Source organism: Nemorincola caseinilytica, from assembly GCF_039540515.1.
GTDB lineage: Bacteria > Bacteroidota > Bacteroidia > Chitinophagales > Chitinophagaceae > Nemorincola > Nemorincola caseinilytica.
Window position 1 is genome coordinate 230687 of the sequence record NZ_BAABFA010000008.1, and the last position, 174315, is coordinate 405001.

Here is a 174315-nt window from a genome sequence, read left to right on the forward strand (position 1 = left end):
GTATTTGTACACGCGCACTATTACCCTGCCGGGCTCTTTGGCGGGTATATTGGGGAATATGGCATCGCCGCCGGGTAGCGCGGTGATAACGGTACGCAGCACATTGGTGAAATCGTACTCCTCGTCGCCGCCGGGGTGTACAGTGTCGGTGGTGGGGTATTCCTGCACATCTACTATGCTGTCCTGCACCAGCACCAGGTTCAGGTTGTGTGCGAAGGTTATGGTCATGGGATAGCTGATGGTAGCCACTATAGTAGCTATGCCACTGGCGTTATCGAAGGTGCTTTCCAGCGCCAGGTTGATAGAGTCGGGCATGGCCAGGCCATTCTCTATGGCGCCGCCCCAGGTGCTTCTGTCCAGCTTTATACTTTTATTCACCGGCAGGCGGTCTATACCGGCAGAGGGTAGCATGCTTACCCCGCCATATATGTTCTGCGCTATAGATGTAGCATCATCATGCCTGAAATCGTACTTGGCAGCATGTGGCGCTGTGGGCGGTACCGTCTGTATAGGGCCCTTTATGTACAGGCCTATCACGTTTATACGGCCGGGGTGCTGTTTCTGGTATTCCTTCAGCACCTCGTGCGCTGCCGGGCAGTTGGTACAACTGGCGCCCGTATATTCCTCTACCAACACATTGCGCGGCTGTGCGGGAGGCACGGTAGATACATAGGTAGTATCCTTTACCTCTATAGCGGGTTCGGTCAGCCTCACATTGGGTGCTTTCTCTTCGCAAGAGCTTATAGCCAGTGTAGCCACGGCCATCAGCAAAAGATATTTCTTCATCACTATTTGTATGAAGCACGAATTTACGGAAATAGCCGGTATACTGTTATAATATTGCCAATATTACCGGCCTGTCAATGTCTTTTCGTTATTTTGCACATATTTTGCTGCGCTTATGACCATTTCTAAAGAGGTAAGGATAGGAGTGCTGGTGGCCGCGTCCATCGTCATTTTTTTCGCAGGTTTCTATTTTCTCAAGGGCTCCGACGTATTCTCTAGCGACAAGGAATATTATTGTTATTTCAATACTGCAAGCGGCCTTGCCGAAGCCTCTACCGTAGAGATAAAGGGCCTTAGTGTAGGCAAGGTGACCAAAATGGAGCTGGCGGGCGCCAAAGGAGTAAAAGTTACCCTGTCTGTGCATAATGATGTGACGCTGCCAAAGGGTACTGTGGCCAATCTTACCTCATCGGGCCTGCTCAGCGGCAAGGTCATCAGCCTCGATCTGGGCTCGGGTCCGGGCGAAGAGGCCGAAGGTGCTACCCTGCCATCTACCAAAGGAGCCGATGTGATGGACCAGGTATCGGGCGAGCTCACCCCCAGGCTCGAAGAGCTGAAAGAGACCATCGCATCATTCAACGTAACGCTGGCACGGGTGAACGCCATGCTGAACGAAGAGAACAAAGAGGCCATAGCCTCCACATTGCGGTCTCTGAAGACTACCAGCGAGAACCTGGCCCATATGTCGGCTACGTTCGATAAGGAGAGCGCACAGATCACAGGCATCATACGCAATGCCAACAGCATTACCGGCAGCCTGGCCAAAAGCAACGATACCATACAGCGCATCATATCCAACACCAACCGCATCACCTCGCAACTGGCCAATGCCCCCCTGCAAAAGACCATTGCCGACCTGGAAAAGACCGCTGTAGAGCTGCAGGCCATCATGAAGAAGGTGAACAACGGCGAGGGCTCACTGGGCCTGCTTGTGAACGACAAGGAGCTGTATAAGAACCTCAACGGCTCGCTGAAGTCTATAACCAACCTTACCGATGACCTGAAAGCACGCCCCGGCAGGTACATCAACATCAGTGTCTTCGGGGGTAAGAAGAAAGACTGATGCCCACCGCACCAGGCGCTACCATACGGTATACGATGCTTGCACTGCTGGCGGCATTGCTGCTGGCGGGCCTACCGGCCAGGGCGCAGAAGCCCGTTGCCGATACTGCCGATAAGGTGCGCATCATCATAGCCAATACCGGCTTTATGGAACACTATACTACCGATAGTGGCTCCCTCACAAAATTCGTGAACGACGTAGTGGTATACCAGGGCACCGATACCCTCTACTGCGACAGTATGTATCAGTTCGTAGAGAAAAAGCGGCTGGAGGCCTTCGGCAATGTGCGCATAGCGCAGCAGGGTGGTACAGAGGGCACCTGCAGCTACCTTCGTTATGCATCGGACAAGCGTATAGCCTATATGACGGGCGATGTGCTGCTTACCGATGGCAAGAACCGGCTGTGGTGCCAGGAGCTCACCTACGACCTGGGCACCAAAACAGGCACCTACAACAGGAACGGTACCTTGCAGAGCGACAGCACCATGGTGACGAGCATATATGGGGTGTACAATGTAAGGTCGCACGATGCCCGTTTTACCGGCAACGTGGTGGTGCTGGACCCCCAGTACAAGATAGCATCGAAAGACCTGGGGTACAATACCGAGACGCGGGTAGAGCGGTTCTACGACTATTCTGTGGTCACCAGCGATAGCGGCCGGTCGGTACTCACTACCTGGAGCGGCACCTACGACAGCAAGAACGTGGTGGCCCGCTTCACAGGGCATTCCTCTATCTGGAACGATGGCCAGTACATAGAGGCCGACTCTATGCACTACGACAAGGGATCGGGCTATGGCTACGCCATAGGTCATGTCATATCTATCGATACCGCGCAGCATGCCACCATCTATTGCGGCCGTGTAGACTATTTTCGCAAGCAGCGTGTGCTGTGGGCCATCATAAAGCCTGTGCTGGAGCTGGCCAATGGCCCCGATACCTTTTACATGCGTGCCGATACCTTCTATTCGGCGCCAATGGTGCGGGGGGCCGGCCGGCAGTTCCGTATGCCACAGGACACCGCCGATAATAGAGCGGACAGTACATTGCAGAAGGTGGTAAGGAATGCCACCATACTGGCGACCGATACGACAACCATCATCAAGACCAAGGCTACCGATAGTACCGCCGTGAAGCCCCGAGGAAGAAGGCAGCGCCCCCAGGCCGTTGCCAAGACCGATACGGTGGTAGCAGTAGCAGAGCCCGATGCCGGCCCTATAGACAGCATGTGGACCATACCTGCCTACAAATACCGTGTGGACCGACTGCTGCGCGATACCGCACGACAGGCTGCCCCCGCGATAAAGACAGCCAGGAACAAAAAGAAGAAGACCGACCTGCCACCTGCCGATACCACTGCGGCCGACACCACATCGCCCATATTCTTTACCGGCTACCACCATGTGCTTATCTTCTCCGACTCTATGCAGGCCCGCTGCGATAGTGTATGCTATACCCGTGCCGACTCTATAGTGCGCATGATATACGACCCTGTGGCATGGGCACGCGGCAGCCAGATAACCGGCGATACCATACTGATGCTGCTGGATAGCGGCGGCATACAGACCATGTATATACCCAATAGCGGCTTCATGACATCGCGCTCGGGCCCCGAGCAGGCGCAGATATACGACCAGATACAGGGAGAATCCATTACGGCCTTCTTTAAGGAGAACGCCATAAAGAAGATGATAGTGACGCCCGATGCGCAGAGCATCTATTACTCCAAAGACGATGACGGCGCTTATGTGGGCATGAACGAGGCTACTAGTGTACTGATGCGCATATACTTTGGCGAGCAGCAGATAAGCCGCATAAAATTTGAAAAGGATGTGCACCAGACCATGACCCCCATGCACAAGGCCGACCTGCCCAATGCCCGCCTCAAACGCTTTAAATGGTTATATGACGAGCGGCCAAAGAGCAAGGATGAGCTGTTCGAGTAGGAATACCCGCTATTTTGGCGGTTTTAAGAAACATTTATGCCTGCCGGATGGCGCCCGCAGCGTTACCTATTAGGCAGTACAAAAGACATTTTATATATTTGCCCCCCGGTATGTACATACAGTTTAGAAATTTATTTTATTTATTCATCCTTTGTGTGGGCATCGCATCATGCAGCGGTTTCGAGAAGATCCGTAAGAGCAGCGATGTGAACCAGAAGCTCACAAAGGCCAATGAATACTATGAAAAGAAGGACTATGGACATGCCAATATCCTGTACAAAGAGCTGATGCCCATCATGAAGAGCACGCGCAATTACGAGGCGCTGTTCTACAAGTATTCCTATACTTACTACTACATGAAGGACTATGTGATGGCCTCCTATTACTTCAAGGACTTCGTAGAGTATTTCCCTACCAGTGCCAATGCAGAGGAATGTGAGTTCATGAGTGCTGTGTGCCTCTTCAAGTTCGCACCCAAGTACTCGCTCGATCAGAGCAATACCGTAAAGGCCGCCGATGCCCTGCGCAATTATATACTGAAATACCCGAGCTCTACCCGTGTGGAAGAGGCCCGCAAGTACATAAACGAATCGCAGGAAAAACTGGAACGCAAGCAGGCCGATGCTGCCAAGCTCTACTACAACATAGGTCAGTACCAGGCCGCTATGGTCACTTACAAGGCCATCATGCGCAATTTTCCCGAAACGAAGAACGCTGATGAGTACCTGTACATGATAATGCGGGCAATGTATAAATATGCGAGGATGAGCGTACAGGACAAGCAGGAAGAGCGCTATGCCAGCGCCCTTAGCGCATACAGGGAACTGAAAGATACTTATCCCGGGTCTAAATACCTGCCCGAGGCCGAGAAAATATATACAGAAACAGATAACAATATAAAAAAGCTACGCAATGAGCACAAATAGAAGATCGCTGACATCGGTGAACCCGCTTGTAGAGACACGCGATGTGATAGCAATGAAGGAGAAGACAGGTAACCTGTACGAGTCTATCGCTGTCGTTAGCCGCAGGGCAAACCAGATATCTGTGACCATGAAGGAGGAGCTGCACAGGAAGCTTGACGAGTTCACCGTGCATGGCGACAACCTGGAAGAGGTGCATGAGAACAAGGAGCAGATAGAGATATCGCGCATATACGAGCGTATGGCCAATGCCCCGCTGCAGGCGCTCACCGAGTTCAATGACGACCAGATATACTACAGGAAAAAATAAGTAGTTATCCATACTTTTTTCAGGAAAAGAAGCTGTGCCGCGTGGTATGGCTTCTTTTCCGTTTTTATACCCGCCGTTCACAACCCTTATTTCCCGTAATTTGCAGATAAGATGAATACCAAGGAGCATGGCCATATAGTAGTGCAGGGTGCGCGTGTGCACAACCTGAAGAACATAGATGTAAGCATACCGAAGAACAAGCTGGTGGTGATAACCGGCATCAGCGGCAGTGGCAAATCGTCGCTGGCGTTCGATACCATATTTGCCGAAGGCCAGCGCAGGTATATGGAGAGCTTTGCGGCCTATGCGCGTCAGTTCGTAGGCGACCTGGACCGCCCCGATGTGGACAAGATCACCGGCCTTTCGCCTGTCATATCTATAGAGCAGAAGACCACCAATCGCAATCCGCGCTCTACCGTAGGCACTGTTACCGAGGTTTACGATTTCATGCGCCTGCTGTATGCCCGCATAGGCGAGGCCTACTCCTACAATACCGGCAAGAAGATGGTGAAGTTCAGCGAGGAGGAGATAGTAGAGCACATCAGGCAACACTTTGCCGGAAAGAAGATAATGCTGCTGGCGCCCATAGTGCGAGGCCGCAAGGGGCATTACCGCGAGCTCTTCGAGCAGTTGCGCAAGCAGGGTTATGTGAAGGTGCGTGTAGATGGTGAAGTGACGGACCTGAAAGAGCGCATGCAACTGGACCGCTACAAGATACACGACATAGAGCTGGTGATAGACCGCCTGGCCGTACAGCCCGATGGCCATGCCCGCATGAGCCAAAGCATACAGAAGAGCATGCAGATGGGTAAGGACCTCATGTTCGTAGCCGATGTGGACAAGGGCACCATGCACCAGTACAGCAAGCACCTTATGTGTGTGGATACCGGTATATCTTACGAAGAACCATCGCCCAATACCTTCTCGTTCAATTCGCCCTATGGTGCATGCCCCAAGTGCAAAGGCCTGGGCCAGGTATATGCCGTGAACATGCAGCAGATACTGCCCGACATGAACAAGAGCATCAACGATGGTGCGATAGCGCCGCTGGGCTCCGAGCGCGATTCATGGTCGTTCCAGATGGCCACTACGCTGGCAAAGAAGAACAAGATATCGCTGGACAAACCCATAAAGGATATACCACAAAAACAACTGAACCTGCTGCTCTATGGCAATGAAGAAGGTGTACTGACCTATGTGAGCAAGGACGATACCGCCGAATATACAGGCGCGGTGACACAGCACAACTACGAAGGAATAGTGAACATGGTGCTGCGCTGGTTCGCCGAGACCACATCAGAGGCCATTCGCACATGGGCCGAGAGCTTTATGGAGCTGAACACCTGTACCGAATGCAATGGCGCCAGGCTGAAGAAAGAAAGTCTTTACTTCAAGGTAGATGAGAAGAACATTGCCGAGCTGAGCGAGCTATCGCTGCAGCAGTTGCAGGACTGGTTCACCGGCATAGAAAGCAGGCTGAACAACAAGCAGAACACCATAGCCAAAGATATAGTGAAGGAGATACGCGACCGCCTGCGCTTCCTGCTGGATGTGGGGCTGCATTACCTTACCATGTACCGCCCTACGCGCACACTTAGCGGTGGCGAGTCGCAGCGCATAAGGCTGGCCACGCAGATAGGCTCACAGCTTACGGGCATCACTTATATACTCGATGAGCCCAGCATAGGGCTGCACCAGCGCGACAATATGCGCCTCATCAATGCATTGAAAAGCCTGCGCGATAGTGGGAACTCTGTGCTTGTAGTAGAGCACGACAAGGATATAATGCTTGCCTCCGACCATCTTATAGATATAGGTCCCGCGGCCGGCCTGCATGGTGGCCGCATAGTTAGTGCAGGCTCGCCACAGGAGGTATTGAAGGAGAAGACCATCACATCGGGCTACCTGAACCATAGCCTGCAGATAGAAGTACCTGCCGAAAGGCGCAAAGGCAATGGTAAGAAGCTGTCTATAGAGGGCGCTACCGGCAACAACCTGAAGAATGTATCGGTAAAGCTGCCGCTGGGCACCTTCATTTGCATAAGTGGTGTGTCGGGCAGCGGCAAAAGTACCCTCATTAATGAGACGCTCTATCCCATACTTGCCAAACATTGTTACCCCACCTTCAAGCAGCAGCCTATGCCCTACAAGAAGGTACAGGGGCTGGAGCATATAGATAAGGTGATAGAGATAGACCAAAGCCCTATAGGCCGCACGCCACGCAGCAACCCCGCTACCTATTGCGGCTTCTTCAACGAGATAAGGCAGCTCTTCGCACAGGTGCCCGAGGCCAAGATAAGGGGCTACAATGCAGGCAGGTTCTCGTTCAATGTGAAAGGCGGCCGCTGCGAGGAATGCCAGGGTGGTGGCATGCGTACCATAGAGATGAACTTCCTGCCCGATGTATATGTGCTGTGCGAGAAATGCGGCGGCAGGCGCTACAACCGCGAAACGCTGGAGATACGCTACAAGGGCAAGTCCATATCGGATGTGCTGAACATGACCGTGGATGAGGCTGTGGAGTTCTTTGTGAACGTAGCATACCTGCATCGGCGTATAAAGACCCTGCAGGATGTGGGCCTAGGCTATGTGACACTGGGCCAGAGTGCAGTGACCCTGAGTGGTGGCGAGGCCCAGCGCGTGAAGCTGGCCACAGAGCTATCGAAACGCGATACCGGGCAGACCATATACATACTCGATGAACCTACCACCGGGCTGCACTTCGAGGACATAAAGCATCTGCTGGCCGTGCTGAACCGCCTTGTGGACAGGGGCAATACGGTGTTGGTGATAGAGCACAACCTGGATGTGGTAAAAGTGGCCGACCATGTGATAGATATGGGGCCCGAGGGCGGCGGCGGCGGCGGAAGGGTAGTAGGCTCCGGCACGCCAGAGGATATAGCCGCCATCAAAGAAAGCCATACAGGCCGCTTCCTGGTAGATGAGCTGAAGTAATATCGATGTGTGTGGTATCTACCCTGTGCGTTTCTTTTCAGGGTCGCGTCTATCCATAAAGACACTATATACTACTATCGCATTCCCGAATACCTCATAAACTACGGTATATGGGAATTTATGCAGTATGCCTTGTCGTACGTTGTTCTTATAATATGAATGGGTGAAAGGGTTTACCAATAAGGAATCGTAGAAGGTCTCAAGGTCAGTGAGAAAGGTATGTCCCAAACCTCTTCTCTGAGACTCATACCAGTCATATGCTTCTATGATCTCTAAAGCAGCAAGAGGTCTTACTTCAATATTATAGCTCATTAGGGCGGTCCTTATGTATAGCCATGTTCTTTACCTCCTGCCATGAGTATGACCTGCCTTCGCCTTTTAGATATTTGCTACGCTCTTCTTCTATCAATTGTTTCCGTTTGCTTGCAACATCATCGGCCTCGTTATACTCCTTTACAATGGCGTATATCATCTTCAATAGCCGGTCGTCGCCATGCTCTATTTCCTCATGCAGCAGTGTTCTTATTTCAGGCGTATTCATAGCTATACAAATTTAAATAAAATACTCCAACCGAAGGTCGCATGCTTACCTCCTCCCCATCAACTGCCCATAAGCCTTTATGAACAGCACGCCCAGGTTCTTATGCGGAGGCACATAGTCTTTGAAGCGGGGATACAGGTCTGCATTTTTGGAAAAATACTGATCGAGCCCTGCCCATAGTGGTATCCAGTTTATATCGTTGCCTTCCTGCAGTATGGTGTTTATGGCGCGGCTCATGGGCTCGTTTATGGCGCCCACACCTGTCTGCTTCGACGATATGATGTGCGCCCCCGGCGATGACCGCAGCACCTTTGCCACGTTCTGGTAACCCCCGCACGATCCCAGCACCACTACGCGGGCATTGCTGTCTATACGCATCAGTGTGGTCTTCACATGGTAGCTATGGCCGCGGTGTATCACTACAGTGGGTCTTATATTGTTCGTGGCCAGGTACATATCCAGTGTGTCTATGGCCTTCTCATCCTCTGGCGCCCGCAACGGCATATTGGCATATAGTACTACGCGCTTACCTGTGAGCGATGTGATGGTAACCCAGTATTTGTTAGAGTCTACCTTCCATTGTTTGTTCTTCCGGTGGTCGTCCATAAAGCCGGCATATGCATTCATGCCATCCTCATCGCCATAGAAGAACACACGCTCGTGTATGGTACCCGTATCATCGGTGAGCGTGCGGAAGGGTACTATATTGATAGGTGGCAGTTTCAGCTTGTTCGATGCAGTAGATGCACCTGCATCGGTACCCGCGCCGGATGCGCTCTCTGCCAGCATGCCCAGCAGGTTGTAGATAGCCATGCCTTTGCGGCTTTCCAGTACCTGGCTCTTGCGGTAGTTCTCTGCTATCCTCACTCTCAGGAATTTCAGCAATGCAGTATCGTTTATGCTGCCTATGGCATCGGCCACGTTCACGGCATCCTCCAGGTCGTTCTCAGGTCCTTTCTGCAACCCGCTTATGAACCGCGACATCAGCGATGTGCGGGCGGTATCATCCATCGTGTTCAGCAACTCGGTAAGGGTATTGTAGCTGGCGCAAAGCCTGATGAACGTACGGAAGTGATCGTGATGCAGGGTGTCCAGCAACTGGTCTCCCCTCATGGGCGCCATACGCGCTACCATACGCTTGAAGGTGCCCAGGAAACTGCTCGTATATATCTCCTCGCGGCCATATACCATGATGTAGAAGAGCGATGCTGCCGACAGGCTGTCCACGCAGCGAAAGCGCACATCATCGGTAGTATCGTGCAGCTCGTTCATCTGCCTTACGAAATCCTTCAGTGCGCGATACTCAAGTTCTTCGGTGTACAACTGGCGCGATAGCGGCTCATTGCTCATGCGCAGCGCTACCAGCGCATTGAAGCTGCGCGCAGGGTCTGCTGCTATAGTATCTATAGCATCTATAGTGCCCCTACCTGTGTACAGGTAAGATATGAATGGCAGTGCCCTCAGTGGCGCTTCCGATTCTGCCGAGGTCTGCACTATGGCCTGTACAAAGGGGTCGTGAGAGCGGTATACGGTGCCCTTCAGCAGTATATCGCTGGAGAGCGCATAACTGAAAATAAGCCTGGGGTCCTGCCGCGCTGCAGCATTCACGATAGTGATGGCAAAAGTGTCCCGCGAGAACTCCTGCAGCCTTCGCGCCATCATCACCGGGTCGCGGCTGGCCATTGCGGTATGTATATAGGCGCGTGCATTGGGCTCGTCGTTCAGTAGTACACGGCCATTGTCCAGCGTATATACATCGGGGTTGGCCATCACAAGGTCGTAGGTCTTATGCTCGTTCGATGCCACTATGAGGCTGCGCATATTGTCCACAAGGCTGTCGTAGAACGATGCCCTGGGCCTGGGGTCGGCGCTGTACTGGCGCATCAGCTCCCATATGCCGCGCAGGCATTGTATCTTCTGCTGGTTGGCCACTGCACTGTCCCTGCCTACAGGCGGCATGTTCTCTACCATTATCTGCAGCCTGTCCACCCGCTTTAGCAGCGCATCGGTATACATGCCAGAGAATACCACGGGGCCCGGCACTATTATGCGCCCATCCGTTCTGCCATCGGCCTCATCGGCCCGCCTTTGCTCATTGTCTATCTTTTCATGAAAAAGCGCACGCGCCAGTGGTATCGGCCCCATCAGTGTATCCTGCAGGTAAGGGTCTGTCTTCCAGGGCTTTTTCTTGGGCGCAGCAACACTTCTCACCACTCTTTTGAGCGTGTCTTGCGATGGCTGCTGGCCATAGGCTACAGCACACACCAGTAAAAGCCATACAAGGCCGGCTATCCTCATAAATACTCCCGGTAACTAGGGTAAAAGCCTTCAAATATACCCTATTAAATGTGAAGAAAAGTGTAATTGCCTCCTCTGTATAGCTAACGGATAAAGCCCTATGAAATTGCACCTCTGCGCGGGCTGCTTATAGCGCGCTCACAAGGGCCGCTGCCTTGCTATGCCCGCTTGCTTTCCAGTGCATATCCATAGGGTATACATCTTCGGGCGTTATTACCTGCCCCAGGTCGGCGAATTGCAGGCCCAGCTTTGCGCATACATCGCGCACCAGGGGCATATACTTATTGTGTTCGGCATCCATTGCTGGTATGTACACTATGGTCAAGGCGCATTGGGTCTCCTTCGCGAACCTTGCCAGTTCCTCTGCCACCAGCACAAAAGCCTTGGTCCCCTTCACGGCCCTTTCGCCCGATAGGTGGTCTTTGTACAGGTCCTTTACCCTTATGTTCTTCAGTGCGTTCAGGCAGTAGTAGGCCAGCATATTGCGGCGGGCGATGGGAGCCTTTATATGCCATTCGTCTACGGCCGTCTGCCATTCATCAAAGCCGGCCGTTGCGGGTTCGTGTATCCTGAAGGAGCCGGCCTGCTCTACAAAGTAGGGAAAGGCCCCAAAGGATGTGTTCTCATTATCCAGCAGGTCGTTGGGAGACAGGAAGAGGAATATCTTCTTTCCCTGCACCTGTGCCGATCCCTCCCATTTGTACAGCATCAGCAGCTCCTGCACATTGCCATAGCCGGGCACGGCCATGTTCAGTACCTTTTTGCCTGTAAGGCGCTCATACTGTTTCTCTACACCTTCTTCTTCGTTCACACCCCAGCCGAAGGCATAAGAGTCGCCCAGGAACAGTACATCGGGAGCGTTCAGCGACGCATCATCATCGCGAAAGCCTACCGCATTGGTGCGTACCCGTGTGCTGAACTCCGTATTATCGAAGGTCACATCCATGCGGGGTGTCAGCCTATAGCCCAGTACCGGGTCGAACACCACATGCTCCTTGTCGTACTGGAATACCGACCGGGTACGGAAGTACCGTGCGCGTAGCTGCTGCTGCGATGCCGTCAGTTCCATCGCCACGGCCACTACGGCCAGCAACCCGACGAATATACCCACCGATATGAGCGCCCTCTTCATGCGATAAAGGTAGACCATACCTGTGCAAAAGCCAAGCAGTATACCCATGAGCGTACCCTGTTTAGGAAGTAATACCTAGCTTTGCAAAAACACCCCATTATGCTCCTCTCTTTCAAAAGAAGTATATCCTTCTGCGCTGCATTGTTCTGTTTTGTTGCTGCAATAGCCCAGCCAAAGAACATGAGCATAGTTACCGAAGAGGTATCGTACAAATGCAATGGCGCTACCATGAAGAGCTATGTGATATACGATGCCTCGCGCCAGGATGCCCGCCCGGCCATAGTGGTAGTGCCCGAGTGGTGGGGGCTCAATGGCTATACCAAGATGCGTGCCCGCATGCTGGCCGAGCTGGGCTATGTGGCCATAGCTGCTGATATGTATGGCGATGGCAAGACCGCCAAAGACCCGCAAATGGCAAAGGAATATGCCATGCCCTTCTACAAAGATCCGAAGCTGGGTAAAGAGTGTATAGCCGCTGCTATAGCAAAGGTGAAAGAATACCCGCAGACAGATAAGAGCAAGATAGGCGCCGTGGGTTTTTGCTTCGGGGGGTCTATGGTGCTTAATGCCGCTAAGATGGGTATGGACCTAAAGGTGGTGGTGAGCTTTCACGGAGGCCTGCAGACAGTGCCTGCAAAGAAGGGCTCGGTAAAAGGAAAGATACTGGTGTGCCACGGCGGCGCCGACAAATTCGTTTCCGATACCGATATACTCAGCTTCCGCAAGAACCTGGATACGCTGGGTGTGCCCTACCAGTTCATCAGCTACCCCGGTGCCACGCATGCCTTTACCAACCCGCAGGCCACTGCAGTGGGCAAGAAGTATAGTATGCCTATAGAGTACAACGATGAGGCCGCAAAAAAATCCTGGGGTGATATGAAGAAGTTCCTCAGCGATCTTTTCTGACCGGCTACCTTATCAGGGTCAGGTCGCCCTTCAGCATTTTAGTGTCGCCATGTAGCGTAAAGAATATCTGGTAGAAGTACACACCCACATCGGCAGGTACATCGCTGAATATGCCGTTCCAGCCGCTATAGATGTCGTTGGTCTTGTATACGCACTGCCCATACCTGTTATAGATATTCAGCGTGAAGTTCTCGTAGAAGCGCAGATGACCCACTACACGCGCTATGTCGTTCCTCCCATCCCCGTTCGGTGTGAATGCCGATGGGAACCAGATATCGCACAGCTCTATGTCTATCGTTACACTGTCAGCGTAGTAGCAGCCGGTCTCATCGGTGGCCACTATGTAGTAGGTAGTGGTCTTTTCGGGCTGGGCAAAAGGCATGGCACAATCGGTGCAGCTAAGTCCCGCTGCAGGGTACCATGTGTACGTTACCGGGTAGTCGCTTATGGCATCTATTTTGGCCAGTGTTATACCTGTGCCCACGCATAGCGGAGTATCGGGTATGGTAACATAGGTAAGCGTATTGTGTCCCATATGCACCGAGTCCACTACCACACACCCGAATGTGTCCGTCACCGATAGGTAGTAGGTGGTAGGCGCCGGTGGTGTTACCTGTGTGCTGGCGCATGTACTGCACACTACATGTGCCGCAGGCGTCCATACATACTGTGGCGCGGTAGCAGTGGTCGTAGCATTCACTGTCAGTGTTGTTCCCACGCATACTACAGTATCGTCCGATACCTGTACCGTATAGTGGTCGGGCCGTACCAGCAGTGTATCTGCCATGGTGCATCCCAGCGGGCCCGTGGCCATCACCATATAGGTGGTGGGTGCCGTGGGCGATGCTATCACTGTGGCGCAGCTCGTGCAGTTGAGCCCTGTAGCGGGTGTCCATGAGTATACCAGCGGGTAGCCGGTAGCGGTGATGCCCGCTTCCAGTGTTACGCTTTCTATATTGCACAGCACAGTATCTCTCATAGGTATCATGGCATGTATCTCGCGCAGTATGGTAGCAGTATCGGTCACGCTGCATCCTGTGGTATCGGTGACGGTAAGTACATAGGTCATAGATGAGGCGCCTGCGGCCATGGTAGATGCACATGTATCGCAGCTAAGGCCCGTGGCCGGAGACCATGAATAACTGAACGGCATGCTGTAGCCCGATGCTGCCGATACAAGCGATATGCCCGTATCATCGCACAATACCGTATCGGTGAGGGGCAGTAGTACCAGCGATGGTGTCATGCTCACAGTATCGGTCAGGGTACATCCCAGTGGGCTTGTACCTGTCAGTATGTAGGTGGCCGCCCCTGCCGGTGATGCCACCACTGCTGCGCAGGTGGTACAGCTAAGTCCCGCCGCCGGAGACCATGTATACGATACCGGGAATCCGCTGCCGGTAATGCCTGCCGTAAGGGTCACACTGGTGCTGGTGCAGTGTATGGTATCGGGTATGGGGGCCTTCATCAGTATCTCCCTTTTTATGATCAGTGTGTCGCTCATGGCACACCCCGTGGCATCGGTCACTGTTACCGTATAGGTAGTGGTAGCTGGGCCGCTGGCCGTGGTGCCGGCACAGGTAGCGCAGCTAAGGCCGCCCGCTGGTGTCCAGCTGTAGCTCAGTGGGGTATAGTGCCCTATAGGTGCCACCGCGATACCTATTCCCAGGCTGTCGCAGGCGAACGTGTCGGATACTGGCGGCAGAGATAGCGATGGAGATATCAATACAGTATCCGATACGGTGCATCCCACGCCATTAGTGGCCTGTACTACATACTCTGTGGCCGTTGTGGGCGATACGAATATGGAATCGCAGCCTGTACAAATGGGCGTACCCGGCAACGATGCCCAGCTCGCTGTGACGGGCGATAGGCTGTGTGCATGAGGGTGTAGCAGTATTGTCGATCCGGGGCAGATGAAAGTATCGTTCAGCGCATTCATGTATATAGGCGTTGGCGCTACCGTGCTGTAGAGTGTATCGGCGCAGCCATAGCCGGGCTCAGGCCGCAGTATCACCGCAAAGGTAGTGGTGGCAGAAAGACCGGGGATATGGAATATCCTTGACGTATCCAGCAGTGTAGAGAATGTGGTGTCGTACCACTCATATCCATAAAAACCAAAAGGGGCGGTCAGCGTCATATTGTCCGTATCGCATACGGCGCTGCTGATGGTGAACAGGCCGCAGGTCATATCCAGGTAGCCGTAGCCGAAGTGTGCGCCTGCCCCACAGTCGCCGCTCGCAAAATCCACTACCACTGTATGCCCACCCAGGCCCGACAGGTCTATGGTACCTGTAGACCAGTTCTTGTAATATACAAGGGGGCTCACGGTAGATACATGAAAGCTGGGTATGCCCGGGCTGGCGATATATGTGATGTGCGCGCAGTCTATAGATACGTTGGTAGCAGAGTCGAACGCGTTCACCTCAAAGCGGGGCTGCTGTATGGTGGCGTGGCCGGGATCTTCGAACACAACGGCATAGCGGTATACAAGGCTGTAATTCGATACCGTAGCAGGTACATGCACATAATAGCGGGCCTTCTCGGACTGGGCGCCGACAAATGAATTGCCCAGCTGTAGCGCATAACTACCACCGCCGGGTGGCACTACAGGGAAGCCGCCATATGGGTCTACACCCGTGCCCGACATAAGTGTATGCCGCCCCGATATGGCTACTGTGGGAGAGGGGGTAGATATGGGGCAGCAGGTGCCTGTATAATATTTCCATACTGTTGTATTGCCCAGCTCGAAATCGATATTATCAGGGCATGGTGTCACCTGTGCCGTTATATTTTGCACGAATGCAAAATGCAGGATAAGGAAGAGGATATATCTCAGGTGCATAAGGAGGTGTTCGGGTATTAGTGTGGGTATGATAAATTATAGACAAATAATATGCCAGAAAGGTTGGCCGGGGCGGGGACAAACAAAAAATGTTTGTCGGTACCCATTCCAATACCTGCTGCTCTACTATAGGCCGCACATACCCACCCAATGTTAGACTCAGCAGCAGGCGCCCTCTGCCTTCGTCACCTTGTACAGGTACTTTTGCATATCCCAGGCGCTGGTAGGGCAGCGCTCGGCGCACAGCCCGCAGTGCAGGCATACATCCTCGTCCTTCACCATTACCCGGGTAGTGGTCAGCGGGGCCGATACATAGAGGTCCTGTGCCGTATTGGTGGCCAGTACACGCGTATGCCGGCGCAGCTCTTCTTCCTCCATATTGGGTGTAAAGGTGATGCACGCTGTAGGGCATATATCCATACAGGCATCGCACTCTATACATTTACTGGCCGTGAATACCGTTTGCACATCGCAGTTCAGGCAGCGTTCTGCCTCTTTGAAGCCTGTTGGCAGGTCAAAGCCCAGCTCCACTTCTTTCTTGCGGTCTGTGAGGGTCAGGGCCTTATCGGCATGGGGTACGGCATAGCGCGTATCGGTCACTACCAGGCTGTCATAGCTCCATTCATGTATGCCCATCTTCTGGCTCATCAGGTTGGTGTAGGGCGCCGGGCGTTCCATTATATCCCTGCCGCTGCAGTATAGGTGTATAGATACTGCGGCCTGGTGCCCGTGCGCCACGGCCGTTATCACATTCTTGGGGCCAAAGGCGGCATCGCCGCCAAAGAACACCCCTGGGTGGGTAGATGCGAATGTGGTCTCGTTCACCACCGGCATGTCCCATTTATCGAACTCTATGCCCAGGTCGCGCTCTATCCACGGAAAGCTGTTCTCCTGGCCTATGGCCACCAGCACATCGTCGGCAGGGTAGAAGACCTCGGGCTCGCCGGTAGGTACCAGCTTGCGTTTGCCCTTATCGTCATACACGGCATGTACCTTTTCAAAGGTCATGCCCTTTAGCACACCGTTCTCCACCAAGAAGGTCTTTGGCACATGGTTGTCTATTATGGGTATGTCCTCGTGCAGCGCATCCTCCTTCTCCCATGGCGATGCCTTCATCTCGGCAAATGGGCTGCGCACTATTACCCGTACTTCTTCGCCACCCAGGCGGCGCGCGGTACGGCAGCAATCCATAGCGGTATTACCGCCCCCCAGCACTATCACCCGGCGGCCTATCTTGCTTGTATGCTCAAAGGCCACATTGGCCAGCCAGTTGATGCCTATGTGTATATTGGCTGCGGCCTCTTTACGGCCGGGTATGTCCAGGTCGCGGCCCTTGGGTGCTCCCGATCCTACAAAGACAGCATCATAGCCCTGCACCAGCAGTTCCTTCAGACTGCTCACATAGTGGTTGAAATGTTTGTGTATGCCCAGGTCCAGTATATAGCCCACCTCCTCTTCCAGTACGGCCTCCGGCAGCCGGAAGGATGGTATCTGGCTACGCATGAAGCCGCCGCCGCCCCGCTGCTCGTCATATATGTGCAGCTCGTAACCCAGGGGGGCCAGGTCTCGCGCCACGGTGAGGGCCGCTGGGCCTGCGCCTACCAGTGCCACCTTCTTGCCATTGGGGGCAAAGGGGCCCTGTGGCATATACTGCCGCACATCGCCCTTATTATCGGCCGTTACGCGTTTCAGGCGGCATATGGCCACCGGTTCTTCCTCTACGCGGCCACGGCGGCAGGCCGGCTCACAGGGCCGGTCGCAGGTGCGGCCCAGTATACCGGGAAACACGTTCGACTCCCAGTTCACCATATAGGCCTCTGTATATTTCTGCTGGGCTATCAGCCTTATGTATTCGGGTACGGGGGTATGCGCGGGGCATGCATACTGGCAGTCCACTACCTTGTGGAAATACTCGGGGTCGCCGATGTCTGTAGGTTTCAATAGTACAAAGTTTTTTGTGTGAACAATACTTCTGCCTATGAGCCTTCAACGGTCTTGTGGAGCTGGTGCCTTGCTGTATGCCTGTAAGAACTTCCTCTAAGATAATAAAATTCCATTGAATATCCTTCGCCCCTGCGAAAAGAACTGAGGTGATACTGTATGGGACAAAAAGAAAAAGCTCCGGAGAACCGGAGCTTTTTACTGTTTATTGCCTTTAGGATATTAGTGTGCTACTACTATTTGTTTTACTATGCTGCCTTCTACACCGCCATTGATGCTAACGATGTAGTTGCCGGCCGCCAGGTCTGCTACCGACATGGTAACTGTCTGTGTGGCGCCGAAAGGAACAGCTATGGTCTTTATGGTACGGCCCATCATGTCTGTCAGCGTTATGGTGCTGGCCTGTGCTGTGTTCCAGTTCAGGCTTATGTTCACAGAGTTCTGTGCAGGTACGGGGAACAGGTTGGCATTGCCAGCATTGTTGCTCACGTTCTTCACAGAAGTGAAGGTGCCATAGTAATGGTTGGTCCTTGTATCGCCGAATGCATACGTCCAGCCTATGCTGATGTCGTTAGACTGACGCGTGGCCGATGTAAGCTGGCCATTGCTGTTGTATGTATAGGCGAACTTATACACATCTTCCCATGAGCCTGTACCTGCAGTATCCCATGTCTGGTCTACTTCGGTCAGGGGGTTAGTGCCGCTGAAGTTGCTGTACACCTTCATCATATCGTTCACGAAGGCAGTGCCATCATATGTCTGGTGCTTCTCTGTCGTACGCTTTGTGTTGGTGGTGTCGTAGGTGTAGCTATACATTTCTGTATTGTCCCAGCCTGCGCCGTTCCATGTGGCCGACGTTGAAGACAGCATCTTGTTGGCGCTGTTGTAGGTATAGTCTACTTTGTTGGTGAACACAGGCGTGCTAGATACGAAGGTATTGCCTGTTTCGTTTATCACATTGCCCGATGGGTCGTAGTAATAAGTTATCTGGCTGCTGGGCACATATGCGCTTACGCCATCCCACAGCTGGTACTGGTCGTAAGACAGCTGGTTGGCAGCATTGTAGGTATATACGTTCCTCGAGTCTGTGATCCAGGCCGAAGTACCATCCCAATGCTGTATCACCATGCTGGCCTTCTTGTTGGCGCTGTTGTATGTATATATGTATTTGAACTGGTTGGTCCATGTCATCAAAACAGCATCCCACACTTGCGATACCTTGGAAACAAGGTTATTGGCCGCATCGAACTCCTGTACCCAGCGAGAGTCGTTGTTCAGCGTATCGCCCGCAAAGTTCCACATGGTAGCATTATCGAACTTCAGCAGGTTCTTCAGGTCGCCGCCCCTGGCCGTAGACAGGTAGTTGTAAGCTGTAGAATCGGTACGCATGAATTCTGCACCATTGTGCGTCCAGTGGGCCGTTGCTGTCAGTCGTGATTGCGCATGGGTGTTCTGGCAAAGCAGTACAGGTAATGCAAGAGTTAAGAGTAGCTTTGTTTTGTTCATAAAAGGCAATTTAATTAGATCAGTTTTAGTATAAGCTGAAAATTCATACAATGATAGTGATAATTTCTGTGAAAATGCAAATTTCGGCTCAAAATTGCATGCCGTACCCTTTCATCGGCCATCAGTACACACCTGCGTATACATCCTCCTACACAAGTGCGATATATTGAATTAACGCTTCATCACAGGGGCAGAATGACAGGTACATCGTCCGGGCCCTTTACGGATGCCAGATCGCCGGTTGATATATAGTTATCAGTAAATAGTCGCTGTTCTCTGCCCTTTTACCTATTTTTGCCGCTTTTAACGCCCCTAACGAACGCTCTCATGTGGCATAATATAGCCGCTTTTATTATAAAATTCCGTATCGCATTGCTCGTGGGGCTGCTTGCAGCCACAGGGGTCATGGGGTATTATGCCAGCCAGGTAAAGCTCAGCTATGAGTTCACCAGCGCTGTACCTACTGATAATCCAAAATATATAGAATATCAGAATTTCAGGAAACAGTTCGGCGAGGATGGCAACCTTTTGGTAGTAGGGGTGCAGACCGATCATTTCTTCGAGCCTTCCTTCTTCAACGACTATGCGGTAATGGCCCGCGCCATGAACGAGGTGCAAGCGGTGGAGAACGTACTGAGCATTCCCGATGCCATAACCCTGGTAAAAGATACGGTCACATCAAAGCTGAAGGATATGCGCATAGCTGCAGGCGAGCCACCCTACAGCAATGTGGACAGTATAAAGAACGCCTTCCTGAACCTGCCTGTATACAAGGGCTTTCTGTACAACCCCGATACGAAAGCATACATGCTGGCCGTGCGCCTCAATAAGGACACGCTGAACTCAAAGTACAGGGAGACCATAGTGAATGCCATCATAGCGCATGGCGATGCCTTTGGTAAAAAGCACAATGTAGAGATGCACTACTCAGGCCTGCCGCTCATACGTACGCAGATGGCCATGAAGGTGCAGTCCGAGATGAGGCTGTTCCTCATCATGTCCTTCGTGCTCACGGCGGTCATACTGGTCATATTCTTCCGTGCGTTCGTGGCCGTGATGGCATCTATGCTGGTGGTGGCCATAGGTGTGGTATGGTCTGTAGGTACCATAGTGCTGCTGGGGTACAAGATAACCCTGCTCACGGCCCTTATACCGCCGCTGGTGGTGGTGATAGGCATACCCAATTGTGTATACCTGCTCAACAGGTATCACCACGAGTACAACCGCAACCCCAACAAGATGAAGTCGCTGTTGCGTACGGTAGACCGTATGGGCATCGTTACCTTCTTCACCAATCTCACTGCAGCTATAGGCTTCGGGGTGTTCTTCTTTACCAAGAGCGTACTGCTCAAAGAGTTCGGCCTGGTGGCGGGTATCAACATCATGGCGGTATTCCTTATATCGCTCATCTTCATACCTGCCTTCTTCAGCTTCCTGCCTCCGCCCGATGTGAAGCACACCAAGTACCTGGAGAGCAAGATCATCAACAAGGTGCTCACCGGCCTCACCAATTGGGTGTTCGGTCACAGGGTATGGATATATGGCTTCACGGCCATAGTATGCGGCTTCTCGGTATGGGGCCTGATGCGGCTGAAGAACGATGCGCATATAGTGGACGATCTTCCGAGGTCGGACAAGATATCGGTAGACCTCAAATTCTTCGAGAAGAACTTCAAGGGCGTGATGCCGCTGGAGATAGTGATAGATACCCGCAAGAAGAGGGGAGTAGTGAATGGCCTGGAGGTGATACGCAAGATGGATGCGCTCTGCGGGGTGCTGGAGACCTATCCCGAGATAGGCAAGCCCATATCCATCACCAATGGTGTGAAGTTCGCGGCGCAGCAGTACTTCGGCGGCGATACTTCCTACTTCGCCGTTCCCGGTGACTTCGGCGCGGCCTTTCTGCAGCCCTACCTCTCTGCAAAGAAGGAAGGCGCAAATGGCAAGGACCAGACACTTTCCAAGCTGCTGTTCTCTTTCATAGACAGTAATAAGCAGAAGGCGCGCATCAGCGTAGGTATGGCCGATGTAGGCTCTCGCAAGCTGCCCATCCTGCTCGATTCCATTCGTCCCAAGGTGTACGAGCTCTTTGATACCACCAAGTATGATGTCACCTTTACCGGCACCAGCATCACCTTCCTGGAGGGCAGCAAGTTCATAGTGGCCAGCCTGCGCGATAGCCTCATTTTTGCCTTCCTCATCATCTTCGGTTGCATGGTGGCGCTCTTCCGCTCCTGGCGCATACTGCTCATATCCATCATCGTCAACATAGTGCCGCTGCTCATCACTGCAGGTCTCATGGGCTGGGTGGGTATACGCATCAAGCCTTCTACGGTACTGGTGTTCAGTGTGGCCCTTGGTATCACTATCGATGTCACCATCAGGTTCCTCATCAACTTCAAGCAGGAGCTGACCCGCCACGACGACAGCATTGCCGATACCGTACACCGCACCATGCACGATACCGGCCTCAGCATCATCTATACTTCGCTTATTCTTATAGCAGGCTTTGGTGTGTTCATGCTTTCCCAGTTCGATGGTACGAAGTCGCTGGGCTATCTCACGTCCATGACGCTTTTCCTGGCCATGGTCACCAACCTCACGCTGCTGCCTGCGCTGCTGCTGTGGATGGATAAGGTGATAGAGAAGAAGAACAATTCTGTTACCTTCCTTATGGATGATGAAGAGAACGATGCCATATAAATGACCGACTAGATCATAGGTCGCGCTCGATGCCCATACCGTTAATACATTCTTAAATGTGTGAATTGTATAATGTCATTAGGTGCTCATGGGGGTAAATTTGTGTAACACACAGCCCATACGACCATGCACTTCGACAAGATCAACAATAAAGGACAAGCGCGGCTATTCGAACACAACACCCTGGAAATGCTCACAAGGACCCACCCGCTGGTCATCTATAGCATTTACCTCCCCGTCATAGGCTTTATGCTCTACCATAGTGTCGCTAACATCGGCACGTCGCTGGGCATCACTCTGGCCATCTTCTCGGGCGGTATACTCTTCTGGACACTCTTCGAATATGCCATGCACCGTTATCTCTTCCACATGGTAGCAAATAGTGTACTGGGCCGCCGCATCATCTATACTATGCATGGTGTACACCACGAGTACCCGCGCGATAAAGGCCGGCTCTTCATGCCACCGCTGCCCAGTGTGGTCATATCGGGCATCATATTCGGCGTCATGTACCTGTGCATCGGTAACTATGCCTTTGCGCTGTTTCCCGGCTTCATACTGGGTTACCTGCTCTATGCATCTATGCACTATGCCATACATGCTTTTGCGCCGCCACGCTTCCTGAAGGCCCTCTGGCGCAATCACCACCTGCACCACTACAAAGAGCCTGATGCAGGCTTTGGTGTTAGTTCTGTACTATGGGATGTTGTCTTTGGTACCGTTCCCGAGAAGGAAGAGAGAACGACAGTGGTATCGGCGCCTCGGTCCAAGATAAAGACCAGCGAAGGCCCGCATACCGCATAAAGGGCATCTGCGCATTTTGTGCTGCACAGTGGTATCTTTGTACAAAGCAGTTATGTGAAACAACAAGCGCTAAAACTCGTAATGGGGCTCCTGCTGTCATCGGGTATGTTCCTCGGTGCATGTAAGGAACGCACCAGCAGTGATCCTGTATATCCTGATAACTGCGGCAATTTCCTGGTAGGTACCTATGCAGGCAGCGATTATTGCGCCTCTACCGGGCAAACACATTATTCCTGCAATATACTGGCCACTACGCCTACCAATATCACCCTCAGCAACCTGGGCGGCATACAGGTAAATGCCATAGTGGATTGCGAGAAGAATACCCTTACCATTCCCACGCAGACGGTGGGCAATTTTTCTGTATCGGGCAGCGGTACCTATACCGCCAATCGTATAGTGATAAACTGGAGCGGCATCACTGCAGGTATGCCCATCAATTGCAGTACCACCTTCACACGGTAGAGGTCCCTATTTACCATCGGGCGTCAGTACGAATTCCACACCATCGGCCACATCGCCGTCCGTACCTTCTTTTATCACGATAGGCACGAATTCCGGAGTGCTCCGCAGGTGCAGCTTGGCCAACTGGCCGGGATCAACACGCACTGTATACAGGCCTGCCTTTAGGCCCAGGTAGTTGAAATACCCATCCGATTCTGATACCGTACGCGCCACCAGTTCGTTCTTGTTGTTGTAGATGGCCACTATTACTTGTCCCAGTCCGCGGGCATCGCTCTTCACATCGCTCGTAGCCTTCGATACCATGCCCGATACCTCGCCCACCACTACTACAGGCACCTGTATCAGTGTGAAGTTGTTGGGGTTCACGGTCACATTTAAGGTCTTTTTCTGCAATTGCCACGATATGTTGTCGAAGCTGCTGCGTATCAGCTCTATGAAGTAGCTGTTGTATGGTTCCAGGTCCAGTATGCGTATCATGGTGTCCTTCTCGTCATATATGGTGCGGCCACCGTTTATCTGCACCTTCAGGCCGGGTACACGGGGTTCTCCCGCATCGCGCAGGCCGTTCGCATTCACATCCAGGAAGGCCTCTATGGCCACGCCGCCCTTGCTCACATTGGTACGGTTGCCGGCCTTCAGGTAGCCCGATTTCCTGTCCACAACTATACTGCCCGATGCTGCCTGTATACGGCTGTAAGAGCCATCGCTGCCCGATAGTACCGATACGGCCGCTTTGGCGAACGAGAGGTCATAGCGCATGCCCAGCAGGAAGTTGCGGTTGCTTATATTGAAGTACTCCTGGTACGATCCGCTTATATAGCCCTTCCCCTTCACGTTCTTCTCGAAGGTCAGCTTTGCGAACACTGGCACATTGGTCTTGTGGTCGTACTGTATCTGCGATGTGAATAGTATCCTTGCAGGCAGCGGTATAGTGGCCGATGCCACACTATAGAAGTAAGGATTTCCATCTCTCATGAACGAGGTGAAGGAGCTGAAGTTCAGCCCCACTTTGCCCACAAAACCCGTCAGCGAAAGCTCGGAGTTGGTGTACTGTGTATTGGGCAGTATTATCTGGTCCAGCGTCAGCCTGGCAAAGGCCGATACCCTCTTGGCACGCAGCGGCATCGATACTATTGCCTTGCGTTCCTCCAGGAAGTTGAAGAATATCGCTGTCTGCCCCTTGGCGAACTTGGTATAGTCCAGCTCGCACTGCATGCCCTTGGGCATACGGTAGCTGAGTATGGCGCGCGACCGTGCACTGTGCGCATATTCTGCCGATACCAGCAGGCGCGGCGCCAGCCTCACCGACGAGTTCATAAAGGGCATCATGCTGCCCGATGTCACCGATGACAGGTACTCATTGCCACCACCTACGGTCACATGGCGCGAAAGCCCGTATTTTACATAGGCGCGCGAGAATTTGCTGTCCTTGCCGTCCTCTACTATACCGCCGTTCACCGAGTATTCCACCTCGCCCGCAGGTACAAAGTTGAACGGTATGTTGATATACTGCTGGCTGCTGCGCACCTCGCCATACGGGCCGTAGAATTTCAGCCTTACCGTAGTATAGCCATATATGAGCGGCACATCGAAGGAGTAGAAGCCCGATGCATCGGCCTTGGTATAGTCTACCAGCACATCGTTCACATATAGTTCCACCATCCAGTTGGGTTCGGTGGTATTGCTCATCAGGTAGGTACCATAGGCGCGCTTGTACAGCGTAGATACGTTCGATACCTGCACACCCACCACAGGGGCATATAGTGTAGAGGTGGACTGTGTGAATATCTTCCCCGCCGCCACCTGCCTCAGTACAGGGCTTTCATTGTTCACATACCGCCATTGGTAGAACTGCAGCTTCTCTGTGAATTCCTGCTGGCTGTAGTAGTTCAGCGATGTGTTCAGCTCGCCGCCTGCCAGCACTCCGCCCATGCTCAGGTTCACTGTTGTCTGGTCTCCCCCCTGCGATTGTTGCGACGACATCACCGCCCAGTCGGCCATACCGAAGTGGAAGAACGGATAGGTGCGCTTTATGTTCGTATCGGCCTTTATGTCTCCTCTTAGGCGGCTTACGTTCTTGCGCATCAGGTCTTGCCGCGCCTCTCTTATGGCCGGCAGTTCCACATCCGATACCATGGTCACTACCAGCCTGCGGAAGTAGAAGATACCATCCAGCCCGAAGATGGTCTTGAAGTGTTTCAGGTTCAGGTACAGGCCCGTTTCGTTGCGCAGCAGCCCGTGGTCTGCTACATCGTGCACCACACCTTTGAAGTATACACGGCCGCCCGGCTTGTCTATCAGGAAGGTGTCCCGCTCCTGTATGTAAAAGCCCTTTATAGAGTCTTGCGATGGGTATACGAAGTTGCGTATCTTGATGAGGTCGAAGATCCCCGTCACCGACAGGTATACATCCTTGCCCAGGTATAGCGCGGGTATATCGCCTGCGCCCACGCCTTTTACTTCCAGGCTCACCGATATCTCGTCGGGTATCTCTTCTTCGCCGCTGTCCTGTGCGCCGGCCATGAATGGAAGGAATATGCTTAGAAGAATGAGCAAAACGACCCTTCGGTAAGGGTACGCAGCGAGTACACTTTGGAATTTATATTTTGGATCTTCTCTTAGTATATATGCCATTCCTCTTTATCAGTTGTTCTGCAGCGCTCTAAGATATATCACTCCTGTACGAAAGTGAGATAAAAAGAACCACTGTATGCGCCCGATGGATTGGCCACAGGGCTGCCTACCGTAAGGGTGCCGCCTATAGTGATGGTGTTATATGCCGGTGGGTTGGCAGATGTAACAAAAGGGGATGCGGGGAATGAAGTGCCTATGTGCATGGACATAGAGCCGCTACCGCTGCCGGTAAGTGTGGCATCGGGGCCATTGAGTATAGATACCAGTGTGCCTGGGTTGGCTGTTATATCGAAGTGCGCTGCGCCGTATACATATCCCAGGTCGGCCAGTATCACACCTCCGGTAGATGTACGAACTCCCGTAGGAGACACCGTAACAGTACCACCCGAAGGGCTCTGGAAGAACGCGCCGAAGCGCAGTCCCAGCGCGGGATTGAACGATACCGATATAGGGCGCGGTGGCGGCTGCTGTGCCATGCCGCGCACGCTTGCCAGCAGCAGCACGGCCAGTACTGCCATATAGCAGGCCGGTCGCCTCATCGCATATTTGCTATTACCTGTTTTGCACCTCATCTTGCTGTCTCTGTTTACCTGTATCTCCATATGTTCACGCATTGCGTGCTCATGGTCATTTTAGGTCCATCTCTATTTCTTTCGTCTTTGGGGTCTTATCGTTGGTCTGCAGGGTATATACGGCCCTCAGCTTTCCTTTTTTGGGGTCGAAGTTCTTTTCCTCGTCCAGCTCTACCCTGAACCTGCGCAGTGCATTGGGGGTATACACGCCCAGGCCTTTTACGGTCTTCATGGTCACCTGCTTGCCTGTTGGCGGCACATAGTATACCATCAGGTCGCCGTATACCGACATGCTGCCACTACGGTTGAAGGTGACGCCCATCACATACTTGTTGTTCTCGTAGGCCAGCTTCATATCGCTCAGGCTCACATCGGCATTATTGTCGCCATTGCGTATTATCACCGGTATCGTTATCCCGAAGATGGGTTTGAGCTGTATAGATATGCTGGCGCTGTCCTTTTTGCTGGGGGCATCGCCCAGGGGCCTTTCTTCCGGCACTGCGCGAAAGTACAGGTGCGAGCGGTATTCGCCCGGAGTCATCTGGCTGGTCTTCATCAGTTGCACCTTCACCACCTGCGACTCATTGGGTGCCAGTACCACCTTGCGCGGAAAGAAACGCATATATGGCCCTGCGAATAGCTGGCCACTGTCAGGCGTGGTTATGGTCTCGAAAGAGCCGTCCTCCTTCATGCGTATGTCCACTATCGATACCGCATATACAGCAGTATCCTTGCCCACATTGGCCAGGCTTATCTCCTGCGATTTCTTATTGCCTTCGAACACCACACGCAGCGGCGATATCAGGAGGTCGCCCTGTGCATAAGCGCCGGCAAGAGAAGAAATTATCAGTAATGCGGTAAGTGCCAATTTTTTGGCAAAAAGAGAAGGGTACGAGAAGTGTTGTGTTGTAGTGCGGCGTATCATGCTCATGTATCCGTAATTTTTTAAAGACCAAAGGTCTTAAATATTACTGTTACATTCACCGGTAGGCTGCCCCTTTATCGAACTTAATTATAGTTCACGGTCACAGGCAGTGCCGAGGCATTGGTATATGTACCCGGCGCCTGAGCGGCAGTTATGTTGAGCGTTGCTCCTACTTTCAGTATCTGCGAGCCCGTAGCATCCAGGGTGCCCGTGGCAGATGGTATACTTGTAAAGGCATCTATCAGCAGGGCGGCCGTTCCCGGCCCAGAGATGATAGCGCTCTCCGGCAATGTAATAGCGTATGTAAAGCCCGGTGCACCTGCTACAGTAAAACCTGCAGCCGACACTACGCCCGAAGCCGCCGGCAAAGTTACACCACTACCACCGGTAGTGCGCATCCCATCGGGAGACAGTATCACTGCTCCCCCTGTAGTGGACGATACCGCGGCATTGCCGAAGTTCATATCCACGTTCTTTGCAAGGCTTATGGGCGCTACGACACTCGCAGAGGCCGATGCAAGGGCCGTATGCTGTGCTTTGCACACTTGCCCGCAGCACACCAGCACCGCCGCTACCAATATCGTTCTTACACTTTTATTGTTCATTTTGCCTTGTTACCTGTCATATCTGTTATACACAGATGTTACATAACAAAGCTACGAAAAACTTATTCGAATGTTAATAGTTAACAAAGGTCTTTTTTATGCATTGTTTTTTTGATGCCTTTTATGCTGCATGCTGTATGGTAGCCAGTATGTCGCTTATCATTTCCAGGTCTTTTTCTCCTTTCTTTATGAAGGCATAGGCACCATATTTTTTGGCGTCCTCGGCTATTTTCTTATCCTCATTGCCCGATATGATGAGCAGGCGTATGTTGGGGGCATACTGCTTTATTATCTGCATCGTGTCCAGCCCGTTCAGCGGCTGCATATCATAGTCCAGAAATATCACATCGGGCGAAAGGTCCAGTTTCTTTATGCAATCGAAACCATTATCGAAAAGTACATTATTACTATATCCAAGGTTCAGCAAGTGCTGGCGATAGAGCATACGGCTAAAATGGTCGTCATCAACTATAAAAAATTTCAATTTGTTCGGCTTTTCCACTTCTATCATTTTGCTACTCTCTATCCGATCATGTGCCAGAAATTTTATTTGCTGATTATCAATTAGTTAAGACTAATGTCAATGCCCTTTGCTTCCATGTGGTAGATGTGTTTTCCAAAATTCGGAGATCAGCATCTTTTTTATTATTTTCGCTGTATGGAACAATTCCGGATATTTATCGTAGAGGACGATCCCTGGTATGGCGAGATACTTGCATACCATCTGTCGCTCAATCCCGATCATGAGATCCACAGGTTCACATCGGGCAAGGACTGCCTGGCCAATCTTTCCAAAAAGCCCGGCCTCATCAGTATCGATTACTCCCTGCCCGATATAAACGGCGTAGAGCTGCTGAACAAGATAAAGCAGTACAACCCCGATATACCCGTTGTGGTCATAAGTGGCCAGGAAGATGTAAGCACCGCTGTAGAGCTGCTGAAAAAGGGCGCTTCCGATTATTTCATAAAAGACAACAATACCAAAGAGCTGCTCTGGAACGCCATCACACGCATTCGTGAGCACCAGTCGCTGAAGAAGGAAGTGGAAGAGCTGAAAGAAGAGCTCGGCCACAAGTACGACTTCAGCCATGCCATAAAGGGCAATAGCCGCGCCATGACGCGCATATTCACCTTTCTCGAAAAGGCCGCCCGTACCAACATCAACGTATCGGTGAACGGGGAAACAGGTACAGGTAAAGAGGTGATAGCAAAGGCCATACACTACAACTCCGAGCGCAAGAAGAAGCCCTTTGTGGCCGTGAACATGGCGGCCATACCCAAAGAGCTCATAGAGAGCGAGCTGTTCGGGCACGAGAAGGGCGCCTTTACCGGCGCCATGGCGCGCAAGGCCGGCAAGTTCGAGGAGGCCAACAAGGGCACCATATTCCTGGATGAGATAGCCGAGCTGGACCTGAGCCTGCAGAGCAAGATACTGCGTGTGCTGCAGGAGCGCGAGCTGGTACGCGTAGGTGGCAACGAGAAGGTGTCGCTGGATGTGCGCCTCATAGTGGCCACCCACAAGAACCTGCTGGATGAGGTGAAGAAAGGCACCTTTCGCGAAGACCTCTTCTACCGTGTAATGGGCCTGCCCATAGAGCTGCCACCCCTGCGCGAGCGTGGCGACGATGTGCTGCTGCTGGCTAAGTTCTTCCTCGATGAGTTCTGCAAAAGCAACAAGATGCCTGCCATGACCATATCGCCAGAGGGCAAGGAAAAACTAATGAAGTACAACTATCCCGGCAATGTGCGCGAGCTGAAGGCCGTAATAGAGCTATCGGCCGTGATGGGCGATGGCTCTTCCATAAATGCCGATGATATCTTTTTTGCCAGCGCCTCTTCGGGCGATATACTGTCCAGTGTAGAGAAAACGCTGAAGGAGTACACTATAGATATCATTCAGCATTTTCTGAAGAAGTACGACAACAATGTGCTGAAAGTGGCCGACAAGCTGGATATAGGCAAGTCTACCATTTACAAGATGATCCAGAACAACGAGATAACGATAAACAACTGATCTATCAGTGATGACCATCAAGGCCTTACAGGAGGAATTGGAAAAAGAGCGGGCCATATTGCGGTCGGCCAGGAACAGGATAGCCATTCAGAACAAAGAGCTGGAGATGCTGCGGGCAAAGGTCTCTGAGCCTGCTGATGCAGGCAAGGGTGCCGCAGTGTGCGGCAATGGGGGCGTGCTGTTCTCCAGCCTCATCGCCGATCTGGACAATAGCATACTCGCGCTTGATGAGCATCGCAATATAGTGGCGCTCAACGATGCCTTCTGTCGGCGTTTCGGGCTCCGTAGCGATCGTGAGGCGCTTGGCGGCAAAAGCGCAGGCCCCGTGCTGGAGCATGTGAAGGCCCAGCTCAAGGACCCGGCCCTCTTCATGGCCGGGGTAGAGCATGTATATAGCGGGCAAACAGAGACCACATCGGAAGAGCTGACCATGCAGAACGGCCAGATATTCAGTTGCGAATACATACCCGTACTGCAGGGCGGCAGGCCCATGGGCTGCATACTGAAGCTGACGGATGTGACCCGGAACAAGACCATCAGCGATACATTCGACAACCAGCGAAAATTTTACGAGCAGATACTGAGCAACATACCTGCCGACATAGTGGTAATGTCGGCCGATAACAGGTATCTCTACGTCAATCCTATGGCCGTAAGCAAACCCCAGCTGCGCAAATGGATGATAGGTAAGACCCACGAAGAGTATAGCCTGTATACCAACAAGCCGATGCAGATATACGAGAACAGGAAAAAGATGTTCGATACAGTGGCCGAGACCAAGACCAAAAAGGAATGGGAAGAGCGCATGGTAAGGGATGATGGCGAAGTAGTGAACCACCTGCGCATACTGTACCCAGTGCTGGATAGCAATGGCGATATAGAGCTCATCATCGGTTATGGGGTGAACATCACAGAGCGCAAGCGCATAGAAGAGCGCATAGTGCAGAGCGAGGAAAAATACAGGAGCATCATAGAGAAGATGAACCTGGGCATGATAGAGATGGATGCCGACGACCGTATCATATACGCCAATAAGCGTTTTTGCACTATGAGCGGCTACGAGCTCAGCGAGCTTATTTCGCGAAAGGCCACAGACATGTTCCTGCAGGGGCCCGAGCTGAAGAAGACCCGCGCGCAGATATCGAAGCGCAAGTACGAAATAACACACAACTACGAGCTGAGCGTAAAGACCAAGACCGGCGACGAGCAGTGGTGGCTCACCAGCGCCACGCCCCTTGTGAGCGAGGACGGCCAGCAGCACGGCACTATCAGTATACACCTCGATATCACCGAGCAGAAAAAGATGGCAGAGCAGCTGCGCCTAGCCAAGCAGCTGACAGACCGCTCCCTGCGGTCGAAGGATGTCTTCCTCACCAACATGAGCCACGAGATACGTACACCGCTCAATGCCATAATGGGCCTGGGCCGGCTACTCTCCAAGAGCGACCTGGACAAGCAGCAAAAAGACTACCTCAACGGTATAGAGAGCGCATCGGCCATATTGCTGGGCATCATAAATGATGTGCTCGACTTCTCAAAGATAGAGGCAGGCAAGATCACCATAGAGCAGATAGGCTTCAACCTGGAGACCATTATGCAGCAGACCACCAGTGTGCTGGAGCATAAGGCCGAGGAGAAGGGCCTCACCCTCACCTACGATGTGGACTCGCGCATAGCACCCGTTTTCATAGGCGATCCCTACAGGCTCAACCAGGTGTTCATGAACATGATCAGCAATGCCATCAAGTTCACCGAGAAGGGCTCTGTGTGGATGAATGCCACACTGCTCAGCGAGACCGATGGTGTGCAGAAGATACTCGTGGTCATAGAAGATACAGGTGTAGGCATCCGCAAGGAATACCTCGATACCATATTCGACAAGTTCACGCAGGAGGACGAGACCGTGGGGCGCAAGTTCGGCGGCACCGGTCTGGGCATGAGCATCACCAAGCAGCTTATGGAGCTCATGGGTGGGCAGATAAGCATAGAGAGCGAGAAGAACGTAGGTACCACCATATCCCTCATCTTCAGCTTTAAGGTAGGTACGGCCAGGGTGTTCGAAAAGAAGCGCACCATAAAGCTCGATACCTACAACATCAACGGTAAGCGCATACTGCTGGTAGAGGACAACAACCTGAACCGCCTGCTTGCGCATACCATCCTTGCCGACCATGGCGCTGTGATAGTAGAGGCCGAGAACGGCCAACAGGCCGTGGACATAGTGCGGAAGGAAAAGTTCGATATCATTCTCATGGACATACAGATGCCCATTATGGATGGTATGCAGGCCACGCGAATCATACGCGCCGAAATAGATAAGAACATACCCATACTGGCTCTCACTGCAAATGCTATAAAGAGCTACGAAAAGCAGTTTCTGGATGCCGGTATGAACGACCTCATATCCAAGCCCTACAACGAGTTCAATCTCATCAGGCCCATATCTAAGTGGCTAGGTAGACCCGATGATGCTCTGACCTCCCGGCAGGATGCCGATGCCGATGCTGCGCCATCGGTAGGGGCAGCATCTGCCGCTACTGCGCCCACGATCGCCATACAGGACAACAGTGAGCCCCTTTACGACCTCAGTATGCTCCTCGGCATAGGCCGTGATGATCCGGGTTTCATCATCAAGATGCTGCAACTGTTCATCTCAGAAACGCCGCCACTCGTCCAAAAGATGACGGAAGCATGTGCCACCGGCGATCTGAAGTCTGTGCGGTATTATGCGCACCGCATGAAACCATCCATTACCAACCTGGGTATCAAAAGTCTGAAGGACGATGTGTTGAATATAGAGCTGTGCAAGGACAATGATGCCAATGTGGCCATGCAGATAGCCCGGGTAGAGCAGGTACTGTCGCGCGTGATGCCCGAACTGGAAATGGAAATGGAAAAATTAAGGACCAAGGTCTGATACCACGTCGGTCCTTACTCATCGCATATAGAACAGGCATTAGTTAGATACTGAGCTTTGTGCCCGCAATTCTTGTGTTCCTTGTGTATTCCTTTGCGACCTTTGTGGTAAGGCAGATATCGCATATCCTACTTTAAGTTCATATAGTATAAGACATAACACCAATGCTGCAACAGGGAGACAAAGCGCCCGCATTCAGGGCGGTCGATCAGGATGGGAAACTGCATACCCTCAAAGACTATAAAGGGCAGAAGATAGCCATTTACTTCTACCCGCAGGACGATACCGAGACCTGCACCAAGCAGGCTTGCAACCTGCGCGACAATATAGGCGCGCTGCGCGATAAGGGTATAGTGGTGCTAGGCGTCAGCCCCGATACCGAAAAAAGCCACAAAAAATTCGAGACCAAGTTCTCTCTCCCCTTCACCCTGCTTGTAGATACCGACCTGAAAATGGCCAAGGCCTTTGGCGTATGGGCGTGGAAGAAATTTATGGGGCGCGAATACTGGGGTATTCTGCGCACCACCTTCCTCATCAACGAGAAGGGGCGTATAGACCACGTTATCGAGCGCGTCATCAGCAAGACCCATGCCCAGCAGATAATAGAAAAATGGGGCCTCTGATGCCCGCAATATTGTATCTCATGTGTGAGATATACATTATGCGAAATATAAGATGATGATTATGTTTTATGTAAATAAGTGGTTCACAGCAGATATTGAAAAAAATAAGTGAAAAAAATAGCAGGATAATTATTTTTGTTATTTTTTTCTTATGAAGCGTATACTACTCATTGCCCTTGTATGCCTGGGCTTTTTCCAGGGCCACTCCAATAGTTTTTATTTTGCCTGGGACGGCATAGGTTTCACTACCCGGTACAATTACGACATCGGTACCAGCTATGGCGCCTATTATTACAGGGGCGTGGCGCGTGGCCTTGGCCTTGGTACCTACGAGTTCTACCAGAATTTCAATATGTACTATAGCCGCGAGGTAGGCGCTACGGCCGGGCATACCCTGCGTTCGCAGATACAGTACCGATTTTTTTCGCCTATGATAGTGGTGCAGCTAAAGCCCTCAGGCCAGTCGCAGATGTACTTCACCGGTGGCATTGGCGAGCTGCAGAGCAATTCTGTGGCCCTGCACAACAAATGGTCTAGCGCCCCATGGTCGTCAGAGCAGTACGATAGCACCATAGACCTGTCCTCAAAGCTCAATAAGTATGTTGTGCGCATGGGGTTCGGGTTCACCCAGTTCCAGAAGCTGGGCGGCATGTTCCAGATGTTCATCAACGAAGACTTCGGTTTCCTTGCCAATCCCATGGCCGATGTCGCGGACCCTTCCTTCGCCGGCATCAAGACCAATACCGCACGTTTCTATACGCCTGCCTATGTATCCATCCGCATAGGCATAGGCCTCATTACCCACTCCAAGGGCAAGCGCTACCCATGGCGCATATACCCCGGCAAGTACGAGGAAAGATATTACTAAAGAACAGCATAATGAGAATATAATACAACGGGCGTCCCACCACAAGGACGCCCGTTCTATGTATGCTTCATTCATTTTACGAAGGTCAGGTCCCGGTAATAGTCACCAGGCTTTAGGTGTTTCCTTACCTTTCTTTCCTTCAGGTCTACCCAAAAGATATCATTATTCACTGTACGCACCATGTGCGCATTGTAAACTACCAGCACATTATTACACTGATCCAGGGTGCTGAAAATACTTGCTATAAGCGTATCGAAGGTCATGGAAATAATAGGCGTGATGTTCCCATTATTCACATCTATCGTAACCACCTCACAACCTTTATTGGTCGCAGTTCCCCTTACGCCATATAGAGTATTGTCATTTTTATTGAAGTTCAGTTCCGAAATGGTAGATGGGCCTGTTATTTCCGTTATTAGCATCCGCGATCCTGTAGCCTGCTTATAGACCTCTATATTCTGTTTTTGATAATTGTCATAAGACGAGAAGTAGATGTCTCCTGTATTGTCGTCTACCGTACGAGGAAAAAGATCATTGCCTTTGCGTGATGGGAGTATCTCCTTTACATCAAAGGTGATACCGTTTATCACCAACTCATGAAGGCAATCTCCGTTCCCATCAAAAAATGTCATGCATAGCTTGTTGGTGAATGTATTGTAGAATATTATGTGACGATTACTGGAACGCACTTCCTCATTTGTGCCGGTATATGTTATTATCGTGGTCTTGTGGGTAAAAAGATCATAACGCCTTAGCTGCTTATTATCCGAACTGTTGCGCTCAAGTATATAGTATGCGTTCTCTTTGGTGTTATAGGCTGTACCGTGTATGTGTTCTGTAGTCACAAGAGAAAAACTACTATTTATTCCTTTCCCGGTATTGGTATCGATCCTTACTAGTGTCTGCTTTCCATACGTCCCCTTTACCCCCACCAGCGTAGCAGTACATACATTACCGCTGTCCCCCAGCTTGTTGCTTTCCTTCCGGCAGGAAGAAAAAATAAATATGAATACGCAAAATATAGCTACCCGCATTACTATCATGTTAATTCAGATATAATAAACAAATATCAGGCCGATCTGCCCACTACGATCAGCTAACTATATGATCTTTATTCATTTGCCATTCCATCTACCATACCCCATCAGATCATATATTTTTTGTACCTTTCGGCCGGTATGAGCGATCATACCCTTTTTTGTCTCTACAGGTCAGCATCGTGCACACCACAGATGGTAAGGCCTCGTATAGGCATTACTATATAAGAACCCTTAAAAAGAGATAGATATAAGATGTTCGCTTTCCTGGAAGGCAGCCTGGCACACAGCTCGCCCTCATTGTTATATATGAATGTGCACGGGGTAGGGTATGAGGTGAACATAACACTGCAGACATACGCCAAGATACAGCACCTGGAAAAATGTCGCCTTTACACCCATTTGCAGGTGCGCGAGGATGCATGGGTGCTATATGGCTTTGCCGATGAGGAAGAACGCGCCACTTTTCGCCAGTTGCTCAATATCAGTGGGGTAGGTGCGGCCACTGCGCGCATCATTCTCTCTTCCCTCACTACCGACGAGCTGGAACGTGCCGTATCCGGCGAGGACAGCAAGGCGCTGGAGCGGGTAAAAGGTATAGGCGCCAAAACGGCCCAGCGCATCATACTGGAGCTGAAGGGCAAGCTGCAGAAACGGGCAGGCGCATCGGCCACATCGCCCGCAGTACACAATACTACTCAGGAAGATGCGTTAATAGCCTTGGTGAATTTGGGGATCGCACGGTCTATGGCCGAGGCAGCCATTAAGAAATTAGGCGATATTTCATCTCTTTCCGTTGAGGATATCATCAAGCAGGCATTGCGGGCCTTATAAAGAACGCATAAGTATATTTTAAAATTGAAGGGCAGGAGTAATTTAGGGTTCAGGCTTATTTTGTTCATAGCGCTGGTAGTGGTCATAGCCAATGCCGCAGCGCGTGGCTTCCGTACGCCCTACTTCCCCTTTGTGCCTGCCGAGGACACCACCATCGCCAAAAGCGACTCTGTCTCCGATACCGCACGCCGCCTCCGCTTCCCCATACATGACAAGACCGGCAACCCCGTCACCGACCAGGCCCTGCCCCGCAGCATAGACCTGCAGGACCCCAGGAACGTATCGCGCTCTTTCGAGTACGACCCCGACTCCAACCGCTATCACTATAACTCCCGCATAGGCAGCGACTACCTCAACAATCCTACCTACCTCACTATGGACGAGTACATGAAGTACCGTGCCAAGCAGGACGAGGATGCCTACTTCCAGCGCAGGCTGGATGGGCTCATGCTTTTCAACAAAACACCACAGCTGCCCCAGATGTACAAAGAGGGCCTCTTCGACCGCATATTCGGTAGCAGCACCATATCTGTAAAGCCACAGGGCAATGTCGATGTCACCTTCGGTGTGAACAAGCAGAAGACGCTGAACCCCACGCTGCTGCCCATGCAGCAGAATCCCCCGGCCATCTTCGACTTCGATATGCAGATGAACATCAATCTGCTGGCCACCGTAGGCGACAAGCTGAAGCTGAACATCAGCAACAATACCAAGGCCACCTTCGACTACCAGAACATGCAAAAGCTGGACTATAACGGTAAGGAGGACGAGATGCTGAAGAAGATAGAGGCTGGTAATGTCAGTTTCCCGCTGAAGAGCAACCTCATAAATGGTGCGCAGTCGCTCTTCGGTATCAAAACACAGTTGCAGTTCGGCAAGTTGTGGGTCACTACCGTGGTAGCACAGCAGCCATCGCAGCGCAAAAGCCTTACCATACAGGGTGGCTCGCAGGCGCAGCAGATAGCCATCAAGGCCAACAATTATGAAGAGAACCGCAACTTCCTGCTGGCCCAATACTTTGTGCGCAACTATAACAAGGCGCTGAAGGATTACCCCATCATCAATTCGCTCGTTACTATCAACAAGGTAGAGGTATGGGTCACCAACCGTACCGGCGTTGTGGCCGGCGTGCGCGACATACTCTGCCTCATGGACCTCGGCGAGTCCGAGCCCTATGCCCCCTTCCTCAGCAATGGTGGCGGTGGTATACCCGGCGGCCTGCCCGATAACCGCGCCAACAGACTGTACGACCAGTTGCAGATAGACCCCAATGGCAGAAAGCAGAAGTCTGCCACAAATGCCGCCGTGAGCCTGGGCCTGCAGCAGGGCCAGGATTTCGAGCGCACCACTGCCCGCCAGCTTTCGCCATCAGAGTATACCTTCAACCCCCAGCTCGGCTACATAATGCTGAATACACAGATGAACCCCGACGATGTGCTGGGTGTGGCCTTTCGCTATACATACAGGGGCAGGGTATACCAGGTGGGCGAGTTCGCCTCCGATCTTCCGCCCGATACCTCTAACCCCAAGGTCATATTCCTCAAGTTGCTCAAGGGTACATCGCCCCGTACCAGGCTGCCAGTATGGAACCTGATGATGAAGAACGTCTATGCGCTGGGCGGCTTCGGTGTGTCTAAGGAGAATTTCTCGCTCAACATCATGTACCAGGATCCAGGCGGTGGCGAAAAAAGGTATATGCCCGAGGGTAGCAAGGGCGGTACGCCATTCCTCACCCTGCTCAACCTGGACCACCTCAACGTACAGAACGAGCCCCGCCCCGATGGTATCTTCGACTTTGTAGAAGGTATCACCATCAATACGCAGCAGGGCAAGATCATCTTCCCTGTGCTGCAACCCTTCGGTAGCGACCTGCTACCCGCTGTGGATAGCAACCCTGTGCTCACCCGCAGGTACATATACCAGGTACTCTACGACTCTACCAAGTGGGTGGCCCAGCAGTACCAGCAGAACGACCGCTACATCATGCGCGGCACTTATCGTTCCTCTTCTTCTTCCGACATCTTTCTCGGTGGTTTCAATATACCGCCTGGTTCGGTATCGGTGAGCGCAGGGGGCACCAGGCTGGTAGAGAACCAGGACTACTCTATAGAGTACGGCCTCGGCCGCATCAAGATACTCAACACGGGTATCCTCAATTCCGGCGTACCCATCAATATACAGTACGAGGATAATGCCACCTTCGGCTTCCAGCAGAAGAACTTCACGGCTATGCGCCTGGATTATTACCAGAGCAAGAACCTCACACTCGGCGCTACCCTCATGCGGCTGAAGGAGATGACCTACACCCAGAAGGCCCTCTTTGGCGAAGACCCTATACAGAACAATGTTATAGGGCTCGATGTCAATTACCAGAAGGAAGCACCCGGTATCACCCGCCTTGTAGATAAGCTGCCCATTTACTCTACCACGGCGCCCTCCTTTTTCAACTCCAATATAGAGGTCGCAGGCCTCTTGCCCGGTCACCCGAAGCAGATAGCCGCGCTCGATCCCGAAGGCTCGGTATACATAGACGACTTCGAAGGTACCAGCAGCACCTACGATCTTAAGTTCCCTGCACAGGCATGGTCTCTGGCCTCCACGCCCTTTGGTGCGGTCAACCGCCTGGGACAGACCCTCTTCCCCGAGGCTTCCTTGTCCAATAACCACTCCTATGGTATGAACCGCGCACGCCTGGCATGGTATATACCCGATGCCCAGCTGGTAAACCCCGGCGGTGTAACACCCGGCTTTGTAAAAGACGATTCCAACCAGCACTATATAAGGACGGTGGCCATGAACCAGGTATTCCCCAACAGGTCTACTGCGGTCACACAGGCGTCGCTCAGTACGTTCGATCTCGGTTTCTATCCCGGCGAGCGTGGCCCTTACAATTTCGATGTGGCCAACATAGATCCCAATAACGGCAGGCTGCTGAGCCCCGAACGTCGCTGGGGCGGTATATCGCGCTCTATAGACAATACCGATTTCGAGGCATCGAACGTACAGTACATCCAGTTCTGGGTAATGGATCCCTTCCACAACAAGGCCAATCAGAATGGTGGTGCGCTTTACATAAACCTGGGTAACGTCTCCGAAGATGTAATGAAGGATTCCCGCATGTTCTTCGAGAACGGTATATCCTCGCCCTTCGATGCTACCAAGCTAGATACCACTGCATGGGGCTATGTACCTAAATTCGAGCAGCAGATAGCCCGCTCTTTCGATAACGACAATGCCGCGCGCAGGATACAGGATGTGGGCTTGGATGGCCTGCCCGATATCAGCAACCAGGGCCATGACGAGCATTCCATTTTCAGCAGTTTCCTCACGCAGCTCCAGGTAAAGCTGGTAGGTGGTCAATCCAACCCCGCATGGCAGGTAGCCAATGCCGACCCCGCCGGCGATAACTTCAGATACTACCGCGATTCCTCTTTCAATGGTCCCAACAGCGATAAGATAAGCGCTCTCACCAGGTACAAGCATTTCAATGGCCCCGATGGCAATACTCCCATCCAGCCTGCCAATGCCACCGCAGCAGCAATGGGAAGCGCCACACCCGAATCTGAGGATATAAACCGCGATAATTCCATGAACGAGGGCGAGGCATACTTCCAGTACCGCATCGACTTCGATCGTAATAATATGAAGGTAGGGTCCACTCCATATCTCATCAACGTGAATGAGATAGACGTGAAGCTGCCCAATGGCGTCACCGAGCCCGAACGCTGGTACCAGTTCAAGGTACCCATACAGAACTTCACCAACAGGGTAGGGGGCATCTCCGACTTCCGCTCCATACGTTTCATGCGTATGTTCCTTACCGGCTGGCAGGATAGTGTGTTCCTTCGCTTCGCCTCGCTGGAGCTGGGCCGTAACCAGTGGCGCACCTATAACTACTCGCTGAATACACCCGGTGAGACCATGCCGCAGCAGAACCAGGGTGTTACCGATTTCACTGTTACCTCTGTAAGTATAGAAGAGAATGCCTCGCGCCTGCCTGTGCCTTATGTGCAGCCACCGGGCGTGCAGCGCCAGTTCCTGCCCAATACTATGGGGGGCAATAACAACCAGTTGCAGAACGAACAGTCCATATCGCTGCGCACCTGCGCCCTGCAGGATGGTGATGCGCGTGGTGTGTTCAAGGAAGTGAATGTGGACATGCGCCAGTTCACCTACCTGCGTATGTTCCTTCATGCCGAGGCCATGGTAGGTATGGCCCCTGTAAGGGATGCAGATGTCAATGCATTCATACGCATAGGCAGCGACTTCACCAACAACTATTACGAATACCGCACGCCGCTTACCGTCACACCTGCCAATGTAGGCAGGAACAGGGACGACCTGATATGGCCTGCTGCCAACAATGTGAGCATAAAACTGCAAGACCTGGTAGATGCCAAGAAAGAGCGTGATGCCAAAGGCTACCCCACACATATACCGTACGAGACACGCGACTCTAAGGGTAATGTCATAGTCATCATCGGTAACCCCAACATTGGTGGAGGTAAGAATATAATGCTGGGTGTACTGAACCCCAAGAAGGACAACAGGAACCCCGGCGATGATGGCTTGCCTAAGTGCGTAGAGGTATGGTTCGATGAGATGCGTATATCGGGCACCAACGACCAGGCAGGCTATGCCGCGGCCGGAAAGGTTTCGGTACAGCTTGCCGACCTCGGCAATGTCAACCTATCGGGCAGCATGCATACGCCCGGCTATGGCAATATAGACCAGAAGATACAGCAGCGCTTCCAGGACAAATACTACCAGTACAATGCATCTACCAATATGTCGCTGGGTAAGATGTTCCCGCGTAGCTGGGGTGTGCAGTTGCCTCTCTTTGTAGGCTATACGCAGAACGTAAGCACGCCCAAGTACAATCCCTTCGACCAGGATGTGCTCCTCGATCATGAGCTGAACACGGCGCCCAATGCCCGCGCCCGCGACTCTATCAGGAAGGCCGCTGTGGACTTTACCTCTATCACCAGCATGAACCTTACCAACGTACGCTTCCAGGGCAATCCAGGCTCCAACAACAAGCGTATGCTGTGGAGCATCAAGAACTTCGACTTCACCTATGCCTACAACAGCCAGTTCAAGCACAATCCGCTCATGGAGATGGACAAGCTCACTACACAGCGCTATGGTATAGGCTACACATATGCCATCAAGACCAAGTCCATAGAGCCGTTCAAGAAATTGATAAAGTCGAAGTCCAAGTGGTTCTCACTTGTAAAGGATATCAACTTTACCCCGCTTCCATCGACCTTCAACATGCGCAACGACCTGAACCGTGTGGTGCAGGAACTGCAGATACGCAACATAGACGATGGCAGCGGCTACCGCATACCCGCTTCTTTCTACAAGAACTTCACCTGGAACCGTACCTACTCCCTGCGCTGGGAGCTTATGAAGTCCATCTCGCTCGACTATTCGGCCACCAATATATCTCGTGTGGATGAGCCCTATGGCCGCATAGACGACAAGCTCAAAAGAGATTCGCTCTGGAACAATGTCCTCACCTTTGGAAGGAACAACAGTTTCAACCAGTCATTTAACGGTACCTATAATGTGCCGCTTTCCAAGCTGCCCCTTACGGATTGGGTGAATGCCAGGGTCGGGTACTCTGCCAACTATAACTGGACCACCGCGCCACCCATAGCATACGACCTCGGCAATACCATTGGCAATACCCGTACCAAGACCCTTACCGGTGAATTCAACATGACGCAGCTCTACAACAAGTCGCGCTGGCTGAAGGCACTCAACAGCCGTCCCCGCAAGCCGGGCGAGGGCAGGAAGACAGAGCCCACCAAACCGGAAGAAGGTAAGGACGGCAATGGCGGCAGCCGCGATGGCCGTGCACCCAAGCCCGATGCCCGCAAGGCCTCCGGCGGTGGTGCCTTTGGCAAACAGGGTGTACCTGCCGGCAGCCAGGCCCCGCCCGATGAACTCGTTGGGCCCGATGGCGGCAAGAGGCCGGGTGCTGCTGACGACAAGAAGGATAAGAAGAAGAACGAAGAGGATGATAAGAAGGGTGCGGACAGCACAAAAGCCCCCGAGACCAAGCAGGATAAGGTAAAGGCCGCATTCCCCAAGCTGAATGTGGCAGGCCTTACCGATAAGCAGCTCGATTCGCTGGTAGAGGTGCAGAAGGAAATGGACCGCAAGAAGGTGGCCGAAGAGAAGAAAAAGAAGAAGAAGGCCAAAAAGGCCGCTCGCAAGGCCCGCAGGGCAAAGCCGCTGCTGCTCAGCCCCACCGAGCACGCTATCGGCCATGTCATTACCATGCTCAATCGTGTGACCCTTAATGTTACCGAAACGGAGGGTACCATACTGCCCGGCTATATGGATAGTACGCGCTTCATGGGTGTCAACAATTACTCCGGTGCGCCGGGCTTCGACTTCGTATATGGCTACCAGCCCGATTATGTATGGCTTGCCACGCAGGCAAATGCCGGTCGCCTCTCTCGCGATTCCCTGTTCAATGCACAGTTCCAGCAGACCTATTCGCGCAACATCAATGCCCAGGCCACTCTCCTGCCGCATAAGTCTTTCAGGGTCGATCTTACGCTTACGCAGACATTCAGCAAGGCTCACAGCGAGCTCTATGCCGATACGGGTAGCGGTGTGTTCTCCCATCTCACTCCTTACGAAACAGGTTCGTTCAGCATTACCCATATATCTACTACCAGCTTGTTCCGCAAGTCGGGTGCCAACTCCGAGATATATAATACCTTCCTTTCCAACCGGCAGATCATATCGCAGCGCCTGGGCCGCAGCAACCCCTATACCAATGCTCTGCCCGATCCGCTCAATCCCGGGTATGCCAAGGGTTACGGTCCTTTCTCGCAGGATGTTCTCATACCTTCGTTCATTGCAGCCTATGGTGGCAGGGATGCCTACAATGCCGCCCTCATAGATTACCAGCACCAGCGTGTACGCGAAAATCCGTTCAGGTATTTTACACCCATGCCCAACTGGCGTGTCACATACAATGGCCTTGCCAAGTTGCCGTTCTTTGCCAAAAAGCTCAACAACTTCATCATCAACCACGCCTATACCGGTACACTGGCCATGAACAGTTTTAACTCTTCCCTCCTGTTCAACGACCTCTTCGGGCTGGGTTTCCCATCCTTCATCGATTCCAACTCTTCCAACTATATACCCTACTTCCAGGTGCCCAATGTCACTATCACGCAGGCCTTCAATCCCCTCATTGGTTTCGATGCGGCCTTCAAGAGCAACCTCACTGCCAAGTTCGAGGTAAGGCGCTCGAAGACACAGAGCCTCAGCCTCATAGACTACCAGGTGGGCGAGAACGCCAGCACAGAGTATGTAGTAGGTATGGGCTTCCGCAAAAAGGGCATACGCCTGCCTTTCCCTGTCTTTGGCATCAAGAAGCTGAAGAATGAGGCCATCTTCAAGGTAGATATCGGCATACGCGATGACCGCACCAGCAATACCTTCCTGGCCAATAATGTAAGCGTTACATCGCGCGGCCAGAAGGTGATAAGGATAAACCCCACCATCAATTATACCGTCAGCGACCTGCTTACACTGCTCATTTACTTCGATAAGCAGCAGACCATACCCTATGTATCTAATGCTTATCCCAGCACTACTACGCGTGCCGGTGTCACCCTGCGCTTCAACTTCGCACCATAGTACAGCAGCTCTATAAAGAGTACATTCGCAAGAGATATGGCTCCCAACAACAAGTTGCTCACCCTGTTGCTCTGCACGGGTATCGCATTCTGCCTGCTGCAGGTGTGGTTGCCGGGTCATTTCCTCACCTGCGATGGCCCCTGCCACCTCTACAATGCCGGCATAGTGCAACATATGTGGAGTGGTACGGCCGGCGCTATATACCACCGCTTCTATACCCTTGTCTATTCCACCGATCCCAATAGCCTCACCACCTTCCTGCTTGCCTCCCTGCTCTATGTGGCGCGTGGCCCTGTGGCAGAGAAGGTGTTTCTTTCGCTCTACATCCTCACATATATACTGGGTTTTGTGGCGCTGCTGCGCAGGCTCGGCGGAAATAGCTACTGGGTGCTTGTGGTACTGCTTTTCCCTTTTACCTATGCCTTTGCAAAGGGCTTCTATAACTATTCCTTCAGCATAGCCTTCTGGTGCTGGATGGTATGGTGCTGGCTTACCTACCTTCAGTGGCAAAGAAAGGTCCACCTCCTGCTGTTCTTTGTCTTCACTGCCCTGTGCTTCTTTACCCACCTGCTGCCGTTCGTGTTCGGTATAGTTACCTGTGGGGCATTGCTGCTGTCTCATGCCGTAGTAGAGCAGCGGCAGGGTAAGGGCCCGTTCGCACGGGGGCTGCTGCGTGGTGGTGGTGCGCTGGCCCTAGTGACCGCGCCTTTCATCCTGCTTGCGTTCCGCTTCACGGGTAGCGAGGGTGGGTTGCAAATGCGCCTGGGCTTCTATCTCTACAGGCTGGTAGAGCTGGTAGAGTTCAAGTATCTCATCAACATCACCGAGGCAGAGAGACCATGGGCCCTCCTCACCGGCCTTGCGCTCACTATACTGGCAGTGGTGGTAGTGGTGCGTATGGCAAGGAGGTTCACCATACACAGGTACGATGGTCTTTTGCTGGCTCTTGCCATGGTCTTGTTCACTTATGTATGCGTGCCAGAGGAGTTCATGGGTCGCATGCTCATCATCAGTATACGCGCACAGTTGTTCGTCTACATCCTCATAGCCTGCATCATAGCATACAGGCTCAAAGATGGTCCTGCGAAGGTCACGGGCATGGCCCTGCTTTGCATCAGTTTCCTTATGCTGGGTATATGCCGCATTGGCTGCCGCTATGTGGCCGATGAGGCGCTTACCGATCTCCTTAGCGCAGGCAGATATATAAGGCCGGGTTCTGTGGTACTGCCGCTGGACCTGGCACCTACAGGCCGCGATACAAAGGGCCGAGAGATAGCCAACAGGAATTCTATCTTCCACCATGCCGCGCAGTATATGGCTGTTGGCAAGCCTCTTATAATGCTGGATAACTATGAGGCCAATATGGGCTATTTCCCCATACGCTGGCAAGATGATGTGAACCCCTATCTGCACCTCAGTCGCGAGGCCGGTATAGAGGGCCTGCCGCCTTTTGCCCGCATAGCAGACTATGAGCGCCGCACGGGTGTCTCCGTACACTATGTACTGCTGTGGTGCTATCGGCCTGAATTCCTCAAGGATGCCCGTTTCAACGAACTCTATACCGAGATACAGCGCCTATACCACATTGTTTATACTTCCCCTTCCGGCCGCACCATACTTTATGAGCGGAACAAGGAGGCGCTGGTTATGAACAAATGATGCCGGCAAATGCGAACTTTTGCCTACCACCTTGCTCATGGTCATATATTATGTCTATAGGACTAATGGCCCATTCATTTACTTATCCGTAATTTTGCACCCACATGAGCAGGAAAGGAAAAGTATTGGTGGCCATGAGCGGCGGTATAGACAGTACCGTGAGCGCCCTCATGCTGCACCACCAGGGGTACGAGGTAGTGGGCATCACCATGAAAACATGGGATTATGCATCGGCAGGCGGCAGCACCAAAGAGACCGGCTGCTGCAACCTCGATTCGTTCAACGATGCACGTGCCGCTGCCGTAGAGCATGGTTTTCCCCATTATGTACTTGATATCCGTGAAGAGTTCGGCGATCATGTGGTGAACAACTTCGTGGAAGAATACATAGCAGGCCGCACCCCCAATCCCTGTGTGCTCTGCAATACCCACATCAAGTGGGCCGCCCTGTTGAAGCGCGCGAATGCCCTCAATTGCGACTACATAGCTACGGGCCATTATGTAAAGGTGCGCGAAGAGAATGGCCGTCATGTGCTATCAAAGGCGCGCGACCTTACTAAGGATCAGAGCTATGTACTATGGGGCCTCGGCCAGGATTGCCTCTCGCGCAGCATATACCCCCTGGGCGATATGCTGAAGACCGAAGTGCGCCAATTGGCCTTCGATATGGGCTATAAAGAATTGGCCAAAAAGGCCGAGAGCTATGAGATATGCTTCGTACCCGATAATGACTACCGCGGTTTTCTGAAACGCAATGTAGAGGGCCTGGAAGAGCGTGTATCCGGTGGCGATTTCGTACTGGCCGATGGCAAGGTCGTGGGCAAACACAGTGGTTATCCATTCTACACCATAGGCCAGCGCAAAGGGCTGGAAGTAGCGATGGGCAAACCCATGTTCGTGACCAACATAATACCCGAGACCAATACCGTAGTGCTGGGCGAGATACACGAACTGCAAAAAAGCGAAATGCGCGTACATGGCCTGAACATGGTAAAATATGACACCATACAGCCCGGTATGGAGGCTGTGGCCAAGATACGCTACCGCGATCCCGGTACCACCAGCACCCTGCAGCCCATAGGCGCCGATGGCGTACACGTTACTTTTCATCATGCGGTCAATAGCATTGCCCCCGGCCAGTCGGCCGTGTTCTACGAGGGCGATGATGTGATAGCAGGTGGTATCATCACCAGGTAGCACAGGCACGAAAAAGGAGAACACCCTGATGCGAGTGTTCTCCCTATCCTAATGGCCTTTTCACTTACAGGTTATCCAGTATAAAGTTGGTCATTTTAGTATATAGGTGAAGGCTTGTATTGCCGCCTGATATACCATGCGCCTTGTCGGGATAATATTCGTTGTCGAACTGCTTGTTGGCCTTTATCAACGCCGTGGTGAACATGGCCGAGTTCTGGAAATGCACATTGTCATCGGCAGTGCCATGTACCAGCAGCAGGCGGCCTTTCAGCTTGTCTGCCATTTTCTCGGGTGCGTTCTCGTCATAGCCCTTAGGATTCTCCTGTGGGGTACGCATATAGCGCTCGGTATAGATGTTGTCGTAGTACCGCCAGTTGGTGACGGGCGCCACCGATATAGCCGTCTTGAACACATCGTTCCCCTTCATGATGCAGGTAGCGCTCATGAAGCCTCCATAGCTCCAGCCCCATATACCTATACGGCCGGCATCTACATAGGGTAGCGCTGCCAGGCTCTTCGCTACTGCTATCTGGTCATCGCTCTCGTACTTTCCCAGTTGCATATAGGTCTTTTTGCGGAACGCCTCTCCCCTGTAGCCGGTGCCGGTGCCATCGGCACATACTATTATATAGCCATGCTGTGCCAGCATCTGGTGCCAGTAGTAGTTGCCAATGGGGAATTTGTCGGCCACCTGCTGCGACCCCGGCCCACTGTACTGGAACATCAGCACAGGGTATTTCTTCGATGGGTCGAAATTGGGGGGCGTTATCATCCATGCATTCAGTGTAGCGGCCGCACCCTGTACCTTTACCATCTTCAGCTTGCCCAGGTCGTACTCATCCAGTTTTGCCTGCAGCTCGTGGTTGTCCTCCAGCGTGCGTACTATATTGCCCTTAGCATCGCGCAGGTAATATACCGGCACCTTGTTGAGCATAGAGTACCTATCCAGGAAATAGTTATTCCCTTCGCAGGGCGTTATAGCGTGTGTGCCATTCTCCGGTGTCAGGCATTTGCGGTTGTTGCCGGTATAGTCGGTCACATACAGTTGCCGTTGCAGGGGCGACCTGTCGGCTGCGGTATAATATACAAGGCCACGTTTTACGTCCACTGCTGTCAGCGCCTCTACATCGTAGCTGCCTTTTGTGAGGTCGGTAAGGCGCTGCGCGCTCCAGTCCCAATGGTACAGGTGCTTATAGCCATTGCGCTCGCTGCCCAGCACCATAGAGTGGCCATCTTTCAGAAAGGTGATGTCATCGTCTATCTCTATATAACATTTGTTCTCCTCGCGGTATATGTAGGACGATGTGCCGGTAGCGGCATCAGAGAGCAGCATATCCAGTTTGTTCTGCCTGCGGTTCAGGCGGTATATACATAGTTTCGACGCATCCCCTGCCCATTTTATGCGTGGCAGGTACTGGTCGGTCTCTTTGCCTGTATTAGCGGTAGTGGTGCGTTTGCTTTGCAGGTCGTACATCTTTATCTGCACAACAGAATTACGCTCACCTGCCTTGGGATATTTGTATGTGTACTGGTCGGGGTAGAGGCCTGTATATTTTGCCATTGTATATTCCGGTACCAGGCTTTCATCAAAACGATAGTATGCAAGGTAGCGGCCGTTCTTTGCCCATTCGAACGCCTTGGTGAAGGAGAACTCTTCCTCGTACACCCAGTCGCAATTCCCGTTTATGATACGGCCTTTGGCGCCATCATTGGTCACAGGTACTACCATATCGGTAGCTATGTCTTTATAGTACAGGTTATTGTTCTTTACGAACGCTACCTTACTGCCATCGGGCGAGAAAGTGGCATGCAATACTTTATCATAGTCCAGCAGCTTTATACTGCCCGATGATATATCGTACATGAATACCCGCCGCAACTGCGAGTGCCTGTATATATGCTCGCCCTCTGCAAAAAGAAGCATCATTTCTTCATTTTCGCTGAGTGTATACCCTTCTATCTCCAGCTCCTTACCGCTGAACTTGTCTATGCTGTTATCAAAAAGGGTGCGCAGCTTATCGCCGGTGGCAAGGTCGTACACGCGTATGTATATCCTCTTGCCTTCGCGGTCTATTTGTGTGTAGTGTTTGCCATTCTTCATGGCGTTGAAGCCCGGTACCCCCTTCATCCTGAAGGTGCCGTTCTTGTATATGTCCTCAAGGGTTATCTTCTTTTCGCCGTCCCGGGCAGTAACGGGAAGTGATGCAGTGGCCAATGCCACTAGCAGCAATATGGTTTTGCGCATGACCGTATAATGGTTGTTCAGGGTGAAGATACGGCGTTGCGCGCACAATATATGTATGGCTATACTATTGTGTAAGGGGGTAAAAATGGGGTTATTTCCCTGTGAATGGGCCTTAGGCGCCTATAGTTGCCTGTATGCCCCTGTCTATAAGGGCCTCGGCTTGCGGGCGCAACTCTTCGAATGAGCCTCTTTTTACACCGCATTTGCCTTTGTGATGAATGATAAGCGCACATTGTTCGGCCTGTATATGCTCGTGCCTGCATATCTCTACCAATGATGCTATCACCCAGTCGAAGGTGTTCACATCATCGTTCCATACTACGAGGTCGTGAAGTTCCTGCTCTATTACCTCTACAGCCTCATCATTTTCGGTCTGCCACTGTGTAGCATCATTGTATACTCCCATACTCATATTGCAAAAATAAGGAAGAAGTGAATAACTGGAGCATAGTTTTTGAGCTAATTGCTTTTCAAGAGCGTTCCTTTATCGTAACGCACGAAAAAAGCTATCCACATAGAACGTGACCATCGCTGTAATATGGGCTGCATGGCCATGATGATGGCCGCATTGGCTGCCAGCCACCATAGTATACTATTGTCCTGCAGGGATATGCCCAGTATGAGCCACCATAGCACGAAGGTGAGGGCAGTGAACATAATAGTAAGCCCATAACTCACATAACCGGTACCGAAGTAGAAGCCGGTCTCCAGCTCGTACTTCTGCCCACATACCGGGCAGTTCTCGGGCATAGCTACGGTTTTACCCCACTTATAAGGGTTCTTGTAAGTGAAAAGGTGACCCTTTCTGCAGCGTGGACATTTATTGGTCAGTACGCTCCACAACAGGCCGGGAGCATTGCCTTCTTTTTGTGCACACATATACTTTTATTTTTCGCTTTCGGGCCGTGCCCTGAACTGCTCAGGGGTCATACCCGTATATTTTTTAAAGAATTTCGTGAAATAGGAATTGTCGCTGAAATTGAGCTGCCATGCTATTTCGGCCACACTTATGCCATGCCCTACCAATAGTCTTTTCGCCTCCAGTAGCACCCTGTCGCGTATCACCTCGCCTGCCGACCGGCCCAGCAGGTCGTTGCAGAGGGCATTCAGGTGATTGGGCGTGATGTAAAGCATAGCCGCATACTCTTTTGGCAGCCGCTTTGCAGCATAGTACTGCTCTACCAGCTTTCTGAAATTGCGCAGCAGTAAATGGCTGTGCCCGGGCGCCTGTTTCTTATCCTGCACCGGCATATCGCGCAGCACAGTGATGAAAATGGAGAGCAAGTATATCCTTATCATCTCACCGGCCATCGGTGCATCGCCTGCGGCCTCGGCCACTACCCTGGCCAGCAGTTGCTCTACCTCCATCCTGGCATCGCCCAGCGTCACCACTCCCTCCGCAGCTATCCCACTAAAAAAGGGGAACTGCTCCAGGTATTGCCCTTCTTTGAGAAAGGAATGCATGAGCTGTTCGGAAAAATTGATGACATAACCATCTATACGCCCCTCGAAATGCCAGCTATGCACCTGCCCGGGTATCATGAAATATACCTGGCCGGGCTCTACGCGAAACGTCTCGAAATCTATACTGTGTTTACCACTGCCTTCTGTGAAATATACCAAGTGATAAAAAGAATGGCGGTGCGGAAAGCGCAGGTCCTTTTGCCGCTGCAGGTAATGGGCCAGTCCTTCTGCGGTTATATCCTCGCGCAGGTGCCGGGTATCGGCCAGGGAGCATATATCATATACAGGGATGGTATTTTTTACCTGTTGTTGCATACTGCAAAGCTACGCAGATGCCGAATGACGGCATTGTATGTTTCGCCTGTTTTGTGGTACTTTTTACTGTATATGCTATTTTGAGTATGAAAGAGCATACAGGTATCGCTATTGCCGGCAGCTAATGGCAGTAGTAAGAATATGCCGATGGGCTGTAGTATATTTGTACGCACTCCTTCCTCCCCGATGATCAACAACCGCGAACTGACGGTAACCCATTACTACAGAGAGCCACGGAATACCGGTGTCTCTATAGAAGGTATCTTCCGAACGGTAAAGCAAGACCTGGAGGGACGAGCCGCAATTCGCGATCATGTGTGCGACCCCAAGCAGTCTAGGGTAAAGAATACCCTGGAGGCCGCTAAATACGCCAGCGATATAAATCATATAACAGGTGATGTGAACTTCCTGGCGCTGGGCCTGCGCGGGCATCGCAATATCCTGACCATACACGACCTGGGGTACTATGAGAATCCTGTACACTCCCGGCTAAAGCATCTTATATATCACACATTCTGGTTCGCACTGCCACTGCGATACATAGATGTGGTGACAGTGGTGTCGGAGTTCACACGCAACAAGCTGCTGCAGTATTTCAAGTATCCCGAGCATAAGATACGCGTGATAGCCGACCCGGTAAAGCCTGCATTCAGGTATATGCACAAAGACCAGCTGCACAGCAAACCTGTGGTGCTGATGCTGGGCACGGGCAAGCACAAGAACCTGGATAACCTGATAGAGGCCGCACGGGATATGAATGTGCACCTGGACATAGTAGGCTGGCCTGCGCAGGACGAACTGGACCGACTGAAAGGCTACGGCATATCGCATACCATATACAACCGGCTGACCGATGAGGAGGTATACCAGCGATACCTGAATTGCGATATACTCTTCATCGCATCGCACTACGAGGGTTTTGGTATGCCCATCATAGAGGCGCAGGCGGTAGGCAGGCCTGTTATAACCAGCAACATAGGCGCCATGCTGGAAGTAGGTAAGGGCTCTGCTGTGCTGGTAGACCCCAAAGACCCCAGGCAGATACGAGATGAACTGGTGGCGCTGGCAAAGGACCGGATGTACTATGGTGATGTAGTAAAACGCGGCCTTAAGAATGCAGCACGATTCGACCATAGGGTGATATCGGAGCAATACCTGGAACTATATAAGGAGATATACCGCGATATGCGTACCCGGGGCAAATAGCCTTTGGAACAATACCTTAGGCGCTACGCAGTGCAGGGGCGGCCGCTCTTACGGCCCGTACCGCAGGGTACCATGCGGCCAGTATACCTACCACCATTACTGTTACTATCACAAGCAAGAGGTCCAGCGAATGTATCTCTACGGGATAGGCATCCATCAGGAATGCGCCACCTACCTTCACCAGGCCGAATTGTAACTGAGCCAGGCACAGCAGTACACCCAGTACGAGACCGGCCAACCCACCGGCGAGCGACCACAGTATACCCTCGGTGATGAACACCGAGCGTATGGTGCCCTGCTCGGCGCCCATGGCACGCAGTATGGCTATATCTTTCTGTTTTTCCAGCACCAGTACCGAGAGCGCGCCCACCATATTGAACGAGGCCACCAGCAGCACCATTACCAGTATAGCGTATATGGCCCACTTCTCTGACCGCATAACAGTGAATATGGTCTTGTTCTGCTCGTAGCGGGTCTCTACTTTGTAGCCGGTTCCCAGCAATTGCTGCAGGGCGGCCTTTACTTCCTCTTCACGGTCCACATCTATCTTCATCTCTAAGGACGAGTACTTGCCCTCTTCATTGAAAAGTGTCTGTACAAGCGGCAGGGGAGCGAGTATGTACCTGTCATCGAACTCGTCGGATATGCGGAACTCGCCTGCCGGGTGCAGTTGCAGCCTGCGGTATGCCGATGTGGGATCGGCAATGAAATTGGTGTTCTGGGCATTGCCATACCATACCTCTATCATGCCGAACACATTGTCGATATGCACGCCCAGCTCGTTGAGCATGCTGGCGCCCGCTATGGCCGTGTAAGGGTTGCCTGCTGATACGCTGTCCTCGCCCGCCAGTGACCCTGTTATATCATTCACTCTCAGGTAGGTGCGGTCTATACCTTTCAGGGTGGCTATGCGGCGCTCGCCGCTGCGCTCACTGCTTACTATCACATTATCCTCCAGCACTGTAGTGAGGAGGTGTATACCCGGCACCTGCCGTACCGCTGCCAGCTTTGCGGCATCCAGCCTGAAGAATTTGCCCCGCGCGGCAGTGACCCGCATATCGGGGTAGAAGCCTTTGTAGAGGTCCTTCACTACACCCTCCAGTCCATTGAATATGGAGAATACTATGACCATGGCCGCACTGCTGACCGCAATGGCCACCATACTGATACGCGACAGCAGTGGGGCCGCATTCGCGGTGCGCTTGCCACGCAGGTACCTCCATGCCAGCTGCCATATCAGTGTGCGATTCATCTATTCTTCGTTGTTGGGGGTGCTGGCGGCGTTCCTTTCGTCGTTTATCTTTTTGAAAAGGGCCTCCATTTTGAAGACATGATCGAGGGTATCATCGGAGAAGAAGACGAGCTCGGGTACGCGCCTTAGCTGGTTCTTGATGCGCATGCCCAGCAGCTTGCGCCACTCCCAGCCGCGCTCTTTGATGCGGTGCAGCAGGGCGGCGGCATCCTGTACCTGAAAAAAACTGAGATATATGCGCGCCTCCAGGAGGTCGGGCGTTATTGTCACCTTCGATATGGAAACCATTCCCCCGTCCACCATGTTCATCCCCTCGCGGCGGAAAATGTCGCTCAACTCTTCCAGCAACACCTTAGCTACCTGTTTCTGCCTTTTATTTTCTTCCATTCTCTTTCCGAATTAGCCGATAAAGTTATACAAGTTGTGCCACATGGCGGGATAAGGGTGAATTTATGCCGGTGCGGCCGGGCGCCCGAAGAAAAATGACCGGGAGATATTTTTTCTTTCTCACCCAAGTTCTCACCCTGTTCATACGTCTATCTTATCAAGGACCTTACATGCCTTGTGCGGAATATACCCTCTTTCCTTCATGGCCATGAGATGATACACACACTATTTGTAAACATGAGCTAAAAGACGAAACACGACAGTTATGAGAACCCTGATACTTACCCTATGGGCATTGTATGTCTTTAGCGCGGCTGCGCAATCTCCTTTTTCTGTGAAGGACTCTATCAACATCAACAGGATAAATGCCCTGGCCCTGGTGCATGGCGATATGTGGTGGGACCCTGCTACGGGCACAGCCCACTGTAAATTCCCGCCCGACTCGAAGAAGAACGTGGGCTTTGCCGCTGCCCTGTGGCTAAGCGGCTACGACAATGCGGGCAAGCTGCATGTAGCCGCGCAGACCTACCGGCAGGATGGCAATGACCACTGGCCCGGCCCGCTGGATGCGCCCGGAACACTGAGCTATGCGACATCGGCCAAATGGGCCAAGATATGGAAGGTGCGCCGCAGCGATATAACCACCTTTATGGCCACCACGCCGCATACGGTGGCCAATACCCCCGCGGCCATACTGACATGGCCGGCAAAAGGCAACAGCAATGCAAAGGGCAAGGACGATGCGCCGCTGACCATAACCACCGATATGGCCCCCTTTGTGGACCTGAACGGGGATGGCAACTACCAGCCGCTGAACGGCGAATACCCGGACATAGAGGGCGATATGGCGCTGTGGTGGGTATTCAGCGACAATGGCCCGAGGCATGATAATACCAATGGCCTGCCGCTGGGCGCAGAGGTGCATGTGATGGCATATGCGTACAGCCGCAATACGCTGATAGACTATGTGGTGTACTATGAGTACACGATAGTGAACAGATCGGCCAACAATTATCATGATGTGCGCATGGCCTTGTGGAACGATGGAGATATGGGCTATTACATGGACGACTTTATAGCTTTCGACCCCGCACGCAGGCTGGGGATCATTTACAATGGTACCAACGATGATGGCGGAAGCGCAGGCCACCCTGAGAACTCGTATGGCGCTGACCCGCCTGCTATGGGTGTGACCATAGTGGCCCAGCCGGGAGACGGACCGGGTACTTATGTGCCGGCGGGTAGTTTTACCTATTACAACAACGACCCCTCTATAATAGGCAACCCGGTAGTGGATACGGAGTACAACAATTACATGCGCGGTAAGATACGGAACGGTGCGGCGTTCGCTATTCCGTGGGGGAGCTGGAACGAATGCACCACAGGCAACACACCCGGAGACAGGCGCGAGATACTGGCCACCAACGACTTTGTACTGAATGCAGGGGCAAAGGCCAAAGTGGTGCTGGCGCTGGTGGTGGATAGCGTTGCAAAGGGATGCCCATCTATAACCTTTGACGGCATAAAAAAGATAACAGATACGGCATGGAACATATACCATACCTATGTGGATGTAGATGAGGCCATACCACGCTATGGTACCATGCGGCTATACCCCAATCCTGTAGAGAACATATTGCATATGACCAGCGATATGCCGGGTAAAATGCAGGTGACGATACATGATGCCGTAGGCAGGCAAATAAGGTATGTGGCCGATATGAACGCGACAGATGCCGTGCTGGATGTGCATGACCTGGCACCCGGCACCTATGTGGTGACCTGCCGTGCCGGGGATAGGGTAGAGCGTGCCGTATTCGTGAAGCAGTGAGCTATAGTTTCTCTTCCTTCATCTTGCTTTTGGCAAGTACATTGACACGATAGAGCATGTAGATGGATACAATGGTAAGACCACCTATGATGTAGCCTACGGTATCGTAGTGCTGCAGCGGGCTGGTCTTATCTTTTTGTACCACTATCATACCCGCTACGGCAGCGGCAAGGCCGCCCGCTATCTGCTGCAGCGATGAGTTGATGCTCATGAACGCGCCGCGGTCGGCCATGTCGGGGATGGCGCTTACGAGGGCTCCAGAGGGTACCATGCGGCTCATAACGCCCATCATCATCAGTATATTTAGCGTCACTACGACCCAGAATGGCGTAGTGCTGAGATGGGTGTAGATGATGGCCATGACTATCATCCACAGCGATGCGCCGGTGAACAGCTTGAACTTATCGACCTTGTCGCTGACCCTGCCTATGACAGGCATGATGAGAAGGGTAGAGATGCCGGAGAACATGAAGAGCAGTGGCAGTTGCTCATTGGTAAGACCGAGATTGTTGATGGCGAAGGCGCTGCCGAAGGGCATCATCATGAAGCCGCCAAGAGATAGCAGGCAGGTGGTGAGGAAACCCATGCGATAGTGGCGCTTGGCCAGTGTGTGCCATAGGTGTGCTACGGCGCTGCGCTGCTGCTGCATAGCCAGGTGTTTGGTAACGGGCTGCATCTTGCTGAGGATGACCAGGGCTATGATGGCGCCCAGTATGGCCACGAACATGAAGGGTGCCTGCCAGTCCCACAGGTTGGCCAGGTATAGGCTGAAGGGTATGCCCAGCACCTGGCTGGCCCCAAAGCCCATTTGTATGAAGCCCATCACGCGGCCGCGGTGGTGTATATCGAAGAGGTCGGTGATGATGGCCATACTGATGGAACCTATAACGCCGCCGAAGATACCCGTGAAGATGCGCGCCGCTATAAGCAGCCAGTAATTATACGCAAGGCCGCAGAATACCGTACCTATTATGAAGCCGGTATAGAAGAAGAGCAGCAGCTTTTTACGGTCGAAACGGTCGGCAAAGCCTGCGGTGAGCATGCCCGATATGCCCGCGCTGATGGCGTAGGCCGATACCGCAAGCCCGAATTGGGAAGTGGTGAGGCTCATGGATTTCATAAGCATATCGCCAAGGGGAGACATGACCATGAAATCGAGCACTACGGTGAAGAGGGTGAGCGCCAGGGAGATGATGACGAACTTCTGATAGGAGGTAAAAGGAGTAGCAGATGTGTCTTTTTTCATTGTAGAGGTAGCCCGGCAAGGATGATGAGGGTGCATTATTGGCCGGGCAAGCTGCAAAAATACTGTGAAAGGATGAATTGCTATTTTCTTTTTCTGTTGTGCAGGGCCTGTGAATAACATGCTATTGGCTATGAAATAATAAAGCTAAATTGCGGCATCAATGAAGGTTGCGCTCGTACAAGACTGGTTCAATGCCAATGGCGGAGCAGAAAAAGTTGTTGGGGAGATACTAGAGACCCTCCACAATGACGATGTGGAGGTATATGCGCTTTTCGACAAGTTCGGGCCCGAGGCCAGGACATCTATTCTGAAGGGCAGGGCGGTGAACGTATCGCTGCTGCAGCATGTGCCCTTCATCAGCAGTTTTTACCGGTATTTTTTGCCAGTGATGCCCTGGCTCATGGGCAGGTTCCACCTGAGGGGGTACGACCTCATCATATCTACATCGCATGCGGTGGCCAAGGGTTTCCGGGCCGACCCCTCGATACCCAGCATATGCTACTGCCATACACCGCTGCGCCCCATATGGGACATGTATGACGACTATGCGGCCAACCATTCGTTGGGTGGCTCGTTCGTATACCGCAAGTTCGTGGCATGGTTGCGGCGGTGGGATGTGGCCACGGCAGGCAGGGTACACCATTTCATAGCCAACTCTAAACACATACAGCAGCGCATAGCCAAGAGCTATGGGCGCGATTCGGTGGTGATATACCCCCCGGTGCGCACCAGCAAGTTCACCCTGAGCGAGGCCACGCGCAAGGAGTACTATATGTGCCCCGGCCGCTTTGTGCCCTACAAGAAGATAGATATGGTGATAAGGGCGTTCCAGAAAATGCCCGATAAGAAACTGGTGCTGATAGGCGAGGGCTGGGGAGCGTCGGGCTTTGACGATATGCTGCGCGGCCACCCCAATATAGAGTGGCTGGGCTACCGCGACGATAACGAGGTGATAAAGTATATGCAGGAGGCCAAGGCATGCATATTCGCGGCCAAGGAGGACTTCGGTATCATGTGCGTGGAGACACAGGCCTGCGGCACACCGGTGCTGGCGCTGGACTATGGTGGCTACCGCGAGACGGTGGTGGACGGGGTGACGGGCTATTTCTTTGCCGAGCAAACGGAGGAGTCGGTGATAGAGGCCGTGAACAAAATGGAGGAGCGGCCGCTGAACGACCACAAGAGCATAAGCATGAACGCCCAGCGCTTCTCGGACGACAGGTTCAGGGCAGAGTTCAGCGCATTTGTGGGGCAGGTATTACAGCAACAGCGTTCTTAATTCATACCTTTACATTATGGCTATTTTAGGCAAACTGGGACGTTACCAGAACTTCGGGTTGCTAGTGATGCGCATAGGCCTGGGGGCCATGATGATACTGCATGGCAAGGACAAGCTGATGGGCGGTGTAGACACCTGGACCGACCTGGGGCATGCCATGGGCAAGCTGCATATACATTTCTGGCCTGCGTTCTGGGGCTTTATGTGTGCCATCACAGAGACCATAGGCGGGCTGTTCTGTATGCTGGGCCTGTGGTTCAGGTTGGTATGCCTGCTGCTGGTCATCAACTTCATAGTGGCGGCGCTGTATCATTTCACCACCATAGCAGAAATAAAGGAATGCGCCCATGCCATAGAGCTGGCCAGCACTTTCTTCGGCCTCATGTTCATAGGCGCAGGCGCGTATTCGGTAGATAAGAGCTAGTACCGGTACCGCCTACCGGCAGTGATACAGGGGATAACAAATAATAACATATAGCATACTTGCCTTTTGGGGGCATAAGTATAATTTTGCTTATCGTTATCAATTCCATCTTTTATGAGATTCACCTATTATGGCCATTCCTGCTTCCTGGTAGAGACAGGTGGTAAAAAGATACTTTTCGACCCATTTATAACCGGCAATGAGCTGGCCGCGGGCATAGTAGACCCCGATAAGATAGAGGCCGATGTGATATTGGTATCGCACGGGCATGGCGACCATGTGGGCGACCTGGTGAGCATAGCCAAACGTACAGGGGCCAAGGTGATAGCGGGCTACGAGGTAGTGAACTGGGCACAGGGCCAGGGTGTGCAGAACGTACACCCCATGAACTTCGGCGCGGCGAATTTCGATATCGGTAAGCTGCACTTTCTGCCGGCGGCGCACAGCAGCAGCCTACCCGATGGAAGCTATGGCGGCAACCCGGGCGGTTTCCTGCTGCACGGGGCCGAAAAGAAGCTGTACTACAGCGGCGATACCTGCCTGACCATGGACCTGCAACTGGTACCCCGCTATACTGCTGTGGAGGTGGCCGTACTGCCCATAGGCGGCAACTTTACCATGGATGTGGATGACGCCATCATAGCAGCAGATATGATAAAATGCAACAGGATAATAGGTGTACACTATGATACTTTCGGGTATATAAGGATAGACCAGGAGGCGGCAAAAGAAAAATTCAGATCTGCGGGGAAAGAGTTAATATTGCCAAAGATAGGTGAGACGATAGAACTGTAGTGTATACCCTACCGGCAGGCAGGCTCCCTAAAGGGAGGAGATGCAATGACCATATGGGAGACCAAATAGCAAATAAATAATAATAAATAAAACAAGAGCCCCTAAACGGGGTGAAGTATGGCAAAAGTAATTGCAATAGCGAATCAGAAGGGTGGTGTAGGAAAGACAACTACCGCCATCAATATGGCGGCAAGCCTTGCCGTATTGGAATATAAGACACTGCTGGTAGATGCCGATCCGCAGGCGAACAGCACTACGGGCAACGGTTTTGACCTGAAGAACATACAGATAAGCCTGTACGACTGCATGGTGAACGAAACCCCCGCAGCACAGGTGATACTGGAGACAGAGACCCCCAACCTGCACCTGCTGCCCAGCCACCTGGACCTGGTGGGCGCCGAAATAGAGCTGATAAACCACCCGAACAGGGAGCATGTGATGCGCAAGGCGCTGGAGGCGCAGGCGGCCAACTATGATTTCATCATCATAGACTGCTCGCCATCGCTGGGCCTGATAACGGTGAACGCCCTGACGGCGGCAGATAGTGTGGTGATACCGGTGCAGTGCGAATATTTTGCCCTGGAAGGACTGGGGAAACTGCTCAACACCATCAAGATAGTGCAGACGCGCATCAACAGCAAGCTGAAGATAGAAGGCATACTGATGACGATGTATGATGGCAGGCTGCGCCTGTCGAACCAGGTGGTGGAGGAGATAAAGAACCACTTCGGCGACCTGGTGTTCAATACCATACTGCACCGCAATACAAGGCTGGGCGAGGCGCCGAGCTTTGGTATGCCGGCACTGCTGTATGATGCCGAAAGCACAGGTGCAGTGAACTACCTGAACCTGGCCAAGGAGATACTGCAGAAGAACAACATGACCAAGATAAAGAACGAGGACAGGATCATTGAAACAGAATAGGTCTTGAGGGCTCAAATTTCAAAATTCAAATCCCAGATCTCAAAGTTCAGATCCCGGAATTCAAATTAAGATGGCACGGGCTGGTATCAATGGGATATAAGCAAGGCAAACTTTCTACTAAAGACTTTCGACTTTCGACCATAATAAAAGATGTCGCAGATAAATAAGAAACAGGCATTGGGAAAGGGTATCAGGGCACTGCTGGATACCATAGATGAGGAGATGCAAGCCCCGAAAGAGGGGGTGCCTGCGGTATCGGGGCAGAACGCCAATGCGATAGCCCGCATTCAGCTGGACCAGATAGTGGTGAATCCGAAGCAGCCGCGCCGCGATTTTGACGAGCAGGCGCTACAGGAGCTATCGGAGAGCATAAAGCTGCATGATGTGATACAGCCGGTGACGGTGATAAAGATGGGCCCTAACGCCTACCAGCTGATAAGCGGTGAGCGCAGGCTGCGCGCATCGCGTATGGCGGGCCTTACCGATATACCTGCATACATACGCACTGCCGACAGCCAAGGCATACTGGAAATGGCCCTGCTGGAGAACCTGCAGCGCGAAGACCTGAACGCCATAGAGATAGCCCTGAGCTATCGCCAGCTGATGGACGAGTGCGGCCTGACACAGGAACAGGTGGCCGAGCGCATGAAAAAAGAGCGCAGCACCGTGGCCAACTACCTGCGCCTGCTGAAGCTGCCGCCCGATGTGCAGAAGGCTGTGCGCGACGGTGTGATATCTATGGGACATGCGCGAGCCATAATAGGGCTGGAGCATGTAGAGCAGCAGCTATACGTTTTCAGGGAGACGGTGCAGAGAGGTCTCTCGGTGAGGCAGGTAGAGCAGATGGTGAAGGAGATGGGCACAGAGCTGGCGGCATCGCCCGCGAAGCCCGTGGCCGCGCCTACCAAGCTGCCCATGGCGTATAAACGCATAGAGGACAGCATGGCATCGCATTTCTCTACCAAGGTATCGCTGGACCGTAAGAAGAGCGGCAAGGGCAAGATACAGATAGAGTTCTACAACGACAGCGACCTGGAGCGCATAATGGAGAAGATGAACCTGTGACGGTCTCCCTCTCTTTTTAGCAGTATAATTCCATAGGCATGAAGATAGCCCTCATAGGTTATGGCAAAATGGGTAAGGTCATAGAGCAGATAGCCCTGGAGCGGGGGCATGAGATAGTACTGCGCATCACATCGGCCAACAGGCAGGATATGACCGCCGATGCACTGCGTGGTGCAGACGTGGCCATAGAGTTCACAGGGCCGCATGCGGCCGCAGCCAATGTGCGCGAGCTACTGGCGGCAGGTGTGGCCACAGTGAGCGGATCGACAGGCTGGAACGATGGCTTGCAAGAGGTCCGGGACCTGGCGGTGGCCGGTGGTGCGGCCTTCCTGCATGCATCCAACTTCAGCGTGGGGGTGAATATATTCTTCGAGATAAATAAATTGCTGGCAAGGCTGATGAAAGGCCGCAACGAGTACAGCCCTGCCGTAGAGGAGACCCACCATGTGCATAAGAGGGACACGCCGGGTGGCACTGCCATAACCATAGCCGAGCAGATGATACAGGCCCTGGGCAACAAGACCGGCTGGACGCTGAACGATGCCTCACTGCCCGACGCGCTGCCTATATACGCACACAGGGTAGGCGAGGTGCCAGGCACACACAAGGTGACCTACACAAGCGCAGTAGATGATATAGAGATAATACATACTGCGCACAACAGGCAGGGCTTTGCATTGGGCGCAGTACTGGCGGCCGAATATGTGGCCGGCAAGAAGGGCGTGTTCTCTATGAAGGATGTACTGGGGATATAGATCCCGCTCCTTTCTTATATATGGTCGATAGTAGTGATGTTTTGTTTTTATGGATAGGTATGCCTATCTTGTAGATGCAGAAAATACTCCATCATGAAGCGTTTCGCAATATTGCCGCTGGTATCGCTGGTTTTGATCTCTTGCGAGGGAAAAAAGCTGGATATGGGACAGGTGCATAGATACAATGATACCATACCTACCATCATACCCAACCTGTCTACCGTGCAGACACGGGTAGACGATAATGAGCAACTGAAACTACTGGTGGGTTCGCCACGCTTTTATCACGAAACACCCGATAAGATGCAGGCCGCGGCCATAAAGGCCGGGCAGGCAGCGCTGGTGGTCTTCGGCGATGGTCTAAAGACCGGTACCCTGATAGTGACCAAGGAACTGGAGGACCACCTGGAAGACCCCGAGGATGGTATAAAAGTGGATATGAAGATAGACAGCCTGAAAAAGGCGATGGCGCCGGGGAAATGATATAGTTCACATTTCCTTCCTTTTCTATTCGTATTGCAGGGTATTTTATATGAATGCCCCTCATATAGCGATATTGAAATTCGGAACGAAATCATTAGATTTGCCAGATCTTGCTATTGCTTTCCGGTAGACCACTGCTGCCGGGGCTAACAATTATTTAATACTTAAGGTACTTTAAACAACAGAAACATGAAAAGAAGTGTTTACTTATCAAGCCTACTTGCACTCTGCTGTAGCTTTTTTGCCATAACGGCGAAAGCGCAGGTGCCAGTGGTGACTACAGACCCTGTCGCAGACACTGCCTGCTCTGCAGACCATGCATGGTTCCACGTTGCCGCTACCGGCACGGCACCGCTTACCTTTATGTGGGAATACTCTAACGATGGTGGTACCAGTTGGGATACCACAGCAGACGGTAGCGTATATCTCGGTACTTACAACGATACACTGCGTGTAACAGCCGATATGTCCCTGAACGGCTATCGCTACCGCTGTGTAGTGATCAATACAAGTGGTATGGACACATCTGCCGCCGCTATACTGACGGTAGATACCACTGCAGCTTTCATAACGGGCGCAATGCCTGTATGCGAGGGCGGCACCATAGCGCTGGCCAATGCGGTGGCCGGTGGTACATGGAGCACCCTGCATCCTACGATATCGACCATAGATGCTGCCGGTGTTGTGACCGGTGTGGACTTCGGTATAGATACCGCTGTATACACTGTGACGAACACCTGCGGTATTTCTTCAGAGTCGGCCCGGATAAGGGTAGACTCGGCGATGGTGCCTTACCCGATAATGGGCCCTGACCAGGTATGTATAGGTAACAGCATAACACTGACGAACGCCAACGTGATAGGTACACACACATGGTCTACCGATGTGGTGCCGCACAGCACTATATCTGCTGCAGGTGTGCTCACAGGCGGTTCTGCCGGTATAGATACCATAACCTACTCTATGACCAATGCATGTAATACTGTGACCGTACAGGCAGTAGTAGAAGTAGAATCTCTGCTGGCCGCAGGTACCATCAGCGGTGCATCGGCAGTATGTGCCGGTAGCTGGACAACGCTGACCGCAACTGCAACAGGCGGCATGTGGATAAGCGGTAATACCAGCGTAGCGGTGGTAAGCACTTCGGGCAATGTAACAGGTATAGGCATAGGTACATCGGTGATATCTTACTACCAGAGCAATAGCTGCGGGGCAAGTGTAGCTACGCATACCATAACAGTAGACATACCTGCTGCCCCCATAGGCGGCAACGACAGTGTGGGTATCGATTCGAACCTCCTGCTTACCAATATAGTTCCCGGTGGTGTATGGACATCTACCAATTTCGTTGTTGCCACCATTGGCTCCAGCAGCGGCATGGTACATGGCGAGGCCACAGGTTCGGCATTTATAAGGTATACCGTGACCAACACTTGCGGCACTACAGTCTCTTCTATAGTGTTGCATGTAGGCCCTCTTCCTTCACCTGGTACACTTAGCGGTCCTGATACGGTATGTACAGGCGGTATGATAACCCTGACCCCTTCTGTAGCAGGTGGTACATGGGTGAGCCGTCATGACACACTAGCCACTGTAACAAGCGGCGGTGTAGTGACAGGTGTAGAAGCAGGTAAAGACACTATAGACTACTATGTGACCACAGCCTTCGGCAGGTCTCGCGTATTCAAGGCAGTATATGTGAATGAAGCACCGGTGATAACTCTTACAGGCCCCGGCTCTATAGCACTGGGTGGTTACTACACACTTGGCGCTACACCTACAGGCGGTACCTTCACCAGCAGCAACCCAGGTATGGCTCCGCTGATAGGTTATGGTTTCTTCGTGGTGCTGGATACAGGTACTTCTGTCTTTACCTATACCAAGACCAATGGCTGCGGTACACGCTCTAAGACATTTACCGTTCACCTGCCCGGCACCAGCGATGTGAGGTCGGTAGGTGCCGGTACGGCCAGCCTGAGCATATTCCCCAACCCTACGCAGGGCGCACTTACAGTGAACCTGACATCGGGCGTAAGGGAAGATGTGGTGATGATACTGACCAATGTAACAGGCCAGAAAGTACAGGAGTTCATTGTACCTTCTAACACTGCTACCAATGTAGTGATAGACCAGCCTGCAGGTATATATATGCTGACCGCCGTGACCAAAGACGGTAACAGGCACAGCGCGCGTATAACTGTAGCCAAGTAATAAGGCATACATAGAAAATATGGGAAAGCCGGTGGTCTGATGATCACCGGCTTTCTTGTGCTTATGGATGTTCCGTGATATATTTGTTGTACCTGTGAGCAAGAACCAGAATAAGCAACGAACCCCTCCGCAACCTGCAAAGCTTGTGCAGGCAACACCTGCTGCAGAGCGCAGACCCTTCGGTATACCATATCCCATGCTGCTGCTGGTACTGGCGGTGGTGGCGATCTATTTTCCTTCGTTCTCGCTGGGTTTTACCGAGCTGGATGATACCATATTCATAAGGGAGTTCAGGGCATATAACGAGGATACAGGGAACCTGCTCAAGGCATTTACCCGTGGTCTTTTCGATGCTACGAAGGACCCTTATTACCGTCCGCTGTTCTCTGATGCCATGATACTGAACTACCAGGCCACAGGCGATGAGCCGGCCGGGTATCACCTGGTGAATATACTGCTGCATATGGGTGCGGTGCTGCTCTTCTACCGGCTTACGGTGATGCTGGGTGTAAAGCGGCTGCATGGCTTTCTGCTGGCGCTGGTATTTGCCGTACATCCCGTGCTTACACAGGCCGTGGCCTGGATACCCGGGCGTAACGATACCATGCTGGCCGTGTTCGTGCTGTTGTTCATGCAGTATGCCATAAGGTATGTGGGTAGTAACAGGCCGGTGGATTTGATACTATCGGGCATATGGCTGCTGTGTGCATATTTTACCAAGGAGACGGCTGTGTTCGCTGCGCCGGCCATGCTGGCGCTACTGGTGCTGTACATGGGCAGGCGGTGGAACGAAAAGCCGCTGGTGACCCAGTATATAGTATGGGCCGTATGCTTTGTGATATGGTATGGCGCGCGTGCGGCAGCTACCACAGCGGCATCGGGCATAGGAACGGCCGATGCCATGGGCGACCTTGTGCGCAGGCTGCCCGTGCTGGTGCAGTACATAGGCAAGATGTGGCTGCCCTTCAACCTGAGCGTATTTCCTATGCAGCAGGACACTGTGCTGTGGTATGGCATAGTGGCCATTGTGCTGATGGTGGCAGTAGTGCTGCTGAACAAGGGCCGCAATGAGAAGGCCGTAGCAGCAGCACTGATAATAATGCTGCTCTTCCTGATGCCGGCCCTGCTGGTGCCCGAAAAGCTGAACAAACAGACCTTTGAGCACAGGCTGTACCTGCCCATGATGGGTATGCTGCTGTTGCTGCCGCAAACGATACTGCTGGCCAATAAGCTGGAACCGCGCAGGCTGACAATGATATGGGTGGCAGTATGTGTTTTCTTTGGGGCATATAACAACAGGCACCAGCAGCATTTTGCCGATCCGCTATCGTTCTGGACACAGGCGGCAGAGACATCTCCCAATTCGGCATATGCCAATATGATGCTGGCGGCAAGGCTGGAGAAGACAGAGTTCGCACGGTCGGAAGAATTGTTCCGCAAGGCATATAGGCTAGACCCCAGGGAGAAATACCTGAACTACTATATGGCAGAGGTGCTGCAGCGCAAAGACTCTGTACTGGCATCGGAAAAATACCTGCTGGTAGAAAAGGAAATATCGGACTATGTACAGTGCGACTTTTACCTGGCGCGTGTATACATGGAGAAGGGCGATAAGCAGGGTGCCATCAATGTGCTGGAGCGTTTTCTGCGAAGAGCGCAGGGCAATATGATGGCACACAACAACCTGCTGCTGCTATACATGGAGCTAGGGCACATAGACAAGGCCAGGACCCACATAAAGGAAATGAGAGCCATGGGGCTGGACGTGCCCCCGCAGATAGCTGCACAGGCAGGCGCCTGACGTTAGTGTTGCTTCAGGATATCGTGGCCCAGCTTGTCGCGCTTGGTCTGCAGGTAGAACTCGTTATGCTCGTTGGGGCATACCTCTATAGGCACATTCTCTACTATTTCCAGCCCATAGCCCAGCATACCCGCACGCTTGCGCGGATTGTTGCTCATAAGGCGCATCTTGGAAACGCCGAGGTGGCGCAGTATCTGGGCGCCAACGCCATAGTCGCGCTGATCGTTCTTAAAGCCCAGGGCCAGATTGGCCTCTACGGTGTCCTTACCTTCTTCCTGCAGCTTGTAGGCCTTCAGCTTGTTCATAAGACCTATACCACGGCCTTCCTGGTTCATGTACAGCACTACGCCCTTACCGGCCTCTTCTACCATTTTCATGGCAGCCTCCAGTTGCTCGCCACAGTCGCAGCGCAGGGAATGCAGTATATCGCCGGTGAAGCAGGAACTGTGTACGCGTACCAGTACGGGCTCGTCCTTTTCCCACTCGCCCTTTATAAGGGCCAGGTGCATTTCGCCGGTATTGGTCTGGCGGAAGGCCACCAGCTCGAAGTTGCCATGGCGGGTAGGCATGTGTACCCTTACTTCCTCCTTGATGAGCGTCTCCTTCATGAGACGGTAGGAGATAAGGTCTTTTATAGAAATGATCTTGAGGTCGAACTTTTTAGCTATTTCCTGCAGTTGTGGCATGCGTGCCATAGTGCCGTCATCGTTCATTATCTCTACCAGCACACCAGCGGGCTCGAAGCCTGCCAGCCGGGCCAGGTCTACAGTGGCCTCGGTATGGCCGGTGCGGCGCAGCACACCCTCGTTCTTTGCACGAAGGGGGAATATATGGCCGGGACGACCCAGGTCCTCGGGCGTGGTAGCGGGGTCTATGAGGGCCTGTACGGTGCGGGCGCGGTCGTGGGCAGATATGCCCGTGGTGCAGCCATGACCTATGAGGTCTACCGATACGGTAAAGGGAGTCTGGTGCAGTACGGTATTGTTCTCTACCATCAGGTTGAGCTTCAGCTCGTTGCAACGCTCCTCGGTGATGGGGGCACAAATAAGGCCACGGCCATGTTTCGACATGAAATTGATGACCTCGGGTGTCACATTGCGGGCGGCGGTAATGAAATCGCCCTCATTTTCCCTATCCTCGTCGTCTACCACTATCAGTAGTTTTCCCTGTCTCAGGTCCTCAAGGGCCGCTTCTATCGTATCCAGCATATTATGTTGGTCCCGTTTTGTGGCAGGGACCGTGTTTCGAGGTGCAAAGGTACGATGTATCGTGCATTGACGATCAATGGTATTGTCACCTGACAGACAAAACCCCTCCTGGCCCTGCCTGCGGTAGGCAGGCTCCCCCGAGGAGAGGTAATGCGTTGTTATGTTCTGCAGGATCTTGTCGGTCCTTTTTACGGTGCCTTATAGCCATACATATACCTCATCGCCATCCAGTGGTACGCCTACCTCTATGTCGGCTATACGGTCGTACTCTACGTTCAGCACTATCCAGCTCTTCTCGTTCATGTATGTGTCGAAGAAGTCGTATTTCTCGGCCTGCCACTTCTTTATGTCCTTCATAGGGCCGTCCAGAACATCTTTTATAGGCTGATCGAGCAGGAGAGCGCCATTATAGGTGATGGCAGGGTTGGACGAACGGATGTAGCCCAGGCGGTCTTTTTCGTGCTTGTAGAAGGTGTACATGGTACGCAGTTCGTTGTACTGGTATATGAATTCCTCCTCTTCATCGTCTACTACGAATATACGGTCGGGCTTGCCCAGCAGCTTTTCTACAGTGGCGGGCAGCATGCCGAACGTGATGTCTCCGAGACCTTTACCTGGTTTCAATTGCATGGGGCAAAAATAGGATATTGTCGGGGCTTTTTGCAGAAGACCTTCTGTTTTCGGCCGATCGCAGACCGGCTGATCTGTGTGAGGCACGAGAGCGCTGCGCTAACTCTCGCGCCAGTGGGGAGGGCGGGGAGTTTCGTGCGTTGCAAACGCACTGCCGTTGTATCCTTGTCACAGACGAGGACGAGCGGATAGGAAAACAATATCTTTCAAGACCTTAGTAACCGTATTGGTTTCGATCAGAGCTGTCAATATCTTCAGATCTGCATCTTCCAACAGAACAGGGTATTTGCCTTTTACTTTACTCTTGATCTTGTTCCTTAATGCTACATCAATATTGTCGAACTGAATAGTTGTTCTGCCACCATTAGCAGATAATGGTAAGAATGAGAAAAGCTCCTTGCCATACACCCATTGCTCTGCTTCGTAGGTATGGGAAACGCGAATATGGGAGCCTTCAAAAGGAAACTTAAAGTGTCTTTGCCATAATGCTGATCCTGAATTGTTATGATGATCAGAAAACTTAGCTGGTAATTCGGGGCTATCCTGACCATTCCATTTTTGTATATCGCCAACTACAAAGAACGTATCTATCGTAAGTCTATCATTGTTGGCTTCTTGTCCACTAACAAATATCATTACAGAACCTTTTTGTAGAAAACTGTCGGGACGTATATTTCTCCTTAATTGCGATGCGTGGCAGTATGAATATAGCCAAGGATCGTGAAAGACATATGGGTCTTCATTACCATTCCCTATTGCATCAACGTAAACATCACCTATCCATGCTGTATTCAAATGACCAGCAACTAATGTAGTTGCATTCACTTTTACACTTTGCCTTGCATGATCAGGATGAAAAACTATATAGTGCGCACATGGCATCGGTCAAAATTGATGTGTTCTAGTTCGGCGTAGATCATCTCTATGTGTTATACCGAAGTTATGAAGATACTATAGATGTTCATGGCGAGGTACGCCAGAAGTGTGAATTATAACAAGATAGATGTCTCTTTCCCCCTATATTTGCCGGTAACTAAAACTTGTACCATTGCTGCTGCAAAGACCGTTGAACGAGAACCTGGAACTTATAGCCCGGCAGGTGGTGGAGGGTTTCATACTGGGGCTGCATAAGAGCCCTTTTCATGGCTTTTCGGTAGAATTTGCCGAGCACAGGCTGTATAACCAGGGCGACCCGCTACGCCATATAGATTGGCGTGTGTATGGGCGTACCGACAAGCTGTTCGTAAAGCGATTTGAGGAGGAGACCAACCTGCGCTGCGGCCTGGTGATAGATACATCATCATCGATGCAGTACCCGAAGGAGGGGGAAAGGATCAGCAAGCTGCAATTTGCCTGTGTGGCGGCGGCCAGCCTGCTGCAACTGATGAAACGCCAATTGGATGCCTGCGGGCTCACCCTCTTCGACCAGGAGGTGTACTATATGAGCGAATGCCGGTCGGCGCACAGCCACTACCGCATGCTGATGAACGAGCTGCAGCGTACACTGGACCTGAACACCGACAATAAGACAACGAATGCGGCCAAGGCCCTGCATGTGGTGGCAGAGCAGATGCACAAACGGTCGCTGGTGGTGATATTCAGCGATATGATGGATGATGCGGAGAACGTGGAAGAGCTTTTCTCGGCCCTGCAGCACCTGCGGTACAACAAGCATGAGGTGATACTGTTCCATGTAGTGGATGGGGCGCAGGAGGTGAACTTCGAGTTCGAGAACAGGCCCTATGAATTCGTGGATATGGAGAGCGGGGAGCGCGTGAAACTGCAACCGCAGCAGATAAGGGATGAATATATAGAAAAAATGCGCAATTTCAGGCTGATGGTAGAGCAGCGCTGCCACCAGTACCATATAGACAGAATAGAAGCCGACCTGAGCCGACCTGTGGAGGAAGTATTGCACGCTTTTTTGGTAAAGCGAAATAAATTGATGTGATCATCGATAATTTTCACTACATTTGCAGCCCGTTTTACCCGACCCATCGTTGATGGGGTTAAAATAATGGTCCTATATGGGCCGTTGGGTAGAGGGGTAAGGGGATGAAGCACAACTGGGAGTTCGAGATAGCCTGGCAGGGCCTAAAGCCCGGACCACACACCTACATATACGATATAGACGATCGTTTTATGCAGGAGCGTGAGGCGGGTACCGAATTCCGCAATTGGAATGCGCGCATTACCCTGGGGTTCGACAAGCATGAGAACTTTTTCATGCTGAACTTCGACATAGATGGCAAAGTGACGGTAGCCTGCGACCGCTGCGGAGACGATCTGGAGCTGAGATTGTGGGACGAGTTCGACCTGCTGATAAAGCTGACCGGTGGCGATGATGAGCATATGCCCGATGATGAGGACGATGTGGTGTTCATTCCGCGCAGCGAAACAGTCATAGATATCAGCGCATGGCTGTATGAGTTCATGATGCTGAGTGTGCCGTTGCAGCGCATACACCCCGACAGACCCGATGGCGATGCGGGATGCAACCCCGAAGCACTGAGGCTGCTGGACCGGCTTTCGGAGGGAGAGGCAAAGGCCGACAACCCTTTGTGGAAAGGATTGGAAGCGCTGAAAGGCAAAAAGGACACGGGGAAGGGAACAAAAAGTAAGTAAGAAAGTAATAGTTTAACCATATAAATAAAGTAAAATGCCTAATCCTAAAAGACGGCACTCGCAGCAAAGGGGCGCAAAGCGCAGGACACACTACAAGGCCACTGCAGAAACATGGAGCCTGGACCAGACGACGGGCGAAACGCATCTGCGTCACCGCGCACACTGGGTAGAAGGTAAGCTTTACTACCGCGGTAGGGTGGTAGTGGACAAAGCTCCTGTAGCAGAAGCTCCTGCAGCCGAGGGTGAAACTGATCAATAATTTACTATTTTCACCCCATGAAGATAGGCCTTGATATTATGGGGGGCGATCACGCACCCGCTGAAGCCATTAAGGGAGTGCAGTCGTACTTTGAGCAGATGCCCGATGCACCGGTGCATGTGCTGCTTATTGGTGATCCGGATGCTGCTGCGCCCTATCTTCCGCTAATAGAGAAATATTCTCACCGCTATACTTTTGTAGAAGCGCGCGAGGTGATAGGCATGCATGAGCATCCCACCAAGGCGCTGAAAGAAAAGCCAGGTTCCAGCATTGCTGTGGGCTTTGGCATGATGCAAAAGGGCATGGCAGATGCATTCATAAGCGCCGGCAACACCGGCGCTATGCTTGTTGGCGCCATGTACTCGGTAAAAGCGATAGAAGGTGTGCTGCGCCCTACGATAGCAGCACCCATTCCGCGGATAGATGGCAAATTTAGTTGCCTGCTGGATGCCGGTATCAATGCCGATTGCAAGCCCGAGCATATGGTACAGTTCGCCCAGCTGGGTTCTATCTATTCCCACCATGTGCTGGGCGTAGAAAGCCCCAAGGTGGGATTGATGAACATAGGCGAAGAAGAGGGCAAGGGCAATATACTGGCCCAGGCCACCTACCCACTGCTGAAAGAGGCATCGGGTATCAACTTTGCGGGTAACATAGAAGGCAGGGATGTGTTCTACGATAAGGTAGATGTGATAGTGTGCGAGGGATTTGTAGGGAACGTGATCATAAAGATGGCGGAAAGCGTGTACGATATATTGAAAGTACAGAGGGGCGTACAGGATGATTTCCTGGATACATTCAACTTCGAGACCTATGGTGGAACACCTGTACTGGGTATCAACAGTCCTGTGATCATAGGTCATGGTATATCGCATGCACCCGCATTTTGCAATATGATACAGCTAGCCAGCAAGTTCATAGAGACAGACCTGATAGGGATGTTCAAAAAGCACTTCAAACAGGCGTAGACGTCTCTGAGAAGAACAAAAAAGTTCTGTTATATCTTACTTCAACGACCGGCATGCCGGTCGTTTCTTTTTACCTGAAGATATTGTAAACGATAAAGGCGCCTACATAGGCCAGCAGGCCCATGTATACGAATTGCAGGGCGGGGTATTTCCACGAGCGGGTCTCGCGCTTTACGGCTGCAAGTGTGCTCATGCACTGCATGGCGAAGGCATAGAAGATAAGCAGGGAAAGGCCTGTGGCCAATGTGTACACAGGTGAGCCATCCGGGCGGCGTGCATCGCGCATTTTTTCGGTGAGGGTCTTGGTGTCATCGGTATTGCCTACGCTATAGAGCGTGGCCATGGTACCTACAAAGACCTCGCGCGCGGCAAAAGATGTGATTAGGGCTATACCTATCTTCCAGTCGTAGCCGAGCGGAGCGATAACAGGCTCTATACCGTGGCCCATGATGCCTGCAAAGGAATGTTCCAGTTTTTCGGTGGCCATTTGCTGTTGCAGCTCCTGTTTCTGTGCCTCGGGCGCCTGTGCTATAAGCGCCTCGTACCTTCTCTCTACGGCCTGCATGCGGCCGGGAGGACCGAAGGCCGCCAGGGCCCACAGTATGAGAGAGAGCACCATGATGACCTTGCCCACATCGCGTATGAATATGCGGCCCTTCTCTATCATGGTGATGCCTACGTTCTTCCAGCGCGGGGCGCGGTATACGGGCAGTTCCATAAGGAAGAAGTTGCGCTCTTTGGCCTTTATAAGCAGGTCCATGACGCGGGCCACTATGAGGGCCATCACAAAGCCCAGCAGGTAGAGGCCCATGAGCACCAGGCCCTGCAGGTTGAAGATGCCCAGCCTGTGCTGTGGTATGACCAGGCCAATGAGCATAGTATATACCGGCAGCCTGGCCGAGCAGCTCATAAGCGGGGTAACGAGTATGGTGATGATGCGCTCCTTACGGTTCTGTATAGTGCGGGCGGCCATCACGGCAGGTACCGCGCAGGCCATGCCGCTGATAAGGGGCATTACAGAGCGGCCATTGAGCCCGGCGCTGCGCATGATGCGATCGGTAAGGAAGCTGATGCGGGCCATGTAGCCACTGTCCTCCAGTATGGTAATGAGGCCGAACAGTATCATTATCTGCGGAACGAAGATGGCTATACCGCCCAGGCCGGCTATGATGCCATTCACTACCAGGTCGCTAAGGTAGCCGGGTGGCAGCACCTGTGCTGTGGCATTGCCTGCCATAGCAAAAAGGGCCTCTATCCAGTTCATAGGGTACTGTGCCAGCCAGAAGATGGACTGGAACAGCAGGAACAGCACTATGAGCAGTATGATATTGCCCCATAAGGGGTGCAGCAGGGTCTTGTCTATGCGGTCGCTGATGAGCATTTTGCGCATGGGACTATCGGTGACCACGCACTGCTGTATGATGGCATCTATGCGGCGGTAGCGCAGCACTATCTCCTCGGCCTGCAGGCGCGACCTGTGAAAACCCGTCTCGCCCAGTATGGCGCCTATGCGTATGCGCTGCGCGGCATTCAGGTAATGCAGGGTGCTGTAGCTGCATGCTATATGAAAGGCCGCATAACCGCTGGCTTGCCCGCACAGCTCTTGTATATCGGCTATCCATGGGGTGTGCAGCGCGGGTATATCGGTAAAGTACTGGCGGTTCTGCACGGGGTTCCGGTGTACCTCTTCTATCGTTTTCTTTAGCTGGGCAATGCCTTTATTGGCGCGGGGGTTTATGGGTATCACAGGTACACCCATCAGCCGTTGCAGCTCTGCCGTATCTATGGTCATGCCCTTTTCGCGGGCTATGTCCATCATGGTGAGGGCTATGACCACGGGTATCTTCAGGTCCATTATCTGCGAGCAGAAAAGGAGGTTGCGCTTCAGGTTCGATGCGTCGGCTATCACCAATATCATATCGGGCCGCTCTGTGGCTTCCCTGTTCAGCAGTACTTCGCAGCTTACCTGCTCGTCGGCGCTTTTGGGGTACAGGCTGTAGGTGCCGGGAAGATCTATGATGCTGGCGCGCAGCGTGTCGGAAATGGCAGAGATACCTGTTTTCTTATCTACCGTTACACCGGGAAAGTTGCCCACTTTCTGGTTCAGCCCCGTAAGCGAGTTGAAAAGCGAGCTTTTCCCGCTGTTGGGGTTGCCCACCAGTGCTATAGTATACGGCCGCTTCATTGGAGTGGGCGCAAAGGTACGCAAACCGTATTTCCGATATGGGTGTGTACGGATAGCAGGCTTACGAAATTCCCGATATTATAAACCATCGTTCGCCCTTGCGCTTTTCGGGGGCCACATCCGATCCCATATTTTGGAATATCTATCCTTTTGATGGAATAGTTAGTTTATTATATTATGTATAAATAATTCAAAAACACAAAATTGATCTATTGGCATATACTTTGGTAATGCTATCTTGAAAATAATATGGTCGATGCCAGCGATATTCTCTTATAAACACAAGGTAGTTGCAAAAGTGGTGGCCATGCTGATGCCGGTAGCATTGTTGCTTTCGGCGCAGGCAGGTTTTGCACAGGTGGGTATACAGGTGCAGAGTCCTGTGTATATGAGCAGCAATTCGGCCAGCCTTAGCTCGTTCGTGACCGGGGGCAAGACCTATGCACACAGGAATGTTGCGAACGGGCAGATAAGAACCGGAAAGCATGAGCAGAATGGTACCCGACTGGACCATATAGTGCGCGTTGGCCATACAGTAGTAGCGAATACGCAGGAAGGTTTTGTGGTACTGAGCAAAGATGTGACGCGTACATTCAGCGTGGCAGTGATAAAGACCCTGGATGGTGCAGACAACCCATCGGGCTATACACAGGTATTGCATATAGACCCCGCACAGCTATCGCTGAAAGAGGGTATGAATGGCGTCTTCATCCGCTATGCCGACCTTGGGCTGGCCAATGGTACGGTGGTATATGGCTACTCGGTATTTGGGAGCGAGCTGGGTGTGCTGGCAGTGCCGGGTTTCTTCCAGGTATCGAATGTGCTGGCGCCTATAGCCAATGATGTAGTGAGGGCCGCCGTGAACAACATAAAAGGAATGGGTCCGGTGAGCATACCTGCACTGAACGCTGACGAGCTGAACAATGGTGGCGTGGTAGTGGAATATAAGATAGTGACCGTACCGGCAATAGCCAGCGGTATACTGCATTACTACAATGGCACAGGCTATATGCCTGTGGGCGAGGGCCGCACCCTTACCCTGTCGCAGGCAAGGAGCCTGAAATTTCAGCCGGCCGAGGGGTATATGGGTACTGCCGTGTTCGGGTATATGGCCACCAACAATTTCGGTATCGCGTCCGATACGGCATATGGTACCATACCTGTATATACCACACCTACGGCAGGCGCCAGCAAAGTGAACGTGAACAACTGGTAAAAAAAACTGAGAGAGATACATAATTCATATTTTTTGTAAGGGTAGCTGAGAAGCTACCTGTTTTCATTCATAGAGACTTGATCTGCATTCCGTTTTGTGGAGATCTTGTCTTTTTAATGGATTTTATTTTTATTTTATAATGTTCATTTTGTTGAAAATGAGCATTATATGATTTTGGCACAAAATTAGCATATGAGTAAAATGCGAGCCGGAGATCTGTGCCGGAACCAAGTATCAAAAGCTAATGGAAATGTGAGAAAAATGGATGTTTATAAGCTGTTGGTAAGTGAAAAGAAGAAGGTTAATCGATTGTCATTAACAATTCATTAATTAACTATTTTAATAATCTGTAAGAGGCTGAAAGTACATTTGTACACTCTTTATAGTGCGCTAAGACCGCAGGGTCGAAAAAGGTATTGAAAATATTTAGGGAAAGAGGGAAAAACACACATTATGCAAGCAAAGTTTACTACTGAAAGATCTGCGATACAGGCAAGGGTGATATCACTGCTGCTACCTGCCTTACTGTTCGTGGCCAATACCAGCTTTGGTCAGCTGGGTATACAGTCGTTCAATTCGACGTATACTGCAGCAAGCACTGGCAAGAGCTATAGCCAAAGCGGTGCGCCCAACAGCCCTCTTTCCGATAACGACTATTACTACAAGTTCGGTACAAGCAGCGGTACCAGCAACAACATTCTGAATTTCAGCTCATTCTCCATAGGCTCGAACACATACGCATACAGGAACATCACCAATGCGTTCGTGAAAATGAGGAGGCATGATAACAGCCTTGTAAGCGGTACACGCCAGTTGCTATGGTACGAGGCCACAGGCAGTGATGTATCGGATGGCGCAACACTGAACATGAGGCAGCCATACCAGACAGACATGGAGGTGATGTTCAACGGTGCGAGGGGACTGAACGCAGGTACCGACAACATCTTCAACAACTCGGCAGATGGTAATGGTAACAACAACAACATCGAGCGTTTCGACTACATAATACCAGATGGGTATACGGTGGTATCGAACTCGCAGGAAGGTTTCATAGTAATGGACAGGGGTGTGCTGAACGCGCATGACCCTTTTTGCGTTTCTGTTATAACCAACCTCAACAGCTCGGATGTTCCATCGGCCTATACACAGGTGCTGTGGCTCAATTCTTCGCACTATGGTTCGGTGAATCCTATAACCGTGATGTCATCGAACGTACTGAGGATGGACGAGGGTGACAGCAGGCTGAGAATATCGACCACTACAGATGCCAACCAGGGTATAGGTGGTGTTTTCATCCGTTACTCGGACCTAGGTATAGCCAACGGTACGGTGATATACGGTTACTCGGTATTCGGTGGCGATTTCCCATCAGGGTCGAGCGGCAGCAAGGTAGTGGACTGGAACAACAGCACATATTTCCCTACGAACACAGAACCCGGCAACGGTGGCCTGGATATGCTATGTGTATCGGGTGTGTTCCAGCTTTCGAACACGGTAGCGCCTATAGCCAATGACGTGGCAAGGGCGGCAATATGCAACCCCAATGGTACCGGCCAGGTAAGTGTACCAGCGCTGAGCGCTACCGATGCGAATTCGGGTGGTGTGATATCGAGCTATAAGATCGTAGCTATTCCTTCTGCATCGCAGGGGATACTGTACTACTACAATGGTTCGTCCTATGTGGCTGCCAGCGCCGGACTTACACTGACGATATCACAGTCTGCAAGCCTGAAGTTCGACCCGGCCGATGGTTATATGGGTGATGCGGTATTCCAGTACACAGCTACCGACAACTATGGCCTTACATCGAATATAGCATATGGCACCATACCTGTATACACGATGCCTACCACTACGGCAGGATCGAACGTAACGATATGCTCGGGCAGCTCTACTACGCTGAATGCGACAGGAGCTACTTCTTATACATGGTCTCCGGCCACGGGCCTTTCCTGTACCACATGTGCCAGCCCTGTTGCCAATCCCACAAGCAATACTACATATACTATAACAGGCACACACCCTGCAAGCGGCTGTACCAGCACTGCTACCATAATGGTATCGGTGAATGCATCGCCTACCATAAACGCAGGCTCTAACGTGACCATATGCAGGGGGGCATCTACTACCCTGAGCGGCACAGGTGGTGTTACTTATTCATGGTCTCCGGCTACGGGCCTTAGCTGCAATACCTGTGCCAGCCCGGTTGCAACGCCTACTGCCACCACTACCTACACCCTTACAGGCACCAATGCTGTAGGATGCTCGAAGACGGCTACAGTGACCGTATCGGTGAACGCTGCCCCGACAGTAGGTGCGGGTTCTAACGTTACGAAATGTGCAGGCGTTGCGACAACGCTTTCAGCGAGTGGCGCATCTACTTATGTATGGTCTCCTGCTACCGGCCTTAGCTGCACTACCTGCTCCGGCCCATCGGCAACACCTACCACTACTACTACTTATACTGTAACAGGTACGGCATCTAACGGCTGCACAGGTACTGCCAGCGTTACCGTATCCATCAACCCACTGCCCGAGGTGAGTGTGGGTTCGGGTGTTACTATATGTAACGGCGGTTCTACTACGCTTACAGCAACGGGAGCATCCAGCTATTCATGGTCGCCATCTACAGGCCTGAGCTGTACCAACTGTGCCAGCCCTGTGGCCAACCCTACCAGCACCAAGACCTATACAGTGACAGGCACAAGCGCGGCAGGCTGCGTGAAGACCGCCTCGGTGACTGTGACCGTAACATCGAGTCCATCGGTGAGCGCAGGTTCGAACGTGACCATATGCAATGGCTCGTCTACAGGTCTGTCGGCCAGCGGCGCCACGTCTTATACCTGGACGTCGGCTGCAACACTGTCGTGCAACAACTGTGCTAACCCCACGGCCACGCCTACCACTACTACTACATATACTGTAACGGGCACTATAAGCGGCGGCTGCTCTGCCACTTCTACAGTGACCGTTAGTGTGAACCCCACACCCGCTACCATAACCGGCAGCGGCAATGTATGTATAGGCACTACTACTACACTTTCGTGCACTACAGCATCGGGTACCTGGATAAGCGGTACTCCCGGTGTGGCTACGATAGCATCATCGAATGGCACAGTGACAGGTGTAAGCGCCGGCACTGTGGTGATGACATACAAACTGACCACCACCGGCTGTTTCAATACTACCGTGGTGACAGTGAACCCATCGGTATCTGCAAGCGCCACCGGCACTAACCCTACATGCTACAGCAGCAACAATGGTACAGTGGACCTGACGGTAAGCGGTGGCACACCATCTTATACATACCTGTGGAGCAATGGCGGTACTACAGAAGACCTTAGCGGTCTTTCTGCAGGTACCTATACAGTTACCGTTACAGATGCGAAAGGCTGTAAGGGTACTGCCAGCAAGACCCTTACACAGCCTAATGCCATCAGCGCCTCTGCGGCATTTACCAATGTGAACTGCTTTGGTGGTGCTAACGGTACTATCGATCTTTCGGTAAGCGGCGGCACATCGCCCTATACATACCTGTGGAGCAATGGCGCTACCACACAGGACCTTACGGGCCTGAGCGCAGGTACATATACAGTGACCGTAAAAGATGCCAACAATTGTACCGCTACACTTAGCAAGACCATATCTCAGCCGGCATCAGGCGTTTCTGCAACTGCGACCACTGCAAATACAAGCTGCTATGCAAGCAGTAACGGGTCGATAAACCTGACAGCCAGCGGTGGTACATCGCCCTACAGCTATAACTGGGGTGGTGGCATAACAACAGAAGACCGTTCGGGCCTGAGCGCCGGTACCTATTCTGTGACCGTTACAGATAATAAAGGTTGTACTGCAACATGGTCGGGTACGATAGCACAGCCGGATGTATTGTCGGCATCGGCTACTACAGTAGATGCAAGCTGCTTTGGAGGCTCTACCGGCTCTATAGACCTGATAGTTGGTGGTGGTACTTCACCTTATACTTATAATTGGGGTGGTGGCATAACCACTCAGGACCGTACAGGTCTGAGCGCCGGCACCTATTCTGTGACGGTTACCGATGCCAAGGGTTGTACCGCAACACTGAGCAAGACGATAGGCCAGCCTGCTGTGCTTTCTGCCTCGGCCACCTTTACCAATGTAAGCTGCAATGGTGGTGCCAATGGTACGATAGACCTGAGCGTGAGCGGTGGTACTACTGCATACACATATAGCTGGAGCAATGGTGCTACTACGCAGGACCTTACAGGCCTGAGCGCAGGTACATATTCTGTACTTGTTACAGATGCCAAAGGTTGTACCGTTACAGTTAGTAAGACGATAACTGCACCATCAGCTGTTACCGCTACTACATCGTCTACGAACGCACTTTGCAATGGTTGTGCAAATGGTACTGCCAGTGTGAGCGCAGGCGGTGGTACACCATCTTATACATACCTGTGGAGCACAGGTGCTACTACCTCAAGTGTAAGTGGCCTTGCCGCAGGTACCTATACCGTAACTGTTAAGGATACCAAGAATTGCCAGGTAGTAAATACAGTTACCATCACTCAGCCTAATGCACTTGTAGCGAGCGCTACCAATACTAATGTAAGCTGCAATGGTGGCACTAATGGTACGATAGACCTGAGCGTGAGCGGTGGCACTACACCCTACACCTATAACTGGGGTGGTGGTGTTACTACAGAGGACCGTAGCGGCCTGGCATCAGGTACCTACTCCGTTATAGTTACAGATGCCAATAGTTATACAACAACAGCTACGGTTACCATCACCCAGCCTGTGGTGCTTGCCGCAACAGCTACATCTAGCGATGTAAGCTGTAATGGTGGTGCCAATGGTACTATAGATGTGAGCGTGAGCGGTGGCACTGCACCATATACCTATAATTGGGGTAGCGGTGTTACTACAGAGGACCGCAGCAGCCTGGTAGCAGGTACTTACTCTGTACTGGTGACAGACAACAAGGGTTGTACGACCACAGTTAGCAAGACGATATCTCAGCCTGCAGCTCTTATAACTACGGCTGCTACTACTGATGTGAGCTGTAACGGTGGTGCTAACGGAATGATAGATATGACCGTGAGTGGTGGTACTGCACCCTATACCTATGCATGGAACAATGGCACTACCACACAGGATCGTATGGGTCTTAGCGCCGGCGTTTACTCAGTGACCATAACTGATGCCAAGAGCTGTACCGTAACACTGAGCAAGACGATAGGTCAGCCTGCAGTACTTTCTGCGTTTGCCGCTACAACGAATGTGAACTGTAATGGTGGTGCCAATGGTACGATAGACCTGAGCGTGAGCGGTGGTACTGCCCCATATACATATAGCTGGAGCAATGGCGCTACTACACAGGATCTGATGGGTCTGAGTGCAGGCACCTACAGTGTACTTGTTACAGATGCCAAGGGTTGTACCACTACGGTGAGCAAGACGATAACTGCACCTGCTGTACTTACAGCAACTAATTTTTCTACGAACGCACTGTGCAATGGTTGTGCGAACGGTACTGCAAGTGTAACGCCTTCCGATGGCACTGCGCCATATACTTACCAGTGGAGCACAGGTGCTACAACATCCAGTGTAAGCGGCCTTGCCGCCGGTGCTTATACAGTGACCATAAAAGATGCTAATAACTGTACGCTTGTTGTTTCCTTTACCATCACTCAGCCTAATGCACTTGTAGCGAGCGCTACCAATACTAATGTAAGCTGCAATGGTGGCACTAATGGTACGATAGACCTGAGCGTGAGCGGTGGCACTACACCATACACCTACAACTGGGGTGGTGGTGTTACCACAGAGGACCGTAGCGGTCTGTCATCAGGCACTTACTCTGTTATAGTTACAGATGCCAATAGTTATACAACAACAGCTACGGTTACCATCACTCAGCCTGTGGTGCTTGCTGCTACAGCTACATCTACCGACGTAAGCTGCAATGGTGGTGCCAATGGTACTATAGATGCGAGCGTGAGCGGCGGTACTGCACCTTATACCTATAATTGGGGCGGTGGTGTTACTACAGAGGATCGCAGTGGCCTGGTAGCAGGTACATACTCTGTAGTAGTTACCGATGCCAAGGGTTGTACTGCTACAGTTAGCAAGACGATATCTCAGCCTGCAGCACTTACTGCTACAGCAACTACAGTAGATGTTAGCTGTAACGGTGGTGCCAACGGTACTATAGACCTGACGGTCAGTGGTGGTACCTCGCCTTATACTTATAATTGGGGTGGTGGTATAACTACACAGGACCGTACAGGCCTTTCAGCCGGTACTTACTCTGTAACAGTTACCGATGCCAAGGGTTGTACCGCAACACTGAGCAAGACGATAGGTCAACCTGCAGTACTTTCTGCCTCAGCGACCTTTACCAATGTAAGCTGCAATGGTGCTGCCAATGGTGCGATAGACCTGAGCGTGAGCGGTGGTACTACAGCCTATACATACAACTGGAGCAATGGTGCTACTACGCAGGACCTGAGCGGTCTGGTAGCTGGTATCTATTCTGTATTGGTTACAGATGCAAAGAACTGTACTACTACGGTTAGTAAGACGATAACTGCACCATCAGCTGTTACCGCTACTACATCATCTACGAACGCACTTTGCAATGGTTGTACCAATGGTACTGCCAGTGTGAGCGCAGGCGGTGGTACACCATCTTATACATACTTGTGGAGCACAGGTGCTACTACCTCAAGTGTGAGTGGCCTTGCCGCAGGCACCTATACTGTAACTGTTAAGGATGCCAACAACTGTCAGGTAGTAAAGACAGTTACCATCACTCAGCCTAATGCACTTGTAACAAGCGTTACCAATACTAATGTAAGCTGCAATGGTAGTGCCAATGGTACGATAGACCTGAGCGTGAGCGGTGGTACTGCACCTTATACCTATAACTGGGGTGGTGGTGTTACTACAGAGGACCGTAGCGGTCTGTCGGCTGGCACTTACTCTGTTATAGTTACAGATGCGAACAGCTATACAACAACAGCTACGGTTACCATCACCCAGCCTGTGGCGCTTGCAGCTACAGCTACATCTACCGACGTAAGCTGTAATGGTGGTGCCAATGGTACTATAGATGTGAGCGTAAGCGGCGGTACTGCACCTTATACCTATAACTGGGGTGGTGGTGTTACCACAGAGGACCGCAGTGGCCTGGTAGCAGGTACATACTCTGTACTGGTGACCGACAGCAAAGGTTGTACTGCTACAGTTAGCAAGACGATATCTCAGCCTGCAGTACTTACTGCTACAGCAACCACAGTAGATGTGAGCTGTAACGGTGGTTCTACTGGTTCTATAGACATGACGGTCAGTGGTGGTACTTCACCGTATACTTATAATTGGGGTGGTGGTGTTACTACAGCAGACCGTACAGGTCTTTCTGCCGGTACTTACTCTGTGACCGTTACCGATAACAAAGGTTGTATCGCAACACTGAGCAAGACGATAGGTCAGCCTGCAGTACTTACTGCTTCAGCGACCATAACGAACGTAAGCTGCAATGGCGGCGCTAATGGTACGATAGACCTGAGCGTTAGCGGTGGTACTACTGCATATACATATAGCTGGAGCAATGGTGCAACCACACAGGACCTGAGCGGTCTGGTAGCTGGTACCTACTCTGTATTGGTTACAGATGCAAAGAACTGTACTACTACGGTTAGTAAGACGATAACTGCATCATCGGCTGTTACCGCTACTACATCATCTACGAATGCACTGTGCAATGGTTGTACCAATGGTACTGCCAGTGTGAGCGCAGGTGGTGGTACACCATCTTATACATACTTGTGGAGCACAGGTGCTACTACCTCAAGTGTAAGTGGTCTGGCCGCAGGAACCTATACTGTAACTGTTAAAGATGCCAACAACTGCCAGGTAGTAAAGACAGTTACCATTACTCAGCCTAATGCACTTGTAACAAGCGTTACCAATACTAATGTAAGCTGCAATGGTGGTGCCAATGGTACGATAGATCTGAGCGTGAGCGGTGGTACTGCACCATACACATATGCATGGAGCAATGGTGCTTCCACACAGGACCTGAGCGGTCTTTCTGCAGGTACCTACTCTGTAGTGGTAACAGATGCACATGGTTACAGCATCAGCCGCAGTGTTACGGTTACAGAGCCTGCTACACTGGCAGCAAGCGCAATATCTGAGAACGTAAGGTGCAATGGTGAGGCGAACGGCTCGATAGACGTAACAGTTACAGGTGGTACTACAGCCTATACATACAACTGGAGCAATGGTGCGACCACCCAGGACGTGAGCGGTCTTGTAGCCGGTACATATTCTGTACTTGTAACAGATGCGAAAGGTTGTACAGCTACAGTTACAAAGACAATAACCCAGCCTGCGGTATTGGGTGCGACAGCATCATCTACGAATGCACTCTGCTATGGCTGCAACAATGGTACTGCCAGCGTTACAGCAACAGGCGGTACTACTCCATACACTTACCTGTGGAGCAATGGCGCTACAACTGCGAACGTTACCGGTCTGACAGCAGGTACATACACTGTTACTGTTACGGACGCACATGGTTGCACTACTGTAGAGACAGTTACGCTGACGCAGCCCGAGGACTTTACAGCAAGCGTCACTAATACGAATGTTAACTGCAACGGTAGTAACAATGCCACTGCCGACCTGACGGTTACAGGCGGTACTGCACCATATACTTATGCATGGAGCAATGGTGCTTCCACACAGGACCTGAGCGGTCTGTCTGCCGGAACCTACTCTGTAGTGGTAACAGATGCACATGGTTATACCATTACGCGTAGCGCTACTGTTACCGAGCCTACTACATTGGTAGCAAGTGCAACATCTGAGAACGTAAGGTGCTATGGTGAGGCGAACGGCTCGATAGATGTAACAGTTACAGGTGGTACTACAGCCTATACATACAACTGGAGCAATGGTGCGACCACACAGGATATCACTGGCCTTGTTGCGGGTACATATTCTGTACTTGTTACAGATGCCAATGGTTGTACAGCTACGGTGAGCAAGACAATAACTCAGCCTGCGGTACTTGGTGCGACAGCATCATCTACCAATGCACTCTGCTATGGCTGCAACAATGGTACTGCCAGCGTTACAGCAACGGGTGGTACTACTCCATACACTTACCTGTGGAGCAATGGCGCTACAACTGCTAATGTTATCGGTCTGACAGCAGGTACATACACTGTTACTGTTACGGACGCACATGGTTGCACAACTGTTGAGATAGTTACGCTGACGCAGCCCGAGGAGTTCACAGCAAGCGTTACCAATACGAATGTGAACTGTAATGGTGGTAACAATGCTACTGCTGACCTGACAGTAAGCGGCGGTACTGCCCCTTATATCTATGCATGGAGCAATGGCGCAACATCACAAGACCTGAGCGGTCTGTCTGCCGGTACTTACTCTGTAGTAGTAACAGATGCCCATGGCTACAGCATCACCCGCAGCGTTACTGTTACTGAGCCTGCTACACTGGCAGCAAGCGCAATATCTGAGAACGTAAGGTGTTATGGTGAGGCGAACGGCTCGATAGATGTAACAGTTACAGGTGGTACTACTGCATATACATACAACTGGAGCAATGGTTCTACTACACAGGACCTGAGCGGCCTGGTAGCCGGTACATATAGTGTAGTGGTAACAGATGCCAATGGTTGTACAGCTACAGTTACAAAGACGATAACCCAGCCTGCGGTACTTGGTGCGACAGCATCATCTACCAATGCATTGTGCTATGGCTGCAACAACGGTACTGCCAGCGTTACAGCAACGGGTGGTGCTACTCCATACACTTACCTGTGGAGCAACGGTGCTACAACAGCTAATGTTACAGGTCTGACATCAGGTACATATACAGTTGCCGTTACGGATGCACATGGTTGCACAACTGTAGAAACAGTTACCCTGACGCAGCCCGAGGACTTTACAGCAAGCGTTACCAATACGAATGTGAACTGTAATGGTGGCAACAATGCTACTGCTGACCTGACAGTAAGCGGTGGTACTGCACCATATACTTATACATGGAGCAATGGTGCTACATCACAGGACCTTAGCGGTCTGTCTGCCGGTACTTACTCTGTAGTGATAACAGATGCCCATGGCTACAGCATCACCCGCAGCGTTACTGTTACTGAGCCTACTACATTGGTAGCAAGCGCAACATCTGAGAACGTAAGGTGTTATGGTGAGGCCAATGGTTCGATAGACCTGAGCGTGAGCGGTGGTACTACAGCCTATACATACAACTGGAGCAATGGTGCTACTACGCAGGACCTGAGCGGCTTGGTAGCCGGTACATATTCTGTGCTTGTTACAGATACTCATGGTTGTACAGCTACAGTTACAAAGACGATAACCCAGCCTGCGGTATTAGGTGCAACAGCATCATCTACCAATGCACTCTGCTATGGCTGCAACAATGGTACTGCCAGCGTTACAGCAACGGGCGGTACTACTTCATATACATACCTGTGGAGCAATGGTGCTACTACTGCGAACGTTACCGGTCTGACAGCAGGTACATACACTGTTACTGTTACGGACGCACATGGTTGCACAACTGTTGAGACAGTTACGCTGACGCAGCCCGAGGAGTTCACAGCAAGCGTTACCAATACGAATGTGAACTGCAACGGTGGCAACAATGCTACTGCCGACCTGACAGTATCAGGTGGCACTGCTCCTTATACATATGTATGGAGCAATGGCGCAACATCACAGGACCTGAGCGGTCTGGCCGCAGGTACTTACTCTGTAGTGGTAACAGATGCACATGGCTACAGCATCACCCGCAGCGTTACCGTTACTGAACCTGCTACACTGGCAGCAAGCGCGGTATCTGCTAATGTTACTTGTACGGGTGCAGCTAATGGCTCTATAGGTCTTACGGTAAGCGGCGGCACTGCTACTTACACATATAGTTGGAGCAACGGTGCAATAACACAAGACCTGAGTGGCCTTACACCAGGTACATACTCTGTACTGGTAACAGATGCCCACGGTTGTACAGCTACTACCAGCAAGACCATCACTCAGCCTGCGCCGATCGCAGAGTCTTGCACGGCTAACCAGGTAGGTTGCTATGGCGGTACTACAGGTGCGCTGAATATCACTGTAACAGGTGGTACTACTCCATATACTTATAACTGGAGCAACGGTGCTACTACAGAAGATGTATCGGGTCTGATGGCCGGTACCTACAGTGTGGCGATCGCCGATGCCAATGGTTGTACGCTCACTAAGTCGTACACGCTTACACAGCCTGCGGCCGTAGTTGTTACCAATGTGGTGAACAATGTGACCTGCAATGGTCTGAACAATGGTTCGGTAGATCTGACAGTGAGTGGCGGTACTGCTCCATATACTTATACATGGAATACCGGCGCTACCACGCAGGATATGACAGGTATGGCTCCCGGCACCTATACAGTGACCGTGAAGGATGCACACCTGTGCAAGGTAATACGCACATACAACATCACACAGCCTGCTGCTATATCGGTACTGGAAGCGAAGACCAATGTGTCGTGCAATGGTGGTAACAATGGTGCTATAAACATCACAGTAAGCGGCGGTACTACTCCTTACTCATTCGTATGGAGCAATGGTGCTACCACCGAAGACGTGACAGCTCTTACATCCGGTACATATAGTGTTACCGTTACAGATGCAAATGGTTGTGTGAAAACACGTTCTTATAGCATCACTCAGCCTGCGGTGCTTGCAGCGAGCGCTACTTCTACCAATGTTACATGTAACGGCGGCAGCAACGGGGCTATAGATGCGAACATAACAGGTGGCGTGACCCCTTACACATATAGTTGGAGCAATGGTGCTACTACAGAAGACCTGGCAGGCGCAACCGCAGGTACATATACACTTACTGCTACTGATGCGAACGGTTGCACAGCAACTATCGTTAAAACAATAACCGAGCCTGCACCTATGGCGCTCACCGGTACTACCAACCATGTAGTATGCGGTTGCCTGCACGGTATGGGCGAGATATACCTGACAGTAGCCGGTGGTACTGCTCCTTACACTTACCTGTGGAGCGATGGTACTACCAACCAGAACGATACCGGCCTGTGGACAGGTACCTACTCTGTAGTAGTTACCGACCTCAACGGTTGTACTGCAACAGGTTCTTACTCTGTAGTGAGCCCATGGTCAATGTCTGTATACAACGATGTGACCAATGTAAGCCGTCATGGTGCTAACAATGGCGCTATAGAGCTGGCAGTAACAGGCGGTATAGCTCCTTATACATTCGTATGGAGCAATGGCGCTACTTCGCAGAACCTAAGCGGCCTGGCTCCCGGTACATACTCTGTAGTCATCACAGACGCTAACGGCTGTACACGCGATGAGGTATTCACCATCACACAGCCTACACAAATGGTGGTGAATGGTGTGGTTGCAGATGCTACATGTCATGGCGATAACGGTTCTATCAATATATCTGTGGCTGGCGGTGCTGCTCCTTATACATTCAACTGGAGCAATGGTGTAACTACAGAAGACCTTACTGCAGGTGCAGGTACATATACCCTCACCGTGCAGGATGGTAATGGCTGTACAGATACAAGGGTGTACACCATCACTCAGCCTACGCCTATCGTACTCACAGGCACTACCAACCATGTGATATGCGGTTGCGCACACGGCATGGGCGAGATATACCTGGATGTAACAGGCGGTGTTGGCCCTTACACTTTCATGTGGAGCGACGGTACTACCAACCAGAACGATACCGGTCTTTGGACAGGTACATACTCGGTGATACTGTGGGACAACAACGGTTGCGAAGCTACTGCTGAGTATTCTGTTATAAGCCCCGAATCTATATCGGTATATTACGAGGCTACCAATGTAAGCTGCAATGGTGCCAGCAATGGTTCTATAGAACTGGCAGTGAGCGGTGGTATAGCTCCTTACAGCTATAGCTGGAACACAGGCGCTACCACATCATCTATCAGCGGCCTGTCGGCAGGCACATACTCTGTGTCTATCACCGATGCCAACGGTTGCACAAGGCCTGAGGTATTCACTATAGCAGAGCCTGCTGTGGTGTCTATAACAGGTAGCGTTACCAACGTACTTTGCAGCGAGGGCGCTACAGGTGGTATCAATATCACAGTGAGTGGTGGTACTGCTCCTTATACTTATAGCTGGAGCAATGGCGCTACTACAGAAGATGCAACAGGCCTGGGTGCAGGTACATACACTGTGACCGCTACCGATGCTAACGGCTGCAGCGCTGCACAGGTATACACCATCACTCACTTCGGTACTACTGTAGTGACCATAGGTGATGGCGCATCCAATGCATGCACAGGTACTACATCGGCCTACACTGCAACACCTGCAGGTGGCGTATGGAGCACCAGCAGCAGCGCGATAGCTACTGTGAATGCTACAGGTGTGGTAACACCGGTAGCAGCAGGAAATGTGATACTTACATACTCTGTTACGAACGCCTGCGGTACATTCTACGCTACCAAGGCCATAACAGTGAATGTGACACCATCTATACCTGCTATAATAGGTGGCGCAGCGGCGGTATGTACAGGTACGCTGGTGGGTCTTGCCAATACAGTAACAGGTGGTAGCTGGTCATCAAGCAACACGGCTGTAGCTACAGTAGGCAGCACAGGCACTGTGACCACGGTAGGTGCAGGTACTGCTACCATAACTTATACCAAGAGCAATGTATGCGGAACATCTTATGCTACACGCACAGTTACCGTACATGGCACACCATCGGCGGGTACTATATCTGGTCCTACCAATGTATGTGTGGGTGGTATAGTTCCGCTTACATCTACAGTGCCCGGTGGCAACTGGAGCAACGGCACACCGCTCATAGCCATAACCTGCCCATGTAACTCTGGCCAGGTAACGGGCATAGCTCCGGGTGTCGCTACACTGTCTTACTCGGTGAGCAATGCATGCGGCACTGCTCATGCTACTTATACAGTAACAGTTCGCCCTGTGCCTACTGTCACTACTTCTCTCATAGCTCCTGTAGTGGCAGGTCATGGTCCGGCATCAATGCCATTCACTACTACGGGTACGCCTAATACCTACAGCATAGTATGGAGTACAGGCGCTGCGGCTGCCGGGTTCACCAACATCAGCGGAGCTATCATCACTACATCGCCAATGTCCATAACTGTTCCGGCATCTGCAACAGAGGGTACTTATACCGGCGCTCTTACTGTGAGCAATGGCTATTGTACTTCTACGGCACAGAACATCAACATCACTGTGAACCAGTCGGTGAACATCTATACGTTCGCGGGTAATGGTACAGCAGGCTATAGCGGCAACGACAATGCTGCTACGATCGCCAAACTGGGCCACCCGTACAATGTAGCTGTAGATTGCAACGGCAATGCATACATAGCCGATTACGACAATGCAGTGATAAGGAAGGTAAGTCCTACAGGTGTGATAACCACAGTAGCAGGTAATGGTACCATAGGCTATAGCGGCGATGGTGGCCCTGCTACTGCTGCCAAGATATCGCATGCACAGGGTATCATCCTTGATGCTGCAGGCAACCTGTACTTTACCGACTACAACAACCATGCTGTACGCAAAGTGAGCACATCGGGCATCATAACCAGGGTGACGAACGTAGGTACAGGGTATACAGGTGATGGCGGTCCTGCTACTGCTGCCAGGGTGTCTTACCCATCGGGCCTCACACTGGATGGTTCAGGTAACCTTTACATAGCCGATGCCGGTAACTCTGTGGTGCGTAAAGTCACACCATCAGGTATCATCACTACAGTAGCGGGTACGGGTGTATCCGGCTATGCCGGCGACAATGGCCCTGCTACCAGCGCCAAACTGTTCAGCCCAATAGCAGTACATGCCGATGCTTCGGGTAACCTGTTGATATGCGATATGAACAACCAGGTAGTGCGTAAGGTAGATGCTTCAGGTACTATCACTACCATAGCGGGTAACGGTGTGGCAGGTTATATAGGTGACGGTGGTGTGGCCACAGCGGCCAAGCTGAACGGACCTAGCGGCGTGACCACCGACAACTCGGGCAATATATATTTCTCTGAAAGGGGCAACTCTGTGGTTCGTAAGGTGAACAGCGCAGGTATCATCAGTACCATAGCAGGTAATACAGTGCCAGGCTATAGCGGCGATGGCGGTCCGGCACTGCTGGCCAAACTGAGGCAGCCTACAAGTCTTGCCCGCGACTGCGCAGGACATATCTATATAGCCGATATGGCGAACAACGTGATAAGGATAATGGGCCAGTACAACAGGGTTCCGTTCTTCAGGAAGGGCGCTACACAGACCATAGACGTATGTACAGGCAGCACACCTATAGCTATAGATACCAACCTGGCCGTAACAGACTTCGATACTACGCAGACCGAGACATGGAGCGTAGTGAGCGGCCCTGCACATGGTACGCTGGTGGCCGGTCATACTACGGTATCTACCGGTAGCCTGCTTACTCCTTCGGGCCTCAGCTATACGCCGGCCTCGGGTTATGTGGGTGCTGATGCGTTCGTAGTAAAAGTAAATGATGGCACTGCCAACGCTATCACCACCATAAATGTAACAGTGAGCGTACCGCCGGTAGCCGGTGTGGTATCTGGCACTACGGCCCTATGCGGGACAGGTGGCACACAGTTCACCACTACAGGTACAGGTGGTGTGTGGAAGAGCTCTGATACTACTATAGCCAGGGTGAACGCCACAGGCTTTGTAGGAGGTGTGGGTTATGGCACAGCTACTATCTCTTATGTAGTAACGAATGCCTGCGGCACTGCTGTAGCTACAAAAACCGTGACCTACAATCCTGTGCCTACTGTAAGCACAGTAGTGGGCGCTGCCAAAGTATGCCGTGGATCGAGCGTGGTATTCTCTAACGCTACCCCTGGCGGCATATGGAGCAGCATGAACACTGCAAAAGCTACTGTGGATGCTGATGGCAGGGTATATGGTATAGATACCGGTATGGCTGCTATAAGGTATGCCGTTACCAACTCTTGCGGTACTGCCTTCGGTGTCAGGAACATAACAGTAGAGATACTGCCTGTGGTAGGTCCTATATCTGGCCCCACAAATGTATGTGCAGGCTCGGCTGTTACCTTCACCAATGCTACACCTGCCGGTGCATGGTACAGCAGCAATACCGCTGTAGCTACCGTAGGTATCGTATCGGGTGCGGTCACAGGTGTAAGTGTAGGTACTGCTGTCATCAGCTATGTACACAATACATCTTGCGGTGTTGTTACCACTACCAGGAGCATAATGGTAGATCCTACATCTGTTACCATACCTGCCATAGGCGGTGCAGAAACGGTATGCCCCGGTACTACTGCTACCCTCACCAACAGCATGACCGGCGGTACATGGAGTGCAGCATACAATACAGTACTTTCTATAGGCAGCGCTACCGGTATAGTTACCGGCCTGTCGGCAGGTACTGCGAATGTTACCTACACGCTCACACATGCATGCGGTACATCGTATGTGGTACGCACCATGACAGTGAACCCGATGCCGGTAGTTACACCTATCACAGGTACCATGAGCATCTGCGTAGGCTGGACGATAACCGCAGCTAATGCTACACCGGGCGGCGTATGGAGCAGCAGCAATACCGCACTTGCCACCGTGAACAGTGCAGGTTATATCACCGGCATAGCGGGTGGCATGCCTGTCATCTCTTACTCTGTAAGCAATATGTGCGGTACTGTATCGGCCACGGCAATAGTACCTGTAGGTACAACACCTCCTGTAGCGGCCATATCCGGCCCATCAGCTACATGTGTGGGCGCCGATGTGACCCTTACCAACAGCACTGTGGGCGGTACATGGAGCAGCGGTAATACCGCAGTGGCCAACGTGAGCAGCGCAGGTATAGTTACAGGTGTAGGCGCAGGTACTACTACCATCACATACTCGGTACACAATGGCTGTGGCTACTCTACTGCTACCAAGGCCGTTTCTATCAACCCGCTGCCTGTGGTATCTACCATCACCGGGCCTTCTAATGTATGCATAGGAGCCGATATAGACCTTGACAATGCTATACCCGGCGGCGTATGGACCAGCAGCAACCCTGCTGTAGCTACAGTAGGCAGCACAGGCATAGTAGTAGGTGTGACCACAGGTACTACCACTATCAGCTACTCCGTTACCAATGGTTGCGGTACAGCGGTAGCTACTAAGAATGTGAGCGTACAGGTGATGTTCGCATCGATATATACATCGCATGTGTCTTCTATAGGCGGTAATGACGGATGCGCACTGCTGACCGTAGTAGGTGGTGTGGCTCCTTATACATTCCTGTGGAGCAATGGCGCTACTACGCAGAACCTGAGCGGACTGTATGCAGGTGTATACTCTGTACTGGTAACAGATGCTAATGGCGATACTGCCTCTGCCACTGCAACAGTAACAGGTCTTGCTGCCCGTGGCACGAATGGCGGTAGCGACATCTCGGAAGGTGGTGTAGGTGCTATGTATGGCGCTCATCCGAATCCGTTCGTAACGTCATCTGTCATCAGGTTCAACCTGCCTGAGGGCAAGCATGCTACGATAGATGTGTTCAACGCAGCTACAGGCGCCAAGGTGGCCACTATCTTCAACGATGTGATAAACCCCGGCGAAGAGTATACTGCCACCATAGATGGTAACAATATACCTGCAGGCATGTATATCTACCGTATATCTACCGAGCTTACATCTTACCTGGGCAAGGTAGTACTGGTGAAGTAATGCACTTTGCAGAGATAGAATAAAAGGATGGGCGTTGCATTTGCAACGCCCATCCTTTTATTGGGTGAACCGGGTGAAAAAGCTCCCTTATCCTATTATCATAGACCGCATAGATATAGAGCTCATATCGAAGCGGTCGTTGAACCATGTTATCTTCTCGTTCTTCTGCTGCAGGCCCAGTATATAGAACAGGGGCAGCAGGTGGTCGTAGGTAGGATGGGCCATGGTGGCCGTATTGCCCAGTATCTTCTGGTAGTTGAGTACAGATGCGTGGTCGCCCTTTTCTATCCATTGCGTAAAACGCGTGTCGAACTCCTGCGCCCAGTCGTATACCTTCTTGCCGGTACCGCTCCAGTCTACCGCGCCCAGGTTGTGTACCAGGTTGCCGCTGCCTATTATCAGCACTCCTTTTTCGCGCAGCTTGCCCAGTTGTTTGCCTATCTCGTAGTGGTAGCTTGTGGGCTGGTCATAGTCGAGGCTTAGCTGGAACACCGGTATATCGGCCGCAGGGTACATAGGTAGCAGTACGCTCCATGTGCCGTGGTCCAGGCCCCAGCTATCATCGGTCTGTATATGGCTGTGCGTTACCAGTTTCTTTGCCATTTCTGCGAACTGCGGAGAGCCCGGGGCAGGATATTGCTGGTCGAAGAGCTGTTTCGGAAAACCGCCGAAGTCGTGTATGGTCTTCGGGTGGGTATTGCCCGTTACCCGTGTGCCCTTCGTTATCCAGTGTGCCGATACCGATAGTATGGCCTGCGGACGGGGCAGTTGCTTGCCCAGCGCCTGCCAGCTTTTGTGGTAGGCATTGTCTTCTATGGCGTTCATGGGGTTGCCATGGCCTATGAAGAGCACGGGCATCAGTGGCGATGGCGCCAGGGTCTCGCCCAGTTTCGTTAATGCTGATAATGTGGACATACCTGTGAGTTGTGCTATGGCCAGCAGGCCACCCGCTTTTAATAGTTCACGCCTTTGCATATCATGTATCTTTTAAGGGTGATGAAAAAGGCAATTACCATACAAAGATACATGTATATACATACATTTTTGATCTGGGGCAATTATAGTGCTATAAGGCACCGTTATAATGGCAGCTATCGCTACTTTTATAGCATGGCGAACGATACCGGCATACCCGCACACCTAGCACACCTGTCTAAAGATAAGAAACTTGCCCCTGTGTTGCGGGCTGTGGCAGAACCCTATATACTGAAAAAGCGAAAGAACGTGTGCCTGCGGCTGTGTGCATCCATCATGAGCCAGCAGCTATCTACAAAGGTGGCCGATGTGATATTCAGGCGCTTCCTGGAGCTATACGGTGGCAAGGAGCCTACACCGCAGCAGATAGCCGATACCCCGTTCGATACGCTGCGGGCCATAGGCCTATCCAATGCAAAGACCAGCTATGTACATAATGTAGCGCAGTACTTTATAGAGCATAAGATAACCGATGCGATGCTGAACAGGAAGAGCAATGAGGAGGTGATGGAGCTGCTACTGCCCATAAAGGGTGTAGGCCGGTGGACGGTAGAGATGCTGCTCATGTTCACCCTGGGCAGGGAAGATGTATTTGCACCCGACGACCTGGGCATACAGCAGGCTATGGCCCGTATATATGGTCTGGATATGACCGATAAGAAAGCTATGCGGGAGAACATGCTGCGCATATCTGCCAAATGGACACCATACCGTACGCAGGCCTGTTTCTACCTGTGGCGGTACAAGGATGAGAAAAAATGATGCCCCCCAGGTACATCGTCAGTCCAGTATATCGTTGGTACTGTCGGGTTTGTCGGCGAGTGGTCTGAAAATATATAGTTCGTTGTATTCTTTTCTTTCCGTCTTTCCTTTTCTTCTCCTTGTTTCCCTGGCAGTAAGCACAAAGGCTATGTCGTTCAGTATTTGCCCGGTGGTATATCCGATAGGGGAGCAACCGCCGTGTGCGGGCATCCAGTTCTCCATACTGATGGCCGTATCGTCTATGGCGAATAGCCCCCACTCGTAGACAACATCCTTTCTGCCGGGCTGGCTTAAGTAATGTTCCATGCTATCTTGTTTGGGGCTGCCGGGCATCATTATCACCCCATTCCTGTAAAGGACCAGTATGGTGCGCCGTATCACCCCTACATAGTCGGTATCGGGTTCGCCATAGTAGAAGCCATCTGTGCGCAATTGAGTGCCGGTATAGGGTGTTTTATGCATATGGTACTCCGCATCGTGGCAAAGCCCCAGTTTCTCGCAGGATGCAAGAACGACCAACAAGAGAATGAATAAAGGATATATCAGTTTCATAAGCTCCTTTGTGTCATAACGTAAGGAGCCTTGTATTATTGCCGGGATGGATGTTTACTCCTCGTCTGGGAATTTCTGTTCTGCATTCAGTGTCTCAGCCACTTTCATTGCCAGCTGTGTTCTTTCCTCCACCCTGCGTACACGTTCCTTGGCTTCGTTTATGAGGCGTTGTAGTTCATCTTTACGCTCGCCATGCAGCTTTTCCAATGCCTGCGATGCCATACCCAGCGCTACGAACCTGACGGAGTCCAGATCGATGAAAATATCCTGCATAGTGGGTTCTATCAGCAGGGAGGGGTTTTTCTCCAGGCTATTGTTCCAATCGTCAATATGGTTATTGGCCGTGTCGGCAGCGGCTACCAGGTGTTTGCCTGCTTCGAAATATCTCTCCTCTTCACTTTTGCAGGAAAAGAACAGGATAGCGGATGCCAGTAATGCGATGATGTGTTTCATTGTAATGATGAATTAGAGACCGTGAAAATAGACAAATGTTCAAAAGGATGATGGACGACATATCCACAAATTCCCGGCTGCATTGTCTTGCTTTTAGCTTTTCATGCATATTTCTTTCATGCTACGCGCGTAACTTTGCAATGTTCTTAAAATGCAACTGAAGGACCATTACAAGACGCTGGGAGTAAGACCATCTGCCGTGCAGGCCGAAATAAAAAAGGCCTACAGGGAGCTTGCCGTGCGCTATCACCCTGATAAGAACCCCGGTAATGAGTTCTGCGAGGCACAATTCAAAGAGGTGGCCGAGGCATATGGCATACTGGCCGACAAGGACAGGCGCGCCAAATATGATGATGAACGCTGGCTGATGGGCATGGGCTCCAAGACATCTTACGAAGATGCTGTGACCCCTGAATGGCTAAGAAAGGTATGCATGGAGCTGAACAGCAGCCTGGCTACAATGGACACGCACCGCATGAGCCAGCGCGCCCTGCAGGCATATATAATGCTCATATTGTCCGACGCGCATATAGGCGTACTGCTGCGCGACGGCGATAAGGCTGTGAACGGCGCCATAGTATCGGAATTGCTGAAGGCCACCGAGCGGCTGGAGATAGGATACCTGGGCGAGGTATTGCATGGCCTGCGGCTCATTGCAGGTAGCGATGCCGGTATGAAGGGCATGATAGCTGCAAATGCCGCAGACCGCCAGCGACAAAACCGCAGGCAGCGCATGTTCCCCTATGTGGTCATTGCCGTCACCCTGGCATTATGCGTTTTCATGTACCTTTACGGAGGTATGAGCTGATCATACAGCAGCCATCATTTCTCATCATGTTCTACTCTTTCAAAGGTTTCATACCGGTGGTACATCCATCGTCCTTCGTGCATCCGCAGGCCGCCGTTACCGGCAATGTGATAATAGGCAGAGATGTGTACATAGGCCCCGGCGCAGCCATACGCGGCGACTGGGGCGGTATAGTGATAGAGGACGGCTGCAATGTGCAGGAGAACTGTACCATCCATATGTTCCCCGGCATCACCATCACCCTGCGCGAGGGGGCACATATAGGCCATGGGGCCATAGTGCATGGCGCTAACATAGGCCGCAATGTGCTGGTGGGTATGAACTCTGTACTGATGGATGAAGTAGAGGTGGGCGACGAGAGTATAATAGGCTCTATGGCCTTTGTGCCGGCCAAGACCATCATACCTGCGCGATCGCTGGTGGTGGGCAACCCCGCCAAAGTGATAAAGCAGGTGAGCGACGATATGCTGGCCTGGAAGACCATGGGCACCCGGCTATACCAGGCATTGCCTGCCGACTGCCACGATAGCCTCATTGCCTGCCAGCCACTGCACGAGGTGCCCGCCAACAGGCCTGCGCAGGAAACCCTCTACGCCACATGGGAGACCATAAAACAACAGAAGGGCTGACCGTATAAAAAAGAAAAAGACGTGTTGCAAAACACGTCTTGGAATGATATAATGTATGTCTGCTGTGAAAATTAGATAACCTTAACGTTCACTGCATTCAGACCTTTCTTACCATTTTGTACTTCGAAAGAAACCCTGTCCTTTTCGCGGATCTGGTCTTTCAGGCCCGATACGTGAACAAAGATGTCCTGGCCGCCGTTAGCAGGCGTAATGAAGCCAAATCCTTTGGTCTCATTGAAGAATTTTACTGTACCTTCTTGCATTGTGGAATGAATAAAAAATTAATAATGGAGCAAATCTACATTTTTTTTATAAAACAACAAGAAAACCGGGAATATTTCAAAAAGAAATGATCGTTCGTTGTTCTTAACATTTTTTGACCGGGCCACATGACGCATCATGCGGCCCGGTGTTTTTGTGTTATTTCTGTGTCACTATCCTGAATATGGCACGCTCTTCGCCTGCTGTAACGATCACCATATAGGTGCCTGCGGGCAGAGACGCATCCAGCGATATCTCTTCGCTTATGCTGCCGTTCCTTACCTGCGCTGCTGTGCTGTACACGGTCTGGCCCAGCATATTGGCCACATATACCGATACATTGCCTGTGCCGGCCAGCCTGCCGTTCACAGTAAAGGTGCCCTTGTTGGGGTTGGGGCTAACGGTGAACGAACTGCCGTTCTTCGTCACTTCCCATATGCCCGATGTTACAGATACAGTGAAGCCATTGCTAAGCGCTATAGGCGGCGTAACGCAGGCCATGCTGGTCGTCACTTTGCAGTGTACCACCTGGCCATTCACCAGTGAGCTGGTAACATATGTGGCCGATGTAGCGCCGGGTACCAGCACACCATCTATGAACCACTGGTACACAGGCGATGGGCCTGCATTGGGCGCTATGGCCGCAAATGTGATGGTCTCTCCGGGATGTATGGTAGTGGGGCTGGCGCTGATGTGTACCACATTGGTAGCAGGCGCCTGTACGGTCATTACCAGCGGTGCGCTGGTCACTACGGCTGCAGATGCGCATGCCGCGCTGCCCGTCATCTGGCACAGCACTACATCGCCATTGGCAGGGGTGGTACTGTAGCTGGGGCCTGTACCCACGCTTATGCCATTCACACGCCACAGGTAGGCCGGGGTAGGGCCGCCGTTCACAGGTACTGCATTGTAGGTCACAGAGCCGCCGGTACATATGGTATCGTTGGGGTCGGGCGCTATGCTGATACCGGGTGTTACGCTGGTAGCTACCGTCATGGTATCGGCATCCGATGCTGTGGATGGCGTAGCGCATGGCAGGCTGCTGGTGAGCACACAGGTCACTATATCGCCATTGGCAGGTGTGTATGCATATGTGGGCGATGATGTACCTACTGCAGTACTGTTCACATACCACTGGTAGGCAGGTGTGCTGCCACCGTTCACAGGGGTAGCGGTAAACGTGACCACGCCTACGGCAGAGCATATATTGGTGCCCGGTGTGGTGACCACGCTAACAGATGGTGTTACCGCTGTACCGCTCACCGATACCGTTACTGTAGTAGATGTGCCTGTGCATATACCCGCTGTGATGCGTACACGGTAGGTGCCCGCAGCGGTTGCTGTATAGGTGGCATTGGTCTCGCCTGTTATGTCCGTGCCGCCATCCTGCCACTGGTAGGTAAGGCCTGCAGTAGAGGGCGATGCAGTGAGTACCTGGCTGCCGCCTGTGCATATGGTGACCGTGCCCGATGGGCTCACAGTGGCCGCAGGTGTGCTGTTCACAGTAACTACTACCGACGAGGCAGAGGTACAGCCGCCACCCGTTACCGTGTAGCTGATGGTAGTAGTGCCCGCAGCTATACCGGTTACAGTGCCCGAAGTATTCACCGTGCCTACAGCAGTGCTGGTGCTGCTCCATACACCCGATGGCGTAGTATTGCCCAGTGCGGTAGTGCTGCCCACGCATGCCTGTGGTGTACCGGTGATGGGGTTCACGGCCACAGGTGCGTTCACGGTCACATTCACGGTAGCTACACCTGTGCCGCAGCCATTGGTAACGGTATAGGATATGGTAGTAGTACCTGCGCTGATGCCTGTAACTACGCCCGATGTATTTACCGTGCCTACGGCAGTATTGGTGCTGCTCCAAACGCCGCCCGGTGTGCTATTGCTCAGCGAGAGGGTGTTGCTCACACACACAGGTGCATTGCCGGTGATGGCGCCGGGTGCGGGTATGGCCAGTACGGTCACCACGGCAGTTACATTGCCTGTGCCTGCATGGTAGGTGATGGTGGTAGTGCCAGCTGTTATACCTGTTACTATACCGTTAGTGTTGTTCACTGTGCCTACGGCTGGGGTGCTGCTGCTCCATGTGCCGCCGGGTGTGGCATCATCCAGGTCGGTAGTGGCGCCTATACATACGGTGAAGGTACCTGTGATGGCCGCTGTAGTAGGGCCTGGGTTCACCGTGAAGTTGGAAGAGTTGATGTTGAAGAACACATTGCCCGATCCTTTCACCTTTATACGCGCCTGTGTAGTGGTGGTGGCAGGGTTGGCTATGCTCACGCTGGCCGTTCCCGTATTGGGGAAGGTGCCTATGGTGTATGGCCATGTGTTGCCACCGTCGGTAGACATGTATATGTCCACATTGGCTGCGCTCACGGGTGCAGCGTTGGTGCCTACCACATCCCAGGTTATGGTCTGTGTAGAGCCGCCGGTATAGGTAACTGCGGTGTTCTGGCTGGTAACGCGGAAGCCCCTGTAGCCATTGCCCGCGCCTGTAGCTATGGCATTGATGTGTATGGTGTCGTCAGGTATGCGGAAGCAGCCCAGGCCGCCTGCTATGTTGCGTATCACCGTTTTGAAGGTGAGGTAGCGGGCCGTATCCGGGGCTTTCTCGCCACTGTTCACCAGTACGCCGGAGAGTACGTTGGAGAGCGTGGGGAAGATACGCGTCTCGGTGTATGCCGGCTGGTAGCTGCGGAATATAGGGCCGTTGAAGAACGTCTGGTTGAAACGCTTCCCGAAGTCGCCCAGGTTCCACTGGAACCAGCCATACGTCATGGCCGTATCGGTACCAGAGCCTACAGCGGTGGGGCTCGTCAGCTCGAACGGTGTTTTGTAAGGTATATTGTAGGTAGCTATGAAGCCCGCTATAGTGGCAGGGGTATGGCTGGTAGTGGTGTTCACCGCGCAGGTGCTGCCACCGCCGGGGCCTGTCTGTGTCAGCTCGGCCTGTATACGTTCCAGGCTGCTGGCGCTGAAGTAGGGCGAGCTGTTGGACTGCACATTGTCAGGATTGCATATGCCGGCATAGTCCATGATGGTGACACCGCTGCCGGGCTCGTATGCCTGGCTTGCCGATGCATTGCCACCACATGCGCCATCAAGGTTGTTGTTGTAGGTATGGCCCGATCCGAACTGGTGGCCCAGCTCGTGGCATACATAGTCTATATCGAAGGCATCGCCTACGGGAGATGAAGTGCCCGTTACGCCCCTGGCCTTCTGGCCGTTGAGGCAGGGTACACCCACAGCAGCTATACCGCCACCGCCAGTAGTGAACACATGTCCCACATCATAGTTGGCCGAACCGATACGGGCATCACATACCGACTGGTTGGTGTCAAGGCATGAAGGACCGTCCGAATCCACAAGGTTAAAGGGATCGTTGCCATTACTGCTGCCTGTGGCAGTGGGCCATATCAGCAGGTTCTCATTGGTCACAAAGTTCAGCTGCACTGCTATCTCCCTGTTGTACACACCGTTCACGCGGTTCATAGAGGTGGTCATCTTGCTCAGGCAGGTAGGTATCGTAGCTGCAGCAGGGGCTGCCTGGCAGTAGAAGTGGTCTGCGCTGAGGGCCAGGCGGTAGGTGCGCAGTGTAGCGCCATTGGTGGTAAGGGCCGCCATGCCATGGTCGCCTGTGGTGAGTGGCGTAGATCCATCGGTATTGTGCAGGTCTACAGGCATGCCGTGCAAATGCAGGTCCTTCAGGTCGGTACCGGGCAGCGCGGGCGCTGTCTTTTGCGGCATCAGCTCGCCGCCGGGCTGTGGCTCGTTCATAGAGCCATGTACGCCACATACCATGCGCTGCGAATACGGTCTTTCCTCATTGCTCTTGTAGTGAACGATATAGTATTCATTGGTATAGCCGTCGTATGGGTCTATGAAGGCCACATCACGATCGTCGAATATGGCAGAGTGGAAGCCGAAGAGCGTAAAGTCGAACTTGGCGGTAACGCGTTTGTCGTTCACTGCCTCGCCGGTGAACGTCTTGATGTCCGGGTACAAGGCCGACATGTGCTCGTCCATCATTGGCGTTTCCCAAACCCTGAAGTCGCGGCGCGTACCATCGGGCATGGGTATGCTGATGATGGACGCATTGGCATAGCTCGATGACACCGCCCAGAACTGGGTGCGGAGCGCAGAGACGTTGAGCCTGTACAGGTCGAACTTAGTAGCGTTCGACAGGGCGCGGCGCGGCGGGGCCTGCGAAAGGGGTATGCGGGTCCATACGTCGTTGCTTACGGTGCCTGCCTGCTGCGCTGGTGCGCCGGTGGGCCTTCCGGGTAGCTTTTGTGCCAGTATGTCTCCGCTATGCATGCAGGAAAGCAATGCGATACATGTAAACAGTTTTTTCATGTTGCGTTACGCTTTTGTAAAGAAGTGCTGAAATTAAAAAAATATGCTGATAAAACCATACATAAGTGTGCGTGAAGCCGCTATCGATATTTATTCTGTTTATATCGATGTCATGGATGAATGTATAATTTTGCGCCGTTCATGATGGGAAAAAGGATGTTTCTTTTGCTGGCGATGCTGTACCTGGCCATAGGTACAGAGGCAGGTGCATATACATACCCGCAGCACAGCGAAAAGAATAGGAAGGAGACCCGTGCCGAGCGCCGGGAAAGGAAAAGGAAGGAAAAATATGCTACAGAGGCGCCCAATGGTGCTGCAAAGGCCGCTGCCGGGAATGACAACAAAGAAAAGCCCAAACAGCCCGGCCCCAAACGTAAGCAGGAACTGAGCTATCCCGAAACAAGGCTGAAAAAAAGATACCGCGTGAGCGTGGTAGTGCCGCTATACCTCGATGAGCTGGTGCGTGGAGAGTCGGTTACCTTCAAAGACAAGGTGCCCGATAAGGCTGCGGCGGGACTTGCCTTTTACCAGGGTGTAAAGCTGGCCGCCGATAGTCTGGAACGTGCTGGGGCGCAACTGGATGTATACATACACGATGCAGGCTCTTTCTCCGAATCGCCCGAAATGCTGATAAGCAACCGCAAGCTCGATTCTACCGACCTGGTAATAGGCGCCGTGGAGCAGCACGATATACCTGCACTGGCAACATATGCGCGCAAGAAGCGGATCAATTTCGTATCGGCACTCACCAACTACGACGGATGGGTGAAGGACAACCAGTACTTCACCATGCTGCAACCCTCGGTGAAGAGCCATTGCGAGTTCATAATAGACGAGCTGTCGCGCAGGTATGCCGGGCAAACGGTGCCCCTGCTGTACCGCACCTCTTCGCTGGCCGATGACAATGCCGCGCTCTATATGCTGAACGACCTGTATAGCGATGTCACCTTTCACAAGCTGCAATGCAATACGCTACCTACCCGCGAGACACTGGCAGGCATACTGGACAGCACCCGCCCCAATATACTGGCCGTGAGCATCCTCGATGCCACATTCGCCGATAGTATACTGGCATCGCTGGCGCGGTACTATCCGGGTGTACACTTCGAGGTGTGGGGTATGCCTACCTGGAACGGTATACCATCGCTGCGCAAACAGAACGCCTATAAGAACATCACTGTGCGTGTTACTTACCCGTTCAATTTTGCCAAAGGCGACAGTACTTTACAGTTATCCATACAGCAGGCTTTCAGAAGGGATTTCGGCGGTGTACCATCCGAAATGGTGATGCGCGGCTACGAGACCATGCTGTGGTATGGTACACTGCTGCGCCGCTATGGCACCATTTTCAACAACGATTATACCGACCTGCGCGGCGCCCCCTTTACCGACATGAAGATAAAGCCCCGCTGGGACCGCAACGGCAGCCTGCTGTACCTGGAGAACAAGAACATATACCTGTCTACCTACCAGGGTGGCATATACAAGACCGAGTAGGCATACCGGGGCAGTTCTTTATAAAATCTTTATGTTCCGTCAGCGTTATTTTATGCGGCACTTATAGGCAAGCGCCTACCTTTGTGCCCGCAAACAATGACCCGGTGTTCCGGGTATAGCATGGTAAAGCTGTTCATCAATACTATCAGTCAGCAGAGGCAATGTCTCTATAGTATAGTTACTGTGGCGCTGGTATCATTGTTCTGTGCCTTTGTATCGCCCTACATAGGCTATCATGTAGTAGCTTTCATACTGCTGCTTACGGTATCTTTCATTGCCATGCTGTTCGATATAGTGCCGGTACTGCTCACCGCGCTGCTCAGTGCTGTGGTATGGGACTTCTTTTTCATTCCGCCCTATTTCACTTTTATCGTCAGCAGTGCCGAAGATGCTATTTTCCTCATGATGTACTTCGTGGTGGCGCTTACCAGCGCAGCGCTCACCTACAAGATACGGCAGGTGCAGAAAGTGGCACGGCAGAAGGAGGAGCGCATAAATACCATTCGCCTGTACAATACCCTGCTCAATTCGCTGTCGCATGAGCTGCGTACACCTATAGCCACCATCATAGCTGCTACCGATAACCTGCAGCACAGCAATGCACGCCTTACCGATACCCACCGCAGCGACCTGGTGAGCGAAATAGCCATAGCCTCTATGAAGCTGAACCAGCATGTAGAGAACCTGCTGAACATGTCGCGGCTGGAATCGGGGTTCATTCAGCTGAAGTATGACTGGTGCGACATGAGCGAGCTGCTATATGATACGGTAAGAAAGATAGAAGAGAACAAAGTAAGCCAGAAGATACTGGTGCAGGTAGCCGCAGATATGCCACTGGCGCGTACTGACAAAGGCATGCTGGAACAGGTACTGTACAACCTCCTGTCGAACGCTACCCTCTATACCCCTGCCAGCAGCACCATAAGCATAAGCGCAGCAGCAGTTGATAATGTGCTGGAGCTTGTGGTAGAGGACAATGGGCCCGGCTTCCCGCCACAGGAGATAGATATGGTGTTCGAAAAATTCTATAGGCTGCGCAATACGGCCACTGGCGGCACAGGGCTTGGCCTGTCCATAGTACGCGGGTTCGCAGAGGCCATGGATGGCACCGTAACTTTGCAGAACAGGGTAGAAGGTGGTGCCCGTTTTACCGTAAAGCTGCCTGCAGAGATGTCTTATCTAAAGAATCTGAAACATGAGTAAGGCAGCGATACTGGTGATAGATGATGAAGCGCAGATGCGGAAGCTGCTGGAGATAACCCTGGAGAGCAGTGGTTTCGGGGTGCTGCATGCCACAACGGGAAGAGAGGGCATAGTAGCCGCAGCAACGCATCCGCCGGATATGATACTGCTGGATATAGGATTGCCCGATGAGAGCGGGCACGAAGTGCTGAGGAAGCTGCGTGAGTGGTATACGCACCCTATAATGATGCTATCGGTGCAGAACAGTGAAGAGGATATAGTAAGGGCACTGGATAATGGTGCTAACGACTACCTGGTGAAGCCCTACCGTACTGGTGAGTTGCTGGCGCGCATACGCTCGCTGCTGCGCCGGTCGGGTACAGATGATGCCACACTTGTGGTCTCCGCAGGCGATATCACCATAGATCTTGCGGCCCGTACCGTGAAGAAGGGCGGAGCAACATTAAAACTCACAGCTACGGAATATACGCTGCTATCGCTGCTAGCACGGAATGCGGGGCGGGTGCTGACACACCAATACCTGCTGCGCGAGGTGTGGGGCAATAGTTATGTCAACGAATCGCAGTACCTGCGCGTGTTCATAGCGCAGCTAAGAAAGAAAATAGAGAAAGACCCCAACAGGCCCGCCATCATACTTACCGAATCGCGAATAGGGTACAGGTTCGCTGGCGCCGACCACATCTGACAGAACACTAAATAACTGACAACAATGAGACCGGATCAGAAAGACCCGGGCAAGGTGACCGTTGCCACCCTGCTCGTAGCCCTTGGCATTATCTATGGCGATATAGGTACCAGCCCGCTCTATGCCCTGCGGGCGGTAGTAGGCACACGCGCCGTTACCGAGCAGCTTGTATATGGTGGTGTGTCCTGCATATTCTGGACACTGGTGCTACAGACCACTGTAAAGTATGTATGGCTCACACTAAAGGCCGATAACCAGGGCGAGGGTGGCATCTTCTCGCTGTATGCGCTGGTGCGCCGATATGGCAAAAAAATGGTGATACCTACCATACTGGGTGCTACTACCCTGCTTGCCGATGGCATCATCACCCCGCCATTCTCTGTGGCTTCGGCGGTAGAGGGCCTCAACTCTGTGAAGGGGCTGGAGCACATCATCGTTCCCGGCAATTCGCTTACAGTGGGTATAGTTATAGCCATACTGTCGGGGCTTTTCCTGTTCCAGCGTTTCGGTACATCGGCAGTGGGGCGCACATTCGGGCCTGTGATGTTCGTATGGTTCGCCATGCTGCTGGTGATGGGCGTTGCCAATATGATGCACTATCCCGATGTGCTGAAAGCACTGAACCCCTATTATGCCTACGACCTGCTGGCACACTATCCGCATGGGTTCTGGTTGTTGGGCTCGGTGTTCCTGTGTACTACGGGCGCAGAGGCCCTCTACTCCGATCTGGGGCATTGCGGTATAAAGAATATCCGCGTTACATGGGCCTTTGTGAAGACAAGCCTTGTGGCCAACTATGCAGGGCAGGCCGCATGGATACTGCACCAGGGCAAAAGCACCATAGGCGATGCGAATCCTTTCTTCGATATGATGCCACACTGGTTCCTGCTGCCGGGTATCATCATAGCTACGGCGGCTACCATCATAGCTTCGCAGGCGCTCATAAGCGGTTCGTTCACGCTTATCAACGAAGGTATCAACCTCAACTTCTGGCCGCGCGTCACAGTACGGCAGCCTACCGATGTGAAGGGACAGATATACATACCCAGTGTGAATACGATACTATGGGCAGGCTGCCTGCTGATGATACTGTACTTCCGCAGCTCTATACATATGGAGGCCGCCTACGGTTTCTCCATCACTGTGGCTATGATGATGACGACCGTGCTGCTGTCGGTATACCTGTTATACAGGCGCAGGTGGCATCCGTTGGCGGTAGGTATCATAGTGCTGGTCTTTGCCAGTGTAGAGGTCTCTTTCTTCATTGCCAATGCCGCCAAGATAAAGGAACGGTGGATGTTCCTGTTCTTCGAGCTCTTCATCTTCATGGTGATGTATGTATGGTACCGGGCCCGGAAGATCAATAATGCACATGTAAAGTTCACCGACCTGGGCAAGCATATACCACTCATTACAGAGCTGAGCGAGGACGATGATATACCTCGGTTCTCTACCCACCTTGTATACCTCACCAAGGCCAATAGCCGCAACCAGGTAGAGGAGAAGATAGTCAGGTCAATATTCTCGAAAAAGCCTAAGCGTGCCGATGTGTACTGGTTCGTACATGTACACCGTACAGAAGAGCCCTACACCATGAGCTACGATGTATCGGAACTGGCCGATGATAAGGTGATAAAGGTGAACATCAATTTGGGTTTTCGCATACAGCCGAAGACAGAGCTCTACTTCAAAAAGATAGTAAAGGAGCTGGTAGCAAATAAGGAACTGAACCTGCACATAAGGCCCGATGGGTCTACCAGGTACAATAGCGAGCCCGATCTGAAGTTCGTGGTGATAGAGAAGTTCCTGTCGGTAGAGAACGAGCTGGCACTGAAAGATGGCCTGCTGCTGAATGCTTACTTCTTCCTGAAAGAGCTGGGCCAGAGCGATGAAAAGGCCTTTGGGCTGGACAAGAGCGACGTGGTGGTAGAACATGTGCCACTGGTGTACCAGCCGGCACAGAAAATAGAATTGCAACGACTCAAAAAATAGTGTACTAATTCAACTGATATCATGCAACGAACGAACAAGATAAGGACCGCATCATTGGTCATAATGATGCTCATATTTTCAGATACGGCAATGGCAGCCGGCGATACTACGATACAAAGGGTACCTTTCGAGGGTTATGAACTTACATGGTTAAACGGGCAGAACCGGCAGACCGACCTGCCGCTGACACTGAAGGATAAGGATGGTGAGACCATACTGACGGGCGTGGCCTTTGTGGACGGCTACTACAACTATGATGTGAACAACCCCATAGACAATACACACACCATATCATCGTCCATAGGGCGCAACAATGAGTTCACGCTGAACATGGCCAGCGTGGGGCTGGAGACCGGCTACAAGAACATGATAGGACGCATATGGCTGCAGTATGGGCAGATGGCCTCTATAGTACAAGACCTTGATGGCACTGTAGGCCATGGTCGCAACACCGGCATCAGCAACCTGCGCAATATACGCGAGGCGGCAGCGGGCTACCATTTCAACAAGTGGTATGGCATAAATGCAGAGATGGGCATCTTTATGAGCTACATAGGGCTGGAAAGCTATGTACTGAACGAGAACTGGTGCTACCAGCGCAGTATGCCTTGCGATCTCACTCCTTTCTACTTCAGCGGCGCGCGGCTGCAGATGTTCCCCTCGCGCAAGCTGAAGCAGGAGATATGGGTGCTTAACGGCTGGCAGAGCTATAATAGCTGGAACCGCGCACCCGGCCTGGGCAGCTCTACCTACTGGCGGCCCGATACCGACCTGCAACTGGTGGCCAATTTCTACATAGCCGGGCAGGATACACGCAATATGCCCGGTGTACTTCGTTACCACCACGATCATAGCATAGTGAAGCGATATTACAAGAATGCAATGACAAAAGGTATATCGCAGGCGGCTTTCAGCATCAACGATCATTATGGCTTCCAGGCAGGCAATGGGGTAGAGGCCTCAAAGAACTATATGCTGGGCACATCTATTGCCAACCGCATATGGTTCCACAGGAACAAATATGCTCTCACCCTTCGTGGCGACTATGTAACGCATCCCGGGGCATACCTTGCGTTCGTGCCATCGCCTGTAGCGGCCAATGACTATAACGATGCCATTGCCGGCGGGCGCACACTGAACCTCTTCCAGGCCACTGCCACGATAGACGTGATGCCCAGCCAGTACATCACCCTTAGGCTAGAGTATGGTTACCGTTCTTCCAGCATACCTTACTTTGCCGGCGCGGGTGGCACCACATCGCCTGATGGCTGGCAGGATACATCTCCTATAGGCTGGCGGCCCGACCTGGTAAAGAATGAGAGCCGTGTGACGGCAGCCGTCTGTTTCAGGCTATAATACCTCTAGAATTTCACCCTTGCGAAGCAGAGCTGTTTCTTGTGGAAGCAGGGCACTATCAGAACCCGGCCCGATACCTGTTTGGCAGAGCGTGGCAGCCAGTCGGGATAATCGGTACCCTCTATGGACAGGCCTCGGGTATCGGTCTTGCCCTCAGGTGTAAGGGTAGACATCTGTATGCGCGAATGGTTGGAGTCGAAATCGTTGTACAGGAAGGCCAGCGTACCACCGGTGTTCAGTAGCGCGAAGGAAGAGAATACACCCTCATCCTCCTGCGAATATTGCTGCTTGGGAATGAAGGCGCTCCACTCACGCACACCGTTCTTGTCGTAGGCCAGCGCCATTATGTCGTTGAAGTGGTACTCGCGTACCGACGAGCTCATGGCAGGGCTGTAGAAAGAATAGTAGCCGAAGCTGGGCGCGAAAGAGCTGCGTGTAGTGATGTACTGCACTTCCGATACCAGCACGAAGCCGCCATCGTTCTTCACTATTAGCTGGCGTACCATGTAGTTGTCGAACGAGTAGCCGCGACGGTGCTCTCCGGCACTGGTCAGCAGTTCGTTATCGAAAGGTATGAAGCGGCGGGTGGTATAGGTGCCTGTAGCTATATCGTATGCGGCATAGATAAACCCTGCGAACCTGCCGTTCTTTGAAGTGGCATAGAAGCCGCCGAAGTATACCTTGTTGTTCACATTGTCTATACGGGTATAGCCGCCGGTGGCAAAGTACTCGCCCAGCTCCATCTCTTTGGCCGCAAAGCTGGTAGCGCCCGGCGCCAGGGCCAGTATCCAGTACTGGTCGGCATGGTCTTGTGCGCCGGTGGGCGTATAGGCCGCCATGTATACCGTGCCATCATTGGCCACATTCACCTCGCCATGTTCGGGCATGTTCTCGGTACGGAAGGTGGCCTTGCTCTGCTTCACTATATTGCCATTGTCGTCCAGCCATTTGCCCGAAAACTCTATTTCGCTCTTCTTGTCCGTGGCGCTGTATATCAGTATCATCTTCTTGTTCTCCGATACCGATGATGAGAAATAATTCTTAGTAGCGCCAAATATGCTGGTCTTGGTGCTGCCCAGCTCTATGGGTTTGCCCTTCATGAGGCCGTGTGCATCCAGCATGGCCACATACTGCACCACCTTATTGCTTTCCAATGCCTGGTATATGGCCATTATCTTATCGGGATAGGCCACGAAGCGCACCTGGTATATACGCTGGGGAAAGAAGTCCAGCATCACGGTGGCCACCTTGTTCATAGAGTCGTCATATGCGTCCAGCCTTGCGGCCTCTTCATCCTTCACATAGGTATACAGCAGCCCGCCTGACATGCCTACTATGGCATAGGAACTGTTGCGGTAGTCGAACTTGTCGTATCGGGAATAGGTGACATCCTGAGCGGCGGCCCGGATACTGAGTATCGTCGCCAGCAATATCATCAGCAATGATCTGCATCTGGCCATACTCAAACCTACATGAAAATGCGCATTTATCATTGTCATGGCCATGAAATTAACGAATAATAGGGTAGTACGGACCGGGACTAAGACAGGAACCGCTCCTGCAGCTCGGGGGTGGGTATCATGCATTCTTCCTTTCGGCCGAACCATTTGTACCTGTTGGCGGCTATGTGGTCATACACACGGTCGCGGATAAAGGGTGGCACCAGCATGAACACGAACAGCAATTGCCACAGCCCGCCCAGCAGTCTTAGGGTATGTAGCGCCGCTGCCGACCTTGTATAGTACCTGCCCCTGAAGTACAGCACTACGCTGCCTACCTTTGTGGCCGCTATATTGCCATGCTGCAGGGCCTCCTGCCCCGCGGCCGATGATAGTGTGGCAAACCGGAAAAGTTGTTTTTTGTCGTTTCTTATAACGAACTGTACCGAGCGCTCGCACAGGTTGCATACCCCGTCGAAGTACAGTACCGGCCGTGGTTTTATGGCTATCCTCACGGTTGGTGCATTGTGTCGGCTGGCGAGGGTTGTGCGGCCTGGGCTCTTAGCTCTCGGGCGCGGGCTATAGAGTCCAGCTTTACCTTTATCTCTATCTTCATCCTGTGTTCCAGCTCTTTGCGTGCGCGCAGCTCGGCCTCGTATACGCGCCCGGCGGTAATGGAATCTATGCGCTGCTGCACCTGCTGTGGGGTAAGGGTCTTCCGGGCCTCCTTATCGCAGGACGAAAGCAGTACTATGGCGGTGAGCAAAAGAAATAACGATCGGTACATGGTATCAGGGGGCAAAGGTATCGTATCGAACGTATGGGCGGCCTGCTATAGTATGTGAATTAACATTTTATAAGAGCAATAAGTTTACCGGCCGCACGGTTTTATATTAATAAAATGCGGAAATTTACATGGCAATGTCTCCTCTCCTTCGCCATATCATATGCCTTACGTTACTACTGCTACCAGCAGGTGTGTTCGCGCAGTTATCCGGCAACGATACCATACGGCTGGGGGCTATAGAGGAAAAAGGGGGCATTTACCCGCTTATTTTCCTGGATGAGGTAGAGACCCGTACCACCTACCTCAGCGAGGAGGACCGCGTGCGCCGCAACCGCTTGAGGCGCGATATATACATCACTTATCCCTATGCCATAGCCGCTGCGGCCATACTGAAAGATGTGAACCAGAACCTGGAGCGTATGGACAGCCGAAAGGACCGCAAGCGCTACCTGAAACAGATAGACCATAAGCTGGATGTGACCTTCAAAGACCCGCTGAAGAACCTGAGCGTGGACCAGGGCCATGTGCTCATAAAGCTCATAAACCGGCAAACGGGACAGAACTGCTACAGTATCATTCGCGAATTGAAGAACGGCTTTTCGGCCATGATATGGCAGTCGGTAGGGCTGGTGTTCAACAACAATCTGCGCCGCGAGTATGACCCCACCGGCAATGATAGCGAGATGGAGGCCATGGTACAGGTGCTGGAGGCATCCAGCAATTACCGCTACCAGCTATACATGCAGCAGGAGATAATGAAGAAGATACCGCCTACTGTGTCCAAATGACCGCTTAGTTATCTATAGCGGCCTGTTCGGGCTTCTTTACTGCCGTCCCCCTGCGCGACAGGAATATATAATATACAAGCAATACCAGCAGCCCTATACTGAAGAAGCCTACGGCCAGCGGCCTCAGGTCGTAGTTGTAGAACTCGCCTGTCATCCACGATGAGTTGGCCAGTATCCACATACATACCGCAATGTTGTGATATAATTCGGTGCGGTCGTGCCGCGACCGGGCCATGAGGTAGAAGGCCACACCTACGGTAGGCAATATCATCAGCATGCCGCCCGGCCGCCATACCAGGGCCCAGCAGGTATCTTTTATGAGCCAGAGCAGTATATGCAGGTTCTCTACCTTTCTGAGCGGGGCGGAGATATGTGGTGTATCCATGATGTGCGACATGGCCGTAATGAGCGATGACCCGGCAAAATTAGCAGAATAGATAATGAACATACAAGTCCGTATGTGCAGTGGTAGGGTGACTTTTCTATGGTGTATGATATTTTTTTTGTTTTCAGTTATCTCATGCAGTACATTTGCCGTCACATTCATTAACCACAAAATCGCTTTAAATGAAAAAGATCTTTACCTTATTCTCTACTCTATTCCTCGCTTCTGCTGCTTTTGCACAGATACCCAACGCCAGCTTTGAGACCTGGGTCACTGCCGGTACCGGCTCTTACCACGAAGCCACAGGCTGGGGCTCGGCCAATGCCACCATTGATGGCGTTATGCCCGGCACATATACCTGCGACAGCGGTATGAACAGCGCTCCCGATGGCGCAGCGTACATGAAGCTCACCACAAAGACCATAGCTACCATGACAGTGCCCGGTATAGCAGTTACCGGTACGCTCAATGTAGTGATATCCCCTATGTCATATACCGTTGCAGGTGGCTTCCCGTATACTACCCGTTCGGCCAACCTCACCGGCAAATGGCAGCACATGGGCAGCGGTGCCGACCACGGAAGGGTAGGCGTGTTCCTGTCTAAATGGAACGCTTCTCTGAACAAGCGCGATACTGTGGCCTGGGCCGACAGTACACTTACCGGCATGGCTATGAGCTGGAGCGACTTCACTATACCGCTGAAATATAAGTCGGCAAGCCTCACACCCGATACCGGCATGATAGTTTTCTCTTCAAGCGCCAGCACACCTGTAGCCGGCAGCTATCTCTATGCAGATAAGGTGGCCTTCACAGGTACAGTACCTACAGGCATCATTTCTATCAATACTCCTGATGCTGCTACTACCGTATTCCCCAACCCTGCATCGGGCAGCGCCACTGTGTACTATCACAGCGCATCCAGCAGGACGATAGCCGTGGCCCTTACCGATATGACAGGCAAGGTGATAAGGAACATGGAAGTGCGCACTATGGCCGGCGAGAACAGCATACCGCTGGATCTGAAAGGCCTGGCACAGGGCATGTACTTCGTACAGGTGATAGACGAAGGCAAAGTATCGCAGAGCAAGCTGCTGGTGAACTAATATCGGCCATTACACATATTTTTACAGGAGCGGGCGACCCCCGCTCCTGTGTTTTTATATATGAACTGGATACAACACCCCATAGTGCTGGATGGCAAAAGAGTATCGCTGGTACCGTTGGAGCGTACCCATTTTGCAGCGTTGCAGACGCTGAGCGCAGATAGCCGCATATGGGAGTTCATGTCTATGAACGGAGCAGATACCCTAAAGTTCAGGCAGTACCTGGAAAGCGCCGTGCTAAAGCGCCCCACAGGAGAGCAATATGCCTTTACCGTGATAGATAAGGCCACAGGTAGTATAATAGGCAGTACCATGCTCCACAACATATTTCCCGAATACAGGAAGCTGGAGATAGGGTATACCTGGTACGCCCCCCGCTACTGGCGCACGGGCTATAACAGGGAATGCAAGCTGCTGCTGCTTACTTATTGTTTCGAGGTGTTGCATACCATACGCGTACAGTTGGTGACCGATGAGAACAATTTGCGCAGCCGTACGGCCATAGCAGGTATAGGCGCAAAATTCGAGGGGATATTGCGCAACGAGCGTATCAGATCGAACGGGGCATACCGCAATACCGCTATGTATAGCATAATAGATACTGAGTGGCCCGGCGTAAAGGCCCTCCTAAGCGATCAGCTTAACGACTGAGCTTCAAAAATGACCATATACCGAAAGGACATTCATTGAAAGATGTAATTAATGATCGGTTAATTATATTAGTCGCATTGAATTATAAGATCTTATATCCTGCCTTTTTCTAACTTTTTTGGGTATTTTCACGCCTATAGGTTATTGTGACATAATATTTTACGTCTATTTGTATAAGCTATTTTTTACATTCAATTATTTTTGAAGGAGTTTGCGGACCCATTCTTTAGTAATTGATCACCCAAAACAAATTCGCATGAAAATTCTTTACAGGCCGCTTTATCTATTCATACTGATGTGTTCGTTGCTCTCTGTCGGGGCATCTGCGCAGACGGTCTACCTCAATACATTCACAGGTACAGGACCCGCGATAGCAGGAGGTACACCCGCTGCAGGCTTCACCAATTTCCTGAGCGGTACCCGTATGGGTATACAGATGGGAGGCAATTGTCCGTTCACTACCTTCGCGAGTTTCCCGGCGGCAACACCATATGACGCCAATACGCTTGTGGGCTGGGTGGCAGGCCCTACATCGCCCGGTGGCAATAACGGCTACGTTTATACCTCTGCACCTACTGCCGGGTATGCAGCGCCTTTCAATACTACGCTCTCATCCAATCCCGGGGTGGTGACATGGACCTTCAACATGTATACATCGGCCAATGCCAGCGGGTTCACCGGTAGCGACCATAACTCTGTAGTGGTGCTGGGCGCCACCAATGCCAATATAGCCACGGCAGGTAACGGATATGCGGTCTGTTTCAATCCCACAACGCCTAGGCAGATACAGCTGATACGTTATACAGGCGGCATACAGGGCACCCGTACCAATATAATAGCGTCGGCTGCACTTTTACCGAACGGTACGCGTTATGCCAGTGTGCGGGTGACGTACGATCCCAGTACCAATACATGGTCTCTGTATGTGCGCGACGATGCTACCGGCCCCTTCGGCGATCCTTCTGCGGGTGTGACAGCGCTGGGCGGTACCGCGGTTGATGCTACCTATACAGGTACCCCGCTCACCGCTTTCGGGTTCTATGCCAACCATCGTGGGCCGTCCATCTCGGTGACCTTCATCTTTACATGGACGGAAGTATATGAAGAGCATTCCTATTTCGATAATTACAGGGTAGCAATTACAGGTTGTGCGCTGCCGGCCATAGGCGGTACGCTTACAGTATGTGAGGGCGGTGGCACCACCACACTTACCAATACTACCACAGGTGGTACATGGAGCAGTACATCACCCAACGTTTCTATAGCTACCCCTTCATCGGGTGTCGTTACGGGTGTAACACCCGGTACGGCTACGGTAACATATACCGTGGGAACTTGTACCGTAGGCGCTACTGTGACCGTGAACCCGCGTCCATCCAATATATCGGGTGTAATGGCTGTGTGTACGGGCGCTTCCAACCCGCTTACAAGTGCGCCTGCAGGTGGTACATGGAGCAGCAACGCACCAGGTACAGCCTCGGTAGATGCCTCGGGCAACCTATCGGGCGTGGCACCCGGTACGGCCACTATCACCTATACATTGCCAACAGGCTGCTACAGCACAGCCGTAGCCACGGTGACAGCTACACCAACAGCTATTGGTGGCTCATTGTTCGCCTGTGTGGGTGCTACCACTACGCTTACCAGCACACCTGCAGGCGGCACATGGAGCAGTGTGAGCACGGGTGTAGGTACTATATCGGCATCGGGTGTGGTAACGGGTATCACTACCGGCACTACCACTATATCTTATGACATGGGCAGTGGCTGTTACAGAACGGCCACCGTGAGCATAAACCCCAACCCTACGCCTATAACAGGGCAGTTCACTATATGCCTGGGCTCTAGCGTGACACTGAACAGTACCCCGGCCGGTGGTTTCTGGACGGGCAGTAGCGGCACCGGAAGTGTAAGTGTAGGACCTCTTACAGGTGTTGTCACAGGCTCGGGTGTAGGTACGGCCAATGTTACCTATACAGCGGGCGGATGCTTTACGGTGCAAACGGTGACCGTAGTACCCACCCCGGCGCCAATAGTAGGCCCATCCAGCATATGCCTGGGATTTCCATCTACCACATTCACCAATATATCGGTGGGCGGCACATGGGGCAGTAGCGCGGGTACGGGTAGTATATCTATAGTTCCGGGCACAGGTGTGGCCACAGGTACAGCAACAGGTACAGCTACCATAAGCTATTCGCTGAGCGCCACCTGCCATAGCACTACTACCGTTACAGTATTGGCCCCGGCCCCGGCGCCTACCGGTACTATGACGGTATGTGTGGGTGCTACCACTACCCTGAACCATACCACGGGTGGCGGTACCTGGAGCTGTGCCTGCCCGGGTATAGCTACCGTAGCATTGGGTACAGGTGTAGTGAGTGGCGTGGGTAACGGTACTTGTATAGTTACATATACCTTGCCTACCGGCTGTATAGCTACGGCAGTGGTAACGGTGCACCCCACGCCGCCGGGTATCACAGGCATCACCAGCGTATGCGAGGGCTATACTACCGCACTGGGCAATGCTATGCCACTGGGTACATGGAGTAGTACGCCTACCTCTGTAGCTACCGTTGGCAGCTCTTCGGGTATCGTTACCGGTGGTACGGCAGGTACTGCTACTGTATCTTATATAATGGGTACAGGATGCTATAACACTACAACAGTGACGGTGAACGTAACGCCGCTCATCACTGCGCCTACCTTTACGGTATGCGTAGGGTCTACAATAACAATGAACGCAACACCCGCGCCCGGGGCATGGAACATAACGCCAACTACTGTGGCTACCATAGGAGGCAGCGGTATAGTGACAGCCCTAGCACCCGGTACTGCAATGGTATCTTATGTTGCTCCATCGGGATGTTTCGATACTGCTATAGTGACCGTGCTGGATACGCCAAGCCATATTTCGGGTAGCCTGGCGCTTTGTGTAGCGGGCTCTACCACGCTCACTGCCACACCTGTCGGTGGTACATGGCTAAGCGCTACACCTACGGTGGCCTCTACGCCACCGGTAGTGAATGGCCTTGCCGCGGGTACATCTAACATAACATATACTATCCCCAACGGTTGCCGCAGCACGGCCACCGTTACCGTGCATGCGTTGCCCGGTACCATAGGGGGTACACTTACTACCTGTGTAGGCCAGTGTACGGCCCTCTCCAACTCATCGGGAGGTGGTGCGTGGAGCAGCAGTAATACCGCTGTTGGCACCATCGATCCTGCCAGCGGGCTGTTCTGCGGCCTTACAGCAGGCACATCTACTATAGTATACTCGCTGGGTACGGGTTGCAGCACCTCTACGGTCGTAACAGTGAATCCCCTGCCTCTTTTACCAAGTGTAGTAGGTGGCGGCCCTGCCACTGTGTGCGAGGGCAGTACCATAACACTCTCATCTTCGGCATTGCCGGGTACATGGAGCAGCAGTTTCCCTTCTATAGGTACCGTGAACACTGTAGGTGTGGTAGGCGGCGTATCGGCCGGTACTACCAGCATCAGCTATACGCTGACCTCTACGGGTTGCTCCAACGCCCTGGTAGTGACCGTGAACGCGCTGCCTGCGGCCATAACAGGTGCTACAGCAGTATGTGTGGGCCAATGTACCACACTCACCAGCGCACCGGGTACCGGTAGCTGGAGCAGCAGCAATGCATCTGTAGGTTCCATAGGTTCTGCATCGGGTTCGTTCTGCGGTGTGTCATCGGGTACGGCCACTACAAGCTACATTCTGCCTACCGGCTGCTACCGTACTACGGTAATGCTGGTAAATCCGCTACCTACAAGTATATCACCGGCAGCGCCCGAGGTATGTGAACAAAGCACCCTTACGCTTACCGGTAACCCCACCGGCGGTACCTGGACAAGCACTTTGCCTGCAAATGGCACCATAGGTACAGGCTCGGGCATATTGGGCGGTATAGCAGCGGGTACCACTACCATCATATACACACTGCCCACCACCTGTACACTGGCCATTGCCGCTACGGTGAACCCGCTGCCATCTGCGATAGCAGGCACCTTCACGGTATGTGTGGGCGCTACTACTACGCTCACCAGCACACCCGGTACAGGCACATGGAGCAGCCCCAGCGGCAATGTGACCGTTGTACCCGGAACCGGTGAGGTGACAGGCGTAACGGCCGGTACGGCACTGATATCTTACACATTGCCTACAGGCTGCGCTATGACGGCGGTAATGACCGTGATGCCTTTGCCATCGGCCATATCGGGCACGGCAGAGGTTTGTATAGGTCTTACTACTACGCTCAATAGCACACCCGCAGGTACATGGAGCAGCTTCAATACCGCTGTAGCTACAGCGGCCGCAGGTGGCCTGGTGATGGGCGTAAGCGCTGATACCACCACCATAATGTATACACTGGCAACGGGTTGCCGCAGAGGTGTGGTAGTGACCGTGCATGCGCTGCCCACACCCATAACAGGAGCCGCCACTACATGCGTATCTTTCTCTACTACACTTAACAGTACACCCGCCGGTGGCACATGGACCAGCAGCCTGCCATCGGTAGGCTCTATAAGTGCCCCGGGTGTAGTAACAGGTGTGAGCGGTCCGCTGACCACTGTTATCAGCTACACACTGCCAACAGGCTGCCGTGCTACACAGGTGGTTACCGTATACTCACTGCCCGCCAACATAACAGGCGTAATGGAAGTGTGCCAGGGCCTTACCACATCATTGTTCTCTATAGGCACAGGTGGCGGCACATGGAGCAGCAGCAACCCTGCTATCGCTTCGGTGGGCTCTTCATCGGGCGTGGTAACGGGTGTGGACGGTACCGTGCTGCCCGCATCTACTGCTACCATTACTTATACACTCGGTTCGGGTTGTTATAAGACAACGACCGTAACAGTGCATCCGCTACCGGCAGATATAGCAGGCACTATGCAGGTGTGTGCAACATATGGCACCACATTGCTTACCAACAGTACAGGCGGAGGTACCTGGAGCAGCAGCAACACTGCCATAGGCACTGTGAGCACAGGTGGCCTGGTAGGTGGCGTGGCCGCAGGTACTACCAATATCACATACAGGCTCACTACCACGGGTTGCTATAAAGTGGCAACGGTGACAGTGAACACACTGCCTGCACACCATACAGGTACGCACGAAGTATGCGTGAACGAAACGATAACGCTCAATAACACGCCTCCCGGTGGTACATGGAACACTCCTTCCGGCAATGTTGCTGTTGGTGCCTCATCGGGTGTGGTGACGGGTGTTGCCGCAGGCTCTGCTGTTATCAGCTATGCAGCGCCTGTAACGGGTTGCGTCATTACCGATACTATTACCGTGAACCCATTGCCTGCTAACATAGGCGGTATACTAGAGGTGTGCGTGGGCGGAACCACTGCCCTGACCAACACTACAGGTGGCGGCTCGTGGAGCAGCAGCGCACCGCTGGTAGGTTCTATAAGCAGCCTGGGTGTAGTTAGCGGTATCAGTGCCGGTACTACCAATATCAGCTATACGCTGCTGAGCACAGGTTGCCGCATCACAGCTACGGCAACGGTACACCCGCTGCCGGTACCTATAATAGGCCCTGATGCGTTCTGTAACTTCACCACCGCTACCTATACCAGTACGCCGGGTGGTCACTGGTACAGTGCCGATCCTACTATACTCGCATTCGCCGATTCTGCCATTGGCAATGCGGATGGTCTCATAGATGATACTACCATCATCACTTACAGGCTCCCAACAGGATGTTCGGTATCGAAACAAGTATTCCTGATACTGGCGCCATACCCTATAACCGGGCCCGATGACGTATGCGTAGGCTCTGTCATAACCATGGCCAATGCCATAGGCGGTGGCGGATGGAGTAGCAGCGATAACTCAAAGGCCACTGTTGCACCGGTGACCTCTTCTACCGCCGATGTAACAGGCCATAGCGCTGGCTTCCCCGATATCACATATACACTTTCTACCGGCTGTTTCTCTGTGAAGCCTATAACAGTGAACCCACTGCCTGCAGGCATACTGGGTAACCTGCAGGTATGCGAAGGACTGACCACAAGCCTCACCAATGCTACGCCGGGTGGTACATGGAGCAGCAGCGATGTGCTGGTGGCCGATGTGGGCACTACAGGTATAGTAACGGGTATAGACGGCGGCCTCAGCGACAGCACAGCAGTGATAACCTATGCACTGGGCACTGGCTGTAATGCTAAGGTGACCGTTACCGTGCATCCGTTGCCAGCAGTAATAACAGGTACGCCAGAGGTATGCGAAGGGCTTACTACTACACTCTTCAGTGGTCCTGCGGGTGGTATATGGACATCCACAGACCTTGCGGTGGCTACTATAGGCTCAGGTACAGGTATAGTGACAGGCGTGTCGGGAACTATGCCCGGCGTGGGTGGTATAGGGCAAACGATAATAACCTACACACTGCCTACTTCTTGTATCCGTACGCAAAACTTTACCGTTAATCCGCTGCCTGCAGATATTACAGGTATATCGAACCTTTGCGTAGGCGATATGACCATACTGGGCAGCGCTACACCGGGTGTGACCTGGATAAGCAGCGATCCCACGATAGCTACAGTAGACCCCATAGGTGTTGTAACAGGTGTGTCGGCAGGTAGTGTCATCATCACCACCATGCTATCCACAGGCTGTATCAAAACATGGCCTATGACCATCAATGGCAATCCTGCCACTATAGGTGGCTCGCTCACGGTATGTGCCGGTTTTGCTACCAACCTTACCAGCTCGCCTGCCGGCGGTGTATGGAGCTCCGATCCCGCATCGAACCCATATGGCACTATCAATGCAGTGACAGGTGTAGTGAGCGCCATCACCGGTGGTCTTGTGCCTGTTACCTATACAATGGGCAGCGGTTGCCGCACTACGGCGGTAGTTACTGTTATCAATCTGCCACCGGCCATAGGCGGTCTGCCCAGGGTGTGCGAGGCAGGTGGTACCACCACGCTCACACACTCTATGTCGGGCGGTGTATGGAGCGTCAGCAACCCTGCGATAGCATCTGTCGATGCTGCGGGTATTGTTACCGGTCATGTGGCAGGTACTACCGTGGTCACATTTACAGTAGGTACAGGATGTTTCAATATACTGACCGTGACCGTTAACCCACTGCCGGCGCCTATCACCGGCACGGACAGCGTATGCGTACATTCATCGGTGACACTGATGAGCGCTACCCCGGGTGGTGTATGGGCCAGCGATTCTACACATAGGGCCTATGTGGTAGATGTGGCCGGCACCGGTGTAGTGACAGGCGTAAGCGCAGGCCTGGCACAGATAAGATATACAGTGGTAACGGGTGGTGTGGGCTGCTACCGTACAAAAATAGTACGCGTAGATCCGACACCGGAGCCTATAACCGGCAACCAGCATATATGCATGGGTAGCGCAGGCTATTTCACCAGTATATCTACAGGTGGTGTATGGAGCATCAGCAACCCGGCGGTGGCCACACTGGCACCTACCACTACCAATACGGTGATAGCAGTGCCCGTATCTCTTGGCTCTGCTACCATCACTTACGAATTCCCCGGTCATGGTTGCCGTGTTACACGCTCTGTTACCGTGCAGCCATTGCCTACGGTATATAATGTAACAGGTGGCGGCAGCTACTGCTCTGGCGGTACGGGTGTTCACATAGGGCTTAGTGGCTCTCAGCCGGGTGTAAGCTATGTGCTGTACCATGGCGCTACTGCAGTAGGTTATGTGTCGGGTACAGGCCTGCCGCTCGATTTCGGCCTGCTCACATCCGCAGGTACCTATACAGTACTGGCCACCAACATCACCAGTGGCTGCACCAAAGACATGGCAGGCAGCGCTACCGTGGTAATAGCGCCGCAGGAGACGCCATCGGTATCTATAGTGGCCTCGCCCACAGATAGCATTTGCCCCGGCGAAACAGTGACGCTGAACCCCACACCTGTGCATGGCGGCACCGCGCCTACCTTCCAGTGGAAGGTGAATGGCGTGAACGTAAGCACAGGGCTTTCGTACAGCTTTGTACCTGCCGATGGCGATGTAGTGACAGTAGTGATGACCAGCAACCATACCTGCCTGGCCGTAGCTACCGCAACGGGTAATAAGACCCTCACTGTACTGCCTATGGCACTGCCAGTGGCAGGCTTGACGGTAGACCCCAACGACAGCGTATGCCAGCATGCTATGGTCACCTTTACGGCTGCACCGGAGTATGGCGGTTCTGCCCCTGCATATGCATGGCGGGTGAATGGTATACCTGTGGGCACAGGGCCTACATACAGTTTCATGCCCGGCGATGGTAATGTGGTGAACTATACGCTCACCAGCAACTACCGCTGCAGGCTGGCCAACAGTGTAGTGAGCAGTGATGTGAAGATGTATGTGGAACCAATGGTGATACCTACGGTGGTGATACATGCCGATCCGGGTCTGAGTGTAATGACGGGCAAGCCTATAGCGCTGACGGCCGTAGCATTCAATGCAGGTGCATCGCCCACCTTCCAGTGGAAGGTGAACGGCTACCCTGTACCGGGTGCTACGAGCGACTCTTACACTGCTGTTTTCAACGACCGCGACTCTATAGCCTGCGAGGTCATCAGCGATGGCATCTGCAGCAACATAGGCACGTCAGATTGGGTGTTCGTTTCCATCACTACCTCTGTGAGGTCGCAGGCCGGTATACAGAGCGACATCAGGCTGATGCCTAACCCCAACAAGGGTACCTTCCAGGTGCGTGGCACATTGGCCGGTGGCGCTACCGAAGATGTGGTAGTGGACGTGACCGATATGCTGGGCCAGGTGGTGTATAAGGGTACATTGAGGGCCATACAGGGCAGGATAGACGCCCAGGTGATGCTGACCAATGCGCTTGCCAATGGTATGTACATCCTCACACTGCACACGCAGGAGGGCCAGGCATCCTTCCATTTCGTGATGGAGCAATAATGAGTTTTTTTACTATTCTATTAACACAAGAGCGGGGAATACCCCGCTCTTTTTGTGGATATGCATGGCCCGGCAGGCGTATCTTTGTGCCCAACAGATCCGTTTTGTTATGAAAGAATTCTTCAGGTCGTTCTTCGCTTCTTTGCTGGCCATCGTCGTATCGGGGGTGTTGTTCGTGGTGTTCATCGTATTTCTTGTGGTAGGCGCCATAAGGTCGGTGACGGACAATGAAAAAGAGCCGGTGAAAGGAGATGTACTGCTCATAGACCTTACCAAGAAGATACATGAGCAGGGCGAGACAGATCAGTTCGCCTCGTTCAGCGACGGACCTGCCTATAAGGCCGGTCTGTACGATATCACCTATGCACTGCAAGAGGCGGGTACCGACAACAGCATAAAAGGCGTATACCTGCGACTAGGGCCATCGGCCAATGGATGGGCGGCCCTGCAGGAGCTGCGCAATGCACTGAAGGATTTCAAGCGGTCGGGAAAATTCGTGTATGGATATGGAGAGAACATCACACAGGGAGCCTATTTCGTAGCCAGTGTATGCGATAGCGTTTTCCTGAATCCCTCAGGCAGTATCGATCTGAAAGGTATGTCCACATCGCTGGCGTTCTTCAAAGGCACACTAGACAAGCTGGAGCTGCAGCCCGAGATATACTATGCAGGCAAATTCAAAAGTGCTACCGAGCCCTTCCGTGCAGACCGTATGAGCGAGCCCAACAAGCTGCAGATAAGAACATTCCAGGATGGCATGTGGGACCAGTTCCTGCTGGCTGCTGCAGAGCATATGCGCACCGGCAAAGATACCATACACCAACTGGCCGTAGCGGGTGCCATACAGTTCCCGCAGGATGCAGAGAAGTATGGCATGGTAGATGGCCTGCGCTACCGCGACCAGGTAGAACGCCTGATAAGGAAGGAGACCGGCAAGAGCGAGAAAGACGATATAGAGTTCATTCCCATCAATGATTATTCGGGCCAGGTAAGAGAGACCGGCACTCATGGCACTAAGCCCGTGATAGGGATACTCTGTGCCGAGGGCGATATAGTAGATGGTGAGCAGAACAATACATGGGAGATAGCATCGGTGACCATGTGCAACGAGATAAGGAAACTGCGCCTGAACGATAACGTGAAAGCGGTAGTGCTGCGTGTGAATTCGCCCGGTGGCAGTGCACTGGCATCAGAGGTGATACTGCGCGAGCTGAGCCTGCTAAAGGCAAAGAAGCCGCTCATAGTATCTATGGGCAATTATGCGGCATCTGGCGGCTACTATATCGCCACTGCTGCCGATAGCATATTCGCACTGCCCAATACCATTACGGGTAGCATAGGCGTGTTCGGTATGTTGTTCAATATAGACAAGATGATGAACAACAAGCTGGGTGTCACTTTCGACGGGGTAAAGAACGCCCCCTATGCCGACTTCCCTACAGCTACACGTCCCCTCACCGCCGAAGAAGGGCAGCGCATGCAGCGTACTATAGATACTATATATGCGCAGTTCAAAGGCCATGTGGCAGCAGGCAGAAAACTATCGGGCGAGATGGTGGACTCTATAGCGCAGGGCCGCGTATGGACAGGAACAGATGCGCTGAGACTAGGCCTTGTAGACAGGCTGGGTGGCCTGGATATGGCGCTGGAGAGTGCCGCTGCACTGGCGAAGCTGGGCAACTATAAGGTGGTCACCTTCCCCGAGCCACAGGATAAGCTAAGCTCGCTTATGAAACGCCTGGGCAGCAATACCGAAACAAAGACGGCCATACGCGAGGCGCTGAAGGAAGAAGCTGCACCCGTATACGAATGGTACAGCAGGCTGAAGAGCCTGCAGCGCATGAACGGCAGGGCCATGATGGCATTGCCCTACACCATAGATATTGGCGAGTGACCGTTACAAAGACAACAGACCATATGCAAAAGAAAGAACCCATAATACTCATAACCAATGATGATGGCATAACCGCGCCCGGTATAAAGGCGCTGGTAGATGCTGTGCGCGGACTGGGCAGGATAGTGGTAGTAGCGCCCGATAGCCCGCAGTCGGGTATGGGGCATGCCATTACCATAGGTCATCCGCTGCGGCTGAACAAAGTAGATGTGTTCGATGGAATAGATGCATGGCAGTGCAGCGGCACACCCGCCGACTGTGTGAAGCTGGCGCGCGACAAGGTACTGCACGAAAAGCCCGACATATGCCTGAGCGGTATCAATCACGGGCCCAACCACTCTATCAATGTCATATACTCGGGTACCATGAGTGCGGCCATGGAGGCTGCCATAGAAGACATACCATCGGCAGGTATATCGCTTTTCAACTTCGATTTCGATGCCGATTTTTCTATAGCCGCGCAGGTGGCGCGCAATGTGGCCGAGCGCATGCTGACGCAACCGCTACCGCCGCATATATTGCTGAATGTGAATGTACCCAATGCCACGCAGGGCGACTTCAAAGGTGTGAAGATATGCCGCCAGGCATATGCACGCTGGCAGGAGCAGTTCGACCACAGGACAGATCCCCGCGGAAAGGACTACTACTGGATGGTAGGCAAATTCCTGAACCTGGATAAGGGTACCGGTACCGATGTAGAGGCGCTGAAAGATGGCTATGCCTCTATAGTGCCGGTGACCATAGACCTCACCGATGTAAAGACCAAAGAATGGCTGGAAGCCGAATGGAAGTTCTGACGATATCTTGTAACGTTAAAATATCTCATGCCTTACCGCTGTATGCCTATATTCGGTAATTTACGGCCTGTGAAGAACCTGATGAGCGTACGAAAGACCCTCTTTTTGCGATGCGTAGCGGCATTGTGCTGCATGTCGTTCGCCATGCCGGTATGGGCCAACAAAATATTCATACCCATGGATGCCGAGACCCAGACGGCCCACCTGAAGGCCTATGGCATAGCCTATGCGGCTCTGAAAGGTGGTATGCAGATAGACTGGCTGATAAACTACAAGGGTGGCAGCTTTGGTATGGACCAGGTAGAGGGGGTAGAGCGTATGTGCAAGCTGCGCGGTGTGGCCTACGAGATAAAGAGCGATGCCGAATACAGTGGTATACTGAACTCCATACTCGACCCCGACTTCAACGGGGATGTGATAAAGCTGGAGAAACCACCGCGTATAGCGGTATACACCCCGCCCAACAAGCTGCCTTGGGACGACGCCGTGACCCTTGTGCTCACCTATGCCGAGATACCCTTCGATAAGGTATATGACGATGAACTGCTGAAGGACGACCTGGCAAAATATGACTGGCTGCACCTGCACCACGAAGATTTTACGGGGCAGTATGGCAAGTTCTGGGCCAGCTTTCGCCAAGAGGCCTGGTACCAGACCGACCAGAAGACAGCAGAGGCCACAGCGGCACGCCATGGCTTCAAAAAGGTGTCGCAGTTGAAGCTGGCCGTGGCCAAGAAGATACGCGATTTCACGGCCGGTGGCGGCTACCTCTTTGCCATGTGCTCTGCTACAGACAGCTATGACATAGCCCTTGCGGCAGATGGGGTGGACATATGCGAATCGATGTTCGATGGCGACCCTGCCGACCAGCAGGCGCAGCAGAAACTGGATTTCAAGAAGTGCTTTGCTTTCAAGGATTTCAACCTCGTAATGAGCCCCATGCATTACGAGTACTCTACCATAGACAATACAGAGTTCCGCACGTCCATTCAGCCCAGCATAGACTATTTCAGCCTTTTTACTTTCTCGGCCAAGTTCGACCCCGTACCTGCTATGCTGTGTCAGAACCATACCACCACCATAAAGGGTTTTATGGGGCAGACCACTGCCTTCCGGAAAGATGTGCTGAAGTCGGGTGTGCTGGTGATGGGCGAATACAAACCTGCCAATGAGGCCCGTTATATACATGGCGAATACGGTAAGGGTACCTGGACCTTCTACGGCGGTCACGATCCCGAAGATTACCAGCACATGATACACGACCCTGTTACCGACCTGGACCTTCATCCTACATCGCCCGGTTACAGGCTCATACTGAACAATGTACTGTTTCCCGCTGCCCGCAAAAAGCCCCGCAAGACATGATTTTTGCCTTTATCCTCACTTCTCGGCTGTTTTATATATTAATGGCTCGTCATTAGCAAACGCATAACGAAATAATGAGTTTATTTTGCAGATATTTATATCACTAACTCATTCATTTTTCTCTTAAGTAGTTTGCCCGTATAATGAATAGCCAGATCGGATTGGGTATATTCGGTACGTTCGGAGAGCCATACGGCTTCCAGCAGGTGTTCTATTATGGGGCGCATTTCAAAGGCACGCTCGATCTTAATGATACTGCCATAGAGTTCTATCCCGGTTCAGAGCTTTTCTCTGTGCGGCGCGAGATAGTAGATGGCGTGCATTCCATTTGTATCTGTATCTATTCTTATGCCCGCGAGCTGAACACCGAGCGTTTCGGCACCTTCATAGGCTCGTGCATGGTATTGCAGGATGGCTTCACCGAGGCCGAGTATATCTATAAAGTACTCCACTCGCTGCATGAGGACCTCATTACCAACGAAGAGAATATAGAGAATGGTGTGATAAAGGTAGCGCAGGGCGCCGATGTGATCATACGCGAGCCGGCCGAGTTCGTGGCTGCGCAGGCCAACCTGATACCGCTGAACAAAACGCCCTTCTTCAGTTCGTTCGTAGATGAGGATAAGAAGTACCTGGTGATACCATCGCCACACTCCTTTGGCAATAAGGAGACGGAAGTGATGGAATTCCTGGACGAGGCGCTGAAACACTATAGCGATACCGGCACACTTTACTTCTCTTTCGACAGAAATGTGTATGAGTTCGTGCGCAATGCAGGCATCATAGCCACATTAGAGTGGGAAGATTTCAAAGGGCGCAAGACACAGATGCAACGCTCTACTGCCGTGCGTACCAAAAAGGGTATACAGAAGGCAATGACCATAGCCTTGCCCACAGAGCCATACGAGGCCGGGAACAATGCAGTGCAGGAGGTAAGGAACAATGAAGTGGCGGCCGCCTACGGCAGTGATGAGAAAGCGGTCGATGAGGATACCGATAGCTATACCGCGAACGATAATTATAATAACTATAGCAATACAGCAGACGATACAGAAGATGAGGCGGATAGTGACCCCGACAGGCCGTTCGACCTATGGGAAGACCCGAATACTGCATGGACCGATACGGAAGTAAGATATAGGGTAAAGGAGTACAATCGTCTTTTTGTATACACACACAAGCTGCTGGACCATATAAACGAACCCGAGCAAGGCAAGGGTAGGGGACGTAGAAGAGCGCTGGCAGCAGCATTGCTGTTGCTGCTGCTGGCCGGTGGTGGTGCGGCCGTGTATTTCCTGGGCCTGATACCGGGCACAGAGCAGCCTGTACGAACAGCGGCCGTAGAGTCGCCACGCAGTATAAGGCAGGGTATACCGGCCAGTGGCGATAGCATGGCCACGGGTGTGGCGACAGACACCGATGGTTCGGTCGCCAATGTATCTCCCGAAGAAAGATACACTATGCCCCGTGGTGGTGTAAGTGATGAAGAGATAGCAAGAGCGCTGGCCGATGCACCTGCCACGCCGCCATCTGTTATTACGGGAGCCAATGCTGTGAATAATGCACCCGCGCAGCAGCGAGTGGCTGGTGCTGTTACTGATAATGCACCTGCTACATCGGCCCTTGCAGGGGCACCTGCGGCACAGCAGGGCAATAAGCCTGTTATAGCGGCACAGGGTACACCTGCAGATGCAAAGAGTATTGCAGCCAATACTACAAATAGTACAGCGGCCAGGCCGGGCGCACCTGCTACCCCTGCAATGGGTGGTGATGCCGGTGACGACCCATCGAGGTCTATGCCGCAGATAAGTATGCCATCTATGCCGCGCTCCAATATACCTGCTGCGGCCTCATATGTGAGCAGGATAGGAAAGGAACCTCTGCCCGGAGCTAATACCAATACCGGTGTTGCGGCCGGTACAGATGCGTCTGGCAGGTCAACTCCATCTAATATATCGCGCCCTGCCACGGCAGAGACCATACGCCCCGGGGCTGCGAATGCAGGTACACCACCTGCCGGAGCGGGCATAACTACAAAGGCAGGTATCACCACGCAAATGCCTGCGGCTGTAGCGGCATCGCCTGCCTCAAAGACCGTGGCGGGAGTTGCCGTGCAGCCTAATAATGCTATAGTGCCGGGTAATAATTCTACCAATATACTGACACCAGGCAAGGTAGTGCCTGCCACTACTGCACCCGCACCGGTCACTGGTCTTGCAAAGGCCCAGATAGGTGCTACTGCACCGGCCACTGCATCGCCCTTCCCGGTCGGCAGAATGAACCAGCCCACCGGGCCGGCAACGGCTGCTGTGCCTGTAGCGGCAAGGGCTGTATCTACAGTGGCGCCTACACCGGCGGCGCTTACCAATGGTGCACGCACAGGTTCTATGACCCCAACACAACCTGCACCGCTTGCTGCATCCTCGTCACCTACAGGCGCCAGGTCTGTAGGTATGCCTACCGTGGCTGCTGCAGGGCCTGCAGGTGGCCAGCGTTCGGCTACATCCACATCTACTCTTGCCATATCGGGATCGGTGCCATCAGGGGTTTCATCGGGAGAGATCAACCGTGCGAATGCAGTAGTGATGCCTTCGCTGGGTATGGGTGGTCAGGACCCTATGAAGATGAAGACGCTCTATCCCCGCCCCAATGGGCAGTTGACACAGCGCGACATACCCATACTGAAGCAGAACGGTATAAAGAACAAGACCCTTACCGAGCTGACAAGGATAATAATGGAAAGTGCGCCCGAAGATGTGGGCCAGTACTACAAAGGCCAGGAACTACAGTATGCCGCCGCACTGCTGAACAGCAACAGGCAGGCGTTCCAGCGCTCGGGCAACGACTACATCTGCACTGCCGATTACCTTATCCTCCACATACCTGCCATCATCAAACCCAAAAGGCCGGTAACTTCTCCTAAGTAAAGTGATAAAAGGTAATAACAGATCTCATCGCATTATCGCATTCCTTTCACATTATCGCATTAGGCCTTACAGCTTGAAATCGGGATAATACTTTTTGGCTATCGCTTCGTATTGTGCGGCCTCGGCCATCCGGCCAAGGGCTTTGTAGGAGAGTGCTATATAGGGTATGTCCTTCACATTGTTCGGGTCTACCTGCAGCGACCTGGTGATGATGTCTATCGCGGCCTGGTATTGCTTCATCTGGTAGTAGCAATGCCCCAGGTTAGAGTAGGCGTTCACATAGCCGGGATTGGCCGCTACCACTTGTTTGAAGATATCTGCGGCCTGCTGTAGCTTGCCCGAATTGAGGTATACCGCGCCCAGGTTGTTGGCAGCGTTCACATCGGTCGGGTTCATTTCCATAGCCTTCCTGAAATATGGTTCGGCCTCGGCATACTTATTATTGAAGTAGTAGGCAAGGCCCAGTTGCATATAGGCATCAGCATAGTTGGGGTCTATGGCCAGGCTCTGGTTCAGCCATAGTATAGCAGAGTCGAACTGCTTGAGGACAGAGTAGCAGCTTGCCATGTTGCACATGGCCTGTACGAAGTCGCCCTTTATCTGTATGGCCAGCTTATAGTAGGGTATGGCCTCGGCCGGCCGGTTGGTACGCAGGTATACCGTACCCAGGTTGTTGGCCGCTATAGACTGGTATGCGCTCTGCGATATGGCTATCTTGAAGTTGACCTCTGCAGAGTCGTATCGCTGCAGGTTCAGGTAGGCGGTGCCCAGCTCGGTATAGGCATCGGTATAGCGGGGAAATATGGAAATGGCCTTGTGCAGGCGTTCTATCCCCTCGTTCAGTATCTCGCGGCGTTTGGCAGTATCTTTTTCCTGTGGCAGTACATTCTCTACCAGCTCATTGCCAATGTAGTAGTTCAGCCTGGCATTCTCGGGCGCCTTGGCAAGGTCGGTCTTGAACAGTGTAGGATTATCTTTCCACTCGGCATTGCGCGCAAAGGTGAGGTAAGAGAAGATAAGGCAAACGGGTATCAGTATACCCAATGCCAGCTTGTTCTTCACAAATGAGTCGTAGCTGATGTCGGCCTTCAGTATCCATTTTTCTATGGCCAGTGCTGCCAGCAGGCAGAAACCCGCCGATGCGAAGAACAGGAAACGCTCGCCCATGGCAGAACCCATAAGGAAAACGATATTGGAGAACAGCGCTATGGTAGCCATGTAGAAGAGTATGCCAAAGGCCCATGGGTCTTTCTTGTACTTGACGAGCCTGTACAGCCCTGCCACGCCTGCGGCCACATATATGACCACCGATAGTAGCACCCACACATTACCAAAGCCTACATAGGGCACACTATTGTAGCCATAGTCGTTGATGAGGGGATGGGGTATGAAGAGGAGCTTCACATACATACCCAGCGTGAAGAATGCAGTGGCCAGGCGCATAGCCATGCTGGGTGCGCCTACCAGGGCATTGTCTATGAACTCTACCGCGCTGGTGCTGGCGCCATAGTCGCTGAGGATATTGTGGCGAATAAGCAGGTACACGCCTGCCACTACCGCTGCACCTGCCGTCATAAAGATGGCCCTGCGCTTGTCGTTGTTTATGTAAAAGAAGAACACCAGCGGTATAATGCCCAGGAAGGTAATGACGGTCTCTTTGCTTAGGAAGGACAGGAAGAGCGAAATAAGGCCCAGCAGCAGCCACCATATCTTGCCCGTGCGCATATAGCTGACAAAAATGTTGAGCGAGAGGAAGGCGAACAGGAAACAGAATATCTCGTCCAGGCTTTTGATGTTGGCCACTACCTCGGTATGTATGGGGTGTACCGCAAATAGCAGTGCCGCTATGAAGGCCACTACTGTCTTGCCCTCCAGCAGCTTGTTGAGGAAGTGGAACAACAGTATCACACACACCGCGAAGAACAGGATATTGAAGAAGTGCGCGGCCGTGGCATTGAGGCCGAACATGCCTACCTCTGCAGCGAACATGACCAGCGATAGCGGGCGGTAGTTCTCATTCTTCAGGTAGCCAAAGCCCTTGAGCCTGGGCGTCTTCAGCAGTTCGGGTATGCCGTCAAAGCCCTGGTTCACAATGGTGTTCTTGGCATATACCATGGTGTCGTCCAGTACAAAGCCGTTCTGCAGGGTATTGAAATATATGACAAAGGTGAGTACACCCAGCAGCAGCGACAGCTTTAGTGTCAGCGACATTTTCCGTGCAGGCATTGCCTGCGCAGTGGGTTCGGTCTTGCGGGGTTGTTGAGGTGCAGGCGTGGGCTGTACAGGCTGCCTTTGCGGTTGTTGTTTTTTTGCCATATGGTGCTGCTTATAGCAGCCTTGAAAGTAGCATTTTTTTATGATCTGGCAGGTTTGTGCCGCCGCTGTCATGGTGTGTAGTATGCCGCCAACAGGCTACATTTGTACCCGTACAAAGTATCTACGAACCGTGATCATATGAACGATACCGATACGCTACGTCCACTGTTCGAGTGGCATATGGCAGAGCAGATATCTGTGGCGGCCATGCGCGATAACGAGCTTACTGAGGCCACGGCAGGCGGCAGGCAGATAGGCCTGTTGAGGCGGCATGGCAATGTATATGCCTTTGCTGCGAAATGCCCGCATGCAGGCGTACCCCTCTGCACCGGCTGGCTGGATGCACAGGGGCGCATCGTTTGCCCCGAGCACAAGTACCGCTTCGACCCCGTGAATGGCCGCAATACCAGTGGCGAGGGCTATAAATTATTTACCTATCCTGTACAGGTACGAGGCGATGAGGTATGGGTGGGCCTAATGCCACAATAGCAAATTCCAAGAACCCAATTCCAGATCTCAAAGTTCAAATTCCAAATTGCAAGCTTCATAACTCATAACTCATAACTCATAATTCATAATTCATACTTCATAATTCATAATTCATAATTAAGAAATGCGTCCCCCATATCTGAAAGAAGGTTCTGTTATCGGTATCACATGCCCGGCGGGCTATGTGTCTCATGAACGAATAGCCTATGCGGTGACCTTGCTGCAGCAGGGGGGCTTTCGCGTGGTAGTGGGCAAAACGGTAGGCAGCGAGCACTTCTACTTCTCGGGTACGGATGAGGAACGCCTTGCCGACCTGCAAAGCATGATGGACGATGCCGGTATAGATGCCATACTGATGGGGCGTGGTGGCTATGGTATGAGCCGTATCATAGATAGATTAGACCTGTCGGGCTTTGCAAGGAGACCCAAGTGGATATGCGGCTTCAGTGATATAACTGTGCTGCATGGCCATATACAGGCAAAGCTGGGTGTGCATACCATACACGGGCCCATGTGCGGGGCCTTTAACCCCGATACCGCACAGGCGCCGCATATACTATCGGTACTACATGCGCTCAGGGGCGAGGCAATGGTATACGATATGCCGCCATCACCGTTCAACCGGGTGGGGAGAACGCAGGCCATACTTACGGGTGGCAACCTGGCCATACTGGCACACCTCACTGGCTCGGCATCGGAGGTAGATACGAGGGGCAAGATCCTGTTCATAGAAGACATAGGCGAGCACCTGTACAATATAGACCGCCTGCTGCTGAACCTGAAACGTGCAGGCAAGCTAGATCATCTTGCCGGTTTGCTGATAGGCAGCTTCACCGATATGCAGGACACCACGCGCCCCTTCGGGCAGACCATAGAGCAGATAATAGCCGACAAAGTGGCGGAGTACGACTATCCCGTTTGTTTCAATTTTCCCGCAGGCCACCAGGATGTGAACTTCGCCTTTGTGCTGGGCGCCATGCACACGCTGGAGGTGACCACCCAGGGCAGTGTGCTGTCGCTGGTAAGGGATAATGTATAGCTATCATCTGATCTTGTACAGTCTGTATCCCGGTGCTATTTCCGTGCTATCTACGGGATGATCGTATTCGTTCAGGTATTGTTGGTAATAGTCCTCTACAATGTCATAGGCTATCAGCAGGTATTTCGCATTCATGCTGTCGAATATCCGCTTGTTCTCGGCCATAGGTAGCTGCCATGCATGTATGATGCATTTCCTGTCCGTATAGAGCGATACCAGGCGCGGGCGGGCGCATATTATCAGCTCATCATCCTTTACGTTCTGTCGCAGGTATGCAAATGCGTTGTGGTCGTTCTGTGCGGGTACATAATTCACAGGTGGCTCTGTGGTGCTGCGCAGATACTTGAGCCCTGCGAACAGGTATATGCCCGCAAAGGCCACGCCCACATACAACGGCCTAATGGTAGTGATGGTGGGTAGTACTGTGCGCAATGCCGTATAGCTGTAGAGGTACACAAGCGCTATGGCAGGAAGAAAGTACCGTGCATCGTGAATAGGATAGAACAGCATGAGCAGGCACATGAGCACGAAGAACACATCTGTGAACCTGATCTTTTTAGCTATGCTGATAAGAAGACCTGTGATGCACAGCACCAGCCCTGCACTTTCCATTATGGTCACAATAGCCGTGCGTATGCTGTTGTCGGTGTCGTAGTGGAAGAAGCTCTTTATGGCCTCCAGGAAGAAATTCACATTGTCGCGTACTACGGTCAGTGCGCCTTTTTGCAGTGCATCGCGGAATATGGCCGCATAGAATACCGATGTGGAATTGGGGGTATAGAAAATGGTCTTGTTCAAGATGAACAGGAGTGCATTGCTGCCCGCAATGGCAACCATGCCGGGGCTGGTAAGTATAGATCTTGTAGTGGCTGTCTTGCGATGCCTTATGGTGTCGTAGAAAAGATATATCACCTCTGCCAGCAGCAGCAGTACGGCCTGCGTACGGCAAAGTATGGCCATGGTAGCAAATAGCACCAGCAGTGTCATGCGTATGGAGTTCTGCTTTTCTGCCGCACGCACCACCATGTACAGCATTACAAAGAGCAGGCAGGTGGTATCGGCCACTATGGTCTGTTTCAGGCCCATCATCACACTGCCATACACTATCATCAGCGCCATACAGGTAGCGGGTATGACGCCCATGTATCTGCGGAAGAAGTAGAAGAAACACAGCAGCAGCATTGCCGCTACTACTGTATTAAAGTAGCAGAGCGGCAATATATCTATCCCGCACATCTTTACCACAGGTGCCAGTAGTAGCGGGTAGCCCGGCGGGTACTGCGGTGGGGAATAGTGTACGTTGTGCTTATTGAACACATTGTCCGATAAGTAATAGGGTTTGCCCTCAGCTATGTTCTTTGCTTCTTTTATATACAGCGCATAGTCGTCGCCACCGGCCGAGTGCGAGTTGTGCACATTGAGAAAGAACAGCGGCACCGACAATGCCAGCAGCAGCAAAATGAGCCAGATGTCTTTTTTCAGTGCCTGCATGTGTGCGGTAGTGGCCGTGTGCTAAAATAGGCTTTTTATCCCAGCTTGGGGGTAGCGGCTGGTGTGGCCTCATCGGGGCTGGTGAGCTCTTGCAGAAAGAGCAGCAGGAAGTACACATATACGAATACCCCGAACTGTACCTCCAGTACAGGCTCTATCATCAGTTGCACCAGCAGTATCAGCCATACTATGAAGAAGAAGAAGCTCTGCCTGTTGCGCCGCAGCTTGGTAAGCGGCCACAGCACCCATATAGCGAACAGCGCCATAGCGAACAGCCCGCAGCCCACCGCCACCGTCAGGAACTGGTTGTGCGGGAAGAGCCTGCTACGCTCGTCTATATTGGGGTAGCGCTCCATATACAGCTTGTCCATTTCGCCCTTTATATCGCCCGCGCCCACACCCGTCAGCGGGTGGGCCTTTATCAGGTCGGTAGCCAGTTGGTACGATACCAGCCTGCCTACATCGCCCAGGTTGTGGGTCTCATTGCCGTGCTTGTACATGAAAATAGTGAAACCTATATAGTTGGCACGCTCTTTCAGCGTGGGTATCATGCGTATGGCCAGCATACCCGCAAGGGGCATGGCTATCAATATGGCCAGTCCCAGTAGCTTCTTTTTGCCAAAGCATAGATAAATGGCCCATGCCACCACGAAGAGGTAGAACGATACCAGCCCGCTTTTGGCGGCCAGCACATGCAGGTACACTATCAGCAGCGATATGCATATGCCTACCACCCACCGTATATTGCGCCGCTGCAGGCGCGGCCACACATATATGCACCACGCTATGAAGAGGGCCGATGCTATACTGCTGCGTATATGATCTTTTTTGGGCAGGGTGGGCAGCATGTGCGACACCTTATATTCTTGTATATAATGCTGCGGATCGCTAAGGAAGATGGATATACTGTAACATGCCGCCACTATGAGCATGAGCGCCCCGCTCATAGTGAATACTTCCATTTGCCGCTGCGAAAAACGTGGCTGGTGTGCAAATGCCAGGGGCAGCAGCAGGAAGGGTAGTTTCACCTGCACATGGTCGTTCCATTCATGCAGGTCGTCGCTCCACAGGCCCGACAGGGCGTACATACCCACCCAGCTCAGGCCCAGCAGCCACCATTTCTGTTTGAGCCACAGCCGCGGCGGTACATCCCGTATGGCGTTCACCCCGAAGAGGAACATAGATACAGAGAGCGCAGCCCGCGATACCAGGAAACCGGCGAACATGCCCAGTATGCATATCATCGCCACCCGCGACTTGTCTAACATCTTATTGTTTAGAAAGTTACTTTTGCTCACAAGATAGAGATACTGGTATCAATTAGGAACGCAGAAAAGCAGATATTAGTGCGAAACGACATCAAAATACTGTACCAGCAGGTAAGGGAGGGTAATTTTAGGGCCATAGCCCGCGCCATCACTATAGTAGAGAACGAGCTGGATGGCCATGAGGACCTGCTGCTGCAGCTGGCAGAGAACCGCCATGCCCGCATAGTAGGCATAACGGGACCGCCCGGTGCAGGCAAAAGCACGCTGGTGAATGCCCTGCTCACGCATTGGCTAAAAGAGAATAAGAAGATAGCCGTGATAGCGGTAGACCCCTCATCCCCCTTCAACTACGGGGCGTTGCTGGGCGACCGCATACGCATGAGCGAATATTATACCCATCCCAATATCTTCATTCGTTCGCTGGCTACCCGTGGGGCGCTGGGTGGCCTCAATTCGCGCATCATAGAGATAACCGATGTGGTGAAGGAGGCTCCCTTCGATATAGTGCTGGTAGAGACCGTAGGAGTAGGGCAGAGCGAGGTGGAGATAGCCGGCCTGGCAGACTGTACCGTGGTGACACTGGTACCCGAGGCCGGTGACGAGGTGCAGACCCTGAAGGCGGGTATAATGGAGATAGCCAATATATTCGTGGTGAACAAGGCCGACAGGGATGGCGCCGAGGGCCTATACCGCAACCTGCGCATACTGGCGCACGAGCGGGCCAATGGTGGTGCAGAGACTCCCGTGGTAAAGACCATAGCCACCGAACAAAAGGGGCTGCAGGAACTGGCCGCAGAGATAACCGCCTACCTGGCGGCACAGAATGCCGTGCCGGAGAAAAGGGTACACCTGCTGGCAGAGAAGTGCTGGCAACTCGTTCAGGCACAGCGCATGAAGGGTATCAGTATGGCCGATATAAGGGAAGGTATAGCCGATGCCATCTCGCGTCCCGACTTCAACCTCTATGCCTTTACCCGTCGATACCTATAGAAAAATAAAACCCGTACACTACACGTTATACATACCAATGCCCGAAACAGTACCAACATATTTCCAGTACATATTGGCCATACTGTGTTCGTCCGCCATCAGCGTGTATGCGGTGCGCAAGATCATTTTCATAGCCCGTACCCGCAAGCTCTATGACATACCCGACAATATCCGCAAGATACATGGGGCACAGATACCCAGCCTGGGCGGTATAGGCATATTCATAGGTTACCTCACCACGGCCGCTTTCTTCATAGAGCGGGCATGGTTCGCTGTCGTAGCGGCCTCTGTCATTCTTTTCTTTACCGGCATCTATGACGATATCATGAACATGCGCCCGTCGAAGAAGCTGGTGGCGCAGCTGGCGGCATCGGCAGTGGCCATCATGCTGGCCGATGTGCGCATCACATCGCTGCATGGCATACTGGGTATATATGAGTTGTCATATCCTGTTAGTGTGGGCCTTACTGTTTTCTGCTGTACTTTCTTCATCAATGTGTTCAACTTTATGGATGGTATAGATGGCCTTGCCTGTACCCTGGCCATACTGTATACCGGCGTGCTGGGTATGCTCTTCGCATTCATGGGCAGCCGTTACCTGGCGGGTATATCCTTCAGTATCATGGGGGCTACGGCAGGGCTTTTCTGGTTCAACAGGCCTCCGGCCCGCATCTACATGGGCGATACAGGCTCTATGCTGCTGGGTTTCACCATTTTCATTCTCACGGTGTGCTGCATGTATATGGGTAGTACACCCGTTGTCAGCGCCACTCCGCTGCACATACATACCGATCTCGGTATGACCATGCTGCTGCTGGCCATGCTCTTGCTGCCGGTCTACGATGCAGTGCGCGTCTTCATCCTGCGTACGCTGCGGGGCATATCGCCCCTGCGTGCAGACAGGCTGCACCTGCATTACTACCTGCTGGATGCCGGTCTTTCTCACCGCGGCGCTGTAGGTGTGCTGGCAGGCACCAATGTGGCGGTGATGCTCTGCGCCTGGGCTCTCCAGGCGGTACACCCGCTGCTGTTGCTGCTGTGTATGCTGCTCATCATCACCCTTGTGGTATGGGTGGTATGGGCACTGCGCCAAAAGAAGATGCGCGCGGCATAGTTCCCTGTATTACATTTTTGTACACCCCTGTGCGGCTATATGGTATATGGTGCAACAATAGTATGTTTACACTATCATATACTTCTATGAAAAAGATATTCATAATAGCATCTCTTGCCATTGCATTGACGGGTAGCACGCACAGGGCCTATGGCTGGGGCGTATGGGGCCACAACCACATAAACAAGGGCGCTGTGATGGCACTGCCGCGCGAGATGGGCATGTTCTTTTACAACCATGCCGATTTCATAGTAGAAGGCTCTACTGTGCCCGATATCCGCAAATACACCATGGGCGATAAAAGTGAGGGCCCGCGCCACTGCATAAACCTGGAGAAGTATGGCTATGGCAAGGAAGCCCTGCCTGCCACGCTGGATGCCGCCATAGCCAGATATGGCAAGGACGAGGTGATGCAATACGGCATACTGCCCTGGCACATACAGGATATGATGAAGAAGCTCACAGAGGCCTTTCGCAATAAGCGCAAGACCGAGATACTCTTCCTGGCGGCAGAGCTGGGCCACTATATAGGCGATGCCCATATGCCCCTGCACACCACAGTAGAGCACGATGGGCAGACCACCGGCCAGCATGGTATACATGCCTTCTGGGAGGCGCAACTGCCGGAGATATTCGGCAGGAACTACAAGCTGTATACGGGCGATATAGTACACATAAAGAACATAGAAAAGGCCACATGGAACGTCATAGACAGCAGTCATGGACTTGTACCACGCCTGCTGGCATCGGAGCAGAAAATGAAGCTGGATAACCCGCAGGACAGGCAATATGTGATGGGTGCCGATGGCAACCCGCAGAAGAACAAGTATGGCCAACCCGTGCATACCTATGAGTATGCACATGTGTATCATGAATTGCTGGATGGTATGGTAGAGCGGCAGATGCGCAGCGCTATCCAGTTCACCGCCAGTTGCTGGTACACTGCATGGGTGAACGCCGGCAAGCCCGACCTGAGCACGCTGGACAATGAGTCGCTCACAGAGCACAACAAACCTGAGTATGAGGCCGATATGAAGGCATGGAAAATGGGCAAGGTGCGTGGCTGCAAGAGCGATAAGGAGTTTCCACCCATGGGGCCTGCACGTCGCTGATGGAAGAGGCGCAGGCTCGGTGTAAAAGCCTTAATTTTACACTACATTACCCCCGACATGAAAAGAATGATACCCATACTGCCACTGGCCCTGCTACTGGCATCGTGCAATGCAGGTTGGCACCAGGAGAATAAGGATGCCTTTTATGATGCATGCATGGACGATGCCCGCACATGGATAGACGACCCTGCCAAGGCAAAGACCTACTGCGAATGTGTGATGCTGAAGGTGATGGAAAAATACCCCAATGTGAACGATGCGCTGGACAATATAGAGCTGCTGAGCCGCGACCCCGAGATACAGGCCTGCCGCATACCTATTATGAAGTGAGCTATTGCCGCGGCGGCCATGCCTCGCGCACCTTTTTTGGCAGTTTGGCACGAATGAGGTCGTAGGCCGTACCTGCATAATGTTCCCATTCTTTAGGCTTCAGTGCAGTATAGCGCTCTATGTACACCCATTTGTTGCGCGCCATATAGGGCGCGGGTATTATACCGTCGCGCTCCGTAAGCACTTCAAAGTCCTCGTCCGATGTCTTCAGGCTCACACCCCCTCTTTCCGATGTGATGCAGAACATCTTCTCCCCTATCATGAAGCATATATGGTCTTCCCATTTCAGGCCTTCGGTAGCGCCGGGCATAGACATACAGAGTGTGCGTAGTTTGTCCAGGTTCATACAGTGATGTATCAGTTATTTGCAATAATAAAGATATGGCGCCATGCTTCATAGCTTTCGCAGCTCTACCCGGCGGTTAATGGCACGGCCTTCTTCGGTGTCATTGGGGTTCAGTGGTCTTGTTTCGCCATAGCCTATGCAGGTGAGCCTGTTTTTATCTATACCCCCAGCAGATAGGTAGGCGGCCACTGCCGTTGCCCTGTCTTGCGATAGCGTCATGTTCGCGGCATCGGGGCCTGCATTATCGGTATGGCCGCTTACCTGCAGCTTTATAGCCGGGTTCAGCTTTAGCCATTGTACCAGTGTATATAGGTACTCTGCGCTTATTGTTTGTATATCTGCCTTCCCCGTCTCGAAGAGTATATCGTGCGTTACGAAGGTATTGCCCGTGAGCAAGGTATCAAAGGTGTGTATGTCTACTAATTGGTCTGGTGGTACTGCATCGCTCTGCGCGAGGTGTACATGCCTGAGGCCTATCACCGACCGGCCACTGATGGTGAACGAGGAGGGAAAGTATCCATCGAAAACATAGGCGCCATTATTGGTAGAGAGGCTATCGTGGCCTATGCTCCACACATGTCTGCCATCCACGAAAATATTGATATACTGCTTCGATACCGATATGGCCAGGCAGTGCCATTGGTTTATATCATAGATATCTTGTTTGCTCTTGCGCACAGGGGTTATTATGTCTATACCCTTCGATAGTGCACCCTCCCATACTTGGTGTATCCAATAGTCGCTGGTGTATCCAATAGTCGTCTATACCTATTTTATGTTCGTACCCACGCTCATCGGGAAAGCTGATGATGAGCTGTGATGCTTTTGGCGAAACAAGCCACAGGTCGCATTCGAAGGTCACATATTGGGCGTTCGGTCTTGCATTCGTTATTACGGGGCGCATTGCGCCATCCCTGGCCATATACATATATACAGATGCATGGGAGCTGCCTTTGTCGGGAGCTCTATTGTACCCGGGGCTCTGCCATTTGGCTGCGGGTAGTGTGGTGCTGTAAAGCGAGAGGTCGTCGGCAAAAAGAGTATGCTCTGCAGGTACGAAAGTAGTAGTATAGCGCGGCCCGTGAGCTTGCGCCACACATGTGAGCGCGCTCATAACACACAATATTACCAATACCATCTTTTGCGGCATGGTACCGAAGATACGAAAATGCAGGCGCTACGCTATGCCCTGCGGGGGTAGTAGGTAATGTCGTTGTGCGTGCCATGCAGGTGCAATATGGCGCGTGCATTGTTCACATCTTCTTCGCTGCCGTGTACTATCAGCAGGAATTTGCCTGCCTCCAGCGCCTTGTGGTATTTCTGCTCGTTCTCGTCCTTCACGCCTATGGTGGTGAGGGCGGATGCTATGCCCCCGCCTATCAGGCCGAAGTCGAAACCGGCTATGGCGCCCACCAGTGCGCCTGCCCCATACAGGAAGCCCAGCCCCGGTATGGCAAAGATGCCCACGCCTGTAAGTATGCCCAGTGCGGTACCTATAGCGGTGCCGGTACCTACACCTGCCAGGTTTATGGGGTTACGCGGCACCAGGTGCATCTCTTCGTCCACTACTTCGGTCTCGGCCTTTCCCATGATGGTCAGCCGATCCAGCGGATAGTTCGAATCTTTTAGTTTTTGTACGGCAGCCACAGCCAGCTCGTGGTCGTTGTAGATGCCTATAGCAGTGTTCATACAGTAGAGTTTTAGAGTGGTATAGATAGAATGTCAGGAAGAGGTAAAGGGCAGAATATAGTTGCCAACGAATTTCCTGTCGGCATATTTCACATGGCGGCCATAGTCGCCCAGGCTTTTGCGTAGCGTATTCGCAAGGTCCTTGTCCAGTTTGCTTATTATCCGGTTTATGTGGTCTGCTTCCCGGGTCAGGCTTTCGCGTTTCTGCTCATCGAATGGTACATAGGTCGACAGCGCACTGTCGAAATTTTGCTGGAAGTGGCGGTCCACCTCGGCATAGTAGGGGTGCAGTACATCGGCGCTGGTAAATGTTTTCAGGTGTGCCTGCCGTACCACCTCTGCTTTCTCGTTCTCGCTCAGGTGGTCATCGCCGGCAGCTGCCAGTATAGATATCAGTACGGGCGCTTTCAGCAGCAGTGTCTTTTCATCTTCGGTCAGTCGTGTTAGCTGTTCATTCAGGTCTGTCATAGTGTGGTCGGTTTTAGTTCTCTAAAGTTCGGGAATATATAGTTAAGGTATTTTTAATGTTTTTTAGACATTAAAAATACCTTATAAAGTGCTTTTACGATCTGTGTCTTTATCTAAAGGCTATAGCAGTTATTATTTGCCTCTGTAATGGGCTCTGTTTGAAACGAGACCGGACATGGTAGTGTATACATATGAAGTAGAGTCGAACGAGTCAAATGCTCGTTTATATGATGAGCTACTTGGCAATGACATTTGCATGCTCATCGATTTGTGGTCGTATTGCAGTATAATACCAGAGGTGATGTATGTAATCCAGTTTTTCTATTTGGGAATTACCAAGAAATTGATATCCATTACGGTTTCTGCAAATTTATAACCGATCTCATCCACGAAGTTTACATAGTCTTGAAAAGTGGTGCCGAATTGCTCCTGAAATTCTTGTTCGAATTCGAAAATGATAGGCATTTTATTTTTCAGAATAGTACTTTTAGCTCCTTGCAAAGCAAGCCTTGCTTCAAAGTGAATGGCAAGGCTTTCGTATGTTTTTTTCAGCAGGAGATGGTCTTCAAGCTGGCAGGGAACGTGCATGAAGAGGCCATGGCGCTGCAGGGCGCACATCTGTTCGACCCTTCGGGCAAGGGGCGCGCCATGAAGGAGTGGGTGCAGGTGCCCTACGCACATGCGGCCCAATGGGAACGCTTTGCAAAGGCCGCCATGGAATATGTGGGTAAATAAGAAAAAGAGACCGGGCACAGGTCATTTCGCTCTCATGCGGTTGTTCTTGGGGTTGTGCTCCAGTTCGGCCAGGCCCAGGGCTTCCATAAGTGGTGGTATATACATACCGAACCTGCCGCGCAGCCCTTTCTTCAGTCCATACCAGCCGCCTACGGGGTTCTTCTCCCATCGCCCCCATGCTTCTACGGTGCCTTCTTTGGCAGGTTTTTGCTCATCGGCGCTACCTAGTTCCATCCAGTCGCCATGTTCTTTCAGCATGGTGTGCAGGTCGTTGATGCAGCGAGGGTCGTAGTGCAGTACTGTCTTGCCTACTGTGCATACCAGTACATTCTTCTCATCATCCTTGTATATGGTGTAGTCCGATGTGCCCGGCGGTGTCTGCAACTGCCAGGGGCTGTCTTTTGTTCCGTTTCCTTTTACCATGATGTGTAGGTCATTTCGATGGAGGTTACCAGATGCACCTTGCTTCTTGTGCTGCCCGGCGCTTTTTTATTGAAAGATAATGCATTTTTAATAATAGATCGTTCCTATACAAAAACCACTACTTTTGCACCGTCTTTCAAAAAAGCGTATGCGCAAATGGTGGTGGAAGATATTGTGTGGCCTGCTGGTGATATATACTATAGTCGCCGGGTTCCTTATGCCTGTGCCCCGGCTGGATATACTGAACGAGACCATCCGCAACCTCTACTTCCATGTACCCATGTGGTTCACCATGATAGCGCTATTCTCGGGCGCTTTCGGTTATTCTATCAAATACCTGCGTAGCGGCAGGCTGCAGGACGATATCTATGCGGCCCAGCTCACCAATGTAGGCATTCTCTTCAGCATACTGGGTATGCTCACCGGTATGGAGTGGGGAAAATATACCTGGGGCGCAGCCTGGAGCAACGACCCCAAGCAGCTGTGCACTGCCATGTGCATGCTCATATATTTTGCCTACAACATACTACGCAGCGGCATGCGCGACGAAGAGAAGCGTGCCCGCATCAGCGCGGTATACAATGTATTTGCATTTGCCATGATGTTCCCGCTCATATTCGTACTGCCGCGTATGGTCGATTCCCTGCATCCCGGCAATGGCGGCAACCCTGCCTTTGCCAAGTACGACCTGGACAGCGGTATGCGCCTGGTCTTCTGGCCTGCCAATGCCGGCTGGATACTGCTGGGCTGCTGGATAGCATCGGTAAGGATACGCATAGCACTATTGGATCACAAAAGGAATAGTATTTTTTAAAGCGACCACAATGACAAGGAAGATATTCGCCATTTTAGCCCTGTTGCTCGCCTCGGTACAGGGGGCTTTCGCCGAAACAGAGATGGCCGACAAGATGAGGGCCGAAGGGAAAATATACGTTGTTGTTGTTGTATTAGCTACTATATTTGCGGGGATCTTCTCATACCTCATATATCTCGACCGCAAGATCACGAGGTTAGAAAAGGAAAAACAATAAATAAATATTTCAAGATAGATTCATTTACACAAACAAAATCTTAAAAGACGTGGGAAACACAAATTACAGCTTTTTCCAGGGCGTTGAGCGCAACTTCGACAAGGCGGCGAAATTCACCCGCTTTGAACCAGGCATACTTCAGCAGATAAAAGTGTGCAACTCGGTATACAGTATGAAATTCCCTGTTCGCATCGGCGACAACATCGAGGTGATAGAAGCATATCGTGTACAGCACTCGCACCACAAGCTGCCATGCAAGGGCGGTATACGCTACAGCATGGATGTGAACCAGGACGAAGTGATGGCGCTTGCTGCCCTGATGACCTACAAATGCGCTATAGTGAACGTGCCTTTCGGCGGCGCTAAGGGAGGTATCAAGATCAACCCCAAGAACTACTCTGTTTTCGAACTGGAAAAAATAACACGCCGTTATGCGAGCGAGCTGGTGAAGAAGAACTTCATAGGCCCCGGCATAGACGTTCCCGCACCTGACTACGGTACAGGTGGCCGCGAAATGAGCTGGATAGTAGATACTTACGCCTCTCTGAAACCCGGCGAAGTAGATGCACTGGCATGTATCACCGGCAAGCCTGTGACACAGGGTGGTGTGCGTGGCCGTACCGAGGCTACCGGCCTGGGTGTATACTACGGTGTACGCGAGGTGTGCAACACTGCCGAAGATATGAAGAGGCTGGGCCTGCCTGTAGGCATAGAAGGCAAGAAGGTGATAGTACAGGGCCTGGGCAATGTGGGCTACCACGCTGCCAAGTTCTTCTACGATAATGGCGCTATAGTAGTAGGTCTGGCCGAATATGAGGGCGGTATCTACAACGAAAAAGGCCTGGATGTGTACAAAGTGGTAGAACACCGCAAGACCACAGGTTCTATACTCAACTTCCCCGGCGCTACCAATATGCCTAGCAGCGGCGCTACACTGGAGCAGCCTTGCGACATACTGATACCTGCAGCGCTTGAGAACGTGGTGAACGCCGAGAATGCTGCGCGTATACAGGCCAAGATAATAGGCGAGGGCGCTAACGGCCCGCTGACCCCCGAGGCCGATGAGATACTGAACAAAAAAGGTGCCATAGTGGTGCCTGATATGTACCTGAATGCAGGTGGTGTTACCGTATCATACTTCGAGTGGCTGAAGAACCTGAGCCATGTACGCTTTGGCCGTATGGACAAGCGTTTCAGCGAGAACCAGAACACATCTATACTGCAGGCCGTAGAAGGTCTTACAGGCAAAAGGGTAACTGACATAGAGCGCAAGCAACTGCTCCATGGCCCCGATGAAGTAGACCTGGTATACTCTGGCCTGGAAGACACTATGATAGGCTCTTACCATGAGATACGCGAGGCGCTTCTGAGCCTTGATAACTCTGTAGATATGCGTACAGCCGCCTTCACTGTGGCCATCAACAAAGTTGGTGTGTCTTACGAAGAGCTGGGTATCTTCCCATAATCGCACCAAAATATCAGATAGTTATAAGGGCTGCCATATGGCGGCCCTTATTCATTATGGTGGTAAGCGACCGTCCTATGGTAGCACACAGCGGATGTATGGGGGCAAAAAGGATGTAGATAGTATCTCCCTCTTCTTCGGAGAGGGGGCAGGGGAGAGGTACAGTCTATACACAAAAAGAACGCCCGGCACAAAGCCGGGCGTTTCGGTAGTCTTGTTAGTGCTTGAATTACTTCTCTACAGAGAACCTGATGGTCTTGCTGAGGCCATCGGTGCTCAGCTGCAGCATATATATACCGGGCGTCAGGTCGCTCAGGCCTACTGCTTTGGTGAAAGCGCCGTTCTGCACCTGTACCTGGTCGCGCAGTACCACCTGGCCTACGGCATTTACCACAGCTATAGAAAGCACGTTCACATCTGCACCGGCTATGCTGCCCTTCAGGGTGAAGGTGCCCGTGTTGGGGTTGGGGAATACCTCTATGCTGCTCAGTTCTGGTGCCACACCTGCAACTGCAGTGTTAGGATGCACTACCAGTACATTGCTTCTGCCTATTGCAGGCGTTACGCAAGACATGGTAGGTGTGATGGTGAGCGATATGGTATCGTATACCGTCACATTGTGCAGTGTATAGGTAGTATTGGTAGCGCCGGGTATATCGCTTCCGTTGCGCATCCACTGGTAGCCCGGTGCTATGCCCGCATTGTATACCGCCGATGTGAATACCACGCTGTCATGCGGGTTCACCGATACGCCGGGGTTGGCAAATATATATACCATCAGCTCGTTCGCTATCACATTCATCTTTATGGGGTTGCTTACGGCCACGGCAGGTGCAGGGCAGTCTGCATCGCTTGTCATCTCGCATGTGATGATATTGCCATCGGTGAGCGAGGACGATGCCCATGTGGTAGACAGTGCGCCTACTACAGGCATGCCGTTCACCTTCCACTGGAACAGGGGTGATACACCCGAATTGAACGGCATGGAAGAGAAATTCACCAGTGTGCCGCCGCATATAGTATCGTTGGGCGTTACCGATATGGTGATGCCCGTAGGTGTGTTAGGCGTCACGGTCACATTTATGGTAGTGGCCAGCGATACGCAGCCATCTACAGTATCTGTTACAGAGTATATACCTGCGTTGGCAGCGCTCAGCGGGCTTACTGTGGGGTTCTGCAGGGCAGAGGAGAAGCCCGCAGGGCCTGTCCATGCATAAGTGGCTGTGGTCACTATACCAGTATCGGCAAAGAGGTAGAGGGTGCCGCCATTACAGTTCACGGTGCTGGCCGCGGCTACCGGTGCGGGTGGTGTGGTGTTGTTCACCACTACGTTCACGGTGTTCACATTGGCAGGGCAGCCATTATGCGTGGTGGTAAGGGTGTATACGCCGGCATCGGTAAGGGTCATGCCCGGGCGGGTAGTGCTGGCCGTGGCTGCCGCGAAACCACCCGGGCCGCTCCACGAATAGCTGGAGATAGACCATGTGGCCGTACCGCTCAGCGCCAGTGTATTGCCTACGCATACGGGGCTGTTCGATGTAATGGTCACAGCGGGCAGTGCTGCCACAATAGCTATGTTCTTGAAGTTGTCGGGAGAGATGTATGCAGGTGCCGTGCCTGTTATGCGTATGCGGTAACCCGTACCTGCCGGTGTGCCCGCAGGTATGGTGCAGGTGATATTGCCCGATGTGGACGATACTGCCGTACCTATATTAACAGGGGCAGCAAAGCTGCCTGCAGCATTAGAAAGCTGTGCGGTGAAGGTATTGCCCGCCCTGAAGTTGATGTTCACAGCATAGGGCAGCGTCAGCGTACCGCCTGCGCATATCAGTGTATCTATATAAGGCTGGTTGATGAGGGCGAAAGTATCTATCCGGAACTTGGTAAGGAAGGCATCGTATGCGCCGCCGCCATAGGCCGTTTGTGCTGCGCCTGCAGTGGCTATGCCTGTGATGTTGGCCGTACGGCCTGCCATCAGTATATCGCCGCCGGTGCCGCATATTATGCCCAGTGCATGGTCGTTGACCGCATTGCCGAAATACGATCCCCATATCTTCTGGCCCAGCGTAGATGTATATTTTGCCGAGAACGCATCGAAGTTGCCGCCGATAGTGGTCTGTAGTGCGCCGGGAGTGGCTATGCCTGTAGTGCTAAGCGTACCGCCTGCAACTACCAAATGGCCCAGAGGATCAAGGCAAATGCTTTCTGCATAGTCCAGGTCGGGGCCGCCTATATAGGTGCTCCACCTGCGTACACCCGCAGTGGTGAACTGCGCTACAAAGCCATCCTGCGTACCGCCGCCATAGGTGGTCTGCTGTGCATTGGTGCTGGCTATGCCTGATGTGCTAGTGGTATAGCCCACAATGCCCAGGTCGCCGGTAGCGGTGCGGCATACCATCTGCACGCCCTGATCGGTACCGGGGCCGCCGAAGTAAGTACCCCATGAGCGGGTAGTACCTGTAGTGTTCAGCATACCTATAAAGGCGTCGTTGGCGCCGCTGAGTGCGGCCTGGTGTGCGCCCGCTGTGGCTATGTTGGTTATACTGGTGGTCTGGCCGGTAATGTATACGTTATTGGTAGCATCGCAGGCCACAGAGTAGCCCTCATCCACCCCGGTACCGCCATAGTAGGTAGAGAACATGATGGTACCCGTACCCGAAGGACCGTTGAACTTGGCCACAAAGGCATCGGCAGAGCCGCTGCGCGCCGCCTGGAACACACCAGCAGTGGCTATCAGCGTAGCGCTCTCGGTACGGCCGGTGATATATACGTTGTTCGCCGGGTCTAGCGTTATGCCATTTATGTAGTCGTTGCCGGGACCACCATAGTAGGTGCTCCACTGCCTGGCGCCATTGTTGTTTATCTTGAAGATAAAGCCGTCTATGAGACCGCTGTTGGCGCCACGGTAGGCGCCGCCTGTGGCAAGGCCCGCAGAGCCTGTGGTAGAGCCGCCTAGGTATATGGCCGCTGCTGTACCGTCTGTGGCCAGGCAGGTGCCACGGTCGTTGCCGGTACCACCAAAGTAGGTGGTGAACTGGCGTACGCCGTTCTGGTCGTACTTCGATATGAAGGCATCATAGTTGCCCCCGAATACAGTGCTGTATGGGGCATTGGGCATACCGATGGTAAAGCCCAGACCCGTAGATGCGGTATAACCGCCTATGTATACGTTATTGCCCGGGCTCACCTTTACGCAGGTGGCCACATCTTCATTGGCACCGCCAAAGTAGGTAGACCACTGTATCACAGGGTCTATCACCAGTGTACCATTGTGTTTGGCAGCATGGAAGCTCAGTACATTGCCATTCAGCCTGAAGTTGGCGGCTATGGCCTTGCCTGTGGCATGCTCATATGCTATGGGTCTTTTCTCCTGTATACGGCCCATGGGCGTAGCTGCAGCTATGCCGCCGTCGGCCGTCAGGCGCAGCGAGGTAGCGCCATCATATTTCAGCTTTATAAGGCTTGCATCTGCACCGGGGCGCACTACGAAGTCGTACTCTACATTATCGCCCTTTATATACAATACCCAATCTATACCGGGGTATACGTTCTGATAAGTGACCTTGCCGAAGGAGTGCGCGGTGATGCCGTTGGCGCCCGCAGTGTAGTATTGCTCGTAGTATTCTTTGGCATCGCTGGCCACTACTTTTGCATGAGGGTCGGTGCCTAGGAGTGTTACACCCATACGGTAGGTCTTGAACACTGGTATCTCGGCCTTAGGGTCTACCAGCTTCCTGAACTGGTAGTGCAGTTGACCATTGCCTATATAAAGGTTCATACCCGGAGTGGACATCTTATATTGAATGGCAGTAAGCGGTTTGCCGTTATTGTCTACAAGCTGGCCTTTGTTCTCTATGAAAGACAAGGGTTTTTGCAGGTCCTGGCCCGCTACCGGTACGGCATTCTTTGCCAGGGCAGACAAAGACAGGATACAGCCCATGGAAAGGGCCATGCATTTTGTACCACTCAAATACATATATAGGTATTTTTAGTTTAAAATATACAGACTGCAAAATAAGAAATATAATTGGCATTTTCTATCGATATGCCAAAAACCGCAAAAGGGCCGCAGAATGCAGCCGATGGTACAGTATAAAGGAGTAGGAAAGACTACTGCATGTTGCCGGAAAAGACCGTGGACGGAGCTTCGGGGACATGTTTCGTTCTGGTTCTGCACACATATACTGTTGTATATGCTACAAAGATGAGCCAGGGCATTATTTTCAAATAGCGGAGCGTAAGTAAGGGGATAACTTGGAATATATATAGCACAATAATTGTGCCAACTATCCCTTGAGCGGCGTGAGGATGGCAAAGCAGGCCGTATCGTAGAATACTCCCTCATAGAAATAGTTCTCGCGCTGGTAGCCCTCCTGTACAAAGCCGCAACGCTCCAGCACCCTCTGCGATGCCGTATTGCCCGGGTCTATATTGGCCTCTATGGTATGCAGCCCCATGGTGCCGAAGCCATAGTTCAACACGGCTGTCAGGGCCTCCTGCATCAGGCCACGGCCCTGGTACTGTGTCATTAGTGCATAACCCAGCTCGCCGCGGTAGTGCTCCTTCATAAGGCGCCATATGGCGGTGGTGCCTATCATCTTTGTTCTGTCCTCTCGCAGGCAAATACCCCACGATATGCAGTCGTTGCTGTCTATAGTGCCGTCTACGCGGTCTATGAAGGCTATTGCCTCGTCCATATTGGCGCATATAGGGCGTTTCACATACTCCATCATCTGCGCATCGCTGCGAATAAAGAGTATCTCAGGCGCGTCGGCATGCGTCACCCGGCGCAGCACCAGCCGCTCTGTAACAAGCTCGGGAAAGGGTGTGAAGTTAACGGTAAGCATAGTGTGTCAAAAATAGGGAAAGCGTATTTCATGCAAAGACATACTTCAGTTCGTTTGCCGATCACAGATCGGTTCTTTTATGGGACACGGGTCGGCCATCGCGCTGGGCCACGCCCCAGACCCGCGCCAGTGGGAAATAGGGTATTGTGCCGCATTCTTACAGGTACTTGCCCGTGTAACTCTCTTTTACCTTCCTTAGGCCCGCCGGTGGACCTTCGTAAAGCACATAGCCGCCGCCTATGCCGCCTTCGGGGCCTATGTCTATCACATGGTCGGCGCACTTTATCACATCGGTATTGTGCTCTATCACCAGTATAGAGTGTCCCTGTTCTATAAGCGCATCGAAAGAGCCCAGCAGCTTGCTGATGTCGTGGAAATGCAGGCCTGTGGTAGGCTCGTCGAAGATGAAGAGCACCTTGTCCTTTGCCTTGCCCTTACCCAGGAAGGACGCCAGTTTCACACGCTGTGCCTCGCCACCGCTAAGGGTGTCGCTACTCTGGCCCAGCTTCACATAGCCCAGGCCTACATCGGTAAGGGGCTGCAGGGCCGTGGCCAGCTTCTTCTCTTCGGCAAAGAATGCTATGGCCTGGTCTACGCTCATCTCCAGCACATCGTATACGCTCTTGCCACGGTAGGTCACTTCCAGCACCTCTTCCTTGAAACGCTTGCCCTTGCACGATTCGCACAGCAGGTGCACATCGGCCAGGAACTGCATCTCTACTATCACTTCGCCCTCGCCCTTGCAGGTATCACAGCGGCCGCCATCGGTATTGAAGGAGAAATGTTTTTCCTCGAAGCCGCGTATTTTTGCCAGTGGTTGCCTGGCATACAGCTTGCGTATCTCGTCGTATGCTTTTATATAGGTCACCGGGTTGCTGCGCGACGACTTCCCTATCGGGTTCTGGTCCACCATCTCTACCTGTGCTATATTGCCCAGGTCGCCCGATAGACTTTTGTATATACCCGGCCTGTCGGTACCCTCGCCATAGTGTTTCATAAGGGCAGGGTAGAGGGTCTGTTTTATAAGGGTGGTCTTGCCACTGCCGCTCACGCCTGTTACCACGCACAGCACGTTCAGCGGTATGTCCACGCTTATGTTCTTCAGGTTGTTCTGGCGGCAGCCTTCTATGCGTATCTTGCCTGTAGGCTTGCGCACTATGGCGGGCGCTTTTACCGACAGTGTGCCGCTCAGGTATTTGCCTGTCAGGCTGGCCTCGTTCGCCATCAGTTCCTTGTAGTGACCCGTGGCCACTACCTCGCCGCCCAGGTGGCTGGCCAGCGGACCCATGTCTATGATGTGGTCGGCATCGCGCATCATCATTTCGTCATGCTCCACCACTACCACGGTATTGCCCAGATCGCGCAGGGAGCGCAGCACACCTATCAGGCGCTCGGTATCGCGGCTGTGCAGCCCTATGCTGGGCTCGTCAAGTATGTATAGCGAATCGGTAAGATTGCTGCCCAGGAACTTGGTAAGCTGTATGCGCTGGCTCTCCCCACCCGATAGGGTATTGGCCAGGCGGCTCAGGGTCAGGTAGCTAAGGCCCACATCCAGCAGGGTCTTCATGCGCTGGTTCACTTCTATCAGTATGCGCTTGGCTATGGTGGCATCGTGCTCGCTCAGCCGCAGGTCATTGAGCCATACGGCCAGTTCATCGGCGGGCTTTACCATCAGGTCTGCTATGGGTGTGCCTGCCACCCTCACATACAGTGCCTCTTTGCGCAGGCGGCTGCCCCTGCACTCGGGGCAGGTAGTGCGCCCTCGATAGCGGGCCTGCATCACGCGGTATTGCACCTTGTACAGGTTCTGCTCTACCATTCCAAAGAAGTCGTCTATACCGTTCACACGGTCGTTGCCGCGCCACAGCAACTCATATTCTGCGGCAGACAGATCGGCCACAGGCTTGTGTATAGGGAAGTCGTAGCGCGAGGCGCTGCGTATGAACGCCTGCTGCCATTCGCTCATCTTCTCTCCGCGCCAGCAGGCCACTGCTCCATCGTATATGCTTAGTGTTTTGTCGGGTATCACCAGGTCCTCGTCTATGCCCAGCACCTGTCCGAAGCCCTCGCACTTGGGGCATGCGCCATAGGGATTGTTGAACGAGAACATATTGGGCGTAGGCTCGTCGAATATCATGCCATCGGCCTCAAAGCGGTTGTTGAACGTATGTATGTCCTTGCCGTTCACTTCCACATGGCATTCGCCCTCGCTTTCGTAAAAGGCGGTCTGTATACTATCGGCCAGGCGGTGCAGGTCATCCTCGTCGGGCTGTTCCTTCACTACTATACGGTCTATCAGCAGGTACACCTTATGCTTGCCGGCCGATACCGTGCCTGCCAGTACATCTTCTATGCGCAGTGGGCGCTCGTCCACGGCAGGTACATATATCCTGCTGAAGCCCTTCTGCAGCAGTATGTTCAGCTCTTCCTCCAGCGTACGCTTGTAGCGCAGCACCAGCGGCACTATGAACTGCACCTTTGCGCCTACGGGCAGTGTGCCTACAAAGTCCACTACATCTGTCACCGTATCTTTCTTTACTTCCCTGCCGCTTATGGGCGAAAAGGTCTTGCCTATGCGGGCATACAGCAGGCGTAGGTAGTCATATATCTCCGTCATACTGCCCACGGTGCTGCGCGGGGTGCGTGTGGTCACCTTCTGCTCTATGGCTATGGCAGGGCATATGCCGTGTATGTGGTCCACATCGGGCTTGTCCATACGCATCAGGAACTGGCGTGCATATGCGCTCAGGCTTTCGGCATAGCGGCGCTGGCCTTCGGCAAAGAGTGTATCCATCGTCAGCGACGACTTGCCGCTGCCGCTCACGCCCGTCACTACCACCAGCTTATTGCGGGGTATGGATACATCCACATTCTTCAGGTTGTGCATGCGCGCACCCTTTATGAATATGCTGTCCTCTGTAGTGTTGTGTATGCTGCTGTCTGCCACCGGTGCGGCTGCTGTCTTCGTCCTTGCCGCCTTTGCGGGTCTGGCGGCCTTTGTTTTCTTTTCTGCCATAAATACTCCGGCCACAAATTTACGGGGGAATAGGCAGGCCCGGATGTTATTCCTCTTTTTTCTGCACTTGTTGCAATTTTTCTATATCAGATCGGTCTTGAAGACGGCCTGTAGATATTCTATGAAGCAGTCTATTAAATGCTCGTCAAAAAAATGTTCATGGCCTATAATACAGGATGCGTATAGAATTATCAGGCCTGGGCTTTTTCATATCTTCTTCGGTAAGGCCATAGGAATGAATGATCATTTCATGAAGATTCCTGAGGCGCTCCAACGGAGTTATAGAGGCCCAATAATTTATCAGTTCTTCTTCCTGCTCTTTAACGGATGCAAAAACGCGCACTTTAGTTTTTCGCATATTGTAAAGTTACACCAATATACTGTAGCCATATCACAGAAAATGCGGCTTTGCTATCCGTTCCAGGAATATACTGAGCGACCTCGGCTCTGCCAATAGTGTGAATGCCAGCCCGTAAAGCGCTCCCCACAGGTGTATGCCATGGCCTATCAGGCCGCCGCCCCTGCGGTCCATATAGTAGGAGTATATAAGGTAGCCCACCGCGAATACTATGAACGGTATGGGAATGATAAATTTGAGGTAAATGAGCTCCCACGGTGCGAACAGCACTACCGAGAACATGATGGCCGCCACCGCCCCGCTGGCTCCGCATGCCCGGTATTGTGGGTTGTTCTTCTGTTTCACATACTCGTCTATGCCCGATAGCACCAGCGCCGATACATAGAACAGCAGGAACTGTACCTCTGAGAAAATGCGCCCCTCCAGCGCCTTGCCGAAGAAGTAGAGCGTAAGCATATTGAATATCAGGTGCCCCAGGTCGGCATGCACGAAGCCCACCGATACGAAACGGAAGAGCTCCTGCCTGTCGCGGTGCATGATATAGGGGTTGAAGCAGAGCTTGTCGAATACTTCTGGTCTGTTGAAAGCGGTAAAAGATATGATGCAGGTAAGTACAATGATACTGATGGTGAGCATGCTCTATTCTGTTGTTCAGGAGTTATTGTTGCTGTCGGGCGTGTGCGGTTCGGTGTGTTCCTGTATGGCCACGGCCTCTGCCGGGGCAGGTTCGTAAGCAGGTGCTTCTTCTTCCTTCTTCTTGCGCGAGAACAGGCCGCCCAGCTTCTTGCGGAATGCTGCAAAACCGCCGAATACGGCCAGCAGTATCAGTTTTATGTTCTTCAGCAGCAGCACCAGCAGGCCGGTCTTGGCTATGAGCTTGCCTGCTATCAGGCCGCCTATGGTATAGGCCGCCACTTTGTCTACCGATGGGTTGAAGTCCTTGTACTTGTTGCCATCGGTGAAAACGGCCATCTTCACTATGCTGGGTATATGTGTGTTTATGTCGGCCAGTTGGTCTATGGTGCCCACGGCATTCATGCTCAGTATGCCCTTGCGGCCCAGTATGCGCACATCATAGTTCAGCGTCAGTTGTTCTTCGCCGGTGAATTTCAGTTTTTTGGCCCAGTGCAGTACTTTGTTGTCCTTGTCGTAGTAGGGTTTTGCGGCCCAGTCCAGCAGGTGTATCTCGGGGTAGCCCTCTTTCACGCGCTCCTTGTTTATCTCTATCTCCGACTCCTGTATCTCTTTCAGCAGGTCGTCATAGTTTATCTTGTCGGCATCCTCGTCCTTCACATAGCCGTCCTCGTCATAGCTCACTATGAAGGCCCATGCTCCCAGTTCCGATACTTTGTAATCGTTCTTCACCACCATACCCAGCACATCGTCGCGCTCGGGGTTGCCCCACAGGTCGTGCAGTATCATCTGGGCCTTGTCGGCGGGTATGTATTTATAGCCCGCGGGCAGGTTCAGCTCGGCTATATCCTTTACCGGCACCTTGCCATACTGGTAGGCTATGGTCTTGTCTATCGAGTCCAGTATGGTGCGTACCATCATCTCTTGCAGCATACTGCTGTCTACGGCAGCATCATCTATGGCTTTCTGGGCTTGTGTGGTACCGGCCAGCAGTAGCATCATGGCTACAAGGGCCGCATGGCGTATGGGGCGTAACATATTCATAAGGTGGATATTTGGGCAGGCAAGATATGTATTCCGGTACATATATAGAGGTATTTTTTGCCTGTGGAGATATTTTCATGTCAATGATTGTCAAAAAATGTGACAATTTATTTGTCAAATAATTAGGAAATATGCTTTAATTTAGCCCTGTGAAAGGCGCAAAAGACTATTTCAGCAATTCTACAGGCACCAAAAAAGAGCCGCTTGTCATGTATGTTGACATGAATTGCTATTTTGCCAGTTGCGAGCAGCAGCGCAACCCCCAATGGCGGGGCAAGCCGCTGGGGGTGGTCACCTACAATAGCTATGACCCCGCCGTGATAGCGGCCTCTATAGAGGCCAAGCAGTATGGCATCAGGTCGGGTATGAGGTATCGCGAATGCCTGGCCCTCTGCCCGCAGCTCATCACTACGCCTACCAACCCAGCATGGTACCGGCAGGTACATGTGGACATAATGGCCATTCTGCGCCGATACTGCGATGATGTGATACCCAAAAGCATAGATGAAGCGGTATGCAACTTTCATTCCTATGCCCTGGTATATAAAGACATAAGGCCCATAGCCATGCAGGTAAAGGCCGATATAGCTGCCCGGTACGACTGGCTCAGGTGCAGCATAGGCATAGCGCCCAATAGTTTCCTGGCCAAGGTAGGTACCGAACTGCAAAAGCCCGATGGCCTGCAGCTAATAACCGAAGACAACATAGACGAGCAACTGGGCAAGATGAAGCTGCAGGGCCTGCCCGGTATAGCTGCCCGCAATGAGCGCCGCCTGAATATGATAGGCATTCGCACACCGGTAGAGATGCGGCATGCATCGCCCGCACTGCTGCGCAAGGCCTTTGGAGGCGTAGTGGGGGAGTACTGGTACAAGCGCCTCAACTTTGGAGAGGTGGACATGTATAGCCGGGCCGAGAACCGCACCATGAGTGCTACCCGTACCATGAGCAGCGAGCAGAGCCGTGACCGGCAACAACTGGAGTCGATGATCATATCGTTGTGTACAAGGCTGGAGCAGCGTATGGTCACCAGCGACATTTTTTGCCGCGAGGTCTGTTTCTCTATCAGGTATCGCGATGACACCCGGTGGGATACCGCCATAAAGCTGGCCGAACCCGTGCAGGATGCCATGGAAATGCGCAGCTACATATTGCAGCGCATGGCCGAATTCGAGCGCAGCCGGGGCATAGGTACCCTGCTTACCGATAAGGTCACCAATCTCACAGTGGCCATACAGGGGTTCATAAGCGGCCAGGTGATGCAGTACAGCCTTTTCGACAACAGGCTCAGGAAGGATACGCTGCGGAAAGTGATATACAAGATAAAGGACGAGTACGACCAGAAGAACATAGTGCGCAAAGGGGCCGAGCTGCTGAACCCCTTTGTGCTGAAGGATGCCGTGGGCTTTGGCTCTGTACGCGACCTGGGCGATATAAAGGGCAACATAAAGAACAAGCACATGCTGGAAGAGGACAAGCAGAAGGATGACCCCTATGTGCGGAAGATAAAGCAAAAGCCGCCACCGCCGCCGCCCAGGGAAGAAGACCCCTATTGCGATGTGCCGCCACCAGACCTTGTAACAGGCGAGGAGCAATACCTGAGCCTTGCCGCCATGCACAAGGCCATCACCGGCAAGCAGCGTACCGACCAGGACAAGGACCTGCAACGCTGGAAGAACAAAGCACTGGGGATATAAATTTCAGATCCCAAAGAACAAATTCCAAATATCAAAGAACAAATTCCAAATCCCAAAGAACGAATTCCAAATATCAAAGAACAAATTCCAAACTCAACTACAGGCAGTTCCTATAATGACCATCTACTATGTACTATCTACTACCTACTCAATTCATAACTCATAATTCATAACTCATAATTCAAATGATAAACCAGCAGGCCAACGACAGATTCGAGAAGGGAAGAGGGGCGCAGTACAACCCCAGGAACAGGTTCCTGAAAGGGGAGTATGTGCAGGAGCACAGCGAGGCCATAGACGATTGGGAGGCCGAAAAACGGCATACCGAATACATCTTCGACAACAGCAAGACACTGGTGAACAAAGTGACCAGCCCCGATGTGGGCATGATGTACTCTGCCAATCCCTACCAGGGGTGCGAGCATGGCTGTATCTATTGCTATGCGCGCAACAGCCATGAGTATTGGGGCTATAGTGCAGGTGTGGATTTCGAGAGCCGCATAGTGGTGAAGCGCAATGCACCCGCACTGCTGCGTAAATTCTTCGACAATAAGAACTGGCAGCCTGCCACCATATCGCTAAGCGGCAATACCGACTGCTACCAGCCCATAGAGCGCAAGATGAAGATAACCCGTGCCCTGCTGGAGATATGCCTGGAGTACCGCAACCCCGTGGGCATCATTACCAAGAACGCACTGGTGCTGCGCGACCTGGACATACTAAAGGAACTGGCAAAGCTGAACCTGGTACGGGTGTTCTCTTCCATCACCTCGCTGGATGAGGACCTGCGGCAGGTGCTGGAGCCACGCACGGCCTCTTACCGCTCGCGGCTGAAGGTGGTAAAGACCCTTACCGATGCGGGTATACCTACCGGTATCATGAACGCGCCTCTCATACCCGGCCTCAACGATATGCATATGCACGATGTGCTGAAGGCCGCCAGCGAGGCAGGGGCCAAATGGGCGGGGTACACCATAGTACGGCTCAACGGTGCCATAGGCGATATATTCAAAGACTGGCTGTTCAAAGCCTTCCCCGACCGGGCAGATAAGGTATGGAACCAGATATGCGAGTGCCATGGCGGCACGGTGAACGACAGCCGCTTTGGCAACCGTATGGTGGGCGATGGCAAGTTCGCCGAGCTGATACGCGACCAGTTCCAGCTCTATTGCCGCAAGTTCCACATCAATGAAACGCATATGGACATGAACACATCCGCCTTCAGGCGGGTGAGCAACAAGCAGCTATCCCTTTTCTAGATCATGGCTTTACCCATCTATACCATAGGGCATTCCACGCATTCGCATCAGCACTTTCTGTGGCTGTTGCAGCAGGCGGGTGTCAACTGCCTTGTGGATGTACGGAGCATTGCCGCCAGCGCTTACAACCCGCAATACAACAAGGTCGCATTAAGGAACTTCCTCATTACCAATGGTATACACTACCTGCACTTCGGGGCCGAGTTCGGCGCGAGGCGTACAGAACCCCATCTGCTCGACGAGCGGGGCAAGCTATGTATGGAGAAGGTAACTACCGGCGAGCTCTTCCTGGCAGGGGTAGCGCGGTTGCAGAAGGGTATGGCCCTTGGATACATTATAGCACTTATGTGCGCCGAGGCCGACCCATCGCATTGCCACAGGTTTCATATGATATCGGTATACCTTGCCGGGCAGGGTATAGATGTGCGGCACATATTCAAAGAAGGCGCAATTGTGCCCCATTCTGCTTTGGTATGTTCTATGGCACACAAGAGTGATAAGGGTAAGCAGGCCCATATTTTCTGACCAAAACATTATATTGTTTCTTATGTATTGTTGCCCCTGAATTATTTTTTTGGCCCGCTCCCAACCCTTGCATTTATTTACCTGTCTCTACAATACTATACGGTTTTATGATATAATAAGGATCTTAATAATGTACTACTGTAGAATTTTTTTAAAATAAAAAAGATCCAAAACGGGTGAAGTAGACCAATATTTTATTATTTTTAAACGGTCCCGGTATAAATAACATTATCGAGTATGAAAAAACACTACGTTGTATTATTGGCATTTTTGGGCTCTTTGGTCTCTATGTCCTCTTATGCTCAAATAGTTGGTACTAACTGCTTTGTGCAGGGTACGTTCCTTGACATAGGTATGAACAGGAACGCTTCTTTCGGCGCATGTAATGGTAATGGGGCGATACCGGCCACATACCATAGGCATGAGCTCACAGGGGCACCACCCACTGGTACCAACCTGGCCGAGACCTACGATTATGGCCATAATGGCTGGGCTACAGGTGCACCTGTGTTCATGGGCGACTATACTTATCCCGGTTCTCCGTTCGAAGGTTGGGAGATACAGATAGGTACTGCCCGCTCACAGGCGTTCCAGAACTGCGGTGGTACGTTCACCAACGTAGGCGGCGCAACGATGACCGGCAACCATACTGCCTATTCCAGCGCGGGCGGCGTGGCCCGTGGTGTATGGGACGGTACCTTCACCAGTGCGGGTGGCAACCTGGCCATACGCCAGACCACCGCTGTAGAGGTGAGCGGTTCTGCAGTGATAGTGACCACTGTACTGCGCAATACCGGCGCAGCAGCTACAGGCAATGTATACTACATGCGCTCCTGCGACCCCGATAACGACCAGACATGGCCCGGCGGCGGTTTCTGGACCACTAACCAGATAGTACACCAGAACGAAGATGCCCGCCACAGGGTGCTGGTATCATCGCGCGGTGCTACAGGTGCTGCTTCTTATATGTCCCTGGGTACCAAGGACTGCCGCGCCAGGTGCTGCATATACGATTCTTGGCCTATGACGTCCGCTGCACCGCTCGACCAGCTGTGGGCAGGCACATATACACCTGCGTCCATCACATACGGTCCTATAGGTGCTACCAGGGACAATGACATAGCCATAGCGCTTACTTACAACCTCGGTTCCATACCTGCAGGCGACAGTACTATAATATCTTACGCCTACATATTCAATGGCAACCTGGGTATAGACAGCGCATTCCCCGACCCACAGATAGTGGTGAACGGTGTTCCCAAAATATCATGGGCTCCTCCTACTCCCAACTATGATACTTTCGATTTCTGTCAGTTCCCGGGTCTTACATCGATACCGGTAAGTATACTGAATGCTACTACCAAGAACTGGAGCTGGAGCAAATGGACATGGTCTCCGGGTCTTGGCCTTTCAGCCACTACCGGTACGAATGTCACTATATCTACACCCGGTCTTCCTACTTCTATCACCTACACCATCACAGGTACCGATAGTGCTACGGGCATGTATTCCTGCCATAAGAAGGTCTTCTATCTTACCATATTGACGTGTAACAGGGCCGAGGCGAATTCGCCATGCGAGGGCGATACCCTTTGGGTAAATGCCCCGGGCGATTCTACCGGTGCTACATACCAATGGTATGGCCCTGCGCCTTATTCGGCTACACCGTTCGCCACTACACAAAAAACATTCCGTTTCCCTGCTACAGCGGGCATGTCCGGAACTTACAGGGTCATCAAGACAGTGGCCGGTGTACCTGATACCTCTTATGTAGCGGTCACTATCAGGCACAAGCCTGTTGTATCGGCAACAAGTAATGCTCCACTATGCATAGGTGCGGCCAATACGCTTTCGCTTACAGCTACCTGCGATTCGCCGGGGGTTACCTATAGCTGGAGCCGAACGCCACCGTCATTCTCCTCTTCGTCCCCCACGCCTACTATATCGGGCTTCACTGTTTCCGATACCGGTGTATACCGTGTTATAGTCACGTCATGGTTCGGATGTAAGGACACTGCATCTACACATGTTACCCTCGTGCCATTGCCATCGCCACCGGTAGTTACGGCTGTTACGCCATATTGCGTAGGCGATGCATTTGTTCCCTTTGCAGTATCGGGCCTGGTAACGCCGGGCGGCAGCGTACTATGGTACACTTCACCAACGGGTGGTGTAGGCAGCGCTACTGCTCCTGTTATAAATACCGCTATCGCCGGTACCTACAAGGTATACTTCAGCCAGATAGTGGGAAGCTGCGAGAGTTTGAGGGATTCTGTAACAGTAGTTGTTAACCCTGCTCCTGCGGCAATAGGTGGTACTACAGGTGTTTGCCAGTACCATACTACTACCCTTAGCGATGCTACTTCCGGCGGTACATGGACCAGCAGTAATCCTGCTATAGCATCTATAGGTTCGTCTACAGGTATCGTTACAGGTCACCTGCCCGGTACAGTTACTATCAGCTATACACTGCCTACATCGTGCCGTACTACAACTATAGTAACAGTACATGGTAAACCCCTGCCACCTGTGGTGCCTGAGGTTCGCCCATGCCAGTTCAAGCCTGTAGGCGTCCTCTCTGTTACAGTTACCGGTCCCGGTTATACTACTACATGGTATGGTCCGGGTGTTACACCTCCATTGTCTTTCCCCGGTGGTACCAGCTCTATAATGCCATCTACCGATAGCGCCGGTGTCACTACATACTACGTTACCCAGACATCGCCATTCGGATGCGTGAGCGATAGCGCGGCATTCCCTGTACGCATAGTGCCAGAGCCGCATATGCCTATACCACACGATACCAGCTACTGTCAGCACGATCCTCTTGTTGCACCGGTGCTTGCATTTGGCGATAGCCTAAGGTGGTATACTTCGCTTACTGCACCCGCCGGTACCGGTTCGTTCACAGCACCTGTGCCATCTGTAGAGAACCCCGGTGTCACCACATATTATGTGACGCAGGAGATAACAGGTTGTGAAAGTCCCAAGGTGCCTGTAAATGTGACCGTACTGTACAAGCCTGAGTTCAAGATAATACCTGAGCGCGACTGGGTATGCCAGTTCGATTCGCTGACATTCACAAATACAGCGCCTGCAGGCATGGTCGATCCGGGTTATGTATGGCAGTTGCCCGTAGGCTCGGCCTTCGTGAACGGTACCAATGCCACTGACCCCAGCATAGAAGCAAGGTTCGATACCGTATGGGGCAGGCACGATATATTCCTCACCATCAGCACATATCGTGGCCGCTGCGCTACTACAGAGATGGCTACCGTGAAGGTGATACCTGCACCAGATGCTCACCTCTACATCAAGCCCGATGTATGTCTCGGCGATACTATCTCCCTGGCCCTCAACAGCCATAGCGATAACTCGTACAGCTATATATGGACAGTAGATGGCCAGCCTATGAAGACAGCGCCCGGTATCAAGATCATAACAGCTAATGTGAACTCCGGTGGTCCTTACCTCATAAGCTGGGTAGATAGCGGTCTCCACATATTCAATGTGGTAGGTATCACTAAGGAGGGCTGTATAGCAGAGCCTACTGCCGATACCATCAAGGTACATACCCTGCCCGATCCGAGGTTCAGCATATCGCAGATACCTACCAAGTTCTGCGTAGAGGATAGCGTACTGTTCACTGCCAATGTGAAGGATTATGCCTACAACTACAAGTGGGAGCCCGAGCATTCGTTCTCTAACCAGAATAAGCCCGAGATATGGGGCAGGGTAGAGCAACTGCGCAGCAAGGTATCGCTTACTGTTACTGATGCCTTCGGCTGTCATGCAACGTACAGTAAGCAGATGAACCCTGACGAATGCTGTACCGTGAATATGCCTAACGCCTTTACACCTAATGGCGACGGCAAGAACGACAGGTACCGCCCCATATTCGATGGCTACAGGAGGTTCCATGTGTTCAGGGTCACCAATCGCTGGGGACAGACCGTATTCGAAAGCGCTAACTCAGAGCCTTCATGGGATGGAACCTTCAACGGTGTGCCACAGGATATGGGTACATACTTCTTCTACCTGAAGTATGACTGCGGTGGCAAGACACAGGAGACCAAAGGCGATGTGCTGCTGGTACGATAAAAGAAAGATAATAAATGGCCAATAATGATGAAGCCACCGCTTATACGGTGGCTTCATCATTTGTAATAAGCACGGTAGTGGGTAAAAGGCAGTAAGCATGAAAAGAAAAAGCGAACATTTACTGTTCGCTTTCGTCTTTAGGAGTTCTTTGTTCTTTCCATTCATCCCTATGCTTGCGCAGCGGGTGGTCTTTCGATTTGTTGAAGATCATCATGCCGTTCTCGCGGCCCGCCCGGCGTTCTCGCTGCTCGTCGGGTGTCAGGTCCTTCTCTTCATGGCATACTTCGCTGCAGCAGCCGCTATATTTAGCCGCACATGCCTCGCATTGTATGAACAGCAGGTGGCAGCCATCGTTCTTGCAGTTGGTATGCGTATCGCAGGGTGCGCCGCATTGGTGGCACTGGGCTATCACCTCATCGGTAATGCGCTCGCCCAGCCGCTCATCGAACACGAAATTCTTTCCCCTGAACTTCACAGGTAGTCCTTCCTCTTTTGCCTTACGCGCATATTCTATTATACCGCCCTCTACATGGAACACATTCCTGAACCCATTGTGCAGCATATATGCACTTGCCTTTTCGCAGCGTATGCCGCCCGTGCAGTACATGATGATGTTCTTGTCCTCGTTGCCCCGCAGCATATCTACAGCCATGGGTAGCTGGTCGCGGAAGGTATCGGAAGGAACCTCTATCGCATTCTCGAAGTGGCCCACCTCGTACTCGTAGTGGTTGCGCATATCCACTATTATGGTACCGGGCTTTTCCGCTAGTTCGTTGTATTCGCCGGCTTTCAGGTATTTGCCCGTGCGGCTCATATCGAAGGTGGGGTCGTCTATGCCATCTGCCACTATTTTGGGCCGCACCTTCATGCGCAGTACCCAGAAAGACCTCCCATCATCGTCCACAGCAATGTTCATGCGTATACCGTTCAGCTCGGGGGCTGCGGCATACAGCGCATCGCGGAAAGCCTCGTACAGGCTTTGTGGTACGCTTACCTGGCCATTGATGCCCTCGGCGGCTATGTAAATGCGGCCAAAGACCTTCAGTTCATTGAGCTGCACATAAAGTGCATTGCGGAACGCCGCAGGATCGGCGATATGAAAATACTTGTAGAAGGATACTGTGGTACGCGGCTCTGTCTCTGCCAGCATACGCTGTCTCAGTTCCTCATTGTTCACACGGTTGTGTAGCACTGGCATGGTGTACCTTCCTTGTTTTTTGGTTAAATGAGGTGGCAAAGTTACACCATTGCCCACAAATGGGGCTGATAATGGTCAGGAGGGGATGGCCGGGGCTGATAGATCAGAGGTATCGCAGCGGGTTGCGGCGGCTCTGCAGTATGTAGTGTTTCATATTCATCCAGAAGGCCAGCACCATATACACTATGATGGGCGAGCCCATGGTGAGAAAAGAAATGTAAATGAACCATAGCCGTATGCGCGATGTGGCCACCCCTATACGGTCGCCTATAGCATTACATACACCAAATGCACGCCACTCTATAACGTCTTTTATCTGATATAACCTGGACATAGGTATTATTCCTCTACAATTTTACAAGAAATAACCGTGCCAAATTCTCATGGCACGGTTATTTTTATTTGAATAATCCTTTCAATCCTTTCTTTGCCTTTTCGGCGGCATCTTTCACCGCTTCTTCGGGCTTCTTATCGCTCTGGCCGTTCAGTTGTTTCTTTATTTCTTCCTTGGCATCGTTCACCGCCTGTGTCTTCACTGCTTTCAGTGTGTCCTTCACTACGGTCTTCACGCTGTCCACGCGTTTTTCTATCTCCTTCTTTATCTCTTCCTTCACATTGTTCACCGCATTGTTGGCCGCGCTTTTCAGGTCGGTCTCTACCTTGGGTTTGGTCACGGTACCTGTCACATTCACCGCAAAGTTCACCTTATCGCCTACGGTAAGCGGTATACCTTTGCTTGCGGCCTGGCCTATGAGGTTGTTCACCATAGCATTGCCTGCACTGCCCAGCAGGGTGCGTGGCACCACTATATTGGCGCCGTACTTCAGGCTCTGGTCAAAGCCATGACTACCTGCTATCTCTGCCTCTATATCTGGCCCTATCTTCATTTTGTATGGCTGCACGGTCACACGGCCATCCTGGAACTCGAAGAACAGCTTCATATCCTTCAGCGCAATGGTCTTGAACTGGGTGAGCTTCAGCTTTTCGGCCAGTGCATCGGTAACGGGGAAGCCGCTCATTTGCCCGCCCAGTACCATCAGGTCGCCCTTGCCGCTGAGGCTGTTGATGTCAGGAGACATATCGCCATTCAGCTTGCCGTTCATGGTAAGGTTCGATGTTACCTTGCCCGATACATATTTTGCCGATGGCATCATCTTCTGCACCACCTCAAAGGCATTGAACGTCTTCTGTATGTCCACTGCCAGCATATTGTAGCTGAAAGCTATATCGGGCTTCTTTTTATCGGCCTTGGTGGCATATGAGCCGCTCATGTGCATCTCTCCATCCAGTGTTTTGCCATGTACATCTTTCAGGGTCACTGCCTGGTCGCGTATCACCAGTCCGCCGCTTACGCCGGTCAGCACTATGTTGTCATATTTCACGCTGCCAACGGTGGTAGTGAGCTGCAGGTCCAGGTTGCCAGGCACCAGGAAGGGGTCTGTAGCAGGCGGGGCCGCCGCTGCAGGCTGTGCAGGCGCAGGCTCTGTACCCATGAATTTGTTCACATCTACCTGGTCGGCCACAAGGTTGAAGGAGCCGGTAAGTGTCTGGTCGTTCATGGCATAACCTATCAGGTTGTCCACGCTGCCACCCCCGCTGAAGTTGGTCTTCATGTACTGGCCCTTCAGGTTGGCCACCGTAACGTTCTTTGGCGTAAAGGTGAGCAACAGGCTACTGATGGTAACACCATCAGGATAGTCTTTCGATGCATAGGACACATTGCTAACGCTTATGGTGCCTGTTGCATCTATATTGTCCAATTGTTTCTTCTGCGCCTGCGCCATCGATCCCTTCACCGATACATCGGCAGTTATCTCGCCAGCCATTTTGGTGCCTGCCTCCAGTGCTACGAACTGGCTCACCCTGCCCAGGTCCACATGGCCTTTAGCAGCGGCATCTATCCACTGTTCGGTCATAGGGTTGCGCAGCAGCATTCGCAGGTCGAAGGGTTCTGCGCCCAGTTCTACATGGCATTTAGAGAGGTCTACTACCGTATGGTCGGTGACGCCATCGGGATTCGTTACCCTCAGTTTCACCTGTATGTTACTTACCTTTTGCGGCAATGCAGGATACTGGAACGAGCCGTTCTCTATACCCAGGTTCACCATATACGATGGCAGTTGAGATGCATTGTATGTGCCTTTTACAAAACCGTTCAGGGCCAGCTTGCCCGTGGTCTTCACGTCTTTGAAGTCGGCGGTATAGATGCCGGGCACCAGCGAGAGGATATCCTTAAAGTCGTTCGATGGTGTGCCGAACTGTATATCCATCAGCATATTGGTGGTATCGGGCATCTGTACCCAGCCCTTTGTGTAGAGTTTCAGGCCGTTGAGTTGTATCTTATCGGTATTGAAGGTATACTTGCTGTTCTTGTTGTCTATGCCCAGGTCCAGGTCTATCGATGTCTTTACCTTGTTCAGGTAGGGTACACCGCCATTGATGAAGGTGATGGCATCGGCCGTGGTCTTGGTAGAAAGCGTGAACGCATCGCTGGTAAAGTCGCCCGATCCGCTGTGGTCCAGGTTGTAAATGGTGGCGTGCATCTTGCCCTGTTTATCGTTATAGTCTATGAAGGCATGCTCTATAGTGTATTTGCGCAGCTTCATGGCAAAGGGGGCGCTCTCTTTGCTCTCGGGCTTTTCCGGCTCGGCCGATGGCTTGGCTATGTCCCAATTGGCCCTGCCGTCCTCCAGCACTATGGCATGTATGCGCGGTGTTTCCAGGCCCAGGTTCAGTATCTCGTACTGGCCGTTCATGGCCTTCATCAGGTCTAGCGCCACATCTATGCTCTCTGCGCTTACCAGTGTATCGCCTTTAAAGGCATCCACACCTACTATGCTCAGTCCCTTTATGCTCACCGACAGGCGGGGGAAGCTGCGCAGTATGGATATATCCACATCTTTGAAGTCGGCAGTGGCGTTAAGCTGCTTGTTCATCTGCTCCTTGGCCACGGCCATTATCTTGTCTTTGAAGAAAACAGGTATGATGATGGCGGCCGCAAGCAGCAGAACGATGAGTATGCCCAGAGTGAGCAATATGCGCTTTACTATCTTCATAAAAAGTATGTGATCGTTAGGGTGTAAAAATAGCATCAATTGACGACAGATGCTGATATTTATGCGTTAACGAAGATCTATAAAAGCCGGGCATTGTCTGTTCTACAGCGAATGATGCAGTTCTGTTCGGCAGGTGTATCTTTACCCTATGCCCGAAAAACAGAAGAACAACCCCCTGCACGGCATAACGCTGGAAGCAATACTGCACCACCTGGTGGCGCATTACGGATGGGAAGAGATGGACCGCCGTGTGCGCATCAATTGTTTTCACGAGAACCCCAGCATCAGTTCAAGCCTCAAATTCCTGCGCAAGACCGAATGGGCCCGCAAAAAGGTAGAGGCTCTTTACCTGGAAAGCGTAGAGGAGAAATAATAATGTTAAGCACAGGCACGCTCTATTTGAAATTAGCATAACCCGTGCATTTCCTTATTTTTACCACTTAATATACATACACAATGGATCTTGAATTCAACAAGAATGATGATGAGATGCGCCTTGCCATTAGCGAAATGAAACGCAGGCATGGCATCATAAGCATGGGTGGCGGAAAGAAGGCAATGGAGAAGGCAAAGGAAAAAGGCAAGATGTCGCCCAGGGAGCGTATACAATACCTCATAGACAAGGACAGCAAATTCACAGAGATAGGCGCCTTTACAGGCTATGGCATGTATGAAGAGCATGGCGGCTGCCCCGCAGGCGGCACCGTGGCCGGCCTGGGCTATGTATGTGGCCGCCAGTGCGTGATAGTGGCCAACGATAATACGGTAAAGGCGGGAGCATGGTTCCCCATCACGGGCAAGAAGAATCTGCGCCTGCAGGAGATAGCCATGGAGAACCACCTGCCCGTGATATATATAGTGGACAGCGCAGGGGTGTACCTGCCCATGCAGGACGAGATATTTCCCGACAAGGAACACTTCGGTCGCATATTCCGCAACAATGCGCAGATGAGCGCCATGGGCATCACCCAGATAGCGGCTGTAATGGGCAGTTGTGTGGCAGGTGGTGCCTACCTGCCTATAATGAGCGATGAGACACTGATGGTAGAGGGCAATGGCTCTATATTCCTGGCGGGGCCATACCTGGTAAAGGCAGCCATAGGCGAGAATGCCGACCAGCAGGACCTGGGCGGCGCCAAGATGCATACCGAAGTGAGCGGCATTGCCGATTACAAATTCGATACCGAGCAGGAGTGCCTGGACCAGGTACGTCGCATAGTAGATAAGATGGGCGAGCAGCCCCGTCGTGGCTACGACCGCGTGAAGCCCGAGATGCCTAAGAAAGAGCTGACCGATGTATACGGTATCATATCGGTAAAGAACAACAAGCAGTTCGATGTGGTGGATGTGATAAAGTGCATAGTGGACCGCTCAGAGTTCGACCAGTTCAAAGAAGACTATGGCAAGACCATAGTGTGCGGCTATGCGCGCATAGATGGCTGGGCCGTAGGTATAGTGGCCAACCAGCGCAAGATAGTACGGAGCGGCAAGGGCGAGATGCAGATGGGCGGCGTGATATACAACGACAGTGCCGATAAGGCGGCACGCTTCATTATGAACTGCAACCAGAAGAAGATACCGCTGGTGTTCCTGCAGGATGTAACGGGCTTTATGGTGGGCAGCCGCAGCGAGCAGAGCGGTATCATAAAAGATGGCGCGAAGCTGGTGAATGCCGTGGCCAACTCTGTAGTGCCGAAGATCACCATCATTATAGGCAACTCTTATGGTGCAGGCAACTACGCTATGTGTGGCAAGGCATACGATCCCCGTTTCATATACGCATGGCCCAATGCCAAGATAGCCGTGATGGGTGGCGAGCAGGCCGCCAAAACTTTGCTGCAGATACAGGTAGCATCGCTGAAGGCGAAGGGCGAGGTGATAGACCCCGAAAAGGAAAAAGCACTACTGAAGGAGATAACCGATAAGTACGATACGCAGACATCGGCCTACTATGCTGCAGCCCGCCTGTGGGTAGATGAGATAATAGACCCCGCAGAAACGCGCCACGTCATATCAGAAGGCATCAATGCCGCCAACCATTCTAAAGACGAGAAAGAGTTCAAGGTAGGTGTGTTCCAGGTGTAAGGAATAAGTTGGATCCGTATAAATGAGCGGGCCCGGAACACATGTTCCGGGCCCGCTCATTTATACGATATAAAATAGGAATTACCCTATGGCCTGGCGCAGGTCTTCTATCAGGTCGTCCTTGTCTTCTATACCTACACTGAGGCGTATGAGAGAGTCCACAAGGCCGTTCTTCACACGGTCTTCACGGGGTATGGATGCATGCGTCATAGTAGCCGGATGGCCTATGAGCGACTCTACACCACCCAGCGACTCGGCTAGCGAGAAGAGCTTTGTTTTGCTCAGTACGCTTATGGCCGCATCTATGTTGTCATCCTTCAGTGTAAAGGATATCATGCCGCCGAAACCGCGCATCTGTTTCTTTGCTATATCGTGGTTCGGATGATCTTCAAAGCCGGTCCATATCACCTTGCCTACCTTCGGGTGCGACCGCAGGTAGCGTGCTATGGCCTCACCGTTCTCACAATGGCGCTGCATGCGCACATGCAGTGTCTTTATGCCGCGTAGCACCAGCCAGCAGTCGTGCGGGCCGGGCACCGCACCGCAGCTGTTCTGTATGAAGCGCAGTTTTTCTTCCAGTGCGCTATCGTTCACCACCAGGGCACCATGCACTACATCGCTGTGGCCGCCAAGGTATTTGGTGGCAGAATGCAGCACTATATCGGCACCCAGGTCCAGTGGGGTTTGCAGGTAGGGCGATGCGAAGGTATTATCTACAACCAGCAGCAACTTGTGCCTGCGGGCTATTTCGGCCGATGCCGCTATATCTATCACATTCAGCAACGGATTGGTAGGTGTCTCTATCCACAGCATCTTGGTATTGGCATTCACATACTGCTCTATATCGGCCGCATTGTGCATGGATATAAAGTGGAATTTGATGCCATAGGTGGCGAATACCTTGGTCATGATCCGGTAGGTACCACCATACAGGTCGTTCGATACTATTACCTCGTCGCCGGGCACCAGCAGTTTCATCACTGCGTCGGTAGCTGCCATACCACTGCCAAAACTCAGGCCATATTTACCGTTCTCTATAGCGGCAAGTGCGTTCTGCAGCACAGTGCGGGTAGGGTTCTGTGTGCGTGCATATTCGTATCCCTTATGATCGCCTGGTGCAGCCTGTACATAGGTTGAGGTCTGGTAGATCGGGGTCATTATGGCGCCTGTCGTAGGGTCTGGCTCTACGCCTGCGTGTATCAGTTTTGTTTCCAGTTTGTAGTTGTTGCTATTCATTTTCCGATGTGTAAGAGGACAAAGGTAGCAGTATCTATATACTTCTCACAAAGTGCTTACTTGTCATGTATATTGATATGACGTATTTTTTAATGTCTCATTTTGTATTTAAATACATGAATTATGTTTAATGCAATTCGTGTTTAATTGAATGGTAAAGTGATTTATTTCAAAAAATATATTTTCGGTTACTAACAAGGTGTGAAAGAAAAACGCCAGTTTACTGTGATAATTTGATCAAAAATTAACGATCTTGTATTTTTTCCGTATTTTCAATAGTGCTTTTTATTATTTGCCTGGTCAAATAATGTAAGAGGAGATCAATTTTCAATTGAGATCATAAATAGGCATATCAACATACAAAGTGATAAAATGAAAAGAGTTCTATTCAGTTTTTTTGTTTGTCTTGGTGGTGTATTCAGTAGTATCGTCGGATATGGACAAACACCATCACTTTACAATTTTTCCGCGTTCTCTAGCCCTTATGTAAGTATCGCCGGTACAGGAACTCCTGCTTCTATCAGTGCAGATGATATCACACAGCAGAATATCCCTATAGGTTTTACATTCAACTATTGCGGCACCAACTATTTTCAGCTTGCTGCATGTTCTAATGGCTTTTTGAATTTTGCCAATTCCATTGATGACCCCTTTACCAATATCCTTGCTAATATCGCTACTACAGGCTGGATATTACCTTTCTGGGACGATCTGCATGGTGGTGGTCATGTGGCATACTATCAGACCACAGGTGTTGCCCCCAACAGGATATTCACTTTTGAGTGGAACAATTTTCACCATTGGTCTACAGGTGCTGCAGGCGGTAATGCCAATGTGCAAGTGAAATTATACGAGAGCTCCAATGTAATAGACTTTTGTTATGGTGTCTTTTCACTTTCCTGGCCTAGCGATCCCGGTGCGACCATAGGCATTACCAACAGTGGTGGTACTCCGGGAGTGAACAGAAGAACGCTGCCCAATTTTGGTCCTTCTCCCGCTCCTGTCGGCCCATTTCAGGTAATAGCCGCATATCCTGCCAACAATCAGGTGTACAGGTGGTCGCCCTGTTCTGCTACTGTCTCTGCCTCGAACAGCGGACCTGTATGTCCCGGCGGCTCTGTGACGCTTACTGGTGTTGCGGGCGGTGGCGCTACATCTTATGTATGGAGCGGCCCCGGTGGTTTTTCCTCTACCAGCCTGGTGACAACAGTGAGCCCAGCCGTTGCAGGTACCTATACCATAGTTGTATCCAATGGCACCTGTACCACCAGCACTACCACGGTAGTAACGGTGAACCCTGCGCCTGCGGCCTTCACTATCACCCCTTCGGTGGTGACGATGTGCGGACCTGCACAGGCTTTGAATGCGCCCTCGGCCGTGGTATGGACGGCTGTCGCAGGGCTATATACGGATCCTGGCGCTTCAACGCCCTATACGGCGGGTTCGCCTGTTTCAACGGTCTATGCTGCGCCTGCGGCAACAACGGTATATACCGCGACAGCGACACTGGGTAGCTGCACTACACGTGCTACGGCCACGGTGAACGTGAGCACGGCGGTGCTGCCTGTGACAGGCACGCCTACGGTATGCGTGGGCAGTACAACGACACTGTCGAGCCTGACGCCGGGAGGCGTATGGACGAGCAGCGACGGTAGCGTGGCGACGGTATCGGGCGGCGTGGTGACGGGTGTTGGCCTGGGTGCCAGCGCCGGCGTGGTCAACATCACCTATACGGTAGGGCCATGTTATGCGATACGGACAGTGACGGTCTACCCATCGCCCACGGCGATAAGCCCTACGCCGCCCTCTGTATGCCTCTCATCTACGGTGACGTTCACAAGTACACCTGCGGGCGGTACCTGGAGCGCAAGCGCGGGCACGGGTTCTGTAACGGTGACGGCAGGTGGCGCTACTACGGGCAGCTCGCTGGGCACAGCGGGGCTGACCTACACATTGGCCACAGGCTGCCGCTCTACAGCAGTAGTGACGGTGAACCCTAACCCTACGCCGATAGTAGGCCCTGCGAGCATGTGCATCGGTACGACGACGACCTTTACGAGTACACCTGCCAGTGGTTTCTGGTCGATAACGCCGGGCGGTCCTGCTACAGTAGGAGTGCTGAGCGGTGAGGTGACGGCGGGTGGCCCTGCGGGTACTACGATACTGACGTATACGGCGGGCGGCTGCCGTGCCATGCTAACTATAACTGTGGTAGCGGCCCCCGGCCCTATAACGGGCCCGGCGAGCGTATGTGCGGGATCGTGCGCTACCTATGTGAACAGTACGGCGGGCGGAACGTGGAGCAATAATTTTTCTGGAGTAGGCACGATAGGCGCATCGACAGGTACCTATTGCGGTGTGTCCGGAGGTATAGATACGATAAGATATTCTCTGAGCCCTGCCTGTTATATCACCCGTGCGGTAACGGTGACGGCAACGCCGCCTGCGCCTACGGGCACGATGAGCGTATGCGTGGGTGCGACAACGACCCTGAGCCATGTGACGCCGCTGGGCACCTGGAGCGCTTCCTGCCCTACCATACTGACGGTAGGCCTGGGTACGGGCGTGGTAACGGGTGTAGGCGCAGGTACCTGCGTGGTGACCTATACACTGCCAAGCGGATGCATCGCCACTACTACGGTGACGGTGAGCGATAACCCTGCGGGTATAACAGGTACACTGGGAGTATGCCAGTACGCAACGACCACGCTGGGCAGCTCTACACCGGGCGGTACATGGAGCAGCGTGACAGGAGCTGTAGGCACCATAGGTTCTACAAGCGGTATATTGTATGGTGCCAGCGGTGGTACCACCACTATATCGTATACATTGGGCACCGGCTGTTATACTACGGCCACCGCCACTGTGACGGCAGCGCCACCGGCGATAACGGGCACCTTTACGGTATGCGCAGGTTCTACGACGGCGCTGACGAGCGGCCCTGTACCTCCCGGCTTCTGGGGCAATACGCCTACGACGACAGCATCGGTATCGGGCACGGGCGTGGTAACAGGCCTTGCCGCAGGCACCACCATGGTGACCTACACGACAACTACCGGTTGTTATGATACCGCTATAGTAACGATACTG

At 52.3% G+C, this 174315-nt stretch carries 117 protein-coding genes and 2 pseudogenes (1 of these 119 running past the window's edge); 68 read left to right on the plus strand and 51 right to left on the minus strand.

The window, feature by feature from the left end; translation table 11 throughout:
• Positions 1-786: the 5' portion of an Omp28-related outer membrane protein gene (locus tag ABD843_RS06005; protein ID WP_345080008.1), read on the minus strand. Its footprint begins 144 nt before the window's first position; only the first 786 of its 930 coding nucleotides appear in the window; its start codon is at positions 784-786; its stop codon lies off the left edge, out of view.
• 115 nt (positions 787-901) lie between these two features.
• Between ABD843_RS06005 and ABD843_RS06010 the strand changes: the two genes are divergently transcribed.
• From ABD843_RS06010 to uvrA (ABD843_RS06030), 5 genes are all read left to right on the plus strand, one after another.
• Positions 902-1849 carry an MlaD family protein gene (locus tag ABD843_RS06010; RefSeq protein ID WP_345080011.1) on the plus strand — a complete coding sequence of 316 codons (948 nt, stop codon included), beginning with the start codon at positions 902-904 and terminating at the stop codon, positions 1847-1849.
• Positions 1849-3795: an OstA-like protein gene (locus ABD843_RS06015; protein WP_345080015.1), complete on the plus strand. Its 1947-nt coding sequence runs from the start codon at positions 1849-1851 to the stop codon at positions 3793-3795. The genes ABD843_RS06010 and ABD843_RS06015 overlap by 1 nt, the downstream gene beginning before the upstream one ends.
• Before the next feature lie 110 nt (positions 3796-3905).
• Positions 3906-4721, plus strand: a complete 816-nt coding sequence (locus ABD843_RS06020; protein ID WP_345080018.1) for an outer membrane protein assembly factor BamD — start codon at positions 3906-3908, stop codon at positions 4719-4721.
• A complete protein-coding gene (locus tag ABD843_RS06025) occupies positions 4708-5028 on the plus strand; it encodes a DNA-directed RNA polymerase subunit omega (RefSeq protein WP_345080021.1) in 321 nt (106 codons plus the stop codon). The genes ABD843_RS06020 and ABD843_RS06025 overlap by 14 nt, the downstream gene beginning before the upstream one ends.
• 111 nt (positions 5029-5139) lie before the next feature.
• Complete coding sequence (uvrA, locus tag ABD843_RS06030; RefSeq protein ID WP_345080024.1) at positions 5140-7983, plus strand: excinuclease ABC subunit UvrA; 2844 nt, start codon at positions 5140-5142, stop codon at positions 7981-7983.
• Positions 7984-8284: 301 nt separating this feature from the next.
• Here the strand turns inward: uvrA (ABD843_RS06030) and ABD843_RS06035 are convergent, their stop codons facing one another.
• From ABD843_RS06035 to ABD843_RS06045, 3 genes are all read right to left on the minus strand, one after another.
• Positions 8285-8524: a hypothetical protein gene (locus tag ABD843_RS06035; RefSeq protein WP_345080027.1), complete on the minus strand. Its 240-nt coding sequence runs from the start codon at positions 8522-8524 to the stop codon at positions 8285-8287.
• Positions 8525-8569: 45 nt separating this feature from the next.
• Positions 8570-10822, minus strand: coding sequence for a hypothetical protein (locus tag ABD843_RS06040; protein ID WP_345080030.1), 2253 nt, complete (start codon positions 10820-10822; stop codon positions 8570-8572).
• 127 nt (positions 10823-10949) lie between these two features.
• The gene (locus ABD843_RS06045) at positions 10950-12002 is read right to left on the minus strand and encodes an SGNH/GDSL hydrolase family protein (RefSeq protein WP_345080033.1); all 1053 of its coding nucleotides are present in this window, start codon (positions 12000-12002) and stop codon (positions 10950-10952) included.
• A gap of 51 nt (positions 12003-12053) precedes the next feature.
• On the opposite strand from ABD843_RS06045, the gene ABD843_RS06050 reads away from it, so the two are divergent.
• Positions 12054-12860, plus strand: a complete 807-nt coding sequence (locus tag ABD843_RS06050) for a dienelactone hydrolase family protein (RefSeq protein WP_345080036.1) — start codon at positions 12054-12056, stop codon at positions 12858-12860.
• Positions 12861-12864: 4 nt separating this feature from the next.
• Here ABD843_RS06050 and ABD843_RS06055 read toward each other — a convergent pair whose 3' ends face one another.
• From ABD843_RS06055 to ABD843_RS06065, 3 genes are all read right to left on the minus strand, one after another.
• Positions 12865-15705 carry a T9SS type B sorting domain-containing protein gene (locus ABD843_RS06055; protein ID WP_345080039.1) on the minus strand — a complete coding sequence of 947 codons (2841 nt, stop codon included), beginning with the start codon at positions 15703-15705 and terminating at the stop codon, positions 12865-12867.
• Positions 15706-15864: 159 nt separating this feature from the next.
• Positions 15865-17646, minus strand: a complete 1782-nt coding sequence (locus ABD843_RS06060) for an FAD-dependent oxidoreductase (protein WP_345080041.1) — start codon at positions 17644-17646, stop codon at positions 15865-15867.
• A 222-nt stretch (positions 17647-17868) separates the two neighbouring features.
• Complete coding sequence (locus ABD843_RS06065) at positions 17869-19152, minus strand: T9SS type A sorting domain-containing protein (RefSeq protein WP_345080044.1); 1284 nt, start codon at positions 19150-19152, stop codon at positions 17869-17871.
• Between the two features lie 378 nt (positions 19153-19530).
• On the opposite strand from ABD843_RS06065, the gene ABD843_RS06070 reads away from it, so the two are divergent.
• The 3 genes from ABD843_RS06070 (at position 19531) to ABD843_RS06080 (ending at position 23124) form a co-directional block, all read left to right on the plus strand.
• Complete coding sequence (locus tag ABD843_RS06070) at positions 19531-21855, plus strand: efflux RND transporter permease subunit (protein ID WP_345080046.1); 2325 nt, start codon at positions 19531-19533, stop codon at positions 21853-21855.
• 126 nt (positions 21856-21981) lie between these two features.
• Positions 21982-22659 carry a sterol desaturase family protein gene (locus tag ABD843_RS06075; protein WP_345080048.1) on the plus strand — a complete coding sequence of 226 codons (678 nt, stop codon included), beginning with the start codon at positions 21982-21984 and terminating at the stop codon, positions 22657-22659.
• 54 nt (positions 22660-22713) lie between these two features.
• Complete coding sequence (locus ABD843_RS06080) at positions 22714-23124, plus strand: hypothetical protein (protein ID WP_345080050.1); 411 nt, start codon at positions 22714-22716, stop codon at positions 23122-23124.
• 6 nt (positions 23125-23130) lie between these two features.
• Here the strand turns inward: ABD843_RS06080 and ABD843_RS06085 are convergent, their stop codons facing one another.
• The 5 genes from ABD843_RS06085 to ABD843_RS06105 form a co-directional block, all read right to left on the minus strand.
• A complete protein-coding gene (locus ABD843_RS06085) occupies positions 23131-25647 on the minus strand; it encodes a hypothetical protein (protein ID WP_345080053.1) in 2517 nt (838 codons plus the stop codon).
• A gap of 149 nt (positions 25648-25796) precedes the next feature.
• On the minus strand, positions 25797-26360 hold the full coding sequence (locus ABD843_RS06090) for a DUF4402 domain-containing protein (RefSeq protein ID WP_345080056.1): 564 nt from the start codon (positions 26358-26360) through the stop codon (positions 25797-25799).
• A 25-nt stretch (positions 26361-26385) separates the two neighbouring features.
• Positions 26386-27261: a fimbrial biogenesis chaperone gene (locus tag ABD843_RS06095; protein ID WP_345080059.1), complete on the minus strand. Its 876-nt coding sequence runs from the start codon at positions 27259-27261 to the stop codon at positions 26386-26388.
• Between the two features lie 77 nt (positions 27262-27338).
• Positions 27339-27860 (minus strand): DUF4402 domain-containing protein, encoded by a 522-nt coding sequence (locus tag ABD843_RS06100; protein WP_345080063.1) that lies wholly within the window; start codon positions 27858-27860, stop codon positions 27339-27341.
• 121 nt (positions 27861-27981) lie between these two features.
• Positions 27982-28344, minus strand: a complete 363-nt coding sequence (locus tag ABD843_RS06105) for a response regulator (protein ID WP_345080065.1) — start codon at positions 28342-28344, stop codon at positions 27982-27984.
• Positions 28345-28518: 174 nt separating this feature from the next.
• Here ABD843_RS06105 and ABD843_RS06110 point away from each other — a divergent pair, with 174 nt between their 5' ends.
• From ABD843_RS06110 to ABD843_RS06125, 4 genes are all read left to right on the plus strand, one after another.
• Positions 28519-29874, plus strand: a complete 1356-nt coding sequence (locus ABD843_RS06110) for a sigma-54-dependent transcriptional regulator (RefSeq protein ID WP_345080068.1) — start codon at positions 28519-28521, stop codon at positions 29872-29874.
• Positions 29875-29884: 10 nt separating this feature from the next.
• Complete coding sequence (locus ABD843_RS06115; protein ID WP_345080071.1) at positions 29885-32791, plus strand: PAS domain S-box protein; 2907 nt, start codon at positions 29885-29887, stop codon at positions 32789-32791.
• 164 nt (positions 32792-32955) lie between these two features.
• Positions 32956-33414 carry a thioredoxin-dependent thiol peroxidase gene (bcp, locus tag ABD843_RS06120; protein WP_345080074.1) on the plus strand — a complete coding sequence of 153 codons (459 nt, stop codon included), beginning with the start codon at positions 32956-32958 and terminating at the stop codon, positions 33412-33414.
• Between the two features lie 151 nt (positions 33415-33565).
• Positions 33566-34282: a hypothetical protein gene (locus ABD843_RS06125; RefSeq protein ID WP_345080077.1), complete on the plus strand. Its 717-nt coding sequence runs from the start codon at positions 33566-33568 to the stop codon at positions 34280-34282.
• 71 nt (positions 34283-34353) lie between these two features.
• Here the strand turns inward: ABD843_RS06125 and ABD843_RS06130 are convergent, their stop codons facing one another.
• Entirely contained in the window at positions 34354-35325 is a 972-nt protein-coding gene (locus ABD843_RS06130) for a hypothetical protein (RefSeq protein WP_345080080.1), read from the minus strand.
• A 249-nt stretch (positions 35326-35574) separates the two neighbouring features.
• Between ABD843_RS06130 and ruvA the strand changes: the two genes are divergently transcribed.
• The 4 genes from ruvA to mnmA all read left to right on the plus strand — a co-directional run bounded on the left by ruvA (position 35575) and on the right by mnmA (position 46676).
• A complete protein-coding gene (gene ruvA, locus ABD843_RS06135) occupies positions 35575-36153 on the plus strand; it encodes a Holliday junction branch migration protein RuvA (protein ID WP_345080083.1) in 579 nt (192 codons plus the stop codon).
• 24 nt (positions 36154-36177) lie between these two features.
• Entirely contained in the window at positions 36178-43821 is a 7644-nt protein-coding gene (sov, locus tag ABD843_RS06140) for a T9SS outer membrane translocon Sov/SprA (protein WP_345080086.1), read from the plus strand.
• A gap of 36 nt (positions 43822-43857) precedes the next feature.
• Entirely contained in the window at positions 43858-45480 is a 1623-nt protein-coding gene (locus ABD843_RS06145) for a hypothetical protein (protein ID WP_345080090.1), read from the plus strand.
• Between the two features lie 104 nt (positions 45481-45584).
• On the plus strand, positions 45585-46676 hold the full coding sequence (mnmA, locus tag ABD843_RS06150) for a tRNA 2-thiouridine(34) synthase MnmA (protein ID WP_345080093.1): 1092 nt from the start codon (positions 45585-45587) through the stop codon (positions 46674-46676).
• 64 nt (positions 46677-46740) lie between these two features.
• On the opposite strand, the gene ABD843_RS06155 is transcribed toward mnmA, so the two are convergent.
• The 4 genes from ABD843_RS06155 to ABD843_RS06170 all read right to left on the minus strand — a co-directional run bounded on the left by ABD843_RS06155 (position 46741) and on the right by ABD843_RS06170 (position 50700).
• The gene (locus tag ABD843_RS06155; protein ID WP_345080096.1) at positions 46741-48921 is read right to left on the minus strand and encodes a S9 family peptidase; all 2181 of its coding nucleotides are present in this window, start codon (positions 48919-48921) and stop codon (positions 46741-46743) included.
• 112 nt (positions 48922-49033) lie between these two features.
• Positions 49034-49333 (minus strand): ATP-dependent Clp protease adaptor ClpS, encoded by a 300-nt coding sequence (locus ABD843_RS06160; protein ID WP_345080099.1) that lies wholly within the window; start codon positions 49331-49333, stop codon positions 49034-49036.
• Positions 49334-49380: 47 nt separating this feature from the next.
• Positions 49381-49800, minus strand: coding sequence for a DUF983 domain-containing protein (locus ABD843_RS06165; protein ID WP_345080102.1), 420 nt, complete (start codon positions 49798-49800; stop codon positions 49381-49383).
• A gap of 6 nt (positions 49801-49806) precedes the next feature.
• Positions 49807-50700 carry an AraC family transcriptional regulator gene (locus ABD843_RS06170; protein WP_345080105.1) on the minus strand — a complete coding sequence of 298 codons (894 nt, stop codon included), beginning with the start codon at positions 50698-50700 and terminating at the stop codon, positions 49807-49809.
• 186 nt (positions 50701-50886) lie between these two features.
• Here ABD843_RS06170 and ABD843_RS06175 point away from each other — a divergent pair, with 186 nt between their 5' ends.
• The gene (locus ABD843_RS06175) at positions 50887-51906 is read left to right on the plus strand and encodes a glycosyltransferase family 4 protein (protein ID WP_345080108.1); all 1020 of its coding nucleotides are present in this window, start codon (positions 50887-50889) and stop codon (positions 51904-51906) included.
• Between the two features lie 16 nt (positions 51907-51922).
• Here ABD843_RS06175 and ABD843_RS06180 read toward each other — a convergent pair whose 3' ends face one another.
• A complete protein-coding gene (locus ABD843_RS06180) occupies positions 51923-53158 on the minus strand; it encodes an FtsX-like permease family protein (RefSeq protein ID WP_345080111.1) in 1236 nt (411 codons plus the stop codon).
• Positions 53159-53545 (minus strand): 30S ribosome-binding factor RbfA, encoded by a 387-nt coding sequence (gene rbfA, locus ABD843_RS06185; RefSeq protein WP_345080114.1) that lies wholly within the window; start codon positions 53543-53545, stop codon positions 53159-53161.
• A gap of 265 nt (positions 53546-53810) precedes the next feature.
• Here rbfA and ABD843_RS06190 point away from each other — a divergent pair, with 265 nt between their 5' ends.
• Complete coding sequence (locus tag ABD843_RS06190; RefSeq protein ID WP_345080117.1) at positions 53811-55376, plus strand: T9SS type A sorting domain-containing protein; 1566 nt, start codon at positions 53811-53813, stop codon at positions 55374-55376.
• 1 nt (position 55377) lies between these two features.
• Here the strand turns inward: ABD843_RS06190 and ABD843_RS06195 are convergent, their stop codons facing one another.
• Positions 55378-56622 (minus strand): MFS transporter, encoded by a 1245-nt coding sequence (locus ABD843_RS06195; protein WP_345080120.1) that lies wholly within the window; start codon positions 56620-56622, stop codon positions 55378-55380.
• Positions 56623-56782: 160 nt separating this feature from the next.
• On the opposite strand from ABD843_RS06195, the gene ABD843_RS06200 reads away from it, so the two are divergent.
• The 9 genes from ABD843_RS06200 to ABD843_RS06240 all read left to right on the plus strand — a co-directional run bounded on the left by ABD843_RS06200 (position 56783) and on the right by ABD843_RS06240 (position 66359).
• A complete protein-coding gene (locus tag ABD843_RS06200; RefSeq protein ID WP_345080123.1) occupies positions 56783-57901 on the plus strand; it encodes a glycosyltransferase in 1119 nt (372 codons plus the stop codon).
• A 16-nt stretch (positions 57902-57917) separates the two neighbouring features.
• Complete coding sequence (locus ABD843_RS06205; RefSeq protein ID WP_345080126.1) at positions 57918-58325, plus strand: DoxX family protein; 408 nt, start codon at positions 57918-57920, stop codon at positions 58323-58325.
• Positions 58326-58439: 114 nt separating this feature from the next.
• Positions 58440-59120 carry a metal-dependent hydrolase gene (locus ABD843_RS06210; RefSeq protein ID WP_345080129.1) on the plus strand — a complete coding sequence of 227 codons (681 nt, stop codon included), beginning with the start codon at positions 58440-58442 and terminating at the stop codon, positions 59118-59120.
• Positions 59121-59237: 117 nt separating this feature from the next.
• Positions 59238-60044 carry a ParA family protein gene (locus ABD843_RS06215; protein WP_345080132.1) on the plus strand — a complete coding sequence of 269 codons (807 nt, stop codon included), beginning with the start codon at positions 59238-59240 and terminating at the stop codon, positions 60042-60044.
• A gap of 150 nt (positions 60045-60194) precedes the next feature.
• Positions 60195-61109: a ParB/RepB/Spo0J family partition protein gene (locus tag ABD843_RS06220; protein WP_345080135.1), complete on the plus strand. Its 915-nt coding sequence runs from the start codon at positions 60195-60197 to the stop codon at positions 61107-61109.
• A 38-nt stretch (positions 61110-61147) separates the two neighbouring features.
• A complete protein-coding gene (gene dapB / locus ABD843_RS06225; RefSeq protein WP_345080138.1) occupies positions 61148-61864 on the plus strand; it encodes a 4-hydroxy-tetrahydrodipicolinate reductase in 717 nt (238 codons plus the stop codon).
• Positions 61865-61957: 93 nt separating this feature from the next.
• Positions 61958-62347 carry a hypothetical protein gene (locus ABD843_RS06230; protein WP_345080141.1) on the plus strand — a complete coding sequence of 130 codons (390 nt, stop codon included), beginning with the start codon at positions 61958-61960 and terminating at the stop codon, positions 62345-62347.
• 189 nt (positions 62348-62536) lie between these two features.
• Complete coding sequence (locus ABD843_RS06235; protein WP_345080144.1) at positions 62537-64558, plus strand: T9SS type A sorting domain-containing protein; 2022 nt, start codon at positions 62537-62539, stop codon at positions 64556-64558.
• A gap of 94 nt (positions 64559-64652) precedes the next feature.
• Positions 64653-66359 (plus strand): glycosyltransferase family 39 protein, encoded by a 1707-nt coding sequence (locus ABD843_RS06240; protein ID WP_345080147.1) that lies wholly within the window; start codon positions 64653-64655, stop codon positions 66357-66359.
• Between the two features lie 2 nt (positions 66360-66361).
• Here ABD843_RS06240 and ABD843_RS06245 read toward each other — a convergent pair whose 3' ends face one another.
• The 3 genes from ABD843_RS06245 to ABD843_RS06255 form a co-directional block, all read right to left on the minus strand.
• On the minus strand, positions 66362-67741 hold the full coding sequence (locus ABD843_RS06245) for a bifunctional 3,4-dihydroxy-2-butanone-4-phosphate synthase/GTP cyclohydrolase II (RefSeq protein ID WP_425575680.1): 1380 nt from the start codon (positions 67739-67741) through the stop codon (positions 66362-66364).
• 24 nt (positions 67742-67765) lie between these two features.
• Entirely contained in the window at positions 67766-68197 is a 432-nt protein-coding gene (locus tag ABD843_RS06250; RefSeq protein ID WP_345080150.1) for a hypothetical protein, read from the minus strand.
• A 168-nt stretch (positions 68198-68365) separates the two neighbouring features.
• Positions 68366-69022 carry a hypothetical protein gene (locus ABD843_RS06255; protein ID WP_345080152.1) on the minus strand — a complete coding sequence of 219 codons (657 nt, stop codon included), beginning with the start codon at positions 69020-69022 and terminating at the stop codon, positions 68366-68368.
• Positions 69023-69245: 223 nt separating this feature from the next.
• Here ABD843_RS06255 and ABD843_RS06260 point away from each other — a divergent pair, with 223 nt between their 5' ends.
• The 4 genes from ABD843_RS06260 (at position 69246) to plsX (ending at position 72049) form a co-directional block, all read left to right on the plus strand.
• Positions 69246-70148: a DUF58 domain-containing protein gene (locus tag ABD843_RS06260; protein WP_345080155.1), complete on the plus strand. Its 903-nt coding sequence runs from the start codon at positions 69246-69248 to the stop codon at positions 70146-70148.
• A gap of 104 nt (positions 70149-70252) precedes the next feature.
• Positions 70253-70822, plus strand: a complete 570-nt coding sequence (locus ABD843_RS06265) for a YceD family protein (RefSeq protein ID WP_345080158.1) — start codon at positions 70253-70255, stop codon at positions 70820-70822.
• 34 nt (positions 70823-70856) lie between these two features.
• Complete coding sequence (gene rpmF / locus ABD843_RS06270) at positions 70857-71081, plus strand: 50S ribosomal protein L32 (protein ID WP_345080161.1); 225 nt, start codon at positions 70857-70859, stop codon at positions 71079-71081.
• A gap of 17 nt (positions 71082-71098) precedes the next feature.
• Positions 71099-72049 carry a phosphate acyltransferase PlsX gene (plsX, locus tag ABD843_RS06275; RefSeq protein WP_345080163.1) on the plus strand — a complete coding sequence of 317 codons (951 nt, stop codon included), beginning with the start codon at positions 71099-71101 and terminating at the stop codon, positions 72047-72049.
• A gap of 70 nt (positions 72050-72119) precedes the next feature.
• On the opposite strand, the gene feoB is transcribed toward plsX, so the two are convergent.
• Complete coding sequence (feoB, locus tag ABD843_RS06280; RefSeq protein WP_345080165.1) at positions 72120-74234, minus strand: ferrous iron transport protein B; 2115 nt, start codon at positions 74232-74234, stop codon at positions 72120-72122.
• Positions 74235-74490: 256 nt separating this feature from the next.
• On the opposite strand from feoB, the gene ABD843_RS06285 reads away from it, so the two are divergent.
• On the plus strand, positions 74491-75450 hold the full coding sequence (locus ABD843_RS06285) for a hypothetical protein (RefSeq protein ID WP_345080167.1): 960 nt from the start codon (positions 74491-74493) through the stop codon (positions 75448-75450).
• A gap of 453 nt (positions 75451-75903) precedes the next feature.
• Positions 75904-93255: an NHL domain-containing protein gene (locus tag ABD843_RS06290; RefSeq protein WP_345080170.1), complete on the plus strand. Its 17352-nt coding sequence runs from the start codon at positions 75904-75906 to the stop codon at positions 93253-93255.
• Positions 93256-93342: 87 nt separating this feature from the next.
• Here ABD843_RS06290 and ygiD read toward each other — a convergent pair whose 3' ends face one another.
• On the minus strand, positions 93343-94230 hold the full coding sequence (gene ygiD, locus ABD843_RS06295; protein WP_345080173.1) for a 4,5-DOPA-extradiol-dioxygenase: 888 nt from the start codon (positions 94228-94230) through the stop codon (positions 93343-93345).
• 135 nt (positions 94231-94365) lie between these two features.
• Between ygiD and ABD843_RS06300 the strand changes: the two genes are divergently transcribed.
• Positions 94366-94992 (plus strand): DNA-3-methyladenine glycosylase family protein, encoded by a 627-nt coding sequence (locus ABD843_RS06300; protein ID WP_345080176.1) that lies wholly within the window; start codon positions 94366-94368, stop codon positions 94990-94992.
• Positions 94993-95010: 18 nt separating this feature from the next.
• On the opposite strand, the gene ABD843_RS06305 is transcribed toward ABD843_RS06300, so the two are convergent.
• Together ABD843_RS06305 and ABD843_RS06310 are read right to left on the minus strand one after the other, a co-directional pair.
• Entirely contained in the window at positions 95011-95544 is a 534-nt protein-coding gene (locus ABD843_RS06305) for a hypothetical protein (RefSeq protein ID WP_345080179.1), read from the minus strand.
• A gap of 54 nt (positions 95545-95598) precedes the next feature.
• A complete protein-coding gene (locus tag ABD843_RS06310; protein WP_345080182.1) occupies positions 95599-95997 on the minus strand; it encodes a hypothetical protein in 399 nt (132 codons plus the stop codon).
• A gap of 151 nt (positions 95998-96148) precedes the next feature.
• Between ABD843_RS06310 and ABD843_RS06315 the strand changes: the two genes are divergently transcribed.
• Complete coding sequence (locus tag ABD843_RS06315; RefSeq protein ID WP_345080185.1) at positions 96149-96805, plus strand: J domain-containing protein; 657 nt, start codon at positions 96149-96151, stop codon at positions 96803-96805.
• Positions 96806-96831: 26 nt separating this feature from the next.
• The gene (locus ABD843_RS06320) at positions 96832-97434 is read left to right on the plus strand and encodes an acyltransferase (RefSeq protein WP_345080188.1); all 603 of its coding nucleotides are present in this window, start codon (positions 96832-96834) and stop codon (positions 97432-97434) included.
• Positions 97435-97505: 71 nt separating this feature from the next.
• Here ABD843_RS06320 and ABD843_RS06325 read toward each other — a convergent pair whose 3' ends face one another.
• Together ABD843_RS06325 and ABD843_RS06330 are read right to left on the minus strand one after the other, a co-directional pair.
• Positions 97506-97697, minus strand: coding sequence for a cold-shock protein (locus ABD843_RS06325; protein ID WP_345080191.1), 192 nt, complete (start codon positions 97695-97697; stop codon positions 97506-97508).
• Between the two features lie 157 nt (positions 97698-97854).
• The gene (locus tag ABD843_RS06330) at positions 97855-102057 is read right to left on the minus strand and encodes a reprolysin-like metallopeptidase (protein ID WP_345080194.1); all 4203 of its coding nucleotides are present in this window, start codon (positions 102055-102057) and stop codon (positions 97855-97857) included.
• Between the two features lie 165 nt (positions 102058-102222).
• Here ABD843_RS06330 and ABD843_RS06335 point away from each other — a divergent pair, with 165 nt between their 5' ends.
• The 5 genes from ABD843_RS06335 (at position 102223) to ABD843_RS06355 (ending at position 108790) form a co-directional block, all read left to right on the plus strand.
• Entirely contained in the window at positions 102223-103554 is a 1332-nt protein-coding gene (locus tag ABD843_RS06335) for a hypothetical protein (RefSeq protein ID WP_345080197.1), read from the plus strand.
• Between the two features lie 96 nt (positions 103555-103650).
• The gene (locus tag ABD843_RS06340; protein WP_345080200.1) at positions 103651-104757 is read left to right on the plus strand and encodes a sensor histidine kinase; all 1107 of its coding nucleotides are present in this window, start codon (positions 103651-103653) and stop codon (positions 104755-104757) included.
• The gene (locus tag ABD843_RS06345; RefSeq protein ID WP_345080203.1) at positions 104750-105442 is read left to right on the plus strand and encodes a response regulator; all 693 of its coding nucleotides are present in this window, start codon (positions 104750-104752) and stop codon (positions 105440-105442) included. Before ABD843_RS06340 ends, ABD843_RS06345 begins: the two co-directional genes overlap by 8 nt.
• A 24-nt stretch (positions 105443-105466) precedes the next feature.
• The gene (locus tag ABD843_RS06350) at positions 105467-107434 is read left to right on the plus strand and encodes a KUP/HAK/KT family potassium transporter (protein WP_345080206.1); all 1968 of its coding nucleotides are present in this window, start codon (positions 105467-105469) and stop codon (positions 107432-107434) included.
• A gap of 21 nt (positions 107435-107455) precedes the next feature.
• The gene (locus ABD843_RS06355; RefSeq protein ID WP_345080208.1) at positions 107456-108790 is read left to right on the plus strand and encodes an outer membrane beta-barrel protein; all 1335 of its coding nucleotides are present in this window, start codon (positions 107456-107458) and stop codon (positions 108788-108790) included.
• A 5-nt stretch (positions 108791-108795) separates the two neighbouring features.
• Here the strand turns inward: ABD843_RS06355 and ABD843_RS06360 are convergent, their stop codons facing one another.
• The 3 genes from ABD843_RS06360 to ABD843_RS06370 all read right to left on the minus strand — a co-directional run bounded on the left by ABD843_RS06360 (position 108796) and on the right by ABD843_RS06370 (position 111016).
• Positions 108796-110250: a hypothetical protein gene (locus tag ABD843_RS06360; protein WP_345080210.1), complete on the minus strand. Its 1455-nt coding sequence runs from the start codon at positions 110248-110250 to the stop codon at positions 108796-108798.
• An 80-nt stretch (positions 110251-110330) separates the two neighbouring features.
• Positions 110331-110744 (minus strand): thiol-disulfide oxidoreductase DCC family protein, encoded by a 414-nt coding sequence (locus ABD843_RS06365; RefSeq protein ID WP_345080213.1) that lies wholly within the window; start codon positions 110742-110744, stop codon positions 110331-110333.
• Positions 110741-111016: a hypothetical protein gene (locus tag ABD843_RS06370; protein WP_345080216.1), complete on the minus strand. Its 276-nt coding sequence runs from the start codon at positions 111014-111016 to the stop codon at positions 110741-110743. The genes ABD843_RS06365 and ABD843_RS06370 overlap by 4 nt, the downstream gene beginning before the upstream one ends.
• 134 nt (positions 111017-111150) lie before the next feature.
• Between ABD843_RS06370 and ABD843_RS06375 the strand changes: the two genes are divergently transcribed.
• Positions 111151-111804, plus strand: a complete 654-nt coding sequence (locus tag ABD843_RS06375) for a DUF4294 domain-containing protein (RefSeq protein WP_345080219.1) — start codon at positions 111151-111153, stop codon at positions 111802-111804.
• A gap of 4 nt (positions 111805-111808) precedes the next feature.
• On the opposite strand, the gene ABD843_RS06380 is transcribed toward ABD843_RS06375, so the two are convergent.
• Positions 111809-112252, minus strand: a complete 444-nt coding sequence (locus tag ABD843_RS06380) for a hypothetical protein (RefSeq protein ID WP_345080221.1) — start codon at positions 112250-112252, stop codon at positions 111809-111811.
• 119 nt (positions 112253-112371) lie between these two features.
• Between ABD843_RS06380 and ABD843_RS06385 the strand changes: the two genes are divergently transcribed.
• The 7 genes from ABD843_RS06385 (at position 112372) to ABD843_RS06415 (ending at position 129864) form a co-directional block, all read left to right on the plus strand.
• Entirely contained in the window at positions 112372-113292 is a 921-nt protein-coding gene (locus ABD843_RS06385) for a T9SS type A sorting domain-containing protein (RefSeq protein ID WP_345080223.1), read from the plus strand.
• Between the two features lie 60 nt (positions 113293-113352).
• A complete protein-coding gene (locus tag ABD843_RS06390) occupies positions 113353-113943 on the plus strand; it encodes a GNAT family N-acetyltransferase (protein ID WP_345080226.1) in 591 nt (196 codons plus the stop codon).
• Positions 113944-114199: 256 nt separating this feature from the next.
• Positions 114200-122881: an Ig-like domain-containing protein gene (locus ABD843_RS06395; protein ID WP_345080229.1), complete on the plus strand. Its 8682-nt coding sequence runs from the start codon at positions 114200-114202 to the stop codon at positions 122879-122881.
• A gap of 109 nt (positions 122882-122990) precedes the next feature.
• Complete coding sequence (sppA, locus tag ABD843_RS06400; RefSeq protein ID WP_345080232.1) at positions 122991-124775, plus strand: signal peptide peptidase SppA; 1785 nt, start codon at positions 122991-122993, stop codon at positions 124773-124775.
• 23 nt (positions 124776-124798) lie between these two features.
• The gene (surE, locus tag ABD843_RS06405; RefSeq protein ID WP_345080235.1) at positions 124799-125572 is read left to right on the plus strand and encodes a 5'/3'-nucleotidase SurE; all 774 of its coding nucleotides are present in this window, start codon (positions 124799-124801) and stop codon (positions 125570-125572) included.
• Positions 125573-125599: 27 nt separating this feature from the next.
• The gene (locus ABD843_RS06410; protein ID WP_345080238.1) at positions 125600-126937 is read left to right on the plus strand and encodes a hypothetical protein; all 1338 of its coding nucleotides are present in this window, start codon (positions 125600-125602) and stop codon (positions 126935-126937) included.
• Between the two features lie 143 nt (positions 126938-127080).
• Positions 127081-129864, plus strand: a complete 2784-nt coding sequence (locus ABD843_RS06415; RefSeq protein WP_345080241.1) for a hypothetical protein — start codon at positions 127081-127083, stop codon at positions 129862-129864.
• Between the two features lie 66 nt (positions 129865-129930).
• On the opposite strand, the gene ABD843_RS16380 is transcribed toward ABD843_RS06415, so the two are convergent.
• Positions 129931-130926, minus strand: a complete 996-nt coding sequence (locus tag ABD843_RS16380) for a tetratricopeptide repeat protein (RefSeq protein ID WP_425575681.1) — start codon at positions 130924-130926, stop codon at positions 129931-129933.
• 1392 nt (positions 130927-132318) lie between these two features.
• On the opposite strand from ABD843_RS16380, the gene ABD843_RS06425 reads away from it, so the two are divergent.
• Together ABD843_RS06425 and ABD843_RS06430 are read left to right on the plus strand one after the other, a co-directional pair.
• Positions 132319-132669: a Rieske (2Fe-2S) protein gene (locus ABD843_RS06425; RefSeq protein ID WP_345080247.1), complete on the plus strand. Its 351-nt coding sequence runs from the start codon at positions 132319-132321 to the stop codon at positions 132667-132669.
• Between the two features lie 124 nt (positions 132670-132793).
• On the plus strand, positions 132794-133708 hold the full coding sequence (locus ABD843_RS06430) for a S66 peptidase family protein (protein ID WP_345080250.1): 915 nt from the start codon (positions 132794-132796) through the stop codon (positions 133706-133708).
• Between the two features lie 3 nt (positions 133709-133711).
• Here the strand turns inward: ABD843_RS06430 and ABD843_RS06435 are convergent, their stop codons facing one another.
• Both ABD843_RS06435 and ABD843_RS06440 read right to left on the minus strand, forming a co-directional pair.
• A complete protein-coding gene (locus ABD843_RS06435; RefSeq protein WP_345080253.1) occupies positions 133712-135199 on the minus strand; it encodes a glycosyltransferase family 39 protein in 1488 nt (495 codons plus the stop codon).
• 35 nt (positions 135200-135234) lie between these two features.
• Positions 135235-136467: an O-antigen ligase family protein gene (locus ABD843_RS06440; RefSeq protein ID WP_345080256.1), complete on the minus strand. Its 1233-nt coding sequence runs from the start codon at positions 136465-136467 to the stop codon at positions 135235-135237.
• Between the two features lie 78 nt (positions 136468-136545).
• Between ABD843_RS06440 and meaB the strand changes: the two genes are divergently transcribed.
• From meaB to ABD843_RS06460, 4 genes are all read left to right on the plus strand, one after another.
• Positions 136546-137457 (plus strand): methylmalonyl Co-A mutase-associated GTPase MeaB, encoded by a 912-nt coding sequence (gene meaB / locus ABD843_RS06445; protein ID WP_345080259.1) that lies wholly within the window; start codon positions 136546-136548, stop codon positions 137455-137457.
• A 37-nt stretch (positions 137458-137494) separates the two neighbouring features.
• Positions 137495-138571 (plus strand): MraY family glycosyltransferase, encoded by a 1077-nt coding sequence (locus ABD843_RS06450; protein WP_345080262.1) that lies wholly within the window; start codon positions 137495-137497, stop codon positions 138569-138571.
• A gap of 86 nt (positions 138572-138657) precedes the next feature.
• On the plus strand, positions 138658-139683 hold the full coding sequence (locus tag ABD843_RS06455; protein ID WP_345080265.1) for a zinc dependent phospholipase C family protein: 1026 nt from the start codon (positions 138658-138660) through the stop codon (positions 139681-139683).
• A gap of 57 nt (positions 139684-139740) precedes the next feature.
• Positions 139741-140013, plus strand: coding sequence for a hypothetical protein (locus tag ABD843_RS06460; protein ID WP_345080268.1), 273 nt, complete (start codon positions 139741-139743; stop codon positions 140011-140013).
• Position 140014: 1 nt separating this feature from the next.
• Here the strand turns inward: ABD843_RS06460 and ABD843_RS06465 are convergent, their stop codons facing one another.
• The 5 genes from ABD843_RS06465 to ABD843_RS06485 form a co-directional block, all read right to left on the minus strand.
• Positions 140015-140359 (minus strand): MmcQ/YjbR family DNA-binding protein, encoded by a 345-nt coding sequence (locus ABD843_RS06465; RefSeq protein ID WP_345080271.1) that lies wholly within the window; start codon positions 140357-140359, stop codon positions 140015-140017.
• Between the two features lie 48 nt (positions 140360-140407).
• Entirely contained in the window at positions 140408-141037 is a 630-nt protein-coding gene (locus ABD843_RS06470) for an OmpA family protein (protein ID WP_345080275.1), read from the minus strand.
• On the minus strand, positions 141009-141473 hold the full coding sequence (locus ABD843_RS06475) for a hypothetical protein (RefSeq protein ID WP_345080277.1): 465 nt from the start codon (positions 141471-141473) through the stop codon (positions 141009-141011). The genes ABD843_RS06470 and ABD843_RS06475 overlap by 29 nt, the downstream gene beginning before the upstream one ends.
• A 68-nt stretch (positions 141474-141541) precedes the next feature.
• The gene (locus ABD843_RS06480; protein ID WP_345080280.1) at positions 141542-142048 is read right to left on the minus strand and encodes a hypothetical protein; all 507 of its coding nucleotides are present in this window, start codon (positions 142046-142048) and stop codon (positions 141542-141544) included.
• Between the two features lie 33 nt (positions 142049-142081).
• On the minus strand, positions 142082-142516 hold the full coding sequence (locus ABD843_RS06485) for a hypothetical protein (protein WP_345080283.1): 435 nt from the start codon (positions 142514-142516) through the stop codon (positions 142082-142084).
• Between the two features lie 495 nt (positions 142517-143011).
• Here ABD843_RS06485 and ABD843_RS06490 point away from each other — a divergent pair, with 495 nt between their 5' ends.
• Positions 143012-143251, plus strand: coding sequence for a hypothetical protein (locus ABD843_RS06490; RefSeq protein ID WP_345080286.1), 240 nt, complete (start codon positions 143012-143014; stop codon positions 143249-143251).
• 21 nt (positions 143252-143272) lie between these two features.
• On the opposite strand, the gene ABD843_RS06495 is transcribed toward ABD843_RS06490, so the two are convergent.
• Positions 143273-143674 carry a DUF6855 family protein gene (locus tag ABD843_RS06495; protein ID WP_345080289.1) on the minus strand — a complete coding sequence of 134 codons (402 nt, stop codon included), beginning with the start codon at positions 143672-143674 and terminating at the stop codon, positions 143273-143275.
• 124 nt (positions 143675-143798) lie between these two features.
• Here ABD843_RS06495 and ccsA point away from each other — a divergent pair, with 124 nt between their 5' ends.
• Genes ccsA through ABD843_RS06510 form a run of 3 tightly spaced genes read left to right on the plus strand, consistent with a single transcriptional unit; the run spans position 143799 to position 146170 of the window.
• Complete coding sequence (gene ccsA, locus ABD843_RS06500) at positions 143799-144488, plus strand: cytochrome c biogenesis protein CcsA (protein WP_345080292.1); 690 nt, start codon at positions 143799-143801, stop codon at positions 144486-144488.
• Between the two features lie 10 nt (positions 144489-144498).
• Entirely contained in the window at positions 144499-144705 is a 207-nt protein-coding gene (locus ABD843_RS06505; RefSeq protein WP_345080295.1) for a CcmD family protein, read from the plus strand.
• A 49-nt stretch (positions 144706-144754) separates the two neighbouring features.
• Positions 144755-146170: a Glu/Leu/Phe/Val family dehydrogenase gene (locus tag ABD843_RS06510; RefSeq protein WP_345080298.1), complete on the plus strand. Its 1416-nt coding sequence runs from the start codon at positions 144755-144757 to the stop codon at positions 146168-146170.
• A 229-nt stretch (positions 146171-146399) separates the two neighbouring features.
• Here the strand turns inward: ABD843_RS06510 and ABD843_RS06515 are convergent, their stop codons facing one another.
• The 5 genes from ABD843_RS06515 to ABD843_RS06535 form a co-directional block, all read right to left on the minus strand.
• Complete coding sequence (locus ABD843_RS06515) at positions 146400-150122, minus strand: DUF7948 domain-containing protein (protein WP_345080301.1); 3723 nt, start codon at positions 150120-150122, stop codon at positions 146400-146402.
• A gap of 334 nt (positions 150123-150456) precedes the next feature.
• A complete protein-coding gene (locus tag ABD843_RS06520; RefSeq protein ID WP_345080305.1) occupies positions 150457-151017 on the minus strand; it encodes a GNAT family N-acetyltransferase in 561 nt (186 codons plus the stop codon).
• A gap of 157 nt (positions 151018-151174) precedes the next feature.
• Entirely contained in the window at positions 151175-154033 is a 2859-nt protein-coding gene (gene uvrA, locus ABD843_RS06525) for an excinuclease ABC subunit UvrA (RefSeq protein WP_345080308.1), read from the minus strand.
• A 391-nt stretch (positions 154034-154424) separates the two neighbouring features.
• On the minus strand, positions 154425-155027 hold the full coding sequence (locus ABD843_RS06530) for a rhomboid family intramembrane serine protease (RefSeq protein ID WP_345080312.1): 603 nt from the start codon (positions 155025-155027) through the stop codon (positions 154425-154427).
• 15 nt (positions 155028-155042) lie between these two features.
• A complete protein-coding gene (locus tag ABD843_RS06535; protein WP_345080315.1) occupies positions 155043-156068 on the minus strand; it encodes a DUF2167 domain-containing protein in 1026 nt (341 codons plus the stop codon).
• A 149-nt stretch (positions 156069-156217) separates the two neighbouring features.
• On the opposite strand from ABD843_RS06535, the gene ABD843_RS06540 reads away from it, so the two are divergent.
• From ABD843_RS06540 to ABD843_RS16390, 5 genes and pseudogenes are all read left to right on the plus strand, one after another.
• The gene (locus tag ABD843_RS06540) at positions 156218-157765 is read left to right on the plus strand and encodes a DNA polymerase Y family protein (protein WP_345080318.1); all 1548 of its coding nucleotides are present in this window, start codon (positions 156218-156220) and stop codon (positions 157763-157765) included.
• Positions 157766-157950: 185 nt separating this feature from the next.
• Positions 157951-159024, plus strand: coding sequence for a PA0069 family radical SAM protein (locus ABD843_RS06545; RefSeq protein ID WP_345080321.1), 1074 nt, complete (start codon positions 157951-157953; stop codon positions 159022-159024).
• Between the two features lie 3 nt (positions 159025-159027).
• Positions 159028-159549 carry a DUF488 domain-containing protein gene (locus ABD843_RS06550; RefSeq protein ID WP_345080323.1) on the plus strand — a complete coding sequence of 174 codons (522 nt, stop codon included), beginning with the start codon at positions 159028-159030 and terminating at the stop codon, positions 159547-159549.
• Between the two features lie 1713 nt (positions 159550-161262).
• Positions 161263-162030: pseudogene (locus ABD843_RS16385) on the plus strand (Ig-like domain-containing protein); the annotation flags it as partial.
• Between the two features lie 1368 nt (positions 162031-163398).
• Positions 163399-163650 (plus strand): annotated as a pseudogene (locus ABD843_RS16390) (T9SS type B sorting domain-containing protein); the annotation flags it as partial.
• Between the two features lie 118 nt (positions 163651-163768).
• Here the strand turns inward: ABD843_RS16390 and trhO are convergent.
• The 3 genes from trhO to ABD843_RS06570 form a co-directional block, all read right to left on the minus strand.
• Positions 163769-164848 carry an oxygen-dependent tRNA uridine(34) hydroxylase TrhO gene (gene trhO / locus ABD843_RS06560; protein ID WP_345080329.1) on the minus strand — a complete coding sequence of 360 codons (1080 nt, stop codon included), beginning with the start codon at positions 164846-164848 and terminating at the stop codon, positions 163769-163771.
• A 103-nt stretch (positions 164849-164951) separates the two neighbouring features.
• Positions 164952-165182: a PspC domain-containing protein gene (locus ABD843_RS06565; protein WP_345080331.1), complete on the minus strand. Its 231-nt coding sequence runs from the start codon at positions 165180-165182 to the stop codon at positions 164952-164954.
• Positions 165183-165246: 64 nt separating this feature from the next.
• On the minus strand, positions 165247-167904 hold the full coding sequence (locus tag ABD843_RS06570; protein ID WP_345080334.1) for an AsmA family protein: 2658 nt from the start codon (positions 167902-167904) through the stop codon (positions 165247-165249).
• A 148-nt stretch (positions 167905-168052) separates the two neighbouring features.
• Here ABD843_RS06570 and ABD843_RS06575 point away from each other — a divergent pair, with 148 nt between their 5' ends.
• Both ABD843_RS06575 and ABD843_RS06580 read left to right on the plus strand, forming a co-directional pair.
• The gene (locus tag ABD843_RS06575; protein ID WP_345080336.1) at positions 168053-168277 is read left to right on the plus strand and encodes a VF530 family protein; all 225 of its coding nucleotides are present in this window, start codon (positions 168053-168055) and stop codon (positions 168275-168277) included.
• 83 nt (positions 168278-168360) lie between these two features.
• Positions 168361-169989 carry an acyl-CoA carboxylase subunit beta gene (locus ABD843_RS06580; protein WP_345080338.1) on the plus strand — a complete coding sequence of 543 codons (1629 nt, stop codon included), beginning with the start codon at positions 168361-168363 and terminating at the stop codon, positions 169987-169989.
• Positions 169990-170070: 81 nt separating this feature from the next.
• Here the strand turns inward: ABD843_RS06580 and ABD843_RS06585 are convergent, their stop codons facing one another.
• Entirely contained in the window at positions 170071-171225 is a 1155-nt protein-coding gene (locus ABD843_RS06585; RefSeq protein WP_345080340.1) for a cystathionine gamma-synthase, read from the minus strand.
• 372 nt (positions 171226-171597) lie between these two features.
• Here ABD843_RS06585 and ABD843_RS06590 point away from each other — a divergent pair.
• A partial coding sequence (locus ABD843_RS06590) for a hypothetical protein (RefSeq protein WP_345080343.1) occupies positions 171598-174315 on the plus strand: 2718 nt, incomplete at its 3' end.

Coding starts and splice junctions, on each gene's coding strand:
- ABD843_RS06130 (WP_345080080.1), bottom strand. CDS start 35,325: ATGATAGTAATGCGGGTAGCTATATTTTGCGTATTCATATTTATTTTT.
- ABD843_RS06570 (WP_345080334.1), bottom strand. CDS start 167,904: ATGAAGATAGTAAAGCGCATATTGCTCACTCTGGGCATACTCATCGTT.
- ABD843_RS06205 (WP_345080126.1), top strand. CDS start 57,918: ATGGCTATTTTAGGCAAACTGGGACGTTACCAGAACTTCGGGTTGCTA.
- ABD843_RS06380 (WP_345080221.1), bottom strand. CDS start 112,252: ATGTTCATTATCTATTCTGCTAATTTTGCCGGGTCATCGCTCATTACG.
- ABD843_RS06020 (WP_345080018.1), top strand. CDS start 3,906: ATGTACATACAGTTTAGAAATTTATTTTATTTATTCATCCTTTGTGTG.
- ABD843_RS06515 (WP_345080301.1), bottom strand. CDS start 150,122: ATGGCCCTTTCCATGGGCTGTATCCTGTCTTTGTCTGCCCTGGCAAAG.
- ABD843_RS06250 (WP_345080150.1), bottom strand. CDS start 68,197: ATGCAATTGAAACCAGGTAAAGGTCTCGGAGACATCACGTTCGGCATG.
- ABD843_RS06040 (WP_345080030.1), bottom strand. CDS start 10,822: ATGAGGATAGCCGGCCTTGTATGGCTTTTACTGGTGTGTGCTGTAGCC.
- ABD843_RS06265 (WP_345080158.1), top strand. CDS start 70,253: ATGAAGCACAACTGGGAGTTCGAGATAGCCTGGCAGGGCCTAAAGCCC.
- trhO (WP_345080329.1), bottom strand. CDS start 164,848: ATGCCAGTGCTACACAACCGTGTGAACAATGAGGAACTGAGACAGCGT.
- ABD843_RS06230 (WP_345080141.1), top strand. CDS start 61,958: ATGAAGCGTTTCGCAATATTGCCGCTGGTATCGCTGGTTTTGATCTCT.
- ABD843_RS06440 (WP_345080256.1), bottom strand. CDS start 136,467: ATGTTAGACAAGTCGCGGGTGGCGATGATATGCATACTGGGCATGTTC.
- ABD843_RS06390 (WP_345080226.1), top strand. CDS start 113,353: ATGAACTGGATACAACACCCCATAGTGCTGGATGGCAAAAGAGTATCG.
- ABD843_RS06220 (WP_345080135.1), top strand. CDS start 60,195: ATGTCGCAGATAAATAAGAAACAGGCATTGGGAAAGGGTATCAGGGCA.
- ABD843_RS06505 (WP_345080295.1), top strand. CDS start 144,499: ATGACAAGGAAGATATTCGCCATTTTAGCCCTGTTGCTCGCCTCGGTA.
- ruvA (WP_345080083.1), top strand. CDS start 35,575: ATGTTCGCTTTCCTGGAAGGCAGCCTGGCACACAGCTCGCCCTCATTG.
- surE (WP_345080235.1), top strand. CDS start 124,799: ATGCAAAAGAAAGAACCCATAATACTCATAACCAATGATGATGGCATA.
- ABD843_RS06215 (WP_345080132.1), top strand. CDS start 59,238: ATGGCAAAAGTAATTGCAATAGCGAATCAGAAGGGTGGTGTAGGAAAG.
- ABD843_RS06290 (WP_345080170.1), top strand. CDS start 75,904: ATGCAAGCAAAGTTTACTACTGAAAGATCTGCGATACAGGCAAGGGTG.
- dapB (WP_345080138.1), top strand. CDS start 61,148: ATGAAGATAGCCCTCATAGGTTATGGCAAAATGGGTAAGGTCATAGAG.
- sppA (WP_345080232.1), top strand. CDS start 122,991: ATGAAAGAATTCTTCAGGTCGTTCTTCGCTTCTTTGCTGGCCATCGTC.
- ABD843_RS06175 (WP_345080108.1), top strand. CDS start 50,887: ATGATCAACAACCGCGAACTGACGGTAACCCATTACTACAGAGAGCCA.
- ABD843_RS06330 (WP_345080194.1), bottom strand. CDS start 102,057: ATGAAAAAACTGTTTACATGTATCGCATTGCTTTCCTGCATGCATAGC.
- ABD843_RS06155 (WP_345080096.1), bottom strand. CDS start 48,921: ATGCGCAAAACCATATTGCTGCTAGTGGCATTGGCCACTGCATCACTT.
- ABD843_RS06495 (WP_345080289.1), bottom strand. CDS start 143,674: ATGGTAAAAGGAAACGGAACAAAAGACAGCCCCTGGCAGTTGCAGACA.
- ABD843_RS06350 (WP_345080206.1), top strand. CDS start 105,467: ATGAGACCGGATCAGAAAGACCCGGGCAAGGTGACCGTTGCCACCCTG.
- rbfA (WP_345080114.1), bottom strand. CDS start 53,545: ATGGAAGAAAATAAAAGGCAGAAACAGGTAGCTAAGGTGTTGCTGGAA.
- ABD843_RS06235 (WP_345080144.1), top strand. CDS start 62,537: ATGAAAAGAAGTGTTTACTTATCAAGCCTACTTGCACTCTGCTGTAGC.
- ABD843_RS06465 (WP_345080271.1), bottom strand. CDS start 140,359: ATGAACCTGGACAAACTACGCACACTCTGTATGTCTATGCCCGGCGCT.
- ABD843_RS06460 (WP_345080268.1), top strand. CDS start 139,741: ATGAAAAGAATGATACCCATACTGCCACTGGCCCTGCTACTGGCATCG.
- ABD843_RS06550 (WP_345080323.1), top strand. CDS start 159,028: ATGGCTTTACCCATCTATACCATAGGGCATTCCACGCATTCGCATCAG.
- ABD843_RS06325 (WP_345080191.1), bottom strand. CDS start 97,697: ATGCAAGAAGGTACAGTAAAATTCTTCAATGAGACCAAAGGATTTGGC.
- ABD843_RS06535 (WP_345080315.1), bottom strand. CDS start 156,068: ATGAATATGTTACGCCCCATACGCCATGCGGCCCTTGTAGCCATGATG.
- bcp (WP_345080074.1), top strand. CDS start 32,956: ATGCTGCAACAGGGAGACAAAGCGCCCGCATTCAGGGCGGTCGATCAG.
- ABD843_RS06455 (WP_345080265.1), top strand. CDS start 138,658: ATGAAAAAGATATTCATAATAGCATCTCTTGCCATTGCATTGACGGGT.
- ABD843_RS06315 (WP_345080185.1), top strand. CDS start 96,149: ATGCAACTGAAGGACCATTACAAGACGCTGGGAGTAAGACCATCTGCC.
- ABD843_RS06285 (WP_345080167.1), top strand. CDS start 74,491: ATGCCAGCGATATTCTCTTATAAACACAAGGTAGTTGCAAAAGTGGTG.
- ABD843_RS06025 (WP_345080021.1), top strand. CDS start 4,708: ATGAGCACAAATAGAAGATCGCTGACATCGGTGAACCCGCTTGTAGAG.
- ABD843_RS06580 (WP_345080338.1), top strand. CDS start 168,361: ATGGATCTTGAATTCAACAAGAATGATGATGAGATGCGCCTTGCCATT.
- ABD843_RS06090 (WP_345080056.1), bottom strand. CDS start 26,360: ATGGAGATACAGGTAAACAGAGACAGCAAGATGAGGTGCAAAACAGGT.
- ABD843_RS06015 (WP_345080015.1), top strand. CDS start 1,849: ATGCCCACCGCACCAGGCGCTACCATACGGTATACGATGCTTGCACTG.
- ABD843_RS06125 (WP_345080077.1), top strand. CDS start 33,566: ATGAAGCGTATACTACTCATTGCCCTTGTATGCCTGGGCTTTTTCCAG.
- ABD843_RS06475 (WP_345080277.1), bottom strand. CDS start 141,473: ATGAGCGCGCTCACATGTGTGGCGCAAGCTCACGGGCCGCGCTATACT.
- ABD843_RS06320 (WP_345080188.1), top strand. CDS start 96,832: ATGTTCTACTCTTTCAAAGGTTTCATACCGGTGGTACATCCATCGTCC.
- ABD843_RS06565 (WP_345080331.1), bottom strand. CDS start 165,182: ATGTCCAGGTTATATCAGATAAAAGACGTTATAGAGTGGCGTGCATTT.
- ABD843_RS06035 (WP_345080027.1), bottom strand. CDS start 8,524: ATGAATACGCCTGAAATAAGAACACTGCTGCATGAGGAAATAGAGCAT.
- ABD843_RS06520 (WP_345080305.1), bottom strand. CDS start 151,017: ATGCTTACCGTTAACTTCACACCCTTTCCCGAGCTTGTTACAGAGCGG.
- ABD843_RS06575 (WP_345080336.1), top strand. CDS start 168,053: ATGCCCGAAAAACAGAAGAACAACCCCCTGCACGGCATAACGCTGGAA.
- ABD843_RS06100 (WP_345080063.1), bottom strand. CDS start 27,860: ATGAACAATAAAAGTGTAAGAACGATATTGGTAGCGGCGGTGCTGGTG.
- ABD843_RS06200 (WP_345080123.1), top strand. CDS start 56,783: ATGAAGGTTGCGCTCGTACAAGACTGGTTCAATGCCAATGGCGGAGCA.
- mnmA (WP_345080093.1), top strand. CDS start 45,585: ATGAGCAGGAAAGGAAAAGTATTGGTGGCCATGAGCGGCGGTATAGAC.
- ABD843_RS06530 (WP_345080312.1), bottom strand. CDS start 155,027: ATGCTCACCATCAGTATCATTGTACTTACCTGCATCATATCTTTTACC.
- ABD843_RS06010 (WP_345080011.1), top strand. CDS start 902: ATGACCATTTCTAAAGAGGTAAGGATAGGAGTGCTGGTGGCCGCGTCC.
- ABD843_RS06085 (WP_345080053.1), bottom strand. CDS start 25,647: ATGGCCGGCGCACAGGACAGCGGCGAAGAAGAGATACCCGACGAGATA.
- ABD843_RS06395 (WP_345080229.1), top strand. CDS start 114,200: ATGAAAATTCTTTACAGGCCGCTTTATCTATTCATACTGATGTGTTCG.
- ABD843_RS06115 (WP_345080071.1), top strand. CDS start 29,885: ATGACCATCAAGGCCTTACAGGAGGAATTGGAAAAAGAGCGGGCCATA.
- uvrA (WP_345080024.1), top strand. CDS start 5,140: ATGAATACCAAGGAGCATGGCCATATAGTAGTGCAGGGTGCGCGTGTG.
- ABD843_RS06480 (WP_345080280.1), bottom strand. CDS start 142,048: ATGAACACTGCTATAGGCATCTACAACGACCACGAGCTGGCTGTGGCT.
- ABD843_RS06370 (WP_345080216.1), bottom strand. CDS start 111,016: ATGTACCGATCGTTATTTCTTTTGCTCACCGCCATAGTACTGCTTTCG.
- ABD843_RS06165 (WP_345080102.1), bottom strand. CDS start 49,800: ATGTGTGCACAAAAAGAAGGCAATGCTCCCGGCCTGTTGTGGAGCGTA.
- ABD843_RS06485 (WP_345080283.1), bottom strand. CDS start 142,516: ATGACAGACCTGAATGAACAGCTAACACGACTGACCGAAGATGAAAAG.
- ABD843_RS06410 (WP_345080238.1), top strand. CDS start 125,600: ATGCCTTACCGCTGTATGCCTATATTCGGTAATTTACGGCCTGTGAAG.
- ABD843_RS06075 (WP_345080048.1), top strand. CDS start 21,982: ATGCACTTCGACAAGATCAACAATAAAGGACAAGCGCGGCTATTCGAA.
- ABD843_RS06170 (WP_345080105.1), bottom strand. CDS start 50,700: ATGCAACAACAGGTAAAAAATACCATCCCTGTATATGATATATGCTCC.
- ABD843_RS06050 (WP_345080036.1), top strand. CDS start 12,054: ATGCTCCTCTCTTTCAAAAGAAGTATATCCTTCTGCGCTGCATTGTTC.
- ABD843_RS06065 (WP_345080044.1), bottom strand. CDS start 19,152: ATGAACAAAACAAAGCTACTCTTAACTCTTGCATTACCTGTACTGCTT.
- uvrA (WP_345080308.1), bottom strand. CDS start 154,033: ATGGCAGAAAAGAAAACAAAGGCCGCCAGACCCGCAAAGGCGGCAAGG.
- ABD843_RS06310 (WP_345080182.1), bottom strand. CDS start 95,997: ATGAAACACATCATCGCATTACTGGCATCCGCTATCCTGTTCTTTTCC.
- ABD843_RS06340 (WP_345080200.1), top strand. CDS start 103,651: ATGACCCGGTGTTCCGGGTATAGCATGGTAAAGCTGTTCATCAATACT.
- ABD843_RS06450 (WP_345080262.1), top strand. CDS start 137,495: ATGCCCGAAACAGTACCAACATATTTCCAGTACATATTGGCCATACTG.
- ABD843_RS06190 (WP_345080117.1), top strand. CDS start 53,811: ATGAGAACCCTGATACTTACCCTATGGGCATTGTATGTCTTTAGCGCG.
- ABD843_RS06195 (WP_345080120.1), bottom strand. CDS start 56,622: ATGAAAAAAGACACATCTGCTACTCCTTTTACCTCCTATCAGAAGTTC.
- ABD843_RS06180 (WP_345080111.1), bottom strand. CDS start 53,158: ATGAATCGCACACTGATATGGCAGCTGGCATGGAGGTACCTGCGTGGC.
- rpmF (WP_345080161.1), top strand. CDS start 70,857: ATGCCTAATCCTAAAAGACGGCACTCGCAGCAAAGGGGCGCAAAGCGC.
- ABD843_RS06435 (WP_345080253.1), bottom strand. CDS start 135,199: ATGCAGGCACTGAAAAAAGACATCTGGCTCATTTTGCTGCTGCTGGCA.
- ABD843_RS06545 (WP_345080321.1), top strand. CDS start 157,951: ATGATAAACCAGCAGGCCAACGACAGATTCGAGAAGGGAAGAGGGGCG.
- ABD843_RS06585 (WP_345080340.1), bottom strand. CDS start 171,225: ATGAATAGCAACAACTACAAACTGGAAACAAAACTGATACACGCAGGC.
- ABD843_RS06375 (WP_345080219.1), top strand. CDS start 111,151: ATGTCTCCTCTCCTTCGCCATATCATATGCCTTACGTTACTACTGCTA.
- ABD843_RS06160 (WP_345080099.1), bottom strand. CDS start 49,333: ATGAGTATGGGAGTATACAATGATGCTACACAGTGGCAGACCGAAAAT.
- feoB (WP_345080165.1), bottom strand. CDS start 74,234: ATGAAGCGGCCGTATACTATAGCACTGGTGGGCAACCCCAACAGCGGG.
- ABD843_RS06210 (WP_345080129.1), top strand. CDS start 58,440: ATGAGATTCACCTATTATGGCCATTCCTGCTTCCTGGTAGAGACAGGT.
- ABD843_RS06305 (WP_345080179.1), bottom strand. CDS start 95,544: ATGAAACTGATATATCCTTTATTCATTCTCTTGTTGGTCGTTCTTGCA.
- ABD843_RS06055 (WP_345080039.1), bottom strand. CDS start 15,705: ATGCACCTGAGATATATCCTCTTCCTTATCCTGCATTTTGCATTCGTG.
- ABD843_RS06300 (WP_345080176.1), top strand. CDS start 94,366: ATGGCGAACGATACCGGCATACCCGCACACCTAGCACACCTGTCTAAA.
- ABD843_RS06430 (WP_345080250.1), top strand. CDS start 132,794: ATGCGTCCCCCATATCTGAAAGAAGGTTCTGTTATCGGTATCACATGC.
- ABD843_RS06385 (WP_345080223.1), top strand. CDS start 112,372: ATGAAAAAGATCTTTACCTTATTCTCTACTCTATTCCTCGCTTCTGCT.
- ABD843_RS06145 (WP_345080090.1), top strand. CDS start 43,858: ATGGCTCCCAACAACAAGTTGCTCACCCTGTTGCTCTGCACGGGTATC.
- ABD843_RS06045 (WP_345080033.1), bottom strand. CDS start 12,002: ATGGGTATACTGCTTGGCTTTTGCACAGGTATGGTCTACCTTTATCGC.
- ABD843_RS06360 (WP_345080210.1), bottom strand. CDS start 110,250: ATGGCCAGATGCAGATCATTGCTGATGATATTGCTGGCGACGATACTC.
- ABD843_RS06345 (WP_345080203.1), top strand. CDS start 104,750: ATGAGTAAGGCAGCGATACTGGTGATAGATGATGAAGCGCAGATGCGG.
- ABD843_RS06355 (WP_345080208.1), top strand. CDS start 107,456: ATGCAACGAACGAACAAGATAAGGACCGCATCATTGGTCATAATGATG.
- ABD843_RS06425 (WP_345080247.1), top strand. CDS start 132,319: ATGAACGATACCGATACGCTACGTCCACTGTTCGAGTGGCATATGGCA.
- ABD843_RS06095 (WP_345080059.1), bottom strand. CDS start 27,261: ATGAGCATGATACGCCGCACTACAACACAACACTTCTCGTACCCTTCT.
- ABD843_RS06110 (WP_345080068.1), top strand. CDS start 28,519: ATGGAACAATTCCGGATATTTATCGTAGAGGACGATCCCTGGTATGGC.
- ABD843_RS06415 (WP_345080241.1), top strand. CDS start 127,081: ATGAATAGCCAGATCGGATTGGGTATATTCGGTACGTTCGGAGAGCCA.
- plsX (WP_345080163.1), top strand. CDS start 71,099: ATGAAGATAGGCCTTGATATTATGGGGGGCGATCACGCACCCGCTGAA.
- ygiD (WP_345080173.1), bottom strand. CDS start 94,230: ATGCAAAGGCGTGAACTATTAAAAGCGGGTGGCCTGCTGGCCATAGCA.